185 protein-coding genes, 6 tRNA genes, 1 other RNA gene and 1 pseudogene are annotated in these 226,905 nt (G+C 69.8%); 98 read left to right on the top strand and 95 right to left on the bottom strand.

Annotation, left to right across the window (positions count from 1 at the left end; all coding sequences use genetic code 11):
• The 4 genes from ACJ8AN_RS21240 to ACJ8AN_RS21225 all read right to left on the bottom strand — a co-directional run.
• On the bottom strand, positions 1-344 hold a 344-nt coding region (locus tag ACJ8AN_RS21240; RefSeq protein ID WP_407757230.1), incomplete at its 3' end, for an FHA domain-containing protein.
• Positions 345-447: 103 nt separating this feature from the next.
• Positions 448-1,161, bottom strand: a complete 714-nt coding sequence (locus ACJ8AN_RS21235) for a hypothetical protein (protein WP_407757229.1) — start codon at positions 1,159-1,161, stop codon at positions 448-450.
• Complete coding sequence (locus ACJ8AN_RS21230; RefSeq protein ID WP_407757228.1) at positions 1,158-1,937, bottom strand: outer membrane protein assembly factor BamD; 780 nt, start codon at positions 1,935-1,937, stop codon at positions 1,158-1,160. The genes ACJ8AN_RS21235 and ACJ8AN_RS21230 overlap by 4 nt, the downstream gene beginning before the upstream one ends.
• A gap of 15 nt (positions 1,938-1,952) precedes the next feature.
• Complete coding sequence (locus ACJ8AN_RS21225) at positions 1,953-2,459, bottom strand: regulatory protein RecX (RefSeq protein ID WP_407757227.1); 507 nt, start codon at positions 2,457-2,459, stop codon at positions 1,953-1,955.
• Positions 2,460-2,493: 34 nt separating this feature from the next.
• Here ACJ8AN_RS21225 and ACJ8AN_RS21220 point away from each other — a divergent pair, with 34 nt between their 5' ends.
• On the top strand, positions 2,494-3,234 hold the full coding sequence (locus tag ACJ8AN_RS21220; protein WP_407757226.1) for a hypothetical protein: 741 nt from the start codon (positions 2,494-2,496) through the stop codon (positions 3,232-3,234).
• A 39-nt stretch (positions 3,235-3,273) separates the two neighbouring features.
• Here the strand turns inward: ACJ8AN_RS21220 and ACJ8AN_RS21215 are convergent, their stop codons facing one another.
• The 4 genes from ACJ8AN_RS21215 to ACJ8AN_RS21200 form a co-directional block, all read right to left on the bottom strand.
• Positions 3,274-4,677, bottom strand: a complete 1,404-nt coding sequence (locus tag ACJ8AN_RS21215) for a type IV pilus twitching motility protein PilT (RefSeq protein WP_407757225.1) — start codon at positions 4,675-4,677, stop codon at positions 3,274-3,276.
• A gap of 155 nt (positions 4,678-4,832) precedes the next feature.
• Positions 4,833-5,234: a 30S ribosomal protein S9 gene (gene rpsI, locus ACJ8AN_RS21210; RefSeq protein WP_407757224.1), complete on the bottom strand. Its 402-nt coding sequence runs from the start codon at positions 5,232-5,234 to the stop codon at positions 4,833-4,835.
• Positions 5,235-5,281: 47 nt separating this feature from the next.
• A complete protein-coding gene (rplM, locus tag ACJ8AN_RS21205) occupies positions 5,282-5,728 on the bottom strand; it encodes a 50S ribosomal protein L13 (protein ID WP_407757223.1) in 447 nt (148 codons plus the stop codon).
• Positions 5,729-5,871: 143 nt separating this feature from the next.
• Entirely contained in the window at positions 5,872-8,010 is a 2,139-nt protein-coding gene (locus ACJ8AN_RS21200; protein WP_407757222.1) for an ATP-dependent helicase, read from the bottom strand.
• A gap of 34 nt (positions 8,011-8,044) precedes the next feature.
• Here ACJ8AN_RS21200 and ACJ8AN_RS21195 point away from each other — a divergent pair, with 34 nt between their 5' ends.
• Positions 8,045-8,647 carry a hypothetical protein gene (locus ACJ8AN_RS21195; RefSeq protein WP_407757221.1) on the top strand — a complete coding sequence of 201 codons (603 nt, stop codon included), beginning with the start codon at positions 8,045-8,047 and terminating at the stop codon, positions 8,645-8,647.
• Between the two features lie 14 nt (positions 8,648-8,661).
• Positions 8,662-9,153: a caib/baif family protein gene (locus tag ACJ8AN_RS21190; protein WP_407757220.1), complete on the top strand. Its 492-nt coding sequence runs from the start codon at positions 8,662-8,664 to the stop codon at positions 9,151-9,153.
• A gap of 18 nt (positions 9,154-9,171) precedes the next feature.
• Here the strand turns inward: ACJ8AN_RS21190 and ACJ8AN_RS21185 are convergent, their stop codons facing one another.
• The 8 genes from ACJ8AN_RS21185 to ACJ8AN_RS21150 all read right to left on the bottom strand — a co-directional run bounded on the left by ACJ8AN_RS21185 (position 9,172) and on the right by ACJ8AN_RS21150 (position 20,831).
• Positions 9,172-10,359, bottom strand: a complete 1,188-nt coding sequence (locus tag ACJ8AN_RS21185) for a class I SAM-dependent rRNA methyltransferase (RefSeq protein WP_407757219.1) — start codon at positions 10,357-10,359, stop codon at positions 9,172-9,174.
• Positions 10,360-10,372: 13 nt separating this feature from the next.
• On the bottom strand, positions 10,373-11,569 hold the full coding sequence (locus ACJ8AN_RS21180; protein ID WP_407757218.1) for a metallopeptidase family protein: 1,197 nt from the start codon (positions 11,567-11,569) through the stop codon (positions 10,373-10,375).
• Positions 11,570-11,768: 199 nt separating this feature from the next.
• A complete protein-coding gene (locus tag ACJ8AN_RS21175; protein WP_407757217.1) occupies positions 11,769-16,313 on the bottom strand; it encodes a pilus assembly protein PilY in 4,545 nt (1,514 codons plus the stop codon).
• A gap of 11 nt (positions 16,314-16,324) precedes the next feature.
• Positions 16,325-16,819 carry a hypothetical protein gene (locus tag ACJ8AN_RS21170; protein ID WP_407757216.1) on the bottom strand — a complete coding sequence of 165 codons (495 nt, stop codon included), beginning with the start codon at positions 16,817-16,819 and terminating at the stop codon, positions 16,325-16,327.
• A 6-nt stretch (positions 16,820-16,825) separates the two neighbouring features.
• The gene (locus ACJ8AN_RS21165; protein ID WP_407757215.1) at positions 16,826-18,013 is read right to left on the bottom strand and encodes a PilW family protein; all 1,188 of its coding nucleotides are present in this window, start codon (positions 18,011-18,013) and stop codon (positions 16,826-16,828) included.
• Positions 18,014-18,024: 11 nt separating this feature from the next.
• Positions 18,025-18,639, bottom strand: coding sequence for a hypothetical protein (locus ACJ8AN_RS21160; protein ID WP_407757214.1), 615 nt, complete (start codon positions 18,637-18,639; stop codon positions 18,025-18,027).
• A gap of 15 nt (positions 18,640-18,654) precedes the next feature.
• Positions 18,655-19,386 carry a Tfp pilus assembly protein FimT/FimU gene (locus ACJ8AN_RS21155; protein WP_407757213.1) on the bottom strand — a complete coding sequence of 244 codons (732 nt, stop codon included), beginning with the start codon at positions 19,384-19,386 and terminating at the stop codon, positions 18,655-18,657.
• Between the two features lie 488 nt (positions 19,387-19,874).
• Entirely contained in the window at positions 19,875-20,831 is a 957-nt protein-coding gene (locus tag ACJ8AN_RS21150; RefSeq protein ID WP_407757212.1) for a hypothetical protein, read from the bottom strand.
• A gap of 292 nt (positions 20,832-21,123) precedes the next feature.
• Between ACJ8AN_RS21150 and ACJ8AN_RS21145 the strand changes: the two genes are divergently transcribed.
• The gene (locus ACJ8AN_RS21145) at positions 21,124-21,300 is read left to right on the top strand and encodes a hypothetical protein (protein ID WP_407757211.1); all 177 of its coding nucleotides are present in this window, start codon (positions 21,124-21,126) and stop codon (positions 21,298-21,300) included.
• A 48-nt stretch (positions 21,301-21,348) separates the two neighbouring features.
• On the opposite strand, the gene ACJ8AN_RS21140 is transcribed toward ACJ8AN_RS21145, so the two are convergent.
• Complete coding sequence (locus tag ACJ8AN_RS21140; RefSeq protein ID WP_407757210.1) at positions 21,349-21,606, bottom strand: hypothetical protein; 258 nt, start codon at positions 21,604-21,606, stop codon at positions 21,349-21,351.
• A gap of 186 nt (positions 21,607-21,792) precedes the next feature.
• Positions 21,793-23,331, bottom strand: coding sequence for a TolB family protein (locus tag ACJ8AN_RS21135; protein WP_407757209.1), 1,539 nt, complete (start codon positions 23,329-23,331; stop codon positions 21,793-21,795).
• A gap of 129 nt (positions 23,332-23,460) precedes the next feature.
• On the opposite strand from ACJ8AN_RS21135, the gene ACJ8AN_RS21130 reads away from it, so the two are divergent.
• Together ACJ8AN_RS21130 and ACJ8AN_RS21125 are read left to right on the top strand one after the other, a co-directional pair.
• Entirely contained in the window at positions 23,461-24,258 is a 798-nt protein-coding gene (locus ACJ8AN_RS21130) for a TatD family hydrolase (protein ID WP_407757208.1), read from the top strand.
• A gap of 28 nt (positions 24,259-24,286) precedes the next feature.
• A complete protein-coding gene (locus ACJ8AN_RS21125) occupies positions 24,287-25,153 on the top strand; it encodes a ThiF family adenylyltransferase (RefSeq protein ID WP_407757207.1) in 867 nt (288 codons plus the stop codon).
• Between the two features lie 94 nt (positions 25,154-25,247).
• Here the strand turns inward: ACJ8AN_RS21125 and ACJ8AN_RS21120 are convergent, their stop codons facing one another.
• Positions 25,248-26,207: a PD-(D/E)XK nuclease family protein gene (locus tag ACJ8AN_RS21120; protein WP_407757206.1), complete on the bottom strand. Its 960-nt coding sequence runs from the start codon at positions 26,205-26,207 to the stop codon at positions 25,248-25,250.
• 118 nt (positions 26,208-26,325) lie between these two features.
• Between ACJ8AN_RS21120 and ACJ8AN_RS21115 the strand changes: the two genes are divergently transcribed.
• The 4 genes from ACJ8AN_RS21115 to ACJ8AN_RS21100 all read left to right on the top strand — a co-directional run bounded on the left by ACJ8AN_RS21115 (position 26,326) and on the right by ACJ8AN_RS21100 (position 30,566).
• A complete protein-coding gene (locus ACJ8AN_RS21115) occupies positions 26,326-27,135 on the top strand; it encodes an SDR family oxidoreductase (RefSeq protein ID WP_407757205.1) in 810 nt (269 codons plus the stop codon).
• Complete coding sequence (mutY, locus tag ACJ8AN_RS21110) at positions 27,132-28,262, top strand: A/G-specific adenine glycosylase (RefSeq protein ID WP_407757204.1); 1,131 nt, start codon at positions 27,132-27,134, stop codon at positions 28,260-28,262. Before ACJ8AN_RS21115 ends, mutY begins: the two co-directional genes overlap by 4 nt.
• Before the next feature lie 136 nt (positions 28,263-28,398).
• Positions 28,399-28,614 carry a DUF2934 domain-containing protein gene (locus ACJ8AN_RS21105; RefSeq protein WP_407757203.1) on the top strand — a complete coding sequence of 72 codons (216 nt, stop codon included), beginning with the start codon at positions 28,399-28,401 and terminating at the stop codon, positions 28,612-28,614.
• A 113-nt stretch (positions 28,615-28,727) separates the two neighbouring features.
• Positions 28,728-30,566 carry a sensor histidine kinase gene (locus ACJ8AN_RS21100; protein ID WP_407757202.1) on the top strand — a complete coding sequence of 613 codons (1,839 nt, stop codon included), beginning with the start codon at positions 28,728-28,730 and terminating at the stop codon, positions 30,564-30,566.
• A 12-nt stretch (positions 30,567-30,578) separates the two neighbouring features.
• Here ACJ8AN_RS21100 and ACJ8AN_RS21095 read toward each other — a convergent pair whose 3' ends face one another.
• Together ACJ8AN_RS21095 and ACJ8AN_RS21090 are read right to left on the bottom strand one after the other, a co-directional pair.
• Positions 30,579-31,670: a hypothetical protein gene (locus tag ACJ8AN_RS21095; RefSeq protein ID WP_407757201.1), complete on the bottom strand. Its 1,092-nt coding sequence runs from the start codon at positions 31,668-31,670 to the stop codon at positions 30,579-30,581.
• A gap of 37 nt (positions 31,671-31,707) precedes the next feature.
• Positions 31,708-32,625, bottom strand: coding sequence for an alpha/beta fold hydrolase (locus ACJ8AN_RS21090; RefSeq protein WP_407757200.1), 918 nt, complete (start codon positions 32,623-32,625; stop codon positions 31,708-31,710).
• 51 nt (positions 32,626-32,676) lie between these two features.
• On the opposite strand from ACJ8AN_RS21090, the gene ACJ8AN_RS21085 reads away from it, so the two are divergent.
• Both ACJ8AN_RS21085 and ACJ8AN_RS21080 read left to right on the top strand, forming a co-directional pair.
• A complete protein-coding gene (locus tag ACJ8AN_RS21085) occupies positions 32,677-33,528 on the top strand; it encodes a YwqG family protein (RefSeq protein ID WP_407757199.1) in 852 nt (283 codons plus the stop codon).
• Between the two features lie 62 nt (positions 33,529-33,590).
• Positions 33,591-35,015 carry a cytochrome P450 gene (locus tag ACJ8AN_RS21080; RefSeq protein ID WP_407757198.1) on the top strand — a complete coding sequence of 475 codons (1,425 nt, stop codon included), beginning with the start codon at positions 33,591-33,593 and terminating at the stop codon, positions 35,013-35,015.
• Here ACJ8AN_RS21080 and ACJ8AN_RS21075 read toward each other — a convergent pair.
• The 4 genes from ACJ8AN_RS21075 to ACJ8AN_RS21060 form a co-directional block, all read right to left on the bottom strand.
• Positions 34,960-36,438: a hypothetical protein gene (locus ACJ8AN_RS21075; RefSeq protein ID WP_407757197.1), complete on the bottom strand. Its 1,479-nt coding sequence runs from the start codon at positions 36,436-36,438 to the stop codon at positions 34,960-34,962. The two genes, ACJ8AN_RS21080 and ACJ8AN_RS21075, sit on opposite strands and share 56 nt — an antisense overlap.
• Before the next feature lie 100 nt (positions 36,439-36,538).
• The gene (locus tag ACJ8AN_RS21070; RefSeq protein ID WP_407757196.1) at positions 36,539-37,540 is read right to left on the bottom strand and encodes a terpene synthase family protein; all 1,002 of its coding nucleotides are present in this window, start codon (positions 37,538-37,540) and stop codon (positions 36,539-36,541) included.
• A 173-nt stretch (positions 37,541-37,713) separates the two neighbouring features.
• Positions 37,714-41,229 (bottom strand): methionine synthase, encoded by a 3,516-nt coding sequence (gene metH, locus ACJ8AN_RS21065; protein WP_407757195.1) that lies wholly within the window; start codon positions 41,227-41,229, stop codon positions 37,714-37,716.
• Positions 41,226-42,119, bottom strand: coding sequence for an ArsR/SmtB family transcription factor (locus ACJ8AN_RS21060; RefSeq protein ID WP_407757194.1), 894 nt, complete (start codon positions 42,117-42,119; stop codon positions 41,226-41,228). Before ACJ8AN_RS21060 ends, metH begins: the two co-directional genes overlap by 4 nt.
• Before the next feature lie 108 nt (positions 42,120-42,227).
• Between ACJ8AN_RS21060 and ACJ8AN_RS21055 the strand changes: the two genes are divergently transcribed.
• The 5 genes from ACJ8AN_RS21055 to ACJ8AN_RS21035 all read left to right on the top strand — a co-directional run bounded on the left by ACJ8AN_RS21055 (position 42,228) and on the right by ACJ8AN_RS21035 (position 47,768).
• On the top strand, positions 42,228-43,103 hold the full coding sequence (locus ACJ8AN_RS21055) for a patatin-like phospholipase family protein (RefSeq protein ID WP_407757193.1): 876 nt from the start codon (positions 42,228-42,230) through the stop codon (positions 43,101-43,103).
• Between the two features lie 701 nt (positions 43,104-43,804).
• Complete coding sequence (locus ACJ8AN_RS21050; protein WP_407757192.1) at positions 43,805-45,247, top strand: hypothetical protein; 1,443 nt, start codon at positions 43,805-43,807, stop codon at positions 45,245-45,247.
• 2 nt (positions 45,248-45,249) lie between these two features.
• Complete coding sequence (locus ACJ8AN_RS21045) at positions 45,250-45,933, top strand: hypothetical protein (RefSeq protein ID WP_407757191.1); 684 nt, start codon at positions 45,250-45,252, stop codon at positions 45,931-45,933.
• Positions 45,934-46,155: 222 nt separating this feature from the next.
• Entirely contained in the window at positions 46,156-46,866 is a 711-nt protein-coding gene (locus ACJ8AN_RS21040; RefSeq protein ID WP_407757190.1) for an adenylate/guanylate cyclase domain-containing protein, read from the top strand.
• Positions 46,863-47,768, top strand: a complete 906-nt coding sequence (locus tag ACJ8AN_RS21035; RefSeq protein ID WP_407757189.1) for a TIR domain-containing protein — start codon at positions 46,863-46,865, stop codon at positions 47,766-47,768. Before ACJ8AN_RS21040 ends, ACJ8AN_RS21035 begins: the two co-directional genes overlap by 4 nt.
• A 174-nt stretch (positions 47,769-47,942) precedes the next feature.
• Here ACJ8AN_RS21035 and ACJ8AN_RS21030 read toward each other — a convergent pair whose 3' ends face one another.
• A complete protein-coding gene (locus tag ACJ8AN_RS21030; RefSeq protein WP_407757188.1) occupies positions 47,943-48,383 on the bottom strand; it encodes a CoA-binding protein in 441 nt (146 codons plus the stop codon).
• The gene (locus tag ACJ8AN_RS21025; RefSeq protein WP_407757187.1) at positions 48,380-49,285 is read right to left on the bottom strand and encodes a hypothetical protein; all 906 of its coding nucleotides are present in this window, start codon (positions 49,283-49,285) and stop codon (positions 48,380-48,382) included. Before ACJ8AN_RS21025 ends, ACJ8AN_RS21030 begins: the two co-directional genes overlap by 4 nt.
• Before the next feature lie 484 nt (positions 49,286-49,769).
• On the opposite strand from ACJ8AN_RS21025, the gene ACJ8AN_RS21020 reads away from it, so the two are divergent.
• Complete coding sequence (locus tag ACJ8AN_RS21020; protein ID WP_407757186.1) at positions 49,770-50,735, top strand: hypothetical protein; 966 nt, start codon at positions 49,770-49,772, stop codon at positions 50,733-50,735.
• Positions 50,736-50,786: 51 nt separating this feature from the next.
• On the opposite strand, the gene ACJ8AN_RS21015 is transcribed toward ACJ8AN_RS21020, so the two are convergent.
• The 3 genes from ACJ8AN_RS21015 to ACJ8AN_RS21005 form a co-directional block, all read right to left on the bottom strand.
• Positions 50,787-51,698: a DUF3396 domain-containing protein gene (locus tag ACJ8AN_RS21015; protein ID WP_407757185.1), complete on the bottom strand. Its 912-nt coding sequence runs from the start codon at positions 51,696-51,698 to the stop codon at positions 50,787-50,789.
• Entirely contained in the window at positions 51,695-52,243 is a 549-nt protein-coding gene (locus ACJ8AN_RS21010) for a hypothetical protein (RefSeq protein ID WP_407757184.1), read from the bottom strand. The genes ACJ8AN_RS21015 and ACJ8AN_RS21010 overlap by 4 nt, the downstream gene beginning before the upstream one ends.
• A gap of 527 nt (positions 52,244-52,770) precedes the next feature.
• Complete coding sequence (locus ACJ8AN_RS21005) at positions 52,771-53,088, bottom strand: DUF2795 domain-containing protein (protein ID WP_407757183.1); 318 nt, start codon at positions 53,086-53,088, stop codon at positions 52,771-52,773.
• A gap of 178 nt (positions 53,089-53,266) precedes the next feature.
• On the opposite strand from ACJ8AN_RS21005, the gene ACJ8AN_RS21000 reads away from it, so the two are divergent.
• The 5 genes from ACJ8AN_RS21000 (at position 53,267) to eutB (ending at position 59,080) form a co-directional block, all read left to right on the top strand.
• Positions 53,267-54,871: a YiiX/YebB-like N1pC/P60 family cysteine hydrolase gene (locus ACJ8AN_RS21000; RefSeq protein ID WP_407757182.1), complete on the top strand. Its 1,605-nt coding sequence runs from the start codon at positions 53,267-53,269 to the stop codon at positions 54,869-54,871.
• Positions 54,872-54,889: 18 nt separating this feature from the next.
• Positions 54,890-55,168, top strand: a complete 279-nt coding sequence (locus tag ACJ8AN_RS20995) for a hypothetical protein (protein WP_407757181.1) — start codon at positions 54,890-54,892, stop codon at positions 55,166-55,168.
• 81 nt (positions 55,169-55,249) lie between these two features.
• Positions 55,250-56,074 (top strand): SirB1 family protein, encoded by an 825-nt coding sequence (locus ACJ8AN_RS20990; RefSeq protein ID WP_407757236.1) that lies wholly within the window; start codon positions 55,250-55,252, stop codon positions 56,072-56,074.
• A gap of 4 nt (positions 56,075-56,078) precedes the next feature.
• Entirely contained in the window at positions 56,079-56,639 is a 561-nt protein-coding gene (locus ACJ8AN_RS20985; RefSeq protein WP_407757180.1) for an NUDIX hydrolase, read from the top strand.
• A gap of 119 nt (positions 56,640-56,758) precedes the next feature.
• Positions 56,759-59,080: an ethanolamine ammonia-lyase subunit EutB gene (gene eutB, locus ACJ8AN_RS20980; RefSeq protein ID WP_407757179.1), complete on the top strand. Its 2,322-nt coding sequence runs from the start codon at positions 56,759-56,761 to the stop codon at positions 59,078-59,080.
• On the opposite strand, the gene ACJ8AN_RS20975 is transcribed toward eutB, so the two are convergent.
• Complete coding sequence (locus tag ACJ8AN_RS20975) at positions 59,064-60,050, bottom strand: alpha/beta hydrolase (protein WP_407757178.1); 987 nt, start codon at positions 60,048-60,050, stop codon at positions 59,064-59,066. The genes eutB and ACJ8AN_RS20975 overlap by 17 nt on opposite strands.
• 183 nt (positions 60,051-60,233) lie before the next feature.
• Between ACJ8AN_RS20975 and ACJ8AN_RS20970 the strand changes: the two genes are divergently transcribed.
• Both ACJ8AN_RS20970 and ACJ8AN_RS20965 read left to right on the top strand, forming a co-directional pair.
• On the top strand, positions 60,234-61,034 hold the full coding sequence (locus tag ACJ8AN_RS20970; RefSeq protein ID WP_407757177.1) for a lysophospholipid acyltransferase family protein: 801 nt from the start codon (positions 60,234-60,236) through the stop codon (positions 61,032-61,034).
• A 3-nt stretch (positions 61,035-61,037) separates the two neighbouring features.
• The gene (locus ACJ8AN_RS20965; RefSeq protein WP_407757176.1) at positions 61,038-62,015 is read left to right on the top strand and encodes an SDR family oxidoreductase; all 978 of its coding nucleotides are present in this window, start codon (positions 61,038-61,040) and stop codon (positions 62,013-62,015) included.
• Between the two features lie 4 nt (positions 62,016-62,019).
• Here ACJ8AN_RS20965 and ACJ8AN_RS20960 read toward each other — a convergent pair whose 3' ends face one another.
• Together ACJ8AN_RS20960 and ACJ8AN_RS20955 are read right to left on the bottom strand one after the other, a co-directional pair.
• Positions 62,020-62,646, bottom strand: a complete 627-nt coding sequence (locus ACJ8AN_RS20960; RefSeq protein WP_407757175.1) for a DUF4276 family protein — start codon at positions 62,644-62,646, stop codon at positions 62,020-62,022.
• Positions 62,643-63,830: an AAA family ATPase gene (locus ACJ8AN_RS20955; protein ID WP_407757174.1), complete on the bottom strand. Its 1,188-nt coding sequence runs from the start codon at positions 63,828-63,830 to the stop codon at positions 62,643-62,645. Before ACJ8AN_RS20955 ends, ACJ8AN_RS20960 begins: the two co-directional genes overlap by 4 nt.
• A gap of 220 nt (positions 63,831-64,050) precedes the next feature.
• Here ACJ8AN_RS20955 and ACJ8AN_RS20950 point away from each other — a divergent pair, with 220 nt between their 5' ends.
• Positions 64,051-66,348: a DUF4139 domain-containing protein gene (locus ACJ8AN_RS20950; RefSeq protein WP_407757173.1), complete on the top strand. Its 2,298-nt coding sequence runs from the start codon at positions 64,051-64,053 to the stop codon at positions 66,346-66,348.
• Positions 66,348-67,901: a mucoidy inhibitor MuiA family protein gene (locus ACJ8AN_RS20945; protein WP_407757172.1), complete on the top strand. Its 1,554-nt coding sequence runs from the start codon at positions 66,348-66,350 to the stop codon at positions 67,899-67,901. Before ACJ8AN_RS20950 ends, ACJ8AN_RS20945 begins: the two co-directional genes overlap by 1 nt.
• Positions 67,902-68,096: 195 nt before the next feature.
• Here the strand turns inward: ACJ8AN_RS20945 and ACJ8AN_RS20940 are convergent, their stop codons facing one another.
• The 3 genes from ACJ8AN_RS20940 to ACJ8AN_RS20930 all read right to left on the bottom strand — a co-directional run bounded on the left by ACJ8AN_RS20940 (position 68,097) and on the right by ACJ8AN_RS20930 (position 69,838).
• Positions 68,097-68,714, bottom strand: a complete 618-nt coding sequence (locus ACJ8AN_RS20940) for a LysM peptidoglycan-binding domain-containing protein (RefSeq protein ID WP_407757171.1) — start codon at positions 68,712-68,714, stop codon at positions 68,097-68,099.
• 224 nt (positions 68,715-68,938) lie between these two features.
• The gene (locus ACJ8AN_RS20935) at positions 68,939-69,667 is read right to left on the bottom strand and encodes a MaoC/PaaZ C-terminal domain-containing protein (protein WP_407757170.1); all 729 of its coding nucleotides are present in this window, start codon (positions 69,665-69,667) and stop codon (positions 68,939-68,941) included.
• 6 nt (positions 69,668-69,673) lie between these two features.
• Positions 69,674-69,838, bottom strand: a complete 165-nt coding sequence (locus tag ACJ8AN_RS20930; protein ID WP_407757169.1) for a hypothetical protein — start codon at positions 69,836-69,838, stop codon at positions 69,674-69,676.
• Between the two features lie 158 nt (positions 69,839-69,996).
• Between ACJ8AN_RS20930 and ACJ8AN_RS20925 the strand changes: the two genes are divergently transcribed.
• The 5 genes from ACJ8AN_RS20925 to ACJ8AN_RS20905 all read left to right on the top strand — a co-directional run bounded on the left by ACJ8AN_RS20925 (position 69,997) and on the right by ACJ8AN_RS20905 (position 74,843).
• Positions 69,997-71,565 carry a CocE/NonD family hydrolase gene (locus tag ACJ8AN_RS20925; RefSeq protein WP_407757168.1) on the top strand — a complete coding sequence of 523 codons (1,569 nt, stop codon included), beginning with the start codon at positions 69,997-69,999 and terminating at the stop codon, positions 71,563-71,565.
• A gap of 121 nt (positions 71,566-71,686) precedes the next feature.
• Entirely contained in the window at positions 71,687-72,304 is a 618-nt protein-coding gene (locus tag ACJ8AN_RS20920; protein ID WP_407757167.1) for a hypothetical protein, read from the top strand.
• 127 nt (positions 72,305-72,431) lie between these two features.
• A complete protein-coding gene (locus ACJ8AN_RS20915) occupies positions 72,432-72,803 on the top strand; it encodes a multiprotein-bridging factor 1 family protein (protein ID WP_407757166.1) in 372 nt (123 codons plus the stop codon).
• 274 nt (positions 72,804-73,077) lie between these two features.
• Complete coding sequence (locus ACJ8AN_RS20910; RefSeq protein WP_407757165.1) at positions 73,078-74,091, top strand: DUF6310 domain-containing protein; 1,014 nt, start codon at positions 73,078-73,080, stop codon at positions 74,089-74,091.
• Complete coding sequence (locus tag ACJ8AN_RS20905) at positions 74,088-74,843, top strand: DUF5953 family protein (RefSeq protein WP_407757164.1); 756 nt, start codon at positions 74,088-74,090, stop codon at positions 74,841-74,843. Before ACJ8AN_RS20910 ends, ACJ8AN_RS20905 begins: the two co-directional genes overlap by 4 nt.
• A gap of 80 nt (positions 74,844-74,923) precedes the next feature.
• On the opposite strand, the gene ACJ8AN_RS20900 is transcribed toward ACJ8AN_RS20905, so the two are convergent.
• The 6 genes from ACJ8AN_RS20900 to ACJ8AN_RS20875 form a co-directional block, all read right to left on the bottom strand.
• Positions 74,924-75,820, bottom strand: a complete 897-nt coding sequence (locus ACJ8AN_RS20900) for a DUF2381 family protein (protein ID WP_407757163.1) — start codon at positions 75,818-75,820, stop codon at positions 74,924-74,926.
• 25 nt (positions 75,821-75,845) lie between these two features.
• Entirely contained in the window at positions 75,846-77,579 is a 1,734-nt protein-coding gene (locus tag ACJ8AN_RS20895) for a serine/threonine protein kinase (protein ID WP_407757162.1), read from the bottom strand.
• 119 nt (positions 77,580-77,698) lie between these two features.
• Positions 77,699-78,739: an alcohol dehydrogenase catalytic domain-containing protein gene (locus tag ACJ8AN_RS20890; RefSeq protein ID WP_407757161.1), complete on the bottom strand. Its 1,041-nt coding sequence runs from the start codon at positions 78,737-78,739 to the stop codon at positions 77,699-77,701.
• A gap of 69 nt (positions 78,740-78,808) precedes the next feature.
• Positions 78,809-79,549: a CoA-transferase subunit beta gene (locus ACJ8AN_RS20885; RefSeq protein ID WP_407757160.1), complete on the bottom strand. Its 741-nt coding sequence runs from the start codon at positions 79,547-79,549 to the stop codon at positions 78,809-78,811.
• Complete coding sequence (locus ACJ8AN_RS20880) at positions 79,546-80,346, bottom strand: CoA transferase subunit A (RefSeq protein ID WP_407757159.1); 801 nt, start codon at positions 80,344-80,346, stop codon at positions 79,546-79,548. The genes ACJ8AN_RS20885 and ACJ8AN_RS20880 overlap by 4 nt, the downstream gene beginning before the upstream one ends.
• Positions 80,343-81,014, bottom strand: a complete 672-nt coding sequence (locus tag ACJ8AN_RS20875; RefSeq protein WP_407757158.1) for a TetR/AcrR family transcriptional regulator — start codon at positions 81,012-81,014, stop codon at positions 80,343-80,345. Before ACJ8AN_RS20875 ends, ACJ8AN_RS20880 begins: the two co-directional genes overlap by 4 nt.
• Positions 81,015-81,282: 268 nt before the next feature.
• Here ACJ8AN_RS20875 and ACJ8AN_RS20870 point away from each other — a divergent pair, with 268 nt between their 5' ends.
• From ACJ8AN_RS20870 to ACJ8AN_RS20855, 4 genes are all read left to right on the top strand, one after another.
• Complete coding sequence (locus ACJ8AN_RS20870; RefSeq protein ID WP_407757157.1) at positions 81,283-81,606, top strand: hypothetical protein; 324 nt, start codon at positions 81,283-81,285, stop codon at positions 81,604-81,606.
• 459 nt (positions 81,607-82,065) lie between these two features.
• Entirely contained in the window at positions 82,066-82,575 is a 510-nt protein-coding gene (locus ACJ8AN_RS20865) for a hypothetical protein (RefSeq protein WP_407757156.1), read from the top strand.
• Between the two features lie 26 nt (positions 82,576-82,601).
• Entirely contained in the window at positions 82,602-83,018 is a 417-nt protein-coding gene (locus ACJ8AN_RS20860) for a hypothetical protein (protein WP_407757155.1), read from the top strand.
• A gap of 60 nt (positions 83,019-83,078) precedes the next feature.
• Positions 83,079-83,495 carry a hypothetical protein gene (locus ACJ8AN_RS20855; RefSeq protein WP_407757154.1) on the top strand — a complete coding sequence of 139 codons (417 nt, stop codon included), beginning with the start codon at positions 83,079-83,081 and terminating at the stop codon, positions 83,493-83,495.
• A 30-nt stretch (positions 83,496-83,525) separates the two neighbouring features.
• Here ACJ8AN_RS20855 and moaC read toward each other — a convergent pair whose 3' ends face one another.
• Genes moaC through trxB form a run of 3 tightly spaced genes read right to left on the bottom strand, consistent with a single transcriptional unit; the run spans position 83,526 to position 86,209 of the window.
• The gene (moaC, locus tag ACJ8AN_RS20850; protein WP_407757153.1) at positions 83,526-84,035 is read right to left on the bottom strand and encodes a cyclic pyranopterin monophosphate synthase MoaC; all 510 of its coding nucleotides are present in this window, start codon (positions 84,033-84,035) and stop codon (positions 83,526-83,528) included.
• A complete protein-coding gene (locus tag ACJ8AN_RS20845; RefSeq protein WP_407757152.1) occupies positions 84,032-85,216 on the bottom strand; it encodes a trans-sulfuration enzyme family protein in 1,185 nt (394 codons plus the stop codon). Before ACJ8AN_RS20845 ends, moaC begins: the two co-directional genes overlap by 4 nt.
• Before the next feature lie 33 nt (positions 85,217-85,249).
• A complete protein-coding gene (gene trxB / locus ACJ8AN_RS20840; RefSeq protein ID WP_407757151.1) occupies positions 85,250-86,209 on the bottom strand; it encodes a thioredoxin-disulfide reductase in 960 nt (319 codons plus the stop codon).
• 81 nt (positions 86,210-86,290) lie between these two features.
• Between trxB and ACJ8AN_RS20835 the strand changes: the two genes are divergently transcribed.
• The 5 genes from ACJ8AN_RS20835 to ACJ8AN_RS20815 all read left to right on the top strand — a co-directional run bounded on the left by ACJ8AN_RS20835 (position 86,291) and on the right by ACJ8AN_RS20815 (position 92,387).
• A complete protein-coding gene (locus ACJ8AN_RS20835; RefSeq protein WP_407757150.1) occupies positions 86,291-86,749 on the top strand; it encodes a cyclic nucleotide-binding domain-containing protein in 459 nt (152 codons plus the stop codon).
• A gap of 140 nt (positions 86,750-86,889) precedes the next feature.
• Positions 86,890-88,482 carry an ATP-binding protein gene (locus ACJ8AN_RS20830; protein WP_407757149.1) on the top strand — a complete coding sequence of 531 codons (1,593 nt, stop codon included), beginning with the start codon at positions 86,890-86,892 and terminating at the stop codon, positions 88,480-88,482.
• The gene (locus ACJ8AN_RS20825; RefSeq protein ID WP_407757148.1) at positions 88,479-88,856 is read left to right on the top strand and encodes a response regulator; all 378 of its coding nucleotides are present in this window, start codon (positions 88,479-88,481) and stop codon (positions 88,854-88,856) included. Before ACJ8AN_RS20830 ends, ACJ8AN_RS20825 begins: the two co-directional genes overlap by 4 nt.
• Before the next feature lie 7 nt (positions 88,857-88,863).
• A complete protein-coding gene (locus ACJ8AN_RS20820; RefSeq protein WP_407757147.1) occupies positions 88,864-91,647 on the top strand; it encodes an ATP-binding protein in 2,784 nt (927 codons plus the stop codon).
• Positions 91,644-92,387 (top strand): response regulator, encoded by a 744-nt coding sequence (locus ACJ8AN_RS20815; RefSeq protein ID WP_407757146.1) that lies wholly within the window; start codon positions 91,644-91,646, stop codon positions 92,385-92,387. Before ACJ8AN_RS20820 ends, ACJ8AN_RS20815 begins: the two co-directional genes overlap by 4 nt.
• A gap of 27 nt (positions 92,388-92,414) precedes the next feature.
• On the opposite strand, the gene ACJ8AN_RS20810 is transcribed toward ACJ8AN_RS20815, so the two are convergent.
• Together ACJ8AN_RS20810 and ACJ8AN_RS20805 are read right to left on the bottom strand one after the other, a co-directional pair.
• Positions 92,415-92,861, bottom strand: coding sequence for a DUF6960 family protein (locus ACJ8AN_RS20810; RefSeq protein WP_407757145.1), 447 nt, complete (start codon positions 92,859-92,861; stop codon positions 92,415-92,417).
• 265 nt (positions 92,862-93,126) lie between these two features.
• Complete coding sequence (locus ACJ8AN_RS20805; protein ID WP_407757144.1) at positions 93,127-93,846, bottom strand: phospholipase D-like domain-containing protein; 720 nt, start codon at positions 93,844-93,846, stop codon at positions 93,127-93,129.
• A gap of 189 nt (positions 93,847-94,035) precedes the next feature.
• Here ACJ8AN_RS20805 and radC point away from each other — a divergent pair, with 189 nt between their 5' ends.
• Genes radC through ACJ8AN_RS20790 form a run of 3 tightly spaced genes read left to right on the top strand, consistent with a single transcriptional unit; the run spans position 94,036 to position 97,192 of the window.
• Positions 94,036-94,809: a DNA repair protein RadC gene (gene radC, locus ACJ8AN_RS20800; RefSeq protein ID WP_407757143.1), complete on the top strand. Its 774-nt coding sequence runs from the start codon at positions 94,036-94,038 to the stop codon at positions 94,807-94,809.
• Positions 94,806-95,120: a DUF3006 domain-containing protein gene (locus ACJ8AN_RS20795; protein WP_407757142.1), complete on the top strand. Its 315-nt coding sequence runs from the start codon at positions 94,806-94,808 to the stop codon at positions 95,118-95,120. Before radC ends, ACJ8AN_RS20795 begins: the two co-directional genes overlap by 4 nt.
• A 2-nt stretch (positions 95,121-95,122) precedes the next feature.
• On the top strand, positions 95,123-97,192 hold the full coding sequence (locus ACJ8AN_RS20790) for a RecQ family ATP-dependent DNA helicase (protein ID WP_407757141.1): 2,070 nt from the start codon (positions 95,123-95,125) through the stop codon (positions 97,190-97,192).
• Positions 97,193-97,268: 76 nt separating this feature from the next.
• Here ACJ8AN_RS20790 and ACJ8AN_RS20785 read toward each other — a convergent pair whose 3' ends face one another.
• Positions 97,269-98,744, bottom strand: coding sequence for a hypothetical protein (locus ACJ8AN_RS20785; RefSeq protein WP_407757140.1), 1,476 nt, complete (start codon positions 98,742-98,744; stop codon positions 97,269-97,271).
• A gap of 236 nt (positions 98,745-98,980) precedes the next feature.
• On the opposite strand from ACJ8AN_RS20785, the gene ACJ8AN_RS20780 reads away from it, so the two are divergent.
• Positions 98,981-99,130, top strand: a complete 150-nt coding sequence (locus tag ACJ8AN_RS20780; protein ID WP_407757139.1) for a hypothetical protein — start codon at positions 98,981-98,983, stop codon at positions 99,128-99,130.
• On the opposite strand, the gene ACJ8AN_RS20775 is transcribed toward ACJ8AN_RS20780, so the two are convergent.
• Together ACJ8AN_RS20775 and ACJ8AN_RS20770 are read right to left on the bottom strand one after the other, a co-directional pair.
• Positions 99,127-99,447, bottom strand: coding sequence for a hypothetical protein (locus ACJ8AN_RS20775; RefSeq protein WP_407757235.1), 321 nt, complete (start codon positions 99,445-99,447; stop codon positions 99,127-99,129). The genes ACJ8AN_RS20780 and ACJ8AN_RS20775 overlap by 4 nt on opposite strands.
• A gap of 47 nt (positions 99,448-99,494) precedes the next feature.
• The gene (locus ACJ8AN_RS20770) at positions 99,495-102,917 is read right to left on the bottom strand and encodes a tetratricopeptide repeat protein (protein ID WP_407757138.1); all 3,423 of its coding nucleotides are present in this window, start codon (positions 102,915-102,917) and stop codon (positions 99,495-99,497) included.
• 71 nt (positions 102,918-102,988) lie between these two features.
• Here ACJ8AN_RS20770 and ACJ8AN_RS20765 point away from each other — a divergent pair, with 71 nt between their 5' ends.
• Positions 102,989-103,408, top strand: a complete 420-nt coding sequence (locus ACJ8AN_RS20765; RefSeq protein ID WP_407757137.1) for a hypothetical protein — start codon at positions 102,989-102,991, stop codon at positions 103,406-103,408.
• Between the two features lie 280 nt (positions 103,409-103,688).
• Here the strand turns inward: ACJ8AN_RS20765 and ACJ8AN_RS20760 are convergent, their stop codons facing one another.
• Both ACJ8AN_RS20760 and ACJ8AN_RS20755 read right to left on the bottom strand, forming a co-directional pair.
• Positions 103,689-104,636 (bottom strand): SDR family oxidoreductase, encoded by a 948-nt coding sequence (locus ACJ8AN_RS20760; RefSeq protein ID WP_407757136.1) that lies wholly within the window; start codon positions 104,634-104,636, stop codon positions 103,689-103,691.
• A 19-nt stretch (positions 104,637-104,655) separates the two neighbouring features.
• A complete protein-coding gene (locus ACJ8AN_RS20755) occupies positions 104,656-105,510 on the bottom strand; it encodes a lysophospholipid acyltransferase family protein (protein WP_407757135.1) in 855 nt (284 codons plus the stop codon).
• A gap of 234 nt (positions 105,511-105,744) precedes the next feature.
• Here ACJ8AN_RS20755 and ACJ8AN_RS20750 point away from each other — a divergent pair, with 234 nt between their 5' ends.
• Genes ACJ8AN_RS20750 through ACJ8AN_RS20740 form a run of 3 tightly spaced genes read left to right on the top strand, consistent with a single transcriptional unit; the run spans position 105,745 to position 109,037 of the window.
• The gene (locus ACJ8AN_RS20750; RefSeq protein ID WP_407757134.1) at positions 105,745-106,398 is read left to right on the top strand and encodes a DUF4142 domain-containing protein; all 654 of its coding nucleotides are present in this window, start codon (positions 105,745-105,747) and stop codon (positions 106,396-106,398) included.
• A gap of 6 nt (positions 106,399-106,404) precedes the next feature.
• Entirely contained in the window at positions 106,405-107,823 is a 1,419-nt protein-coding gene (locus ACJ8AN_RS20745; RefSeq protein WP_407757133.1) for a DUF2254 domain-containing protein, read from the top strand.
• 38 nt (positions 107,824-107,861) lie between these two features.
• Positions 107,862-109,037 (top strand): hypothetical protein, encoded by a 1,176-nt coding sequence (locus tag ACJ8AN_RS20740; RefSeq protein WP_407757132.1) that lies wholly within the window; start codon positions 107,862-107,864, stop codon positions 109,035-109,037.
• Positions 109,038-109,058: 21 nt separating this feature from the next.
• Here ACJ8AN_RS20740 and ACJ8AN_RS20735 read toward each other — a convergent pair whose 3' ends face one another.
• The 3 genes from ACJ8AN_RS20735 to ACJ8AN_RS20725 all read right to left on the bottom strand — a co-directional run bounded on the left by ACJ8AN_RS20735 (position 109,059) and on the right by ACJ8AN_RS20725 (position 111,979).
• The gene (locus ACJ8AN_RS20735) at positions 109,059-109,988 is read right to left on the bottom strand and encodes a hypothetical protein (protein ID WP_407757131.1); all 930 of its coding nucleotides are present in this window, start codon (positions 109,986-109,988) and stop codon (positions 109,059-109,061) included.
• A gap of 59 nt (positions 109,989-110,047) precedes the next feature.
• Positions 110,048-111,187: a chemotaxis protein gene (locus tag ACJ8AN_RS20730; RefSeq protein WP_407757130.1), complete on the bottom strand. Its 1,140-nt coding sequence runs from the start codon at positions 111,185-111,187 to the stop codon at positions 110,048-110,050.
• Positions 111,188-111,385: 198 nt separating this feature from the next.
• Complete coding sequence (locus ACJ8AN_RS20725; protein ID WP_407757129.1) at positions 111,386-111,979, bottom strand: DUF4136 domain-containing protein; 594 nt, start codon at positions 111,977-111,979, stop codon at positions 111,386-111,388.
• Positions 111,980-112,248: 269 nt separating this feature from the next.
• Here ACJ8AN_RS20725 and ACJ8AN_RS20720 point away from each other — a divergent pair, with 269 nt between their 5' ends.
• Together ACJ8AN_RS20720 and ACJ8AN_RS20715 are read left to right on the top strand one after the other, a co-directional pair.
• Positions 112,249-112,653 (top strand): hypothetical protein, encoded by a 405-nt coding sequence (locus ACJ8AN_RS20720; protein ID WP_407757128.1) that lies wholly within the window; start codon positions 112,249-112,251, stop codon positions 112,651-112,653.
• 98 nt (positions 112,654-112,751) lie between these two features.
• Positions 112,752-113,465, top strand: a complete 714-nt coding sequence (locus ACJ8AN_RS20715) for an outer membrane beta-barrel protein (protein ID WP_407757127.1) — start codon at positions 112,752-112,754, stop codon at positions 113,463-113,465.
• Between the two features lie 34 nt (positions 113,466-113,499).
• Here the strand turns inward: ACJ8AN_RS20715 and ACJ8AN_RS20710 are convergent, their stop codons facing one another.
• Complete coding sequence (locus ACJ8AN_RS20710) at positions 113,500-114,093, bottom strand: DUF4136 domain-containing protein (protein WP_407757126.1); 594 nt, start codon at positions 114,091-114,093, stop codon at positions 113,500-113,502.
• Positions 114,094-114,290: 197 nt separating this feature from the next.
• Here ACJ8AN_RS20710 and ACJ8AN_RS20705 point away from each other — a divergent pair, with 197 nt between their 5' ends.
• Positions 114,291-115,007, top strand: a complete 717-nt coding sequence (locus tag ACJ8AN_RS20705) for an outer membrane beta-barrel protein (protein ID WP_407757125.1) — start codon at positions 114,291-114,293, stop codon at positions 115,005-115,007.
• Positions 115,008-115,073: 66 nt separating this feature from the next.
• Here ACJ8AN_RS20705 and ACJ8AN_RS20700 read toward each other — a convergent pair whose 3' ends face one another.
• The 3 genes from ACJ8AN_RS20700 to ACJ8AN_RS20690 form a co-directional block, all read right to left on the bottom strand.
• On the bottom strand, positions 115,074-115,409 hold the full coding sequence (locus ACJ8AN_RS20700; protein ID WP_407757124.1) for a hypothetical protein: 336 nt from the start codon (positions 115,407-115,409) through the stop codon (positions 115,074-115,076).
• On the bottom strand, positions 115,406-116,191 hold the full coding sequence (locus ACJ8AN_RS20695) for a DUF2092 domain-containing protein (RefSeq protein WP_407757123.1): 786 nt from the start codon (positions 116,189-116,191) through the stop codon (positions 115,406-115,408). The genes ACJ8AN_RS20700 and ACJ8AN_RS20695 overlap by 4 nt, the downstream gene beginning before the upstream one ends.
• A 559-nt stretch (positions 116,192-116,750) precedes the next feature.
• Positions 116,751-118,304: an arylsulfatase gene (locus ACJ8AN_RS20690; RefSeq protein ID WP_407757122.1), complete on the bottom strand. Its 1,554-nt coding sequence runs from the start codon at positions 118,302-118,304 to the stop codon at positions 116,751-116,753.
• A gap of 392 nt (positions 118,305-118,696) precedes the next feature.
• Between ACJ8AN_RS20690 and ACJ8AN_RS20685 the strand changes: the two genes are divergently transcribed.
• Positions 118,697-121,900, top strand: coding sequence for a tetratricopeptide repeat protein (locus tag ACJ8AN_RS20685; RefSeq protein ID WP_407757121.1), 3,204 nt, complete (start codon positions 118,697-118,699; stop codon positions 121,898-121,900).
• A 4-nt stretch (positions 121,901-121,904) separates the two neighbouring features.
• Here the strand turns inward: ACJ8AN_RS20685 and ACJ8AN_RS20680 are convergent, their stop codons facing one another.
• The 4 genes from ACJ8AN_RS20680 to ACJ8AN_RS20665 are packed head-to-tail and all read right to left on the bottom strand — an operon-like array spanning position 121,905 to position 125,720.
• Positions 121,905-122,840: a hypothetical protein gene (locus ACJ8AN_RS20680; RefSeq protein WP_407757120.1), complete on the bottom strand. Its 936-nt coding sequence runs from the start codon at positions 122,838-122,840 to the stop codon at positions 121,905-121,907.
• Entirely contained in the window at positions 122,828-124,417 is a 1,590-nt protein-coding gene (locus ACJ8AN_RS20675; RefSeq protein ID WP_407757119.1) for a caspase family protein, read from the bottom strand. Before ACJ8AN_RS20675 ends, ACJ8AN_RS20680 begins: the two co-directional genes overlap by 13 nt.
• Positions 124,414-125,187 (bottom strand): anti-sigma factor family protein, encoded by a 774-nt coding sequence (locus ACJ8AN_RS20670; protein WP_407757118.1) that lies wholly within the window; start codon positions 125,185-125,187, stop codon positions 124,414-124,416. The genes ACJ8AN_RS20675 and ACJ8AN_RS20670 overlap by 4 nt, the downstream gene beginning before the upstream one ends.
• A complete protein-coding gene (locus ACJ8AN_RS20665; RefSeq protein ID WP_407757117.1) occupies positions 125,184-125,720 on the bottom strand; it encodes an RNA polymerase sigma factor in 537 nt (178 codons plus the stop codon). Before ACJ8AN_RS20665 ends, ACJ8AN_RS20670 begins: the two co-directional genes overlap by 4 nt.
• A 167-nt stretch (positions 125,721-125,887) precedes the next feature.
• Between ACJ8AN_RS20665 and ACJ8AN_RS20660 the strand changes: the two genes are divergently transcribed.
• Complete coding sequence (locus ACJ8AN_RS20660; protein ID WP_407757116.1) at positions 125,888-127,096, top strand: hypothetical protein; 1,209 nt, start codon at positions 125,888-125,890, stop codon at positions 127,094-127,096.
• A gap of 76 nt (positions 127,097-127,172) precedes the next feature.
• Here ACJ8AN_RS20660 and ACJ8AN_RS20655 read toward each other — a convergent pair whose 3' ends face one another.
• Positions 127,173-128,213: a hypothetical protein gene (locus ACJ8AN_RS20655; RefSeq protein ID WP_407757115.1), complete on the bottom strand. Its 1,041-nt coding sequence runs from the start codon at positions 128,211-128,213 to the stop codon at positions 127,173-127,175.
• Between the two features lie 139 nt (positions 128,214-128,352).
• Between ACJ8AN_RS20655 and ACJ8AN_RS20650 the strand changes: the two genes are divergently transcribed.
• The 4 genes from ACJ8AN_RS20650 to ACJ8AN_RS20635 are packed head-to-tail and all read left to right on the top strand — an operon-like array spanning position 128,353 to position 131,880.
• The gene (locus ACJ8AN_RS20650) at positions 128,353-128,994 is read left to right on the top strand and encodes an RNA polymerase sigma factor (protein WP_407757114.1); all 642 of its coding nucleotides are present in this window, start codon (positions 128,353-128,355) and stop codon (positions 128,992-128,994) included.
• Positions 128,991-129,590, top strand: a complete 600-nt coding sequence (locus ACJ8AN_RS20645; protein ID WP_407757113.1) for a hypothetical protein — start codon at positions 128,991-128,993, stop codon at positions 129,588-129,590. The genes ACJ8AN_RS20650 and ACJ8AN_RS20645 overlap by 4 nt, the downstream gene beginning before the upstream one ends.
• A complete protein-coding gene (locus ACJ8AN_RS20640) occupies positions 129,587-130,075 on the top strand; it encodes a hypothetical protein (protein ID WP_407757112.1) in 489 nt (162 codons plus the stop codon). Before ACJ8AN_RS20645 ends, ACJ8AN_RS20640 begins: the two co-directional genes overlap by 4 nt.
• Before the next feature lie 11 nt (positions 130,076-130,086).
• Positions 130,087-131,880, top strand: coding sequence for a tetratricopeptide repeat protein (locus tag ACJ8AN_RS20635; RefSeq protein ID WP_407757111.1), 1,794 nt, complete (start codon positions 130,087-130,089; stop codon positions 131,878-131,880).
• A gap of 4 nt (positions 131,881-131,884) precedes the next feature.
• Here the strand turns inward: ACJ8AN_RS20635 and ACJ8AN_RS20630 are convergent, their stop codons facing one another.
• From ACJ8AN_RS20630 to ACJ8AN_RS20605, 6 genes are all read right to left on the bottom strand, one after another.
• Positions 131,885-132,706 (bottom strand): protocatechuate 3,4-dioxygenase, encoded by an 822-nt coding sequence (locus ACJ8AN_RS20630; RefSeq protein WP_407757110.1) that lies wholly within the window; start codon positions 132,704-132,706, stop codon positions 131,885-131,887.
• Between the two features lie 198 nt (positions 132,707-132,904).
• Positions 132,905-134,800 (bottom strand): HEAT repeat domain-containing protein, encoded by a 1,896-nt coding sequence (locus tag ACJ8AN_RS20625; RefSeq protein WP_407757109.1) that lies wholly within the window; start codon positions 134,798-134,800, stop codon positions 132,905-132,907.
• 19 nt (positions 134,801-134,819) lie between these two features.
• Positions 134,820-137,366: a lectin-like protein gene (locus ACJ8AN_RS20620; RefSeq protein WP_407757108.1), complete on the bottom strand. Its 2,547-nt coding sequence runs from the start codon at positions 137,364-137,366 to the stop codon at positions 134,820-134,822.
• A gap of 285 nt (positions 137,367-137,651) precedes the next feature.
• The gene (locus ACJ8AN_RS20615; RefSeq protein WP_407757107.1) at positions 137,652-138,596 is read right to left on the bottom strand and encodes a polysaccharide deacetylase family protein; all 945 of its coding nucleotides are present in this window, start codon (positions 138,594-138,596) and stop codon (positions 137,652-137,654) included.
• Positions 138,597-138,606: 10 nt separating this feature from the next.
• The gene (locus tag ACJ8AN_RS20610; protein ID WP_407757234.1) at positions 138,607-139,320 is read right to left on the bottom strand and encodes a glycosyltransferase family 2 protein; all 714 of its coding nucleotides are present in this window, start codon (positions 139,318-139,320) and stop codon (positions 138,607-138,609) included.
• A gap of 72 nt (positions 139,321-139,392) precedes the next feature.
• The gene (locus tag ACJ8AN_RS20605) at positions 139,393-140,706 is read right to left on the bottom strand and encodes a protoporphyrinogen/coproporphyrinogen oxidase (protein WP_407757106.1); all 1,314 of its coding nucleotides are present in this window, start codon (positions 140,704-140,706) and stop codon (positions 139,393-139,395) included.
• Positions 140,707-140,926: 220 nt separating this feature from the next.
• On the opposite strand from ACJ8AN_RS20605, the gene ACJ8AN_RS20600 reads away from it, so the two are divergent.
• The 9 genes from ACJ8AN_RS20600 to ffs all read left to right on the top strand — a co-directional run bounded on the left by ACJ8AN_RS20600 (position 140,927) and on the right by ffs (position 147,822).
• Positions 140,927-145,159, top strand: coding sequence for a tetratricopeptide repeat protein (locus ACJ8AN_RS20600; RefSeq protein WP_407757105.1), 4,233 nt, complete (start codon positions 140,927-140,929; stop codon positions 145,157-145,159).
• 92 nt (positions 145,160-145,251) lie between these two features.
• Positions 145,252-146,532 (top strand): serine--tRNA ligase, encoded by a 1,281-nt coding sequence (gene serS, locus ACJ8AN_RS20595; protein ID WP_407757104.1) that lies wholly within the window; start codon positions 145,252-145,254, stop codon positions 146,530-146,532.
• 110 nt (positions 146,533-146,642) lie between these two features.
• Positions 146,643-146,729, top strand: a tRNA-Ser gene (locus tag ACJ8AN_RS20590).
• Positions 146,730-146,773: 44 nt separating this feature from the next.
• Positions 146,774-146,863: transfer RNA gene (locus ACJ8AN_RS20585), tRNA-Ser, on the top strand.
• A gap of 80 nt (positions 146,864-146,943) precedes the next feature.
• Positions 146,944-147,020 (top strand) — tRNA-Arg (locus ACJ8AN_RS20580).
• A gap of 25 nt (positions 147,021-147,045) precedes the next feature.
• A complete protein-coding gene (gene tadA / locus ACJ8AN_RS20575) occupies positions 147,046-147,513 on the top strand; it encodes a tRNA adenosine(34) deaminase TadA (RefSeq protein ID WP_407757103.1) in 468 nt (155 codons plus the stop codon).
• Between the two features lie 5 nt (positions 147,514-147,518).
• A tRNA-Ser gene (locus ACJ8AN_RS20570) sits at positions 147,519-147,605 on the top strand.
• Positions 147,606-147,618: 13 nt separating this feature from the next.
• A tRNA-Ser gene (locus ACJ8AN_RS20565) sits at positions 147,619-147,705 on the top strand.
• Between the two features lie 22 nt (positions 147,706-147,727).
• An RNA gene (gene ffs / locus ACJ8AN_RS20560) (signal recognition particle sRNA small type) lies at positions 147,728-147,822 on the top strand.
• A 76-nt stretch (positions 147,823-147,898) separates the two neighbouring features.
• On the opposite strand, the gene ACJ8AN_RS20555 is transcribed toward ffs, so the two are convergent.
• On the bottom strand, positions 147,899-149,344 hold the full coding sequence (locus tag ACJ8AN_RS20555; protein ID WP_407757102.1) for a mannosyltransferase: 1,446 nt from the start codon (positions 149,342-149,344) through the stop codon (positions 147,899-147,901).
• Positions 149,345-149,551: 207 nt separating this feature from the next.
• Here ACJ8AN_RS20555 and dnaX point away from each other — a divergent pair, with 207 nt between their 5' ends.
• The 4 genes from dnaX to recR all read left to right on the top strand — a co-directional run bounded on the left by dnaX (position 149,552) and on the right by recR (position 152,784).
• Positions 149,552-150,769, top strand: a complete 1,218-nt coding sequence (dnaX, locus tag ACJ8AN_RS20550) for a DNA polymerase III subunit gamma/tau (RefSeq protein WP_407757101.1) — start codon at positions 149,552-149,554, stop codon at positions 150,767-150,769.
• A gap of 196 nt (positions 150,770-150,965) precedes the next feature.
• A complete protein-coding gene (locus tag ACJ8AN_RS20545) occupies positions 150,966-151,781 on the top strand; it encodes a DNA polymerase III subunit gamma/tau (RefSeq protein WP_407757100.1) in 816 nt (271 codons plus the stop codon).
• An 85-nt stretch (positions 151,782-151,866) separates the two neighbouring features.
• Entirely contained in the window at positions 151,867-152,184 is a 318-nt protein-coding gene (locus ACJ8AN_RS20540) for a YbaB/EbfC family nucleoid-associated protein (RefSeq protein WP_043399057.1), read from the top strand.
• A gap of 6 nt (positions 152,185-152,190) precedes the next feature.
• Positions 152,191-152,784 (top strand): recombination mediator RecR, encoded by a 594-nt coding sequence (gene recR, locus ACJ8AN_RS20535; RefSeq protein ID WP_407757099.1) that lies wholly within the window; start codon positions 152,191-152,193, stop codon positions 152,782-152,784.
• A gap of 18 nt (positions 152,785-152,802) precedes the next feature.
• Here the strand turns inward: recR and ACJ8AN_RS20530 are convergent, their stop codons facing one another.
• From ACJ8AN_RS20530 to ACJ8AN_RS20520, 3 genes are read right to left on the bottom strand one after another with little or no spacing between them, the layout of a single operon-like run.
• Positions 152,803-154,593, bottom strand: a complete 1,791-nt coding sequence (locus tag ACJ8AN_RS20530; RefSeq protein WP_407757098.1) for a protein kinase domain-containing protein — start codon at positions 154,591-154,593, stop codon at positions 152,803-152,805.
• A gap of 10 nt (positions 154,594-154,603) precedes the next feature.
• Entirely contained in the window at positions 154,604-156,586 is a 1,983-nt protein-coding gene (locus ACJ8AN_RS20525) for a hypothetical protein (protein ID WP_407757097.1), read from the bottom strand.
• On the bottom strand, positions 156,583-158,094 hold the full coding sequence (locus tag ACJ8AN_RS20520) for a collagen binding domain-containing protein (protein ID WP_407757096.1): 1,512 nt from the start codon (positions 158,092-158,094) through the stop codon (positions 156,583-156,585). Before ACJ8AN_RS20520 ends, ACJ8AN_RS20525 begins: the two co-directional genes overlap by 4 nt.
• A 344-nt stretch (positions 158,095-158,438) precedes the next feature.
• On the opposite strand from ACJ8AN_RS20520, the gene mglB reads away from it, so the two are divergent.
• The 14 genes from mglB to ACJ8AN_RS20450 all read left to right on the top strand — a co-directional run bounded on the left by mglB (position 158,439) and on the right by ACJ8AN_RS20450 (position 173,881).
• Complete coding sequence (mglB, locus tag ACJ8AN_RS20515; RefSeq protein ID WP_047856129.1) at positions 158,439-158,918, top strand: gliding-motility regulator GTPase-activating protein MglB; 480 nt, start codon at positions 158,439-158,441, stop codon at positions 158,916-158,918.
• 11 nt (positions 158,919-158,929) lie between these two features.
• On the top strand, positions 158,930-159,517 hold the full coding sequence (gene mglA / locus ACJ8AN_RS20510; RefSeq protein ID WP_407757095.1) for a gliding-motility regulator Ras-like GTPase MglA: 588 nt from the start codon (positions 158,930-158,932) through the stop codon (positions 159,515-159,517).
• A 48-nt stretch (positions 159,518-159,565) separates the two neighbouring features.
• On the top strand, positions 159,566-160,282 hold the full coding sequence (locus ACJ8AN_RS20505) for a dihydrolipoamide acetyltransferase (protein WP_407757094.1): 717 nt from the start codon (positions 159,566-159,568) through the stop codon (positions 160,280-160,282).
• 10 nt (positions 160,283-160,292) lie between these two features.
• The gene (locus ACJ8AN_RS20500; protein ID WP_407757093.1) at positions 160,293-162,659 is read left to right on the top strand and encodes a tetratricopeptide repeat protein; all 2,367 of its coding nucleotides are present in this window, start codon (positions 160,293-160,295) and stop codon (positions 162,657-162,659) included.
• Positions 162,660-162,903: 244 nt separating this feature from the next.
• Complete coding sequence (locus tag ACJ8AN_RS20495) at positions 162,904-163,686, top strand: hypothetical protein (RefSeq protein WP_407757092.1); 783 nt, start codon at positions 162,904-162,906, stop codon at positions 163,684-163,686.
• Entirely contained in the window at positions 163,683-164,339 is a 657-nt protein-coding gene (locus ACJ8AN_RS20490; RefSeq protein WP_407757091.1) for a hypothetical protein, read from the top strand. The genes ACJ8AN_RS20495 and ACJ8AN_RS20490 overlap by 4 nt, the downstream gene beginning before the upstream one ends.
• Before the next feature lie 106 nt (positions 164,340-164,445).
• Positions 164,446-167,679 (top strand): tetratricopeptide repeat protein, encoded by a 3,234-nt coding sequence (locus ACJ8AN_RS20485; RefSeq protein WP_407757090.1) that lies wholly within the window; start codon positions 164,446-164,448, stop codon positions 167,677-167,679.
• Entirely contained in the window at positions 167,676-169,028 is a 1,353-nt protein-coding gene (locus ACJ8AN_RS20480; RefSeq protein ID WP_407757089.1) for a tetratricopeptide repeat protein, read from the top strand. Before ACJ8AN_RS20485 ends, ACJ8AN_RS20480 begins: the two co-directional genes overlap by 4 nt.
• Before the next feature lie 8 nt (positions 169,029-169,036).
• Positions 169,037-169,345, top strand: coding sequence for a hypothetical protein (locus tag ACJ8AN_RS20475; protein WP_407757088.1), 309 nt, complete (start codon positions 169,037-169,039; stop codon positions 169,343-169,345).
• A gap of 26 nt (positions 169,346-169,371) precedes the next feature.
• Entirely contained in the window at positions 169,372-170,730 is a 1,359-nt protein-coding gene (locus ACJ8AN_RS20470) for an AgmX/PglI C-terminal domain-containing protein (RefSeq protein WP_407757087.1), read from the top strand.
• A gap of 41 nt (positions 170,731-170,771) precedes the next feature.
• Complete coding sequence (locus ACJ8AN_RS20465) at positions 170,772-171,221, top strand: cyclic nucleotide-binding domain-containing protein (protein ID WP_407757086.1); 450 nt, start codon at positions 170,772-170,774, stop codon at positions 171,219-171,221.
• Positions 171,222-171,297: 76 nt separating this feature from the next.
• A complete protein-coding gene (locus ACJ8AN_RS20460; protein WP_407757085.1) occupies positions 171,298-171,873 on the top strand; it encodes a hypothetical protein in 576 nt (191 codons plus the stop codon).
• A 120-nt stretch (positions 171,874-171,993) separates the two neighbouring features.
• Positions 171,994-173,250, top strand: a complete 1,257-nt coding sequence (locus tag ACJ8AN_RS20455) for a hypothetical protein (protein ID WP_407757084.1) — start codon at positions 171,994-171,996, stop codon at positions 173,248-173,250.
• Positions 173,251-173,263: 13 nt separating this feature from the next.
• Entirely contained in the window at positions 173,264-173,881 is a 618-nt protein-coding gene (locus ACJ8AN_RS20450) for a polysaccharide biosynthesis/export family protein (RefSeq protein ID WP_407757233.1), read from the top strand.
• Between the two features lie 4 nt (positions 173,882-173,885).
• Here ACJ8AN_RS20450 and ACJ8AN_RS20445 read toward each other — a convergent pair whose 3' ends face one another.
• From ACJ8AN_RS20445 to ACJ8AN_RS20420, 6 genes are all read right to left on the bottom strand, one after another.
• Entirely contained in the window at positions 173,886-174,713 is an 828-nt protein-coding gene (locus ACJ8AN_RS20445) for an inositol monophosphatase family protein (RefSeq protein ID WP_407757083.1), read from the bottom strand.
• A 17-nt stretch (positions 174,714-174,730) separates the two neighbouring features.
• Positions 174,731-175,276, bottom strand: a complete 546-nt coding sequence (locus ACJ8AN_RS20440; protein WP_407757082.1) for a TlpA family protein disulfide reductase — start codon at positions 175,274-175,276, stop codon at positions 174,731-174,733.
• Between the two features lie 3 nt (positions 175,277-175,279).
• A complete protein-coding gene (gene mpl / locus ACJ8AN_RS20435; protein ID WP_407757081.1) occupies positions 175,280-176,746 on the bottom strand; it encodes a UDP-N-acetylmuramate:L-alanyl-gamma-D-glutamyl-meso-diaminopimelate ligase in 1,467 nt (488 codons plus the stop codon).
• Complete coding sequence (locus tag ACJ8AN_RS20430) at positions 176,739-177,917, bottom strand: serine hydrolase domain-containing protein (protein ID WP_407757080.1); 1,179 nt, start codon at positions 177,915-177,917, stop codon at positions 176,739-176,741. The genes mpl and ACJ8AN_RS20430 overlap by 8 nt, the downstream gene beginning before the upstream one ends.
• The gene (locus ACJ8AN_RS20425; protein ID WP_407757079.1) at positions 177,914-178,813 is read right to left on the bottom strand and encodes an LD-carboxypeptidase; all 900 of its coding nucleotides are present in this window, start codon (positions 178,811-178,813) and stop codon (positions 177,914-177,916) included. Before ACJ8AN_RS20425 ends, ACJ8AN_RS20430 begins: the two co-directional genes overlap by 4 nt.
• Positions 178,814-178,911: 98 nt before the next feature.
• Positions 178,912-180,102: an RsmB/NOP family class I SAM-dependent RNA methyltransferase gene (locus ACJ8AN_RS20420; protein ID WP_407757232.1), complete on the bottom strand. Its 1,191-nt coding sequence runs from the start codon at positions 180,100-180,102 to the stop codon at positions 178,912-178,914.
• Positions 180,103-180,249: 147 nt separating this feature from the next.
• Between ACJ8AN_RS20420 and ACJ8AN_RS20415 the strand changes: the two genes are divergently transcribed.
• Both ACJ8AN_RS20415 and ACJ8AN_RS20410 read left to right on the top strand, forming a co-directional pair.
• A tRNA-Asn gene (locus tag ACJ8AN_RS20415) sits at positions 180,250-180,322 on the top strand.
• A gap of 374 nt (positions 180,323-180,696) precedes the next feature.
• Complete coding sequence (locus tag ACJ8AN_RS20410) at positions 180,697-181,467, top strand: tyrosine-type recombinase/integrase (protein WP_407757078.1); 771 nt, start codon at positions 180,697-180,699, stop codon at positions 181,465-181,467.
• 151 nt (positions 181,468-181,618) lie between these two features.
• On the opposite strand, the gene ACJ8AN_RS20405 is transcribed toward ACJ8AN_RS20410, so the two are convergent.
• From ACJ8AN_RS20405 to ACJ8AN_RS20390, 4 genes are all read right to left on the bottom strand, one after another.
• Positions 181,619-181,801 (bottom strand): hypothetical protein, encoded by a 183-nt coding sequence (locus ACJ8AN_RS20405; protein WP_407757077.1) that lies wholly within the window; start codon positions 181,799-181,801, stop codon positions 181,619-181,621.
• A 275-nt stretch (positions 181,802-182,076) separates the two neighbouring features.
• Entirely contained in the window at positions 182,077-182,544 is a 468-nt protein-coding gene (locus tag ACJ8AN_RS20400; RefSeq protein WP_407757076.1) for an SMI1/KNR4 family protein, read from the bottom strand.
• A gap of 16 nt (positions 182,545-182,560) precedes the next feature.
• Entirely contained in the window at positions 182,561-183,031 is a 471-nt protein-coding gene (locus ACJ8AN_RS20395; protein WP_407757075.1) for an SMI1/KNR4 family protein, read from the bottom strand.
• 2 nt (positions 183,032-183,033) lie between these two features.
• A complete protein-coding gene (locus ACJ8AN_RS20390; RefSeq protein WP_407757231.1) occupies positions 183,034-183,555 on the bottom strand; it encodes a hypothetical protein in 522 nt (173 codons plus the stop codon).
• A gap of 469 nt (positions 183,556-184,024) precedes the next feature.
• Between ACJ8AN_RS20390 and ACJ8AN_RS20385 the strand changes: the two genes are divergently transcribed.
• Both ACJ8AN_RS20385 and ACJ8AN_RS20380 read left to right on the top strand, forming a co-directional pair.
• The gene (locus ACJ8AN_RS20385) at positions 184,025-185,623 is read left to right on the top strand and encodes an MBL fold metallo-hydrolase (RefSeq protein WP_407757074.1); all 1,599 of its coding nucleotides are present in this window, start codon (positions 184,025-184,027) and stop codon (positions 185,621-185,623) included.
• An 80-nt stretch (positions 185,624-185,703) separates the two neighbouring features.
• Entirely contained in the window at positions 185,704-187,266 is a 1,563-nt protein-coding gene (locus ACJ8AN_RS20380) for an MBL fold metallo-hydrolase (RefSeq protein WP_407757073.1), read from the top strand.
• Positions 187,267-187,293: 27 nt separating this feature from the next.
• Here ACJ8AN_RS20380 and ACJ8AN_RS20375 read toward each other — a convergent pair whose 3' ends face one another.
• The gene (locus tag ACJ8AN_RS20375; RefSeq protein WP_407757072.1) at positions 187,294-188,604 is read right to left on the bottom strand and encodes a cupin-like domain-containing protein; all 1,311 of its coding nucleotides are present in this window, start codon (positions 188,602-188,604) and stop codon (positions 187,294-187,296) included.
• Positions 188,605-188,667: 63 nt separating this feature from the next.
• Between ACJ8AN_RS20375 and ACJ8AN_RS20370 the strand changes: the two genes are divergently transcribed.
• Both ACJ8AN_RS20370 and ACJ8AN_RS20365 read left to right on the top strand, forming a co-directional pair.
• A complete protein-coding gene (locus ACJ8AN_RS20370; RefSeq protein ID WP_407757071.1) occupies positions 188,668-190,050 on the top strand; it encodes an MATE family efflux transporter in 1,383 nt (460 codons plus the stop codon).
• 37 nt (positions 190,051-190,087) lie between these two features.
• The gene (locus ACJ8AN_RS20365) at positions 190,088-191,470 is read left to right on the top strand and encodes a cupin-like domain-containing protein (protein ID WP_407757070.1); all 1,383 of its coding nucleotides are present in this window, start codon (positions 190,088-190,090) and stop codon (positions 191,468-191,470) included.
• Between the two features lie 15 nt (positions 191,471-191,485).
• Here ACJ8AN_RS20365 and ACJ8AN_RS20360 read toward each other — a convergent pair whose 3' ends face one another.
• Complete coding sequence (locus ACJ8AN_RS20360) at positions 191,486-192,829, bottom strand: metallopeptidase TldD-related protein (protein WP_407757069.1); 1,344 nt, start codon at positions 192,827-192,829, stop codon at positions 191,486-191,488.
• An 82-nt stretch (positions 192,830-192,911) separates the two neighbouring features.
• Here ACJ8AN_RS20360 and ACJ8AN_RS20355 point away from each other — a divergent pair, with 82 nt between their 5' ends.
• Positions 192,912-194,189 carry a TldD/PmbA family protein gene (locus tag ACJ8AN_RS20355; RefSeq protein WP_407757068.1) on the top strand — a complete coding sequence of 426 codons (1,278 nt, stop codon included), beginning with the start codon at positions 192,912-192,914 and terminating at the stop codon, positions 194,187-194,189.
• A 27-nt stretch (positions 194,190-194,216) separates the two neighbouring features.
• On the opposite strand, the gene ACJ8AN_RS20350 is transcribed toward ACJ8AN_RS20355, so the two are convergent.
• From ACJ8AN_RS20350 to ACJ8AN_RS20335, 4 genes are all read right to left on the bottom strand, one after another.
• Complete coding sequence (locus ACJ8AN_RS20350) at positions 194,217-195,314, bottom strand: hypothetical protein (RefSeq protein ID WP_407757067.1); 1,098 nt, start codon at positions 195,312-195,314, stop codon at positions 194,217-194,219.
• 15 nt (positions 195,315-195,329) lie between these two features.
• Positions 195,330-197,228, bottom strand: a complete 1,899-nt coding sequence (locus ACJ8AN_RS20345; protein WP_407757066.1) for a hypothetical protein — start codon at positions 197,226-197,228, stop codon at positions 195,330-195,332.
• A gap of 121 nt (positions 197,229-197,349) precedes the next feature.
• A complete protein-coding gene (locus ACJ8AN_RS20340) occupies positions 197,350-198,348 on the bottom strand; it encodes a Rieske 2Fe-2S domain-containing protein (protein WP_407757065.1) in 999 nt (332 codons plus the stop codon).
• A gap of 77 nt (positions 198,349-198,425) precedes the next feature.
• Complete coding sequence (locus ACJ8AN_RS20335; protein ID WP_407757064.1) at positions 198,426-198,596, bottom strand: Xan family putative trans-acting RiPP leader peptide; 171 nt, start codon at positions 198,594-198,596, stop codon at positions 198,426-198,428.
• Between the two features lie 155 nt (positions 198,597-198,751).
• On the opposite strand from ACJ8AN_RS20335, the gene ACJ8AN_RS20330 reads away from it, so the two are divergent.
• From ACJ8AN_RS20330 to ACJ8AN_RS20315, 4 genes are all read left to right on the top strand, one after another.
• Positions 198,752-199,309, top strand: a complete 558-nt coding sequence (locus ACJ8AN_RS20330) for a hypothetical protein (RefSeq protein WP_407757063.1) — start codon at positions 198,752-198,754, stop codon at positions 199,307-199,309.
• Between the two features lie 121 nt (positions 199,310-199,430).
• Positions 199,431-201,452, top strand: a complete 2,022-nt coding sequence (locus tag ACJ8AN_RS20325; protein WP_407757062.1) for a hypothetical protein — start codon at positions 199,431-199,433, stop codon at positions 201,450-201,452.
• A gap of 24 nt (positions 201,453-201,476) precedes the next feature.
• On the top strand, positions 201,477-216,911 hold the full coding sequence (locus ACJ8AN_RS20320; protein WP_407757061.1) for an amino acid adenylation domain-containing protein: 15,435 nt from the start codon (positions 201,477-201,479) through the stop codon (positions 216,909-216,911).
• A 458-nt stretch (positions 216,912-217,369) separates the two neighbouring features.
• On the top strand, positions 217,370-217,660 hold the full coding sequence (locus ACJ8AN_RS20315; protein ID WP_407757060.1) for a hypothetical protein: 291 nt from the start codon (positions 217,370-217,372) through the stop codon (positions 217,658-217,660).
• A gap of 57 nt (positions 217,661-217,717) precedes the next feature.
• Here the strand turns inward: ACJ8AN_RS20315 and ACJ8AN_RS20310 are convergent, their stop codons facing one another.
• Genes ACJ8AN_RS20310 through ACJ8AN_RS20300 form a run of 3 tightly spaced genes read right to left on the bottom strand, consistent with a single transcriptional unit; the run spans position 217,718 to position 221,876 of the window.
• Entirely contained in the window at positions 217,718-218,536 is an 819-nt protein-coding gene (locus ACJ8AN_RS20310) for an outer membrane lipoprotein-sorting protein (RefSeq protein WP_407757059.1), read from the bottom strand.
• Complete coding sequence (locus ACJ8AN_RS20305; RefSeq protein ID WP_407757058.1) at positions 218,536-219,834, bottom strand: ABC transporter permease; 1,299 nt, start codon at positions 219,832-219,834, stop codon at positions 218,536-218,538. Before ACJ8AN_RS20305 ends, ACJ8AN_RS20310 begins: the two co-directional genes overlap by 1 nt.
• Positions 219,835-219,836: 2 nt before the next feature.
• A complete protein-coding gene (locus tag ACJ8AN_RS20300; RefSeq protein WP_407757057.1) occupies positions 219,837-221,876 on the bottom strand; it encodes an ABC transporter permease in 2,040 nt (679 codons plus the stop codon).
• 144 nt (positions 221,877-222,020) lie between these two features.
• Here ACJ8AN_RS20300 and ACJ8AN_RS20295 point away from each other — a divergent pair, with 144 nt between their 5' ends.
• On the top strand, positions 222,021-223,532 hold the full coding sequence (locus ACJ8AN_RS20295) for a class I SAM-dependent methyltransferase (protein ID WP_407757056.1): 1,512 nt from the start codon (positions 222,021-222,023) through the stop codon (positions 223,530-223,532).
• 184 nt (positions 223,533-223,716) lie between these two features.
• Positions 223,717-224,610 (top strand): fatty acid desaturase family protein, encoded by an 894-nt coding sequence (locus tag ACJ8AN_RS20290; RefSeq protein WP_407757055.1) that lies wholly within the window; start codon positions 223,717-223,719, stop codon positions 224,608-224,610.
• A gap of 116 nt (positions 224,611-224,726) precedes the next feature.
• Here the strand turns inward: ACJ8AN_RS20290 and ACJ8AN_RS20285 are convergent, their stop codons facing one another.
• Entirely contained in the window at positions 224,727-226,151 is a 1,425-nt protein-coding gene (locus ACJ8AN_RS20285; protein ID WP_407757054.1) for a dihydrolipoyl dehydrogenase family protein, read from the bottom strand.
• A pseudogene (locus ACJ8AN_RS20280) lies at positions 226,148-226,905 on the bottom strand (hypothetical protein); the annotation flags it as partial. The gene ACJ8AN_RS20285 and the pseudogene ACJ8AN_RS20280, both read right to left, overlap by 4 nt.

Here is a 226,905-nt window from a genome sequence, read left to right as displayed (position 1 = left end):
TTCTCGTCCACGTTGACCGAGTCGGCGCCCTGCTGGATGAGCTTGAGGATGGAGGTGCCGATCAGGATGCGATCTCCCTCCTTGAGCGTCGCCTGCTTCACCTTCTCGCCATTGACGAAGGTGCCGTTGGTCGAGCCCAGGTCCTCGATGGAGATCTGCCCGGTCCCGTTGACGACGATCCGCGCGTGCTTGCGCGAGACCATGTCCTCCACGAGCACCATGTCCAGCTCGCTGGAGCGGCCGATGACGATCTGCTTCTCCGCTTTCAGCGGGAACTCGCCGCCCTGGTACTTGCCGGAGATGAACTTGAGCGCAAACGTCTTGCCCGGCGTCGGAGTGCTCACGGTGCTACCGCCCTCGATGATGAGTGTTGCCCTGGCCACCGGCGCCCCTCAGCCCTCACCCCACCCACCCCTCACCGCCGTGTCCAGATGATGGCCGCCTAGCCTACATGAGACCGGGCGAAAAAAAGAATTCCTCTCCATTACGAATCAACGAGAGCCGCCGCTGGCCCCTCTCGTCCACGGGCCGGGAGGGGAGCTGCCCCTCCATCCGCCAGGCTTCGGTGGCCACGGCGTCGTCCCGCTCGAGCCGCAGGAACCAGGCCTCCGCCCGGTAGCGGCGCCGCTGGAGCTCCAGCAGCCGCGCCAGCTCCGCCTCCCCTTCCCCACCCCCGGCCGGTGCCTCCGGCGCGAGCAGGGCCGCCAGTCTCTCGCGGCTGCCCGCCTCCAGGGCCGTGCGCCGCAACTCCAGCGCCCGGACCACCGCCGCCAGACGGGGAGCAATGAGCCCCTCGGGCACCCAGTCCCGCCCACGGCGGACGAAGGGCACCCGCTCCACGCCCAGGGAGCTGACCTCGGTGGAGCCCAGCCGGCCCCGGAGGTCCAGCGTCGCCCAGGCCACGGCGCGCTCGCCCTCCGGGTCCACGGTGACGGTGATGCGCGCGAAGTGGTGCGCCTGGGACTGGAGCGGCTCGCCCACCCCGGGCAGCGCGAGCGACACCCCGTCGCGCTCGGTCGTCTTGAGGTAGGTGATGATCTCCACCTCGGGACCGGCGGCGACCCCCAACCAGCGGGGCACCAACACCACCCCGGCGGCCGCGGCGGCCAGCAGGGCGATGAGCACCCCGCCCAGCCGGCTCCAGGCGTCGGACTGGCTCACGAGCCCATCATCCGCCGGGCCCGCTCGGCGGCGGAGGTCCCGGGCAGGCGCTCGATGACCCGCTGCAACGTCTGTTTGGCGAGCTCGGGCTCATTGAGCTGCACGTAGGCCTCATGCAGATCGAAGAGGGCCTCCTCCTCGGCCGGAGTGCCCGGGTAGTTCTTCAGCAGCCCCTCCAGCCGCTGCGCCACGGCCTTCCAGCGCTTGCGGTGGGCGTAGAAGTTGGCCACGTACAGCTCGTGATTGGCCAGGCGCAGGCGCGTCTGCTCGACCTTCTCCTTGGCCTCGGAGACGTACTGGGAGTTGGGGTACTGGCGCACGAAGTCGTTGAGCGCGGCCAGCGCCGCCACCACCTCGGTCTGGTCCTTCTCCGTCGAGGGCGGCAGGAGGAAGAAGTCCGAGGGGATGTCCGCGAAGTGGGTGAGGGCCCCGCGGTAGGCGGCGTAGTCCACCTTGGGGTGCGTGGGGTGGAGCTTGATGAAGGACTGGAACTTCTCGCGCGCCTCGGCGAAGCGCTCCTGGGCGAAGTCCAGGTCGGCCAGCTTCAGCTCCGCCTCGTTGGCCACCTCGAGGTAGGGGAACTTGGTGCGGACGTGCTCGTAGTACCGCTCGGCCTGGAGGAAGTCCTTGCGCTCCAGGGCCTCGTCGCCCAGTTGGAGGTTGGTCTCGGCGGCGGAGGCGAAATCGGGGTCTCCGGCCTGGCCGGCGGAGAGGGCCGCGCAGCCGGCGGCGTTGCACAGGAGGGCGGTCAGACAGACGGCTCGAAGGAAACGCATGGGTAGCAAGGCAAGCTAGTCGCCCGGACCCGAAGGTTCCAGCGTCGAGTCACCGAGTACCCGCTGGATGACGTCCTCCGAGAAGCCCCGGCTGACCAGGAGGCGGCCTGCCCGGGCCTTCTCCTTGGGCTCCAGCTCGCGGCCCAGCAGGCCCCGCTTCTCCAGCACCTGGCGGGCGGCGGCCTCCGCGTCGAACTCCACCGCGCCACGGGCCGAGTCCACCGCCGCGCTCGCCGCCTCGCGGCTCAGCCCCTGGGCCTCGAGCCGCCGCTGGACGGCCTCGGGGCCATATCTGCCCCCGCGTAGCAGCACCTCGGCCTTCTCCCGGGCGAAGCGCTCGTCGTTCAGGTAGCCCCAGCCCTCCACCCGGGCCAGCGCGGCCTGACGCACCGGCTCGGAGAAGCCCTTGCGCTCGAGCGCCGTGAGCAGCTGGTGCCGGCTGCGGGGGCGGGCGGCCAACAGACGCAGGCACGCGTCCGTCGCGCGCCTGACTTCCTCGGGGGTGGCGTCCTCGGAGTCCATCGCCTGCTCTCTAGCATGTGGTAACAGGCGCGGCATGCACCCCCTCATCGCCCGCTACCTCAGCCCCGAAGCCGCCCGCGAGACGCTCCAGAAGGAGAAGGACGGCGCGCCGCTCGAGCCCGAGGAGCGGCTCTTCGCCCAGACCGCCGCCGCCCACCCCGACAAGCGCAACGAGCTGATGGGAGGCAAGGGCAAGCGTCACCTGTCCTCGGACGCCGAGGCGGCGGTCGTCTTCCTGGCCGCCTATGCCGCCACGCGCGCCATCTCCGAGGACCCGGCCCTCTCCGCCGCCACCGCCCGGGCCCGCGAGGCCCTCGAGGAGGAGGGCGCCACCGAGGACGAGAGGGACGCCTTCATCGCCTCCATCCTGTTGGAGGAGGCGTTCGGCTACGAGGAGGAGGTGGAGACGTTCGACAGCACGTACGTCCAGGAGACGCTCGGCGAGGTGCCCGCCCTGGCGGCGCTCACCCGCGAGCAGGTGGACGCGCTCGTCCTCGGCTTCGAGAAGGCGGGCCGGGACGAGAACGACAGGAACGTGCGGGGGCGCATCTCGCGGGCGCTGGTGAACACCGCCTGGGGCGAGGGCCCCACCCCCATCAACCCCGAGCACCTGGAGGCGCTCTACGAGTCGGAGATCGCCGGCAAGCCCGAGGAGGAGATGGAGGCGGGCCTGCGCGCCACGGTGGACTTCCTCCAGGTGCTGGCGAAGGAGGGGCTCGTGGGACCGCAGCGGCTCTCGCGGCTGCGGGCGCAACTCGGAGACGAGGAGGCGTAGGAGAGGGAGAGCACCTTCGGTCACTCTCCCCGCAGTGGATTAGAAGCGCTCGATCTGGAAGTCGTCGTCGGCCGACGGGGCGGCGGGGGCGGCGGGCTTCGGAGCGGCGGCAGCGGGCGCCGGAGCCGCGGGACGGGCCGCGCCGCCAACCGCCGGGACGCCCACGCGGGAGGCCGGAGGAGTCGCGGCGGGCACGCCCGGACGGGGCACGGAGGCGGGGCCGGGAACGCCGGGACGGGCCGCGGCGGGAGTGGGCACACGGGCCGGGGCCGCGGCGGGGGCGGGCTGCTGGCTCTGACCGAAGCTGGACGAGCCGGGCACGGGCTTGCTGGCGCCGCCGGCCTCGAAGTTGTCCCACTTCGAGTCCGAGGTGGCGCTGATGCCGGAGAAGCGCAGCGCGAAGTCGTCCGGGTTGGTGGCCTGGCGGTGGGCCTCTTCGTAGGTGACGAGCCCCTGCTTCACCAGCGACATGAGCGACTGGTCGAAGGTCTGCATCCCGTAGGTGTCGAAGCCCTGGGAGATGGCGTCCGGAATCTCCTTCGTCCGGTCCTTGTCCTCGATGAGCTCCTTCACGCGGGCGGTGCAGCGCAGCACCTCCACGGCGGCCACGCGGCCCTTGCCATCCGCGCGCGGAATGAGGCGCTGGCTCACCACGGCCTTGAGCACGCTGCCCAGCTGGATGCGCACCTGCTTCTGCTGGTACGGCGGGAAGGCCGAGACGATGCGGTTGATGGTCTCCGTGGCGTCCAGCGTGTGCAGCGTGGACATCACCAGGTGGCCCGTCTCCGCCGCCGCGAGCGCCGTCTCGATGGTCTCGTGGTCTCGCATTTCGCCCACGAGGATGACGTCCGGGTCCTGACGCAGCGCGCTCTTGAGCGCCTGGGCGAAGGACATCGTGTCCACGCCCACCTCGCGCTGGTTCACGATGGAGCGCTTGTCGCGGATGAGGAACTCGATCGGGTCCTCGATGGTCATGATGTGGTTCGTCTCGGTGGCGTTGATGTGATCGATCATCGCCGCGAGCGTGGTGGACTTACCCGAACCGGTGGTGCCGGTGACGAGGATGAGGCCGCGCTCGTCCTGGCAGATCTTCTCGAGGATGGGCGGCAGCAGCAGCTCCTTGATGGCCATCACCTTGGTGGGGATGACGCGCATCACCGCGCCGATGGTGCCGCGCTGCTGGAAGACGTTGACGCGGAAGCGGCCGAGCCCGGGGACGCCGTAGGCCAGGTCCACCTCGTTGCTCTGCTTGAACTTCTCCTTCTGGAACTCGTTCATGATGCCGAACGCCATGCGCGCCACCTCTTCCGGAGGCAGCCGCTTGCCGTCCTTCAGTGGCATCAGCGAGCCGTCCACGCGGAACATGGGCGGCAGGCCCGCCTTGAGGTGGATGTCCGAGGCACCGCCGCGGAGCGCAATCTGGAGGATCTCGTTGAGTTCCATGGATGGGCCGGGATGCTAGCACGCCCAAACTGTCCGACGAGGGAGGCCTTTGGGCGGGCTCGACTGGCTGCCCTGGGCCCGCAAAGCACAACGGCGGAGGCTCCCGAAGGAACCCCCGCCGTGCACTACTCCCAGCGAAACCGCGTGAACGCGGATTAGCGCTTGGAGAACTGGAACCGGCGACGCGCGCCCGGCTGGCCGTACTTCTTGCGCTCCACCGCGCGAGCATCGCGGGTGAGGAAGCCGGCCTTCTTCAGCGCGGGGCGGAAGTCGGGGTTGTAGTTGCACAGGGCGCGCGAGAGGCCGTGGCGGATGGCGCCGGCCTGGCCGCTCAGACCGCCGCCGCGCACGTTGACCTCGATGTCGATCTTGCCCTTGTGCTCCAGCACGTCGAGCGGCTGGTTCAGGATCATCTTCGACGTCTCACGGCCGAAGTACACGTTGATGTCGCGGCCGTTGACAATCACAACGCCGGTGCCCGGGCGGATCCACACGCGCGCGGTGGCCTCCTTGCGGCGGCCGGTGCCATAAAAACCCTTCTCGGTGGCGGTAGCCATGTCGTCTCTTCTCTAAAAGGTGCTGAAAGTTGGGGAAGAAGGAAGGACTACGCCTCGACCTCGCGCGCCACCGGCTTCTGGGCGGCGTGCGGGTGCTGATCACCGGCGTACACCTTGAGCTTGGTCATCATCTGCCGGCCGAGCGCGCTGCGCGGCAGCATCCGGCGCACGGCGTTGAGGATGATGTCCTCGGGGTGGCGCGCACGCAGCTTGGCCAGGTTGGTGCTCTTCAGGCCGCCCGGAAAACCCGCGATGGATTGCCGGTAGTACATCTTGGCCTGCTCCTTCGTCCCCGTCACCCGCACCTTCTCGGCGTTGATGACGATGACGTGGTCACCCGTGTCCATGGACGGGGTGTACATCGCCTTGTGCTTGCCCTTGAGCAGCGTGGCGATCTGGCTGGCGGCGCGGCCCAGCACCTTCCCGTTCACGTCGATGATGTGCCAGTCGCGCTTGATATCCGCCGGCTTGGCGCTGTAGGTCCTCTGCGACATTGTTTGAACTCCAAAAGCATGGTTGGCGCCCGAAGCGCCTGTAGCCGTAGCAACCACGGTTCCACCCTGAGAACTTCCAGGTTGGACCGGAAAGGCCGACCGTCTTAGAGGCGGGCGAGAGGCAAGTCAAGGTCGCTCTGCGTTCAGCGTGGCCCACCCGCGGTTCCGCTGGGGGCTGGAGCGGGGGGCGCCGTCCCTCCGACAGTCGGAACCGGCCGAGGGGCCGCTCCCCCGCCTGCCTTGAGGGGCCCGGCGGGCTGGGGCGCCTTGAAGCGCTCCTTGAGGTTGGCGAAGAAGTTCTTCTCCTCGGGGGTGGGGGGGCCCTTCCGGGGGGCGTCCAGGTCCTCCAGCTCCACCAGCTCCGGGGGGATGTCGTCGAGGAAGCGCGAGGGGGTGCGCGGCACCTCCTTCCCCCGCTTCACCCGCATGGCCGAGCGCGTCAGGTAGAGCAGCTCCTTGGCCCGGGTAATGCCCACGTAGCAGAGCCGGCGCTCCTCCTCGAGGTTCTGGGCCTCGCCCTGCATGCCCTTGTGGGGCATGAGCTCCTCCTCCATCCCGATGAAGAAGACCACCCGGTACTCCAGGCCCTTGGAGGCATGGAGGGTCATCAGGGTGACGGCCTTGTGCCCGCCGGGCACCTCCTCCTCTTCCTGGCGGGTGTCGAGGCTCAGCCGGTTGAGGTAGGTGAGCAGGCTGGCCTTGGGGCCCTCGCGCTTCTCGAAGGCCTCCAGGGAGTTGATGACCTGGTCGATGGACTTGAGCTTCCGGTCCGCGCTGGCCTGCGAGGTGGTGAGCGACTTCGCGTCGTCCTTGTAGCCGATCTCCTCGAGCAGCTTGCGCGTCACCGCCGCGAGCTGGCCGTGCTCGTACGACTGGCGGTAGCGCTCCACGAGCGCGAGAAAGTCCTTCACCTTCTCCGCGGCGCCCTTGGGCAGGTCCTCGTAGCGGTCCGCGCGCTCCATGGCGCCCCAGAGCGTCACGCTGTCGCGGCGCGCGTGTGCCACCAGCCGCTCCATGGTGACGTCACCGATGCCCCGGGCCGGCACGTTGATGATGCGCAAGAGCGCCGTCTCGTCCCTCGGGTTGGCGATCAGCTTGAAGTACGCGATGACGTCCTTCACCTCGCGCCGGTCGAAGAACTCGCTGCCCGACACCACCTCGTAGCGGAGGTCCTTCTCGCGCAGCATCTCCTCGATGGGCCGCGCCTGGCCGTTGACGCGGTAGAGGACGGCGATCTCATCCGCCGGAATGCCCCCGGCCACGAGCTTCGAAATCTCGTGGGCCACGTACCGGGCCTCCTCCTCCTCGCTGGGGGCCGTCACCACCTTGATGCGCGTGCCCCCCTTGCGCTCGGACCACATGCGCTTGGCCTTGCGCTCGGGGTTCTTCGCGATCACGGCGTTGGCCGCGTCCAGCACCACCTGCGTGGAGCGGTAGTTCTGCTCCAGCCGCACCTCCTTGGCCCCCGGGAAGTACGAGTCGAAGCTCAGGATGTTGCGCACCTCGGCGCCGCGCCAGCTGTAGATGCACTGGTCGTCGTCGCCCACCACGCACACGTTGCGCGTCTCGCCGCTGGCCAGCAGCTTGAGCAGATCCAACTGGGCCTGGTTGGTGTCCTGGAACTCGTCGACGAGGAGGTAGCGGAAGCGCCTGGTGTACTTCTGGCGCAGGTCCTCGTGCTCGCGCAGCAGCCGCGACGGGAGGATGAGCAGGTCATCGAAGTCCACCGAGCCCTGCGCCTTGAGCGCGAGCTGATAGGCCTCGTGGACCATGTGCGCGATGATGTCGTAGTCGTCGCCCTTGCCCTCTCCGAGCGGCTCGGGCGTCTTGCCCGCGTTCTTCGCCTTGGAGATGAGGGTGAGCACCTTGCGCGCATCGAACGTCTTGTCGTCGATGCGCCTGTCGCGCATGGCCCGCTTGATGATGGCCACCTGATCGCCCTGGTCGGCGATGGTGAACTTCTTGGGCCAGCCCAGCCGGTAGATGTCCTCGCGGAGCATCTCGGCGCCGAAGGCATGGAAGGTGCACACCAGCACGTTCTGGGCCCGGGGCCCGGCCATGTGCACCAGCCGCTCCTTCATCTCGGTGGCGGCCTTGTTGGTGAACGTGACGGCGAGGATGTTGCGGGCCAGCAGTCCACCCGGCCGCTGGTCGAGCAGGTGGACGATGCGGTGGGTGATGACGCGAGTCTTGCCGCTGCCCGCGCCCGCCAGGACCAGCAAGGGGCCCTCGGTGGTGAGCACGGCTTCGCGCTGCGGGGGGTTGAGCTTCGAGAGGTCCATTGCGCGCGGCTCGGGGATACCCTTTGATTCCCCCGTGCGCGACTATTCTTTTCCGCGGCGGCTCTTTCTCCTCGTGCTCGTCGCGGGGACGGCCTGCACCGGTGGTGGAAAGACGACACCGTCCGTGTCGGAGACGGCTCCGGTGGACACTCCGGCGGCCTTCCCCTGCACGCATTTCGAGGACTTGCGGCGCTTCCTCCCGGAGACGCTGGAGGGCCTGGGGCACGTGCGGGACGCGGGCTCCACCGGCCGCTACGGCGAGGTGGCCGTGAGCGAGGCCGAGCGCAGCTTCACCCACGGTGAGGAGCGGGAAGTGAAGGTGCGCATCGTGGACACCAGCCTGGGCAAGAAGCTGGGGCTGGCCATCATCGCGGCGGCCGAGGAGAGCCGGGGCCGGGAGCTGAATGATCCCACCGCCCCCATCTTCTGGAAGGACAAGCAGACGGTGGGCTTCGTACGCTACGACGAGTCCACGGGACAGGCCGAGGCCAGCCTGCTGGTGGGCAACCGGTACGTGGTCGCGGTAAGCAGCCGGGGATTTCCGGGTACCGTGGAAGTGCGCCGGGTGGCGCGTGACATCGATCTCGTGGGACTGGCGCGCCTGGAGCGGACCTCCGCGGGCGCGGACTCGCGATGAAAGGAGCATCCGTGGTGAAGGACAGAGGGTCGCGGGCGAACGTCCCGGAGGTGCTCGAGCAGGAGGCCCAGGCGCGCCAGGAGGTGGCCGGCATGGGCAAGCGCGAGTTCCTCGAGCAGTACCAGCGGCTCGCCAAGCTGTACTCGGCGGACCCGGGCAACCCCGGCTCCTACGCGTGCGAGGGCTGTAAGCGGTGCGCCAACTGCATGTTCTGCAAGGACTGCGACAGCTGCTACCAGTGCACCCACTGCACCCGCTGCGAGCTGTGCAACAACTGCTCGCACTGCGTGGACTGCAAGCAGTGCCACGGCTGCGCCTACTGCGTGCAGAGCGAGAACTGCACCGGCAGCGCCTACCTGGTGCTCTGCCGCAACATGTCCGACAGCAACTACTGCTTCGGCAGCGTGGGCCTGTCCAAGAAGGACTTCCACATCCTCAACGTCCCCTTCCCCCGCAGCGAGTACTTCAAGCAGGTGAAGCGGCTGCGCGAGGAGATGGGAATTTGAGGAGCCCCCGTCCGGCGCCTACAGGGCCCGGACGAAGAAGGCCTTGAGGTACTCGCTCTCCGTCAGGCCGCCGAGCACCGGATGGTCCAGGCCCGCGCCCCGGCGCTCGAGGATTTGCACCGGGCGCTTCGCATCCGCGGCGGCCGAGAGCACCATCTCCTCGAAGGCCTCGCGCGACAGCTTGCCCGAGCACGAGCAGGTGACGAGCAGGCCCTCGGGGCGCAGGCACTTGAGGGCGCGCAGGTTGAGCTCGTGGTAGGCGCGCAGCGCGGTGGCCAGGCCCTCGCGCCGCTTGGCGAGCCCCGGCGGATCCACCACCACCGTGTCGAAGCGGCGGCCGGACTCGGAGAAGCGGCGCAGCACGTCGAAGGCGTTGGCGTTGTCCACCGTGACGTTGCCGCGCCCGTTGCGCGCGGCGTTCGCCCGAATCCGCTCGGCGGCCTTCGGGTCCTGCTCCACCGCCAGCACCGAGTCGCAGGTGCGCCCGAGCGCCAGGGCGAAGCCCCCGTGGTAGCTGAAGAGATCCAACGCCTCGCCCCGGGCGAGCTCGGCGGCGCGCAGGTGGTTGTCCACCTGGTCCAGGAAGGCGCCCGTCTTCATGTCGCCCAGCAGGTCCACCTCGAAGAGGTTCTCCCCCTCGTGGTAGCTGAAGCGGGCCTCGCCCTCGCCGTGCAGCAGCCGCACCTCGCGCGTGAGGCCCTCGAAGTCGCGGCCCGAGGCGTCGTCGCGGCACACCACGTGGGTGGCCCCGGTGAGCCCGGCCAGCGTGCGCGCCACCCACTCCTTGCGCACGTCCATGCCCTCGGAGAGCGTCTGCAGCGTGAGGCCCGGGCCATAGCGGTCCACGAAGAGGCCGGGCAGCAGGTCCGACTCGCCGTGCACCAGACGCAGGCCGTCGCGCTGACGCAGCGGCGCGCGCCGGGCGAGCGCGAGCTCCAAACGGTGGCGCAGGAAGGCCTCGTCCACCTTCTCCTCGGCGGGGCCCTTGCGCGTGAGCAGCCGCAGCGCCAGCGGCGAGCGCTGCGCGTAGAAGGCCTGGCCCACGGGGTTGCCCTGCGGGTCCACCACCATCACCACGGCGCCGCGCTCCTCTGTCTGGGGCACCTCCACCACTTCGGTGCGGTACAGCCAGGGGTGGCCGCGGCGCAGGGCCTTGGCCCCCTTGAGACTCACGCGGACGGTGGGAAGGGAGGTGGGTCGGGCCATGGGGTGCCTTTTGTCATTCCAGGCCGCGCGCGGCCAGTTCCTGATCATCCTCGCCGCGCAGGTGCCCCACTTCGTGGAGCAGCGTCACCTTTATCTGCTCCCGCAGCTCCTCCCGGGAGCGCACCGCGCGGGCGAGGTTGAGGCGGTAGAGGGCCACCGAGCGGCAGGGCGTCTCCGAGCCATCGCAGGGCTCGCCCAGCGGCGGGCCGCGGAAGAGGCCGAGGATGGCGGGAGACAGGGGCGGCTCGCCGGAGAGCAGATCCGCGTCCGCGGGTAGCTCCTCGGCGCGCACCGGTATCCCGTGGAGGTCCTTCCGCATGTCCTCGGAAAGGGCGGACACGGCGCGGGCCACCTCGTCGCGGAACTCGGCCTCCGAGGGCGTGGGCGGCTCCGGGAAGTCCTCGGGCGACAAGGCGCGGGCCTTCTCGAAGTGCTCCTTCGCCAGCTTCCACTTCCCCTCGCGCTCGAGCAGCAGGCCGAGGTGGTAGTGCGCGTGCGCCCCGCGCTCGGGGTCGTTCACCAGGCCGCTGAAGGCCACGCGGGCCTCGGCGAAGCGGCACAGCTCGAAGAGAGCGAGCGCCTTCTCGTAGAGGGCCTCGGGGTTGTGGGGCTCTCGCGCCAGGACGAGCTTCGCGCGCTGGAGCGCCTCCCCCGCCTGCCCCAGGTCGTTGAGCGCCATGGCGGCCACCAGGGCGAAGCGTGGCAGCAGCTCCGGCGACACGTCCGGCTGCGACAGCCCACGCTCGGCGTAGAGGGCGCCCAGCTCGTCGTACTCGCGGCTGGAGGGCAGCTGCACGGCATACAGGTGCGCCGCGCCGAGCAGCGCGTCCGGGAAGCTGGGGTCGATGGCCAGCGCCCGGGCATAGGCCACCTGCGCCTCCGCGGTGCGGTTGAGGGCGGCCAGGGCCTCGCCCCGCGCCGAGTGCGCCGCGGCCGAGTCCGGCTCGAGGGCCGAGGCCTGCGCGGCGCACGAGAGCGCCTCCGCGTTCTTGTTGGCGTCCAGGTAGTCCAGCGCCGCCTCGAGCGGAGCGGTCCCCGGCGCCGCCCCGCACGGGGGAATCGGCTCGGGCACGGGCGGGGTGGCGGGCGTGGGCACCGCGGCCACCGCGGGAGTGCCCGCGTCGGGGACGGCCGGAGCGGACGGAGGGGAGGTCCGCTGGCAGGCACCAAGGAGAAGGAGACAGAGGGCGAACGGACCGCGCCGGGACATGGGGAGCCGAAGGCTACGGCATCGCCCGTACCTCGGGAAGATGTCAGGTGCCCGCCTGCCCGCCCTGCCCTGCCCGCTCTCCGGTGGATTCCACCCGCGCGGCCGGTGTGGGCGGGCCCGCGAAACGACGGGGCCCGTCACCGCCGCGTGGCGAGGACGGGCCCCGGGGTGGGACTCGGTGTCTTGCGACAGCGCCCCGCTACATCTCCGAGGGCGTACAGGAGGCCTGGCCGCCGTTTATCTTGTCGTGGCGGCACTGGTGCAGGCCCTTCGACACGGGCAGCTCGTAGATGTACTGCAGCACGTCGCCGCCAGAGGACACCGCGGCCTCGCTGGCCTGGGCCTTACCGGGCTCGACGAACATGGTGCTGTACTTCACCTGGCCCGTCTTCGACACCTGGATGGCCGTGGCCGGCTCGGGAGGAGGCGCCAGCACCGAGCGGCTCTGGTAGCGCGCGTACCCGGTGGTCTTGTCATAGAAGCCCGTCGCGCAGTTGGGCGCACCGGAGATGTAGTCGCCCTGGAAGAGCCGGGCCAGGTTGCTGGTGGAGCCGGCGCAGGGGCCGCTGCTGGAAGGGCCGGGGTACATGGAGTTCCAGATGGTGCAGCTGGCCAGCACCGCCGAGCCGCTGGCCGTCTTGTGCTCCACACCGTCGTACTCGTAGAACCAGCCGTAGTCCTCCGAGCCCGACATGAGCTTGGCGCCGCACGTCTTGCCGGAGGCGCACGTGCAGACGCCCTTGGCATCGCACTGCACGTTGGTCACGTTGACCAGGTTGCCCGTACCCGTCGACGAGCCGGTGTCCGTCAGCCGCCGCGAGTCGTAGTTCTTGGCGATGTTGGTGGACACGCCGCCCATGTCCTCGTCGAACACGCGGTCCGTCTTGTCCGGAGTGCCGCCGTAGACCCAGACGCCATAGAAGCGGTTCTTGCCGAGCGTGGTCCCCGTGGAGGAGCCGCTCAGATCCAGGTCGTTCATGTTCAGCGTGTTGCCCGCGTCCGTCACGCGGCAGTCGAAGACGCCCGACGCATCCTGGCCGCACTGCGCCACCGTCTTGGCGAAGTCGTAGCTGACCGTGCCACCGGCGGTGGGCTTGGGACACGTCAACGCGCTGCGGGACTCGAACTCGGCCTTGAGGAACGTGGTGCCCGCCGTGCCGCAGTAGTTCGTGGGCGAGGCACCGCTGAAGGCGACGTAGCGTCCGTTCTTGTAGAGCCGGTCCGTCCAATCGTTGCTCAGGCGCTGGTAGTCCGTGCCGCGCGTCTCCTTGTAGGCCACCTGCGTCGCGGAGCACCCCAGCTTGGAGCACGCCTGCGGGTTGTCGAAGCGGCAGGTGCCCGCGCCGGTGTCCAGCAGCGAGTAACGGTTGCCCGTGCCCACATAGGCGCGCAGGGCCTTGTTGTCCGGCTGCACCACCAGCGAGGACAGGTAGTAGTAGGGCGCGCGGCTGCGGATGCTGTTCGAGTCACCGGCGGCCGCACCATCCCGGTCCATCGAGAAGGCGCGGGCGCCGCTCCAGTTCTTGATGAGCCTGGTGGTGCTGTCGAGCACGCCCGGCTGGTAGAAGCGCAGCGTCCAGAGCTGGCCGCCCAGGTCGCCCACCACGCCGGTGTCGAAGAAGCCGTCCGGGGCCGCCTTGCCATTGGGGCCGTAGTCCGCCATGGCCACCGGCGCCGCGAAGCCATACGTCATGGCCTTGCGCGGATCATCCGGGTTGAGCGGGGTGCCGCTGGCGCCGGGGTCCACGAACTCCCACTTCCACAGCAGGTTGTCCTTGCGGCCGTTCACCACGCCGTTCCACACGTCCACCATGTAGATGCCGCGGCCCTTCTCGTTGCCGGGAGACCAGCCGCCCGTCAGCATCGCCACCCAGCGCTCCTCGCTCTTGGGACCCTCCGCGCCATGGCGCGCCTGCCCGGTGGTGGACTGCAGCAGCACGGGGCCGATGGGCGGGGGCTTGGGGTTGAGGCTCAGCAGCGTCTTGCCGAAGCGCTGCGCCTCGTCCGTGCACGGCTGCGGGAACATCCACCGGAAGGCCGGCGCCTGCGCCCCGAGCGCCGTCTTGCCATCCGAGCTCCACTTCAGCTCCAGCGCGAAGTAGTGGATGCCACCGCGGCCCTCGGCCACCACGGCCATGGTGCGGTACTCGTCCCAGGACTTCGTGCCGTCGCCGTTCGTGTCCGCCCAGATGTCGCGGACCATGATGTCGCCATCGACGAAGTAGGTGTGGCCCTGCAGCATCTCCTGCAGGCGCGGGAGCAGGTCCGGCGGGATGAAGGCCCAGCGCTCCTTGCCACCGTCGGCCGAGCCGCCCGTGTACTGGTAGTCGCACGTCTTGGCGTCCTTCAGCTCGCCCGCGCCGTCGCTGAAGGCGTGCAGCATGCCGTCGTTGGCGCCCACCAGGATGAGGCGCTCGCGCTGGCGGTTGACGAACTGGTAGGAGTCGTACGGGTCCAACGGCTTCGTCTGCGTCGTCCCGGTCTCGCAGGTGGCGGGGAACTCGCGCGCGTCGGCCATGGGGGTGGCCCCCAGCCCCGTCCGGTCGTTGGGCACGGCATACAGCGTGCGCGCGCACTGGTTGCTGATGCCCAGGTCGCAGGCGAACTTGTCCGACGGGGGATCCACCACCACCGGCGACGAGTGGAAGATGTCGCCCAGCACGGACGGCCGCGTGTCGGTCATGGAGCCGTTCGCGTTCTCGTCGAACAGATCCTGCCCGCGCACGTACTGGATGACCAGCGCCGTGCACAGCAAGTCATAGTCCGAGGTCGTCGGAAGAGCCGGCAGCCCCAGCAGGCCCGCCGTGGTCATCATCAACGCCGCCTTCGGCAGATCCGTCTGCAGGGGCATCTTCATCCGGGTGAGGATGAGGCCCGGCTTGTAGGTGGTGAGCGTGCCGGTGGGGCACAGCGGCGCTCCGCCCACCGCCAGGTACTGGCGCAGCTTGCTGATGTTGGCGAGGTTGAAGGGAACGAGCGTGTCGTTCTGGTTGAGCATCCCGTCGCCGGTGCTGTCCGTCACGGTGTAGATGGTGCGGCCGGTGTACTTGGTGACGTTCTGCAGCACGTCACTCGCCTCCCAGAAGGGCTTGGCGTCACCGCCGTACAGGGGCGCGCCACCGGGCCCCCCCGTCTGGGACAGCAGCTTGCGGTAGTCGCTCGAGCTGTCCTCGGCGACGACGCTGCCCTCCTTGTCGAGCATCAGCACGTCGGCGCGGTCGCCGTCGGTGTTCTTGTCCGCGTCCTCGACGAACTCGTTGTAGAGCTGGTAGCGGTACAGCTTGCCCGTCCAGGTGTTGTCCTTGTCGGGCAGCATGCGCGGGATGATCGCGGTGAGCGCCTCGCTCTGCGTCTGCAGGGTGCTGATGGACGCCGAGGAGAAGGAGGTGTTGCGGGCGTTGATGTCATCCAGGATGGAGAGGATGACGCGCTTGAGCTCGCTGGTGCTGCGGGCCGCGGAGAACTTGCCACCGCCCAGCCGCGCCGTCTCCTGCAGCAGCTTGCTGTCGGACACGTCCTCGGAGAAGCCGATGGTGTACGTGGCCACGCGCTGCTGGCCCGTCATGTCGAAGCGCAGATCCTTCTCCCACAGGAACTTGGCCACCTTGTGCAGGTTGCTGGTGGAGCAGCCCACGCACGGCGTGGTGTCGTCGGCGATGGCCGCCGGCATTTTGACGACGTCGCCCTCGGCATTGGGCTCGCCGTCGGTGAGCAGGATGATGGCGTTGAAGCCGCACTCGAAGCACACCCCGTCCGCCGCGCTGAAGTTGCTGCTCGACGGGGCGGAAGCGCCCAGGTAGCTGGAGAAGGGCGTGGGGGCCGTCTTGGACTGGAAGAGGTAGCCCGCCGCGTAGAGCGCGTCCGCCAGGGGGGTGTTGCAGCCATCCCAGTCCAGGCCGTTGCTGTTGTTGGTGTTGACGTTGGTGAGGTCGTTGAGCACCGAGTTGCGGTTGTTCTCCACCGAGCTGCTGTCGAGCGGGTACGACTTGGCGCAGCTGGGCCCCATGGGGCTCTGGATGCACATACACTGGTTGTTGGTGCCCGCCTTCTTGCCCCAGCACGTCTTGGCGGCCCGGGTCTGGAAGCCCATCACCCCGAAGCGCACCTCGCGCAGGTCGCGCACCACGTCCGCCAGCACCTTCACGGCGCCCGAGTCACGCGGCGCGTAGAAGTCCAGGAAGTTGCCCTTCACCCGCCGCTGGCCGCCGTAGAGGTAGTAGCCCTGGGAGTCCAGGCACTTCTGGCAGTCGCCCAGGTCCGTGGAGCTCATCTTCGAGTCCATGGACGAGCACGCGGCGGACGGGGTCGTCCAGCTGCTGCCGCTCGGGGTGTTGGCGAAGAAGACGCCATAGCCCTTGTCGGGCGCGTCGTAGTACTTCGCGTTGTCCCACCACTCGCTGGACTGGGAATTGAGGCCCGTCCACATGCGGTCGTACGTGGTGTTGGTGTCGTAGCCCAGCCCGTTGAGGAACGAGTCCGAGCAGCCCTTGGTTTTCGTGGGCCAGTCCTTGGGCCAGGAGTGCATCGACCCGGAGGTGTCGATGACGAAGAGCACGTTGGGGGGGCCGCCCGGGCGCGAGAAGAACTTCTCGTCACCGCCCCTGGGCGGGTTCATCAGGGCATCCAGCCTCGACGTGGTCGGCAGACAGCAGGCCGCCTGATCGATCGCGACCGCGGTATCCGCCCGGAGCAGGACCCCACCCACGAGCAACACGACAAGGCTGAGCGTCAGCTTGCGGAACATGGTGCCTATCCTCACAGACCGTAACGGAACAGGAACTCGACCTCGGACTCACGGCCCGAGCTCTCCTGACACTTGACCACCACGCGGTAGTACTGGCCGCCCAGGAAGCCGCCGTTGGCCAGCAGCTTGTTGGAGACGTCCACCACCTGGCGGTCCGAAGCGCCCATCTGCGCCGGGTTCACCGACACCACCGTGGGCGTCGCCGCCGCGCCGTAGTGGCCCGTCACCATCTGCGAGCGCGCGGCGGGATCCGGATCATCGATGAGCTTGGTGTCCAGCAGCTGGAAGCTCGAGGACGAGCCGTACAGCTTCAGGCGCGAGAGCAGGTGGCGGCGCGCCGCGTCCGCGCAGGCCGTGACGCGATCCCCGCGCAGCTTCTCGGTGGTGGCCTCGCGGTTGGCGTTGGTGAACTGGATGGCCCCCACCACCAGCACCATCAGTACCGAGATGGCGATGAGCGTGATCAGCAGGGCGTTACCGCGGGGGAAACTCGTCCTCAAGGTCATGATGGTTCAGCCTCCCCACACGTTGCCGGCGGGATCTTCACCACCCACCGGAGGATTGAAGGCGGAGCGCGACAGCATGTTCGGCACGCGCACCGTCGTGGTCATGTTGGTCCGATAGAAGCCATCCTCGGGCGCCGCCTCCCCCGAGTCCTCCAGGGACAGGCGCGCGAAGGCGCGGCGCTTGCTGGCCTCGGGGCTCGTCGAGCGCACGGAGATGCTCAAGCGCACGGCGCGGATGTTGGCCGGGTGCCGGTTGAACCGGGAGGGATCCTCATAGGCCGACGTGTACAGAGGCGCCGGCGAGGCGAGCGGATCCGGAACGCGGTCCGTGGCCGCGCTGTCGGCGTCGCCCAGCACCCAGTTCTTCACCGGGGAGCTCGCGTCCACGGCGGCCAGGCCGTTGTTGGTGCTGACGGGCGAGGGCCGGTTCATCACGTAGGCCACCTGGAAGGACTCCACGTCCGCGGCCAACGGCACGGCGGTGGTCGTGTCCAGCGAGTCCAGGCTGGGGAGGGCCACCAGGAAGGGGCGGCCATCCATGAGCATGATACGCAGGCGCAGCTCGTGCAGCAGCATGACGTAGGGCAGGTTGTCGCCCGTCCGGGTCAGACACGGGGCCCCGATCGACGCGGCGGGGGTGAGGGCCGTGTCCACCGTGCCCGAGAGCGAGGTGGAGGTCCTGCTCACCGCGCTCGTGGCCTTCACCACCACGTAGTCCTTGCCGCCCACGCACGAGACGATGAAGCGCTGGCCCGCGGAGAAGCCCATGCCGAACGTGCCACTGTCCAGCTGGATGCCGGCCGCGTAGATGCCCCGGCGCATCCACGCCGCGTCCCGGTAGCGGAAGGCCAGGTCGTCGGTGATGGAGTCGGGCAGGCCCTTGCCGAGCACGATGTGGTAGTTGGACTTGGTCGCCGAGGGCAGCGCCGCGGTGGTGACGTCGAAGTCGAAGGCGAAGCGGGGATCCACCCCGTAGCCCGCCATGCGCAGCCGCTGCTCGATGAAGTTCGTCGCCGTCCGCATGCCCTCCACGGAGACCTTGATGCGCGCCTCGGTCTGATAGGAACCCTGGACTCCCACGAACGTCGCCGCCACCGCGGTGAGGATGATGGCCGTCGTCACCGTCCCCACCAGGAGCTCGATGAGGGTGAAGCCGCGCGCCCTGCGCGCCATGGGGGAGTTCGAAGGAACCATGTCCGAAGCGATCAAATCTCGACGTTGGTTTCGTTACCGAAGGGGCCCGGATCGTAGAAGCCGAAGTACTGCCGGACGAAGCGGCGGCGGCCCAGCTCCATCCACGATACCACGACGGTCACCTGGTGCATGGTGACGCCCGTGAGCTCGTCCGGCTTCTCGATCACCACCAGGATGCGGCGGTAGCGGCTGAAGTCCGAGTCCGAGTAGCTGGGGAGCAACCGGTTGGCCGCCGTCAGCGCCTTCTCGGAGGCATCCATGTCGAAGATGCACTTCACGGCCCAGGCCTCGCCGGTGGCCGGCTTGAGGCTCTCCATCCCGCCGGCGAGCACCCGCACGGCCGGGTCCGTCGAGCAGGCCGAGCCGGCCAGCAGACCGGGGGTGCCCGTGACGCCCACCACGCGATCCCGGCCCAGGGTGTCCAGCGCCACGCGCACCTGCGAGGCGATGCCCGAGGCGCGGGTCGCCAGGTTGGCCAGCGAGTTCTGCCGGCTGGCCACCATGAGGCCCTGGAAGATGCCCACCAGGGCGATGAGCAGAACCACGGAGGCGGTCATCCCCTCGATGAGCGACACGCCGCGGCGGGCGGCACGGTTGCGGCGGACACGGCGGGTGGTGGAGTCCACGGCAATACCTCCGGGCTACGGTTTATCCGGGCTGAAAGCGGCGATGTAGCCCGAGGGGCCAGAGATGGCGAAGATCTGCTGCTTGAGACCATCCACGCTGCTGAGGGCCAGGGAGTGATTGGTGCCGGAGACGGGGTTGCCGCCGCCGTCGTAGAAGCGCGCGCCGCCATCCGGGGAGAAGGCGATGGCGCCCTGCAGGGAGCCGGCGGCCGAGCAGAAGCTGCACGTCTGCACCGCGAGCGCCGTGAAGGGCGCGCCGAACAGGCCCACGCGTCCGGGCTTCAGCGCCCCGAAGCGCACCTTCTTGTTGTAGTCGTCGAGGAAGTACACCGAGGACACCTCGCCCGACTCCACCACCTGCCCCGTCAGCTCGTCCCGGCTGCTCGTCGCGGTCGGCTTCAGCTCCAGCGAGTAGAGCGTCACGGGGTTGCGCACGAAGCGGCTGGAGCGATCCTCCACCACCATGAACGCCCCGTCCCCGCCCGTCTGTCCCTTGCGGTTGGCGCTCGAGAAGAACACCACCCACACCGGGTAGCCCCGCGACATGGCCCGCGTGCGCGCCACCGACATCGTGCTCTGCAAATCGAAGGCGGCGTTCTGCAGCGCGCCCCGGTTGCCCACCGCGTCGTATGTCACCACCGACAGCGCGGTCAGCACGCCCAGGATGGCCACCACGATCATCACCTCGAGGAGCGTGAAGCCCCGGGCCCGTCGTGCGTGCTTCGCTGGATTGACGTGGTTGTTCATTCCGCCGACTCTGTACGGGAGTTCAAGGTACCCGGCTTTACATTAAAAGCAAACAATTCTTGTATTACGGAAGGCCAAGGAGCCCCCACCGCCCTGGACGCAAGCCGCCCACCGCGCGACTCCTCCGCCAGGCAGAAGAATCCCTCAATGCCCCGAGCAGAAGCAAACCGTCTCACGAGGTGCGCCCGACCCGGCCCGGGAGCCGTCCTCGCGGCGCCAAAATCCCAGGAAGACCCGAGTACGTCTATTATCGGGCAAGCCATCGCCCGGTTGCTCGCGCCTCCCAGGGCCGCTGGATCAGCCAGATGCCGCGTCTTACGTCCTGACTGAAAACCTTGGACAAACCCGTGCACGGCCTCAACGACCAGCAAACGGCGGGCCGCCTGCCAACCCCCTGAAACGACGAGTGTTGGTTTGCGATCACCGCAAGTGTTGCGGCCAGGAGCCCCGCAAACTTTGCGAGGCTCGCAAAATGTAGCGTCTCGCGATTAAACAGACAGCTCGGACAGGATTTCCAGATAGGCGGAACGGGCGCGGGCGATCTCCCCGGCCTTGAAGCTGATGGCGGCCACCACCGGGTGCCCCCCGCCGCCGTAGCGCGAGGCGATGGCGGCCAGGTCGTGCCGCCGCTCCCGCTGGCGCCAGGGGTTGGAGCCGAGCGACACCTTGGCGCGCGAGGGCCCCTGCCCCACCCACAGCGTGTAGCGGGCCTCGGGGTAGAGCGCGTAGGCGATGAACTTGTTGAGGCTGTCCACGCCCTCGTCGGCCAGGTCGAAGGAGACGACGCCCTTGTCGTAGCGGGCCCTGGTGCGCACCAAGTCGATGTGGCGGCGGTGGCGCTCGAGCAGCGGCGCGAGCGGCGTGGCGATGAGCGGCGAGGCGGCGAGGGAGGCCAGCGGCTCGGTCTGCATGCGCTCAATCACCTGGGGGATGAGGGCCGGGTCCTTGTTGGCCTCGAGCACCGTCATGATGCGCAGCGCGGGCTCCTCCAGCGCCACGGCCATCTCCGGGTTGGGGAAGAGCGCCCCGTCGATGATTTCCGCCCAGTGGAGGAGCTCCGCCATGGGCGAGGAGTCCCACCCGAAGCGCTCGCGCGCCACGTCCGCGAGGTAGACGGTGCAGCTCTTGCGGTGCGCGTCGTGGAACTTGTGGCCGCTGGTGTCGGCGCGGAAATGGGCCTCGTCGCCGGGCTGCTGGAAGGCGGAGACGTGGTGGTCGAACCACCAGGTGAGCCGCGAATCCTGGCTGTAGCGGAAGTCGACGATGGCGTTCTCGTCTCCGGTGAAGACGGCGGCGTCGATGGGCGCGCCCCCCGCCTGGTGGGACAGGCCCCGGTAGCTGAAGCGGGCATCCGCCCGGACGCGCTCGCGATAGAAGCGGGTGAAGACCGCCGCGCTCGCGGCCCCGTCGAAGCAGCTGTCGTGGAAGAGCACCTGGACGTTCATGGCCTGGCCTTACCTGACTCCGCTGTCCGATGTGGACGAAAAGACTCGACGAAACGAGCCATTCCCCTGGGAAGAGTGAACGAAATTTGGAATCCCTCCCCCGGGTGCGAGGCAAGTGATGACCGCAAATACCTGAATTCCCATGGGAGCAGGCGGACGAGCCCTTGGCACGCTGCGTGCAATCCATTTGGCCGTATCAGTCCAGCAACCCACGCGGTGCGGGTGGGAGGACACCATGGCCAAGACGGCGACACGCAAGCACGGTTCGGTCAAACGTCAGGGACGGCGCGTCATGCCCGCGCCCCGACGGGCGACGCAACGCAAGGCCTCCCCGGCGCTGCTCACGGTGGGGGAGCTCATCGCGGCGGCCTTCGACACGGCCGGCGGAGAGAGCGTCGAGGTGCTGAAGCTGGTGACCTCGGCACAGATGACCCGGGCCCTCGGACGGCGCATCGTCCTGGTGGGCTGAGTCTCCCCTCCCCCACCCCGGGGAAGTGGTGAGCCCGCGCGGAGGCCCTCAGGGCGCGTCCGTGACGGAGTAGTACTGCTTGTCCGTGGGCTGTCCCGCCAGCGCCTTGGCGAGGTCCTCGGCGTTGTTGGGGTGCACGAGGAAGGTCCCCGCGGGCGTCTCCAGACGCACCGGCTCGGCCGCCTCCCGCACGTCTCCCGCAGGGCCCCCACTGCCCGCCACGGGCCCGGCATCACGCGAGCGCGGCGACGACACGGTGGCGCAGCCCGCCAGGGCCAGCAGAATGAGCGCGGCGTGGAGCTTCATCTCAAGTCCTCCCCATCCAGAGCGGAGCGCGGAAACGGGGGCGCCTGAGTACGTCGCCCGGGCTCGGGAGGCAAGTCCTCGGACGCGGCGGAGCGCCCGCGGCGCGGGAGTGTGCACATGAGAACGCCCGCGCCCCGGGAAAGCTCCGGAACGCGGGCGCCTGGCCCTACCCCGCTCTACAGCGGACTACCGCGGCTGCCAGCGCGGACGGTGGTCGTCGCCACGGCCGCTCTGCACGCCGCTCCACGAGTGGGTGATGAGGGGGAAGGAGCCCTTGAGCGAAGCCGCGTCGGTGGCCTCGGGGTTGATCTGCTGCACCCGGAGCTTGCCGCCGGAGAGGTACGCGATGAAGCGGCCGTCCGGAGAGAACGACGGCAGCGTGGCCTCGGACGCGAGCTCCATCTCCGTGCCCTGAGGGGTGCCGCTGGCGTCGATGCGCCGCACGAAGATGACGTTGGCCGGCCGGCTCTGGCACTCGGCCCCGGCCGAGCAGAGGGCGGCCTCCCCCACGGTGGGCTTGAAGTAGTACACCCGGACGTAGGCGGCGTGCGTCCCGCCCGGCGCCCAGGTGTGGTTGGCGATGAAGGACTTGAGCTGACCGGTCGTGGTCCCCGAAATGATGTCCACGCTGGTGGCGTTCGCGACGGCCACGGGAGCCGGCGTGCCCGTGGCCGCGGGATTGAGGGTGTAGAGTTCCGCGAGCGGCGTGGACACGCCCCCGATCGTCTCCACATTGCCCTTCGCATCCAGGAAGAGCAGGACGCCATGGGCCTTGTTGTGCAGCGGCTGCTCGCTGGTGGCGGTCGAACCGCTCACGGGGCTGTCCGCTCCACCGAGCGTCTTGTTCTTCAGGCCGATGCTGTTCTGGCTGTAGACGAAGCTGTTGCCGTCCGCCGCCCATGAGGGGAAGACGCCCTCGCTGGTGGCGTCCTCGACGGTGCCTCCCGTGCCGGCAATCGCCTTGATGCCCGAGGTGGACTCGCTGCTGCCCGTCTTCGTGGTCGTGCTCCAGGCGATGCGGGAGGCGGGCTCCCACTCCATGTAGCGGAAGTCGATGGTGCCCCCCGCGTTGGTGCCGGTGGTGAGCGCGGTCGTATTGCCCGCCGCGAGCGGGAGGTTGCGCCGCTCGAGCTCCACGTCATTGCCGGAGATCTCCTGCACGAAGGCCACCGCGGTGCCGTCCGGGCTCCAGCGCGGGAAGCGGCTCGAGCCGGTGGTGCTCTCACTGAGCTTCGTCGCCGTGGCGGTGCCCGTGGGCGGCTCGGAGCCCGGGTTCTTGTAGCGCACGACCACCGCATCCGTCGCGCTCCCGCCGCCCGCCGCGGCCGCCGTCACCGCGATGTGGAGCGGCTGGCACTTCTTCGTGCCCCCCGAGTCCTCGCAGAACAGGCCGGCCATGCAGCTCTCGTTGGTCGTGCAGGCCGCGCCCTCGGCCACGGTCATCACGCCCGCGTCCGTCTCCGTCCCCGCGTCCGTCTGCGTGCCCGCGTCCGTGCCGGCATCCGTCTGCGTCCCGGCGTCCGTCTGCGTGCCCGCGTCGTCACCGGCCGGAGGCGTGGTCTCCCGGAGCTGGCACTTGTTGTCGGTGCAGGTCCACTCCTTGCCCTCGCCCGCGTTTCCCTTGCTGTTGATGCAGTCGAATTGATCGACACACTCCTCGGAACAGCCTGTCGCCACCATCATCAGCGCGCCCATCAGCGCACCCAGAACAACACGCGTGGTCATATGCACCCTCCAATCCGCCGCGTGCGTATAGGTTCCCTTCGAGCCCCCGTGAGAGGACTTCGAGCTCCACACCGTGCCCGCTGTCTCGGGCTGAACGCCGGATGAACCAAACGCCACCGGACCTTTCCGATGATTGACACCCACTGCCACCTCGACGCATCGCGTTTCGACCCGGACCGGGACGACGTGCTCTCCCGGGCCTGGGCCGCCGGACTGCACGGCATCCTCGTGCCCGGCGTGGGCCCGGAGAACTGGGAGCCCCTGCTCGCCATGTCCCGCGCCGAGCCGCGCCTCCAGGTGGGACTCGGCATCCATCCCCAGTTGCTGCCGGAACTCCCTCCCGAGGAGGACGAGGAGCACCTCGAGCGACTGGACGCGCTCCTCTCCCAGGGGGGCGCCATCGCCGTGGGCGAGTGCGGGCTGGACGGGCCCTCCGCCGCGGGTGCCCCCATGGAGCGGCAGGTGGCGGTGCTGCGGCGGCACCTGGGGCTCGCGCGCAAGCATGGCCTGCCCGTGTTGATGCACTGCTTCCGCGCCCACCCCGCCCTCATCGAGCTCCTCAAGCAGGAGCCCCTGCCCGAGGCCGGGGTGCTCATGCACAGCTACGGCGGGGGCGCGGACCTGGCGCGCTTCTACATCCAGAAGGGCTGTTACTTCTCCTTCGCGGGCCCCGTCACCTGGGCCGAGGCCCGCAAGCCCCTGGACGCCCTGCGCGTCATTCCCCCGGACCGGCTGATGGCCGAGACGGACGCCCCGGATCAGGCGCCCACGCCCCACCGGGGACAGCGCTCGGAGCCCGGCTACCTGCCGCGCGTCATCGAGGGCATGGCCCGGGTGCTCGGCGAGCCGGTGGAGGTGCTTGCCCAGCGGACGACCGAGAACGCCCGCAAGCTGTTCCGGGAAGCCTTTCCCCTGCCTTCGCGGTAGGGAGGCGGTCGCGCTATAGAGGCCCCTCATGAACCCGCAGCCCACTCCCCCCGAGACCACCCCCACTGCCCCTGGCACCCCCGCCCCCGCGGAGCCCAAGCCCTTCAAGCTGCACCGGCGCTTCGACCGCACCGGCCGCCTGCTCGGTGACCCGGCGATGGAGCGGCTGAGCAAGGCCCGCGTCGTGGTGTTCGGCCTGGGGGGCGTGGGCAGCTACGCCGCCGAGGGCTTGGTGCGCAGCGGCATCGGCCACCTCACCCTGGTGGACTTCGACACCGTGTGCGTCACCAACGCCAACCGCCAGCTCCACGCCACCGCCAAGACGGTGGGCAAGCCCAAGGCCGAGCTGATGGCCCAGCGCTGCAAGGAGATCAACCCCGACGTCAACGTGGTGGGCCTGCGCGAGTTCTACCGCGACGATCTGGCGGACCAGCTGCTCGCTCCGGGCAGCTACGACTACGTGGTGGACGCCATCGACAACGTGAAGGCGAAGCTGCACATGCTCCACCGCTGCGTCAGCCTGGGCATCCCCGTGGTGAGCTCCATGGGCGCCGCGGCCCGCCTGGACCCCACGGCCATCCGCGTCGAGGACCTGTGCGAGACGCACATGGACCCGTTCGCCAAGGACATCCGCAAGCTGCTCAAGCGCAAGTACGAGGTGAACACGGACCGGCCCACGGGCATCACCGCCGTGTACTCCATCGAGCAGCGCCGCCAGCCCGTGTCCCTGCGCTACGACGCCGATGACGGCTTCAGCTGCGTGTGCCCCAACGACAACGACTTCCACTCCTGCGAGCACCGCAACCAGATCGACGGCAGCGTGGCCTTCGTCACCTCCGTGTTCGGCATGAACGCGGCGGGCGTCGTCGTGCGGCGCCTCTCTCTGGGCCGGTGAGACCCTGCACTCGTTGACGTCAACGAGCATCGCACATCCACCCACATCACTCGTTGACGTCAACGAGTGACATCAGACGCCTGCGCGAGCCGCCTCAGGCCACCTTCACCGCGGCGGCCGCCGCCTCGCGGCCACACGGGCGGCGGAAGGCGCAGCGCACGCACGAGGAGAGTTCCTCCGTCTGCGGGAAGGCGGACTCGGGCTTCGGCGTGTTGGTGGCCGGGTCCGCCAGCAGCTCGCGCATGCGCGACACGCTCTGCGCGAAGCGGGCCTTGAAGCCCTCCACCGCGTTGGCGTCCACCTGCACCTGCTGCTCCACCCCGTCGTTGAGGTACACCAGCGACGCGCGCACCTTCTCCAGCGGCAGCCGGTAGCGCTGCGACACGTAGAGCGCGTAGCCCAGCACCTGCTCGTCGTAGCCCTCGCGCGCCTTGCCCGTCTTCCAGTCCACCACCACCGGCGAGCCGTCCGCGTCCACGTACGCGAAGTCGGGGATGGCGAACACCTTCACCCCCTCGAGCGTGAAGGTGGAGAAGTCCGCGCCCGCATCCACCTCCAGCCACTGCGCCGGCTCGAGGGACTGCGCCAGCGCCGGCCAGCGCGAATTGAAGAACCAGGCCAGCGCCGAGCGCACCGTCTCCCAGTTCTGCTTCCACGCCTCGTCCGCCACCGCCTCGTCGTACTCGTGCTCCACCAGGCCGGAGAACGTCTTGCGGTACTTCTGCGTCCAGTACGACCTGCCCCGCGAATGGCGGAAGTCGTCCTGCATCAGCTTGCGCGCCCGCGCCTCCACCTTCGCGGGGTCCACCGCGCGCCCCGCCCTCCAGTCCAGCAGCGCGTCCTTCACCGCGTCGTGCACCACGCTGCCCGCCCAGGCGTAGCGGTTGCCCAGCTTCTTGAGCACGTACAGCTCGCGCACCTCCTTCGGCGCCCCCGACTCCCAGCCGCCCCATGAGCGGTAGTAATAGAAGTAGTAGGCCCTCAGGCACTCCTGGAGCTTCTCGTGACGGCTCTTGGACCAGGAGAAGTCGTTGGTGAATGAGGTGCGTGCCATGGGAGCCGCGCATCCTCCTAGACGGGGGCTCGCTCCGCAAGAAAGGGGAACAGGCGAGCAGGCCCCCCCCCCGCAGGTCCTTTCCCGCCCGGCACCAGCCGCTAAGGTGCGCCCCGCCATGGCAAACAAGCTCTTCCAGGGGAAGGTGGTCCTCATCACCGGCGCCTCCAGCGGCATCGGCCGGGCCGCGGCCCACGCCTACGCCGCGCAGGGCGCTCACCTCGTGCTCGCCGCGCGCCGCGAGGCCCAGCTCCAGGACGCCGCGCGCGAGGTGGAAGCACTCGGTGTGCGGGCGCTCGCCGTGCGCTGCGACGTCACCGTCGAGGAGGAGGTGGTCCGTCTCATGCGAGAGACGGAGGCCGCCTTCGGTGGGCTGGACATCCTCGTCAACAACGCGGGGCTCGGCCTCTACGGGCCCGTCGAGGGCTTCAGCGAGGCCCAGCTGCGCCAGGTCTTCGACATCAACTTCTTCGGCCTGGTGCGCGTCACCCGCGCCGCCCTGCCCCTGCTGCGCAAGCGCGCTCCCGGCTCGCAGGTCATCAACGTCAGCTCCGTGCTGGGCCACCGGGGCCTGCCCCTGCTCGGCGGCTATGGCGCCTCCAAGGCCGCCGTCAACCTCCTCACCGAGTCCCTGCGCGCCGAGCTCGCCTCCGAGGGCATCTCCGTGCTGCTCGTCTCCCCGGGCCTCACCGAGACGGAGTTCCGCGACGCCCGCCTCGAGGCCGAGGGCTGGAAGCAGGACGCCATCCCCCTCAACGCCATGAGCTCCAAGGCCGTGGCCACCGCCCTGGTGCGCGCCAGCCGCCGCAAGCGCCGCGAGACGGTGCTCACCCTCCCCGGCCGCGTCATGGTGCTCGCCAACCGGTGGATGCCGTCCCTCTTCGACCGCGTCGCGCGCCGCATCGCCAACCCCGCGAAGACGCCATGAGCCCCTCGCGCAAGCGCAAGGCCTCCACCTCCGAGCCCCTCGTCGAGCCCTCCCGCCGCGAACCGCTGCGGGCCCACCTGCTCGGGTGGTACGACCGGCAGAAGCGCGACCTGCCCTGGCGCCGCACGCGCGACCCCTACGCCATCTGGCTCAGCGAGGTGATGCTGCAGCAGACGCAGGTGGCCACCGTCATCCCCTACTGGGAACGCTTCCTCCAGCGCTTCCCCACCGTGGAGGCGCTCGCCGCCGCGCCGCTGCCGGACGTGCTCGCCGCGTGGCGGGGGCTCGGCTACTACTCGCGCGCGCGCAACCTCCACCGCGCCGCCCAGGAGGTGGTGGCCCGCTTCGGCGGCAAGCTGCCCTCCACCGCCGCCGAGCTGCTCTGCCTCCCCGGCTTCGGCCGCTACACCGCCGGCGCCGTGGCCTCCATCGCCTTTGGCGAGCCCGCCCCGCTGGTGGATGGCAACGTGGCCCGCGTCCTCTCGCGCCTCTTCGAGGTGGAAGGCCCTCCGGGAGACCGCGCGCGCGAGGCCCGGCTGTGGGCGCTCGCCACCGGGCTCGTCCCCGGCGAGCGGCCCGGCGACTTCAACCAGGCCCTCATGGAGCACGGCGCCACCGTGTGCCGCCCGGACAGCCCCCTGTGTCTGCTGTGCCCCGTGCGCGAGGAGTGCCTCGCGTACCGCCACGGCCGCGTGGACGAGCTGCCCCCGGCCAAGGTGCGCGCCGCCCCCAAGCGGATGACGCTCGCGGTGGCCGTCTGGGCCCACGAGGGCCGGCTGCTGCTCGCCCGCCGCGCGGAGAAGGGGCTCTTCGGCGGCCTCTGGGAGCTGCCCGCCGCCGAGGTGGACGGCGAGACGCCCGACACCACCTCCGCCACCCGCCTGGCCGAGGCGCTCGGCACGCCCGTCACCGTGCACGGACACCTCGGCACCGTGCGCCGGCAGCTCACCCACCGCGCCCTCTCGCTCCGCCTGCTGCGCGTGACGGGAAGCGCGCGCCCCTCCCACGCTCCCGCCTTCCGCGAGCTGCGCTGGTGCACCCCCGAGGAAGCCTCCTCGCTCGGAATGAGCACCGCCATGCACAAGGCGCTCGAGGCCGCTGTCACCGCCGGTGCACTCCGGGAGTGATCTCTGTCCGGCACCCGACAGGGGCCGCTCCGGCGTGTCGCTCCGGCAACTCCCGGACTCGGGACCAATTTCCCCTCCCCGGGCAGGTGCCGATGCTGCGGGCCGCAGTCTTCCTGCTACCGGAGGAGAGACCCACATGGCACGTACGCAAGCCAAGACGAACCAGAACACGCCGCCCCACCAGGTGCCGGAGAGCTCGACTCGCAATGCCGCGGCCGCCAACCGCCTCGGCCCCACCCACGAGCAGATCGCCCGGCGCGCCTATGAGCTCTTCCTCGCGCGCGGCGGTGGCCACGGCCGTCACGAGGACGACTGGCACCAGGCCGAGCGTGAGCTGAAGCTCGGCCGCTGATCCACGGGCGCTTTGCCCTCGCAAGACTCTATCGGTCATCATCCCAGATACCCACGGCGGAGGACACCTGTCCCCCGCCCGGGTGATGGGGGGAGTAGAAGATGCGCCGGGACTTGCGAGCGTGGTTTCTGGAGGGGTTGGACCGGCTCCTGTCGGAGCGTCAGCGCCAGTTGCCGCCGGAGGAGCTCGGCCGCTACCGGGTGCTGACCGGTGCGATCCTGCTCAATCTCGCGCTGGCCGTGCAGATGATGATCACCGGGCTGGCGTCCCCTGATCGCGCGTTCCACATGGTGGCGGGCCCGCTCGCCCTGTCCGGCTACGTGGGACTGCTGGCGCTGGTGCGCCGGTCGGCTTCGCCCCGGGTGCCCGCGCTGCTGCTGTGCTCCCTGCTGTCGGCGGGGTGCATCGCCGCCTCCTTCTCCATGGGAAGCCTGGCGGCCACGCACGCGGCGAACATGCTGCTGCCCGCCCTGTCCGCCTACCTGCTGGGCGCCCGGATGGGGCTCGTCTTCACCGGCCTCGTCAGCCTCAACGCCGTGCTGCTCCAGCCGCTGCAGCAGGTGGGCTTCGACCTGTCGCAACCGCTCTTCCCGGATGAGCGGGCCCGGGTGGCGAGCATCGTCGCCGGCTTCTCCTTCCTCGGGGGCTGGGCGCTCAACTGGCTCCACGTCGCGGCGCGCGAGCAGTCCCATGCGGTGCTGGACAGGACCCTGTCGATGCTGCGCAAGCGCGAGGGCCAGCTCACCAGCCTCATCGAGAGCACGGATGACCTGGTGATGGCGCTCGACGTGGAGGGGCGCCTGATGACCGCCAACCAGGCCGTGCACCAGTTGTTCCTCCAGCGCCAGGGCCGCGAGCCCCGCCCGGGCGAGCCCATCCTCGACGCCTTCCCGGAGCTGCGCGAGAGCCTGTGGGAGCGGCTCTCGGAGGCACTCGGAGGGCAGCGCGTGCGGTCCGAGCAACGCTTCGCGCTGGGAGGCCGGGTGCTCACGATGGAGACGACCATCAACCCCGTGCTGGGCGAGGACGGGGGCGTGGTGGAGCTCACCTTCTTCGGCCGGGACATCACCCAGCGCAAGGAGGCCGAGACGCGGCTGAGCGAGATGCACCGCAACCTGCTGGACGTGTCGCGCATGGCCGGCATGGCGGAGATCGCCACCGGCGTGCTGCACAACGTGGGCAATACGCTCAACAGCGTGAACGTGTCGGCCAACCTCGTGACGGAGCGGATGAACGCCCTGCGCGTGCCCGGCCTGACGAAGACCGTGGAGCTGCTGCGCGAGCACGAGACGGACCTCGGCTCGTTCTTCACCCGCGACCCCCGGGGCCGGCAGCTCCCGGCCTACCTCCAGGCGCTCACCCAGCAGCTCGCGCGGGACAGGGAGTCGGTGCTCTCGGAGATGCGGGCGCTGAGCCAGAGCCTGGAGCACATCAAGCTGGTGGTGAGCATGCAGCAGCAGCACGCCCGCTTCGCCGGAGTGCTGGAGCGCGTGGTGGTGCACGAGCTCATCGACGACGCGCTGCGCCTGCACGCCGTGTCACTCGAGAAGCCCGGCATCCAGCTGCGGCGCGAGTACTCCGACGTGCGGCCCGTGGTGGTGGACCGGCACAAGCTGCTGCAAATCCTGGTGAACCTGGTGAGCAACGCGCAGCACGCGCTGCTGGAGAGCGGGCGCGAGGACAAGCAGCTCACCCTGCGCGTGGAGCAGAGCGGAACGCGGCTGTGCATCGTGGTGAGGGACAACGGGGTGGGCGTCGCGCCGGAGCACCTGTCCCGCCTCTTCACCCAGGGCTTCACCACGAAACGGGACGGGCACGGCTTCGGGCTGCACATCAGCGCGATCGCGGCCGGGGAGCTCGGTGGCTCGCTGCGCTGCACGAGCGCCGGTCCGGGAGAGGGCGCCACCTTCACCCTCGAGCTGCCCGCCGCGGTCGAAGCCGCCGCGGCCTGAGCCCGCGAGTCCTCAGCTCGCGAAGGGGGGCCGCTGCGACACCGGCTCGGCCCCCAGCGCCTCGCGGAGCCGCCGCTGCGCCACCTTGAGCTGCTCGAGCACGCGCTCGGCGTCCACCACCGTGCGCATGGCCAGGCCACACGCCGGCGTCAGCAGCACCTGCGCGCCTACCCGCGAGAACGCATGTCCCGGTGGCAGCGCCGCCTTGAGCGACACCTCCACCGCGTCCACCAGCTCCCCCACCTCGTACGTGGAGGCCAGGTCCGTGGGGATGATGCCCAGGCTCAGCGCCGCCCCCGAGTCCAGGAAGCGCGCGAGTGCCTCCGACTCGTCCAGCACCGCGTCCAGCGACAGCCGCACGTCCAGGGAGAGCAAGTCCAGGCCCGCGTCCAGCAGGCTCGCCCAGTTCGTGTTGCCGCAGCAGTGCACGCCCACCATCGCGCCCTCGCGTTGCAGCGCCACCACCAGCAGCCGCAGCTCCTGCATGGCCAGCAGGTGCCTCGGGTTGGAGCGCTCGAAGGCGAAGAGGCCCGGCTCGTCCAGGAAGAAGAGCGGCGTCGTCCCCGCCCGGCGCAGCGCCTTCACCATCGCCAGCGAGCGCGCCAGCAGCAGCCGGAACATCGCCTCGTCCAGCCCTGGCACGTCCAGCGCCGCGCGCCCATCGCTCGTGCGCGCCACCGAGCGCACCGTGAAGGGCCCCGCCAGCTGCGCCTTCGCGAAGGCCAGCTTCCGGTTCTCCACCTCCCAGAGGAACGGCCGCCATGCCCGGCAGCCCTCCAGCGAGGGCTCGAAGGCCTCCAGCGCCCCCGAGGACAGCGCCGCCTCCAGCCGCGCCCGGAAGCCCTCGCTCCCCGCGGCCCACGCCTCCTGGTCCACCGTGCACATGCCCTCGTCGTCCCAGCGCAGGCCGGGGAGCCCCTCGAGCGCCTGGGGAATCATGAACTCCGAGGGCCTCCCCACCGGCAACTGCGGCAGGAAGGGAATGTCCAACGCGAGCGCGGCCTGGAGGCCCAGCTCGAGCTGCGTGTGCGGAAGGCTCCCGATGCCGGTGGTGGCACCGGTGGGAAGCAGCTGAACGGCACGGCGGATGTTCGGCGCGCTCATGGTGCTCCCAGTGTAACCCGCCCCCCGGCTCCGGGCCTCAGGAAGCCTTGGCCACCTTCACACTCCCGCCCACCGCCGCCCGGCCCGCGCCGGCCAGCCAGTCCTCCACGGTGCTCAGGAACGCGTCGGGAATCTCCATCATCGGCGTGTGGCCCACCCCGGGGTACTCTACATACGTCCAGTCCGGCCGCACCCGGGCCAGCTCGCGCGAGTTGGCCACCGGCACCAGCCGGTCCTCGGTGCCCTGGACGAGCAGCGTGGGCACGCGAATCCCCCGCTCCATCGCGCGGAACTGCTTCTTGCGCTGCAGCAGCATCACCAGCGAGCGCGCCGCCTGGACGAAGGCGTCGTTGGACCAGGGCATGCGCTCGTGCCGCTCGCGGGCGAAGTCCACGTGCGCCCGCACCAGCTCCTCCGGGAAACGGCTCAAGTCCCGGCAGCACAGCTGGAGCATGCCCCGCGCCAGCTTCTCGGGCCCGTACTTCGCCGTGCGCCGCTTCACGAAGAGCTCGCCCAGGCCCGGAATCGCATAGAGGGCGAACTGCATCAGCACGGCCCGCTCCAGCTTGCTGTCCTCGGCCCGGGGCTGCGCGGGGTTGACCAGCACCAGTCCGGACACGCGCTGGGGCTGACGCGCCGTCTGCAGCACCGAGATGGCTCCCCCCATGGAGTTGCCCATCAGGAGGACGGGCTCGCTCGGGGACACCGCCTGGATGAAGCCATCCAGCAGGGCCTGGTTCGCATGGACGCTCGCCGAGCGGCCGGCCAGCGGCGTGTGGCCGAAGCCCGCCAGGTCCACCGCGAACACCCGCGCGTGCCGGGCCAGCTTCTCGCCCACCATCATCCAGTTGAGGTGCGAGCCGCCCAGTCCATGCACGAGCACCAGCGTCGGCCCGGAGCCTCCGAAGTCCATGTAGTGAACAGGTCCGCCAAGGTCGAGCGTGCGAGTCATCATGGCCCTCTTTCCTATCACGACCCGAAACGCCCTCGGGTAGCGTCCACGCCCATGCTCGAGCTGCCCCCTCTGCCCCCCTCGCTGGATGCCTGGCGCGAGCGCATCGAGACCGCCATCTCCCCGTGCTTCCTCTTCACCGCCCGTGACGAGGAGGACCCTGCCCTGCCCGGGTGCCGCTACGGTGGCTTCCCGCTCGTCCCTCCGGGTACGGCGTGGCCGCGCGCTCCCAAGGGCCCGCTCGTCTTCGTGGGCCAGCTCGATTTCGCCGAGCTGGACGCATGCCGCGGCCAGGCCCTGCCGGAGCTGCCCCGTGATGGCGTGCTCGCCCTCTTCTACGACGTGCGCGAGCAGCGCTGGGGGTTCGATCCGAAGGACAGCGCGTGGTGGAAGCTCGTCTGGACGCCGCGGAGCGCGGAGGCGGTGCCGCTCGAGACGCCCGCGGAGCTGGTGGACGCGGGACTCGCCTTCGACCTTCCCCTGCGGTTGAAGCCCCGGCCCGGCCTGTCCCTGCCGGACCCGTGGGATCGCCGCGCGCCCCTGCCCGCGGACGAGTGGGGCCAGGAGCAGGAAGCGGACTACGCGGTGCTGCGCGAGCGGCTCACGGGCGGCGAGCACGCTCACCAGGTAGGCGGCCATCCGTGGTGGGTGCAGCGCGATGCGCGCCTGGAGGCGCAGCTCGTGTCCCATGGGCTGTATGCCGGTGACTCACGGGGCTACGATTCGCCGAAGGCGCGCAAGCTGGAGCCCGGTGCCACCGAGTGGAGCCTGCTGTGGCAGATCGCCTCGGACGACGCGAGCGGCTTCATGTGGGGCGACTCGGGCAACCTCTACCTCCTCATCCGGGACGCGGACCTGCGCGCCCGCCGCTTCGAGCGCGCCTGGCTCGGCCTGCAATGTGGTTAGGTGGTTCCGCATGACCCACCGCTCTAGTCACCTCGCCCGGGAAGAGGTACAGAGACAGCAACATGGAAGCTCCCATCCGCGCCCCCTCCCCGGCTCCCGAGCCGTCCCCGCCGCTCACCCCCGTCACGACGCTCAAGCCCATTCCCAAGCTCCCGGGCAAGTTCCTGACGGGACACCTGTCGGACTTCCGGTCCGACCGGCTGAAGCTGTTCCGGGACGTGAAGGAGAAGTGCGGGGAGATCGGCTCCGTGCGCGTGGGGCCCATGCCCGTGCTCGTGGTGACCTCCGGCACCCTCGCGCACACCCTCCTGCACTCGCACGCCAATGACGTGGATGGCGGCCCGCTGGTGAAGACCTTCACCCCGCTCGTGGGGGAGAACAGTCTCGTGCTGATCCACGGCCCGCCGCACCGCAAGCAGCGCAAGCTCCTGGCCCCCAGCTTCCAGCGCGAGCAGCTCGCCCACTTCACGCAGACCATGGTGCAGTACACGCGGGAGGCCATCGACGGCTGGCGCGACGGGCAGGAGCTCGACGTCCACAAGGAGATGGCCGCCCTGACGATGCGCATCATCGGCAAGACGCTCTTCGACGTGGACTACCGCCACGAGACGACCGAGCTGCTCGGCGCCATGGGCCATGCGCTCGAGCACATCGAATACCTCACCTCCAGCCTCGTGCAGATTCCCCTCTCGTGGCCCACGCCGCGCAACAAGCGCGTGCGCCAGGCGCTGCACACCATCGACACGACCTTCCGCGAGATGATCCGCCAGCGCCGCGTGGACCACGGCGAGCGCAAGGACATGCTCTCCTCGCTGGTGCGGGTGCGAGACGAGGACGGCCAGCCCATCGGCGAGGACCAGCTCCACGACGACCTGATGACCATCTACTCGGGCCATGAGTCCACGGCGCTCTCGCTGGGCTGGACGTGGTACCTGCTGGCCCGCCACCCCGAGGTGCTCGCCCGGGTGCGGCAGGAAGTGGACTCGGTGCTGGGCGGCCGTCCCCCCACCTTCGAGGATCTGCCCCACCTGCGCTACTCGCTGCAGGTCATCAAGGAGTCGCTGCGGCTCTACCCGGTCATCTTCATGCTCGCGCGCGCGCCCACGAAGGACCTGGAGGTCGGCGGGTACCGCCTGCCCAAGGGACAGATGATCCTCATGCCGCCGTACATCATCCACCGCGACGCCACGTTCTTCCCGGAGCCCGAGCGCTTCGAGCCCGAGCGCTTCACCCCCGAGCGCGAGAAGCAGCTTCCCCGCTACGCGTACCTTCCCTTCGGCGCGGGCCCGCACACCTGCATCGGCAACCACTTCGCCATGATGGAGGAGCAGCTCATCCTGGCCACGATGGTGCAGCGGCTGGACGTCGAGCTGGCCAGCGCACAGGAGGTCCCCCCCGAGGTCCTCACGGTGACGCTGCGGCCCTCCCACTTCAAGCTGCGCGTAGCGCACCGCCGCGCGCCTTCTCCTGCCGCCGCGCCAGCATGACCATGGCGCTCAGCTCGAAGATGGTGTCGATGCGGTCCACCCGGTAGAGCTCCTTGGCGATCCAAACCCGGACCTTGCTCTCGGGCCGTTCGAAGGGGCGGTACTCGCGGAGCATCCACGCGAAGGCCCGGTCGAGCGCCGGGCTGACGCCGGGGTGGGTGACGCCCTCGTGCTCCAGGTAGCCGAGCATCAGCACGGCGTAGGCCGTCTCCGTCAGGTTGGACGGCCCGTGGGTGCTCCAGCCGCCGTCGCGGTTCTGGGACACGATCACGGCCTCGAGCGCCTCGCGCACCTCCTGCTCGTACGGTGAGCCGAGCAGGGCGATGGCCGCGTGGCCCGTGGTGTAGAGCCACGAGCGGTTCCACTTGTCCACCGTCCAGCGTCCATCCGGCTCGCGGCGATCCAGCAGGAAGCGCTGGAAGGGGGCCACGTCCTTGCCCATCACCCGCAGCGCGTGGATGCAGCGGGCCGTCACCGTCGCCGAGGGGTGCATCTCGCCCGCGTAGGCGACGAAGTGGTCATCGCACTGGAAGCGGTAGAGGACGGACAGGTCCACCGGGTGGCCGAACTCGTGCAGCAGCATCACGGCCGCCGCCGTGTCATCGCCGTCCTGCAGGAAGTGGTCGCTCATGGCGATGCCCTTGGGACTCAGCGCTCCGGCCAGCGCCTTCACGATCGGAGTCACCCCCTTCTCCAGGTGTGGGTCCTTGAGGATGCCGCCGATCTGCAGCGCGTAGAGCGCGAAGAGCTGCTCGTAGCGCTCGAAGGGGTAGATGGTCGAGGTGACCCCCGGGATGCCCATCCCGCATGCGCGCTCGGCGTTGGCCAGGAACTGGCGCGCCCGCACGACGGTGTCCGCCAGCTCGGGATAATGCGAAGCCTCATTCACCCACGCCGCCGTCGCCGCCGGGCTGTGGCTCACGCCTCCCGAGCCGTCGATGAGCTTCCCCCTCGGATCCGTGCCGGTGATCTCCCAGCAGTGGTTCCAGGGCATGCCGGGCACGGCGGGCAGCCTCGCGACCGATGCGCGCTTGCGCTCGCCGAACGACATCAGCTCGCTGTAGGGCTTGCGCGGGATGTGCACCACCCCGTCCCCGTCGAGTTGCTCCAGCAGGGCGGGCAGGACGATCTCCCCACCCACGGGGAGATCATCCCTGTCCATGGAAGACCACAGCGACGCCTGCTTGCGCAGGAAGGCCATGCCGTCGTGGATGGCCAGGCGGGTCTCCCGGCGCATGCAGTACTCGCGCAGCGCCAGCACCGCGGCCAGCGTGGGGATGTCGCGGTGGAGCGGCATGGCGGGATCTCCCCAACCCCCGTCCGATCTCTGCTGCCCCAGCAGCCAGTCCACCGCGGACCACACCCCCTCCGCCGGAGGCTGGAAGCGCAGCATCTGGGCCGTGTCGTAGACGGAGGGGCTCATCAGCCCTCCCTGCGAGCCCAAGGCGGAAACCAACGAGTTCAGCTCCGCGAACAAGACATCCTGGATTCGTTTCATTGTGATGCGGGCACCTTCTGGAGAGTCACTCCGCGTGGTGGAATTCGCGCTGCAGGTAGAACATCCGGCTGAAGTGGCCCGTGGCGACGAGCGTGCCGCCCCAGTGCCGCAGGGACTCGGGGAGCTGGCCCACGAGCTGCTTCAGGTTCTCGAGGTGCTGGCCGGCGCGCTCCACGGCGCTCCGCTCGGCCTCCGCCTCGGACAGGCCCGCCGCCATCAACAGGCTCAGGCCGTTGAAACCGCCCTCGGCGCGCTCGCGCTCGAGGCTGCGCACGTCATTCATCCAGCGGCCCAGCCACGCCATCTCGGAGAGGACGCGCTCGATGAGGGGCTCCTGGAGGGGCTCGCCCGCGTAGTCCGGCCCGAGCACCACGAGCCCCGCCGCGTGGTACATGGGCGCGCCGCAGGTCCACCGCGACATGTCCAGGTAGTGCTCCAGCGAGGGCAGCGTGCCGTCGCGCTGGAAGTGGCGCTGGTCGCGCAGGGCCGTCGAGTGCGCGGCGCACATGCGCTCGAAGTGCTCCCGCCAGAGCGCCAGGAAGCGCCCGGCGCCGGGAAGCGCCTGGAGCGCTCGCGCCACGTCCCACACCGCCCCCCCGATGGAGTCGGCCTCGCCAGAGCCAGACCCGGAACCCGGCCACGTCTCCGACTCGGGAGCGCGGGCCGTGCGGGCGTAGCGCTCGAGCACCGCGTGGAGGGCCTCGTCCGGCAGCGAGCCGATCTCCCCATCGGCCACGTCATCCACGGCGAACACCAGCAACCCCACCTGGGAGATGAGCAGGTGCTGCGCCAGCGTGGCGCCCGGATCCGTGGCCACACAACCCAATGTGGCGGCCTTGAGCCGCGAGGCCGCGATGGCGGGGTAGCACTCGCGCCAGGCCATCAGCGCCGGCAGCAATTCCCTCACCCGCGCCTGGATGCGCTCGAGCTGCTCCGGGGGGATACCTGACGAGTGAGCCTCGTCGTACTGATTCCGGAGTTCCCGGGTGACTCCGAAATGTCTACCTTCCAGGTTGCGCGAACTCATGGTGGGAGAAGGGGGCTCCAGGTGCGAGGTGGCGACGGGCTCGCCACCAGTGTCCCTGGACTTCTACCATGATTGCACAATCAGCCCATAGTTTTGACCCACCACTGGGTGGTAGATGACTCCACGCCCGCAGTAGGTGTGGGAAATGCCACCTTTCCCGACCCATCTACCGCTCAGGTCACCGCGAAGTAGTGGGCCTGGGGGTGGTGGAAGACGAGCGCGGAGACGCTGGCCTCGGGCTCCATCATGCAGCCGTCGGTGAGCTGCACGCCCATCTCCTCGGGGCGCAGGGCCTGGAAGAGCAGCGTCTGGTCCTCCAGGCGGGGGCAGGCGGGATAGCCGAACGAGTAGCGCTTGCCCTGGTACTCCGCGCGGAAGCGCTCGAGCATCGTCAGGTCGGGCCGGTCCGGGAAGCCCCACATGCTGCGCAGCTGCGAGTGGAGCAGCTCCGCGTAGGCCTCGGCCGTCTCCAGCGCGAGCGCCTGCACCGCGTGCATCTTGAGGAACTCGCCCCTGGCCTTGAACTCCTCGCTCAGCTCGCGCACGCCCTGCCCCGCCGTCACCACGAACATGGCGAGGTTGTCGCGCGGCTCGCCGTTCTCCAGCGGGCGGACGAAGTCGGCCAGGCACAGCCCGCCCGGCTTGTCCTGGCGGGGCAGCTCGAACACCACGCCCGGCTGGCCCGTCTGCCCGTCGAAGAGGTGGAGGCGGTTGCCGTCGCTGCCGGCCTTGAAGAACTGGAAGACGGCCTTGGCCTGCATGCGGCCGCCGCGCAGGAAGCCCTTGATGGACTCCACCTGCTCCTTGAGCGCGAGCGCCTTGCGGCCCTCCTCCGTCTTGGCGAGCTCCGCCTCGGCGGGGGTGCCCAGCGCGCGGGACGCGGTGCGCAGGCCCAGGTGCCGGCCGTAGAGCATCACGGGGTTGACGAAGCGCCAGATGGAGTCCAGCGGCGTGTTCGTCAGCACGTGGCGCACGTAGTCCGGCGCCGCGGGCACCTGCTCGAGGATGGAGACCTCCTTGCTGCGCACGGCCGCCACCGGAGCGCACGCCTTGGGCCGGTCCTTGTCCTGCAGGGAGAGCTTCGTGCGGCGCTCGGCCAGCTCGCCCTTGAGCTTCTCGTGGGCCGCCGGGTCGACGATCTGCTTGGCCAGCTCCAGGCCGCTCATGGCGTCCTGCGCGTACGCCACCGTGCCGCCGCCGTAGGCCGGGGCGATGTTGCGGTCCACGAAGTTGCGGCTCAGCGCGGCGCCGCCCACCAGGATGGGCACGTCCACACCCTGGCGCTTGAGGTCCTCCGCCGTGGCCACCATCTGGTGCGCGCTCTTCACGAGCAGGCCGCTCAGGCCGAGGATGTCCGGGGAGTGCTCGCGCACCGCCAGCAAGAGCTGCTCGGGCGGCACCTTGATGCCCAGGTTCACCACCTGGAAGCCGTTGTTGGCGAGGATGATCTCCACCAGGTTCTTGCCGATGTCGTGCACGTCGCCCTTCACCGTGGCGAGCAAGATTTTGCCGCGCGAGGCCGCCTGGGCCTTGCTCATGTGCGGCTCCAGGTAGCTCACCGCGGCCTTCATGGACTCGGCGCTCTGGAGCACCTCGGCGACGATCAGCTCATTGGCGCCGAAGAGCCGGCCCACCTCGTCCATGCCCTTCATGAGCGGGCCGTTGATGATGTCGAGCGGCGCGTACTTCCGCATGGCCAGCTCCAGGTCCGCGTGGAGGCCGTCGCGGCTGCCCTCGATGATGTAGCGCTGCAGGCGCTCCTCGAGCGGCAGGGTGCTCACGTCCGCCTTCTTCGGCTTGCGCTCGCGGAAGTGCGCGGCGAAGGGCGTTATGGGATCTCCTCCCCGGTTGTAGAGCAGGTCCTCGGAGAGCTGGCGCTCCTCGGCGGGCAGCGACGGGTAGCGCTCGAGCTTCTCCGAGTTGACGAGCGCCATGTCCAGGCCCGCCTGGACGCAGTGGTAGAGGAAGACGCTGTTGAGCACCTCGCGGCCCGCGGTGGGCAGGCCGAAGGACACGTTGGAGATGCCCAGCACCGTCTTGCACCGGGGCAGGTGCTGTTTGATGAGGCGCACGCCCTCGATGGTCTCCACCGCGCTGCCCGTGTACTGCGCGTCGCCCGAGGCGCACGGGAACACGAGTGGATCGAAGTACAGGTCCTCGGGCTTCATGCCGTACTTGCCGGTGAGCAGCTCGAAGGAGCGCTGGGCGACCTCCAGCTTGCGCTGGCGCGTGACGGCCATGCCCTTCTCGTCGATGCAGCCCACCACCAGCGCCGCGCCGAACTGGCGTGCCAGCGGCACCACCTTCTCGAAGCGCTCCTCGCCGTCCTCCAGGTTCACCGAGTTGATGATGGCCTTGCCCTGCGAGTACGAGAGCGACATCTCGATGACGCGCTCGTCCGTGGAGTCGATCATCAGGGGCACGCGCACCTTCTTGATGACCACCTCCAGGAAGCGGCGCATGTCCTCGAGCTCGTCCCGGTCCGGATTGGCCAGGCAGATGTCGATGACCTGCGCGCCGCGCTTCACCTGGGCACGGGCAATCTCCGAGGCGTCCTCCACCTGGCCCGCGACGATGAGCTCCTTGAACTTCTTGCTGCCGATGACGTTGGTGCGCTCGCCGACGATGACCGGGCGCTCCTCCTCGCGCACCTCCAGGAAGTCCACGCCCGAGAGCGAGGAGCGTTGCGGCGGGGCCTCGCGGCGGGGTGTCAGGCCCTTCACCGCGTCGGCGAGGGCGCGCACGTGGCCGGTGTGCGTGCCACAACAGCCGCCCACCACGTTGAGCCAGCCCTGCTCACAGAAGCGGCGCAGCGAGCGCGCCAGCATCTCGGGCGTCTCCAGGTACTGCCCGTTCTCATCCGGCAGGCCCGCGTTGGGCACGCACGACACCGCGAAGGGACTCATGGCCGCCAGCGAGCGGATGTGGTCCGTCATGAACTCGGGGCCGGTGGCGCAGTTGAGACCCAGGTAGAGCAGCTCCACGTGCTCCAGCGAGGCCGCCAGGGCCTCCACGGACTGGCCCGCGAGCATGGTGCCCATGGGCTCGATGGTGCCGGAGACGGCCACCGGCAGCTTCCACCCCAGCTTGCGGAAGGCCCGCTCGCACCCGAGCAGCGCCGCCTTCACGTTGCGCGTGTCCTGGCACGTCTCCACCAGCAGGTAGTCCGAGCCGCCCAGCGCGAGCCCCTCGGCCTGCTCGGCGAAGTTGTCCACCAGCGCCTCGAAGGTGATGCCCCCCGTCACGCTGATGGCCTTGGTGGTGGGGCCGATGGAGCCCGCCACCCAGCGCATCCGCCCATCGCGGGCCTCGGCGGCCTTCGCGGCGTTGAGCGCCAGCTTCGAAGCCGCGACGTTGATTTCCCTCGCCTTGTGCGAGAGGCCGAACTCGCCGAGCACCAGCGGCGTGCTGCCGAAGCTGTCCGTCTCCGTCACGTCCGCGCCCGAGGCGAAGTACTCGGCGTGGATGCCCTCGATGACGTCCGGCCGCGTGAGGACGAGGTACTCGTTGCAGCCCTCGTACTCGGCGCCGCCGAAGTCCGCGGCCTTGAGGTTCCGCTGCTGCAGCAGCGTGCCCATGGCGCCGTCGAGCACCAGCACGCGCTCGCGCAGGGCGGCCCGCAGGGCTTCCACGCGGCGGCCGTGCTCACCGGGCGGAGGAGGAAGAGGGGCGGGAAGGTGGCTGCTCATTTCTTGACTCCGGTCAGGAGGAAGACGCGGAAGGGGCTCGCCCCCTCCCGTGCATGCGTTTCACGCGACAGCGAGCCGAAGCCCACCTCGCGCAGGGAGCTCTCGAGCGTCTCGGGGGCGAAGCCGAGGTGCCGGTGGCCCAGCCGCTCCAGCACCCACCGCTCGTCGTGGGGCATCAGCTCCAGCAGCACCAGCTTGCCGCCGGGCTTGAGGATGCGGGCGGCCTCGGCGAGCACCGCTGGCGGGGACTCCACGTGGTGGAGGCTCTGCGAGATGACCACCAGGTCCCGCTCGCCCGTGGGCAGCGACAGCCGGTGGAGATCCTCGCGCAGGAAGGTGATGTTGGAGCGGCCCTCGCGGGCGGCGCGCTCGCGGGCCTGCGTCAGCGCGGCCTGGCTCTGGTCGATGGCCCACACCCGCGAGGCCCACCGGGCCAGGGCCACCGAGAGCACACCCGTGCCGCACCCGAAGTCCGCCACGTCCAGCGGCGGCAGCAGCGAGGCCAGCGCCCCCGCCCAGAGGAACCAGGACTGCCCCGGCTCCAGGAGCCGCTCGTTGAGCGCCTGCCGATCCTCGCGCTGGCGCAGCAGATCCTCGAGCCGCGCCAGGTCGCCCTCCTCGTCCTGGGCCTCGCGGGCCAGACGGATGAGGGGCCAGCGGGAGTCCGTGGGCTCGAGCGCCAGCGAGTAATAGGTGAAGCCCGCCTGCCGCTCCTCGCGGATGAGCCCCAGCCCCTTGAGCTTGCCCAGGTGGTGGGACACCGAGGACTGCGCCACCCCCACCAGGGACACCAGCTCCGACACGTTCAGCGGCGCCCGCGCCATCAGGCGCAGGATGCGGAGTCGCGTCGGGTCACCCAGGGCCCGGAAGGATTGGGAGAGTTCCTCCATATCGTCGAATCTACATACGTCGATGTGACGCGGAAGGCCAGGGAAGACTGTGGAGGCGACGCGTTGCGTTGCGTTGCCATGTGGGGAACGGTCGTCTAGAGACGCGCCATGCCCGCTCCCTCCCTGCACCAGCTTCTCGAAGGCAAACGTTTCGGACTCGTCCTCTCCGCCGGCTACTTCGGCTTCTACGGGCACGCTGGCTTCCTCAAGGGGCTGGCGGCCACGGGCCTGAAGCCCTCGGCGTACGCGGGCACGAGCGCGGGGGGCCTGGTCGCCGCGTACGCCGCCGCGGGAGCGAGCGTGCAAGCCATCGAGGAGCTGGTGCTCAAGCAGACGCGGCAGGCGTTCTGGGATCCAGACCCCATCGGCGCGGTGCTCAATGCCTTCCCGGGCGATGGGCACGGGGCCACCGGCCTGCTCAAGGGCGAGCGCTTCCGCCGGCTGCTGGAGGAGACGCTGCCGGTGCACAGCTTCGAAGAGCTGCCGCACCCGCTGCTGCTGGCGAGCGCCAACCTCACGCAGGGGACGCACGAGCTCTTCACCTCGGGCGAGCTGGCGCCGCGGGTGCACGCGACGTGTGCCTACCCGGGCCTGTTCCGCGCGGTGCGCCTGGGGAGGGACCTGTACTGGGACGGCGGACTGGTGGACAAGGCGCCCGCGCTGTCGATGCGGGAGAGCGCCTTCGGCAAGGAGCTGGACGCCATCCTCGTGCACTACCTGCCGAGCCGCACGCGCAAGATGCTCGGCGGGCCCATGGCGTACGCGCAGGGGATTGCCGCGGGCTCGGCGGCGCTGCGGCACGATCACTTCCGGCTGCAGCTGGCGCTGTTGAAGGAGCGCGGCTTCCCCGTCTACGTGATGGTGTCCAACCTGCCGCCGGTGTCCCCCACGCAGATGGAGCGCGGCTTCGATGCGCTGCACCAGGCGAAGCTGAGCGCCGAGCGCGCCCTGGCGCGGCCTCCCGTGCCCTTCGAGGAGGCGTAGGGATGGGGGGACGAACCCGATGAGTAGGGCGTCCAAGCTGCTTATCGCCCGTGGAGCTGCGCCCCTTCGACAAGCAGCACCTATAGGCAGACAAGAGCACACCACCCCACCTTGACCCACCCAGTTACCTCCTCCCCCGCTCCAGAAGGAAAGCCCATGAGTTACAGGGGTTTGCGGTAGGCAGAACGAGAATTACGCCTCCATGCCGGCCTGTTGGGACGGGGCGCGAGGAGCCGCCAACCGGCCTGCCAGGAGGGCATGTCAGCCTCAGCGTGTAGAGGGGTGGCTCTGATGCCCAACAACCCCTCTACACAACCGACTACGTCACTCGATGTCCCCGCACGGCCCCATCCGGCCGGCGCTCCCCCGGGAGCAGTGACGCGTCATCTGTCGCCAGCCACTGGGGAGCACCCCCTGGAGTGGGTCAGGGTCCCCCAGACCCACGCACAGGATGAGGTGAAGGCAACGGGCGCGAAAGCCACCAGCCTCGTCACCGCTCGGGGCCTCATCCTCCCCACGGGGGCGAGTTGCCCCTGCTCAGAGTCATCAACGAGTTCCGGAACAAGCCCGACGAGAGACCCCTACCGCACCGCGCGCGACAAACGCAGAAGCGCGTTGGGTGGACCTGGCTTTTGAAACCGTCGAACTCTCCTGGAATCCAAGGCGGAACTCATCCATCTCAAACATCAAGGAGAATGACCATGGCATGGAATCGTGAAGACGCGAGGGAGCGCATCCGCAAGGAGTACGAGAACTTCAAGGATTTGGAATTGAAGCCGCTCACGCGGGAGATGGACCTGCGCAAGCTCCAGCGCAATCAGGCCAGAATCGTGACGGGCGTACACCTGTACCTGGATCCTGTGAACTTCCAGGGCCTGTTGAAAGAGGCAAGGGAAGACGCATCGAAGTTGAAGAAATTGCTGCGTCACATGCACGTGTACCAGCGTCAGATGGCCTGGCTGCTGAAAGACACCGACGGAGCACAACGGGTGCACTTCCAGGGCGGCCGGCTGCATGCGGTATTCTACAAACCCTACGACACCACGGATGTCGAGGAACCGGAGGTCAAGCGACTGGCGGCGGCGGTGCAGTTCGTCTCGCAAGCCCGGGAACTCGCGAAGCTGATTGCGACGCAGACCGACATCGCCTTCGCGCTCGAAGCTGGCCTTGAGTGCGGAGAATCCATCGCCACCATGAACGGGCGCATTGGCAGCAGCGAGTTGCTTTTCATCGGGGCACCGGCCAACCAAGCCGCCAAGGTGCTGACGGGCAAGCCCGATGACAAGTACTGCACCAACGCCGCGAAATTGAAAGAGAAGCTGCCCAAGAAGACCGAACCGCTGCCGGAGCGGTACGCCAAACAGGTGAAGGACGACGTGGCCGACAATCCCATCAGCCGCTTCGACACGTTTGAACCCGAAGCCTCCATCGACTACGACAACCTGGGCGTCAGGACGGCGGACCTGAAGCAAGGCATCACCTTCTACGGAGACATCTCCGGATTCACACGGCATATCGCGTCATTGTCCAGCGAAGAGGACAAGGTGCAGGCACTGCGCGCCTTCCATGCCACGCGCAGCGAGATGCACCACGTGGTCGTGGCCGACTACGATGGCGACTTCATTCAGTACCAGGGTGACCGCATCCAGGGCCTCTTCTACGAAGCAAGGGCGAGCCGGCACTTCGCATCCAAGGCCATTGAGGCCGCGGGTGCGCTCCAAGATGCCTTCGACATCTGCCGTGAAGAACTGCCCGGATTCTCCAACCTGGGCATGGCCAGCGGCATCGCCGTGGGGCGCGTCTTCATCACCCAGGTGGGCATCAAGGGAGACCGCGAAGTCATCGTTCTCGGGCAGTCTGTCGCGCGCGCCTCGCAACTGCAGGACGACATGGGCGCTGGGCAGACAGCCATCAATGCCGCGATGTGGGAGTTCCTCACGAAGGAGGAGCAGAAACTCTTCACAGCCAAGACAAACGATGAGGACGCCTATGTTGCGCGGCTGAGCATGAACGTCTTCGACGCGCTGGAGGACGCCAAGGCCTACACCGGGCGCGTGCGAATCGAAGGAACGCATTCCGTGAGCGCCCGCGTCGTTTCCGAACCAACGACTGGCGTCAAGCCCGCCAAATCCTGGTGCCCTTGAGCATGACCCGGGACCAGGCCATTCAGGAGGTGCTGGCGAAGTACCCGAACTGGTACAGCGTCCCCGATGTCAAGGGGACGTGTCTGTACGGTCCGCTGGTGGTGGAGAGCCGCGGCAAGCGCCAGTTTCGCTTCGACATGCAAGTGCGGGTGCCTTGGAATTTCCCCGAAGCCCATGCACACCCTTCCGCGCGCATCCTCAAGCACGACCTGGGGGTGACACTTGGGCAGGCGGCCCACGTCGACAGTCGCGGGGTGCTGTGCGTGCAGATGCCTGAGCGGCACGAGATCCACTACCACGAAGAGGGCCTCGTCGGTTTCATTCAACAGGTATGGCTGCATCTTGATCGCGCCCGAATCTGGGCTTTTACCGGAACATATCCCGGGGACGCCTACGCCCATGGCCAGACAGGCCGGGAGGAGTACAAGCGCGAGTACATGCAAGGATGGGAGGCCATCGCAGCACGCCTTCCGCTCCCTCTGCGCCACCTGGCAAACCCACGCCTCCTGCTCCCTGAGGACAGGGCCTGGTGTCCATGCAGGAGCGAACAACGCTTCAAGGCGTGCCACAAGCCGGAGGTCATGCGGGCGCGCCATGAAGTCCTGGCTCTTGGCGATCCACCGAAACAAGTACGCCCCATCAGGTCGCGCAACCCGTTCTTGAGATCCAGGGCAAGAAGAAAATGAGCGCCCTGCCTTGCGCATCCACAGGGCCTACGGAGGACAACTGACGCCAGAGAGGACCCCCGTGGAGTGCCCCACCAGCAGGTCCCGTACTTGAAGCTCGCTCCTCGGACATTTCCGCGCCCCCTTCCAGGGAGAGGCCGCCGATCCCCAAGCCAGCGCTCTTCGGGTATGCTCCGGCTCCGAGGAATGACACCATCTCCCCAAAGGGGTGCGCTTGTGGGAATGAAGCAGGACATTGCCAATCGGCTCTCCGAGCTGCTCAAAGCCGGTGACTACACGGTCTACGACACGGGTCCTATTCCAGGCGCAGGCGATACGCGCCTCACCTTCGACTCGACCAGTGTGCGCTTCGATGCCGTGACCCTCTACATTGATATGCGCGGCTCCACTGCCGTGCTCAACGCACACCAAGCCCACAACGTCGCCAAGATACACAAAGCCTATCTCTTCACCGCGACCAAACTCGTAGCAGAGGGAGGAGGACAGATTCGTAGCTACAATGGCGACAGCATCCTGGCCTTCTTCCCGGGCAAGGGGAAAGCCGCGGTCACGCCCGCGATCAAGGCCTCGATGCAAATCAAGCACATACTGACGGAGGTGTGTGCCCAGGATTTCGCTCGCTACAAACCTGTCGACTTCGGGATCGGCATCGATGCAGGGTCAATCCTCTGCGCGAAAGCAGGCATGGGCCGCAATGACAACCACAACGATCTCATCTGGCTGGGCAACGCGGTAAACCGCGCCACCGTGCTCAGCGACAAAGGGCGCGCTCCGAATCACATCTGGATTTCGGATGAGGTCAGAAACCTGCTCGAGAACAATGTCCAATACGGAGGCTCCCCTCCGCGAGACATGTGGAGTGCCGACTGGATAGACTACAACGGCACTCGCGAACGGGCCTGGTGCACCCAATTCCGCTGGAGCGTCGAGTGAAAGCCCGCTTCGAAGGCCCAGATGGTCATCGCCGTCTATGCGACTGCTTGCTCGACCAGCATATCCTGCGTGGACATCCCTCCGTGGCGAATGCGTTGGCGGAAGTCGTCAGCATCCGCGAGCATGCGCCAGGAGAGGTGCTCATCACCCAGGGGACGGATGAGAACGACGTGGCCTTCATCCTATCGGGGGCGTTAGAGGTTCTCATCAATGGCAACGTCGTCGCGCAACGTCCATCCGGCACACATATCGGAGAAATGTCGGCCATCGACCCGAAGGCGCGACGCAGTGCCACCGTGCGTGCTGTCGAGACGACGCTGGCCGCTTGGGTCGCGGAGCCCCAGTTGGCCGCGGTCGCCAATACGCATCCCGAATTGTGGCGGAATTTCGCCAAGGTACTCGCGGATCGCCTGCGAGAGCGAGATCGCTTCCATCCAAAACCCAACCCGAGGCCGCGCGTTTTCATCGGAAGCTCGGTGGAAGGGTTGGAGCTCCCCCGAAAGCTCCAGCTAGAAATGGACCACGATGATGTGGACATCGTCCCCTGGACGGAGCGGACTTTTCGACCCTCGAATTACACGGTGGATGATCTCCTCTCCCAGGTGAAACGCTGCGATTTCGCACTGTTCGTGCTCGCTCCTGACGACTCCGTCACCAGCAGAAACGTCACCACTGCGGCACCGCGAGACAACACCATCTTCGAACTGGGTTTGTTCATGGGCGTGCTCGGCCGCGAGCGCACACTCGTCCTCAAACCCCGCGGGCAGAATGTCAAGGTTCCGAGTGATCTGTTCGGTCTGACGCCCATCGAGTACAAGCCGACGGAATCCCCCGAGGAGATGTCCGTGGGAGCGGTCTGTCAGCAGATTCGGAGCGTCATCCGAAGGCTCGGAGTCCGATGACGACTTCCGGAGGGCTGGTGCCACTGGGGAACCCCAGCACGGCGACGGTGGAAGCCGCGTGAGAGATGCGCCAGTGGCTGGCCAGACTCGAACCAGTGGCGGGCCCGCGAGGGTCACGAGCCCTTCGACAACGCCATCGGCCCGCACCGGGGCGAGGTCATCGGGAGGATACGTTCAGCGCCCGTAGCGGCGGTGGTCCACCATCAGGCAGCGGTCCTGCACCACCTTGATGCCCGCCTCGGCGAGCCGGCGGGCCGCCGCGTCGTTGCGGATGCCCGACTGGAACCACACCGCCTTGGGCTTCTTGGCGAGGATGTCGTCCACGTGCTGGTCGATGTCCTGCGGCCGGCGGAACACGTCCACCAGATCGAGCTCCCCCGGGATGTCCACCAGCCGCCGGAACACCGGCTTGCCGAGGATGTGCGTCACGTCCGGGTAGTAGACGGGCACCGGCACCACGTCCACGCCCGCCTGCGCCAGATACTGCGGCACGTAGAAGGCCGGCTGGCCGTCCTGCTGCTCCGTCTTGATGCCCAGCACCGCCACGCGCTTGCTGCCCTGCACCACCGCGCGGATGCCCGCCTCGTCCTCGATGAGGTTCTGCTCGTAGCTCATTGCCGCTCCTCCTCGGGCGAGCGCAGCGACTCCAGCTCCGACCGCGTCGCCCATGTCCAGGTCTCACCATCCCACGTCGCCCGCAGGGTGAGCCCGCGCCGCACCGGCAGGAAGCGCCCCCTCCCGAGCAACTGTTCTCCCTCGCACTCGACCCCGGGGGCCGGCTCCGGGTTGCCCGCCAGACGCAACGCCTCGCGTACCGGCTCGGGCGCGTCGTCTCCGGGCGGCGGCAGGCAGCGCAGCGAGAACAGCATGGCCTCGCCGTAGTCGGTGAGCAGCGAGCCGGTGAAGGTGCGCTCCAGCAGGTACGTCACCTCGTGCCCGCCCAGGGACACCGAGCCCACCCCGTAGCTGCGCTGTCCGGGCGCCAGCACCCGCCCGTAGAGGCCGCCGTACTTCACCTCCCACTCGCCGCGCGTGCGCGCATCCAGCTCGTCCGGGGCGAAGAAGCGCCGCAGCGGCGTGACGTCCACGCCCGACGGAGCCACCTGCTCGAGTGCCGCCAGCGCCGCCTCCGGCTCCTCCACGCCCACGTAGGTGCCATCCGCCGCGAGCCGCACGCGCAGGGGAAAGCGCGTGAGCACCTCGTCCACCAGCGTCCTCACCGACTCGCCGTCCCGCATGTAGTGCGAGCCCGTCACCCGCTGGGTGAGGAGCCAGCCCCCCTGCTCGCGAGTGAAGCGCGTGACGGTGGTCAGCTCTCCCTCGTGGGCCTCCGCGCCACCGCTTCGCTGCAGCGAGCTCGTCATCCGTTCGGTGAGGAGCGAATCCTCGGGCGGGCGGAACTCGAGCCGAAAGGATGACGGCGCGGCCGGCTCGGGCACTGACGCAGGGACGTTGCGCGTGCACGCGGCGGCCGAGGCCACCAGGAGCAACAGGGAGCACGAACGAAGGAGGCGCATGACGTCCGCGCACTCTGGCGGAAAGCACGGGGACTCGCGAGCGCGACGGAGGCCGCCCTGTCCGCCCTCACCCCGAGGCCATGGGCGCCACTGCTGCCGAGCAGGCACCGGGTGGGCCTCGGCTTGGTGTGTGCAACCGCTGTGGTTAGCTTGCACCCTGATGTGGGGAGGGGGGCGCGGTATGGGCAGGCACGTCTGGGTGTTGAGTCTGGGATTGTGCGTGGCGCTCTCGGGCTGTGGAGCCTCTCACGAGAAGACGTCCCCCTCGGACCCCGAGGCGCGGACGCAACCTCCCCCAGAAGACCCCTCGCCACCGTCCCCCGATGGCGAGCGTCCCCCAGCGCCAGATGGTGGCACGCCCTCCACCGACGGAGGCACGCCGGCGTCCGGCTCGGCGTTGGAAGGAGCGCCCTCGCTGCCTCCGGCGGCTTGCATCCCGTGGACCCAAGCCACTCCGCCTCGGCAGGCAACGGCCTGCGAGGTATTGGACGATTACACGCCCCGGCCGTACTCGTACGCCCGCCAGCGGAGCCACTACGACGCCGACGGCCATCTGCTGGAGTCGCGCTCCTTCCTGTCGGATGGAACGCCGTACCGCGTGGAGACACACACCTGGGCCAAGGGGCTCGAGGTGAGCAGCCGGGTGGAGGCCCCCCAGGACGCATGGTGGAACGAGACCCACTGGACCTACGACTCCCAGCACCGGGTCCAGCAGCGCACCGATACGGGCTCGAGCCTTTCCAACAGGGTGCACCGGTACAACTACGATTCGAAGGGCCGCATCGAGTGGGTTGAGCATCTGGCCGACGGCACGCCAGAGGGCGCGAGCTTCTATCAGTACAATGCCGCGGGCCTGCTGGAGTCCATCGAGAGCCAGCCTCCGTGTGACCGCGACCTCTTCCCGTGCGCGCGGTTCATCTACCGGCCCAATGGTCAGTTACGCAGTGCCGTCCGGAACAATTCGCTCTTCTGGGAGCTCGCCGAGAACTATGACAGCCAGGGCCGCCTCATCGACTCCCACTGGAGCGACTTCGACACCCTGGGGAGCAGCACTCGCGCCTACGACGCGGCCGGCCACCTGACACGCCTCTGGGAGAAGGTCGGTGTCTACAACCGCGACCGCGAGGCCATCACCACCTTCGTGTACGACTCGAGCGGGCTGCTCCAGGTGCAACGCTTCGCGCAGGACAGCGTCACGCACGCCGGCCCCGCCGAGCCCGACGCCCCGCCGGTGTTCACCCACCAGCGCGTCACGCGCCGAGTCACCTATCTCTGCGGCACTTCGCTCGTCGCGTTGGAGGAGTGGGACAGCGACGAGGACGGCGTCCCCGACGCCCGGCGCACGTACGAGCGGGACGCCACGGGCCGGCTGGTGCACGAGGAGTACTCGGGCACACCGGGCCTGGACGATGGCCCCACCCGCCGCGACCTCCACTACGACTGTCCCTGAGCGACGCAACCAGACTCGCGAGCGCTTCGGCGTCCCGGAGTGGCTGGGAACTCAGTCGAGGAAGCGCCGCTCCCAGCGCCGCATGTCCTCGAGAGTGAAGTCGAGATTACGGCCACGCTCCTCGTGATACAGCCAGGGCTCCAGCACACGAGCCAACTCCCGATAGGACGGGAGGACCTGTCCCCGCTCGGTATCCCCCGCCTCGGGCCATTTCCCCAGGGAGACGACCGCCCGCTCGCCTTCCATTTCCAGAACGGTCGTCTCCGCGCACGAAAGGCGGGAGCGAAGCCCCTCCGTACCACCCACGTCTCCCAACACCGGTTGGCCCAGGAACGTCAGCCAATGCGGAGCCCGTACGCGCGTACCGACCTTCCACGAGTGCAGCCCCAGGTCTGGGATGTCCAGACCCGGATAGCGAAAGCACCGCTCGCGAATCTGCCGGAGCACGCCTGGCAGATCGGATTCTCCGTTGAAGGAGAGGCCCGCGTGGCCAGAGCAGAACGGCAAGGGAGCCGCCAATTCCAATGCCAACTCACGTACGTGATTCGGCCCGTGCTCCTCCAAAACCTCCGTGGGCAGCCAGAAACTCGCCGCGCTCACGGCACCCGGCTCGTCAGCCGCGGAGGGCTCATCGAGCGCCTTGCCACGATAGTCGAAACCGTACCGGAGCTCCCCGTCCAGTGCGTCCCGCAGGGTCACCATGGGCCAGCGTTTCTCGAGCAGCTCACGCCGAGTATTCGCCCACCACGCGGCATCCAACTCCCGCCAGGTGCCTTCGCCATCGTCGTACCAGCCGAGCGCTTTCGGGCCCACAGCACGCAGGTAGGTCTCCAGGGACTGCATCACCCCTTGCACCACGTCTGGATGAGAGTGGCGCATGTAGAAGCTGATGCTCAAGCCTTCTCGCAGCAGAACGGCGCCATTGCGCGCGTGAATACGAATCTTCGGGTAGTGCTCACTCACTTGAAAATCCCCAGCCACGGTACGACGCGAAAGGGCTCCATCCCCAACGCAGTCCAATACACCTGCTTTTGATCGAAGCCTTGATGTGGCCCCTCTGTATATCGGGTCCACGGAGTAGGCCTCCCGCTGTCCGTGCAGGGGAATTTTAAATCATAGACAGCCCTGACCTGGAGCGGGTTACCCGAGTGGATGACTACATCGGGCCTGAGCGTGCCTTTCAGCTCATCGCCTCGCCATTGCCGTAGAAGAGATTGCGCCTCCTCTTCACTGATGAATGTCGTCTTCTTCGTCGTCTTGTCGTAACGGTAACGCGGCTCCAGGCTGAACCCACCTGGAACCAACTGGCTCAGCCTCTCCCCAGCACATTGGAGGGCCTCTTTGTGCATCTCGTCGCCAAGGAAGATGGCCAGTTTCACGTCCATGCCAGGCACCAGTTGGTCACACTCGGCCTGCGTAGGAATCTTCCCTTGACGCTTGTCGATGAGCACCTGCGTGCGCGCATGCTCGGCGCACTCCTGCAGGGCCTGTTCGATTCGGGTCTTCAAGTCCCCATCCAGAGCCATCCCCACCGCAGCGACAGAAGCTCCGGCCTCGGCGAGCCGTTGCGCTGCCTGGGGCACCACGGTCTCCTCCCCGGCCATTCGCGCACAGAGGGCCGGGTTCTGCCGGCAGGAACTCGTCGCCGAGTCGAAGGATTGGTCGTAGCGATCCGGTACGCCGCGCCCGGGGACTCCCGCGCAGGCAGCCAGGAACACACTGACCGTGAGAACCCACGACCCTGTCTGGAGCACGTGCCCATACGCCATGAGTTCTCCCTTGGTGGCCCCGCTGACCTCGAGCCCCCTGGCATCACCTTTTACGCGGGACAGAGGCAACACGCGGCTCGTGCGGAATGGATGGTCCACAACCCAGCACCCGTGAGCGCCGTGGAAAGCACCCTGCGCCTACAGGCCGAACCGAGAGGGCCGCCATCGCGAGCCCGGAAAAACAACGAGCGCCCGCGAGGACCGGCCGTGCGTGGCCGGCGCCCGCGAGCGCCTCACTGGCTCAACTCCTGCTCAACGCCGCATCCCTACGGATGCCGCGAGTTCCCGTCCGGAGCGCCTTCCACCAGGTCCCGGCCGATGTTGCGCCGATCCCGATCCACCCCGTCATCATCGCGCAGGCCACCGGTCGCGAAACGCCGCGCCGCCTCCGCCAGGTCGCGCATCACCTCTTCCCGGGACTGGTACTCCTCGCGCGGCAGCGACTTGAGGACGTTGATGATGTCCATGTACGCGCCGTTGTCCGCCGCCGCCGAGACGAGCTGCTCGCGCGTCGCCGGGTAGTCCACGGAGTCCAGATGCGGCGTGATGGAGAGTGCCGGGTTCTCCGCAAATCCGAATGCCATCGTGTCTCTGCCTTTCCGCCCGGGCATCCCTCTCCGCTCCCGGGGCTTCGGCTTCAACCTGGGGACGGTCTGTCCGGCGGGCTACCTCGGCCTCGCCCTCCCGGCGGTGCCTCCCGGGCAGCCAACCGGCCGGGGCCAGGGTAGATTGCCGATTCCCAGACCCCTTCCGGGATTCCCGATGCTCTCCACTCCCCTGCTCGTCACCTGGCTCGCCCTCGCCACTCCGCCTCCCTCTCCCGCCCCCCAGGCGGCCGAGGCCAGCGCCTCCACCCCCGACGCCACCAGCGTCTACTCGCTGGAGAACGGCGCCTTCGTGGACCAGGCCCTCGAGGACCTCGAGGCGCTCGAGCACCACGCCCAGGGCCTGCGCGCCCTCCAGGAGCAGATTTCCAAGACGCGCGGCCTCTACCTGCGCAAGCAGGACGTCCCCTACACGCCCGAGGAGAAGCGCACCCTGCTCACCACCTGGGCGGCCTTCTCCGACTACTTCGCCTCGCTCGAGCTCATCCGCCAGCGCTACTGGGACTTCGTCAAGGCGCCCGCCCTCACCCAGGAGACGAAGCACGCCTGGGGCTTCCTCCTCACCCACGGCGCGCTCACCACGGAGCTGGCCCACGGGCTCACCTACGCGGAGCTCGCCCAGGGCCGCGCCCAGCTCGAGGTGCTCCTGGACGAGCCCTCCGAGGAGTACGGCCTGCCCGCGCGCACCTTCGCCCGCTTCAAGGAGACGGCCATCCATGTCTCCACCGCCACCCAGCTCATGACGGGCGACGCCTACGCCGAGCAGCTCCGGCCCCTCTTCAAGAAGACGGGCATCGTCAACGTGCGCCGCGCCGTGTGGCTCCTCCAGGAGATGCGGCAGAACTCCAAGGTGGCCCGCGGCAAGCTGCTCCAGCGCGGCCCCACCCTCTTCGCCAAGGCCGGCGCGGACGTGCTCAAGGACGCCACCGCCCACGCCGTCTTCCCCGTGCAGGCCTCGGTGGCCGAGTGGATGGGCGACACCAAGGTGAAGCGCATCGGCCAGCCGCTCATCCAGCGTGAGCAGGCGCTCGCCCTCCTGGCCCGCATGCAGCCGGGCGACATCGTCGTGGCCCGGCAGAACTGGTACCTCTCCAACATCGGCCTGCCCGGCTTCTGGCCCCATGCCGAGCTGTACGTGGGCACGCCCCAGGACTGGGCCACCTTCTTCGACGGAGACCCCGAGGTGCGGGCCTGGCTGAAGACGCGGCGGGGCGCCCCGAAGACGCTCGCCGAGCACCTGGCGCGCGAGTACCCCGCCAAGTGGGCCACCTTCACCGCCGCGGACGAGCACGGCGACGCCATCCGCGTCATCGAGTCCATTAGCGAGGGCGTCTCCTTCACCGGCCCCGAGCACGCCCTGCACGTGGACTACCTGGGCGTCATGCGCCCGCGCCTGCGGCCCGTGGACAAGGCGCTCGCCATCGCCCGCGCCTTCCACCTCCAGGGCCGGCCCTACGACTTCAACTTCGACTTCTTCTCCGACTCCACCCTCGTGTGCACCGAGCTCGTCTACAAGTCCTACGTCCCCTCCCAGGAGACGACGGGCGTGCGCATCGGCCTGGTGGACGTGGCCGGCCGCCGCACCCTGCCCGCCAACGAGTTCGTCCGCCTCTTCGACTCCGAGTACGGCAACCCCGAGCGCCAGCTGGATTTCGTTGCGTTCCTCGACGGGCGCGAGCAGGAGCGGGATGCGGTAGAGGGAGATGCCGATGCCTTCCGGCGCACCTGGCGCCGGGTGAAGTGGGACATCGCCCAGCAGTAGAGCGAGGAGACACACGCGATGACGGAAGAGACGGGGCTCGAAATGCTGCGGATTGCCGGCACCCTCTACGAGCGGATGATTGCCCAGCAGCAGGCCAAGGTGCTGCGCCTGGCCCGCCAGGTGGTGCCCAACATCACCCCCGAGGAGCTCCGCAATCCCCACGATTTCCCGCAACTCAAGGAACACCCGAGCTTCGAATTCGAGGACGGGCTGCTATCCGGGTTGATTTCCGCCCAGATAGCCCTCAACGCGGAGATCAAGGGCCGCCTGTTGCCCCCCGAACCTCCCCGGGGCTGACTGCCTGCCTGCCTTTGCCGTTCGCCCTCTCGTGGGTTAGTCCTTCCCGCCGTGAGCATCACCTCGACCTTGAGCCCTCCGCTGGCCCGTGAGCGCCTCCTTTCCGCGCTCGCGGCGGATCCCCCGCGGTTGGACCTCGCGGCACTGGCCATCGCCACCCTGAACCGGCCGGAGCTGGACGCCGCGGCGTGCCTGCACACCCTGGACGCCCTGGCGGCCCGGGTGCAGCTGGAGATGGAGCGGCACGTGGGCCACGGCGAGGTGATGGCCGGCCTCACCGCGCTGCGTCATGTGCTCGCGGATATTGAAGGCTTCCGCGGCAACGAGGACGACTACCAGTCGCCCGACAACAGCTTCCTGGACCTGGTGCTGGAGCGGAAGGTGGGCCTGCCCATCTCGCTCTCGGTGGTGTACCTGGAGGTGGCCCGGCGCGCCGGCATCCCCCTCTACGGAGTGCCCTTCCCCGGGCATTTCCTCGTGGCGTGCAGCGCGGGGGACCACAAGCTGGTGGTGGACCCGTTCAATAGCGGCGAAATCCTCACCGAGGAGGGCTGCAAGGAGCTGCTGGAGCGCGTGGCGCCGCAGCTCAAGTTCACCCCCTCCATGCTGGCGCCGGCCCCGGTGGAGCTCATCACCTACCGGATGCTGTCCAACCTGCGGCGGGTGTTCCTCGAGCGCGAGGAGTTCGAGCGGGGCCTGGCGGTGGTGGACCTGCTGCTGATGCTGGCCCCCAACCATCCGGGCGAGCTGCGCACGCGGGCGGCCCTGCTCGCCAACCTGGGGGCCTACCGGGCGGCCCTCAAGGACGTGGAGCGCTGCATGGAGCTGTCGCCGGACGCGCCGGACCGAGACAGGCTCGAATTGACGGCCCGGGAGTTGCGCGAGCGCGCGGCCCTGTTGAACTGAGCCCATGAGCCTCATCAAGCCGTGGCCCCGCCTGCGCAAGGGCCTGTCGCACGATTACCGCGTCCTCAAGGTGCGCCAGGACGTGGTGGCGGACCCCCGCACCGGCCACGAGCACCCGCGCGTCCTCATCGACTGCACGGACTGGGTGAACGTCATCGCCGTGACGAAGGACGACGAGCTGGTGCTCATCCGCCAGTACCGCTTCGGCACCGAGCAGACGACGCTGGAGATTCCCGGCGGCATGGTGGAGCCCGGGGAGGACCCGGCCGTCGCCGCCGCGCGCGAGCTGGAGGAGGAGACGGGGTACGTGCCGGGCCGCGTGGTGGGGCTCGGCAAGGTGCACCCCAACCCCGCCATCCAGAACAACGTCTGCCACAGCTTCCTGGCGCTCGACTGTGTGAAGGTGCACGAGGGCAAGCAGGACGCGGGCGAGGACATCGCCGTGGAGCTGCACCCGCGCTCGGCGGCCCCGGAGCTCATCCGCAGTGGGGCCATCACCCACTCGCTGGTGGTGGTGGCCTTCTTCCTGGAGCGCCTGCTCGCCGAGGCCCCCGGCGCCCGCTGAAATTGTCGGCTCGTCACCCGCGTTGGACGCCAGCGTCACGCAGGAGACCCCCCACTCCCGGGCCCCCCGTGACACGCATGGGGGGCGGCACTAGCCTCAGCCCCCGAGGTGAGTTCGCCATGGCGGAAAGCCTGACGCAGCCCCGTGAGGAGCGCCCCGAGCCGCTCCCCCTTGCCGTCCCCTCCGATGCCGGCCCCGAGGCCGCCCGCTCGCACGCGAGCGCCCCGGAACGCGTCTCCCTTCACGACCTCCTCCCCGGCGAGGATGTGTTCACCTACGTGCGGCGCGTCCGCGGCACCTTCGAGCCCCGGCTCTACCAGCGGATTGTCGGGGCCGCGAACGAGCTCAAGGAGGGCGACGTGGCCATCGGCGTCGCCGCGGCCGACGAGGTGTCCCGCCGCAACGCCCGGGAGCTGCTCGCGCGCACGCGCCTGGGCGACCTGGACGCGTACCCCCTGCTCAGGGAGCGGCTCTATTCGTACATGGAGGGCGCGCTCGATGACGAAGCGCAGGCGCGCACCGCGAGCTGGACGCTGGGCGGGCTCAAGGCCTTCCTGCTGAGCGCGAGCGAGGCGGACATCCACGAGATTCAGGGCGGGCTGAGCAGCGACGCCATCGGCTGCGTGGTGAAGCTGATGAGCAACGAGGAGCTCGCCGCGGTGGGCCGCAAGGTGTTCAACCCGCTCCCCGGCGGCAAGGTGGGCGCGAAGGGCTACCTGGGCGCTCGCATCCAGCCCAACTCGCCCACGGACCACCCGGATGACATCCGCTGGCAGGTCTTCAACGGCTGGAGCTTCGCCGTGGGGGACGTGGTGCTCGGCACCAACCCCGTGTCCTCGGCGCCCGAGTCCGTGGCCGCCGTGGAGGGCGCGCTGCATGAGATTCTGGTGACGTTCGGGCTGCAGGAGGTGATGCCGCACTGCGTGCTCGCGCACGTGGATGTCCAGGCGGTGGTGGAGGCGATGCAGCCGGGCACCACGGGCGTGTGGTTCCAGAGCCTCGGCAGCACCGAGGCCGCCAACCGCACCTTCGACGTCACCCTGGAGAAGATGGAGGCGCACGCCGCGGCGCGCACCGGGCGCTGGGGCATGTACTTCGAGACGGGCCAGGGCGCCGACGCCACCAACGGCCATGCCGCCGGCGTGGACATGGTGGTGCACGAGGCGCACAAGTATGGCTTCTCGCGCGCCCTCACGCAGCGCATCGCCGCCGCTCAGGCCCGCGCCGGCCAAGAGCCCGCCCCCTGGGTCATCGTCAACGACGTGGCCGGCTTCATCGGCCCCGAGGTGTTCCGCACCCGCGAGCAGCTCGTGCGCTGCTGCCTCGAGGACATCGTCATGGGCAAGCTGCACGGCCTGACGATTGGCCTCGACGTCTGCTCCACGCTGCACATGGACGTGTCGCTGGATGACCTGGGCTGGTGCCTGGAGCAGCTCATGCCGGCCAACCCCGGCTACCTCATGGCGCTGCCCACCCGGAATGATCCGATGCTCAGCTACCTGACCACGGCGTTCCAGGACCACGTCCGCCTGCGCGAGCAGTTCGGCTACAAGGTGGACGACCGCCTGTGGGCCTTCTTCCAGCGGCTCGGCGTCATCGACGCCCAGGGCCGGCCCACCGAGCACTTCGGCGACCCCGCCTGGGTGTACCTCCAGTACCGCCGCGCCAGGGGAGACACGCGCCCGGACGCCGACGTGCTCGCCGAGGCCTCGCGGCAGATGGCCGAGGTGCGCTCGCGCGGCGTGCCGCTCGCCGTGGGCCATGGCGAGAAGCCGTGGGACCTGGAGCCCTCGCTCGCGAGAGAGCTCCGCCAGCTCTACGACGACGCCAAGGCGGGCCTCTGGTCCGAGCTCTCGCCGGACTTCCTGGCTGCCATTCCCGACGCCGTGCGCCTGCGCACCCGCGCCACCACCCGCCGCGACTACATCCTCCACCCGCCCTCGGGCGAGCAGCTCGAGCCCGGCTCCGAGCGCGTGCTGGAGTCGCTGCGCGCTCGCCACGCCGGACGCTACGACGTGCAGCTCGTCATCTCGGATGGGCTGGACGCGCGCTCGCTCATGGACGAGGGCCACCTGAAGCCCTTCCTCACCTCGCTGCGCGCCCGGTTGGAGGCCGCCGGGCACCGCGTGGCGCCCGAGCACCTCGTGCTCTCGCTGGGACGCGTGCGAGCGGGCTACCGCGCCGGGGAGCTGCTCTTCGGGGACGCGACGGCGGAGGCGCCCCGGGCCCTCATCCACGTCATCGGCGAGCGCCCGGGCTCCGGGCACCACAGCTACTCGGCCTACGTCACCGCGCCCCCGGCTCGCGTCTGGGCGAAGCCGGGCGCGGTGGACCACAACATCACCCGCGTGGTGGCCGGCATCTCCGACACCAGCCTGCGCCCAGAGGCCGCCGCGCTGGAAGTGGTCCGCCTGCTCGGCGAGCTCACCTCCGCGTCGTGAGGCGCAGCCACGCGTCGATGCCCTCCCAGCTGCGCAGCCGGGTGGTGTGGGCGTTGACGACGTGCCCGGTGTCCGGAAGCGTCTCCACCGACACCGACGGCGCATTCGGGTAGGCCTTCGCCTCGTTCTCCCCGTAGGCCGCCGACGCCACCAGGTCGTTCTCGCCGAGCTGCACCAGCAGCGGCACGGTGATGCCGCCCACCGGGATGAGCTGCGGCACGGCCAGCACCGTCAGCAGGTCCAGGTACTGGCCGCGCGTCACCGCGTCCGCCGTCTGGTTGTCGTAGGCGATGACGGCCGGGTCCGCGTGCGCCGCGTCATAGAAGAGCGCGCCGCGCATCTCCCCGGGGAAGCGGATGTAGGGCCCCTGCTGGAGGAAGGCCACGAGGACGTTCGGGTCCACCGGCACCGCGTGCGCCGTGTTCAGCCAGCCCGTCATCACCAGCGCCTGCGCATCCCCGTACTGCGCCTGCGCCACGGTGGAGATGAGCGCCCCGTTCGAGTGCCCCACGTACACCAGCGTCTCGAAGGTGTTCTTCTCCGCGTTCGCCCGGAGCTGCTGCGCCACCTGGTGCAGGGCGCTCGCCGACTCGGCCAGGTTGAGGAAGTCCCCGTTGGGCTTGTCGCTCTCCCCCTCCCCCGGCAGGTCCAGGGCGAGCACCGCGTAGTGCTGGCGCGCCATGTAGCGCGCGTACGAGTACTCCTCGCCGTTGAGCTCCGGCAGGTCCCAGTACCCGTGGTTGTAGGTGATGCCGTGCGTGAGGAGCTGCACCGGGCGGTTCTTCAGGCTGCCCTGGTAGTAGAGGTAGCCCACCACCGTATAGGTCTGCCCGTCGGACAGCCGCACCGGGAACTCGCGCCGCTCCACCTTCACGTCCTGTGGCCCCTTCGCCACGGCCGCTCCCGGCAGCGCCAGCATCCCCAGCACCAGAGCCACCCACGCTCCCAACCACCGGCTCATCCGCTTCATCACAGACCTCCTCGTGCCGCTCTTCACAAAACCTGTATTCCAGTAAAATGACGGGAGGGCCTGATATTCCTGAATCTTGGATTAGCCCAATGAAATTAACTTTTCAGGGAAAACACAAGATGAGGGAGAGTGGGTGGGGAATCTGACACGATGGTGCGCCCAGGCAGCGGAGGGGGAGAAGGCGTGAAGCCAGCGGACTCGGTGAAGGAGCGCGTGGATCGGCTGGAGCTGCCGTTCAACGCGTATGGCGTGGACCCGTACGGCGTGTCCAAGTGGCACCTGAGCACCGTCTTCCAGGTGATGAGCTTCTTCTACCGGCAGTACTTCCGGGTGAAGTGCCAGGGGATCGAGCACGTCCCTCCGCGAGGACGGGGCATGCTGGTGGGCAACCACTCGGGCGGAGTGGCGGTGGACGGGGCGATGATCATCACCTCGTGCTTCCTGGAGATGGAGCCCCCGCGGCTGGCGCAGGGCATGGCCGAGAAGTTCATCAACGCCATGCCCATCGCCTCCACGTGGACGAGCCGCTGCGGCCAGTTCCCCGGCCTGCCCGAGCACGCGGTGCGCCTGCTCGAGGAGGACCGGCTGCTGATGGTCTTCCCCGAGGGCGCGCGAGGCACCGCGAAGCTCTACCCACAGCGCTACGAGCTGGTGGACTTCGGCACGGGCTTCATGCGCCTGGCGCTCAAGACGCGCACGCCCATCATCCCCTTCGGCTTCCTCGGAGGCGGAGCGGCCATCCCCACGGTGGCCAACCTCTACCGGCTGGGCCGGGTGCTCGGGGTGCCGTACGTCCCCGTCACGCCCTACGTGCTGCCGCTGCCCCTGCCCGTGCCGCTGGAAATCCACTATGGCGAGCCCATGCATTTCGAGGGCACGGGCAACGAGGACGACACGGTCATCCAGGGCTACGTGGAGCAGGTGAAGGCGCGCATCGCGGAGATCATCGAACGGCGCCGGCACGAGCGCTGGGAGGGGCGTTGAGCCATGAGGGTCCTCATCCTCGGCATCAGTGGAGCGGTGGCCCAGCGCGTGGCGCTGCGGCTGCGGGACAGCGGTCACACGGTGATGGGCATCGACACGAGACCGTGGGAGGACGCGCCCTCGGACATCGAGCTGCACCGGGTGGACCTGCGCAAGCGGCCGGCGGAGGACGTGTTCCGCACGCGGCGGCCCGAGGCGGTGGTGCACATGGCCACGGTGACGTCGCTGCGCGTGCAGGGCGAGGAGCGCCACCGCATCAACCTGGGCGGCACGCGCGTGGTGTTCGAGCACTGCCAGGCCTACGGGGTGAAGCACGCCGTCTTCGTGGGGCGGCACACCTTTTACGGAGCGGCACCGGACTCGGCGCTGTACCACACCGAGGACGAGCCACCGAAGGAGCTGGCCTCCTTCCCGGAGCTGGCGGACCTGGTGGCCGCGGACCTGTACGCCTCCACGGCGCTGTGGCGCAACCCGGAGCTGACCACGTCGGTGCTGCGCGTGTGCTACACGCTGGGGGCCTCGGCGTCGGGCACGCTGGCCACGTTCCTGCGCGGCCGGCGGGTGCCCATGGTGGCGGGGCATGATCCGCTCTTCCAGTTCATGCACGAGGACGACGTGGCGGCGGCCATCGCGCTCACGGTGGAGAAGCGCGTGCGCGGCGTCTTCAACGTGGCCGGCCCCCAGCCGCTGCCCCTGTCCGTCATCGTCCGCCAGGCCCAGCGCCAGCCGGTGCCGCTGCCCATGATGGTGCTGCGCCAGCTCATCGGCCGCTTCGGGTTGCCGCGGATGCCCCCCGGAGCGCTCTACCACCTGCAGTACCCCATCGTGGTGGACGCGCGCGCCTTCCGGGAGGCCACCGGCTTCACCCACCAGTACGACGAGGTGCGGACCATCCAGTCCTTCCTGGAGTCTCACCCGCCCCCGCGCCCCCGGCGGGAGGAACTTTTCGACAAGCTCGAAGCCCTTGGGGTGCTGAGGTAATCGCTCACGCCATGGCCGATTGCGCCAGGACCAGCATGTCCTGGAGCAATCGGCTCAGATACGGGCACTTCGCCTGCGCCACCTCGGGAGACAAGTCCGCGAACAGGTTCGCCCCATCGATGACCTTCTTGTAGGACTTGCCCAGCTTCTCTTTATACAGACGCTCCAGGAGCATCGCCGGGGGCTCGTTGAAGTTCACCGACTCCGGCTGGTTGCACTTCCCCGGGAGCGCCTTGCTCACGGCACCAGGCAGTAGCTTTGGCTCCGCGAGAATCCAAGCCTCTGTTTCATGGACTGCGAAGTGCTGCCGGAAGTTCGGATGCGCTACGTCCTTCTCGAACCGGGCCTTGGCCCACTCGTACCGCTCCGTCGCCGTCACCTTGTCAGGCGGATAGAACGTGGGCCCGTAGAGATCGAGCAATCCAATTCCAGCGATCACGTCGCTCCCCGCCTTGCCTCCCAGGTTGAGGGCAACCTTCTTGGCGATCTCGTCACGATAGTGACTCCAGCCCTCGAACCGAACGACCTTGATGCCCACCTTCTGAGGGAGCCGTGCATCCAGCCAGCGCTTCAGGAAATCAGGGAGAGCCTTACGCTCGGTATGACCCTCGACGAAGAGGACGAACTTCATACCAATCCCTCGAGCTCGCCCGAGCGCATGAGCGCTCCCAGGCGATACTGCTCCGTCCAGCGGCGCAACTCCTCGCCATCAAGAACGGAGAGGCGCGTCTCTCCCTCGACCATGCTCGTCACCGTCGTCGTGGGCAGGGCCACCTCCGAGAACGCATCGAGCAGGTCGGCCGAGTGCGTCGAGAGGATGACCTGCGTCCGCTGCGCGGCCTCCGCGGCGAGCTCGGCGACAATGGGTAGCATGCTGGGATGCAGCCCGGCTTCCGGCTCGTCCACGGCGATCAACTCCCCCGGATTCGGGCTCGCGAAGATGGCGATGAGCAGGAGGAAACGAAGCGTTCCATCAGACAGGTTCGCCGCGGACTGCTCCATCTTGAGCGACCGCCAGCGAAGCCGGAGTTGGACGCGCTGATCCGCTGCTGGTGGGAAGACCAGTTCTTCGTAGTCGCTTCCGAAGGCAGCACGCATGGCGGAATCCAGCGACCGCTTGAACTCCCGATTCCCGCTGTAGAGCGTGTGAAGCACCGGGATGAGGTTCTGCCCATCAGACGCGATCCGATCCTCCACACGCGCCACTGCTGCCTGACGGAGTGGCGCCTGCTGATCGACACGGAGGTCGTGGTAGATGGACCACCCCAGCATGCTGTCGCGGAAGGCGACGATGGACGGGTTGTCGAATGGGGCAGCGAATGTCGACAGGAGCGCATGCTCGTTCAGGAGGCTCTCGGCTGAAGCAGTACGCGCCCCTCCTCCTTCATCCAAGGTGACAACCTGCCCTGGAACACGCGACAGGAGGAACACCGCACGCTCCGCATCATCGATGGCCTTCCCCTCCAGCATCTCGCGCGCGATACGGTAGGCACTCGTCTCTCCCAGTCGTTGGAGCTGGAGTTCGTACGTGAGCGGACCCCTCTCCAATCCCTTCGGAAGGCTGTTCGGTTCAGACCTTACGAACCACCACAGTTCTCGCGCCTGCCCATCCCACAAGAGTTGCGTGATTCCCCCCTGGCGGAGGATCTCCTGCGGCAGGTCACCCCGTGCGCCGTGCTGAAGCAGGGAGAGGGCACGCAGCAGGTTGGACTTCCCCGAGCCGTTGGGGCCAATGAGCACATTGAGCGAGCCCGGCTCCCACGTCACATCCTTCAGGGACCTGAAGCCCTTCACCTGTAGCTTTTGAATACCCACGAGACTCCTCTCAAGCGCCGGGTGTGCTCCGGGGTCTGCTCCGGCGGCCAACCTAGGGAGGTGATACCAGTGCGTCAACAACGCACGCTCCCGGGTGACACCCAGGTGTTCTGACAACCTCTCCCGTAACCCCTGACCGACCCGCTGCCCTGGGCCTCGCACTCGGGCCCCCATCCCGGCTAGCCTCCTCCCGGTTGCTGTCTCGACCGAGGGGGCTTCAATGGTCGTCATTCCTTCCACGCTGGATGCGGTCACCCTGCATGCCGAGGGCGCGCTCTGTACGCGCCTGGCCGCGGTGCCGTCCGACAACGGGCGGCTTCCCCGGCAGGTGCGCATCGAGGGCCTGCCGCTGGGCCTGCGCATCGGCACGCTCCGGGCCGCCGTGCTGAAGGGCCCCGCCGGGCTCCAGGTACGCGACCTCCGTCCCGCCTACGACGTGCGGCTGCCTCCCGAGGCGGATATCCCCGCCGCGCAGCGCGCCCTGGAGGAGGCCCAGGAGAAGCTCACCGGCATCACCGCCGGGCTCGAGCGCGTGCAGCGCGACATCGCCGCCCTCCAGAAGCTCAAGCCCTCCTTCCCTCCGCGCAAGAAGGACGAGCCCCACGAGCCGCGCGAGGCATCCCTCACCGCCATCCTCTCGCTCGCGGGCTTCGTCGACACGGAGCTCGCCACGCTGCAGGCCCGCCAGCTGGAGCTGGAGCGACAGCAGCGCGATACGGCGGAGGAGGTGCAGTTGCTCCAGCGCCGGTTGCAGGAGGGCTCATCCGCGGTGCGAGGCCAGCGCGCGCAGCTCTACCGGGCGGCCGTCATCACACTCTCGGAGGTGGACGGGGCGAACGAGGGCGCGCAGCTCGCGCTCGAGTACGCGGTGTTCGGCGCCCGCTGGGTGCCGGGCTATGACCTGCGGCTGCCCCAGACGCTCGACGGGGGCACGCTGCGCATGCGCGCCTCCATCATCCAGCGCACCGGCGAGGACTGGAGCAACGTGCGGCTGTCGCTGTCCACCGCGCAGCTGGAGCGGCGCGCCGACGTGCCCGAGCTCAAGGCCCTGCGCATCGGCCGGCACCAGCCCGCCCCGGCCCGCTCGGGTTGGCGCGAGCCCCCGCCGGGACTCGACGAGTTGTTCGCCGGCTACGACACGGCGCGGCCCCCGAATCCCCAGCGCCCCCAGGGCAAGCTGGAGCGCTCCCCGGTGCGCGAGTTCGCCATGCCTCCACCAGCGAAGTCCGTGCCGCAACTGGAACCGATGGCCGTCGCGGACGGGGCCCCCTCGCCCACGTTCGCCCCTCCGCCTCCGCCCGCCGCCGCGATGCCCATGCGCGTGTCCCAGTCCATGCCCGTGCTGGCCGCGCCCCCCGTCGCCCCGAGGACCTCGGGCAGGGGCGCCTTCCTCGGAGGAAGCGCGCCCCCCGCTCCCGGCGCGCCGCCTGCCCCCAAGAAGAAGAGCGCGAACCTGCTCAGGCGCCGTGACGCCGGCAGCGACGACTCCCGGGAGATGATGAAGGACTCCGCCGAGGCGGAGATGGCGCCTCGCGACGAGGATTTCGACGATTCCTACCTGAGAGCAGCGCCCGAGGGTGGCGGTGGTGGCTACGGAGGCATGCCCGAAGAGCCCCCCGAGGAGCTGGCGCCCGCGGGAGACCTGCTCGATTACGGCAACCTGGAGCTGGGCGGCGCGGACCAGCCGGCGCAGCGCGGGCGGTTGCAGCCCCAGCCCGAGAACATGTCGCGCGAGCTGCTCATGCTGATGGGCGTGCACGTGCGCGTGGATGTCTTCGCGTTCGTGGCCCAGTACGAGCGCGAGGCGGCCTCCGTGCAGCACATGGCGCTCCCGGCCTGGAGCGTGCCGCCGCGCCAGTCCACGCCGCACTTCGACTACCGCTTCGACGTGGAGACGCGCGCGGAGGTGCCCTCGGATGGCGTGTGGCACACCGTGCCCGTGTTCTCCGCCCCGGTGGGGCTGAGCGCCGAGTACGTCTGCGTGCCCTCCATGGAGTCGCGCGCCTTCCGCACCGTGAAGCTGGAGAACCGCACGCCGCACGCGCTGCTCGCGGGCCCGGTGGACGTCACGCTCGGCGACGAGTTCCTCATGACCTCGCCCCTGCCCACGCTCGCCCCCGGCGCCACGCAGCGGCTGGGCCTGGGCGTCGAGGAGTCCATCAAGGTGTCGCGCAACACGCGCTACGACGAGGCCTCGAGCGGCGTCTTCGGCGGCTCCAACATGCTCACCCACCACGTCAGCGTCGAGCTGGCCAACCGCACGCCTCAGCGCGTCACGGTGGAGGTGCTGGAGCGCGTGCCCGCCCTGCCCCAGGCGGAGAAGGACATCAAGCTGGAGGAGTGCGAGGTGAAGCCCGCCTGGAGCAAGCGCTCGCTGCTGCCCGGAGAGACGCCCGTGGAGGGCGAGCGGGCCTGGAAGGTGACGCTGCAGCCGGGTGAGACGCAGGCGTTGAACGCGACGTGGGCCGTACGGATTCCCTCGAACAAGATGCTCGTGGGCGGCAACCGGAGGACATGATGAGCACCCCCATCCAACTGCCCGTCGTCAAGGTGACTGTCCTCGAGGACCGCGCGCTGGTGGAGCGCCGAGGAGACGTGGTGCTGCCCGCCGGACCCCAGCGGCTGCGCGTGGAGGGACTCTCGCCGCTCGCGGTGGACCGGTCGCTCCAGGCCCAGCTCACCGGGGGCACCGTGGCGCAGGCCCGCGTGAGCCGCACCTGGAAGGAGAAGCCCCGCGAGGGCGCGCGCGAGCAGAAGACGCAACTGCGCCGCCGCGTGGAGGACCTCGAGGCCGAGTGGAAGCGCGCCCAGGCGGACGAGCACCGGCTGCAGTCGCGCCTGGAGGTGGTGAACGTAGCGCGCGAGGACGTGCTGCGCTCCATCGCCGAGCTCTCGGGCGCCGGCCGCGCGAAGCCGGAGTCCTGGCACGAGCAGCTCGAGACGGTGCGCAAGGAGTCCACCGCCACCGAGGAGGCCCTCCGGAAGGTCCGCCTGCACGCGGAGGAGACGCGGCGGCGCATCATCGAGACCCAGGCGGCCATCGCCCGGAGCGAGCAGCCGGAGCCGGAGCTCATCACCGCGGCGGAGATGGAGGCGTCCCACCCGCAGGGCGGAACGGTGTCGCTGCGCGTGACGTACCTGGTGCCCTGCGCCGTGTGGCGGCCGGCGTACCGCGCCACGCTCGCTCCGGCGGAGAATGGCGAGGCGGTGACGCTCGAGTGCGAGGCCGTGGTGTGGCAGCGCACCGAGGAGGACTGGAAGGACGTGGAGCTGCTGTTCTCCACGGCCCGGCCCACGCTGGGTGCCTCGCCACCGCGGCTGGTGGAGGACTGGCTGCGGCTGCGCGACAAGAGCGAGCAGGAGAAGCACACGGTGGAGGTGTCCATCCGTGAGGAGGTCATCCAGACCACCGGCGAGGGCGGCGCCACCCAGGCCGAGTCCATGCCGGGCCTGGACGACGGCGGTGAGGCCCTGACGCTCAAGGCCTCGCACCGGGTCACCATTCCGAGTGACGGCGCGCCCCACCGGGTGCCGCTGTTCCAGTTCACCGCCCCGGCCATGTCCGAGCTCATCGGCTACCCGGAGCACTCGCCGCTGGTGCACCGGGTGGCGCGCTTCGACAACCGGGGACCGGCGGTGCTGCTGGCGGGCCCGGTGGAGCTGGTGCGCTCGAGCGGCTACGTGGGCCGCACCCAGCTCAAGTTCGCGGGCGTGGGCGAGAAGCTCAAGCTGGGCTTCGGCAGCGAGGACACCCTGCGCATCGCGCGGCTGGTGGACGAGAAGCTGGACACGCAGCGCATCACCGGCAGGCGCACGCGGACACACCAGGTGAAGCTGTTCCTCTCCAACACCGGCACCCGGGCGGAGAAGGTGGTGCTCGAGGAGCGCATGCCCGTCTCCGAGGTCGAGGCCGTGGAGGTGAAGCTGCTCCAGGAGCAGACGAAGCCCGCCCCCGCGAAGGTGAGCGAGGACGGCATCGTGCGCTTCGAGCTCGCCGCCCCACCCCGCTCGCAGCAGGAGCTGGCCTTCGCCTACTCGGTGGCCAGCTCCGCCAAGGTGGCCGGGCTCTAAGCCAAGTGGGGAAAGTCCTGTCAGGGTGCTCTCGGCGCAAAGAACGAGGCACCTTCCGGTCGCGCTTCGTCCCGACTGGTACGACCATCGGACCAGTTGCGGGAAAACGCGCCCGGACCCTCCCCCCTGACAGGACTTACCCAATCTGGCTTAGAATCAGGCCGCGCCCGGACGCGCGGCCTCCTTCAGGCTCCGTCAGTAGCCGACGTAGCCCTGACCCTTGTCGAGCCCCTGGATGCCGGGCACGTTGGACACCGAGCCATAGCGCTCGACGGCGTAGCGCACGCCCGCGATGATGTTGTCCACCGGGTTGCGGATGTTGTCGTGGCCCGCGAGCTTGTACGCGTCGAACGTCGGCTGGATGGTCTGCATCAGGCCGATGGACGGGTGGCCATCCTTGGCGTTCTGGTCCCAGAGGTTGATGGCATTCGGGTTGCCGCTGGACTCGTGCTCGATGATGCGGGCGATGTCCTGCGGGTTCATCTTGTCGGCCGGCACGCCCGCGGCGCTCAGGGCCTTCTGGGCCTCCTTGATCCAATCACCCACCTGGCCCGCGGGCACGTCGCCCACGGGAGCGCTGGCCTGCGCGCCCTTCGAGCCGGAGGCCCCGCCATCGAGGTTGACGCCCTTGGAGCCGGGCTTCGCGGAGACGAACTCATCCTTGCTGCCGGGGATGTTGAGCTTGTCACCCGCGAAGATGAGGTTGGCGTCCTTGATCTGCGTATTGGACTTCATCAGCGCGTCGACGCTGGTGTGGTAGCGGCTCGCGATGCTGTTCAGGGTGTCTCCGGACTTGATGCGGTAGTCGCTCATGGCGGTGTCCTCGGGAATCGGTGGGTGCAGCGATGCCCGACACCAGAGCAGGAGATGTGCCAAGGGCTGCCCACCGCCCACCGCCCTCACAAGTCCTTGATTCCATGTGTCCGCACTCCAGTTCCGGCCGTCCCCCGGTGACAGGAGTCACCCCTTGGGGGCCGGGGGCGCTGGTGACTGCCGTCACCCCTGGTGACTGCTGTCACCACCCCGGCCCGCGAGCCTCAGTCCGCCCCAGGCATCAGCCGGCCCAGGACATGAGGTTGGCCGTCCTCGGACCTCACACGATAGGCGACGCCTCCCGCCTCCGCCGCGGTCTGGAACACCACGCGCGAGGGCAGCAGCAGCGGGCGGCGGAACTCCGAGACGAGCGTGAGCACGGGCGCACGCGCGGGCTCGCCCAACTCCGCCACGCAGCGGCCCACCGTCCACATGCCGTGCGCGATGGCGCGCTTGAAACCAAAGGGCCGCGCCGTGAGGGCATTCAGGTGGATGGGGTTGTAATCCCCGGAAGCACTCGCATAGCGCCGTCCGGTGTTCCCGGACACCGTCCAGGGCTCGGAGCGGCTATGGGCGAAGAGCGGATCCTCCTCGACAGCAGGGGCCGAGCCGCCCTTGGGCCGCTCCTCGCGCGAGCGCTCGCTGGCTCCAGGCAGACGGCGCAGCATGGTGGTGACGGCGCTCCACACGAGCACTCCGTCCTGCTCCACGAGGGTGTGCAGATCCAACTCGCGTCCCTGCCGGACCTCGCGCTGGCCCTCCACCCAGACGTGCACGGAGAGCGAGGCACCCTCCTCCAGCCGCCGGTACTGACGGATGAGGTTGCGCACGTGGATCATCCCGAGCAACCGGTAGGGAAACTCGGGGCGGTTGAGCACCGCGAGGTGGAGTGGCGTGACGAGCACCTGGGGAAAAGTCAGCGGCAGGTAGCCGTCCTCGGGGAAGCCGCACACCTCGCGTTAGCGCGCGAGCTGCCGCGGGTCCGGAGTGAGCTGACGGACGCGCGCCTCGAGCCGGGGCACCTCACCGGGGCGAGCGGGACGGCGGGCCACGGCGGCGCGCAGCAACTCCCTGGCGAGCGACGGAGGCGCGGCGAGCTCGAGGACAGGTGGAGAGACGGACAAGGGTTTGGCTCCTGAGGGCACGGGGTGGAGCTTCCCCGGGCCGGCCTCCGCAATCGAGTGTGTTCGGCTACCTATCATCCCCCCCGGGCTTGTTTGCTCCACTGCGCCCGGGTCATGAGCTCGCCGGTCCCAACCCCCCCACCCGATGGAGACACTCCATGTCCTGGCTGCGTGCAATCGCCATCTCGGCCATGTTCCTGTGGCTGAGCCTTGGTGCCAGCCCCGCTTCCGCATCATCCTTCCGCACCGTCGACGTCATGGCCCGCGACGGCGTGGTGCTGACGGGAAACGTCTTCACCCCCGACACCCCGGGACTCCACCCGGCCATCATCTTCATCACCAGTTGGGCCACGCCCAACCTCGAGTACCTCGCCCAGGCCCAGCAGTTCGCCGATGACGGGTACGTCGTGCTCTCGTACACCCCGCGTGGCTTCTATGCCTCGGGCGGATACATCGAGACGGCCGGCCCCAAGGACGTCAGCGATGTGACCGACGTCATCAATTGGCTGCTCGCCAATACCCCCTCGGACCCGGCACACCTTGGCGCGGCGGGCATCTCGTATGGCTCGGGGCTCAGCCTGCTCGGCTCCGCCTTTGACTCGCGCATCCGCGCGGCGGCCGCCCTGAGTACGTGGACCGATCTCCAGTACTCGCTGCTCTCCAACCAGACCCGCCACCTGCAGGCCGCGGGACTGTTGCAGCTCGCCGCCGACCTGACGGGGCGGCCCTCGCCGGAGCTGCAACAGACGCTCTCGGACTACTTCGCCAACCGGAACCTCTCCGGGGTCGCCGCCTTCGCGCAGGTGCGCGGCGCCGCGACGTACATCGATCGCATCAACGCCAACCGCCCCGCCATCCTCATCGCGAACGCCTACGGTGACAGCCTGTTCGCGCCCAACCAGCTCACCGACTTCTTCACCCGGCTGTCGGTGCCCAAGCGGCTCGAGCTCCGCCCGGGCGACCACGCCATCCCGGAGCTGACCGGCATCCTCGGCCTGCCCAATGACGCCTGGCTCAGCGTGCACCGCTGGTTCGATCAGTACCTGCGGGGCGTGAACACCGGCATCACCCTGGAGAAGCCCGTCCAGCTCCAGCCGCGCGGCCAGGATGGCTACGAGGCCTACTCCTCGTGGAGCAGCATCTCGACGAGCACGGCGCGCTACTACCTGGGCCAGGTGTACTGGTGGGGCGAGGGCGATCTCCTGTCGGGCTCACAGACGGGCTGGAGCTATACGATCGCCGCGGGTGACGACACCTACGCCAATGGCGGAGCCGTGCTGCTGACGAATGGCGCCGAGGCGCTCACGGGCGAGCCCCCGACGGTGTGGATTCCCTCGGTGGACTCGATGAACGCGGGCATCTGGGAGTCGGGCGGGCTGACGAGCGCGCGGCGTCTGCGCGGGGCCGCGCACCTGCACCTGACGGTGACGCCCGGCAGCTCCGGACAGACGACGGTCATCGCCTACCTCTACGACACGGACGACTACGGAACCGGGAGCCTCGTGACGCATGTGGCGTACACGCTCCGAGGAGCGGTGGCGGGCCAGGCGTACACCGTGGACACGGACTTCCCGGCCACGGCCTACGATGTGCCGAGCGGCCACCGGCTCTCGCTCGTCATCGACACCGTGGACCCGCTCTACGCGGACCAGGCAGCGCCGTTCACCACGGTGAAGTTCTCCTCGCCGTTGGGCAATCCGTCCTACGTGTCGCTGCCGCTCAAGTAACGCGAGAGCAGAGGAACGGCGGGGAGAGCGAACGCCCCTCCCCCTCTGGATACGGCTCCCCACTCTTCGCTATATGCCTTGCGGGCCGCCGCCACCTGCAGCGGCCCCCAAGGAACCGCACATGAACCGTTTCGTCGCCGTTGCTTCGTTCTTCGTCGCCGCCCAGTCCCTGGCCGCCGAGCCGTCCGCCGCTGCCCCGGTGGATTCCAAGGCCGCCTTCGAGCGCCTCAAGACGCTCGCGGGCGACTGGCAGGGCCAGGCGAGCCATGGGCCCCAGCAGAGCTTCCCCGCGACCGTGACGTACCGGCTCGCGTCCAACGGTACGGTCGTCATGGAGACCCTCATGCCGGGCACGCCGCACGAGATGATCTCCATGTACCACCTCGACGGTGGGGAGCTCGTGATGACGCACTACTGCGGCATCGGCAACCAGCCGCGAATGAAGCTGGACACCACCGCCTCCACCCCGAATGAGCTGAAGTTTGCCTTTGTCGGCGGCACGAACCTGGACCCGGCGAAGGATGGCCACATCCACGCTGGCGCGCTGAAGTTCGACGGCCCGGCGCTGCTCGCCGACTGGACGTTCTGGGCCGGCGGCAAGGAGATGGGCCACAACGTGTTCAATCTCAAGCGCGCCTCGGCGACCACGGCCGCTCCCGCCTCGGTGGCCGCTCCCGCCCCCGCGGCCGCTCCGGCTCCGGCGGCCAGGCCCGCGGCGGCACCCCAGGCGAAGCACTGACGAGCGCAGTGGGTGGACCTGCGACGTCTTGTTTGTGGATGGGACTCTCTCGGAGTCCACACTTCGAGACGGATGACCCTCTACCGCGGAGATAGGGTCCTCGCACCCTTCGTGGTAGATGGGGCCCATGGACGAACAACTCCAGCAGCATCTGGGACAAGTCGCTCGTGTTGCACGGGAACGCCTCGGCCTCACGCAGGTCGAGCTCGCCGAGAAGCTCCACCTCGTGCCCGAGGTGTACGGAAGAATCGAACGGGGGATGCTGATACCGTCCATCCTGACCGTCTGGCGGCTCAGCCTCGCCCTGGGAGTCTCGTCCGACGTGCTGCTGGGGGTGCTCCCCTTCCAGGGCGAGGCCACGCTGGGTTCCGCTTTCCCAGAGGGAAGTCCCTCGCCGGAGCTGCGCCGCATCGTCCACCGGCTCCGCACCTGGCCGCCGGAGCGGCTGAGGGTGCTCGACAAGATGCTGTCGGTGCTCGGGTCTGTCTTCCGGGCGTAACCGGGGCAAGCCCAATTCATGACGCGGGTGGGCCGGCGAGAGGCTCATCAAGAGGGGGCGAGTCCGTTCTCGGGACTGAGAGCTGGGTTCCCCCCTTCATGGTTGACAATGCCGCAGCCTATCCTTCAGGGCTGTTCCACCTGAGGGGAAGGCCCGCGTCATGGCGAAGGAGTACCGAGGTCCTGGGGCGAGTGAGTACGGCGGTACTCAGCTCGAGGCTCGGCGGCGCTCTCGGGGCAGGCCGTGGTGGGCCTCGCGTGCGGTTGTGCTGTGGGTGCTTGCGCTGCAGACGGCGTGCGCGGCGGGCTACCCCATGAGCGGGACGCTGGCGGGCACGTCGCGCAGCTGGCGGCACAGCGGCGGGGCTCAGGAGGCGGCAGCGGCCTGGTCCGACGCTCCGGGCGAGGACCTGGAGGTCGCCAACCTCCGGCGAGCGGCGACGCTGCCGTGGACGGACGGGGGGCAGTGCATCGTCGCGGAGGCCTCGCAGCCATGGCCCATCCTGGTGGAGCAGTGCTTTCACGCGCTCGACCAGGAGCGAGTCCGGTTCAGGGACACCACGGGGCGGTGTTCGGTGGCGTCGGCCGCGGCGGCGGCGGTGGGGCTCGGGGTCTGCGTCCTGGCCGCACCGGAGCTCGTCGTGGGAGCGGTAGTTGTGGCGGGCGTTGTAGTGGTGGGCTTCGCCATCAAAGAAGCGTTGGATACTTACGCGGAGAAGAGGGGCCGTCCCCAGGTGCGGCCCCCGCCTACGCTGCCGGTGCCGGAGATGCGGCCCGTGCCGGAAGCGCGGCCCGTGGCAGAGACGAAGCCCGTCCCACAGGAGCCCAAGAAAAAGCGGAGGCCCAAGCCGGAGCCCGCGGGAGAGGACTGGCCGCCACCGCTGCCCCCCGAGCCCACCGAGCCCACCGACAGGGAGCGCGACCGCAAGTGCGAGGCCATTCCGGTGCTGCACTCAGGCGGTGACAAGGCCCACAACGACTGCGCCGACTGGTATCCGCCCAACCGCTGGCCCGGGATGGATGCACGGGTAGATGGCAGGGACTTCGACGCGCTTCAGGTCGGAGTGCGGGTGCTGTGGGAGATCAAGACCGAGAAGTTCGACGGGTACAGTGACTTCATCAAGGAGGTCACGGTCAAGAAGGAGACCAAGGCGTTCACTGAATACAGGGACATTGCGCTGGCCTGTGGGTATGCCTTCAAGGTCGGGGTGATCAGCGAGGCCCACAAGGCCGCGCTACTGGAGGAGGACAACAGCTTTGATATCGTCGTCACAGGGTGCAAACGATGACCACTCGGGCTCGCCTACATCTGCACGTCTTCGCGCCAGCTCTCACCAGTGACGACGGGCGCTCGCTCGCGGCCGTTGAAGGGATGGAGCGGGCACTCCCCGGGTTGCTGTTGGCGTGGCGGCTCTCGGAGGCGGGGCGGCCCATCGCGCTTCCGCAGCGCGCGGCGTGGCTGGCTGAGTCGTCCGCAGACGGCGAGATCGGGTTGCTGTGCAATGGGGACGAGAGCTACCCGGTGACGATGGATGGGCGGCGAGAGAGCGCGATCGCGAGTCCGGGGGGCGAGCCGCTGCTTATCGTCCACGCGAAGCTGCCGCAGGATGAGGCGGTTGTCGCTGCGGCAGCGGACATGCTGGAGCACGTCGCGGAGGGCGTTCGTGCCCGGTGGGGGACCATGGCGCCCGGGCCCCTGAGGCTGGTCATCGCGGACCAGACAGGTCCGAAGCTGGGGAGGCCGGAAGGGCCTCCTCTTGGGCTGCCGATGCTCAAGCTCCCATGGAACATCCGCTCGCCCAAGGTTCCCAGGTACCTTGGGTGGATCAACTATTGGTCCGCGACCGCCGCGGAGGCCATCGGCTTTCCGGACCCCTCGCGCGATGCCGAGCTGCTGGCGCGGGCCCGGCGTACGGCGTCGGGTGGATGGGTGGTCAGGCTCACTGAGGCGCCGCTCGACCTGGACAACCCCGCCCACCTGGACGCGCTCAAGCGGGCCTACGAGCGCTTCCCGGAGATTGGCGGGCGCGCAGACCCTTGAGGCCTTCCGCCAGGGTGGACATGACGAGGCCCCGCCTCCCGGTGAGGAGACGGGGCCTTTGTCATTCATGAATCCAGGCTCTACGGGAACGAGACATGCGGAATTTGAATGTAGCGCCCTCGCGCATCCCACAAGTGCAGCGTCAGTTCCCCTCGTGGCGCGCCAAGAGCCGTGTCGAGCTCCACGAGCACACGCCCCTCTTCCTGGGGTGCGATGGCTTCGGATGGCCCGAGCTTCAGCCCCTCCAACTCCTCACCCGAGCTGGTCCTGAGCTGCGCCTCCGTGAGGCTCCACGGCTCGGCCCCCTTATTTTGCAATCGGATCCCTACCGCAACACTGTTATTGGACCGATAGCATTCGCCCTCTCTCATGAAGAGGTTTCCAGTCGAGCTCTGCCCTCCCCATGCGTCCTTGCCCAGGCGTCTGGCCTTGACTCCCGTGCCCTCCAACAAGCCCCCCAGGTAGAGACCCCGGAGTCCAACCGACCCCAGGAGCCGGGTCCGCAAGCGTTGGTTTTCGTCGCGCAACTCCTGGTTCTTCGCGCGCTCCTGGTCGATTTCCTGTTCGTAGGATTCCCGAGTGCGCCTGTCGCGGTACACCTCCACCTGCCGGGCCGCCTGCCCCGGGTTGGCCACCAGGATGAAGGTGACGAGTTGTTGTGATTCGCCAGCTCCCAAGCGAGCGGTAAGCCGGAGCCGCTCGCCTGGCACCATGTCCCGAGGGGGCACGAGGCTGATGCTCTTGGGGCTACGAAGCACTTGCGTGAAGCGCACCTCGTCTTCGAGCTCCACGGAAGCCGGAAGGTCGAAGATGAAGCCTGTCATGCTCCCCGGACTGACACAGATTTCCCGCCCCATCGTGGTGGGCGCCTGTGACAACTCGATGCGAGGGTGGTCCTCACAAGCCGGGGTGGAGGGTGGCTTCGCCCCGGGAGCGCCTTGAAGAAGCACCAGGACCGGCAGGAACGGAGGGAGCATGAGTCTATCTGCTTCCGGATCGGGTCTATTGGAAACGGTTCACGACTTCGACCTGCTGAAAGGAAGAGATTGTGGGCTTGTCGGCCGTACTGCTTGGCCCAGGCTCAGAGCCAAGCTGGCGGGAAGGCCAATACAAATCCGACAATTGCATACAGACGGGAAGGGTCTCTCCATTGGCAAGATGAATCTCGGTGAAGCGGCCATAGATTCGCTCAGGTCCGCCGAAAAGACGTCCGGAAATGGTGGCGCCCTTGAGTTTCTGGAAGGGAGACACTTTATCGATCCCCCAGATGTAGAAGGTCACGACGACACTCTCACGCACAGGAACTTCGCGCACCTCCTTGATGTCCTCTAGAGTGACATTGGCATCATCAGGAATGTTATCTATCGGGAACTTCATATCATGACTGATCCCAAGCCGCCTGTAAGACTCGTCGAAACCCCGCGGGCAGTCCGCCGGCTTGGGAGGCTGACGCGGCTGCGGGCCCCCTGCACAGGCGGAGCCGGCCACACAACCGGCGACGGTCAGGGTGCTCAGCGTCTTGGATTTCAATTTCATCATCGATGGGTCCTCGCTGGGCGTCGCGCTGGCGACGGGCGCGGGGGTGGGTGACTTCTGAAGTCCCGCGCTGGACCCAACTTCTCCCGTCATGTGCGTTGGCACCAATTCCTGGCGAGGACTGGCCTGCTGCGGCGGGCTGGAGGCAGACAACTGCTCACGTCCTGTGAACCGGGATGACATCTCCAGTAGTGCCACGAGCGCCACGCCCCCCAGCAGCCCCCACCGCCACCACTGGATTGCCTCGCGTTTGGCGACGGCGGGCGCGGCGCGGCGCTTGCCTCGGCTGTCCTCGGGGAACAGCGGCACGCGCCAGGACCTGTCCGCCCGGGCCCACGCCTCCGACAGCGCCGCCGCGAGCTCCTTCGAGTCCGCGTACCGGGACTCGGACCGCTTCTCCAGCATCCGCAGGCACAGCTCGCTCAGCGCGAGGGGCACGCGCGGGTTGTGCTCATGCGGAGCGTGGGGCGTCACCTCGAGCACCGCGCGCACCATCCCGGAGTCGTGCCGGTCCCCGAAGGGCAGCGTGCGCGTCAGCAGCACGTAGGTGACGATGCCCATCGCCCACAGGTCGTCCGACGGCTGGAAGGGATAGGGCTCGCCCTCCCACTCCCGAGCGAAGCGCCACGCCTCGGGGGCGCGGTACTCCGGGGTGCCCGGGGGCAACAGCTTCGTCAGGCGCCGTGCGCCCTCGAGGCCCGCCGCGCCGAAGTCCACCAACACCGGCTGCCCGTCCGCCTCGCGCACGATGATGTTGGCTTCCTTGAGGTCCCGGTGCACGACTCCCGTCTCGTGCACGTCCGCCAGCGTGAGGGCCAGCGGCAGCAGCACCTGCATCACCAGCTCGAGCGCGGACGGGTTCTCCTCCCGCGCCCACACGTCCAGCGGGCGGCCCTCGACCAGCTCCAGGGCCAGCACCAGGAAGCGCGGCTGCTCCTCGGGCCAGAAGCCATACCCGTGGAAGCTCACCACATTCGGGTGCCGCATCAGCCGCAGGGCTTCGACTTCCCGGTCTCCCCGCGGCTCGATGCCCACCAGCTTGAGGGCGAAGGGCCGTCCTCCCCGACTCGCCCGGTACACCGTTCCAAAGCTGCCCGAGGCGAGCAGCTCCTCGACGGTGAAGCCGGCCACCTCCATGCCGGGAGCCAGCCCCTGCCAGGACAGCGCCTCGGGTGCCCACCCACCGCTTTCTTCGGCCATCCAGCCTGCCTCCAAAAAGGCCGGAGGCTACCAGGAAGATGGGGCCGAGCCCCGAACGTGACAGGTTGGGTGGGTGGCTCCCTGCTCAGCCGGAGGTGTGGACGCGGCGCGCGGTGCGCTCACTGCAACTCGGGGGGAATCAGCACCAGCCGGCCCGCCACCTCGCGGTTCTCCAGCCGGAAGTGCGCTCGCCCCGCCTCGGCCAGCGGCACGCTCTCCGCCACGAACGGGCGGATGTACCCGTCGGCCACCAGCCGGAGCGACTCGTCCAGCTCCTCACGCGTGGTGGCGTAGGCGCCGAGGATCTCCAGCTCCTTCACGATGACCAGGCCCGGGTTGAGCTCCACCGAGCCCGTCTCCAGGTTGCCCACCACCACCACCCGGCCGCCCGGCGCCATCGCCTTCAGTGTCTGCCCGAAGGTGGCGCTGCCGACGATTTCAATGGCCACGTTGACGCCCTCGCCCCCCGTGCGCCTGCGCGCCTCGGAGGCGAAGTCCAGCCCGCGCGAGACGATGACCTCGTCCGCGCCCGCCTCGCGCAGCGCCCCCACCTTGGCCTCACCCGACGTCACCGCGAGCACGCGCGCCCCGTCCCGCTTCGCCAGCTGCACCGCCGCGAGCCCCACGCCGCCACTGGCCCCGGTGATGAGCACCGTCTCGCCCTCGCGCACGCGCCCGCGAGTCCTCACCGTGTGGACGGCGGTGCCCAGCGTGCAGCACACCGTGGCGGCCACCGGCCAGGACAGGCCCTCGGGCACCCGGCCCAGCCCCGCCACCGGCGCCGTCATGTACTGCGCGTAGCCTCCGGAGAGCTCCTCGCCGAAGAAGCGGTTGTCCTTCTTGCACAGGCTGTTGCGGCCGCTCCTGCACAGCGCGCACTCCCCGCACGAGAGCCGCTGCAGTGTGGCCACGCGGTCCCCCACCTTCCACCCCGGCGTGTCCGGGCCCACCTCCACCACCTCGCCCGCGGCCTCGTGGCCAAGCACCGCCGGCACGTGGGTGCGCGGCAGGTTGCCCCGGCGGTTGATGACGTCGTGGTAGCAGACGCCACAGGCGTGGACGCGGATGAGCACCTCGCCCCGGCCCGGCCGGGGATCGGGCATGGACTCCATCCGCAAGTTGCTCGCCTCGCCAAATTCACGCAGAACGACAGCCTTCATCCGGGGACTCCCTGGCTGGAAAACACAACATGTCTGGGGTTGAAACGGGGTGTGTCTGGGAATGCCGTGTCAGGCCCCCACGAGCTGGTCGCGGAGGCAGCGCGAATCGATTGCCCGGATGGCGGACACGGTGCGCGCATCCGGCACCGGGGTGACGGGCAGCGGCTCCTCCACCTCGAAGGGGAAGCCCGTGCGCTCGCCGAGGTCCTCGAGCGACGCCCACGGGTGACGCGAGAGCAGCCGGGCGCCGCTCGCCCCGAGCTCGAACACCCCGAGGTCGGAGATGAGCTTCACCGGACGGCGATCATCCCGCGTGGTCACCACCTGCACCTCGGGCACGAGGTTGCGGCGCGACTGGCGAGGCACCACCAGCACGGGCCGGCGCACCCACTGCCGCAGCGTGGACGCTCCCGCCACACCGGGGAACTTGCTGCGCGGCCGCTCCAGGCTGCCCGAGGCCGTCATGTTCGTGCGTCCCCGGGCATCCACCTCGGCGGCCCCGAAGAAGACGGTGTCCACCCGGCCCCGCCGCGCGTGGTCGAAGAGGTCCGGAATGGTGACCTCCGCCGAGCGTCCCTCCAGGTAGCCGAGGTCCTCGGACGAGGGGTACAGGCTGGGGAGGTCCGGATCCAACGAGCCGACGCACGCCAGGTACGTCAGCCCGGGCGCGTGCGTGGCGCGAGCCACGGCGATGGCGAGGATGGCCAGCGGCGAGGCGACCCCGGTGGCCACCACCTCGCCATCCTCGATTTCCCGGGCGAGCAGCGAGACGACGAGCTCCGCGGGCGTCACGGACGATTCGGTGTTCATGCCGCGCTCCGGGTCCGGAGGAGGGAATCGAGGAACTCCGCCTCCCGCCCGGCCTCGGCCAGCGCGAGGTAGGCCGCGAGCATCGCGTCGTCATGCGGATACAGCCCGGTGCAGCCCGTGGGCAGCGCCCCTCCGCGCGCGAGCGCCACGCGCTCCACCTGGAAGCCGGGAATGGTGACGCGGGGGAGCCGGGACACGCGCTCCTCGGCCGTCGCGAGCACGCGGCGGGCCGCACCGGCCACCAGCAGATCCGTGGTGGGGTCCTCGATGAAGAGGTTGCCCCGCTCGTCCGCCGCGCGTGCGTGGATGAGCGCCACGTCCGGATAGAAGGCCGGCTCCACCGGCACCCGCTGCCCGGTATACGGGTCGGCGACGTACGAGAGCGGCTCGGCCTCGGCGAGCTCGGACACGTCCACGTCGGGCGCGGGGATGAAGGGCAGCCCCATGGACGCCGCGCGCAGCCGCTGCACGACGCGGTACCCGTCGTGCTCGCGCCAGGCGATGAGCCCCTGCTCGATGGCCCGCTTGAGGCAGGGCATGGGACGCACCCGGCCCTCCAGGCTCAGCGCGCCGAAGGGCAGCTCCACCCGCGACAGGCAGCCCCCCGCGACGAGGAACTCGGCGGGCAGCGGATTGGGCAGCGAGATGAGCTGGAGGTTCTTCCGGCCCTGGGCAATGAGCTCGAGCACCAGTGCCATGGGCGCGCGGCCCAGCATGAACCCACCGGTGGCCAGCGAGGCCCCATCGGGAATGGAGGCCACCAGCTCGGACACCGAGCCCCAGCGCCCCGGCCTCATGACGCCCCTCCCGCCGCCGTGGGGGGGACGATGGACAGCACGGGAGCACCCTCCGCGCTCGCGCCGGCCACCGCCGGAGTGACGAGCCCCGCGAAGAGCAGCTCCACCATCTCGTTGGCGACCTGCTCGGCCGAGAGCCGCCCGTCGGGCTGGAACCACTTGTAGATCCACAGCACCATGCCGAGGAACGAGAACGCGGCGACGGTGGGCTGCACGGAGCGGATGCGCCCGAGGCGGACGGCCTCGGAGAACGAGTCCTCGAGGAACCGGACGTAGCGCTTCTTGCGGCCGTCGATGAAGGCGCGGGCCTCGCCGGTGAGCGTGGCGTGCTCGTGGAGGATGATGATGACCTCCTTGCTGCACCCGCCCGTCACCAGGTGGATGTTGAGGCGCATGCACTCGCGCAGCCGCTCGACGGGGTCCGGGTTGTCGCGCACCTTGTCGAGCACCTGCTGCTCGAAGGCGTCCATCCCGTAGCTCATGATGTCGAAGAGCAGCTGCTCCTTGTTCTGCACGTGGTGGTAGAGCCCCGCCTTCGTCATCCGGCACGCGGCGGCGATCTCCTGCATCGAGGTGCCCTCGTAGCCGCGCTCGCAGATGAGGCGCGCGGCCGTCTCGAGGATGGCCCGGTAGCGCTCGCCCTCGTCCTGTCTCCGACCCGAATGCATCGCGTGTCCTCCTGGTGGCCGCCCGGATGCTCCCCGGATGACCTACCGACCGGTCGGTAAATGCATTGAACCAACGCGAGGCGTCAAGGTGAAAGCGTCGAAAAGAGCTCCAACGCCCCCTCGGAGGGGACGTCCGGAAGCGATTTCAGGGCCTTGGCGGGGTGGGAGCCGCACGCCTGGTGTGCGGACAGGGGGGACGGGGTCCGCTGCACCGCGAGCACCCACATGTCCACTTTCGTGTCGCTGTGGACTCGGCAGGAGGCGGCACATGGTCCTGAACATGAAGACGCGGCTCATGCTGGCCGGCGCGGTGGTGAGCGCCTCGATGCTGACGCTGGCGGTGGCGAACGCGCAGTTCGATCCCAGCACCGGCTCGACCACCCAGACGACACCGGGAGTCTCGCCCGGCCCGGGGAGCATGCAGCCCTCGCCCTATGACACCGGGCTGACGGGCACGGATGCCGGCGTCGGAGGCTCCGGCGCGACGGGGACGTATCCCTCGCCCTTCGACACGACGGACGCGGGATTCGGCGGCGGGCTCATGCCGCCCTCGATGCTCGGCGGGGACTCGCTGGACGCGGGGCTGCGGTAGAGACAGCGCGGCCTACCGTCCACCGAGGTGGCGCGGGCCCTGGCGCAGCTCGCCGGGCACCCGCTGGGCGGTGGGCTCTGCTGGATACGAGACCCGTAGCGGGCGACCTTGCCGTGACGCACGAGCGGGTCGCCCTTGTCGAAGGCCCGGCCGAACACGCCCATGTGCGAGCGCTCGGAGAAATAGCGCTTCATGGATCTGTTCGGCTCCGGGTTCGTGCGGGGCGGTTCCACACCGCTCGAGGAAAACAGCGCAAACAGCCATGTGACTGGCGTCCAACGTGAAGGCGAGAGCGTGACGTGATGACCGCAGCCGCGGGAGGCTCAGCGCCCCGGAGTGCGGGGTCCTGCACACTGCCCTCAACAGAGCCATGCGTCGCCCAGGAGCGTCGGACGGAAGCGCTGGTACCCTCGGACAAGAGCGCGGACAGGCGAGGCCGCACAGCCCGAGGGAATGAGCATGAAGTCAGCAGCGCTGACGAACTGGATGGTTCTGCTCACGGCTGTGGCGCTGTCCAGCGCCGGATGCGCCCACACGCAGCCACCGGAGCGACGAATCTACGTCATCGACGAGGACGCGAGTGGAGTGAGTTCCAACGTCGAGAGCGGAACGGGCGGCGCTGGCGCCGAGGCCTATTGCGGCGAACTTCAAAAGCAGTGTTTCAACAAGTGCTGGAGACGGAAACCCAAGATTTCGACCATCCCAAAGGGCTCCGGCGTACATCATGAATACTGCACCACGCTATGCCGCGAAGAATTCGACAAGTGCGTCGATGAGCAGGCGGAACTGGAGCGACAGGAATCACAAAAGAAGGAGCTTCATTTCCCAACCATGGATGCCGCGCTCGACTGGATCAAGGAGCACAAGGCCGAGGTAGCGATTGGAACCGTCGTCATCGTTGCGGCCGTGGCTGCCACCCCCTACGTCATTGTCGTCATGGGGGGCGCGCTCGTTCTGGCTCCCCTGTAATCCGTTCCCCATTGATTGGTGACAACATGGCCTACATTCCAGACTTCGATCTAGAAGACATGCTCGGCGTTCTAGGTTCCGTCCTCGATAAGTATCCAGAGAGATCGAAGGAGAGGGATGCAACCGAACTCGCACAGATTGCATTGCTCTACATCCATCACGCCAGGAAGAGGGATGAGTTCAAGGAGTTTTACAAACATTGCTTCGATACTTCATTCAAAATCGAAGTTGCTCATGAGTTCGCAACGCGCGAGGAAGCGGACAAATGGCTTGCCAGTGGAGCGGCCAAGGACAGAGAGCACGTCAAGATCGCTGGCAAGGGCTTCCTGACCGTTCAATTGCCAGGACGGATGACCTTCATCGACAGACCGCTTCCGGAAGAACTGAATTCGGATGACTGGAAGGATGATTCCGAGGACGAGGAAGAGTCCGGATCCTCATGAAAGGACCCTGGGTCCTCTCGGAGTCAGGACCAATAGAAATTCAACAGACTTGGTGACAATATGGCAGACATTCCAGATTTCGATTTAGAAGCCATGCTCTCTGCTCTGACTCCAATCATCGAGCAGAATGCGAAGGGCACGAAAGAGAGGGATGCAGCCGAACTCGCACAGCTCGCTTTGCTCTACATCCATCGCAACCAAAAAGAGGAGGACTTCAAGAAATTCCGCAAGAGCTGCGTCGACACCAACTTCACGATCGAGGTGGATCATGAGTTCGCGACGCGCGAGGAAGCGCTCCAATGGCTTGCCAGTGGAACGGCCAAAGACAGAGAACGCTTGAAGATCGCAGGCAAGGGCTACATGGCCGTCGAGGTCACAGGGCGGCTGCGACTCATGATCGCACCACTCCCGGAGGAGCTGAACTCGGATGAATGGAAGGATGATTCCGAGGACGAGGAGGAGTCCGGGTCCTCATGAAAGGACCTCGGACTCCCCTCGGAGCGAAAACTACCTGCCCGCCGTGCGCGTGGTCTTGCGGCGCGAGCGCGTCCCGGACGGCTTCACAGACTGCTTCCCGGCGCTCTCCTCGCGGTCCCAGGTGCCGGAGCGGCCGCCGGACTTGTGCTCCAGCTGCACGGCCTCCATCACCATGCCTCGGTCCACGCTCTTGCACATATCGTAGACCGTGAGCGCCGACGCGCACGCCGCCGTGAGCGCCTCCATCTCCACGCCCGTGCGGTCCACCGTGCGCACCGTGACGCGGATCTCCAGCGCGTCCTTCCGCGGCTCCAGGTGCACCTCCACGCCGGACAGCGCGATGGGATGGCACAGGGGAACGATGTCCGGGGTCCGCTTGGCCGCCATCACGCCCGCGAGCCGGGCCGCGGCCAGCACATCCCCCTTCTCCACCTTCCCCTGCAGAATCCGCTCGAGCGTCGCGGGAAGCATGCGCAGCCGAGCGGTGGCCACCGCCACGCGCTCGGTCTTCTCCTTCCCTCCCACGTCGACCATCTTCACCGCTTCATCGCCTCCGCCACCGCGGCGATCAGGTCGTCCGCGATGTCATCCGGATCCTCCAGGCCCACCGAGACGCGGATGAGGCTCTCGCCGATGCCGGCCGCCTGCCGCTCCTCGGGGGTCATCCGGCGGGCGCTCGCGCTGGCCGCGTGCATCACCAGCGTGCACACGTCCCCGAGCGACGGCGCCGCCCTCGCCAGCTTCACCGCCTCCAGGAAGCGGAAGCAGTCCGGCCGGCCCGCGCCACGAATATCAAAGGCCACCATGCCGCCGAAGCCGCCCTCGAGCACCTGCGTCGCCACCTGGTAATCCGGGTGGCCCGGCAGGCCCGGGTAGTGGACGCGCTCGATGAGCGAGGACTCGGAGAGCCGCTTCGCCACGTGCGCGGCGTGCTCGCAATGGGCCTTCATGCGCACCGGCAGCGTGCGCACCCCGCGCAGCGTCAGCCACGCCTCGAAGGGCCCGAGCACGTCACCGTTGAACAGGCGCGCGGCCTTGAGCGCCGCCAGCTTCTCGCGCGTCCCGCTCACCGTGCCGCCCAGCGCGTCGCTGTGCCCGTTGAGCCACTTCGTCGTGGACTGGATGGCGTAGTCCGCACCCAGCTCGCACGCGCGCTGCCCGTACGGCGAGGGGAACGTGCCGTCCACCGCCAGCGCCGCCCCCACCTCGCGGCACGCCCGCGACAGCGCCCGGAGGTCCGGCACGCGCAGCAGCGGGTTGGTGACGCTCTCCGCCATCACCAGCTTGGGGCGCAGCGCGACGATGCGCTCGGGTGCCGAGGCGTCCGAGAGGATGAGCGCCTCGATGCGCGCCCCGGTCCTCGCCGCCAGGTTCTTGAAGAGCGAGCGGGTGACGCCGTAGCCGTCCGCCGGCATCACCACCACGTCGCCGGCCTTCAGGTTCTGCGCGTCGAAGACGGCCCGGAGCGCGGCCATGCCGCTCGCGTAGGCCACGCAGGCCTCCGTGCCCTCCATCGCCGCCACCGCCTCCTCCAGCAGCGCCGCGTTGGGGGCGGCGATGCGCGAGTAGACGTAGTCCTTGCCATCCAGCGCCGCGTCCAGCTCGTCGCTGTTGTCGAAGTAGCTCACCGCCGACACGTGGATGGCCGGCACCACGGGCTGGGCCTTGCTGCTCATCTGCGAGCCCGCGTGGACCGCCACCGTCTTGCGCTTGTTGCTCATGGGGTTTCCCGAATCTCCTGGGTGCGCGGTGGCCTACTCGCCGTGCTCGATGAGCCAGCGCTCGGCGTCGATGGCCGCCATGCAGCCCGTGCCCGCCGCGGTGATGGCCTGCCGGTAGTAGCTGTCCTGCACGTCACCGCAGGCGAACACGCCCTCGATGTTGGTGCGGGTGCTGCCCGGCACCGTCTTGAGGTAGCCGCCCTGGTGCGTCTCCAGCACGCCCTGGAAGAGGCCCGTGTTGGGCGTGTGGCCGATGGCCACGAACAGGCCCGTGGCCGCCACCAGCTTCGTGTCGCCCGTCTTCAGGTTGCGCACCACCGCGCCCGACATGCCCCGCTGGTCGCCCACCACCTCGTCGATGGCGCTGTCCCACAGGAAGGAGATTTTGGGGTTCTTCAGCGCCCGCTCCTGCATCACCTTCGAGGCGCGCAGCGAGTCACGCCGGTGCACCACCGTCACGCTCTTGACGATCTTCGCCAGGTAGGTGGCCTCCTCCATGGCGGTGTCGCCGCCGCCCACCACCAGCACGTCCTGGTTCTTGAAGAAGGCGCCGTCACAGGTGGCGCACGCGGACACGCCCCGGTTCTTGTACTGGTCCTCGCCCTTCACTCCCAGCCACTTCGCGCTCGCACCCGTGGCGATGATGATCGTCTCCGAGTAGCAGCTCGCGCTCTCGCCCTGGATGAAGAAGGGGCGCTTGGAGAGGTCCAGCTTCACCACGTTCTCCATGTGGATGACGGTGCCGAAGCGCTCGGCCTGCTTCTGGAAGCGCTCCATGAGCTCCGGGCCCGTGACGGCCTCGGGGAAGCCGGGGTAGTTCTCCACGTCGGTGGTGACCATGAGCTGGCCGCCCGGAACCCGCTGCGGGTCATCCAGGGTGGGGCCTCCGGCGAACATGACCGGCTCCAGGTTGGCGCGAGCGGCATAGATGGCCGCGGTGTAGCCCGCGGGCCCCGAGCCGATGATGGTCACCTTGTTGATCTTGTCCGCCACGGGTCTTCGCTCCTGTGTGTCTCGAAAGATGGGGCGCCACCGTACCAGAGCCCTCCAGGTCGTGGTACGAACTGGCGCCACATGGATGCCTCGCTCCTCAAGAAGGTTGCGCTCTTCGAGGGCCTCACCCAAAGTCAGTTGCACCGCGTCGCGGCGATCGCCCGGCCCCGGGGCTACGAAGCGGGCGCCTGCCTGTTCCGCGAGGGGGATGCCGGCCGGGAGATGTTCATCATCCTGGAGGGCAAGGTCCGCATCTCCCAGCAGGTGCCCGGCATGGGCGAGGAGGCGCTCGCCATCCTGGAAAAGGGCCAATATTTCGGGGAGATGTCCGTCATCGAGGACATCCCCCGCTCGGCCGATGCCTTCGCGCACACCTCGTGCACCCTCTGGGTCATCGAGCGCGAGCAGCTGGATCACCTGATGTTCACGGACAAGGACCTGGCGTATGTGCTGCTGTGGTCCTTCGTGCGGACCCTCTCCGTGCGCCTGCGCGAGACGAACGAGAAGATGAAGACGTTCCTCGCCCTGTCGCGCTTCTGAAGGCGCGCCCCCGGGCCGGCGCGTGCTCCCCTGGTGGCCCTGGGAGCCGCCGGGGTGGAGGGAGCCCACGGCCGGGTGCCCTCGCCAACACCCGTCCGGATGCGCTAGCACTCTCCGTCCGCCCCGCCCGAGCCCCCCGAATGATTCCACCTCCCCTGCCGCCCGACGAACCGAGGCGCCTGCTCGCCTTGCGGCGTCTGGGCCTGCTGGACACCCCGGCCGAGGAGCGCTTCGACCGCATCGTCCGGATGGCCGCGCGGATGTTCCGCGTCCCCATCACCCTCGTGTCCCTGGTGGACGAGTCCCGGCAGTGGTTCAAGGCGCGGGTGGGACTGAGCGTGCCCTCCACGGATCGCAGCGTCTCCTTCTGCGGCCACGCCATCCTCAAGCCGGACACCTTCGTGGTGCGGGATGCGCTGAAGGACCAGCGCTTCGCCGACAACCCGCTCGTCACCGGCGAGCCCCGCGTGCGCTTCTACGCGGGCCACCCCCTGCTCGCCGTGGACGGCAGCCCCGTGGGGACGCTGTGTCTGCTCGACCGCCGGGCGCGTGACTTCAGCGACGAGGAGCGCCAGCAGCTCGAGGACCTGGCCGCGTGGGTGGAGGTGGAGCTCAACGCCCTCACGCTCCGGGAGGCGCGCATCGCGCTGGCCCGCCAGGAGCGCTTCTTCGCGCTGTCCGTGGACATGCTCTGCATCGCCGGGCTGGACGGCACCTTGCGCCAGCTCAGCCAGGCCTGGTCCCGGACACTCGGCTACTCCGAGCGGGAATTGCTCGCCACGCCCCTGCTCCAGCTCGTCCACGAGGAGGACCGGCTCGCCACCGCCGCGTGGCTGGAGCGGGGCGCCCGGGGCGAGCTCCTCCCGTGGTTCGAGCACCGCTGCCGCGCCCGGGACGGCTCCTGGCACTGGCTGCAGTGGAACGCCACCGTCAACCCGGCCGAGGGCATCCTCTACGGCGTGGCGCGCGACGTCACCGAGCAGAAGCGCCTGGAGGCCGAGCGCCGTCAGGTGGAGCGGATGAAGAGCGAGTTCGTCTCCACCGTCAGCCACGAGCTGCGCACGCCCCTCACCTCCATCCGCGGAGCGCTGGGCCTGCTGTCGGGCGGAGTGGCCGGGCCGCTGCCCTCGGAGGCGGCGGACATGATTGGCATCGCGCACAAGAACAGCGAGCGCCTCATCCGCCTCATCAACGACATCCTGGACCTGGAGAAGATGGAGTCCGGGAAGCTCGATTTCCACATCGAGCCCCAGGAGCTGGGGGCGCTGCTCTCCCAGGCCGCCGAGGCCCACCACGGCTACGCGCAGGAGTGCGGCGCCCGCGTGGAGCTGGAGGTGAAGGCCACGGACGCGTGGGCGATGGTGGACGGAGACCGCTTCCTCCAGGTGCTGGCCAACCTGCTGTCCAACGCGCTCAAGTTCTCCCCGCGCGGCGAGCGCGTGACGCTGCGGCTGGAGCGGGAGGACGGCCGGCTGTGCGTGAGCGTTCAGGACCGGGGGCCGGGCATCCCCGAGGCCTTCCGCGAGCGCATCTTCGAGAAGTTCGCCCAGGCGGATGGCTCCGACACCCGGCGCAAGGGCGGCACCGGCCTGGGGCTCTCCATCGCACGCGGGCTGGTGGAGCGCATGGGCGGCTCGCTGGACTTCGTCACCACCGCCTCCTCCGGCACCACCTTCCGGGTGGAGCTGCCCGAGTGCCTCGCCCTTCCCCCACCCCACCCGGAGACTCCATGACGATTCGCAAGGTGATGCTCGTGGACGACGAGGACGACATCCGCACCATCGGCAACCTGAGCCTCAGCCGCGTGGGCGGTTGGCAGACGGTGCTCGCCGCCTCCGGTGCCGAGGCCTTGAGCAAGGCCGCCGCCGAGCGGCCGGACCTCATCCTCCTGGACGTGATGATGCCAGGCATGGACGGGCCCACCACCCTGGGCCAACTGCGCGCCCAGGAGGCCACCGCCAAGACGCCCGTCATCTTCATGACGGCCAAGGTGCAGAAGCAGGAGGTGGCGCGCTACCTCGAGCTGGGCGCCGTGGGCGTCATCGGCAAGCCGTTTGACCCCATGACGCTGCCCGCGGACATCAAACGGCTGCTGCCGTCCACCTGAGGGTGCCGTGAAGACCCGTCTCTCCAAACGCTCCGTGGTGCTCGCGGTGGGGGCGCTCGCGCTCCTGTGCGTGCTCTTCGCGCTGGGCCGCCCGATGCGGGCCGCCGAGCATGACACCTACCGGACCCGGTTGCGCCAGCTGCGCATCCAGAGCGCCGAGCTGGAACAGGCCATCCCCCAGCTCCACCCGGGCTCGACGGACGCGCTGGACTCCTCGCCGGAAAAGCTGGCCGCGTTGCGCCTGAAGGCCACGGAGCTGCGAGACTTCCCGAGTCTGTTGCCCGCCCAGGGGCAACGGGAGCTGAGCGCGGTGCTGGACTCCTATGTCCGCGCGTTGGTGGACGAGGAGCTGTTGCTCTCACGCCTCCTGGAGCAGGAGGCAGGGCGGGCCGAGACCTGGGCGGACTTCGGGCAGCGGGCCTCGACGCTGATGAACCTGCTGCCCCCGGGTGAGCCTCGCGGCCGGGCCCGGGCCCTCGCGGACGCAGTGCTGGCCAGCGTGGACGCCGGCAGCGCGGCGCGGATGGAAGAGGCCTTCGCCTCGCTCGCGGTGCTGACGGCGGGCAAGCCGGAGCTGGAGGCGGCGCGCACGGAGCTGGAGACGCGGGCCCGGGCGCTGCTCACCCAGGAGAAGGGCGTCGACGCCACGCCCCAGCGCCTACAGGAGCGCCGCGCCAGCCCCGAGGCCGAGCGGCTCATCACCACCTACCTCCAGCTCTACGAAAGCGCCCTGGCGAGCACCGAGCACTTCCGCATCATCCTCTTCGCCTTCTCGCTGCTGCTCGTCGCCTTCGTGCTGGCGGTGCTGGTGCGGCTGGCACGCACGGGCGAGGCGCTCGACACGCTCAACGCGGAGCTGGAGCGGCGCGTGGTGGAGCGCACCGCGGCCCTCTCCACCGCCAACGCGGAGCTGAGCGAGAGCGAGGCCCGCAAGGCCGCCATCCTGGAGGGCTCGCTCGACGGCATCATCTCCCTGGACGAGACGGGCCGCATCCTGGAGTTCAATCCCGCCGCGGAGCACATCTTCCGGCTGCCGCGGGCCCAGGCGCTGGGCCGGGAATTCCTGTCGCGGGGACTGGCCGCCACCGTGAACGCCGAGCTGCGCGAGAAGGTGACACGCGCGCTCCGGGCCGACGCCGAGCCCGGCCGCGCCACCCGCCTGGAGCTCTCCTGCCTGCGCACCGATGGGGCCACCTTCCCCGCCGAGCTCACCGTGCTCCGCGTGCGCACCGACGGCCCCGCGCGCTTCACCTCGTACGTGCGCGACATCACCGAGCGCAAGGAGGTGGAGCGGCTGAAGAACGAGTTCGTCTCCACCGTCAGCCACGAGCTGCGCACGCCCCTCACCTCCATCCGCGGCTCGCTGGGCCTGCTGGAGGGCGGCATCCTCGGCGAGCTGCCTCCCCAGGCCCAGGACATGGTGCGCATCGCCCGCACCAATACCGAGCGCCTCATCCGCCTCATCAACGACATCCTCGACCTGGAGAAGATTGAATCCGGCAAGCTGGAGCTGAAGCTGCAACCGGTGGAGACGGCCGAGGTCATCGAGGCCACCTTCACCGGCGTGCAGGTCACGGCGGACGCAGCGCGGGTGCGGCTGCGCGCGCAGGCCGAGGGCGCGGGCCCGGTGCGGGCGGATAGAGACAGGCTCATCCAGGTGCTCACCAACCTCGTCTCCAACGCCATCAAGTTCTCCCCGCCGGACCACCAGGTGGAGGTGCGGGCCGCCCGGGACGCGCGCGGCCAGGTGCGTTTCTCCGTGGTGGACCAGGGGCCGGGCATCCCCCTGGACAAGCGCAGCCGGCTGTTCGGCAAGTTCCAGCAGCTCGACAGCTCGGACACGCGCTCCAAGGGCGGCACCGGCCTGGGGCTGGCCATCTCCCAGGCCATCATCGAGCAGCACGGCGGCCGCATCGAGGTGCACAGCGAGCCGGGCCAGGGGGCCACCTTCACCTTCTCGCTGCCGGCACTGCGCGTGGGCTCGGGCGCCAACTCCCGCGTCATGGACGAGTCGCGCTACACCATTCTCGCGGTGACGGCGGACTCGGAGCTGTCCGGCCTCTTGCGCGGCCTGCTCACCCAGGAGGGCTACCGCGTGCTGCGCAGCCCCACCCTGGAGGAGGCGGAGAAGCTCATCGAGGTGGGCGCTCCGGACGTGCTGGTGCTGGACGCGCAGTGGATGGAGGGCAGCGGCCTGGACTTCGTGCGGCGGCTGCGCGACGAGCCACGCACCCGGGAGCTGCCGGTGTTGATATTGGCGGGGCGCTCGGAGCAGGAGGGCGTCGTCCAGCCGCTGCTGGTGGACTGGATGGTGAAGCCCGTCGACGAGAAGCGCTTCCTCCAGGCCATGCGCCACGCCGTGCGCCGCCCCGGCCAGGCGCGAGTGCTCATCGTGGATGACGACGTGGCCACGCGCCAGGTGCTGCGCGCCCAGCTCGAGCGGCTCGGCGGGGTGGCCTGCTACGAGGCCGAGGACGGTGAGAGCGCGGTGACGCTGGCGCGCACGACGCCGCCGGATCTCATCGTCCTGGACGTGGGCCTGCCCCGGCTGGATGGCTTCGAGGTGGTGGACATCCTCCGCCAGGGCAAGGGCCGCGGCACGCCCCTCATCGTCTTCACCGGGCGCGACCTGTCGTCGACGGACCAGACCCAGCTCACGCTCGGCATCACCCGCCACCTCACCAAGGCGCGCACCTCCGAGGAGGAGCTGATGACCTCCGTGAGGGACCTGCTCAACGGCCTGCTGTCCCGGCGGGAAGCGGACCCGGAAACGCACAAGGAGACAGCATGAGCCGCGGAACGATTCTCTTCCTCGATGATGACAGGGACCTGCAGAAGCTCGTCTCCGTCTGTCTGCGCGGCAAGGGCTACGAGGTGGAGCCGGCCCTCGACGTGAAGCAGGCGCGCACCCTCCTGTCGGGCATCCGGGTGCATGCCGCCATCGTGGACGGGCTGCTGCCGGGAATGACGGGGACGGACTTCATCCAGGAGCTGCGCCAGCAATACCCGGCGCTGCCCATCCTCTTCGCCTCCGCCTTCTGGAAGGACCTCGAGAGCCACGAGCAGCTCACCCGCGAGCTCAAGGTCTCGCGCGTGCTGCACAAGCCCTACGCGCCCCAGGATCTCCTCGACTGGGTGGAGCAGGTGCTGGCGGTGCGGCCCCCTCCGCCCGAGGCGCCGGCCCAGGGCACGAGCGCCGATGACGACCTGGACGCCACCTTCCGGGCGCTGTGCGCCAGATACCGCGCGGGCCTCGGAGAGAAGGCGCGAGCGCTGACGGCCGCGATGGAGCGGGCACGGGCCGGGAGCGCCGAGGCGCTGGAAGATGCCTACGAGCTCGCCCACAAACTGGCGGGCACGGCGGGCTCCTACGGCTTCGGCGCGGTGAGCGTGGCGGCGCGCACCCTGGAGGTGGAGCTGAAGCGGGCCTGGGACGGAAAGGCGGCCGCGGACTGGAAGGCCCTGGAGGCCGCGCAACACGCGCTGGTCACGGAGACCACCCACAGCTCCACCAGGCCGCTCGAGCCCTGAGCCCGAGCGAGGTGCCACGACCGGGCTTCAACCCCCCAGGGACAGGTGCTCCGCGGAGACGTGCGGACGGGGCAGGAGCTCCTCGGCCTGGTAGCGCTTGGAGATCCGCCGCCTGCCACTGCGGATGAAGAAGAAGGGCTGCCCCTGCTGGTAGTGCCAGTAGATGTCGACGATGACGCCCGTGCGCGCGGGGTCCTTGCGCAGACACACCTCGTCGCCGAAGTCGAACGCGGGAGGGGTCACGGGCTGGAAGAGGTCCGGCTGGACTCGGAAGGTGTCCAAGCCATAGCGCAGCACGATGAAGCCCCGCTCCGCGGCATCCCCGAGCCGCTCGAGCACCCTGCAGTAGGGCCAGAAGAACTTCAGCCGCTCGAGGTCCTCGGGGTGGACGAGCTCGCGCTCGACCTCGGACTGCCCGTGCCAGGGATAGAGCCCCCACACACGGTCCCTCGCCTGCTCGGAATCAGTGGCCATCGCTGCCTCCTCGGTTGCCCAGGGTCCCGGCATGAAGCCCGTGCACGGCACGAGCGCCTGATGGACGCGGAGACCCGGCGTCTCCCTGACGTGGTACCGCCGGGAGCGCCCCGCCAGTCCGCCCCCTACCGGCGGCGGGCCTCTCCGCCCACAAGGAGACGGTCTCGTCCGGAGCGCTCCGAGGAAGCGCCGCCGACGAACGCGTGCCGGCGTGAGCGCCCGAAGGACCTGGCGCGAATCCGCGGGCATGGGCTCCACCGACGACTCAACCGACCTGCTCGAAGCAGTCGCGACACAGGGGCTTTCGCATCGTCGCCGGGTGTTGACTGCCACAGCGGTGGCAGTGGCTGTCCTCGTAGTCCTCGTTCTCGTACCGGGCCCACTTCTCGTAATCCTCGGCACAGTACGGACGCTTCGGGTTGTAGGGGATGGACCCGTCGCAACGGATGCAGTGGCCGACCGGGGCCCTGGCCCGCTCGGACCCCCTCTTGCGAGAGCCCTGCGCCCCCTGCTTTCGTTTGGAACCTTGAGTGCCTACCTCCTCCGTGTGCCGCTCGAGCGAGGTCAGGTAATCCTTCAGCTGATCCGCGAGCTTGTGATCGTCCTCGAAGGAGACGCCCACCTCGAAGCTGTTCTCCCCCGAGCTCGAGTAGAAGTTCATCGAGGTCACGATGGCCATGGACTCGTTGCGGTACACCTTCGAGTGGAGCCGCTCGATGACGGCCAGCGCCACCCCCGCGGCCTCCAGCCGCCGGAACCAATCGGTTCCCCGATACTCGGCGAGCTTGTCCTTTCGGAAGATCAGCCGCACCTCCACTTCCCGATCGAGCGCGGCGATCTCGAGCTGACGCACGAAGTCGCCGGTCGGGTCGATATACGGAGAGACGAGGGTCAACTCCTCCTCGGCCTTCACGATGAGCTCCCGGACCTTCGCGTAGATGGCCCCATCCGTGAGTAGCTGCGGAGTACTTCCGAAAAAACCCATTCGAGCTCCTCCCATCGAGTACGGCGCCTCTTCTACCAGTGCGTCTGCCCTGGGTGTCCGGCATCTGCTCGGCCCCGTCCCGGCGGGGAGGCGCTTCACGAAGAACGAGACGGTCTCACGTTGCGCCTCCCTCGGAGGCCCGCCCGGCACGCGCGTTGCTCCTGCCCCGGAGCGCGGAGGGAGGGCGGGATGGAACGGACGGCGGCGTTGGCGACGGTGGGGTGGGAGGAATCCGCGGGCGATGGGTCGGTGAGGGAGAAGCGACCGGAGGCGGAGAGCCCCCGGGAGCGCCTCTTCCGGTTGGGGGCGGCGGCCCTCACCGACCCGGAGCTGCTGTGCGTGCTGATGGGCTCGGGCGCGCGCATGCGGACGCTGGCGGAGGCCCTGCTCGCCGCGCGAGGGGGACTCAAGGAGCTGGTGCAGCGGGATCCGCGCGAGCTGTGCGCGCGTCCCGGAATGGGGCCGGTGCGCACCGCGCAGGTGATGGCGGCGCTGGAGCTGGGGCGCCGGGCCCAGCGCGTCACCGAGCGGCGGCCCCGGCTGCGCACGCCGAAGGAAATCTACACGTACCTGGCGCCCAACCTGAGCGCGCTGCGGCGCGAGGTCTTCCACGTGCTGTGCTTCAACGCGCGCAACGTGCTGCTGCACGACGCCCGGGTGGCCGAGGGCACCATCAACGCGTGCCCGGTGGATCCGCGCGAGGTGTTCGCCGCGGCCATCACCGCGCGCGCCTCGGCCATCGTGCTGGCCCACAACCACCCCTCAGGGGACCCGGAGCCCTCGGGGCAGGACCTGGGCCTCACCGCGCAGCTCATCGAGGCGGGCCGGGTGCTGGGCATCAAGGTGCTGGACCATGTGGTGATTGGAGATGGGACGTACGCCTCGCTGCTGGAGCGGGGCGAGTTGCCGTTGCTGGGTGGGGAGACACGAGGGCCATGGAGCATGGCGGGAGAGCGTGGATGATGCTGGGGACGTTGGGGGTGGTGGCGTGCGGTGGGGCGGGAGGGGCCGTGCAGGTGGAGGTGTTGGAGGACGAGGTGGCGCAGGTGGTGCCGGTGGGAGGGGGCAAGGCGTACACGGTGCCGCGCACCACCCTGCCCCCGGAGGCCCGGGAGGGAGACGTGGTGCGCAACGGCCGCCTGGATGCCGAGCATGGGGCCCGGCTGGCGCGCGAGGTGGCCGAGTGGCGGGCGCGCCTGGCTGTTCCAGTACCTGACGGGCTGGACCTGGACGCAGGAGCCGCTGAGTCGTTGACGGCCAAGAAGGAACAGTGAATATGCGACGGATGCCGGTGGACCTGCCCTACTACGAGCAAGCCCAGGAGGGACTGGTCCGCCACTTCGGGCTGGCCGAGTTCAGGCCGGGCCAGGCCCAGGTCATCAGCTCCGTGCTGAGCGGGCGCAACACCGTGGTGGTGATGCCCACGGGTGCGGGCAAGAGCCTGTGCTACCAGCTGCCGGCCATGCTGCTGCCCGGGGTGACGCTCGTCATCTCCCCCCTCATCGCGCTGATGAAGGATCAGGTGGAGCAGCTGGCCGGGCGCGGCATCTCCGCCACGTTCATCAACTCGTCGCTGTCGGACCTGGAGCGCGCGGACCGCATCCGCCGCCTGCGCGCCGGGGAGTTCAAGCTCGTCTACGTGGCGCCCGAGCGCTTCCGCAGCCCGAGCTTCCTGGACGCGCTGACGCAGGTGGGGGTGGACCTGCTCGCGGTGGACGAGGCGCACTGTATTTCCCAGTGGGGCCACGACTTCCGGCCGGACTACGCGCAGCTGGGTCAGATACGCAAGCGCCTGCGCCCACCGCGCACCGTGGCCCTCACCGCCACCGCCACCCCCGAGGTGCGCGACGACATCGCCCGCTCCCTGCTGATGAAGGACCCGGAGGTGTTCGCCGAGGGCTTCGACCGGCCCAACCTCTTCCTGGAGGTCTTCGACGTCGGCGGGGACGAGGACAAGCGCCGGGCGTGCGCGGGGCTCGCGTCGCTGGGGGGCGGCAGCGGCATCATCTACTGCTCCACGCGCAAGTCGGCGGAGAACACGCACTCCTCGCTGCTGGAGCGGGGGGTGAACGCCATCCTCTACCACGCGGGCATGGACGACGACGCGCGGCGCCGGGCCCAGGACGACTTCATGTCCGCCAAGGAGGCGGTGGCGGTGGCCACCAACGCCTTCGGCATGGGCATCGACAAGCCGGACATCCGCTTCGTCGCCCACGCCAACATCCCCAAGGCGGTGGAGGCGTATTACCAGGAGATAGGGCGCGCGGGCCGCGACCGGGGCCCCGCCTTCGCCGCGCTCCTCTTCAACCACGCGGACGTCTACACGCAGGAGCGGCTCATCGAGAGCAACCACCCGTCGGAGACGGTGCTCTCGGACGTGTGGAACGTGCTGCGCGGCGTGCCCGAGTACGACAAGGGCATGCACGTGCTCGCCGCCCAGGCCGGCGCCAGCGAGTTCGAGATCTCCTCCGTGCTGCGCATCCTGGAGCGCGAGGGGAAGATTGAGCGCGGAGGCCGCGGCGAGGGCGAGTACGGCATCACCCTGACGGAGAAGGCGCCCGCGACGCAGCCCCATGCGCCGGATGCGCGGCGGCTGCTGGCCTCGCTGCTGGAGACGTTCCCCGTGGGGCGCTCGGCCACCACCGAGCTGCCCATCCTGGCGAGGCGCACCGGGCTGTCCGGCGATGAGATTCAGCACGCGCTGAAGCTGCTGGAGCGCGCGGGAGCGGTGAACGTGCGCCGGCCCTTCTCGGGACGCGCCATCCGCGCGCTGGCGCAGGTGCCCTTCCGCGAGCTGGGCGTGGACCTGAGCAAGGTGCGCGAGCAGGAGCGGCGCTCCCTGCTGCAGCTCAAGCGGATGACGGACTACGCCTACACGAAGAACTGCCGGCGGGCCTTCATCCTCAAGTACTTCGGCCAGCAGGACGTGGAGGGCACGTGCGGCAACTGCGACACGTGCGCGGGCGGCCGGCTGAAGCGGCTGGAGGGAGTCTCGCGCCCCGCCACCGCGCCCCGGGCCACGCCCACGCTGGCTCCCGGACGGCCCGACGGCTACAGCGAGCTGGCCGCCACCGAGCTGCGCCGCTGGCGCAAGGAGCTGGCGCGCGACCTCGAGGTGCCGCCCTTCATCATCTTCAACGACGAGACGCTGCGCGGGCTCGCCGCGGCCCTGCCCATCGACCGGGAGTCCTTCCTGACGGTGAAGGGCACGGGCGAGAGCCGCTGGGAGCGCTTCGGTCCCAAGGTGGTGGAGATCTGCCTCATGGCCCGCGCCGCCGGCCACGAGCCCATTCCGGTGGCCCCGGCGCCGCCCAGGGTGCGCCGCGCCCGGAGCACCCGCCACTGAGACCACGGCGGTTCCGCCTCGGGGCACCGCCCACGCTCATGAGACGCGGGCGGTGCTCGAGCCGGGGTGAATCAGCTCACTGGCAGTCGCGTGCCTCGAAGTGGCCGAGCAGCGGGTGGCTGCCCTCGGGCGCGGTGTCGCGGCCCACCAGGCACTGGCCCTCCGGCACCGACACCTCGGCGCCCGTGGCCGCCAGCGACAGCGCGCCCGTCACCACCTGCAGACCCCCGCGGAAGCCCGTCGCCTCGTTGGCGGGCACCGCCCGCAAGCTCGGAACGGTCCCGCCGCTCAGCCGCACGCGGTACGTCTCGTTGTTGTAGTACGAGGGCACCTCGTACGACGGGTCCGTCGCCAGCGACGCGAGGTTCAGACCCACGGACAGGTCGAACTCGGGCCGCACGCCCAACATCGGCACGCCATCCGCGCCCTTCGTGATGACCAGGTCGAAGTGACGGCCGGACAGCGTGTTGAGGTCCACCGTGACGAGCCGCTGGTCACCCAGGGCCACGTAGCTCTGCGCATCGCCCAGGCCGAGGTGCGCGATGAGGAACTGCTCGGCGTGGTCGCGAACCTCCATCTCGTAGGACATGCCGGAGAGCGACACCACCCACTGCTTGCCGGACAGCTGCGCCGCGCTGCCCGTGTACGGCATGCGCACCTCGGTGGTGTTCAGGTTCAGGGCGAAGCTCGCGTGGGTCGCGCCGTCCTGCTGCCACGTCCGCACCGAGGTCAGGGGCGCGGCCTTGTCCGAGCTGAAGGCGAAGGTGCCGCCGGAGGAATCCATCTCGAGGCGCAGCGCGTCCAGGATGGAGGTCTCGAAGGTGATGTCCTGCGGGCCCGCGCTCGTGAGCGCCAGCTCCACCCGGCCCACCATCACGCGGGGAAGCTGCGCGGAGCTCTCGGGGCTCAGGAACTGCACCGTGTCCTTGATGCCCTGGAGGTCCAGCGTCAGGCCGACGCGGGTCTCGTCGAAGGCCAGGCTCATCGGCTCCTTGCGCTCGGGGCCGACGAGCAGCTCCAGGTTCATGCCCTTGCCCAGGTAGGAGGCGCGGATGCGCAGCTCGGCCTTGTTCACGGCCTCCACGCAGCTGGGGCTGGGCGCATACGAGCCGTCGGAGCACAGGTCATCGCCCTGGAGGAGGAACACGGTGGAGCCGCCCTCGGTCTTCTCCACGTTGGCCTCGGTGAAGATGCGCTCGCGCAGGTACTTCTCCGACAGCGCGGCCATGGACTCGGTGGTGGCCTCGTCCGGAGCGCTCACCCCCGGCATCGAGGTGGGGGTGCAGGGCGCGGTGTCCGGGGTACCGCAGGTGGGCGTGCCGGTGATGGGAACTCCCGAGAAGCTGCCGGTGAGGATGTTGGCCGCCTCGCCCAGGCCGCCGAAGGCGGACATCTGGCTCATCATCCGCAGGCTGGTGCTCACGCCCCGGACCATCTCGCCCGAGTGGCTGGCGGTCACCTCGGCGACCTCCTTCGCCTCGGGGGGCGAGCTGCATCCGACAGCGCCCAGCGCGAGGGCCAGCGTTCCGGTCAACAGGAGCTTCGTGTTCATGTCGTCTCCACTGATACGGGTTGGGGTGCCGCGACTGGAGCAATGGGCGGGCCAACCTGGGGGCCCCGACATTCCGCTGGGTTTCACGCGCTCGGAGGAGCGGAGGCGCCGCGCCACGCGACACACGCGTCGCGGTGTGCAGCACGAGCCGCGCGGACCGTGCACGGACGGCACCACCGCGGGCGCGGGGCCACACCTCCCGCTTCGAAACGCCGTGGGGCTAAGATTCCGGAGCCATGAAAATCTTCATCTTCACCCCGGTCGCCAACGCGGCCGTCTCCAAGCAGCAGGCGGAGGAGACCTACGCGGCGGCGCGCGTGCCGGGCGAGGAAGGACCGCCCCAGCCCCACCGCGCCAGGGCACAACCCACCGCCTTCGCCCGCTAGCGCCGCGAGCCCCGGCGCAACGCGAGGCTGCGCAGCGAGCCCATGAACACGCCCACCACCACCGCGAGCAGGAAGATGATGACGAGAGTGGTGGCGCCAAACACCAGCCGCAGCACGGACTCGGAAACGAGGCCGGAGAAGTAGGCGTCGCGCAGCGGCTGCATCAACCCCACCAGCTCCAGCGCCCGGGCCGGCAGCGAGTCGAGCGAGAGGGAGATCCGCTGCAGGAGGAGCGTGGGGTACACGCGCCGCGCGCCCTCCACCCCGATCCCCACCAGCAGGTAGAGCACGGAGAGCAGGAAGGCATTGCCGCCCATGATGCGCATCAGCGGCAGGGGCGGCGGGGTCTGGGTCTGTTGCACGCTCACTTGCCTCCCGCCTTGCGCAGCAGGGCTGGCAGGGCCTTCTTCACCCGGCCCGCTTCGGGCGAGCCCGCCGCCAGCTTCAAGAACATCTTGTACGCCTCCACCGCTCGCGCCGTCTCGGCGGGGTTGCGCACGAGCGCATCCGCGAGGGACAGCCAGGCGAGCCCGTCCACCGGCTCCAGCTCCACCGCGCGCGCCAGCGACTTCATCGCCGTGGCCTCGTCGCGCTGCTTGAGCGCCACCTGCCCCAGCACCAGGTGGTTGCGCCCGGAGAAGGGCTCGAGCTTCACCGCCTCGTCGGCGGCCGCGCGCGCGTCCTTCACCGCTCCGGCGGCGAGCAGCACCCGCGCCATGGCCGCCTGGGCGAAGGCCTTGTCCCACGTGACCGGCGCCTTGTCGGCAATCGCTTGCAGCGCCTTGGCCGCGGCCCGCCCGCCCGAGTCCTCCGACCAGTGCTCGCCCAACCGGCCGCACGGCGTCTCCGGCCCCTCGCGGCGCGCCGCCTCGAAGGCCTTGCCCGCGTTGGCCACCAGCCCCTGGCGCATGAAGGCCAGGGCGATGTCACAGAAGGTCTCCGCCGACTTGCTATCCAGCCGGTTGGAGCTCTCCAGCTCCGCGAAGCCGCCCCTGGAGTCGCCCAGGGCGAAGAGGATTTCCGAGCGCACGCGGTGCGCCTCGGGGTCGCTCGCCACGAGCTTCACCGCGCGGGCCGAGGCCACCTCGGCCTCCTTCATGCGCCCCTCGCGGTACAGCGCCATGGCGAAGCCCTTCTGGGCCGACGGAGCGCCCGGGTTGTCGAGCAGCCACTCCTCGAACTGCTTGAGGGAGTCCTTGGTGCGGCCCAGCGCCAGCAGCGCCCGGCCCAGGGCCTCGCGCGCCTCGCCATGCGAGCCGTTGCGCTCCACCGCCTGCGTCAGCGGCTTCACCGCCAGGTCTGGCAGCCCCCGGGAGATGAGCAGCCGGCCCAGCGCGCACGGGGCCTCGTAGTCCCGCGCGTCCTCGGCCACGGCCGCCTCGAGCAGGGTGGCCGCCTTGTCCAGCGCCTTGTCCTGCCAGGCCAGCATCGCCAGCGCCGTGCGCACCTCGGCCTTGGAGGCCTTCGTCGCCCCGAGCGTCTTCTCCAGCGCGGCCACCGCCCGCTCGCGCTCGCCCTCGGCGACGTCGGCCTGGGCCAGGTAGATGATGGCCTCGGCGGGGTAGCGGTCGTCCACGCGCGTGCGGGCCAGCTCCACCCGGGCGCGCTTCCAGTCTCCCTGCTTCGCGTACGCCGCGCCCCGCACCAGCGCCACCTCACGGCCCTCGCCCTCCACGCGCGAGAGCACCTCGCGCTCACGGTCCCGGTCGAGCAGCGCCCGGCCCAGGCCCGCCTTCGCGTCGTCGCTGTCGAGCTTCAGAATGAGGGCCTCCTCGAAGGCCTTCTGGGCGGCGGCCATGTCCCCGGCCGCGCGGTTCGCCTCTCCGAGCGCGAGCAAGGTCTCGTAGCGCAGCGGGCCCTTCATGCCCTCGGCGAGCAGCGTGCGCGCCTCGCGGGCCTTGCCGAGCACCGTCATCAACCGGCCCTGCACCAGCCGGTGGCGCTCGTGCAGCGACACCGGCAGCGCGTCCACCGTCAGCCCCTGCACGTCCGAGAGGGCCTGCTCCAGCTCCTGGCCGAGCAGCAGCCGGCTCTCCGCGACGCCGAACCGGGCCACGGGGTGCTCGGGGGCGAGCTTCGCGGCGGTCGAGTACATCTTCAGGGCGTTCACCGGATCGCCCGCGTCGCGGTAGTACGCGCCGAGCGACAACAGGGCGCGCACGTTGCGCGGCGACGCCTTCACGGCCCGCTCGAGCCGCTCCAGGGCCTCCTTCGTCTTGCCCTGTTCGAGCAGCACGGCGCCGGCCAGCGCCAGCGCCTCCGGGGACTCCACCTTCGCGTTCACCAGGGCCCGGTTCGCGGCATCGCGGCCCTGCGCATCGGCCACCAGCGCGTCCACCAGCAGGGCGCTCACCGGGTGCTCCCCGCGCACGTTCGGACGGTTCAGCGCGGCGAGCGCCTGCGCACGCTCCTCGGCGGAACCCGTGTCCGCGTACCGCAGCGCGTGGGCGTAGGCCGACAGGGCCCAGGCGCGGGTGTTGTCGTCCTCCAGCGCCACCACGCGGCCGAGCAGCGAGAGCGACTCCTGGCGCGAGGCCTCCGTGTCCTGCTCGAGCGTCCGCGAGACACGGTCCAGACTCGCGGCGAGCGCCTGGCCGCCCTGCTTCGCGCGCACGACGAGGAACACGCCGGCGAGCACCACCACGAGCGTCATCGCCGCCAGCACCTTGAGGGTGAGCGGGGAGAGGACGGAGCCCGAACCCTTGGGAAGGAGCTTCTCGCGCAGCTCTCGCTCGTAGGCCGAGGTGAGGGCCGCCACGTCCTGGACGGGAGGCCGCGCCAGCGGAGCGCTGCCCGGCGAGGGCACCCGCATGACACTGGCGGTGGCCTCGGGCAGCTCCTCGAGCAACCCACGCCGCGCCCCCGTCGCGCCGGGACGCGCGGTGGGAGGAGGCGAAACAACGGCCGGAGACTCCTCGGCGGCCGGGGGCTCCTCCAGGGGAGGCAGGTCCGCGAGCAGACCTCCGTCCTCGCCGGCAACGGCCTCCACCATCTCCGACACGACGGGGATTTCCGCCGAGAGCAGCAGCGGCGCCTCGTCCGCGGGCGCTTCCTCTCCGAGAATCTCCGCGGCCTCGGGAGCTTCCCCTTCCGCGGGAGTGGCCGGAGCAGCGGCCTCGGCGGGCGCGCTCCCCTCGATTTCCCCGGCGTCCAGCGCCAGCACGGGCGCCTCTTCCGAAGCCGCCACCTCGCCCTCGAGCAACGGCTCGGAGAGCTCTTCCGGAGCCGCTTCCAGCACCGCCACCGCCTCGGGGGCCGCGGACTCGGGAGCCGGCTCGGAGGTGGCCTCGGACGCCTCGGGCGCGGCCGCGGGCGCGGCGGACTCTTCCGCGGACTGGGGCTCGAGCGCGTTCAAATCACCGAAGGCCGGAGCGGGACCACCCGCCAGCGCGGCCTGCGCCTGCTCCATCCACCCGCGCACGCGGGCGTCGTTCGGCTGCAGCGCCAGCGCCTTGCGCAGAATGGGCAGCGCCGAGCGGTACAGCCCCTTCTGCAGCAGCACCTCGGAGATGAGGTTGTAGGCGTGGGGGTTTTCCTTGTCGATCGACACAGCCTGATCGAACTGCGCCATCGCCTCGGCGGGGCGGCCCATGTGGATGAGCGCCTTGCCCCACAGCACCCGTCCCGTCACCGAGTTGGGGTGGTGGGCGATGCCCTGTTCGCACACGGAAATGGCCCGGGCATGCTCGCCCTTGGCGATCAACGCCTTGGCCAGTTCGACGAATACCGATGAGGCAGGATCCTGGGCGAGGAGCTGCTCGTAGCGCTCCACCAACGATTTGGCCATGCGGCCGGGGACCATAGCACCGGCACACCGCGCGTTTCGCCCCCTCTGGAATGGGTGCTAGCGTCCTCCGGGTGATTCGCCTGCTTGCCGTGCTGCTCGTTCTCACTCTCAGTGGGGCGTGCGCCCACACGAAGAAGACCGCGGATACCGAGAGCCTTCGCCCCACGGTGGAATCCTTCCACCAGCGTGTGCGCTGGAAGGACTACCGGATGGCCGCCCGCTACATCGTCCCCGAGCGCCGCCAGGAATTCGAGAAGGCCGTCCGGGAGCACGAGGACGAGCGCGACCTGGACATCACCGACTACGAGATTGAAGGCGTGGAGCTGGCGGACGAGGGCCAGCGGGCCATCGTCACCAGCACCTTCCGCTGGACGCGCCTGCCCTCGCTGTCGGTGCAGAAGGCCACCGTCACCTCGGAGTTCGTCTACCGGGACGGGACGTGGCTGATGGAGCGCCAGGAGGGCGGGCCGTTCGACGGCGCGCTGCCCTGAGGCACCCGCGAGAGCCGGAAAAAAAATCGCCCACCGCCTCGGGGCCGGCCGAGACGGTGGGCGCCGGAGGTTCCCCCATGGAACCTCCTCACTTGCCCTGTCTCTTGAGCAATGCGGGTGCCAATGCCCTGGCCCCCCGTCCGCCCCATGAATATCAAGGGTTTGCCCCGCGGCCCCGGGTGCACCGGGTGCTGGAAAAGCCACGGAGCATGACAGCCATGTCAGGATTCCCTCGGAGCCCCATGCCCCGGGCCCCTGACACGGGCGTCAGGAGAATCCCTTACTCGCTCAAGAGGGAGCGGATGGTTTCACGCATGGAGTGGCGCGGCTTCCACTCCACGTCCTTCTGCCAGCGCGAGCCATCCACGTTGCAGAGGAACTGGATGTGGTCGAGCTCGGGCGGGGGGAAGCTGGCGAGCCGGTACTTGAAGAGCAGGCCGAGCAGAGGCCGGGCCACCGGGTGGGGCACGGGGATGGCGGTGTGGCCGAGCTCGCGGTGGACGGAGGACAGGGGCACCTCGCCGGGGCCCACCACGTTGTAGACGCCCTTGGGCTCGGGGCGCAGGGCGGCCTCCACCATGGCGCGCGCCACGTCCTCCACGTGGATGAGCTGCACCATCGGATCGAACCCCGCGAGCACCCAGGGACGGCGCAGCCGCAGGTAGTTGCTCGGGGCGTTCTTGATGGTGGGGCCGACGATGTGGACGGGCCGGAGGATGACCGTCTGGATGTCGGGGTGCTTCCAGAAGAAGCCGTGCGCGAGCATGTCGACTTCAATCAGGTCGCGCACTCCCGAGAAACGGCTGGCCGCCATGAGCGGCGCATCCTCGGTGAGGAAGTTGGAGTTGTCGGGGCTCGGGCCGTAGACGTTGGCGGAGGAGAGGACGACGACTTTCTTCACGCCGTACTTGGCGCAGTACTCGAGCAGGCGCGTGGTGCCCACCACGTTGAAGGAGTGGTGCTCCTCCTCGCTCATGCGCGGGTCGTGCATGATGCCCATGTGGATGACGGCGCGGATGTCGTTCTTGCGGAAGACGTCCTCGGCCTTCTTCTTGCGCAAGTCCAACTGGTGCATCTCGATGTCCTTCGGCCGACCCACGAAGGGACGCCGGTCGATACCGATGATGCGCTCGTGCTTGTGCAGCTGCTTGGCGAGGGCCCGGCCCAGGTTGCCACTGATGCCGGTGACGACGACGGCGGACCGCTTGTTGGAGGAATCCTGAGTCATGGTGCGTGTGCCGGGTGTCTCACCAGAAGACGCTCTGGCGCTCCTTGAGGCCCTGGTTGAGCATGGTCTGGATGGCGGTCTTCACGGTGCGGACCTTCTTGTCCAGCTCGCTGTCCTCGTCGTCCGGGCGGCCGGTGAAGTGCAGCGGGTCTCCGAAATAGATGCGGTACTTCGTGGGCAGGGGCAGGGGCAGTCCGGTGACGGTGACGGGGAAGGACGGGAAGCCGAGCAGCTTCGCCATGGGCTTGACGTCCATGAGCGCGGGAGCCTGCTCCTCGGCGCCCACCACGGCCACGGGGACGATGGGGGTGTCCGTCTCCAGCGCCAGGCGCATGAAGCCCAGGCCGAACTCCTGGAGCTGGTAGCGCTGGGGCCATAGCTTGCCGAGGCCCCGGACGCCCTCGGGGAAGACGAGGATGGCCTCGTCGGCCTCGAGCAGGCGGCGGCAGTTCTCCGGCGTGCCGACAATCTGCCCCACCCGCGCCATGAAGGTGGAGACGTAGGGCAGCGAGGGCACCCACTTCTCCACCATGCTGCGGATGGCGCGCGGCGGGTCCGCCTCCAGCAGCAGGGACACGCCAATCATGGCGCCGTCCATGGGCAGCTGGCCCGAGTGGTTGGAGATGAGGAGGACGCGGCCCCTGGGCAGCTTCTCGATGCCGTACGTCTCCACGCGGTGGTACTTGCGGTAGAGCCAGAAGAAGGGGGCGAGCGCCGACAGGCTGTAGTCGAGGTTGAAGCCGAACGGGTCCACCCCGTACTCGTTGCCGGAACGGGCGAGCGCCTGGAGGCGCTCCTTGCGCTCCGGCCCCACCATGCGCTCCGTCCACTCGCGGAGCTCCTGCTTCACCTTGTCGGAGAAGTGCTCGAGCATGGCGAGTGTCTACACCATCGCTCCCCGGGCCGGGAGGGAAACGGGCGGGAGTGCCGACCGGCAACCGTCCCACCGGGTGCACCCCTTCGCCCCGGGCCCTCCCCGCGGGGTGGGAGGAGCGGACGTGGGAGAGCCGGGCCCCCGCCGCGCCGCCTGCCTCCAGCGCTTGTGGGTCAACACCTCGCACCCCAGCTTTGCTTCATCCCTCGGACCCAGGAGGTCGTAGACATGAGGATGCGACGATGGCTTTGGAGCGCGGGGCTGCTGGCAACCCTCGGCGTGGGCGCGGGCTGTGCCCACAGCGAGGCCCAACAGGCACGCAGCCAGGGTGAGAGGGTGGGTGAGGCCGTCTCGAAGAAGGTCCGCTTCGTGGATCAGCTCTCCCTGTTGAATCAGCAGCAGATCGTGCTGAGCAAGCTCGCCCTGGAGAAGTCCACCAACCCCGAGGTGCGGCGCTTCGCGCAGGAAATGCTCCAGAACCATCAGCGGAACGAAGCCGACCTGGAGGCGCTGGCCCGGAGCAAGACCCTGGCGCTGTCCGAGCTGGACGAGAACTGGGAGCAGCAGGGCCTTGGCGGCGCGGGCTTCGAGGGCGCACAGAAGGGCGTCGAGAAGGGCCAGTCGGGGTACGACAAGCAGTACGACCAGCGGGTGGACGAGTTCCTCGTGAAGCGCGAACAGCTGGAGGGCCTGAGTGGCCCCGCGTTCGACAAGGCCTTCCTGGACCAGGTGCGCAAGGACCAGAAGCGGGGCGGGAAGCTCGTCGACCAGGGCCTGGACGACTACCGCAATGACGCCGCGCTGGCGGTCTTCCTCGGCAGGACCGCGCCGGTGTTCAACAGCCACGAGCAGCAGGCCGAGTCGCTCCGGCAAGCCGTCGGAAGGTGAGCGCCCGTGAGCCTGAACGTGGGAGTGGCGCCCGCCCCTCGAGGCTGGCGGGCGCCGGCCGTGGGACAGCGGCCCGTGGGCCCCTGGAGCGAGCACCCCCTGAAGCGGGTGTGGGCACGCAACAACTCGTGGCTGCTCCCCTCCCTGGGAGCCCTGCTGGGAGCCGCGCTGGCCGTGCTCTTCGTGGCCAACCCCTTCGGCACCCAATACGGGCCGCTGCGGGGCCTGGCCTGGCGCATCACCGTCGCGCAAGCACGGACGGGCCTCGGTTCGGTGCTGGGGGTGGTGCTCACCTCCCTGAGCATCTCCCTGTCGGTGTCTCTGGTGGTGCTGCAGAACACCGCGAGCCAGTACTCCCCGCGCCTGCTGCGCCTCTTCATGCACCGCTGGGGCTTCCGCATCCTCGTCCCCACCTTCGTGGCCACCGGCGTCTACTGCCTAGTGGGCATCTACGCGTTCGGCTTCGTGACGGACCCGGGCGAGGCGCCCCGGCCGGCGCTCTCCATCGCCATGCTGCTGCTCGTCTGCTGCGGCGCGGCCCTCGTCTTCCAGATGACGTACATGCTCACGCTGGTGCGCGCCGAGCAGATCGTCCGCCAGACGAAGTCCTACTCCCTGAAGGTGGCGCACATGCTGGACGATCGGCGCCGCCTGGACGCGGAGCAGCCCCCCACCGCCCCGGCCCTCTCCGGCACGTGGCGGCCCGTGCTCTCCCCGGCCTCCGGCTTCGTGGTGGACCTCGACGCGCGGGCGCTGCTGCGGCTGGCCAGGGCCCATGGGCTCGTCATCCAGATGGACGTGGTCATCGGTGAGCCCGTGATGCGCGGCTCGCGGCTCGGCCGGATGCTCTCGGAGAAGGGTCCCCTCGAGGAGGACTCGCCCGTGCGGGAGGCGGTGGAGCGCGCGGTGATCATCGGCCCCTGGCGCGAGCCGGACAGGGACCTGGCGCTCGGGGTGCGGCAACTCGTGGACGTGGCCATCAAGGCGCTCTCGCCGGGCGTCAATGATCCGTCCTCGGCGGTGGAAGCCCTGGACGAGCTCACCGTCCTGCTGTGCGAGCTGTGCGCGCTGCGGCAGGGCCCCCGCGTCCTGGCCGGCCCCACGGGTCACCCACGCGTCTTCCTGCGCGCGCTGGAGCTGGGGGACTACCTGCTCCTGGCCACGGATCAGATCGGCCGTTACGGCGCCCGCGAGCCCGCCGTGGTGCTGCGGTTGCTGCGGCTGGCCGGAGAGGTGGGACTGCGAGCCAGACGGGAGCAGGACCAGCGGGCCAGCCGCGAGCTGCTCCACCAGATGCGCGCGGCCGCCGAGTCGGCCCTGGGCGACTCCCCACGCCTGCCGCTGGTGCGGCGCTACGCCGAGGAGGTGGAGCAGTCCCTGGAGCACGCGCAGCCCCTGCCTCCCCTGCCCGCGCTCGGCTTCTGAGCGGTGCCTTCCCTCCGATTCCTCGCCTTGGAGCAGCCATGGACGTGCCCGCGTCGTTACAGGACTTCTCCCTCATCCGGGGAGGACCCTTCCTCCCGCTGCGGCGGTGGCTCCACCTCACGCCCTCGCGCAGGCCCCATCCGCTCCGGCGGGTGCTTGCCCTGCCACTCCTGGCGTGGCTCCCCCTGCTCGTCCTCACCGTCGCGCGAGGCGAGCCGTCGCTCCACGCCTTCCTCCTCGACTTCCCCATCCACATCCGGCTGCTGCTCTCGGTGCCCCTACTCCTCGCGGCCGAGCCCTTCGTCGACCACCGCCTCGCGCTGGCCGCGCGCCAGCTCGTCACCTCGGAGCTCGTCCCGGCGGAGCACCTGCACGCCCTCGACGCCGCCGCGCGCGAGGCGAAGAGACTCCGGAGCCTGGGGCTCGTCGAGGCCGGGCTGCTGGTCCTCAGCTACGCGCTCTCCCTCGTGCAAGAGCTCGGCGAAAAGCACGCGGAGTGGCTCACCGGGGACGGGAGACACCCCACCCTGGCCGGCGGGTGGTACCTCGCGATGAGCCTGCCCCTCTTCCGCTTCCTGGTGCTCTGGTGGCTGTGGCGCGGCATCGCGTGGAGCTTCTTCCTGTTCAGGGTATCGCGGCTGCCCCTCGCCCTGAAGCCCACCCATCCGGACTTCACGGGGGGCCTCCGCTTCCTGTGCAACGCCCAGAGCAGCTTCTCCCTCGTCGTCTTCGCGCTGGCCTGCACCACGGCCGGCATCACACGGCAGCTGAGCCGGATGGGCCCCACCGAGGATCCACTGAGGTACGCCACTCCCCAGCTCGTCCTCGCGCTCGTCGCCGTCCTCCTCGTCTTCGCTCCGCTGGCGTTCTTCTCCCGCCCGCTCCTGAGGGCGAAGCGGCTCGGAGAGCTCCACTTCTCCACGCTCGCGGCCCTCCACTCGCGGGACTTCGAGCGCAAGTGGTTCGGCGCCGAGGTGGGCACGGCACGGGCTCCGGGCGATCCCCAGCCGCAGCTGCTGGGCGCTATCGAGTTCTCCTCGCTCGCGGACCTGGGGACGGCCTTCGACGTCACGCACCGGATGCGGTTGTTTCCCTGGAGCCGCAGGCCGCTGCTGTCCGTCACCATCGCGGCCCTGACGCCCCTGGCGCCGCTGCTCATCCTGGACCGGCAGTTCCTCGGGCTCCTCGTGCAGCTCGCCCAGAAACTGCTCTGACGGGGCACTTCCACCGGCCGCTCAGCGGAGCTTCGTGACCAGCAGCACCGAGAGCAGGAGCGCGCTGCCCGCCCCCACCGCCACGGCCAGGGGCTTGCGCAGGCCGTCGCTCAGGGCGGACAGGATGCCGCTGGACACCTCCCAGCCCGCTTTCCGGAGGATGCCCCTTCCCGAGGTGGATTCACGCAGGGCGCGCACCTGGCGGACCAGCTCCTCGGTGGCGCCACGCACGCACGCCGCGGCCACCTGCTCGGCCGTGTCCTCCACCGCCCGGACCACCACCCCTTCGCGCTGGTTCCACTGGGTCCGCAGCTCCGTGGCGAGTTGATCCACGAATGCGTGAACGAGGCTCCGCCCCACGCGCTCGAGGAGGGCGGCGAGGGCCTCGTTCTCCTCCTTCACCTTCGCGCCGAGTCCCTCGACGAGCCCACGCCCCACCTGCGACGAGAACTCGGCCGCCACCGGCGCCAGCTGCGGCATCGAGTCGTGGAGCTGTCCCAGCGCGCCCTGCACCGCTCCAGCGGCGGCGAGCCGGGCCCGCGTCCCGGGCGTGCGAATCTCCGCCTCCCGGTTCGCCGCGACCCGCGCGGATTGCTCGAGCAACACGTTCAGCCGCGCCATCACCTCCGAGGAGAACACATTCAAGCCGGGCAACGAGCGCCGCAGCTGCTCCACCGCTCCACGCACCGCGCCCTGGGCGATCAGGCTCGACCACTCCTCGGAGGGCCGGGGCGGACGCTCGGCGGCCTCATGCGCCATGCGCTCGAGCAGCGCCAACACATCCTGGAAGACGGCCTGGACCTGCCCGTCGAGCTCCGGAAGCCCCGCCCGCAGCTCCTCGGTGGCACCGCGCACCGCGCCGCTGGCGATTCCCTGGGCGGCGAGGCGCTCGATGGACAGGGTGAGCTGCCGCAGCAGTTCCACCGGAGACAGGCGCGCCTCTTTCCTCATCGCTCCTCCTATAGGAGACGCTGGGCACTTCCCGGTCCGGTGGATAGTCCGGCGCCCGGCTAGTGGTGGGGTTCGCCCGGGTGCTCACCGGGCGGGCCATGCTCCACCCCCGGCCCGGGCACTCCGGGCCCTCCGTCCCTCGGCGGCCCCCCTGCCGCGCGCCGGCGGCCCCAACGCGGGCCCTCGCCGCGGCGACCTCCGCGTGTCAGCAGCGCCGCGACCCCGAGCGCTCCCACCACCAGCAGGGCCGCCAGCCCCAGCAACCAGAGGAAGATGTGGTCCACCAGGCCCTCGGCGCGATCGAAGGCGTGGTCCACCCAGCCCCGGCCCATCACGTCCGTCTGCTGGAGGGCCTGCACCCGCTCGGTGTGCAGCGAGTCCACCACCGCCTGCCGCTCGCCCCGGACGCCGTCCAGCACGCCCTCCAGCACCGCCTGCCGCTCGGAGGAGATGAAGCCCTGCAGCGCCTCGCGCTCGCCCGTCACCCACCGGGGCGTCCTGTCCGCCAGGGTGCCCATGCGCACCAGCACGTCCACCGCCCGGTTCAGCTCGCCCATGGCCGAGGTGAGGACCGGCGTGCCTTCCACCATCTCCTGGGCGGCGATCTCCGCCTGCCAGCGGGCCTGCCGCGGGAGGCTGCCCGCGTACAGGTCCACCCGGGCGATGATGTCCTGCGTGTCCTGGAGGAGGTTGGCCGTGCCCCCCAACAGCCCCACGCCGGAGCGATCCGTGAAGGAGGCCAACAGCGGCGCGGTGGAGTCGCGCATCAGGACGGGACCGGCCAGGGGATGTTCGGTGGCCCACTTGTGGACGAGCCCGCTCAGCTCGGACACGTCCTGCTTGCCCGAGAGCTCCCGCCAGAGCGTCTCCACCTCCGACTCCAGATTGCCGAGCGACTTCTGGAAGGAGGACCTCACCTCTGGCGTGGCCACCTTCGGGAGCACCTGCTCGAGCTGCACCAGGAAGGCCCACCCGTCGATCATCGCCGCCACCGGATCCGGCTGCAGCAGCGCGGCCTGCATGGCGGGGACCGCGTTGCTCTTGAACCGGAGCATCGCCTCGCGCGTCTCGGCCGAGTCGGAATTCTTGACGACCTCGTCCGCGGTGGCCTCGAGCACGACGGGGAAGCGGCGGGCCATGTCGCGCACGCGGATGCGCAGCTCGCCCACGGACATGGTCGAGTGACCCACGCGCTCCATCAGGGCAGAGCGTGGCTTCACCGAAGCACAGGCTGCCATCAACACCAGCAGAGGAAGCGCGAACAGCCGACACGAGAGCCGAGGAAGGATGCGCATGGGAAGGATCCGCCCCCAACTTGCATCCCCCCTCCCCCTGCGCCGAGCGGACCTCCGGGGCGAGTCCGCGTCACGCGCCCGACGTCTGGCGGCCCTCCCCCGCTACTGCTTCTCCGGCTCGGGAGGGAACTTCTTGAGCATCTTGTCGACGGCCTGGCTGATGAGCTCCTGGCTCTTCTTCGCGTCACTGTTCTCCGACAGCTCGGCCTGGGCCGTGCCGCGCCAGACGAGCTGGTTCGAGCCGGTGTCCACGATGTCCAGGATGAGCGTCCCCTCCCGGTACTCGCGCACCACGGGCGTGCTCATCCCCGCCCCTCCGTAGGCCCCCGCGCCGTAGAACGGGTCGTAAGAAGGACCCCACCCGTAGCCGTAGTAGTGGTTGACGTAATCCACGTCCATCTTGTGGTTGATGGCCCCGTGCCAGCCAATCTCGAAGTCCGCCTTCTGCCCCGCCTCCGCCAGCTTGTAGCCGCGCGACTGCAGCTCGTGGTCCACCGCCTGATGGACTCGCGCCTGGATGATGGGGTTGTAGACCTTCGGATCCGCACCCTCCCTCATGGGCAGCCAGGAATAGGTGCGGTACGCGGCCACTTGTTGCACGAAGCTGGGATCGTAGTTCGTGTTCGTGCTGATGCTCGTGCACGAAGCGAGCCCCAGCACCAGCAGCGCTCCGGTCAGACGCGACGGGAAGGACATGTGCATCTCCTCGGCCCCGAGGGGCGGTTCACTCCCCGACAATAGGCATCGGGGGCCCTCCGTGGCCGGGCGCCCCCGGCCCGCCTGCCCCTCCCTCCAGTCCCGCGGCTCATCACCTCCCCGCCGGGCTGGACGAGCAGCGCGCCGGGTGTGGTCTCCCCCCCGGTGCATGGGCATCGTTCCGCGGGTCCCGCCCGGAACAGGTCCGCCCGCCGCGAGGGAAAACCATCATGGGCCGAGGCGGTCCGCCCAGGACCAGGAGGCTCACGATGGCTGACGTGTTCACACAGCTCTGGCGGGAGATCGTCGAGCGCCCCGAGGGTCCGATGGCGTTCCGTTTCTACCTCCAACCGCTGATGGCAATCGTGTTCGCCGTGCGCGACGGCATCAAGGACGCGCACGCGGGCAACCCCCCCTACTTCTGGGCGCTGTTCACGGACCCGTCGCACCGGCTCGAGCGGCTGCGCTCTGGATGGAGCGCGGTCGGGAGGATCTTCCTCCTCGCCGTGGTGATGGACACGGTCTATCAGCTCGTCGTGCTCAAGGGGCTGCGGCCGCTCCAGGGGCTGTTCGTGGCCGTGCTCCTGGCCCTCGTGCCGTACGTGCTGCTGCGCGGCCCGGTGAACCGGCTCGCCCGCGGTCTCCTCCACCGTCATGCCAGACCTCACGAGTGACCCGGCGGGAAGGCGTGGCCCCGGCAGGCCTCCCCTTCCGGCGAACGGATGAGCGCCGCTCCGGCCTGGTGCCTACCCTCGGCGCAAGGAGAAACGACATGAGATTTCATTCCGGAATGGCCGTGGGCCTGGTGCTGCTCGCGAGCGCCCGCGCCGCCCTGGCCGCCGACTCGGACGCGCCCACGAACGTCGTCAACGCCGCCGAGCCAGAGACGCTCGTGCCGCGCGTCGGCTTCAACATCGGAGGTGGCGTGTCCCTGCCCATCTCGAACGCGGAAGGCCGCTTCCAGACGGGCGGCGGCTTCCAGCTCGGGGTGACCTACAACTTCACGCAGTCCCTGGGCGTGCAGGCCGAGTACCTCCACAGCCGCTACGACATCCGGTCCGACGTGCTGTCCTCGAATGGCGTCGACGGCAACCACTCCATGCAGTCCGGAGATCTCAACGTCGTCTACCGGGTGCTCCCCTCCCGCCCCTTCGGGATCTACGTGCTGGGCGGGCCCGGCCTCTACCACCGGCGGGTGCAGATCACCCAGTTCGCCGGCACGGCCGTCGTGCCCTACTGCGACCCCTGGCTGTTCTTCTGTTACAACTCGCCCGTCGGGGTGGATCAGGTGCTCGGCTCGAGGAGCCGGACGGACTTCGGGCTCAACGCGGGTGCCGGCCTCGGCCTGAGGCTCTTCGGAGGCCCCATCCTCGTCTACGTGGAGGGCCGCTACCACTACGTCTTCAGCGGCACCATCGACACGCCGGCCGGCCCCCGAAAGGCAGACGGCCAGTACCTGCCCATCATGTTTGGCTTCCGGCTCTGAGCGCGGCCTCCCCGCATCCTCGGGCGTGCGCCTGCTACTGCTTCACCGGCTCGGGAGGGAACTTCTTGAGCATCTTGTCGACGGCCTGGCTGATGAGCTCCTGGCTCTTCTTCGCGTCACTGTTCTCCGACAGCTCGGCCTGGGCCGTGCCGCGCCAGACGAGCTTGTTCGAGCCGGTGTCCACGATGTCCAGGATGAGCGTCCCCTCGCGGTACTCGCGCACCACGGGCGTGCTCACCCCCGCCCCTCCGTAGGCCACCGGGCCATAGAACGGGTCGTACCAGGGATCCCACGCGTAGCCGTAGTAGTGGTTGACGTAATCCACGTCCACCTTGTGGTTGATGGCCCCGTGCCAGCCAATCTCGAAGTCCGCCTTCTGCCCCGGCTCCGCCAGCTTGTAGCCGCGCGACCGCAGCTCGCGGTCCACCGCCTGATGGACTCGCGCCTGGATGATGGGGTTGTAGACGTTTGGATCCGCGCCCTCCCTCATGGGCAGCCAGGAGTAGGTGCGGTACACGGCCACTTCCTGCACGAAGTTGGGGTCGTAGTTCGTGTTCGTGCTGATGCTCGTGCACGAAGCGAGCCCCAGCACCCACAGCGCTCCGGCCAGTCGCGACGGGAAGGACATGTGCATCTCCTCGGCCCCGAGGGGCGGTTGACTCCCCGACAATAGACATCGGGGGGCCTGCGCGACCGGGAGCCCCCGGCCCGCCTGCCTCTCCCTCCAGTCCGAGGCTCACCACCTGCCTTCAACCCTCTCCAACCCTCGCGGTCTGGTGGGAGCGCTCCTCCCCTGGTGCGTACCTTCGGTGAAGGAGGAACACCATGCGATTCATTTCCGGAATGACCCTGGGTCTGATGCTGCTCGCGGGCGCCCCGCCCGCCCTGGCACAGGGCTCGGATACGCCCCAGACCTTCGTCAGCAGCGGTGAGGAGCACGAGTCGCTCGTACCGCACGTGGGCTTCAACATCGGAGGAGGCCTGAGCTTCCCCCTCGGCGGCTCGGCCGACAACTTCGACACGGGCGGCGCCTTCCAGGCCGGCGTGACGTACAACATCAGCCGGCTGATCGGCGTGCAGGCCGAGTACCTCTACAGCGCCTACAACATCCAGTCGACCGTCCTGAACGCGGCGGGCGTCAACGGCAACCACTCGATGCAGTACGGGGACCTCAACGCCGTCTTCAACGTGCTCCCCGCACGCCCCTTCGGCATCTACTTGCTGGGCGGCCCCGGCGTCTACCACCGGCGGGTGGAGATCACCGAGTTCGCGGGGGTGGCCACGGTGCCGTACTGCGACCCCTGGCTGTACATCTGCTACAGCACGCCCGTGGCGGTCGATGCGGTGCTCGGCTCGCGCAGCAGGACGGACTTCGGCCTCAACGCGGGCGTCGGCATCAGCCTGAGGCTCTTCGGAGGCCCCCTCCGCCTCTACGCGGAAGGCCGCTACCACTACATCTTCAGCGGTGACATCGACACGGCGGCGGGCCCCAAGAAGGCGGATGGCCAGTACATCCCCCTCGTGTTCGGCTTGCGCCTCTAACGGCGCGGCCGTCCGCCTCCAGGTGCTCGGAGGAGCCCGGACTCCAGAGGAGTCCGGGCCGGGGCCTCACATCGGTGTCGGGACATACACGAGGTTGGGACCGTCGTAGCTCGGCCGGTAGTAGGTGCTCCCGCACCTCTGGTACACGACACCCGCGTTGACGACCTCGGCGCAGCCAGCGGGCAGCGTGGAGATGACGGCGGCCGTCCCCACGACGGCGGCCGTCCCCACGACGGCGGCCGTCCCCACGACGGCGGCCGTCCCCACGACCGCTCGACGCGTGGTGCGGCGGGCCACTCCCGCGTAGCTCATGGGCGTCAGGGGCCTGCCAATCACCGCCAGGGCCTCGCTCGAGACGAGCAGGAACGCCAGGGACATGGCGCAGAGCTGTATGCGTTTCATTTCTTGTCTCCTTGCTTCTCCGGGCCGGACTTGGACCTGTCGAGGAAGTTGATGCGCTTGTCGTTGCCGCGCGGAGTGAAGTGGAACACCTCGTCACCGAGCCTGGGCGAGAAGTTCCACTCCGAGAACTCGGTCGTGAACTCGGGCAGGCTCTCGACCTTCTTCGAGACGATCACGAACTTGACCGGCACGGGCCTGGGCCCGTCCTCGATCCAGATCTGCCAGTCGGACTCGTTGCCGCGAAACGCCAGGTGGCGGCAGGAAACGCCGCGGACATAGGCCTGACCCAGGTCGGCCGCCGAAACGACGTCCTCCATCAGGACCTTGTAGGGATTGCTGTAGAGCAGATCCGCCGCGGGCGCCTCGACGCCCAGCCGCTCGCGCGCCGCGTCGATCGCCTCGTCGAGGTTGCCCGGGGCGTCGGCGCTCGCGTAGTAGTGCTTGTTCTTCCCGTACAAGGTGAAGGTGCGTCCGTCGTAATAGAATTCCGCGTCCGTCTTCTCTCCGCGCCGGTCGCTCCGGAGCTTGTCGGGCCGCTTGACGCGAACGTCGCTCGAGTAGTCGAACTCCAACTTCTCTCCCGACTCGAGCACGACCTCAATCGAGCCGTCCGTCTGGACGCTGAACTGCCGCTGGTTGGCGAGGAAGTCGCTCATCTTCTCCAGCAGCGCGCGGGCCTGGGGATCGACGGCGGGCTTCTTGGTGCTGTCAGGCTCCTTCTGGGAGCTCTCAGGCTCCGGGGGAGCGGCCCAGGTGGCACCGCCCGCGAACGCGGCGAGCATCGCGAATGACCCGACCCACCGCCGCAAGAAGGGAGCGGCTCCAAATTGCCGTCCCCGTGGCATTGCTATCCCCATGTTCGCCTCCGGCCGCGCTCAACGGGCTCCTGGGTGGCAGGAGCCACGAAACCGCGGACTGTCGAAAATCTGATGAGCCACTCCGAGGGAAGCAACCGCGACCCCCGGGCCCCGGGGGGAGGTGCGGACGGGCGGAGCGGGCGCTCGGCCCCGAGTCCCAGGTCATCCGCTCCGACGCCGAGCGTCCCACCGGGGCGAGAGCCCGTCACGCCACGCAGTGGTGGGCCTACGTGCCGGGCGCCTGCTGGCGGAGCCCCGAGGGCCCCGGCAGCACCTGGACGCGAGCAATACCCCGTCGTCCACGTGGCCTTCGAGGACGTGGAGGCCTACGCCGCGCGCGGGGGCCGGATGATGGCCAACACCTGGCAGGGGCAGTTCCCCATGCAGAACCTGCTCGAGGACGGCTACGCGGGCACCTCGCCCGTGGGCGCCTTCCCCGCCAATGGCCACGGGCTCTTCGACATGATCGACGGTGAGGGAGGGCTCAATGAACGGCGGGCTGTTCCTGTTCTCCGCCCGCCGCCACTTCTTCCTCCTCGGGCGCGGCGACGGCCATCGCCTGTTGTCTTGCTCGCGCCTTCTCCAGGGCCTGGCTGATGCTGAAGCTCGAGGGTGTCTGGCGTGGCGGGAACTGCTCGAAGGTCTTCAGGAACTCGCCGACGAGGGCCTGCGCGGGAACCAATACGAACATGCGCTCGGCGGCCCACTGGTCGTAGTACATCGTCGCGTCTTCGTCGGCCCGCTCGAACGGATCGCTCCGGAGGTTGAAGAGCTTCGGGAGGCGCAATTCCGAGAACTGCTCCTGCCAGACGCCCATTCCATGGGCGCGCTGTTCGAGGAAGTGGAGCTTCCACTGGTCGAAGCGCAACGCCACCAGGTCGCCGTCATCGCTCCAGTAGAAGAAGGCCCGGCGCGGGTTCTCCTTCACGTCACCCTTGAGGAAGGGCAGGAGGTTGTAGCCATCGATGTGGACCTTGAACGTCTTCTTCCCGGCCTTGTGACCCCTCTTGAGCTTCTCGACGATGTCGGGTTCCCCGGCGGCCGCGAGCAGCGTGGGCAGCATGTCGGTGTGCGAGAACAGCTCATTGGAGAGGGTCCCTGGCTCGATGACGCCCGGCCAGCGGATGACGCAGGGCACGCGCCAGCCGCCCTCCCAATTGGTGTCCTTCTCGCCACGGAACGGGGTGCTGCCACCGTCGGGCCAGCTCAGCACTTCGGCGCCATTGTCGGTCGAATACATGACGATGGTGTTGTCGGTGATCCCCAATTCGTCGAGCTTGGCGAGCAGTCTGCCGACGTGCCCGTCGTGTTCGACCATGCCGTCCGGGTACAGCCCGAGGCCGGTCACCCCCTGCGACTCCTTCTTCAGATGCGTGAAGACGTGCATGCGGGTCGAGTTGAACCAGCAGAAGAAGGGCTTGCCCTCGGCGTTGCAGCGCTCGAGGAAGCCGAAGCAGGCGGACAGGAACTCCTCATCCACCGTCTCCATCCGCTTCTTCGTGAGGGGGCCGGTGTCCTCGATCTTCTGCGTGCTGTCGGGATTGGCCCAGCAATGCAGCACCCCGCGCGGCCCGAAGCGCTTCCGGAACCGGGGGTCCTTGGGGTAGTCCGGGTGCTCGGGCTCCTCTTCCGCGTTGAGGTGATAGAGATTGCCGAAGAACTCGTCGAACCCGTGGTGGGTCGGCAGGAACTCGTCGCGGTCACCGAGGTGGTTCTTGCCAAACTGGCCGGTGGCATAGCCCAGGGGTTTCAACAGATCGGCGATCGTCGGGTCCTCGGCCTGGAGGCCGAGCCTGGCGCCCGGCAGGCCCACCTTGGTGAGGCCCGTGCGGATCGGCGACTGGCCGGTGATGAAGGCGGCACGCCCCGCCGTGCAGCTCTGCTGCCCATACCAATCGGTGAACCGTGCGCCCTCGGTGGCGATGCGGTCGATGTTCGGAGTGCGGTAGCCCATCGCCCCCTGGTGGTAGCAACTGGGATTGAACCAGCCGATGTCGTCACCCCAGATGATGAGGATGTTCGGCCTCTTGTCCGCCATGTCTCCTCCAGTGGGCCGCATCACGGCCCGGCGCCCCGACCCACGACCGTGGTCTCACGAGAACGTTGAGGCCGAGGACCGCGCACGCAAGGGACCCGCGGGCGTCCCCGGTTCCAGGCGCGTGCGGGCGCTCGGCGGTCAGGGCGTCCATGCCGCGAGCGTCCCGGGAGCCGCCGAGCGCAACGAGCTGGAATCTGTATCCGGGTTGCGCGACTGGCTGGCTGGAGAGCCCTCCAGGGATGTAGACCTGCCCCATGGGGAGGGAGAGGCGGCCGGAGCGGGCCTTCCTTCGGGGAATGCGCGGCCGTGACGCGGCGCCTCGGTGACAGCGCTCCGCCCTCCACGGTATGACTGTCCAGCCGGTGACAGTTCGCACCGCGGGGAGGCAGGCAATGAAGGACGTGGAGCCCCGGGTACCCGGAGACGCGCAGCCCGGCACCCCGGAAGAAGACGCCACGCTGGTGCGCAGCCCGGTGCCCCTGCCGGGGCGGACGCTCTTGTACGTGGACCCCTCGGCGGAGGGGGACGCCGCCACCCAGGTGCGCGGCCACGCCTCACCCCTGCCTTTCCGGGACACGCCCACCTCCGGGCCCCGCGCTCCCGGGCCGGTGTCCATCACCCCCGGGCAGACGCTGGTGGGCCGCTACACCGTGCTCAACAAGCTGGGCAGCGGCGGCATGGGCGAGGTGGTGGCCGCGTACGACTCGCGGCTGGACCGGCGCGTGGCCCTCAAGCTGCTGCGCTACGAGTGGGACACCGGCCAGTCCCAGCACGACCTGGAGGCGCGCATGCTGCGCGAGGCCCAGGCCATGGCCCGCCTCTCGCACCCCCACGTGGTGGCCATCTACGACGTGGGCACGCTCGAGGACGGCGCCATCTTCATCGCCATGGAGATGGTGGAGGGGCAGACGCTGCGCGGCTGGTGCGAGAAGGCCCCGCGCACCTGGCGCGAGATTCTGACGGTGTACCTGGCGGCCGGGCGGGGACTGGCGGCCGCGCACGAGGCGGGCCTCATCCACCGCGACTTCAAGCCCGAGAACGTCCTCGTCGGCAACGACGGCCGGGTGCGGGTGACGGACTTCGGCCTGGCGCGGGCGGACGGCTCGCCGCCGCCGGAGACGCCCGCGAAGACGCCCCTGCCGCTGCCGCCGGGCGCCCTGGACAGCCCCCTCACGCTGCAGGGCACGCTGCTGGGCACGCCCCGCTACATGGCCCCGGAGCTGCTCCGGGCCGAGCCCGCCGACGCGCGCAGCGACGTGTTCGCCTTCTGCGTGGCCCTCTACGAGGCGCTCTACGAGCAGCACCCCTTCTCCCGCGCCACGCAGGCCGAGTCCAAGCGGGCCCAGCTCGAGGGCCAGGTGAAGCCGCCTCCCGCCGACACGCAGGTGCCCGCGTGGGTGGCGGACACGCTGCTGCCGGGCCTGCGGGCGGACCCCGCGCAGCGCCCCGGCTCCATGCAGAAGCTCGTCGCGGCGCTGGAGGACGACCCCGAGGCGCGCCGCCGGGTGCGCCGGCGCACCGTGGGGCTGACGGCGCTGGTGGCGGGGCTGGCGGGACTGACGCTGTGGAGCTGGTTCCAGCTCGAGCACCGGGAGCCGGCGTGCGCGCACCTGGAGCGCCGGCTCGCCGGCACGTGGGACGGCGCGGTGAAGGCGCGGATGAAGCAGGCCTTCCTCGGCACCGGGCTGCCCTACGCACAGGACACCTTCACCCGCGTGTCCGCGCTGCTCGACGGCTATGCCGGTACCTGGGTGCGGATGCGCACCGAGGCGTGCGAGGTGGGGCGCGGCCAGGAGGCCTCGCACGCGCAGGAGCCCACCGTGCTGGAGGTGTACTGCCTGGAGCGGCGGCGCGGCCAGATGCGGGCGCTCACGGAGCTCTTCGCCCAGGGGCCCGACAAGGACAACGTGTCCAAGGCCGTGCTGGCGGTGCAGTCGCTGCCGCCCCTGGAGGCCTGCGCGGATGCCAAGACGCTGACGGCGGCGGTGCCCCTGCCGGCGGACCCCACGGTGCGCGCCGAGGTGGAGTCGCTCCAGGTGAAGGTGGACCAGCTCGAGCCCCTGCGCCTGGCGGGCAAGTACCGCGACACGCTGGCCACGGGCGAGAAGCTGCTGCCGCGGGTGGAGAAGGTGGGCTACCCGCCCCTGCTGGCCCAGGCGCTCTACCAGGTCGCCTACCTGAAGGACTCGGCCGGTGACTACGCGGCCTCCGAGGCGCTGGTGCGGCGGGCCATCCCCGAGGCCGCGCGCAGCAAGGACCTGACGCTGGTGGCGAGGGCGTGGACGCTGCTGTTCCGGGAGATGGGGGGGCGCCAGGCGCGCTACCCCGAGGCGCTGGGCCTGCGGCTGGCGATGGAGTCCGCCGTGGACGTCGCGGATGACGACCGGGCGCGCGCGGACGCCCTCTATGAGCAGGCCATCGTGTTCCAGGCGATGGGCAAGTACGAGGAGGCGCGGAGCCTGTACGAGCGCGCGCTGGCCCTGCGGCAGAAGGCGCTGGGCCCCGAGCACGCGGTGGTCGCCAACTCCCTCAACAGCCTGGGCACCGTGCTCGCGGCGATGGGCAAGTACGCCGAGGCCCGCGACTCCTACGAGCGCGCCCTGGTCATCCGCCGCAAGGCCCTGGGTCCGGACAATCCGCTCGTCGCCAACTCCTACAACTACCTGGGCACCGCCTTCGACGCGATGGGCAAGTACGAGGAGGCGCTGGCGGAGTACGAGCACGCGCTGGCCATCCGCAAGAATGTCCTGGGCAATGAGCACCCCGACGTCGCCAGCGCGCTCACCAACATGGGCACGGCGCTCGACGCCCTGGGCCGCACCGACGAGGCGCTGCGGGTGTACGAGCAGGCGCTGGCCATCCGCGAGAAGCTCCTGGCGCCCGACCATCCCGACGTCGCCAGCACGCTCAACAACCTGGGCGTCGCGCTGCGGGCCATGGGCCGCTACCCGGAGGCCAGGGCCCGGCTCGAGCGCGCGCTGGCCATCCGCCAGAAGACGCAAGGGCCCGAGCATCCCGACGTGGCCACCACGCTCACCGACCTGGCCCAGGTGCTCCGGGCCATGAAGAAGTACCCGGAGGCCCGCGTGCACTCCCTGCGCGCGCTGGCCATCCAGGAGAAGGCGCTGGAGCCCGGACACCCCGACCTGGCCATCACGCTCCAGGTGCTGGGCAACGTGCTCCGGGACATGGGCAGGTACGAGGAGGCGCGGACGCGTCACGAGCGGGCGCTGGCCCTGCGGCGCAAGGCCCTGGGCGCCGACCACTTCCTCGTGGCGGAGTCGCTGGGCTCCCTGGGCCGGACGCTGGTGCGCCTGAAGCGGTGGGACGAGGCGGGACAAGACCTCGAGCAGGCACTGGCGCGCTGGGAGAAGGAGTCCAAGCCGCAGCCCCGGGGTTACTCCGACGCGCTGCTGGGCATGGGCGAGTGGTTGCTCGCACGGGGCCGTCCAGCCGAGGCCGTGTCAAAGCTGGAGAAGGCCCTGCAGCTCGCCCCGGCGGACATGCGCGCCGAGCTCAGGCCCGTGCTGGAGAAGGCGCGCGCGGAAGGCACCCCGGACCGGCGCGCCAGGACGGCCCTGGCGCCCGTGCCCTGAAGGCCTATTTCGGTGGCTCGCCGCCGGCGCAAATGGGCGGCGGCTGCTGGCCGTCATCCCGCTCCACCGTGACCTCGGCGGTGGGCAGGCACCCGCGGAGCTGCTGGTCGCACTGGTAGGGAGTGGCGCGCTCGCAGTCGGCCGAGGTCTGACAGGCGGGGACCCAGAAGGCCTTGTCCGGGATCTCCGGGTCCGTCAGCAGCACCGAGCCGCGCTGGCGGCAGCCATTGGGCGGAGGCTCGGGAATCAGGCAGGCGCCCTCCATCCAGGGTCCGCCGAACTCGTGAACGCACACCCCGCCCCCGCAGTCCGCCTCATTCCTGCACGAGGCGCCGAGCGGCACGCCGCACGCACCGTCCGCCACGGGCACCGGCTTGGGCGGTGGAGTGACGGAGCCCGGGGGCTTCGCGGACGCCGGACACGAGAGCGGCGTCGAGACGATGTACCAACCCGCCTTCAAGGCCGCCCCGGTGGGCGAGTCCTCGGCCGTCAAATCCCGGGGCGCGCGAATCAGGACCTTCTTGTGCGAGTAGCCGGTGTAGGGCTCGGAGGCATCCTTCCGCCCATTGCCGTTCGCGTCCACGTAGGCCCCGAGCCGCGCGATGCCATACTTCGCGCCGGTGCGCGTGGTGAAGAGGAACTCGGCCCCGGGCTCGTCGAACAGGTTCAGCTCGAAGGGCCGGAAGTACTCCGAATGGCGGGCGGTCCCCGGCTGCTGGACCATGGCCTCCGGCCGGCTCGGCCCCGCGGGGAACCAGAACACCCCGAGGTCCACCTGGAGCTGGTCCGCGTTGACGTTGTCCGAGTCGCCCATCACCTTGCCCTGCAGCGTGAAGCGCGGCGTCCCCAAGTACGCCCCATCGACGAGCGTGTCCCCGCATGCGGTCACCGCCGCGCCCACGAGCACACCTGCGACGAGTGCCCGAATCATTGACGCCATACGAGTCCTCCCGCGCCCCACCAGGTGAAGGGGGTCGCCAGCATCTGGCCCTCGGCCACGCCGTTCTTCACCTGGGCCTGGCGGAAGAGTCCCGTCACCGGTCCGCCCTCGAGCCGCAGCGCGAGCCCCCCGTTGAGGTGCCGCTCCACAGCGAGGATTCCGCCGAAGCCCGCGCCGAGCGCCTGGCGGTTCTCGGCGAGCCGCTCCGTGTCGAAGAGCTGCCGGTGGTACACGCCCTCGACGAAGAGGCCGAAGGCCACGCTCATGAACCGCAGGTCCACGAAGCGCTGGACGGACAACCCCAGGCCCAATTCCTGATGGTTGCGCACCAGCAGCCCGTCCGCACCGGTGCCGCGGTTCGTCGAGCCGCGCAGCCGCACGCCGAGCGAGCCCCACTCGAAATCCAGGCCATAGCCGGCGCGCAGTTGAGGCGTGGTGCCCTCGCCCGCGAGCATCTGGCCCTGGGCGCCACCGAGCAGGCTGAGGTTGTGCGTGTAGCGCTTCTCGCCGCCGCGCCGGCGCACGAGCCGGTCATAGCGAATCGTCTCGAAGGACTGCGTGGCCAGGTCCACCAGCGTCCCCGCGGCGAGCGTCACCTGGTACTCGCGGTACTCGTCGGCGCTGCGCTGCTGCACGAAGTAGCGGCCCGGCGGCAGGGACAGCTCGCGCAGGTTGCCCTGCGGCGACACCTCCGCCACCACCGGCCCCCCCGCCCTGCCCTCCATGAGCAGGTAGATGGCCGGGGACCCGAGCCGCAACCGGCCCGAGCGGCCCTGGAGCTCGGCCGGGCTCGACAGCACCAGCTCGCCGCGCCCCTTCACGTCGAAGGAGTAGGTCGGGTGTTGCAGCGACACCGTCTGGCCGCTCGAGCGCAGCGTCTGGGTGTACGCGTAACCGTACGCCTCCGTCAGCGTCACCTTGCCGTCGTCGTCGTGGTCCGCCGCGCCGCGCAGCGCGTTCACCAGGTGGTGGGTGAAGAACGAGCCCCGAAGCTCATCGGACTCCTGGCTCGACTCGCCCGCGGCGCTCGAGGTGATGATGGCCAGGCCCTCGGAGGCGATGCCGTCGCTGAGGGTGATGTGGAAGCTCTCGGCGGCGTTGACGCCCTTCACGCGGGTGACGGAGCCGGAGCGGCACGCATCGAGCACCAGCAGGCGCACCCCCGCGGGCGAGCCCTCCACCAGCGTCTTCAACTCCTCCAGCGGCAGCTCGGTGCCCCCGAGGTGGAGCGCCGTCGCGTCGGCATGGCCCGAGTAGAAGACCACCAGCGCGGTGGAGTGCCCCGCTCCGGCCTGGGCGCGGATGGATGCGTTCACCTCCTGGAGCGACCGGCGCACCGAGGACGCGTCCTCGCCGAGCAGCATCACCGTGCGCCGCGACGAGACGCCCCCGTTCTGGCGCAGCACCTCGGCGAAGGTCCGCGCATCGGACTCCGCGAACAGCAGGCCCACCTCGTTGCGGGCCCCCTGGTCATGGCCGATGGCGACGAGCCAAGTGTACTCGGGGAGCGCCCGGGCCGTGAGGGGCGCGAGCGCCACGAGCACGAGGCACAGAAGGGACGCGGCTCCTCGCTTCATGGGCGCTTGTCCAGGACGAAGGGACTCATCGCGCAACCGGAGGGGCACACGGGCTTCGCGTCAGCGCCCCCGGAGGTGCACTCCGGCGGGCCCACCTCGACCGGGCACTGCACGAGGTAGAGCAGCTCGCGGCCCGGCTTCGCGTCGAGCGACACCGCGCCGGACAGCTCGATGCCGTTGCCCTTCTCCAGCCGCGTCTGCACACCGGAGTCGAGCGGCCACGCGGTGTAGAGCGTCCCGGAGGACTCGACGCCGAGCACCTTCACATGGCCCTCCGCCGGTAGGTCCACCGAGAAGCGGATGCGGTCTCCCGGCGCGAACCTGTCACCGCTGAGCACCTCCTCGGCCTGGTCGGCCTGGAGGCGGAACACGTGCAGCGCGAGCGAGCCCTTCATGCGGGTGGTCGGAGTCTCCTCCCCACTCGCGCGCACCATCAGCAGGGCAACGGCCGCGACGGCCAGCAGCGCGAGCGGAGCGAAGAGGCGCCGCGTCCACCGGAGCAGCCGCTCGGAGACGGAGGCCTGGGCGGGGGCATCCAGCCCGGTCCGGATGCGCGCCAGCATCGCGCGCGGATCCACCTCGTCGATGGCGCCGAAACCGGCCCGGCGCTCGGTCATGCGCGCGCCGCACCCGGCACACCCCGCGACGTGCTGCTCGGTGCGCCGGGCCTCCTCGGGGGGAAGCTCGCCGGCATGGAGACGATCCAACGCGAGGTCGGACGGGCACTCGGGCCGTCCCGTACGGAGGGAGAGGAAATCGGGCGGGCTCATGAATGACTCCTTCCGGGCCCCGGAGAGGTAGAGGCGTCCTGGGAGGTCTGCGCGTGCGCCCACGCCTGGAAGCGCTCGATCAGGTTGCCCACCGTGCGCTTGGACACGCCGAGCACCCCGGCGGCCTCCTCGTGCGACATGCCATCGAGGAAGACGTACACGGCGGCGGCGGCCTGGCGCTCATCCGCGCCCTGGAGCAATCGCCGCAGCAGGACGACGTCATCGGGGCGCACGGACTCGGTCCGGGAGGCGTCGTCCGCCAGGGGGGCCACGTGCTCCTCGTGGAGCTCGGCGCGGCGCGAACGGTCGCGGATGAGGTTGAGGCAGTAGTTGGTGGTGATTTGATACAGCCACGTCGTCAGCTGGCTCTGCTGGCGGAAGCTGCCGGCGGCACGGAAGGCGCGGATGAAGATTTCCTGCGTCGCTTCCTCTGCGTCCGCGGGGTTGCCCAACAGGCGCAAGGCACGGCGGTACACCCGGGGACCATGCTGGTCGAAGAGCTGGGCGATCTGTTGCGAGTCGGATCGGCTCAATGCGTCGGGGGAAGCGGTGGGGGGAGCGCGGAAGCTATCAGAGCGGAGAAGAACCGTCCCAGGCCCTCCGCCACCCGGTTGAAGCTGTAATAGCGTCGTGATTGATGCCACCCGACTCATATCGCCTCCACCCCCTTCGACCCGTGACACGAAATTCCGGGCAAGCCGTGCGGCGGATTTTCTTCGGGCTCCTGGGATTGCTCGGCGCCTGCACCCCCACCGAGCCGCCGTCCCCCGGCTCCCCCACCCCCTCGTGCTGGACCGTGCTGGACGAGGCCGCCTCGCTCGCCCCCTGGCGGGCCGCCTGGACGACGGTGGGCGAGGTCCCCCTCGATGACCAGGGCGTGGGGGGGTGGGTGGACGTGCCCCTCGGGACGGGCACGCGGGGCGTGGCGCTCCGCGTCACGGACGCGAGCGGCAAGGCGGCGTGCGTCCAGCTCCAGGAAGTGAAGGACTCGGAGGGAGGGGCCTGGGTGACGCCACCGGCCTCGCTCGAGGACTATGGCCCGTACTGCCGCGGCTGCCCCGAGCGGGTGTCCGTGGGGGTGGGCGCGGGCCTCTACGTGCTGCCCTCGGGAGAGCGGACCGCTCCCCTGCCCTCGGGTCTCCAGGTGCGCGCGGCGGCTCGCGAGTGCGCCACCTTCCTCCCCACCCGGCCCGGCGAGCATCCGGAGCGCCTGCGCCTCGAAGCGCTCTCCCTGCCCGAGGTGGACGAGACGCGCGAGGGCGTGGTGCTGCTGGAAGTCGCCATCACCTCCGGCTCCGTCTTCCACGAGGACGAAGCACCCCTGCCCGCGGACCTTGTCGCGGCGCTCGACGAGGTGAATACCTGGCTGCGTCCGGGACGGCTCTCGGTGCGTGCGGTCCGCGTCCGCCGCGTGGACGTGGAGGATCCGCTCGACTTCCAACGGGGTGACTACACCGCGCTCGAACGCCTCTTCAGCACGCTGCACGCCTGTGACGAGGGAGGCCTCGCCCCCGATGACGGCCAGGTGCCCCTGGTGCTCGCCGGCTGCCTGCGCCTGACGGACCCGGTGCAGAACAAGACGAGCGAGCCCGAGGGCTTCGTGCCGGGCATCCCCGCTGGACTGGCGGCACCGGGGCGGGCGCACGGTGTCTTCATCCGGGGCCGCGGCTGCCGCGACAGCTCGCCGCACATCTCATGGCCCACGGGGTACCTCGGCCGGCTCATCGCGCACGAGCTGGGCCACTACCTCGGCCTCTACCACGCCGTCGAGGAGGACGGGACGGCGGATCTCCTCGACGACACGGGCGCCGACAACCTCATGCACTACCGCCCATCCAGCGTCACCGCGCCCGCCTTCAGCGCGAGCCAGTTGCGCATCATGCGCCGGCACCCGGCGGTGCGCTGGTAGCGAGCGGCCCGCTCGAAAACAACGAGGCCGCGGCCCGGGGAGGGGGAAAACCGGGCCGCGGCACTCGGGGGGCGCCTTACCGGCGTCCCTCTCCACCACCGTGGCCACCGGGGCCGTGCGAGGGCAGCTCCACCGCGGTGCCATCGAGCGTCGCCGTACCGCAATCCGGCCCGAAGACGAGCTCGTGGGTCGTCCCGTCACTGCTGCCGCGCGTCAGCGTGCCGGAGATCGGCCACGGGCACACGTTGCGCGGGGGCCGCACGAGGTTGGCGAGCGTCACGGTGCCCGTCGTGCCATCGAGGAACTCCTCGGTGTACGAGCCGTTGATGGTGCGCACCGGCGGCGTGTCGCTGGAGAAGTCGGTGCTCAGCGAGCCGTTGAGGTGCACCGAGCGCACCACCGTGCCCGACGCGTCGATGAGCTTGCGGGTGATATCCGCCTGCGTCGTCTTCTGCTGCGGCGGGGCGCCCTCGACGAGCTGCGCGCTCGAGGCGCTGGTGCCCTCCACCGTCGAGACGTTGCCCTCGGAGTCCGTGCGGGTAATCAGGTACGTCACGGACTGGTTCTGCGTCACCGCGCTCTCGCACCCGTTGGGCGTCTCGTACGTATAGGTGATGTCCACCGTGCCGCTGGAGGGGCCGCCGTGCGGCCCGCGGCCGCCCTCCTTGCCAGCCCCGTCCGGCGGCGGCAGCCCGCCACCGCCGTGTCCACCCAGGCCCGACACCGTCGAGTACCCCGTGGTGCCCGCGGGAGGGGGCGGAGGCCGCTGGCCATCCCCACCGTGTCCGCCGCCACCGGGCCGCTGGGGCGCCGCGCAGTCCGTCCACTCGAGGTGGACCGCGGCCGGCTGGGTCTTGCCGCAGACGTCCACGTACGAGATGTCCGGGCTCGAGTCACAGTGGAAGCCCTCCACCGCGTCGGTGCGCAGCTTGTCCGTCCCGCGCATCAGGCTCGACACCTCCACCGCATCACTCGAGTCCGAGGAGGTCTCCACCGCCTGGGACACTCCCGTGGTGGCGTCCTCCGTCGTCGTGGACGCGTTGCAACCGCTCACCATCGCGCCCGCGACGAGCGCGCTCACCGCCAGCCAGGGACCGCCCATCTTCTTGAAAGTCATTTGCCCTCCGTTTGTGTTTCCCGTTCCGGCCCATCTCTCGACTGCGCCCGTAGGACGAGGAGGCTGAATTTCGTGTTCCCGGCGCCGGCATTTCTCCGCGCTTGTGGAAGGGCTCGCGCGGGCGGATACACTGGGCGCCTTGAGTGAGAACGACGAACTGCGCGCATTGATCGCCGAGGCCCAGGACGGCAACGTCCGCGCCTTCGAGCTCCTCATGTCGTCGCACCTGCCCCAGGTGCGCCGCTTCGCGCGCGCCTTCGCTTCCTCCGACGCGGACGTGGACGACCTGGCGCAGGAAGCCCTGGTGAAGGTCTACAAGAGCCTGCGCTCCTTCCGCTTCCAGGCCGCCTTCAAGACGTGGCTCTACGCCCTGGTCCGCAACGTCTTCTTCGATGCCACCCGCAGCCGCGCGGGCCGGGAGCGCTCCCTGGAAGAGCCGCTCGAGGGAGGCAACGCCCACGCCCCCTCGGACGCCGTGCCCGCCGACGAGGAGCTGGCCCGGGCCCAGGAGCGTCAGCGGTTGTGGCGCGCCCTCCGCCAGCTTCCGGCCGAGTTCCGCACCGCGGTGGTACTCTTCGACGTCGAGGGGCATACCTACGAGGAGGTCGCCGCCATCGAGGGCGTGCCCATCGGGACGATCAAATCGCGCCTGTCGCGAGGCCGGGGGTTGCTGAAGAACCTGCTGGCGGGCGGACAGGAGCCCGGCTCCCTGGCTGGCGGGCAGGACGTGGGAACATCCAATAGCGACGTTTCGTCCCAGGGACGTAGGAGTGGAAAATGACCGAGACCGAAGAATCCGAGGAGCGCGCGCTGCGAGAGCGACTGTCGGCGCTGCGGGAGGAACCGGCCGGGCTCGATTTCCAGGCCTCGCTCCACCGCCGGCTGGTGGCGGCGGGACCGCCCGAGCCCGCCCCGGGGTGGGACCGCGTGCGGTGGCTCTTCCGCCGCAACGCGCCATGGCTGTGGCCGGTGGTGGGCGTGGCCGCGGGCATCCTCGCCTTCCTGCTGATGAGCGCGCTGCGGCAGCCCCCCACCCCGCCGACGCTGGTGGCCGAGGCCTCGCGCCCGCTCGCGGAGCCGGGCACCCAGGTGCCGGTGAGCAAGGTGGCGGTCATCAAGCTGGACTTCACGGCGGACGTGGCCGTGGCGGAGGCGGACTTCCAGGTGAGCCTGCCCGAGGGCCTGTCCTTCTGGGCGGACGGCCGTGAGCTCGCGCTGCGCTCCTTCGAGTGGACCCAGCCGCTCAACGCGGGGAGCAACGTCATCCCCATCGCGGTGCGCGGGCAGAAGCCGGGCCGCTACCTGGTGACGGCCCAGGCGCGCACGGGCAATCAGAGAATCGAGCACGAGGTGGTGCTGGAGGTAACGGCAGGATGAACAGGACCCGAGCACAGCTCTCAGCGGGCCTCGCCGCGCTCGTGCTGCTCGCGGGTGGGGCCGCGCGTGCCCAGGCGCCCGCCACGCCTCCTCCCGCGGCGGAGACTGGAGCGGCGCGTCCACCCGAGGCCGCACCGCCCGTCCCGCAGCCCCCCGCCCCGGAGGCACGCGGCTCCGAGGCGCGCGCCCACGTGCACAGCTCCCACACGGTGGACGTCATCGCCCCGGGCGAGCAGGTGGACACCATTCTCGGCCGCATGCGCGTGGAGCGTCCCTCGCCGCCCCCTCGGGGGGGTGACGCGGTCCGGCCGCCGCCCGGCCAGGAGTCCCGCGGGCCCCACGGCCAGGAGCCTCGGGGTCCACCCTCGGGCCCGGGAGGACGCTCGGGACAGCCGCGTCCGGGTGAAGAGGGGCGTGGGCCGCGGGGCGACGGCTCGCGGCCTCCCCCCTCCTCGCAGCCGCCGCCTTCTCCGCCTCCACGATGATGGTTGCCCCGATGCTCACGCTCGTGGCGATGCTGGTCGCAGCCGATCCGCTCGCCGAGGCGAAGCAGTCGTTTGCCGCTGGCCAATACACGGAGGCGGAGCAACAGGCGTTACAGGCCGCACAGCCGCCGCGGCTCGGTGCCGCGCTCTACCTGGTGGGACTCGCGCGCTTCCGCGCGGGCCGGCCCGCCGAAGCCCTGGAGGCCCTCGAGGCCGCGGGACGAGCGGAGGATGCACCGCCACGCGCGTCGTGGAGCTTCAACCGGGGCGCCTGCCTCTACGCACTGGAGCGCTTCGCCGAGGCCGAGCAGGCCTTCCTCGAGGCCACGGCGGACGAGGCCCTCGCGCGCGTCGCCTGGGTGAACGCGGGCTTCGCCGCACTGGACGCGGGCGCTCCCGAGCGCGCCGCACAATGGGCGGAGCGAGCGAAACCCGGCGCCTCCGAGCGGGAGGCCGCACAGGTGGAGGAGTTGCTCGCCCTCGCCGCACGTGCGCGAGGGAGCAGCGAAGACGCGGAGGCCCCGCGGGAGGAGGCGTACACGCGGGGCCTCGCGGCCTTCGACGCGGGACGCTTCGAGGAAGCCCGGACGCTCTTCCTCCAGGACGCGAAGAGAGACCCGGACTCCGGCCGGGCGCGGCTCATGGCGGGGGCCTCGGCGTACCGGCTGGGAGAGCGCGAAATGGCGCGGGAAGACGTCACCGCGGCCCTCTCGCTGCAACTGGAGCCTCAGGACAGACGGACCGCGCACGACTACCTCGACCGGCTCTCCTTCGGGCTGCGCGCCAGCGGCCAGGGATTCCAGGTGTCGGCGGGAGCGGGTGCCGGCTTCGACAGCAACGTGCTCCAGGTGGGCGTGGCGGCGCGCGACGTCTCGACGAGCGCGCGGACCGCGAGCACTTTCGCGGAGGCAGGGCTCGGGCTCGGGGCCCGCTTCCGGCTGTCGGACGCGCTGTTCGCCGACCTCTCCTACGGCGGCACGCAGCGGGCCTATGCGACGAGCGCCGCCGAGGACTACTCGCTGCAACTGCACCGCGCGGCCGTGGCCGTGGAGTGGGAATCGGCTCACCGCTTCCGCCTGGGCCTCGCGTCCTGGGGAGACGTGTTCTTCACCGGCCTGTCGGACTTCCGCGGGCTGCAGGCCTCCCTCACGGGCTCGGCGTGGCTCGCGCTGGACGAGAGCGAGCACACGAGCACCCGGCTCGACGTGTCGCTCGCGCGCAAGGCCGGGCTCGGCAGCGAGTTCAGCTATCTCAGCGGACGGCGCCTGGATGCGACGCTGTCCCAGGAGCTCCGTTTCCGGCTCCTGGCGATGACGGCCTGGTACCGCTACCGCGAGGACCGCATCGGGACGCTGGTGCAGAGCGCCTCCGTAGTCACCACGGGCACGACGCAGGAGTACGTCATCCCCTTCGCGTGGACCGGGCATGCCGGGGGCGCCTCCGCGCGCATGGTGCTCGGCGAGCGGTTCGACGCGGGCCTGGACGCCGAGGCGGAGTGGCGCCACTACCTGAGCGACAGCTCTCTACGGGTGCAGGCGGCCGACGGGAGCACGGAGGAATGGAACCTCCGCCGGCGCGCGGACGTGCGCTTCGCCCTCGTTCCCACCGTGAGCGCCCGGTTGTCGAAACATCTGCGGCTCTCCGCCCGATACGAGCTGCTGGTGAATACCTCCAACGTGGACACGCGGCTCGCGGACGCCGCCGGGACGTGCACGGCGCCCGATTACCTGTGCCACCGCTACGACTACACGAACGGCAACTACCAGAAGCACCTGGTGATGCTGGAGCTGGGCGCCACGTGGTGAGCGCTCAGGCGTGCACCACGAGCGTCTTCCAGGCCAACAGTGCCCCGTCCTCCAGTTGCTTCGCCTGGAAGAGGTGGTTGCTCAGCGAGCTCTCCTTGATGACCTTGTCATTGGCGTTGGCCGTGTCCTTGGCGCCACGGGTGCCGTAGAGCGGCTGGCTCGCGATGATCTCGTTGTTGAGCGCATCGTCGAAGAAGAGCTGCGAGGTGAGGTACTCCGTGCCGCCTACGCGCACGGTGAAGTGGATGTGGACGCTGCGGCTGCTGTACCAGCCGGGGAAGCAGGTGTTGAAGTCCACGCGCCCGTTCGCATCGGCCGTCTGGATGCCGCGGAAGTAGCGAGCGGCACGAGCGGCCGCGTTGCCATTGGTGCACATGTTGGCCGCGTCGCTGCCCGAGTACAGCCCCGAGGGATTGGCGTGCCACAGCTCCACGGTGGCGCCCGGCATGGGCTGGCAGGACGCGTTGACGACGAGGAAGGCGAGCCGCACGGGCAGTCCCGCCTGGCCCTCGCTGAGGTCCATCCGCTCCACCGTCAGCGCGTGGCAGGGCCCGAGCGTCGACGCCTTGTAGAGCGCGCAGGTGCTGCCGAGGCCCTCGGTGAACGGGTCCGCGTAGTTGCCGGACATGGACGCCGTGCCGCCCGTGGCCCAGGTGCCGCTGGCGCCCTCCCACGTGCCGTCGGTGCTATCGGAGGTGCCAGCCCCGGTGCTGCCCCCGCACCCCAGCAGGCTCACGAGCGGCGCCAGCGCCACCGCCGTGCCCACGGTCTTCAGCAGCGCACGGCGGGGAAGCAACAGCTGTCTGGGATTCTTCGCGGGTTTCACTGTGGCCTCACCCCAGGATGAAGGCGCCCGCTCCTTCTCGAGCGCCCGATACGAGGTGTGACGAAAACCCTTCGCGCGGTGTTCCCGGCCACGAATTTCTTTTCCGGCGCGCACCCCAGGTGAGGGGCCGCGGCCCTTTCCCCTCGCCCTCCGGGAGAGGGAAACTTCACTCCTCTCTGGTCCCTTCCCTGAAGGGGATTACCGGAGCTCCTCGGCGGTGACGAAGCGGCCGATGAGCACCTGCAACTCCGGCACGGTCTCTCGGTGGAACTGCTGGACGAGCGCGAGCCGGGCGGAGGCATCGGTGCGGGCGGCCGAGCCCAGCAGGGAGATGAGCGCCGAGCGGGTCCGCGCATCCGGCTCCGAGACCAGCCGCGCGGCGGCGGCGGTGAGCACGGCCGGAGAGGCGGGACGCTCCTCCTCGCGCACCTGCTCGGCGAGCGTGTCGGCGATGGAGCGGCGCACCTGGGCGTCCTTCTCCTGGCCGAGCCACTCGACGAGCACCGGCTCCACGGTGGAGGGCTCCATGCGGCGCCAGGCGCGGGCGGCGTGGGCGCGCACCAGCGGCGAGGCGTCCTGGTTGTAGCCGCGCAGCGAGTCGGCGAAGCCCTCGTCCCCGGAGTTGCCGATGGCGTCGAGCGCCACCGCGAGGTCCTCGGTGCCACGGGAGGTGCGCAGGCGCGTGTCGAGCTCCTCGTGGGACAGGCGGGCCACCTCGGGCATCCGGGCATCGACGCGGTGGGAGAGCGCCCCGAGCGCCAGCAGCGAGGCATCGGCCACCTGCCGCTCCTCGGGGTCCGCGCGGTTGCCACGCGCCTGGCCGATGAGGGTGTGCGCGGTGCGCTCGGAGGGGCGGGGAATGTCCTGGAGGGCGACGGCGGCGCGCATGCGGTTCTGCGTGCCCACGCCTCGATCCGTGAGCGCCGAGGCGAGCCCGTTCTCGGCGGCGAGCGTGCCGGTCTTCTCCAGCGCGAGGAACAGCACGGAGTGGAGCTGCTCGGGCACGGTGCCGCCGCGCATGCGGGCAATCAGCTCGGGGATGGCCTCGGGGTGGACGGACAGGTAGCTGGCGAGGCGCACGGCCGCGTCGTGCACGTTGTTGTGCCCCCCGCTGAGCTTGTGGGCGAAATCGGCGAGCGCACCCTCGAGCGTCAGGGCGGCGAGGGCCGCATCCGGCGCGGGGGGCAGCTCGGGAGCGGAGCGCTGGGCACCGGAGGCGGAGTCGCCCCAGGCGAAGCGGCCGGCGTCGAGGTGGGCCAGGGCGTCCGGGGCGCCGCGGGCCCCGTCCAGGCGCTCCAGCTCCACCTGGGAGCTCACGTCACTGAGGAGCTTGCTGCCCATCCACACGCGCAGGTGCTCGGCGCCGTGGAGCTGGCCCACCCAGCGGCCCTTGGCGTCGAGTGTGGCGCGGGTGTCGCCGGAGAGCACGTCGACGCGCATGCGGCCGCCGAGCTGCTCCGGGAGCAGGGGCAGGCTGGAGGCGATGTACTGGCCGTGCTGGCGCGAGAAGGCCGGGGCCTCGTCCGGGCCGGAGGCGGAGGACTCGAGCGCATAGGTGGCGTCATAGGCGCCGAGCGAATCCTTGTGGCGGGAGACCCACCGGGCCTGCGGGAGCGGCGGGAGGATGAGCTCGGCGGCCTGGAGCGTGCCCTGGAGCTGGCGGCGCGCCTCGGCATCCAGGGAGGAGTCGAAGGCGAAGTCGCGGAAGCGGCAGTCGCGGCCGATGTGGAAGAGGAAGGGAGCCTCGAGGGCGGCGCGGCGGGCCCCATCGGCCTGCGCGCCCCCTTCGAGCAGACGAACATCGGACAAGGTCGCGGCCACGACCCACCCCGAGGCCGAACGCTCCTCGAGGACCCGCCACCAGAGGGTGGCATCCAGGCTGAGCTGCTGGGGCGTCGCGGTCTCGGAGGCGCGCGCCGAGCTGCTGGCGCGCACGTGGAAGGCGAGCTCCTCTCCGGCCGAGAAGCGGCAGGAGAGAGGACGCCGGGGTGCCGCCGTGGGCTCCTGGGCGGGCCGGGAGGGCCGCATCAGGACGTAGGTGGCTGCGAGACCGAGGACGAGGGTTCCGAGAAGGACGGGCGTGCGGCGGGTCATGGTCGCGATCCTCAATGCGTTACTGAAGGGTGATGGCCGAACCGCTGCGCTTGAGCAATTCCGTCGAGTACGAGTAGCCGTCGTAGCTGAACAGGTTGTACTCGGCGAGCGTGTCCCAGCCCCAGCACGGGTACTTGAAGGTGATGCCCCACTTCTTCTTCTTGCACCAGCTGGCCTCGAGCTGCTCGATGGTCAGGTCGATGCTGCCGTCGAGAGTGGAGATGCGGAACGTGGCGTTGGTGGTGTACGCGACGGTCAGCTTGAGGGGGCTGGTGCTGTTGATGACGAAGGAGAGCCCGGCGGACATGCCATCGGTGGAGCTGGTGTTGAAGCCGAGGACGGTGAGGGAAGCGGAGAGCGTGGCCTTGTAGAGGGTGAGGTTGAGCGTGCCGCTCACGCTGAGGCTGGCCTGGGTGTAGGGGCGCACCTGCACGGTGATGCTGGTGGCCGAGAGCGTGGAGCTGAGCTGGTAGCCGGCCGTGGCGCTGAAGCACCCGGAGATGTCGATGGAGGCGACCACGACACCGTACGAGTAGGTGAGGCACTTCTCCTTCGTGTAGCTCTTGTTGTACGAGTAGGAGACGGTGCCGGCGGTGTTGCTGTAGCTCAGCAGCGCGGTACCGAAGACCTTGAAGCCGGTATCCAGCGAGGCCTGCGCGGGCGACACGGTGGCGGAGGCATCGCCCCAGGCCTGGGCCAGGTCGAAGCTGCCGAAGAAGCCCTTGATGGAGGCCTTGGCGCTGTTGTCCGAGTAGGCGCCGGTGAGGTTGAGCGTGTTCGTCGAGCCACCCGTGAGGGCGAGCTGGAGGGTGCTCGAGGAGCCCCAGGAGTTGCTGAACGACTTGGACACGTCCATGGACGAGGCCGAGGAGGACGAGAAGGTGCCGCGCACGAGGCGCACGGAGAACACCTTGCAGTTGTTGGCGCGGCCGTCCGGGCCGGCGGCCTGGGGGTCACCGATTTCCGGGAAGGGCACCATGGCGCAGGCACGCACCTGGTAGTCGGTGGCGGCCGCCCAGGGGCCGCCGGGGCTGGTGAGCAGGCGGAACTCCTCGGTGGGGTGCAGCCGGGCGTCGAGCTGCAGCGCCTCGCCCGGCTTGAGGTTGCCGATGGGGGCATGGGTGGCCTCGGGGTTGGCGTTGAGCCGCTTCCAGCCCACGCTGCCGGTGTCGGGCGTGGCGATGATGTCGTAGGCGAAGTCCACCGCCGCGGGCAGGGTGGAGGAATTGGCCTCGTCGAAGTCACGGCCGTAGGCGGCGACGCTGATGCCGGCGACGAACAGGGGACGGGGGGCCTCGGTGCTTCCCGACTGGATGTCCGTGGGCTGGCCCGGTGGGTCGAGCACGACTACCGACGAGTCCGGCGTGGCCGAGAGCATGGAGATGTCGTTGCCGGGCGGAGGCCTGACGGTGACGTTGATGACGCAGCCGGTGCGCTGCGTGCCCGTGACGGGGTCCGTGGTGGTGCACCGCTGGCCGAGCGTCGTCTGGGCCTCCTTCTCATTGAAGATGAGCCACTTGTTCTCCTCGGTGGTGAACTCGTCGGCGCCATCGAGCAGGACGAAGAAGTTGGCGGCGCGCTGCGGAGCGCCATTGAGACACTCGGGGGGGACGATGCCCTCGATGTCGACGTACTGCTGGCTGCCGTCGCCCGGGAGGGTGATGCGGGTGCCGCCCACGACGCAGCTCTGCAGATTGGCGAGCTCCTCGTCGGTGGGATTGGGGCCGCTGGGCTTCTGCATCAGGCCGAGCGAGACCACGAAGCTGTTCTTGTTGCCGGTGCCCTTGAGGCCCACGCGGGCCTTGAGGGGGTAGTTGACGAAGACGTTGCCGCTGGCGGCGTGGTCCACGTTGAGGCTGTTGACCTCGATGGCGAGCGGGCCGCCGAAGCAGGCGTTGGCCGTCGCGTCGTAGCGCTGGCCCGTCGGGCACTGGCAGCGGTAGGTGGAGTCCGTGGCCACGCCGCAGGTGGCGCCGCCGCCGCAGGTGACGGGCTGCGCACCGAACTCGCACACGTACGGACTGGCGGAGGACGTACAGGAGACGTCGTCCCACGTGCCGATGTCCCACATCCGGCCGCAGTTCTGGTTGCCGTTCTCGTAGCGGTCCCCGTCATTGGGCTCGCCCGTGTTCCAGTTGGTGTAGGTGGGCGTCTCTCCCTCTACCGTGAGCCAACCGGCGCCCGGCTGCGTCTGCCCGCTGCTCTGGCGGAAGCCGATGTGCAGGAGCAGGCCCCCGTTGATGGAGTGGATGGCCTCGTTGTCGGCCGAGCTCATCGGCACCGCGAGCCGGCCGCCCATGGCCGTGCAGTCCGCCTTGGCCGCATCCCAGCTCTTGTTGGTGGAGTAGCGGTAGTACACCGTGTTGCCGCTGGTGGACTGGGCCGCGGGAGCCGGAGCGCACTGGTCGGTGGTGACGAGCGCGGCGCTCTGCTCCGGGAAGGGAGTGACGGCGTCCGCGTCGGCGGAGGACTCCGGAAGACCGCCGCAACCACTCCAGAGGAGCGCGGCGAGTCCCAACGACAACCACGGGCGTGGCACGGCCTGTGGCGTTCTGGATTCACGCATGAAGGGGTGTCCTGACAATGGGTGGGGCCGCTCTCCCCGGGTGGATACCGGAGCGAGACGCGGCCGTGCCCGCCACCCGTGTGAGCGCGGTGAGCGGGAGCACGACTGCTTGGACCCGCGACCACAAACGCCGGGCAAGGGGTGCTGCTTTTTGTCTCGGGACTTCAGGTGTAGACGTCTACACCTTGGGTGGGCAAACACCCACACCGAGTGTAGACGTCTACACCTGGGCCGCGCCGGAGCCCGTGTTCTGGAAATACGCGGCGCGGGGCGGAAGCGGGGCCGCTACACGGTGCCAGCGAGCCAGGCCGCCGCGTCGCGCAGCGTCACCACGTCGGAGTCGGACCTCAGCCAGCCGAAGAGGGCCCGCAGCCGCTCCAGCTTGTGCGCCACGGGGACTCGCAAGTCCCGCTGCTGGCGCAGCAACTCGGGAGGGATGCCATCCTCCGCGCCCAGCACGTCCACCGCGTGCAGTTCGAAGTTGAAGAGCGGGTCTCCCGCGAGCGCGCGGTACGCGGCTCGGACCGCGGGCAGTGGCAGCGTGGTGGCGAAGGTGCCGATGAACGGGAAGCGCACGCCGGGCGTCACCGCCATGGGCAGCTCCAGCACGGCCCCCGTGCCCCGCCGGTACGGTTGCGCGGGGTCTGGCCGGTACGGCGTGCGCGGCGAGAGCAACACCCGGGGCGAGTCCAGCACCGCGCGCGAGGGACGTCCCAGGAGCGCCAGCGCGCCCATCACCGCCGCCTTCGCCGTGTAGTACGGGGCCGCGGGGAAGGCGGACGAGCCATAGCGGTAGCCGCGCTCCACCGTCGCCGCGTACAGGGCCGCGTTGAGCGTGTAGCCCGGCGCGCGGAAGCCCACCGGACGAGCGCCCGTGGCCGCCTCGAGCACCTCGTCCGCGCGCCGCAAATCCTCGCGGATGCTCTCGGGCGCCCGCCGCGTCAGCGCGTAGTCGTGCGAAAAGCTGTGGCTCGCCACCTCCACGCCCGCCTCGTGCGCCGAGCGCAGTGCCGCCGCGGCTCCCGCGTCCGCCGCCACGTCCTCACCGATGGCGAAGAACGTCCCCGGCACGCCCACCGACGCGAACAGCTCGCGCAACCGGGGCACCGCCGTGGAGTACACGAGCCCCCGGGCCCGCGCATCCAGCAGCGACTCGGGCAGCCCGTGGATGCGGCAGTAGTGCGGCAGCGAGTCCAGGTCGACGGAGATGGATGCGAGCCGCCGCGCCACCCTCGCCTCCTCAGGTGCCGCGGATGCGGATGACGTACACCAGCTTGCCCACGTTCTTCAGCACGTTGGGCACGCGCTTGAAGAGGTGGATGGAGGGCTGGCGCTTCTCGTGGAGCTTGATGGGGATCTCCACCACCCGCAGCCCCTGGCGCCAGGCGCGGATGACGAACTCGCTGGCGAACACGTCCATGTCCACCACGCACCGGGCCACCACGGGCATCAGCGCCTCGCGCCGGAAGGCCTTCAGCCCGTGCGTGTCCGTGCCCTGGAAGCCCAGCGTCACCCGCAGCAACCCGTTGTGCACCCGCGTGGCCACGCGCCGCACCAGCGGCCTCTGGTCACTCGAGCCCTTGGCCGCCTTCGAGCCCACCACCATGTCCGCCCCGCCCTTCTCCAGCACCGGCAGCGCGGCGTCGTAGAAGGTCAGGTCGCACAGGTCGATCTCATCGCAGAAGACGTAGGTGCCCCGGGCCTTCTCGATGCCCGCCTTGAGCGCCGTGCCGTAGTTGGGCCGCTCCGAGTGGAACCAGCGCAGGCGCGGATTCTTCGAGCACATCTCCTCGAGGATCTGCGGCGTGGAGTCGCGCGAGCCGTTCTCCGCGAAGAGGATCTCGTAGTCCCAGCCGCGTGCATCCAGCCCCTGCGAGAGCTCCGCGGCGGCGGCGGCCACGATGGAGGCCTCGTTGTAGACGGGGATGACGATGGAGAGGTACGGGGCGGCCATGGACAAGCGCGTCACGTAGCACGCCCCCGAGGGCCCCGTCGACGGCCAACTACCGCTCCCGCCGCCCCTTCGTCAGCCGTTCAACCGGCGCGCGCAGGCCCGTCCGGCGAGGATGGCGTCCTCCATGGACGAGTACTCCCACTGGCCGTAGCGCCCCGCGGTGAGGATGCCCGCGTGCTCGAGGAAGCGGAGGATCTCCGTCTTCGCCGGCCCGTAGGCCTCGTCGTAGAGGACGTAGGCGTGGGGAATCTCCCGCGCCCTGGCGAAGAGGATGTCTTCCGCCGAGTGCACCATCTGCGAGCGCACCAGGTCCTCCACGGCGTGGGCCTCGGCCTGGGCCAGGGAGAGCTCGCCGTGGTGGCTGTACTCCACGGAGAAGGTGGCGGTGTCCGGAGGGGCCAGCGGCGCGTACACCGCCGAGGGCGAGCCGATGCGGTACGACTTGAACTCGGGCTCGGGCAGGTAGATCCAATGCCACGGCTGCCGGTTCTTCCCCCGGGCGGCGACGCACACGTACGTGACGGTGGTGGCGCGCAGACGGCCGGCGGCGGCGAGCACCTCGTCGGGCACACCGGAGGCTCCCTTCGCCACCAACCGCACCAGCCCCGGCAGCGAGATGGAGGAGATGAGCTGCGAGTAGCCGAGCGTGCGCCCGTCCGACAGTGTCACCTTCCGGGCCTTCCAGTCGATGGCGGTGGGCTCGGTGTCGTAGCTCAGCTCCCCGCCCTTCAAGTGGGCGAGCATGGCACGGGCGAGGCTCTCGATGCCGCCCTCGCGCGGGTAGAGGAAGGAGGCGTTGTAGCCCAGCGCATCGCTGCCCACGCCCAGCGCCCCGTCCACCACTTCCTTCAACGTCGGCCGGGGCACGAAGCGCCCCACCCAGGCGGCGGACAACTCGGAGGGGTCCACCGTCCACAGCTTCTTGTTGTAGGGGACCATGAAGTTCTTGGCGAACCCCTCCCCCATGTAGCGCAGGATGAACTCGGTGAAGTTGCGCGGCTCGCGCTCGCGCAGCTCCCGGCCCTTCTCCCCGTAGAGGGCCTCCACGAAACCCACGAGGTTCTCCGCCACCACCTCTGGCGGCAGCCCGTGCGTGTTCACCTGGTAGGGAAAGCGCGTGAAGACACCTCGCGAGTAGATGCCCGCCTTGCGCTGGATGGTGACGAGCTGGTCCGGCAGCCAGCGGGTGTTCACCAATTCCTTGATCTCCGGATCTCGCAGGTGCAACCAATGACCCGTGGGGTCGAAGTAGCAGCCGTTGAGAATTTCCGTCTTGATGAGACCGCCGACCCGCTCGGACTTCTCGATGAGGCGCCAGGGACGCTGCAGGAAGTGTGCGGCGGAGAGCCCGGCGAGGCCCCCTCCGAGAATGACGATGGGTTCCATGGGAAAGCCGGGTCTACCACCTTCGCCGCTACGTCGCGCAACAGGAGCGTGCTCGGGATGGTAGCCGGAAGGCGGTCCCCCGCCCGCCTGCCCTGCCGCCAGGGATGTGTCGCGGGAAGAGAGCGCGTTCTTTGCCGCCTGGAAAATGCCTCTGATAACCTGCGTCGGCCGCGGGTCAGTGCGGCCGCTCGCGTCCCATGGCCCCCGCTGAAGGAAACCCATGAAAGTCTCCTGCCCGTCTTGCCAGACGAACTACAACATCGATGACAAGCGGATCCCGCCGGGCGGCGCGAAGCTCAAGTGCGCACGGTGTCAGAACACCTTCCCCATCAAGCCCGCGGATCCGGTGAGCGAGGGCGCTCCCGCCGCCGTGCCGCTGCCCGGGCCTGGCGCGCCCCCGGCCGATGCGTTCGCGGGTTACGACGACTACCAGCGTCCTCCCGAGTCCGAGGCCACGCGTGTCGTCAGCATGCCGGTGCCGACCGCGGCCTACCGCGACAGCGCGGCCCCCGCCGTCACCTCCGAGGCCATTCCGCTGCCCGGCGCCACCGCTCCTTCCGGGGACTATTCGGCGGACGTGGCGTATGGCGTGAGCGCGTCCTCGAGCGAGGCCATCCCGCTGCCCGGCGCGAGCGATCCGTACGCGGGCAGCGCGTACCCGGAGGCCGGTGGTGCCGGGGATCCCTACGCCGCGCAGGGCTTCGACTACGCCGCGGATCCCTACGCCGCCGCGCCCCAGGCGGACGCCATCGCCCTGCCGCCTCCGCCCTCGGACAATCCGTACGCCGCGGATCCCTATGCCGCGGATCCCTACGCCGCGGATCCCTACGCGGCCGCGCCCCAGGCGGATGCCATCGCCCTGCCGCCTCCGCCGTCCGCCGAGGAGCCGTATTCGTACGCGGGCACTCCGCAGGGAAGCATCCCCCTGCCGCCGCCTCCCGCCGACAATCCGTACGCCTCCGACGCCGGGGGCGGTGCCGCGTACGGCTCGTACCCGCAGAACACAGCCGAGGTGGACACGTTCGGCCTGTCCTCCGAGCCGGCCGCGGATCCCTACGCCGCCGCCCCGGGGGCGGAGGATCCGTTCGGCCTGCCGCCTCCGCCCGCCGAGGACGCGTTCGCCTCCGCGCCCATCGAGGACGACTTCCCCGAAGCGGCCGTGGAGCCCGTGGAGGAGGATCCGTTCGCCCTGCCACCTCCGCCCGCCGCCGCCGCGCCCATGGAGGAGGATCCGTTCGCCCTGCCGCCTCCTCCCGCCGCCGCCGCGTCCATGGAGGAGGATCCGTTCGCCCTGCCGCCTCCTGCCGCCGCGCCCTCCACGGTGGATGTCGGCATGGACTTCTCGGAGCCCCCGCCGGCCGCGCCCATGGCGGGCTTCGACGACGTGGACTTCGGGAGCCCCACGCCCGCCGCGGCCTCCATGCCCGACGCGCTCGAGTTCGACCCTTCCGCGCCCTCGCGGCCCGGGGGCGATGACCTCGAGGCGGACCTCTCCGCGCCGCTGCCGCCGCCGCCCGCTCCGGGCACGGCCGACGGCCTGGAGATGCTCAGCTTCATCGACGACGCGGCCAAGGACAGCGGCGCCAACGCCAAGGCCAAGAGCAACGTGCGCCGCTTCCACGTGCGGCGCCGCTCGGGCAAGGTGTTCGGGCCCTTCGAGGAAGGCGTCGTCGTCAAGATGCTCGAGGACGGGCAGCTGCTGGGCAACGAGGACGTCTCCACGGATGGGGACAGCTGGGCGCCCATTGGCACCCTGCCCACCTTCGCCGCGGCCATCCAGAAGCTGATGGAGGGACCGGGGACGACCGCCCCCGCCCCCACGATGCCCGCCAACGAGCCCGGCTCCAAGGCGAACCAGGCCGCCGTGAGCGCCGCCAGCGCCGCCAATGTGGAGCGGCTGAACCAGCTCTACGGCGGCCGCATGGCCCAGGTGTCCATGGTGGACACCACCTCGCGCCTGGAGCTCATCCTCGCCCAGGTGAAGAAGCGCCTGCCGGTGGTCATCGCCGCCAGCTCCGCCATCGTGGTGCTCGGCGTGGGCTTGAGCTTCGGCACCACGCGCTACGGCGTCTTCGGGATGAAGAAGTTCCTCCCCTCCCACGTGTCGGCCGGCTCCTCCGAGGCCGCCGACGTGGAGGCCGCGCGCAAGGCGCTGCTGCAGGACTCCATCCAGGGCTACAAGCAGGCCCGCACGCTCACGGACAAGGTGCTCGCCACCAAGGAGTACCCCGAGGTGCGCGCCCTCTGGTGCCAGGCCGTCTTCCACCTGGAGCGCCGCTACCAGGCCGCTGGCACCGACGCCAGCCGCTGCCGCTCCGAGGAGGAGGCCGGCAACCTGGAGCTGCTCGGCGAGAAGAACATCGAGTACACCAAGTACCTCGTGGGCAGCGCCCTCGCCACGCGCGACCCCGCCACCGCCGCGCAGCTGGCCAAGGACGCCTGGAGCCGCGACGCCAACCAGGGTGACGTCGAGCTGGCGCTGCTGCTCGCCGAGGCCCAGGCCGCGCAGAAGGACAGCGCGGGCGCCATCGACACCCTCACCAAGGTACTGGCGAAGCAGCCGGACCTGGCCCGGGCGCAGCATGCCCTCGGCAACCTGTACCAGGCCGCGGGCAAGGCGGACGAGGCCTCCAAGGCCTACGAGGCCGCGCTCAAGGCGGACCCCACCCACCTGACGTCCGCGGTGGAGCTGGCCGCCGTCGAGGTGCTGCTGCGCAAGAACGCGCAGAAGGGCCTCGAGGCCGCCGAGCGCGCGCTCGACGAGAAGCAGCAGTCGCAGCTGGGCAACTCCGAGCTGTCGCGCGCCCGCACCTTCAAGGGCATCGCCCTCTTCCAGCTCGGCAAGCTCGAGGAGGCCGACAAGGAGCTGCGCGCCGCCCTGGAGAAGGACTCCAGCTCGCTGCTCCTCAAGAGCTACCTGGCGCGCGTGCTCAACACCCAGCGCCAGTACAAGGACGCCCTGCCCCTCTGGGAGGCGGTGTCCAAGGCCGAGCCGAAGAACCTCGAGGCCGCCGACGGCTACATCACCACCCTGCTGGCGCTCGGCAACCTGGAGGAGGCGCAGAAGCAGGTGGAGGACGCCGCCAGGCGCTTCCCCAACAACGCCCGCATCGAGTACCTCACCGGCCGCGTCGACGAGGCGCGCGACAGCAACATCTCCGCCGAGCAGCACTACCAGCGCGCCCTCAAGGCCGATGCCGAGCTCGTCGAGGCCCAGGTGGCCCTCGGCCGCTTCTACCTGCACCTGCGCCGCACCGAGCCGGCGCGCGAGCAGCTCGAGGCCGCCGCCACCAAGGCGCCCAATGACGCCCGCGTGCACGTGGGGCTGGCCGAGCTGGCCCTCGCCACGGACGACACCGCGAAGGCCCAGGAGGAGCTCGAGCGCGCCGTCGGGTTGGATGCCAACCTCGCCGACGCCCACTTCGGCCTGTCCCAGCTGGCGCTGCGCGCCGGTGACCTGGAGAAGGCCCAGAAGGAGGCCGACACCGCGCTGACGCTGGACGCCTACACGCTCCGGGGGGCCCGCCTGCACCGTGGCACCGTGCTGTGGCGCCAGGGCAAGCTGGACGAGGCCATCACCGAGCTGCAGGAGGCCAAGAAGGCCGAGCCGCGCTCGGCGGCCATCTCCACCACCCTGGGCGCCGTCTTCCTCGACAAGGCCACCGCCGCCTGGAAGGAGCAGAAGGCCACCGACGCCTCCAACGCCCTCAAGGAGTCCGAGGTCAACCTGATGCTCGCCCTCAAGAGCGAGCCCTCCAACCCCGAGGCCAACTTCTACATGGCCCAGACGAAGGCCACCGCGGAGAAGGTGCCCCAGGGCAAGGCCAAGGAGGGCCGCGGTGACTACACCGAGGCCATCGAGAGCATGCGCACCGCGCTGGAGCGCGCTCCCAAGCGGGCCGACTACCGCTTCGCCTCCGGTGTGCTCTTCCGCGACGCCAAGCAGCTGCCCGAGGCCATCGAGCAGTGGAAGGAGGCCGTGAAGCTCGACCCGAAGCTGGCCGACGCCTACGAGGCCATGGGCCTGGCCTACCTGGAGCGCAACGAGTTCGACGAGGCCATCTCCGCCTTCCAGGCCGCGCTCAAGGCGGACCCCAAGCGCACCCGGGTGCTCGCCCTCGTGGGGGACGCGTACTTCAGCGCCACGCGCTGGCGCGAGGCCACCCGCTCCTACGAGCAGGCCGTCAAGGCGGATCCGAGCCTCACCGCCACCTACTACAAGCTGGGCCGCGCCTGGAGCGAGCAGAACCAGTACGCCAAGGCCATCGAGTGGCTGACCAAGGCCACCTCCTCCCAGCCGGACAACGCCGACGCCTGGCACGACCTCGGCTACGCCTTCAAGGAGAAGGGCAAGAAGAAGGACGCCCTCAAGGCCTTCCAGCAGTACCTCACCCTCAAGCCCGAGGCCGAGAACCGCAAAGAAATCGAGGACGAGATCAGCTTCCTCGAGTAGGCCCCCCTGCCCCACCCGGGCGTCCGTTTCCGGTCGCCCGGGTGCGACATGGCTTGCCGGGCCCGCGTGGCGTGACTAGAACCCGCCACGCCATGTTGGATCTCAAGTACGTCGCGCAGAACTTCGATGCGGTCGTCGCCCGGTTGCAGTCCCGCGGCGGCAGCCTGGACCTCGGCCCCTTCAAGAGCCTCGTGTCGGAACGGCGAGACCTCTATGTGGCGATGGAGTCGCTCTCCGCCCGCCGCAACACCGCCAACGAGGAGATGAAGCGCAAGGCGAAGGAGGACCCCGCCGCGCTCGACGCGTTGCGCGGGGAGATGCGCACCGTCTCCCAGAACATCAAGGAGAAGGAGGCGCGCCTCAAGGAGGTGGAGGAGGAGCTCAGCCGCATCCTGCTGCTCATCCCCAACGTGCCCCACGAGTCGGTGCCCGTGGGCACCAGCGCGGACGACAACGTCCAGGTGCGCGCCTGGGGCGAGAAGCCCAACCTGCCCTTCACCCCCAAGCAGCACTTCGAGCTGGGCGAGAAGCTGGGCCTGTTGGACTTCGAGCGCGCCGCGAAGGTGTCCGGCTCGCGCTTCACCTTCTACAAGGGGGCGCTGGCCCGGCTGGAGCGGGCGCTCGTCTCCTTCATGATCGACGTGCACACCCAGAAGGGCTACGTCGAGCTGCTGCCGCCCTACCTCGTGCTGCGCGAGTCGATGATGGGCACCGGCCAGCTGCCCAAGTTCGAGGACGACGCCTTCAAGACGGTGGGGGAGCCCGAGCGCTTCCTCATCCCCACCGCCGAGGTGCCCGTCACCAACTACCACGCGGACGAGATTCTGGAGGGCGAGTCGATGCCGCTGCGCTACTGCGCCTTCAGCCCGTGCTTCCGGGCCGAGGCGGGCGCGGCGGGCCGGGACACCCGCGGCCTCATCCGCCAGCACCAGTTCCACAAGGTGGAGCTGGTGAAGTTCTCCCAGCCGGAGAGCAGCCTGGACGAGCTGGAGAAGCTGACGGACGACGCCTGCGACATCCTCCGGCGCCTGGGGCTGCACCACCGGGTGATGCTGCTGTGCACCGGGGACATGGGCTTCGGCTCCCGGAAGACGTACGACATCGAAGTCTGGCTGCCCGGCCAGGGAGCGTACCGGGAGATTTCCTCCTGCTCGGACTTCGGCGACTTCCAGGCCCGCCGGGCCAAAATCCGCTACCGGGCCCAGAAGGGAGACAAGCCCCAGCTCGTCCACACGCTCAATGGCAGCGGGCTGGCCGTGGGGCGCACGAGCGTCGCCATCCTCGAGAACTACCAGCGCGAGGACGGAAGCGTCGTCATCCCCGAGGCGTTGGTCCCCTACATGGGTGGCCTCAAGGAATTGCGCCCGATGTAGTCGTCGGCGCGCTGTCAGCATCCGGGGCCCCACAACGTTGTTGCAATGGGCCCCGGATGTTGTAGAAGGGCGGCCCACGCAGTTCGGTGGTCCGCGCGGCTCCGGCAGTGGGAGGAGTGGCCGAGCGGCTGAAGGCAGCGGTCTTGAAAACCGCAGGTGGCGCAAGCTTCCCGTAGGTTCGAATCCTACCTCCTCCGAGTTTCGTGGTTGCAGCACGCGGTTCTTTGACAGTAAAGGCAGTGGAGAGATGGCCGAGAGGCTGAAGGCACAGGTTTGCTAAACCTGCATACTCGAAAGGGTATCGAGGGTTCGAATCCCTCTCTCTCCGCCACTCATCTTGGTTGTGGTAGCGCGAAAGTGGTTGTGGTACAGAGGCTGCGGTTGTGGTAGAGCGGTAAAGGAAATCGGCAAGCTCCCTTAGCTCAGCTGGATAGAGCGTCGGACTACGAATCCGAAGGCCGGAGGTTCGAATCCTCCAGGGAGCGCCATCCTTTCCCCTCCTCCCCATTCCCCATGAGTCCCGACGAAGTCTTCATGCAGCAGGCGCTTGCGCTCGCGCGAGAGGCCGCTGGACTCGGGGAAGTCCCTGTCGGTGCGGTTGCCGTTCACGATGGTAGGGTCATCGGGATTGGCTTCAATCGACGGGAGATAGACCGCAATCCCCTGGCCCACGCTGAAATCTTCGCGTTGGACGCAGCGGCCAAGGCGCTCGGAGCGTGGCGGCTCACCGGTGTCACTCTTTACGTGACGCTGGAGCCGTGCGCGATGTGCGCTGGAGCCTTGGTTCAGTCCCGTGTGACACGTCTGGTGTTCGGCACGATGGACCCCAAAGCGGGAGCCGTTGGTTCTCTCTACAACCTCGCCGAGGAGCCCCGGCACAACCACCGGCTCCAAGTGATGAGTGGGGTTTTGGCGGACGAGAGCCGCCAGATGCTGAAGGATTTCTTCGAGCGGCTGCGCGAGAAGAAACGCGACAAGTGAATATTGGAGAGCTGGCCGAGTGGTCGAAGGCACCTGACTCGAAATCAGGCATACCGGGAACGGTATCGTAGGTTCGAATCCTACGCTCTCCGCTGAGTGTCTCATGGAGAGGTGGCCGAGCGGTTGAAGGCGCACGCCTGGAACGCGTGTATATCTGAAAGGGTATCGTGGGTTCGAATCCCACCCTCTCCGTAGTCGTTACAGTTTTTGAAGAGCTTGTGGTCGGGACAACGTGGGGACGTGAACCCCGCCAGGTCCGGAAGGAAGCAACGGTAGCGCACCTCCGCGTGTGTCCCGGCCGTGTTCTCGTGAAGGAGCCGATTCCTCTGAAAAGGGGACTCGGCTCCTTCTTTTTTTGCCCGAAGGCGCCCTGCCCCGCGTGCGCTCAGTCGCGCGCGAGCACCGTCTCGCGGCCCACCTGCTCCACCACCCGGAAGCCGGCCGCCTGGAGCTCGTCCAGGGCACGGCCCTCGAAGGTGACGGCGCGGTTGATGCGGCGGTCTCGCATGGCGCCCTGGAAATTGGCGTCCTGGGGCCAGTCGCAGGTGCCCCAGGGGATGTTCTTCCCCAGGTAGAAGTAGCCCCCCGCTCCCCACAGGCCCTCGTTGACGATGAGCAGCCCGTGAGCGCTGTCGTCCCGGGTGGCCGAGACGATGGCGCGGAACTGGTCTCCACGCAGGTCCACGGGCGGGTAGGAGTGCCCGGTCACCAGCGTGGCGGCCAGGACCAGCGCCCCCAGGCCAGCACTCAGGCGGGCATGCGCGAGTCCTCGCAGGAAGTCGGCCACGGCCGGAGCCGCCGCCATGACGAGGAGGACGAGCCCCGGGTAGAGGAAGCGCTCCTCCTTGTGGGGCGTCGCGGTGATGACGGCGAGGTAGACCCCCGCGCACCACAGTGGCAGCGAGAGGGCGGGCCGCCGGAACAGCGAGCGTAACCCGAGGGGCGCCGCCGCCCAGACCCAGAGGGGCACGCCGGTGAGGAAGGGCCACAAGTAGAAGACCGGCGGTGAAGCGCCGAACTGCTTCTCGGCCTGCCCGGAGAGGACGTTGAAGTCCACGTAGGCCAGCAGGGAGTGGAAGGGCCTGCCCCATGTCGCCGCGTCGAGCGCTCCCAGGCCGAGCGCGACGCCCACTCCCGAGAGGCACGCCAAGGCAAGCACCCGCCAGCGCCGCCCCATCCCCAGCCAGACGAGCGCCGCCAGCACCATCACCGCCGAGCCATAGCGCGCCACCACCGCCAGCCCCAGCGCCAGGCCTCCCACCAGGCCCGCGCGCGCCGGGCGCTCGGTGCGATCCAACGCCTCCAGGGCCACCACCAGGAAGGCGGTGGAGAGGGACTCGCCCAGCGTGCGCCCCGCGAAGAGGAGCACCGGCCCGTAGAGGCCCACGGCCAGCGCCGAGAAGAGGCCTCCCATGGGCCCGGCGCGGCGCTCGGCGAAGCGGTACACGGCCCACAACATCCACCCGTGCAGCGCCGCCTGGGGAAGGGCGAGCAACGTCCGGTACGCCACCGGGTGCGTCAGGCCCAGCACGTCCGCGAGCCGCAACAGCCCCGCGGCCACTCCGGGCAGGGCCCAGTTGCGCAGCCCCACGCGCCACTCCCAGGCCAGCACGCCGTAACCGTGGGCGCGGAACCAGGCCGGCTCGAGGAACTGGTACACCTCGTCCGGGTGGAGCCGCCCGAGCTGCACCACCGCGAGCACCGCGGGCAGCAGCCCCACCACGCCCAGCAACAGCACCTGGGGCCAGCGCCGGCGCACCACCGGGGGCGGCGCCTCGAGGCCGGATTCGAGGGAGGGCGAAGGAGCGGGGACGGGCGCGGGAGCGGTCATCGGAAGGCCTCGCGACTCTCCCTGTCCTCTCCTGGAAGCGCAAGGCGCGCGCGTCCGTCCGCCCGCTTGGGGCACGTCTGCGACGCGGAGTGAATCACCCGACCTGGAGCGTCCCATCCATGGACGCCGGGGGGCGACCGGAAAAGTAGAGCAGGCGCATGGAATCCGTGCGCCCGCGTGTTCTACGTGGTTAGATTCCGGCCCCCCATGAGCTACCTCGTCCTCGCCCGTAAATGGCGCCCGCAGACCTTCGACGACATGACCGGCCAGGAGCACGTGGTCCGGACGGTCGCCAACGCCATCAAGATGAACCGGGTGGCGCACGCCTACCTGTTCTGCGGCCCTCGAGGCGTGGGCAAGACGACCGCCGCCCGCCTGCTCGCCAAGGCGCTCAACTGCGAGAAGGGCCCCACCGCCGATCCCTGCGGCGTCTGCCAGGCGTGCACGGAGATCGCCGCGGGCACCTCGGTGGACGTGGCGGAGATCGACGGTGCCTCCAACAATGGCGTGGAGAACGTCCGCGAGATTCGCGAGAACGCCAAGTACCTGCCGCAGCGCGACAGGCACAAGATCTACATCATCGACGAGGTCCACATGCTCTCGGGGGCGGCGTTCAACGCGCTCCTCAAGACGCTCGAGGAGCCGCCCGGCCACGTGAAGTTCATCTTCGCGACCACCGAGGCGCACAAGCTCCCGGACACCATCCTCTCGCGCTGCCAGCGCCACAACTTCCGGCGCATCTCCGCCAAGGTGATGCTCGATAGGCTCAAGTACATCTGCGAGCAGGAGAAGGTCGCCATCTCCGACACCGCGCTCTCCATGGTGGTGCGCCAGTCCGAGGGCGGCATGCGCGATGCGCTCAGCCTCCTCGACCAGATCTTCTCCGCCTGCGGCGCCGAGCCCACCAACGAGGCCGTGGCCGATGCGCTGGGCGCCATCGACCGCACCGTGGTGCAGGACTTCGCCGAGGCGCTGGTGCGCAAGGACGCCAGGCGCGTGCTGGAGCGCGTGGAGGAGGTCTTCAACCGCGGCACGGACCTCAAGCGCCTCACCGAGGAGCTGGCCCTGCAACTGCGCCACCTCTTCGTCGCCAAGACGCTGGGCGAGGCCCCCTCGGAGCTCGCCGAGTCCGAGCGCACCGCCCTCACCGCACTCGCCAAGGACGCGGACTCCGCCCAGATTTCGCGCCTCTTCGACATCGTCCACGGGAGTGTGTGGGAGGTGTCGCGCGCGCCCCAGCCCCGGCTCGCGCTGGAGATGGCGCTGCTCAAGGCGATTCAGCTCTCGCCGGCCGGCTCCATCCCGGAGCTGCTCGCCCGGGTGGATCGCCTCTCCGCCGGACTCGGCGGTTCCGATGACGCTCGCAAGGTAGCTGCTGGGGCGCCCGGAGGTCGCCCCAGCTCCGCCAACTTTCGCTCCCACTGAGCGTCCGACAGAGCCCGCTCGCCCGGCTCCGGCGCCCCGCGCGCCCGAGCCCGCCGTGTCTCCCCCGGCGGCCGCGGCCCCATCGCGTCCGGGGGAGGCCCGTGCTCCGGCGCCGTCGGCTCCGGCTCCGCGTGCCCCGACGCCCGTCCCCGAGCCCGCTCGGCCCGCCCTGGCCCCGGCCTCGTCTCCGTGGGGCATGTCCCAGGGCGGACCCGTCCCGCGTCCCCCAGAGCCTCCCGCTCCCGCGCAGCCCGTGGTGCGCGTGACGAACGTGCGCCTGCCCCCGCAGCCGCCTCAGCCCCCTCCTCCCGTCGACGACGAGCGCTACTTCCCCGAGGAAGGCTCGCCGGAAGGCTGTGCCTCGGGCGAGTGCCTGCCCGACGTACCGCCCGCCCCTGTCGCCGAACCGGAGCCGGAGGTCGATTCCGTCCGGCCCTTCGACGTCCACCACACCGCGGGCACGGCGGCGCCCCTGGCCGCCTCGATGGGCCTCTCGGGCCGCGACAACCCCCGGAAGCCCCTCCAGGACCGGTGGCGCGCGGCGGTGGAGACCATGCGCGCGGCGTCGGGCCGGCACGCCAAGTCGCTCGCCTGCGGCCGCCTGCTGTGGATCCGCGAGGGCGAAGTGGCGCTCGCCTACCCTCCGAGCCAGGGCTTCCACAAGACCACGGTCGCCGGCACCTCCGGGCGCCCCATCGTCGAGAAGGCCCTCTCCGAGCACTTCGGCCGCCCCACGAAGCTCGTGGTCCAGGACTGCGCCGAGGGCGACAAGGGCCCGGCGGGCGCCGAGGTGACCGCTCCGGCGGGCACGGGCCTCATCAGCATCGCCGAGGAGGACGCCAAGGAGCGCGCCGCCTACGAGAAGAGCACCGAGGGCCGGGTCCGCACCCACCCCGCCATCCGCGCCACCCTCAAGTACCTCGGCGGCGAAATCGAGCACATCCAGGTGTACGACCAGCCCGTGCGCCCGGTGGCCACCCCGACGAACGACACTCCCGACGACAGCCCCTGACAACGGGCTCGCCCGACGCTAGGGTGCGCGCTTCGTCATGCCGAGCGGTCACCGATGCCCGCTCGCACCCCCTACGAGGAAGCCCATGCCCGGCATCGACCTGAACTACTTCATCCGGCAGGCCAACAAGCTCACGGAGAAGATCGAGCAGCGCAAGAAGGAGCTGGCCGAGGAGACCGTCGAGGCCAAGGCCGGTGATGGCCGCGTCACCGTGGTCGCCAACTGCGTGCAGGAGATCAAGAGCATCAAGATCGACAAGTCGCTGGTGGACCCCAACGACCTGGGCATGCTCGAGGACCTCGTCACCGCCGGCGTGAACGCTGCCCTGGCGAGCAGCCGCGAGAAGATGCAGCGCGAGCTCGGCAAGATTTCCGGCGGCGTGAAGATCCCCGGCATTACTTGATACCGGATGACTCCCGACCCTCTCAACCGACTGGTCGCTCAGCTGGCGAAGCTCCCCGGCATCGGGGAGAAGACCGCGCAGCGGCTGGCGTTCCACATCCTCCGCGCCCCCGGTGAGTACGCCCAGGAGTTGTCCCAGGCCATCCGCGAGGTGAAGGAGAAGGTGCACCTGTGTGCCCGGTGCTTCTCCCTCACCGACTCGGAGCTGTGCGGCTTCTGCCGGGACGCGCGGCGCGACGAGCGCGTGCTGTGCGTGGTGGAGACGTTCGCGGACCTGATGGCGCTCGAGCGCACCCGCGAGTTCAAGGGCCGCTACCACGTGCTGCACGGGGTGCTCTCGCCGCTGGACGGCGTGGGCCCCGAGCAGCTGCGCATCAAGGAGCTGCTCACGCGGCTGGGGGATGGCCATGTCGAGGAGATCATCCTCGCCACCAACCCGGACGTGGAGGGCGAGGCCACGGCGCTCTACCTCACGCGCCTGCTCAAGCCGATGGGCCTCCGCGTGAGCCGCATCGCCCAGGGCCTGCCCATGGGCGGCGACCTCGAGTACGCCGACCAAGCCACGCTGGCCAAGGCGCTCAGCGCCCGGCGCGAGCTGTAGGCCCCGGGCTCCTGCTGGCTACCGCGTGACGCGGTAGCCGAAGGGCAGCACCACCGTCACTTCCTTGTCCCGGTGCGCGGGGAAGCGCAGGCGCGCCACCTGCTTCTCCAGGCACTTGCCCACGGGCCGAGCCGCCAGTGGGCCCTGGGTCTCCGCGTCCGCCTTGCCCGAGGAGTAGATGGTGAAGCGCACCTTCACATCGCCCTCGTCCGCGGGCAGGTCGCGCTTGAACTGCTCGAAGCACGTCATGATGCGCGCCCGGTTGCGCGTCACCACGCGCTGGATGTCCACGGCCTCCAGGGTCACGAGCGTCTTCGACGTGCGGACCTGCGTCTTCACCTGCGGCGGAGGCTCGGGCTGGGCGGCCACGGCCTCGGGAGGAGTCTCCACGGGAGGCTGGGCCTGGGTGGCTTGCTGCGCCTCGGCGATGGCGGCCGGAGCCACGGCGCCACCTGGAGTCGCGGCGCCGGGTGACGCGGGCGTGGGCGTGGGATTCGCCGGTGGCGGAGCGGCCTGGGTCACCGGGGCGGGCGCCGGCGGCACCGCGTCGGTGGGAGTCGTCGCGAGCTTGCGCCCCACCACGAAGGCACTCGCCGCCAGCAGCAGACAGCCCCCGAGGACTCCGGCGATGAGTCCTCCCCGGTGCGAGCGCGCGGCGGGCTGGACCGTCGGGATGCCCGTGCCGGACTGCGAGGGAACGACGCTCGTGCGACCCTCGGAGTACGCGGTGGCCATGGCCCCGGAGGCCGAGAGCGGCGAGGGCCCGGAGAACGTCACGGGCACCGGCAGGCCCACCTGCCCCAGTGTCGCGAGCGTGGGGATGCGCGTCTTCTCCGTGTAGCGCTGATCTCCGAAGCTGGAGCGCAGGTACGCGGCGACCTGGGCACCGCTGGGCGGATGAGGCTCCTCCTGGAGGATGCGCTCCAGGTCATCCGCGAACTCGGCGGCGGTGGCGTGGCGGTGCTCGCGATCGAAGGCCATGGCCCGGAGCACCACGGCCTCCAGCTCCGGGGACAGGTCGGGCCGCAGCGCGCGAGGCGGCTGGTACTCGCTGGCCATCAGCGCGTTGAGCACCGCCAGGTCGTTGTCCCGGGCGAAGGGGCGCACGTGGGTGAGCGCCTCGTAGAGGCTCACGCCCAGCGAGAAGATGTCCGCGCGCCGGTCCACCTCGCCGCCCCGGGCCTGCTCCGGCGCCATGTACACGTATTTGCCCTTCACCACGCCCGTGCGCGTGTGGGCCAGGCGGGACTCGGCCTTGGCGATGCCGAAGTCCAGCACCTTCACCTGGCCCTCGTACGTCACGTACAGGTTGGAGGGCGACACGTCGCGGTGGACGATGTTCAGCGGCCGGCCCGACTCGTCGGTGAACTCGTGCGCGTAGTGCAGGCCGCGCGCCGCGTCCGCGAGCACCCGCAGCACCAGCGGCACCGGCACGTACTCGCCCCGGAAGCTCGCCGTGCGCACCGTGGAGGAGAAGTCCTCCCCCGGCAGGTACTCCATGCAGATGTAGTAGCAGCCGTCGCTGAAGCCCAGCTCGTGGATTTGAACCACGTTGGGGTGCACCAGCCGCGCCGCCAGCCGCGCCTCGTCGCGGAACATCTCCACGAAGTCCGGCAGGCCCGACAGGTTCGACAGCATCCGCTTGATGACGACGTTGCGCTCGAAGCCGTCCGCGCCGAGCCGCTTGGCGAGGAAGATCTCCGCCATGCCGCCCTCGGCCAGCTTGCGCACCAGGACGTATTGGCCATAGGGCCGGAGCTGCGCCTCGGCGCTCCCTCCAGAGTCGTTCCGGGATTGGGGAGTCGTCATGCGGGGCCTCTCACTTCAGGGTGCGCACGGTATGTACATCCGGTGCGCCGGGGCGTGACATCTTGAAGACGACGCGGGGCGGTTTCCCCTCGAGGGCCACCCAGGTGTCGAAGCGGTGTTTGGAATCGAGCGTCAGTGGCTTGCCGTTCACCGAGAGCGCCGCGTCCACCGGAGCCACTCCGGCCACGCGCACCCGGCCCCCGGCGGAGCGCTGTCCCTCGCGGGGAGCGCTCACGACGAGCGTGGGCACGGAGTTGTCGAAGACGAGCTCCAGCTTGCTCATCCGTCCGCCGCGCACCGGCCGGCCATTGTGCGCCAGCGGGGTGATGGACCAGAGGAAGCTGCCCTCCTTGAGGACGCCCGCCTCGAGCGGCACCTGCGGCGAGGAGGCGGAGCGCTCCGCCACGGGCGTGCCGAGCGCCCCGGCGCGGTACACCGCGACCTTGTAGGACGCCGCGCCCGGCTCGGCCTGGCAGGTGAAGGTGACGGCCGGGGGCTTGTCCTGGAAGAAGATGGTCGTCTTGTCGGAGCCCTCGGGCACACGGTTGCGCAACCGGTCCAGCTCGCCCTTGGAGGAACGCTCCGGCCCGAAGGACGCGCTGCCCTGCGCCACCTGCGCGCCATCCGGCCGCCGCACGCGCCAGTACAGCGAGCCCTTCACCGGGGCCATCACGTTGACGAAACCGTGCCGGGCCACGCCCGCGAGCACCGGCTTCTTGAAGTCCGCGTCCGAGGCCACTTCCACCCGCACCTCGCCGGCCTCCGGCCACGTGAGGGACACCTCGGAGGAGCGCTTGTGGAACACCTGCTGGCCGTCGGCGGAGGACAGCGAGATCGGCGCCTGCTCCACCGGCTCGACCTGCGCGGGGGCCGAGCCCTCCTCCACGGTGGCGCGCTCGCCGGCGCGCAGGGGCTCGCGGGCGTCGCCGCGCACCAGCGTCACGTCACCCGCGCGCGAGTCCACGGTGAAGCCGTCCCCGGTGCGCCGCACGTCGAGCCGGGCGCCGCCACTGCTCTCCAGCAGCAGTCCCGGCAGCACCACGCGGCTGGCGCGGCCCGGGGCCAGCATCAGCCCCAGCTCGCCCTTGAGGAGATCCAACCGCGCCTCGTCCGTCGAGCCGCGCCGGTCCACGCCCTCCACCACCAGCTCGCCGCCCGTGCCCAGCGCGAGCATGGACTCCGAGCCCTCCAGCTTCAGCAGCGCCGTGCCCTGGCGCACGCGCACGCTGTCGCCGGCCTTCAGCGCCTCGCCGTCCTTGTCCACCCCACGCCACTTCGCGCTGCCCTTCTGTTTCCACTCGGCGCGGCCCGTCGCGGCGTTCACCGTCACCTGCACGGGCGCCAGCTCCAGCACGCGCGTCGTCACGCCCTCGGGCTTCACCGACACGGCCTGGCCCTGCGTGGCCTTCACCGACTGCCCGTTCTTCGCCACCACCTCCACGTCGCCGAGCAGCACCTCCACGTGGCTCGCATCCTGGCCCACGTCCACCTGCACCGCGCTCTCCTCCGAGCCCACGCGGGTGAGGCCGAAGGGCGTCAGCAGGGTGAGCTGCACCCGGGGGCCCGCCGCTCCCCGCCCCGCGTCCGCCGGCACGCGCGACAGCACGAGACCGCGCGACACCGCCAGCACCACGCCGTTGGCGTCCTCGTCGAGCATGAAGCGCGCGTCGGGGCCCACCTCCACCGTGCGGCCGTCGGCGAAGCGCACCGTGGCGCCGCCCTCCGCGCCCGTCTCCACCGCGTCCCCACGCGACAGCGGGCCCGTCACCGCGGGCGACGTCTTGCCGCCGCGCTCGAGCCTCACCTCTCCCGTCACCTTCTCGAGCCGCGCCAGCTCCGCCACCACGCCCGCGTCCACCACCGGCGCTGGCACCGGCTTCGCCACCTCGGCGGAGGGAGGAGTCGCGGGAGGCGACGACGGCGCGTCCTCACCGCAGGCAGTGGCCAGCAGGAGGCACAGGGAGGACAGGATACGAAGGCGCAGGGGGCTCACCGGTTCTTGGGGAAGAGATCGACGTTGAAGATGGCCTGCTCGCCGTCATGCACGGTGACGACCTTGGTCTGGGGGAGATGACCGGGAGCCGAGAAGATGAGTCGATACCTACCTTGCTTGAGCTGGACCTGGAAAGACCCCCGGGCGTCCGTCCGGCGGCGGAGCCTCGCCTCGGGGATGACGAGTGTCGCCTGGAGCGGCTTGCCCTGCCGCACGCTGCGCACCTGGCCAGACAGGGTGGCGAGCGCTCCCTGACGCCCGAAGGCCAACGAGACGGGCAGCTCCGCCTCCGCCCCCGCGGCGATGCTCACCACCTCCTGGGTCCCCCGGAAGCCCTCGGCGGTGATTTTCACCTCCAGTGGACCCGGGGCGAGTCCCTCCACGAGGACCGCCCCCGCAACGTCGGTGAGGAGCTTTGTCTGACCCACGACGACGGTGGCCCCCGGCAGGGGCTGCCCGCTGCGCGCATCCACCACGCTCACCCGCAGGGTGCCCACGCGCGGCTCCGCGTGCGCCCGTACCACCAGCTCGGCGCGCCCGCCCTCCATCACCGTGACACGCTCCTCCACGGGCAGGTAGCCCCCCACGCTCACCCGCGCGAGCACCTCGCCTTGCGGCAGCTCCACGCCCCGCAGCCGCCCCGCGGCGTCCACCTCGCGAGGCGCCTGCGCCACACCGCCCGCGGTGAGCTCCACCTGGGCCCCGGGCAGCGCCTGGCCGGAGTCCGCGTCCACCACCGACAGGAAGAGCTCGCCCATCCCCGGCCGCGCCGTCCCCGTCCTGCTCCCCAGGGAGAGCTCGAACGCCACGCCCGCGCGGCTGAGGGTCTGCCGGGACTTCAATCCGTCCGCGGTCGTCAGCGAGTCGCTCACGTACTGGTAGTCCAGCACCAGCGCCCCGCTCCACTCGCCCCGCCGCAGCACCGGCAGCAGCAACGCGCCACCGGCCGAAAAACCACTCGACGAGGAGCCGATGGCCACGGGCACCTCCGCGCGCACCTCCGCGCGCACCTGCCTCCAGGGCAGCGGAACCTGGGCGCGAGCCCCCACCAGCGCGGCGTGGCGCGACGTGGGCACCAGCCGCACCTGTCCGTCGTTGGAGAAGGCCGGCAGCTGCGCGTAGCCGTAGCCGGCGCTCAGCTCGGTGCGCACCGGCCCCAGCATCGCGCGCACCGCCGGCCCCACCGAGGCCCGCAGCAGTCCGCCCCCGGTGACGAGCTGCGCGTCCTTCGTGAGGCTGAAGCCCTCGCGCTGCACCCCGGCCCACGCCCCCCACCCGCTGCCGCCGAACACCGTGGCCCCCAGCGCCAGGTCATTGGGCGTCATGCCGCCGTACTGCACCGCCGGTCCGGCCTCCTGGGCGCCCGAGCGGAAGGCGAGCCCGTAGCGCAGGCGCAGCGACACCCGCTCGTCCCGCATGGGCAGCGCCTGAGCGGAGGCACGCAGCGCCCCCAGCAGGGTGAGCGCAAGTAGGAGGAATCGGAAGGTGGGCAGCACGCGGAACGGCACGGCCGGAGTATAGTGAATACTCGACAGGACCCCTCGAAACTGGAAGCGCCTGGAAATCCATGTTCCCCTTCGGGGATGATGTCCCGACGTATGAGCCTCCCCCCTCCCCCCCTCCCGGCGCCCAGCAGGCAACCTCTGTGGGCACGTGCCTGCATGCATGCCCCGGGAGCACCTGCTTTTCCGGAAGGCGGTGGCTTCTTGCCGGGTTGGAAGGGCTTTGCTAAAGCTCCCCCGGTCGGGAGCGCCGCACCTAACCTCCGAAATTCATTCCGGAAACCTACGGGGAACCCTCGGGGGCCGCGGAAGTACAAGGTCGAGCGAGACGCTTAGGAGCGTAAACGCCCATGGGCACGCAACTGGTGATGTATGAAGAGGAGTTCACCAAGATCAACGCGGTTTGCGACCGGCTGACCAAGGACGCGAACGCGAAGGTGGTGTTCCTCGTCGACAAGAACGGGCAGCTCATCTCTTCCGCGGGTCAGACGCAGAACATCGACACCACCTCGCTGGCCTCGCTGACGGCCGGCAACGTGGCGGCGATGGGCGGCCTCGCGAAGTTGATTGGCGAGAACGAGTTCCCCCATCAATTCCACGAGGGGGCCAAGGACTCGCTCTACATGACCATCGTCGGGAGCCGGGTCGTCCTGGTTGTCATCTTCGACAACCGGACCAGCCTGGGCCTGGTGCGCTTGCGCATCAAGAAGGCCAGTGACGAGCTGACCAAGATCTTCGAGAGCCTCGTGAAGAAGACGGATGGTCCCGGGGCCGGCTCTCCGTTCGCCGAGATTTCCGACGACGATATCGACAACCTCTTCAGCGAGTAACCCGGGAAGCCATGTCCTTCATCAACTACTCGTCTCGCGAAATCAACTGCAAGATCGTCTACTACGGTCCCGGGTTGTGCGGGAAGACGACGAACCTGCAGTACATCTACAACAAGACCGCCGCGGACACGAAGGGCAAGCTCATCTCGCTCTCGACCGAGACGGATCGCACGCTCTTCTTCGACTTCCTCCCGCTGTCGCTCGGTGAGATCCGCGGTTTCAAGACGCGCTTCCACCTGTACACGGTGCCGGGCCAGGTCTTCTACGACGCCAGCCGCAAGCTCATCCTCAAGGGCGTGGACGGCGTGGTGTTCGTGGCCGACAGCCAGGTGGAGCGCATGGAGGCCAACATGGAGTCGTTGGAGAACCTCCGCGTGAACCTGGCCGAGCAGGGGTACGTTCTCGACAAGATCCCCTACGTGCTGCAGTACAACAAGCGCGACCTGCCCAACGCGGTGACGATGGAGGAGATGCGCAAGACGCTCAACCCGCGCAACATCCCCGAGTACCAGGCGGTGGCGCCGACGGGCGTGGGCGTGTTCGACACGCTCAAGGCCGTGGCCAAGCTCGTGTTGACGGAGCTGAAGAAGGGCGGCTAGGACGCTGGGCGGGCCCTCGGGTCCGCCCGCAGACGAGGTCGCTCCGCCGTGCGCTTCGCTTCCACCATCCTCCGCGTGCTGGCCCTGGCCGGCACGGCCCTCGGGGCCCCTGCGTTCGCGCAGCAGGGCCCCGGAGCCGTTGCCACGCCCGCTCCCGCGGCGGCCTCCCCCGCCGTGCCCGCGGGCAAGCAGGCGCAGACGGCGGACGAGGCCTTCAACACCCGGGTGCGGACGCTGGAGGAGCAGGTCGTCGACCTCAAGGAGAAGGTGTTCCGCTCCAAGGCGCGCCTGCAGCTGCTGCAGGAGACGGTGCTCGGAGGAGACCTCTCCACCGGAGCGCGCGCGGTGCTCGTCCACCGCAACGAGATGGGCGACTCGTTCGTGCTGGAGTCGGTGGCGTACGCGCTGGACGGCGCGCCCATCTTCACCCGCACGGACGACGACACCGGGGACCTGTCCAAGCACCCGGAGCTGGAGATCTTCAACGGCCGCATCGTGCCGGGCCAGCATCAGATCGCCGTGCGGCTCGTCTACCGCGGCCATGGCTTCGGGGTGTTCAGCTACCTCGAGGGCTACCGCTTCAAGGTGCAATCCAGTTACACCTTCAACGCGGACCCCGGAAAGGTGACGACGGTGCGCGTGGTGGGCTTCGAGAAGGGCGGGCTGACCACGGACCTGCAGGACCGGCCGGCGGTGCGCTACGACATCGACTCGGCGCGCGATTCGGCGAAGCCGGCCGCCACGGCCCCCGCAGAAACGAAGTAGAGGGCCGGCCTTGAGCACGTCCCGCCTCCATGCCCTGCTGCTCTCGGTGGCCACGCTCGTGGCGCCGGGGCTCGCGCATGCCGCGGAGGCCCCGTCCGCTCCCCGCCCCTCCGCGCGCGAGCTGTCCGCGCACCTGGAGCAGCTCGCCAGCCAGCTCAAGGCGGCCGAGGAGAACCTCCGCTTCGTGGAGACGCAGTACACCGAGCGCCCCGAGCCCGGTGAGGAGGAAGAGGAGCTGCGGCGCTTCTCCGACGGGGAAATCCAGTACCTGCTGGGGGACTGGGCCGCCGCGTCGGTGCTCTTCTACGATCTGGTGGGCGACCCGAAGTTCCACGCCCATCCGCGCTACCCGAGCGCGCTCTTCTACCTGGCGGACGCGCTCTACCAGCAGCAGAACTACGTGGGCGCGCGCATCTACCTGCGCGAGCTGCTCTCGCTCTCCGACACGAGCCGCTACCGGGACGCGCTCGCGCGCTACCTGGAGATCGCCGGCCGGCTCAACCAGTTCGCGGGCCTGGACGAGTTCATCGAGCGGGCGCGGCGCCTGTCCGGGGGCCAGCTCACGCCGGAGCTCGACTACGTCTACGCCAAGTGGCTCTTCAAGCGGACGGACCTGCCGGACGCCGAGCGGCGCGAGCAGGCCCGGGCGGCCTTCGAGAAGCTGGCCGGAGCGGAGGGCGGGCGCTTCCAGAAGCAGAGCGCGTACTTCCTCGGCGTGCTGGCCGTGCAGGCGGGAGACCACGAGGGCGCCGTGGAGCGCTTCCGTCCCCTGGCCGCCGGCACGCCGGAGGAGCCGGAGCTGCGGCGCTTGAAGGAGCTGGCGAGCCTGTCCCTCGGGCGGCTGCTCTACGAGCTGGGGCGGTACGACGAGGCGCTCGACCGGTACGCGGAGATTCCGCGCGAAAGTGAATCCTTCGTGGACTCGCTCTATGAAATCGCCTGGGTGCACGTGAAGAAGGGCGACTTCGCGAAGGCGAAGAACGCCACGGACATCCTCCTGCTGATGGAGCCCGGGGCCGCCACCGCCGCCGACGCCCAACTCCTCCAGGGCCACCTGCAGCTGAAGCTGCACCACTACGACGAGGCCACCACCACGTTCGAGGGCCTCATCGGCACGTACAAGCCGGTGCGCGAGCAGGTGGATGCGCTGCTGAAGGTGAACCAGGACCCCGTCGCGTATTTCGACAACCTGCTCGCGCGCAACGACCGCACCCTGGACGTCACCACGCTGCTGCCGCCGATGGCGCTCGCCTTCGCCACCACGCACCAGGAGGTGACGGACGCGGTGCGGATGCAGAAGGATCTCAATGCCAGCCAGAAGGGCGTGGAGGAGTCCGAGGGCATCGCCACGCGCATCCTCCAGGCGCTGAGCGAGCGGGGACTCCAGGTGTTCCCGGTGCTGCAGGAGGGCTACCTCCGGGCGGACGCGGTGGACAGCGCGCTGGTGCGGGCCGAGCAGGGGCTGGTGCAGGTGGAGGGCGACGTGCTGCGCGACCAGCTCACCCCCGAGGAGCGCACCGCGATGGACGGCCTGCGCCAGGAGCGCGCGGCGCTGGACGTACGGCTGACCCGCCTCCCCACCAACCCGCAGGAGCTGGAGACGCGGCAGCACCGGATGCAGGACCGGGTGGACGAGCTGGACCGAGAGGCCTTCCAACTGGGCTTCGAGCTGCAGAGCATGCAGGCCATCGCCACCGCGGCGCGCAAGTGGCTGGACGACACGCGCGCGGAGCGCCACAACACGCCCGAGGAGGAGAACGCGTTCCTCGAGCAGCTGCGCAAAGAAGAGCAGACGGTGGCGGCGCTCCAGGCCGAGTTGCAGCAGGTGCGCTCGAACCTGGCGGCCGAGCGCGGCTCCGCCAACGCCTATGTGTCCGGAGAGGACGTGCTGCGCGAGCAGTACCGCGACGTGCTCCGCCGCGAGCACGCGCTGATGGTGTCCACCGAGGGCCGGCTGTCCGGTGACGACGCGGCGCTGCTGACGCGCGTCCACGAGGCACGCCAGCGCTCCGAGGCCCTGCGCGCCCGGGTGGACACGGCCCGGCAGGTGCTGCGCACCCAGGTGGAGCAGCGCGGGAGGATCATCCGCGGCAAGGTGCTCGCCGAGCAGCAGCAGCTCAAGGCCTATCACCAGGAGGTGGCCAGCGTGACGGGCGACGCGCGCCACCTCGTGGGCCGCATCGCCTTCGAGAGCATCCAGAAGGTGCGCAAGCAGTTCTACGACCTCGTCCTCAAGGCGGACGTGGGGCTGGTGGACGTGGCCTTCACCCGCAAGCAGGACAAGACGACGGAGATTCAAAAGCTCTCCTCGCAGAAGGACCACGAGCTGCAGTCCCTGCAGAAGGAGTTCGAGGAAGTCCTCAAGGACGTGAACTAGGAAGCGTCCTTCGGCTTCGGAATGTGCGGCGCGCGGCCATCCACCGCGACGTGAACTCCTGCGCTCAGGTCACATCACATGACTTTTGCAGTCATGTCCGGTAGAGTGGTCCCAGCAGATTGCCACTCTCCACCGGGACTGCTATCCTGTCGGGTCTATAGGGTTTTGATGTTTTCCCTGATGCTTCCGGGTACGCGAGAGCGCCTGAGCATTGGGAACGAGGCAGGGAGGCTGGAAGGAGCTCATGACCTACGCGAATTCACGCATGAGACTGTGCGGAGTCGTGCTGGCCTCCACCCTGATGGCTTCAGGGTGTTCATCGCCCCAGGCCATTGAAGGAGTGGTGCGCCCGAACCCCGGGCAACCTCTACTGGACCGCATCCCAGGCCCGATGCCGGGCTTTGGCTCATTCGATCACTTCTCCGATGCATTGCTCGCCGCTTGCCCACGCATCCTTTCGAAACCCAATGCAACTGCCGGTCGCGTCGGCAGTCAGGACTTCCAACTGCGTTGGCGGTTATCCAGTGAGTATTGTGCCTGGCTCTATTACACCCCAGAGCACAAGTATGAGATGAGCATGCTGACGGACCAGTCGAGGCCAGACGATCTGAACAGCAGGAAAAGCTGCATCCTCCCTCCGGTCGTGGAAGATCGACGGTATCCACCGGGCAGCCTCAAGTACGTCTTCGCTCTCCATAACCATCCCTACAACTCCACCCTCTCCGATTATGACATTCGCTTCATTGTTTCGAAGGGGGACGAGGATGGTTTCGAGGTCGAAACGAGGGATGGAAAGATCCGGCTCTCCATCATCGCCTTCTTCTCGGATTCGGACGACACCGCGCATCCGACGTGTGACGGCTTCTTTCAATACATCCCGCTCACAGGTCAATTACTCAAGTGGACCAGCGCCCAGGGTGCGTGGCACTGCGAGCAGACTGGCACCATCAAATGGTTCGCCAGGACTGACTTTCGTTTCGAGAAGAAAACGGCTCCCTGCCAGAACTCCACCGAGGGCGCGCCATGAGACTGAGAAACCTATCCCTCGCGCTGACCGTCATCCTCTCGAGTTGCGCGCTGTTCAAGAAACCAGCGCTACAAGAAGACACCTCCATCCGGTTCCCCAACTTCCACGAACACTTCGCGACCATCATTGGCGAGACTGGTAAGCCCTACGAATTGGACGGTGCAACACTTCGAGCCCTCACCATCGCCGCCAATGACTTCATCCCTCCCAATGGCCGGAAGCGACAGTGTTGGGAGAGACAGGAAGCACACAGCTACCGGGTCATCCGCCAGGGAGACATCATCTTCGTGGAGATTGGTCCGGACCCCAGGGCCTGCGAACAAGGCGCCATCCCGCTGGACGGGGGTGTGAAATATGCCATCAGCAAGGATGGCCGCATCCTCCGCCGCTTGTTCGACGGTGAGCCCGAGGATTTGAACCCGGCTTCCGACGCCGCGGGGCAGGAACCCCGAGGCACTCCTGTTCCCACCTCCCAGGTGGGTGGCGTCTGGGGCGAGACGGATCCCAGTTTTTCTTCCTCCAGGTTCGACGGAGGCGCCCCTGCCCCCCACTCGCCAGACGCCGGTTCCCTGGGCCTGGATGGTGGCGTTCAGAACCCGGACGCAGGTTCACCGGGAGTCCCGTCTCCGCCTTCACCTCCCGACGCGGGTTGAACGGAGAGGAGCGGCCCGGTCGTCCCGGCTGGCCGCTCGCCTGCCTGCCCTCACCTGACAGTCCTGGGAGCCACCCACCACGTTGGCTAGAATGCGGCGAATCCGAATGCGCCGCCCCCTGCTCCTCGCCCTCCTGATGCTGGCCACCGCGCGCGCCGCCGCGCAGGAGCCGGTACGTCCCGAGCGGGAGAAGCTCCTCGAGGACCTCAGCGCCGCCGTCCAGCGCTACGAGGAGGAGTCGCGCGAGTACAAGCGGGAGATTCAGAGCCTCATCCAGAAGAAGTACCAGGAGCGCCGCGACAGGCTCTCGGACTCGTACGAGAAGGCCATCTCCAAGCTCGAGGACGAGGAGCGCCAGGAGCGTCAGGAGGCCATCGCCCGCTTCGAGGAGTTCCTCCGGCGCTACCCCGATGATTCCAGCTCCACGCCGGACGTGACGTTCCGCCTGGCCGAGCTGTACTACGAGCGCTCCAGCGACCAACACCTCGTCGCCATGCGCGAGTACGAGGACAAGCTGCGCGCCCTCCCCGACAGCGCCGAGCCGCCTCCCGAGCCGCAGCCCGACTTCAACCCGTCCATCTCCCTCTACAAGAAGCTCCTCGCGCGCTTCCCGGACTACCGGCTCAACGACGGCGCCTGGTACCTGCTCGGCTACTGCCTGGAGAAGCAGAACGCCTTCGAGGACGGCCTCGCCGCGTACCACCAGCTCATCGAGCACTACCCCGCCAGCCGCTTCTCCATCGAGGCGTGGGTGCGCATCGGCGAGTACCACTTCGACTCCTACAGCGACCCGGACGCGCTCCCCAAGGCCGCCCAGGCCTACGAGTCCGCCGTCCGCGACACCTCACACCCGCTCTACGACAAGGCCCTCTACAAGCTCGCGTGGACGTACTACCGCATGGACCGCTTCGACGAGGCCGTCGATCGCTTCATCGCCCTGGTGGACTTCTACGAGGCCCAGCGCGCCGCCAGGGGCGACGAGGCCGGCGGCGGCGACCTGCGCACCGAGGCCCTCCAGTACACCGCCATCTCCTTCGCCGACGAGACGTGGGGCGGGCTCGACAAGGCCCAGGCCTACTTCGAGAAGCTCGGCCACCGCTCCTACGAGCCCGAAATCTACCGCCGCCTCGGTGACGTCTTCTTCGACCAGACCAACCACGACGCCGCCATCGCCGCCTGGAGGCGGGTGCTCGACAAGGAGCCGCTCGCTCCCGATGCCCCGCAGCTCCAGCAGAAGATCGTCCAGGCCTACGAGCGCGACCGCAAGCTCACCGAGTCCTCCACCGAGGCCCAGAAGCTCTCCGAGCTCTACTCGCCCGGCTCGCAGTGGTACCAGCAGCACCAGCACGACCCGGACGTGCTCGCCACCGCCAACGACCTCACCGAGAAGAGCCTCTACTCCAGCGCCATCTACCACCACCAGCAGGCGCTCGTGTTCAAGCAGGAGGGCAAGGTCGACCAGGCCCGCGCCAGCTTCGAGACCGCCGCCTCCGCCTACAGCAAGTACCTGGAGCGCTTCCCGCGCAGCAAGAACAGCTACGAGCTCGAGTTCTACGCCGCCGAGTGTCTCTACAACTCGCTCCAGTTCGGCGAGGCCGCCAGGCACTACGAGCGGGTGCGCGACTCGGCCCAGGGCGACAAGTACTTCGCCGAGGCGGCCTTCAGCGCGGTGCTCGCCTGGCAGAAGCAGCTCGAGGTGGACATCAAGGCCGGCAAGCAGCCCGCCCCCACCCCGCTGCGCTCCAGCGAGCGCCCCGAGGGCCAGCCCGTCAAGCCCTCGCCCCTCACCGCCCTGGAGGCCAGGCTCGTGGCCGCCTCGGACCTCCACGTGGCGAAGCTGCCCAGGAGCGAGCGCAACCCCACCCTCGCCTACAAGGCCGCGGAGCTCTACTACGCCCACGACGACTTCCCCGAGGCCCGCCGCCGCTTCGAGTCCCTCGTGAAGACGTACCCCCAGCACGAGGTCGCCCGCTTCTCCACCAACCTCATCGTCGAGACGTTCCTCATCGACCAGGACTGGAAGAGCGTCGAGCAGGTCAGCGGCAAGCTCGCGAGCAACAAGGACGTCATCGACCCCAAGAGCGACCTGTACAAGGACCTCGTCCGCTTCAAGCTCGCCGGCCGCTTCAAGCTCGCCGACCAGCTCCTCGCCGAGGGCAGGTACGACGAGGCCGCCGCCAAGTACATCGAGCTCGTCGACGAGGCCCCCCGCCACGAGTTCGCCGACAAGGCCCTCAACAACGCCGCCGTCGCCTACGAGAAGACCCAGCGCTTCGACTCGGCCCTCAAGCTCTACGAGCGCATCTTCCGCGAGTACCCCTCCTCGCCCCTGGCCGACGCCGCCCTCTTCCGCGTGGCCGTCAACGCGCAGAACTCCTACGACTTCGACAAGGCCGTCGAGCGCTACCAGCGGCTCGTGAAGGACTACCCCGCCTCGAAGGACCGCGAGGCCGCCCTCTTCAACGCCGCCAACCTGCTCGAGGGCCAGCAGCGCTACGCCGAGGCCGCCGCCGCCTTCCAGCGCTACGCCGAGCTCTTCCCCACCGCCGAGGACGCCCCGCGCAACCAGTTCCGCGCCGCCCTCATCCTCGAGAAGCGCGAGGACTGGAAGGGCGAAATCCGTGCCCTCGAGTCCTTCGTGCGCAAGTTCGCTTCCCAGCCCGCCCAGGTGGAGCTCGTGGTGGAGGCGAAGCGCCGCATCGGGGATGCGTGGGCGAAGCAGAAGAACGAGAAGGAGGCCCTGCGCGCCTATGCCTCCGCCGCGGACGAGTTCGACCGCCGCAAGCTCCAGCCCGACGCCCAACCGCGCGCCGCCGATGCCGCCGCCTACAGCCGCTTCCAGCTCGCCGAGGCCGAGTTCCGCAAGTTCGACGCGCTGAGGATTGGCGGCAACGGCAAGGCGCTCGAGCGCAGCTTCACCGCCAAGCGCAACGCGGTGAAGTCCGTCAACGAGGCCTTCGCCCGCGTCTACCCCTACAAGCGCCTGGAGTGGACGCTCGCCGCGCTCTACCGCCGCGGCCATGCCCTCGAGCGCTTCGCCAACACCATCATCGAGACGCCCATCCCTCCGGACGTGAAGCGGCTCGGCGAGGAGGCCGTGGTCGCCTACCAGGATCTGCTCGCCCAGCAGACCGCCACGCTCGAGGACTCCGCCGTCGAGAGCTACGCCGCCACCCTCCAGGAGGCGCGCAAGAATCGCATCTCCAACGAGTGGACGAAGAAGACGCTCGAGTCGCTCCACCGCTTCCGGCCCAAGGAGTACCCGGTGCTCAAGGAGCCCAAGGACGCCATCGCCTCGGACCAGCTCTACCCCGAGGGCCTCCTGGGAGGTGGCAGGTGAACCCGCGCCGACTGCTCGCCCCCGGCCTGCTCCTGCTCGCCGCCGCCTGCGCCACCACTCCCAAGCCCGGCCCCGAGGCCCCGGCCCCCGCCGCCTCCGCCGCGCCCACTCCCGCGTCGAAGGCCGCCCTCGCCCCTCCCGCCGCGGATGCGCCGGCCGTGGCCTGGCGCAGCGAGCTGCTCGCCGCGGAGTCCTCGTACCAGAGCCAGGTCGAGCGCCGCCCCCAGGATGACCAGGCCTGGACGAACCTCGGCATCGTCCAGGAGCGCCTGGGCAAGAACGACGACGCCGAGCGCTCCTACCGCAAGGCCCTCGAGCTGAAGCCCGAGCAGCAGGCCGCCTGGGACAACCTCACCCGCCTCCAGTGCCGCACCGGCCACGCCGCCCAGGCCGAGTCCTCGCTGCGCGAACAGCTCCAGGCGAAGCCCGACGCCGTGCCCCCGCGCACCGCGCTCGTGCAGGCGCTGCTCTGCCAGAAGAAGCTCGACGCCGCCGCCACCGAGGCCAAGCGCATCCTCAAGTCCGAGGAGCGCCACGTGCGCGCCATGCAGCTGCTCGCCCAGGTGTACTACCGCGAGCGCAAGTACGAGCTGGCCCGCATGGTGCTCGAGAACGCCCGCACCCTCGCCCCCGAGGACGCCGCCACGCACAACGCCCTCGGGCTGGTGCAGCTCGCGCTCGGCTCGCGGCCCGCCGCCCTCGAGTCCTTCAAGAAGGCCTCCGAGCTCAAGCCGGACTTCGCCGAGGCCCGCAACAACTTCGGCGCCCTCCTCAACGAGGCCCAGGACTACCCCGCCGCCCTCCACGAGCTCGAGGCCGCCGTCCAGGCCGCCCCCGGCTTCGTCTCCGCCCGCCTCAACCTCGGCAACGCCTGGCGCGGCCAGGGCGACTTCCCCCGCGCCCTCGCCGAGTACCAGCAGGTGCTCCGCCTCGCCCCCGAGCTGCCCGACACCTACTTCAACCTCGCCATCCTCCACCTCGACGCCGAGCCCGAGGACCTGGACGCCATCGTCCGGCTCCAGGCCTGCCTCTCCTACTTCGACCAGTACCGCGCCAAGGGCGGCCGCGACGAGCGCGTGGACGACTACGTGAAGGACGCCAGGAAAGGCATCGAGAAGGAGGAGCGCCGGCGCGAGCGCGAGAAGCGCGAACAGCTGCGCAAGGCCAAGGCCGACGAGAAGGCCGGGGAGACCCAGGCGGCCGAAGCAGCCAAGAAGGCTCCAGAGGAGCCGAAGAAGACCGCCGCCACCCCCGCCGCTGACAAGTCGCCTACACCCGCGCCCGCGAAGGCCGCGCCCCCTGCCCGTAAGCCCTCCGGCTCGGGTAGAGTGGCCGAGGACAAGAAGTGAGCCCTCCCATGCGCCCCGCCCTCGCCCTGCTGCTGCTCGCCGCCGTGCCCGCGTCCGCCCAGGACACCGCGCCCCGGCAGGCCCCGGCGGCCCAGGAGGCCTCCAAGGAGCCCGCCAAGGAGTCCAAGGACTCGAAGTCGAAGGGCTCCAAGCAGAAGAAGGTCATCCGCCTGGACGCCATCACCGTCGAGGGCCACATCCAGAAGCCCCAGGCCTTCTACATCCTCCAGCGCTCCAACCTGAACTTCGACGAGCTCAACAAGGCCGAGAGCTTCACGCCCAAGGTCGTCCAGAGCGTGGAGAAGGAACCTTTCTAGGGTAGGAAGGTTCCCAGAGACGAGACATGGCTTCCCCCCAGCACAACCGGATCCTCCGCGTCGGCCTCCTCCAGGGCACGCGCATCCTCGAGGAGCGCCACCTGCTCCAGCCCGGTGACTTCACCGTCGGGCAGGATCCGAAGAACTCCCTCGTGCTGCCCCTGCCGGACCTGCCGGCCAGCTTCCCCGTCTTCGAGTACCGCGCCAACCAGTACAACCTCGTCTTCAACGACGACATGCGGGGCCGGGTGGACCTCGGCTCCTCGGACGTGGACCTGCACGCGCTGCGCGACCAGGGCCAGGCCATGGAGCGCGGCGACCAGTACATCGTCCCCCTCCAGGAGAGCGCCCGCGGCGTGGTGGAGCTCGACAAGGACCTCCGCCTCTTCTTCCAGTTCATCACCCCCCCGCCCGAGTCCGAGAAGCCCCGGCTGCCTCCGGATCTCCAGGGCGGCTCCTGGCGGACGATGGACCGGATGTTCTTCGCCATCCTCGCCGCCTCCCTGCTGCTGCACTTCACTGGCGCCGCCATCATCATCGGCTCCGAGCCGCCCCCCGAGCCCGAGCTGTCGCTCGACGAGCTCCCGGACCGCTTCGCGCGCGTGCTCATGCCGCCCAAGGCCGAGGAGCCCCAGAAGCCCAGCGTGGACTCGGCCCAGGCCGCCGCCACCGAGGAGAAGAAGCCCCAGCCGAGCGAGTCGGACGACAAGCCCGCCGCCGACGCTTCGTCCAAGCCCTCCACCCCGGAGCAGGCCGCCGCCCACCGCGCCGAGGTGGCCAGGAAGGTGGCCGGCAAGGGCCTGCTCAAGATTCTCGGCTCCAACGGCGGAGCGGGCGGGGGCGCGTTCGCGGACGTGCTCGGCAGCAGCACTGGTGGTGGGGACATCGCGCAGGCGCTGGCCGGCGCGGGCGGCGTGGGCGTGGCCACCGAGGCCTCCGTGGGCGCCAGTGGTCCTCGCGGCGGCGGCACCGGCAAGGTGGCGGGCATCGGCGAGCTCGGCACCAGCGGCGGCGGCAAGGTGGACCTCGGCACCAAGAAGGAAGTGGCTGTCTCTGGCCGCGTCACCGCCGCCACCCCCGAGGTGGAGAGCTCCGAGGTCGATCGCGACGCGCTCGTCCGCTACATCAAGGCCCGTCTCAAGGCCATCCAGAACTGCTACGAGAAGGAGCTCAAGCGCAACCCCAGCCTCAAGGGCAAGGTGCTCGTGCGCTTCAACATCCTGCCCTCCGGCCGCACGGGGGACATCGAAATCGAGGAAAACACCCTGGGCAACGAGGCGGTGGGCAGTTGCATCCGCACCGTCATCCGCAGCTGGGTGTTCCCCTTCAAACCAGATGACGAAGTCCCGGTGGCCTACCCCTTCGTGTTCTCGCCCGCGGGGTAGACAATGGGGCCAGCAGCCTGAATCCCGGGGGGTCGGGAGACATGGAAAAGCTGGCCGTCATTTCGTCGTCACCGTTGTTCGAGATGCTCTCCAGTACGGAGCTGGCGCACGTCGCGGAGCTGGCCGAGCAGCGGCGCTATGCCGCCGGCGAGGTCGTGTTCGAGGAGGGCGAGCTGGGCGACAGCCTCTACGTCATTGTCCGCGGAGAGGTGGAGGTGGTGCGCGGGGAGGGCGGCAGCGTGCCCCGGCCCCTCACGGTGCTCACCGCCCCGGACTTCTTCGGGGAGATGAGCCTCATCGACAAGGAGTACCGCTCGGCCACGGTGCGCGCGCGCACGGAGGCGATGCTGCTGCGGCTCACCACCCACCACCTGGCCGCCTTCCGCCAGGTGCACCGGGACGGCTTCACCTTCGTCGTCATCAACATCGCGCGCATCCTCTCGGCGCGGGTGCGCGAGGCCAATGCCCGCCTCACGGCCAGGCAGGCTTGAAGAAGCCCGTGCGTTGACACCTCCGGCCCGGCTCTCTAGCGTCCGGGCCATGCGCCGCGGCCCTGGAGCAGACGTCATGCGCTACATCGGAATGCTGGCGGTGGTGCTCGTGGGCGGGCTCGCGCTGGCCCAGTCCACGCCCCGTGCGGTCCCCCGCCCCGCCTCGGCGCCCGGCGTCTCCCCCTTCCAGGTGGAGAAGGCCAGCGACGTGCCGGACACCACGAAGCTCGAGCGCAGCACCAAGGCGCTCGGCACCATGCGCGAGGTGCTCCGGGACGTGCTCGGCAAGCTGGAGGAGGCCCGGCGCGCCAAGGACGTGGTGAAGCTCAACTGCGTCAACGAGAAGCTCACCCAAATCAAGGGCCTGCTGCGCATCTCCGAGCAGGCGGACGTGGCGCTCCAGGAGGCCGTGGCCACCCGGGACACCACCTCCGGCGAGCACGAGTACACCAAGGTGATGATCGCCCAACAGAAGGTCTCCCAGATGCGCTCCGAGGCGGAGAAGTGCATCGGGCAGCTCGCCTTCCAGGCGGACGAGAACATGTCGGTGGAGGTCGAGGAGCCCAAGGACCTGCCCGGCGGAGACCCCACCCGGCCCAAGCCCCCGGACGACGTCGTCATCCGCCCGCCCCCGGCCAGCGCCGTCCAATGATTTCAACCCGGTTGGCCTCCTGCTCCCCGGGCGGCCGGGGCCGGGGGGCACCGGGGGAAGTCATTTCGGGCCCCCCGGAGACGCGTGGTATGACGGCGGGTCCTGGGGTTTGACCGCTTCATGACGCAGCCTGCCAACAGATGGAGGGCCCTGTGCCTGCTGGCGATGGCGGCGTCATGGCCCGCGTTCGGGCAGAGCGTGGACAGCGGCCCCCGGAACGGCAACGGCCTCAAGGTGGGTGAGGGCCGGCTGCACTTCACCTTCGAGTTCGAGACCCGCTACGACAGCGCCGTCGGCTACTTCCCCCCGCCGGGCACCACCGACCCCACCCTGGTGTCGGACCAGCTGTCGGGCGAGGCCCTGATGCACATCCGGCCGGGGCTGAAGCTGGAGCTTCCCGGCTCCACCCTGTCCCTGGACCTCAAGGGCCACGCCGACTACGTCCACTACACGGGCCTGATCACCCCCGGCTCGACGGCCACCTCCCACCTGGAGGGGATGGCGGACCTCAACGTCGCCTTCAACAAGCAGGCGCCGATCGGCGCAGAGCTGGCGGACCACTTCCAGCGCTCGGACCAGACGCGCAGCGCGGCGATCGGCGCGGGCGTGCTGTCGCTCTTCAACGAGGTGCGCCTGAGCGTGCCGCTGCGGCCCGGCGGCGGCGCCTTCGAGGTGACGCCCCAGTTCGCCTGGGCGGTGGAGCACTTCAAGGCGTCCGGAGCCCTGCCCCCAGTGGGCTGCGGCGGCCCCGAGTGCGATCCCTCGCTGGTGGACCGCTTCGACTACGGCAACGTGCGCGCCGGCCTGCAGGCCCGCTGGCGCTTCCTGCCGAAGACGGCCGTGGTGGCGGACGCCCAGTTCGACTGGCGCAGCTATGCCCACGGAGACACCCCGGACGCCCTGCTGCTGCACGGCAAGGCGGGCCTCGCGGGCCTGGTGACGCCGAAAATCGCCCTCACGGCCACCGTGGGCTGGGGCCAGGACTTCGGCGCGGCGTCGGCCGGAGCCATCCTCGCCCAGCTCGAGGCCAGCTACCTGGTGAGCGCCACGGCCACCCTCAAGCTCGGCTATGCGCGCAGCCTCGAGCCGGTGGCGGCCTTCGGCCTGTTCCGAGATGACCGCGGGTACCTGGAGGCGCAGGCGCTGCTCGGCGGCCGGCTCACCCTGCGGGGAGCCACCTCGTTCGACTTGCTGAGCTTCCAGGGCGTCCGGCACGACACGCTCTACAAGCTGGACGTGGGGCCCCAGTACCAGTTCCAGCGCTGGATGGTGCTCGGGGCCGGCTACCTGTTGGGAGTCCGTTCGTCCTCGGAGCCCGGCACCGGAATCAACTACTCCCGGCACGAAGGGTATGTTCGAGTGACCGTGACGTACTGAGACGGCCACCGTGATGCGCTCCCTTTCCCTGCTCGTGCTGCTGCTCGGCGCGCTGACCGCGTGCCGCACCACCACGTCCTCCCAGACGCTCGATGCCTCGGAGGTGCCCGCGCCCTCTTCCACCCCCGGTGGTACCCCGGAGGCCCAACGCACGCTCGGCCCGGGAGACCTGGTGGACGTGCGCGTGTACCAGGAGCCGGAGCACTCGGGCGTCTGGGCCGTGTCCCCCGAGGGCACCATCGACTACCCGCTGTGCGGCAAGGTCCACCTGGCGGGCCGCACCTCGGGCACCGCCGCGGACGTGCTGCGCGCCTGCCTCACGCGCTACCTCAAGCACCCCGAGGTGTCCGTCGCCATCCGCGAGTACAACTCGAAGAAGGTCTTCGTCTTCGGCGAGGTGCAGAAGCCGGGCACGTTCTCCTACGAGGAGGGGATGACCATCATCGAGGCGCTCACGCTGGCCGGCGGCCTCACCAAGCTGGCCTCGCCCAACGCCACCCAGGTGGCGCGCCAGACCGAGGGCCAGCAGTTGAAGATCCGCGTCCCGGTGAAGGACATCCGCGACGGCGCGGAGAAGAACTTCGCCCTCCAGCCGGGCGACATCATCTTCGTGCCGGAGAGCCTCTTCTAGGCGCTCAGGCGCGCGGAGCCGGGGGCGTCCAGCCGATGTCGGCGAGGAAGCCCTGGGACTCGGAGATGAGCTGCGCGGCCAGTCCCGGCGCGCACGCGAGCACGTCCCCGATTTCCACCTGGAAGGGGGCTCCGTCGATGCGCACCATCGTCCCGCCCGCCTCCTGCACCAGCAGCGAGCCCGCCGCCACATCCCAGGGCTTGAGGCCGAACTCGAAGAAGCCGTCGAAGCGGCCCGCGGCCACGTAGGCCAGATCCAACGCCGCGCTGCCCGTGCGCCGCATCCCCTGCGCCCGGACGATGAAGCGCCGCAGCAGGCCCACCGGGCCCTCGGGCCGCTGGTGCACGTCGTAGGGGAAGCCCGTGCACAGCAGCGCGTGCCCCAATGCCTTGGTGCCCGAGACCCTCAGCGGACGGCCGTTGAGCGTGGCCCCCTGCCCTCGCGCGGCGGAGAAGAGCTCGTCCAGCATCGGGTTGTAGATGGCGCCAGCGAGCACCCCGTCCGGCCCGTCCACGCCCACGCTCACGCAGAAGTGCGGCACCCGGTGCGCGTAGTTGGTGGTGCCATCCAGCGGGTCCACCACCCAGCGCAACCCCGAGCCCCGCGAGGCCCCGCTCTCCTCGGCGAGAATCGCGTGGCCCGGATAGCGCTGCCGGAGGAAGCCGAGCACCGTCTCCTCGGCCGCCCGGTCCGCGTCCGTCACGAGGTCGATGCCGTCGCCCCCCTTGTACTCGATGGTGCGCTCACCCAGGAAACGTTCGGCGAGCACCCGGCCCGCGAGCCGGGCTCCCTCCTCGGCGATGCGGCGCAGTGTCGCGGGCGACTCATCCATGGCGGCTCCTCCTTCGTCTACTTCACGGGCTCGGCGAGCAACTCCTCGATCTCCGACTGGTACTTCGCGAGGAACTCCTCGGCGAAGCCCTCGTGCACGTAGCGCACCCGGCCCTGACGGTCGACGAGCAGCGTGGTGGGCATGCCCCGGACCCGCAGCACCTTGTCCGCCACCTCGGCGTTGGCGTCGAGCAGCACGGGCAGCGTCACCTTCGTCTCCTCGAGGAACGGCCCGAGCGCGCGCACGTCCTCGTCCACGTTGAGCGCGTACACCTTCAGGCCCCGCTCGGCGTAGTGCTTCGCGAGATCCTGGTACATGGGCAGCGCGTCCTTGCAGGGCTCGCACCAGGTGGCCCACACGTCGAGCAGCACCACGCTGCCCCGGTCGCTGGCGATGGCGTGGGGCTCACCGCCCGGGTAGCGCTTGACGGTGAAGGTCAGCGGGGCCGGCTCGGACTCCAGGGCCTCCGAGCTGGAGGTCATGGCCGGAGACGTGAGCGAGGGCATCTTCTGCGCGCACCCGGAGAGGGCGAGCACGGCCAGGGCGAGGGACAAGGAGCGCATGGCTCACTTTTCTCCCATGCGGGAGCGCAGCGCGGCCAGCAGCTTCTCGATGAAGCCACCGAAGGCGCCGTTGCTCATCACCAGCAGCACGTCGCCGGGCTGGGACTCGCGCGCGACGCGCTCGACGAGCGAGGGTACGTCCGAGGCGTAGTCCGCGGCGATACCCTGCGTCTTCAGCTCCTCGGTGACGCGGGGCACGTTCAGCTCCTCGTCGACGGGCACCTTGTCGTGGCGCTCGGGCACCTTGAGGCTGGCCCGCGTCGCACCCGTGAAGGAGTGCGCGTAGTCCTCCTGGTGGATGTTGCGGCGGCTGGTGTTCGAGCGCGGCTCGAAGATGGCCCACAGCCGGCGATCCGGGTAGCGGTGACGGATGGCGGCGATCGTCTCGCGCACCGCCGTCGGGTGGTGCGCGAAGTCGTCCACCACCATGATGCCGCCAATCTCCGCCCGCACCTCCTGGCGCCGCTTCACCCCACGGAAGGTGGCCAGGCCCTTGGCGATCTCCTCGAAGGACAGGCCGAGCCCGCGCGCCGCGGCGATGACGCTCAGCGCGTTCTCCACGTTGTGCATGCCCGAGAGCGGCAGCAGCGCGGTGCCGAGCACGGTGCCACGCTCGACCACGTCGAAGTGCGCGCCCTCGGGGCCGAAGCGCACGTTGCGTGGGGTGTAGTCCGCCTGCGCGCCCTCCTTCGCCACGTAGGTGATGACCTGCCCCGGGCACGCCTGCGCCAGCTTCACCGCGTTGGGGTACGCGGCGCACACCACCAGCCGCCCGTCCTTCGGAATCAGCCGGACGAACTTGTCGAAGGTGGCCTCGTAGTGCGGCATGTCGCGGAAGATGTCCGCGTGGTCGAACTCCACGCTGGTGAGGATGGCCGTCTTCGGACGGTAGTGGAGGAACTTGGAGCCCTTGTCCCAGTAGGCCGTGTCGTACTCGTCGCCCTCGACGACGAAGTGCGGCCCCTTCCCCACCCGGTAGTTGCCCGAGTAGTTCTGCGTCACGCCGCCCACGAGGAAGGACGGATCCTTCCCCGCCGCGACGAGCACGTGTGCCATCAGCGAGGACGTGGTCGTCTTGCCGTGCGTGCCCGCCACCACCACGGAGTGCGCCCGGTCCAGGAAGAGCGAGCCCAGCGCCGCCGGGAAGCTCATCTGCTGGATGCCACGCTCGCGTACGGCGGTGGCCTCGGGGTTCACCCGGCGGATGACGTTGCCGATGATGACGAGGTCCGGCTTCGCCTTGTCGAGGTTGTCCGGGCTGTAGGGCGTGAGCGCTTGAATCCCCCACGCGCGGAGCATGTCGCTCATGGGCGGGTAGACGTTCTCGTCGCTGCCGGTGACGTCGTAGCCCGCGGCCTTGAGCATGCCGGCGAACGAGCCCATGCCAGTGCCGGCCACGCCGACGAGGTGGATGCGGCGCACCGCGCCGGGGGTGATGGTTTCGAGGACGTTGCCGTTGTCGTCAGCCATGTGCTTTCGGGGTGAGGTCGCTGAGGCCGAGGGCCTGCACGACGAGGTCGTGGAAGACGGGGCGGAAATCGCGGATGCGCAGCTCCTTGCGGCCGTGCGCCACGCGGTTGGTGACGAGCGCCACCACCAGCGAGCGGCGCAGGTCCACCCAGAGGCTACAGCCGGTGAAGCCCAGGTGGCCCACCGCGCCCGGAGGCGTGTCGCCGATGAAGTGGCCCGCGCTCGACAGGCCCTCGGAGGGCGAGTCGAAGCCCATGGAGCGGGTGCTCGTCTCCAGGAGCGGATCCGTCGCCAGCGCGCGGTACCAGAGCGGCCCGGGGGCGAGCGTCGGCTCCCCCGCGCACCCGGCGAGAATCGCCTGGCCGAAGCGCGCCACGTCCACCGCGGTGCCGAAGAGGCCCGCATGGCCGCTGACGCCATCCATCACCCAGGCGTTGTCGTCATCCACCTCGCCGGGCACCGCGGGACGCGTGGGAAGCTCGCCCCACAGGGTTTCCTGGCCGGGAGCGGGCTCGCGGGGACGGGTGGCTCCCGTGGGCGCCACGCGGCCGTCGGTGGGAAAGTCCGTGAGGCGGTGGAAGCGCGCGGAGAGGCCGAGCGGCTCGGCGATGTGCCGCGAGAAGAGCACGTCCAGCGGCGCGCCTCCCACGCGGGAGAGAATCTCCCCCAGGAGGATGAAGCCCACGTCGCTGTAGGCCGTGCGCGTGCGCAGCGGGGCGGCCAGCGGGGTGCGCGCGGCGGCCCGCACCACCTCCTCGCGCACGCGGGCGCGGGTGGCCGAGGGACAGGTGGGCTCGAGGAGCTCGGGCGTGGAGGTGAGCGCCTCGGCGAAGAAGGGCACGAAGGGCGGCAGGCCCGAGCGGTGGTAGAGCAGATCCGCCACCGTGGCCCCCGCCTCCCCCACGGGCGAGCCCGGGAAGTAGCGGGCCACGGGCGCCTCGGGGCCCACCTTGCCCTCGGTCCAGAAGCGCAGGAAGAGCGCGGTGGTGCACAGCACCTTGGTGACGGAGGCCAGGTCGAAGCGCGTGTCGCCCGTGACGTCGCCCGCCACGCCGCCGAAGACCTGGGCGCCCCGGTGCATCACCACGGCCTGCGCGGACGGGAAGATGCCGAGCGTCACGGCCTCCTCGAGGACGTCCTGCAGCTCCGCGATGGGGTGACCGCCGCTCATGCCTGCACCGCTCCTTCGAGGAAGGTGAGGCGCGCGGCGCTCGCATCCAACCGCACCTGGGTGCCGAGGGCGACCGGGTAGTTGGGAATGTCATGGCCGATGGGGAAGCCAGCGGCGCACGGCACGCCCGCCTCCTCGGCGAGCGAACGGAGCACATCCGCGCTGCTGTACGGAGCGCCCTTCTGCTCGCAATCGGTGAACTGGCCGAGCACGAGACCGCTCACCTTGTCGAAGACGCCCGCGAGCAGCAGGTGCGTCCAGATGCGGTCGAGCCGGTAGGGCCGCTCGCCCACGTCCTCGAGCAGGAGAATCGCCCCATCGAGCGGCGGCATGTACGGGGTACCGAGCAGCCGCGAGAGGACGGAGAGGTTGCCGCCGAGCAGCCGTCCCTCGGCGATGCCGGGCACGTAGGTGGCGGTGCCCTGGAGGGGCGGCGGGGCCTCGGGGGATTCGAGGAGGCGGAAGAGGTACTCCTGGACCTCGGGAGGCTGCGTGCCCAGGTGGGTGACGACGGGCCCGTGGATGGTGACGCGCCCGAGCCCCTGCAGCGGCAGGTGCAGCGCGGTGATGTCGGAGAAGCCCACGAGCGCCGTGGGAGCCATGTCCGCCAGCGGGAGCGAGGGCAGCAGGCGCATGACGCCGTAGCCACCACGAGCGCAGAAGATGGCGCGGGCGTTCGGGTCGGTGAGGGCCCGGGAGAGCTCGGCGCCCCGGCGCGCATCGGGGCCGGCGAGGTAGCGCCAGGACTCATAGAGGTCCGGCTGGTAGGTGGGCGAATACCGCCGCCCGAGGACGCCGAGCCCGGTCTCGAAAGTGGGCGGGTCGAAGGGGCCAGCGGGGGCGACGATGTGGACGGTGTCGCGAGGACGCAGCGGGAGGGGCTTGAGCCAACGCACGGCGCCTTCATAGCACCCGGTGCGCGCGTGTCTCCGAGCTTCGAACACCCCATGTCCAGGTGACAACCTCCCCCCCTGCCCCCCGGGCTTCCAGCCCCCTACCCGTCCACCCGCTCCAGCACGGCGGCGAAGAACCCATCGGTCCCGTGCAGGTGTGGCGCACAGAACAGGACCCCCTCCCGGACACACGAGGGCTCCAGCCACCCCGCCCCGGGAGTCACGAGCCTGAACCCGGGAGCCTCGCGCAGGAACCCGCGCACCACGTCCTCGTTCTCCCCGCGATTGAACGTACAGGTCGCGTAGACCAGCCGGCCCCCGGGGCGCACGAGCCGGCCCGCGCGCTCGAGAATGTCGTGCTGCACCCGAGGCCACCGGGACAGGGACTCGGGCTCGAGACGGAAGCGCAGGTCGGGCCCGCGCCGCAGCGAGCCCAGCTCCGAGCACGGCACATCCGCGAGCACCCGGTCGGCGAGCACGCCCTCGGGAGGCGCGCGGAGCACCTGGGCATTCGACACGCCCGCCCGGGAACAGCGCTGCAGGAGCCGGTCGAGCCGCTCGGCATCCGGGTCATACGCGAGCAGCCGTCCCCGGTTCTCCATGGCCGCGCCGAGCAACAGCGTCTTGCCCCCCGCCCCCGCGCACAGGTCGAGCACCGTCTCGCCGGGCCGCGCCTCGACGAGCAGGCCGAGCAACTGGCTCCCCTCGTCCTGGACCTCGAAGAGGCCCTCGCGCAACGAGCCGAGCCCGTACAGGTTGGGCCGGGGACCCACGACATGGAGTGCGAGGGGACTGAGCGCACCGGGCCGGGTCTCGACGCCCTCGGAGCGCAGCCGCTCGGCGAGGGCCTCACGGGTGGTGCGCAACCGGTTCACCCGGAGCGTGATGGGACCGGGGACATTGAGGTGGGCGCAGAAGTCCTCGGCGGCGGGGCCGAGCTCGCGGATGAAGTGCTCGGCGAGCCAGTCCGGCAGGGACCACCGGAGGGCGAGCGAGGGCGGCTCCTCGGAGACGAGGGTCGGCGGACTCCCGACCCCGGAGAGCCGGGCCGCCTCGGTGGCCGGGAGACCGGCGAGCCGGTGCAGGAAGGCGTAGAGGAGCGAGGAGGCGGGGGCGCTCGGGTTGCCGAGCAGGAAGCCGAGCCGGCGGCGCCACAGGCCGACGTTGAAGACGGACTCGGCGAGGGCCTGGCGCTGTTCGCGGGAGAGGGAGCGATGGGAGCGGAGGGTCCGGTCGAGCACGCGCTCCGCGGCGCTGCCCGAGAGGACCTGCGCGAGGGCGTCGGCGGCGATGGGGGCGAGACCCTCCAGGGCCGACCAGGGAACCGAGCGAAGACGAGAGAGCGGATCAAAACAGGATGTTGACAGGAGTGACTCCGTTCTTTAGAAAGCTCCTCGTTGTCGCGGCGGTCCACAAGGGCCAACGCGCGGCGGACATATTCCCCGATAGCTCAGCCGGTAGAGCGGGTGACTGTTAATCACTAGGTCCGAGGTTCGAGTCCTCGTCGGGGAGCACAAGAAGGGCGCCAGGTGAAAACCCGGCGCCCTTTTTCTTTTGTCCTCTGGCCCCCTGTCGGACGTTCTCCCCAATGGAGGGCGCGGGCGCATGGGCGAGAGCACCGGCAAGAGCCAGGACCACGCGGAGACGTGGCAAGGCGGGTTCATCCGCCACGACTCCAGGGGTCGCAAGGTCTACGTCATCCGCCGGATGCTCAACGGGCGGAACTACAAGGTCAGCACGCGGGCGACCACGCTCCGAGCGACCATGGAACAGCTCAAGCGGTTCGAGACGGACCCGGAGCACACAACCCGGCGGGCTCGGCACACGAGGCGCCCATCTACCTCAATGCGCCGCTCGCGGCTGAGTTCCTCGCCTGCTCGCGCGACGTGGACAAGAACAGCCCCACCTGGGTGAAGAAGCAGCAGGGCTACCTCGCGTGGTGGGCCGACCAGCTCAAGGGCCAGGACTTGCGGAAACTCACGCTCCTCGACGACATCCTCCCCGCCCTGGAGGGAGCGAAGGCCCGGGGACATCGGATCGCGGTCCTCAAGCGCGTCTACTCCTGGTTGCGCAAGGTGAAGCACGTCCTCTCGGTGGCCGAGGATCCGACCTTCGGGCGGCTCACCGTGCCCCAGGCCCGGCCCGAGCAGTGGAAGCGGGACAAGGTGATTCCCCGGGAGCATTACCTGCTCGCCCACGAGTACCTTGCGCCTCACTGGCGCGACGGGATGGACGTGCAGGCGGGCACCGGCTGGCACGTCTCGGAGCTGGTGCGCTTCGCCAGGATGGGCAGCTTGGAGCCGTACCGGGGCGAGGCCGAGGGGATCGCGGGGGTGCTGGTGTGTCCGCAAACCAAGAGCGGCGAGCCCTTGCGCACCGCCGTGTCCGCCGAGGTGCTGGAGGCCGGGAAGCGGCTGCTGGAGCGGGGCTCGTTCAGCTTCGAGAAGTACGGCTTGGCCATCAAGGCGGCGTGCAAGGCGGCAGGCGTCCCTCCCTTCACCCTGGGACGGTTCCGGCACTCCGTCGCCACCTGGGCCATCGAGAAAGGGGCGGACCCGGCCTCGGTGGCGGCCTTCCTCAACCACAAGAGCCCGACCACCACGCGGCGCTTCTACGCGACGCACGCTGTCCCGACCAAGATTCCCACCCTTGCTTAAGACATATATTTTCACTGCGGTAAGAAGGCACGATGCCAACATGCCTCACGCGGAGAGTGCCCCTGTGAATTTGTGGTTCGTCTTCTACATCATGGTCGGTTGTGCGCTCGCATTGGCGGCGATGGACCATTGGGTACTTCTGCCGCGACGGCTAGAGCGCCAGTTCGGCGATGCGTGGCGTTCGTACAACGAGAAGGCTTTCCATCCTCAAATCGGACCACCAGGTAGAGACAACGTTCGCGACCTGGTGCGTATTGCCGTCGAAGTCCAGAGTACGGGAGGCAAGTGGGCCGTCATCATCGAGCACCATGAAGCGACTGGTGTTGTTGTCCACGAGTTTGCTCGGAATGGCCGGTTTTCCTCACGCGGGCCGTACTTCATTCGGTTGAGGAACTCAGTTTGGTCTCTTCAGGCAGACGGCACCTGATCAAGGCCGTGCTCTATCCTTACGGGATTGGGACTTCCAACCCTTCAGGCGGACAAACGCGCGAAATCGCCCGTGAAATTCTGGAGTTCGATACGAAGCAATACCCGCCAGTGTCCCTCCGAAAGTACGCGCAGATGAACCATCACTCTGCGCGCGAATGAATGGCGTAAAGAATTGCCTGCTCATTCACCCAGCCAGTAGAGGCCGCGCCGGGTACGTAGCACCTGCTCCAGGAACTCCGAGAAGGAGTTGGCGACTGGCCCGCAGTATTTCGGGTTGGGCCATGCCTCGTGGTAGCCGTCCGTCAGGGGGTAGCGGTCGTTCTCCTGGCGGGCCACGTCCACCAGCACGTAGTTGCCGTCCTGGACGTCGCAGATGGCCCACATCGAGGCGGGCCCATGCGCGTCATCATCATTCTTCTTCCCGAAGATGGCGACTCGCGCCCGGACGATCTCCGAGAGAGGAAGTATCTGGTAGGGAGAATCGGGTAGCCGTTCGATCAGCTCGGCGCCGTTGCAATGCAGGTAGAAGGCGCGCAGGTCCGGGTCCAACCTCCACCCCACCCACCGCTCGAACTCCTCGATCTCCTCGGGTGGGGCTGGGGGATAGGGGAAGTGCTCGCGGGAGACTTCTTCCAGCAAGCGGCTCATGAGCATGGCCACAGTCTCATTCCCCCAGCCAGTAGAGGCTACGCCGGGTGCGTAGCACCTGCTCCAAGAACTCCGAGAACGAGCTGGCGATCTGCGTGCAGTATTCCGGGTTGGGCCAGGTCTCTCGGTCCCCATCAATGAGCGGATACCGCCCGTCTACTTGTCGGCTCACGTCCAAGACGACATAGTTGCCATCGCGCACGTAACAGAAGGCGTACATCGAGGCCGGGCCCCACCTGTCGTCATCCTCACCGCAGATGGCCACCCGTGCCCGGACGATCTTCGACAGAGGCAGGATTTCATAGGGCGAATCCGGCCATCGAAGCAGAGCGGCCCCATTGCAATGCAGATAGAAGGCCCGGAGGTCCGGGTCCAGCTTCCAGCCCACCCGCCGCTCGAACTCCTCAACTTCCTCGGGCGTGGAGGGGGGATGAGGGAAGGGCTCGCGGGAGACCTCTTCGAGCAGGTCGCTCATGGGCGTGGCCATCGTCAGTTGTCCGAGTAGGGCAGGTCGGGTCCCACTGTGTTCCAGGGCGCTTGCCCAGCGTAGCAGGCAGGGTAGGCCCTGGTGAATTCGTCATGGATGCTGGGCTGTACGGGGATGATGTTGTTGGGATCCACCGGATCGCCACCGTGCCAGAGGTCCCGGATGTGATGGCCCGGCCAGGAGATGCCTCCGTCGACGGGCCACTCTCCGAACTTCTTGCTCCAGTCGTCCCGGAAGGAGTCTCGGATCTTTTCCCACCGCTTGCGCTCAACCTCCTTCACCGCCTTCGGCAGAGTGGGGTAGTTGCAGCAGCAGTGATAGATGCCGTAGCGGCTCCCGGCTTTCACGGGAACGGGTAGGACGACGAGGCTTCCCACCCAGTCCAGCTTGATGTCCGCCAACCATATGCACCCCATGAGCGTGTGGCGCTCCTGGGCGCATTCCATCTGGCACTGGTTCACGAACTGACGGCGGCACTGCCAGGGGCCGTAGAAGAGCGTCGTCTTCATCTGCCCACCCGGCACGTTCAACCAGGGTAGTTCCTTCTTCCTCGCGGGTTGGACTCCTGGAGAGGGTGAGGGGCCAGACCCGCCTGTGTCCGGGGTCGTCGCGCATCCGGCGAGGCACACCAACAGCACCACCGCTCCGGCCAGCTTCATGGGAATTCCTCGTGGTGATGGCCACACCCCGATGGGTAGCCGATCCAAGGGAATACCCGGCGGGGCTGACAACTCCTGGGGCTCACCGTTCTCCGCGGCATCATTCGGGGAGATCACCAAGAGCGCCCGTGCTTCGGCATAAGAACCTTGGCGGTCATCCCCGCTGACGTCCTGGCTGGTCGGCCAGGGCGTCCTCATCCAATCCATCCGAGGAGGAATGCAGATGGAACACATCAACCTCTCGTAAATCAGCGAATGGTTGCCCTCGGCGCTGGAGTCGGGGGAGGCCCGGCTCACGTCCCGGACATCGCGAGTGCTACCCTCCGTGCCGTAGATGCACTCCGACACGCCCGTCTTCCTCAAGCCGCATGCCCGCATCGAGCCGCTCATCCTCCGGTGGCTCGCGGATCATCACCTCATCCCCCCGGTGCACCGCGCGCTCAAGGTGATGCGCTCGCATCTGCCGGTGCTCCAGTCCTTCCTCGACCAACCCAAGCGCCATGCCGAGGCCGTGCGCATCCCCGCGCTGCGCGGCGGCTCCTTCGTCGATCTCCCCGTCGAGCGCGCCCCCGAGGTCCGCGAGCTGATCGACCGCACCCTCGCCTCCCCCTTCGGCCCCAAGCAGCTCGCCGAGGCCATCCAGGCACTCGATGACCGTCTGGTCTCGGATCCCGGCACCGGCATCGAGCGCGTCTACCCCGAGGTGCCCGAGTCCCTGCGCGGCCTCGTCGAGCTCTATTACGACACGCGCCACCGCGCCCGCTTCCGCCTCATCGAGCCGCTCCTCTACCGCAGCGGCCTCTATCGCGAGGAGGAACAGTCCCTCCAGCTCTCGCTCGCCCAGAGCGATGAGCGGGCGTTCGGCTACAGCACCCCGCGCCTGGACGGGCCCGGGCTGCTCACCCTCGACCTCCCCTTCTCCTCGCCGCTCGTCGAGTTCCTCACCTCGCTGCGCTTCCGTCCCCGCCCGCTCGGCGAGGTGCGCGAGGCCCTGCGGCTGGAGGGCGAGCGCGCCGGGTTGCTCGAGACCTTCCTCACCCCGGAGGGCGTCCCCGCCTCGCCGCGCTACCAGGGCCCGGGCGTCCGCCTGCGCTACTTCGGCCACGCCTCGCTCCTGCTTGAGACGAAGGACGTGGCCATCATGGTGGACCCCACCCTCGGTTACGGCGTGTCCCAGGGCGAGCCGCGCTCCTCCTTCGCGCAGCTCCCCGAACGGCTCGACTGCGTCTTCATCACCCACGCCCACGCGGACCACTTCTCCGTGGAGACGCTGCTGCAGCTGCGCGGCCGCACCGACACCGTGGTGGTGCCTCGTAGCAGCCGCGGCAACCTGAGCGACCCCTCGCTCGACGCCATGCTCCGAGCCATCGGCTTCCGCCACGTGCGCGCCCTGGATGACCTCGAGACGCTCGAGTTCCCCGGTGGCCGGGCCACCGCGATTCCCTTCCTCGGAGAGCACGGCGACCTGGACATCCTCTCCAAGGCCTCCTGGCTGCTGGAGCTGGGCGGCCAGCGCGTCTTCATCGGCTCCGACGCGTCCGTGCCCGAGCCCCGGCTGTACGAGCGGCTCGCTCCCCTGCTGCGCGACGTGGATGCCTTCTTCTACGCCGTCGAGGCCAATGGCGCGCCCCTGAGCTGGGGCAACGGCCCGCTCCTCACCCAGGCTCCCAACCGGCAGATGGACCAGACGCGCCGTCAGGGCTCGGCCACGGGCACCCAGCTCTCCGGCCTGCTCGAGCTGCTGCGTCCCCGCCACTACTACAGCTATGCCCTGGGACTCGAACCCTGGCTGCGCCACGTGGTGGCCACCCCCGAGCACGAGGTGAAGACGCGGCTGCGCGAGGTGGAGGTGGCGCTGGAGACGTGCCGGCGGCTCGGCATCCCCGGCGAGCGGCTCTACGGCCAGGCCGAGCTCATGCTGGGCCTCGCCTGAGACAAGGCCCCACCCCGGCTGGAGGACACGGGGCGTGGGCGGCTATCGTGCGGGCAGCACCCGTCCGCCCGAGCCCGCCCATGTCCGAACAGCCCACCTACCGCCTGGACGTCTCCACCTGTGTCGCGCCGCTCGTGCAGAGCTGGGCCGCGTGGTGGATGACGGTGGCCCCCGTGCCCGCCAGCCTTCACGTGCGCGGCTACCAGCTCCCGCTCCTCAAGGCGTACCTGCAGAACCCCGAGTTCCACGCGCGCCACATCGGCATCCCCGCCCCCCGGGCCGGTGAGGTGAAGGAGCTCGCGCTGAAGATGCAGCAGGCCCAGGCGGAGCGCCTCCGGCTCGCCGAGGCGCTCGAGAGCTTCCAGAAGCTGCTGCTCGAGGAGGCCCGCGGGCAGTCGATGGAGCCCTTCTACGCGAAGCTGCCGGAGCCGCTGCGCGGGCGTGTGGAGCTGCTCTACGACTACCACGGCCGTCCCTCGCTCCGGGTGCTGGAGGGGATGATGTACCGCGGCCCCTGCCACCAACGGGAGCTGCAGTCGCTGCGCCTCTTCCGGCTGGAGTCCGATGCCCGGCCGGATCTCCTCACCACGCCCGTGCTGCCCGAGCCGGGACAGCTCGACTGGCAGGTGCCCTTCGACGACAAGCGGCTGGATGCGCTGTTCGCGCTGGACCTGGAGCCCCGGCCGCTCGGCTTCATCCGGGACCTGCTCGGCCCCGCCGCCAAAAGTGACGCGGAGCTCGCGCCGCTGCTGTCCGAGGCCCCCCTGCGTCCCTACACGCCGTGGGAGGGCCCCGGGCCGCGCCTGCGCTACCTCGGCCACGCCTGCGTGCTCATCGAGTGGAAGGGCACCACCGTGCTGGTGGATCCACTGCTCGGTGCGACTCCGGCCTCCGGGGGCATGCCGCGCCTGTCCTTCCAGGACCTGCCGCCCCGCCTCGACTACGTCCTCATCACCCACAGCCACTACGACCACCTCTCCATCGAGACGCTGCTGCGGCTGCGCCACCGCATCGGCCAGCTCGTGGTGCCGCGCGCCAGTGGCCTCCTGCTGGGCGACTACTCGCCGAAGCTGCTGGCCCGCTCGCTCGGCTTCGAGCGCGTCCTCGAGCCGGAGCTCTACGAGTCCCTTCCCCTGCCGGACGGAGAAATCATCATCGCCCCGTTCCTCGGCGAGCACGGCGACATCGGCCACGGCAAGTCCGCGTACGTGGTGCGGATGGGCCAGCAGCAGGTGCTGTTCGCCGCCGACTCCCTGGGCGTGGATGACGCGCTCTACCGCCACGTGCGCAAGGACCTGGGCCCCATCCAGACGGTGTTCATGAACACCGAGGTGGAGGGCTCGCCGCTCACCTGGACCATCGAGGTGCTCTTCCCCAAGAAGCGCGACCGCAAGCTGGAGGAGAACCGCCGGTGCCGCGGCGGCAACGCGGCCGAGGGCCTGCGCACGCTCGAGCAGCTCGGCGCCACGCACCTGTACAACTACGCCATGGGCCTGGAGCCGTGGCTCACGCAGATCATGGGCCCGCCCGTCGGTCCCGAGGAGCCTCGGATGCAGGAGTCCGAGCGGCTGCTGGCCGCGGCCCGCGCCCGGGGGCTCGTGGCCGAGCGGCTGTGCGGCCCCAAGGACCTCCTCCTCGGGTAGTGAGCGGGGCCCCGACTGGAGGCGCGCTCAGGCGGGGACGAGCGCGCGCTGCTCCACGAGCGTGGTGAGCAGCTCGCGCAGCTTCTCGCGGGACCACACCACCGTGCTCCCCTGGTGCTCCTGCTTCGCCTCGTCGAGCAGCGCCCCCGGCCGGTGCGAGCCTCCGCCCGCCAGGCGCTGGAGCGTCTCCACCAGCCCGCGGCTCTCCGGGTAGCACCGCACGAGCCCGTTGGCCGCGCAGGCGATCTCCCCGTTCGCCAGCTTGCGCCAGATGAGGTTCGACTCGGGGACGGGCTTCAGCGCCCGCGCCTCGTCGAGCACCACGCCGGTAGCGGGCGGCGGCACGCGCAGGAAGCCTCCGCCGCTCACGTACCGCAGCCACGTGAGCTCCAGCTCCCGCTCGAGGCCCCCCTCCACCAGCGCCTTCAGGCCCTGGCTCACGCGCCGCGTGGTGTCGCGCAGCTGCTCGGGGATGGCACCCGCGAGCTCCTGGCGGCGCTCCGGGGAATAGGGCGTGGCCGGATGCAGCTCGCGGATGGGGTGGAGCGTCTCCTGCACCACGTCCGGGAAGGTCTCCATCAGCGGCGAGTAGAAGAGATCGATGTAGCAGCTGCTGCTGGCGACGAGGCTTCCAGTGCCCTCGGCGCAATGCCAGAAGTGCCCCGGCCAATACATGACATCGCCCGGCCCGCCCTCCAGGACGATGGCCTGCTCGCGGATCTCCTTGAGGCCGCGCAGTTGCAGCGAGAACTCGATCTCGCTCACGTCCATGCCGGGCTGCACGTAATGCAGCAAGGACTCATAGGGCCAGAGCAGGATGCGCTTGCGGCCCAGGGCGACGAAATGGAAGTTGTCCGTCACGTCCTTGTGCACGCCGAAGGGCGTCTCGGGGTAGTCCCCGATGAACATGTCCGTGTTGATCTTCCACGTGGGCAGGCCGATCTGCGTGAAGAGACCGTCCGTGAACTCGCGGTAGCGCTGGTAGAGCAGGGGCGAGCGCCGCTGGGTCGAGTTCATGAAGTACATGGCGCCCCGGATGCCCTCCTCCCGGTTCAGGCGCGCGTCCCAGCCCTGGAAGGAGCCATCCGCCGCGTTGGGCATCAGGCGGGTCTGGTCCTGAAGCACCATCGCCTTGCCCACGTTGACGTGGCAGCTGAAGTCACTCCGCGAGCCGGCGGTCTGGGCGAAGCGCTCCGTCTCGGCCGCGGCCATGCGGAAGAGCTCCTCCGGGGGCGCGAAGAGCCGGCCCCCGAAGGGGTTCTCGAAGACGCGCGGCTGCTTCCTCCAGACATCCTGCGCGAAGCTCTTCCAGAACTCGGTGGGCAGACGAAAGCTCATGGGGGTCTCTGTCCGTGGGGGGGTCGCGGCCCCACGCTAACACGAGATAGATTCCGTCTGCCCATGTCCCCCCCACCTGCCGTCACCAGCCGCCGAGCGGAGCTTCGAGAGCTCTGGAAGCTCGCCATCCCCATCACCATCGCCCAGGTGGGCCACTCCCTGATGGGGTTCGTGGACACGGCCATCCTCGCCCGGGCGGGGCTGGCCGAGCTGTCGGCGGTGGCCATCTCCAACGCCGTCTTCTTCGTGGTGATCAGCCTCGGCGCGGGGTTGATCATGGGACTGGATCCGCAGGTCTCCCAGTCCTTCGGCGCGGGCAACGAGGCGCGGGCCAGGACCCTGCTATGGCACGGCAGCTACCTCGCCGTGGTGGCGGGCATCCTGTTGGCGGTGCCGCTGGTGCTGGGGCTCTACCTGCTGCCGCACCTCGGGTTGGACTTCGTGGAGCTGCCCCAGATGCGCGAGTACATCACCTGGCGCGCGCCCGGCTTCCCCCTGCTGCTGCTCTTCTTCACCGCCCGCGCCTATCTCCAGGGCGTGGGGCGCACCGGCGTGCTGGTGCTCTCCACGGTGGTCGCCAACGTGGTCAACCTCGTGGCGGCCACCCTGCTCGTCTTCGGCGGCGCGGGGCTGCCCGAGTTCCTCGGCCCCCTGCGCGCGGTGCCGGCGCTCGGCATCAAGGGCGCGGCCCTGTCCACCACGCTCTGCACCGCGCTGCAGTGGCTCATCGTGACGCAGGCGGTGCGCCGGGTGCCCGGGGCCGTGCCCGCGCCCCGTCCTCAGTGGGCGATGATGCTCCCCACCCTGCGGCTCGGCTTCCCCATCGCGCTGCACATCATGGCGGACGAGGGCATCTACGCCGTGTCCGGCATGCTCGCGCGAGGCTTCGGCCCGGAGAGCATCAGCGCCTTCCAGATCGCCATTTCCTACAGCATCTTCTCCTTCTCGGTGACGTCGGGCATCGGCAACGCGGGCAGCGTGCGCGTGGGCTGGGCGGTGGGCGCGGGCAACCCCCAGCAGGTGCGGCAGAGCGGGCACATGGCACTCGCGTCCGGAGCGGCCTTCACGGCGTTCAGCGCGCTGGTGTTCGCCGTCTTCCCCCACCAGCTCGTCCGGTTGATCGGCGCGCCCCCCGAGGTCGTCCCCATGCTGGTGCCGCTGCTCATGGTGACGGCCCTCTTCCAGTTCTCCGACGGCGTGCTGGGCGTGGGCGCCGGCGTGCTGCGCGGCATGGGCGATACGCGCTTCACCTCCGTGGCCGTCACGGTGGGCCACTTCCTCGTCGGCCTGCCGGTGGGACTCTTCCTCGGCTACGGCCTGGGCTACGGCGTGGTCGGCATCTGGGGCGGCCTGTGCGCGGGCCTCACCACCATGGCCCTCGCGATCCTCTGGCGCTTCGAGCGCCTGAGCTCCGGTGCCCTCCAACCCCTGCCGGCGCAGGTATAGGCTTCCCTCCCCCCGCTCCTCCTCCCGAGACGCCCCCATGCTCGTGCCCGCCACCCCTCCCGACTCCACGGTCCACGTCGAGCCCTCGCTCGCGCTGCCCCGCTCCTTCTGGAAGGACTTCGCCCGCAAGCACTGGGACCAGGAGCCCGTCATCTTCCGCGGCCTGTTCGCCGCGCACTTCCCCTCGCTCGAGGAGATCTTCGAGGCGCTCCGCGATGCGAGCGACCGCGTGCTCCGGGGCGAGCTGCCCCCCATGCGCGTCATGCGCTTCTACATCGAGCACGAGGACGGCCCGGGAGGCCTGCCGTACTACTCGATGCTGTTCTCGCTCACCCGCGAGCACCTGCCCATGCGCGAGGACGGCAACGCGCATGCGTACCTGGAGCGCGTCACCCGCTACCTGGGAGGCAAGCGCTTCGGCATCGTGCTCAACCGCGCCCAGTGCCACCACTGGGGCCACTGGCAGCAGATGCGCAGCTTCCTGTCCGGCTTCCACGAGGCGGTGGGCGTGCCCCTGGGCGGCGCCGAGTCGGCCGTGTTCTTCGGCAACTACCGCTACACGCCGTTCGGCATCCACAAGGACGACCTGCACGTCTTCTACTTCGTCGTCGAGGGCAAGAAGAGCATCAACCTCTGGCCCTTCGAGGCGCTCTCCCAGCGCGACGAGGTGCCCAAGGATCCGGGCACCATCCACCGCGAGAGCCTCATCCAGCTGCGCGACAAGGCCGATGAGCAGCAGGTGCTCTCGCACGCCCGGCTCCTGGAGGGCCGCGCGGGAGACTTGATGTACTGGCCGGCCTCGTACTGGCACCGCGCCGAACCCTCCGAGGGACTCGCCGTCAGCGCCTCGCTCGGCGTGGCCTTCCGCCCACCGGACATCGGCGGCATGTCGCCCATCGAGTGGCCCGGCCGCGTGCGCCACTCCGAGCTGCCCGGTGCGAAGCGCTGGCGGATGCCGGCCTCGGTGCGCTCGGCCCTCCAGCAGCAGTCGCGGCGCAAGAACCTGCTCGCCCTCGAGCGCGAGCGCACCTCGGAGTGGGCCCGCCTCCTCTCCGCCGGGGCCCTACAGGGCGCCGCTCCCCTGGCCAACCAGAAGCCCCTCTCTCCGCTGGAGTGGATCCGCACATCCTCCACGAGCCCCCTCGTCAGCGTGCCGCTGCCCGAGTCCCAGGTGCTCGTGGCCGCCAACGGCCACTCCACCGCCCTGCCCGCCTCCGCCGCGCTGCGCAACCGCCTGGAGAAGCTCGTGCAGGCGCTCAACAGCGGCAAGCCCCAGCAGGTGGAGGCGCTCGAGGACGCCTTCTTCTCCCGGCTGACGGCTCGCGGGTTCAACCGGCGCGCATTCCAGGCACTGCTGAATGAGCTCGTGAGCTGGCACGCGGTGCGGCGCTGCGAGCCGCCCGCTCCCCGGCGCCGCTGAGCCGCACGGGAGCCCTCAGCCTCGCCGCGGCGGGGGGAGCACGAGCGTCGGCGCTCCCACTCCCCCGGCGGTGGGGAAGAAGGCCAGCTCCGGCCCGACTCCCTTCAGCTCCCGGAACGTCTCCAGCACGGGCAGGTTCAGGTCCATGGGGGCCACCCGGCGCACGCGCCGGCCCTCGTGCACCTCCCAGCCTCCCGCCACCATCGCCACCAGCCCGGGGCGCGGCATGGTGGTGAACGTCTCGACGCGCGCCACCAACTCCGTGTAGCGCGCGGGGAGCGCATCACCGCGAGGCACCACGAAGAGGTTCACCACACCCGGTGCGGGCGGCGAGCCCTCGAAGCGCAGCCCGCGGCCGTTCGGCGCCACGCCCAGCCGCGCCGCCGTCCCCGCCGAGTGGAGGAAGCCCAGCAGCCGCCCCTCCTCGATGAGCCGCAACGGACCGGCGGGTACGCCCTCGTCGTCGAGGTCCAGGCGCCGCGTCCCGAGCGGATGGAGCGGCTCGTCCCGGACGCTGAGCACCGCGGGAAAGGGCTTCTTCCCCACCGCGCGCACGAGCGCCGGAATCGAGGCCACCACGTCCCCGTGCAGCAGCCAGGCCAGTGCCTCGACGAGCGGGGCCGCGACGGCGGGCCTCAGGACGAGCGGCAGGCTCGGGTCCACCGCCTCCGCGGGCCCCTCCAGGGCCTCGACGGCCTGCGCGAGCCGCTCACGGAGGGACTCGAGCGGCCACGTCCCCCCCCACGGTGAGGCCACGGCATCGACGATGGCGCCGCGCGACGTCTCGCACCGCACGAAGGCCTCCTCCCGGGAGCTGCCTCCGCGCGAGAGGCCACCGTCATCGCGCACGAGCACGTTCCAGGCCGTGGCCTGGGTGAGCAGCGCCGCCTGCACCACCCGGCCAGGAGGCACCACCGTCCGGATGAAGTGCTCCGCCCGCGCCCGGGCCTGCTCCGCCGGGAGCTCCGGAAACGAGGGCGGCGTGACTCCGGCCGCCAGCTCGGGCGGGGAGAAGGTGGGGCCCGGCCCCATCCGCTGCAGGGCGGCCGTCAGCACCCGGCTCACGTCCTCGGGCCCCGCCACGGGCAGGCTCGCGAACCCCGACTGCTCTCCGCGCCACACCCGCGCCGCCGCCAGCAGGGAGCCGCCCCGGTTGACGGTGAAGGCTCCGGTGGAGGCCTCGTACTCCAACGTCAGCCGGCGGCCCTCGGAGAGGAAGAGCTCGGCCCGCGTGCCCGCCTGCTCCCGGGAGAAGGCCTCCAGCCGCGACCGGGCCGCCCCGGCCAGCGCGTCCAGCACCGCGCCTCCGGGCACCTCCCCTGCGCTCGCTTCCGGCGGCTCACCGGCCGTTACCGACATCCTCGCGCTCCCAGCTCACCTGCTCGAGGCCTCATCATGCCCGGCGCGCGAGTGCTATGAAACGGAGGGAAGGAGTCTCCCCTTGCAGGACTGGTTCGTAGAGCGGCGCGAGCAGACCGAGGTCGTCCACCAGCGCACGGGGCCCCGGGTGCAGGCCCCCACCTTCGAGCGCGGCTACTCGAGGCGCCAGGACGTGCCCGGTGGCATCGAGCGCACCTGGGCCGAGGTGGCCGGCGACTCGCTCCCGCCCGGAGCCCTGCCCTCGGAGGTGGCGCAGCGGGCTCGCGCGATGCTCTCCCCCGAGCCGCGTCTTCCGGACGCCGCCCTCTTCACCGACGCCGTGCAACGGCTGGTGGACACGGCGAAGGCCGCGGGCGCCGCGCACCTGGACGTGCTGCTGCGCGAGGTGGAGCAACACATCCTCTTCGCCTCGGAGGAGCGCCAGGCCGAGGACCGGCGGCGCTACACCCTGCTCGAGGTGAAGGCCTTCCTGGCCACTCCCGACGGCATGGCGGAGGTGTGGCGCTGCGCGGCCTGGCCGGACGGAGAGCGGATGCTCGCGGCGCTGCCGGAGCTCGAGTCCCGGGTGGAGCGGATGGTGCGGCTCCTCCAGGAAGGCACCCCCACCGTGCCCTGCCCCACCGGCGCGCTGCCCGTGGTGTTCCCTCCCGGAGCGGCCTCCGCCTGCTTCTTCCACGAGGTGTGCGGGCACCCGCTGGAGGGAGACGTCGTCGCGCGCGGTGGCTCCTACCTGGCGAGCCGCCTCGGACAGCGCGTGGCCGAGCCCTTCGTCTCCATCTCGGACGACCCGACGGACGGGCGCGGCGCCCTCGCGTATGCCTGCGATGACGAGGGCCACCCCGCCCAGGCGGTGCCCCTGCTGCGCGCGGGCGTCGTCGGCTCCCCGCTGCTGGACGCGCAGAGCGCCGGACGCCTGGGCCGGGCGCCCAACGGACATGGCCGCAGGACGGGCTTCCGCCACCCGCCCCTGCCCCGCATGGCGCACACCCGCGTCGAGCCGCACCAGGGAGACCTCGAGAGCCTCATGGCGGGCATCCCGCACGGGCTGCTGGTGCGTCACCTGACGCCCCGCCACATGAACCTCTTGTCGGGGGACTTCAGCTTCTACGTGGTGGAGGCCCAGGAGATCCGCGAGGGCTGTCCGGGGCGGCTGGTGTCCCCGGGCATCCTCAGCGGCAACGGCCTTCAGGCGCTGGCGGACCTCGACGCCATTGGCGCGGACCTCCAGAACCTGTTCGCCACGCGGGGCTGCCGTAAACAGGACCACGGCCCGCTCCCCGTGTCCTTCGGGCAGCCGGCCGTGCGCTTCCGCCAACTCCAGCTCCACCCCTGGCGGTGAGCCCGCCAGGGGGACTGCCGCGCTCGACTACCGAGGGAAGCAGAACACCCCGAAGTCCTCGCTGGGCGAGGGCGGCATCTCCTCGTCATCGGTGCTCGTGGGAGGCGGCTCCTCCTCGTCCCCACCGGGGAAGGAGAAGACGCGCGCCATGGAGACGCCCGGCTGGATGGGGGCGGAGAGCGGCGGGATGAAGTAGGGCCGAGGACCGAAGGGACCCGGCTCGCCACCCTCGGGGGTGGTGTCGGCGAACTGCACCGTCAGCTCACCCGAGGCGCCCGGCGGCAGCACGACGGCGTAGTAGCCCAGGGGGCTCACCCCGCCCTCGCTGGCGATGTAGCCCATGGGGGACTGATCCGGCCCGCCCACGCCCGGAGGCGCCCAGTCGAGCGAGTAGAGCTGGCCCATGCTGGGCTCCGCCGCGATGGAGTCCGCGGGGAACTGGAACCAGTCGGCCAGGAAGCTGGGGGCGTAGACCCAGGCCAGCACCACGCCGCCCGTCTTGCCCGGGTTGAGCAGGTCGTCGACGGTGGTCGGAGTGCCCGCGGACGTGCGCGCATTGGCCAGCGCCGCGAGCGCTCCGGTATCGCTCACCAGCGTGGCCACCTGGTACTGGCACAGCGGCACGCTCGGAACGATGGGGCGCAACGTGGTGGTCGCCACGTAGTGGCTCTCGGGCAGCTCCACCGGAGACGGGAAGGGAACGCCCGCGCCCAGATGCACGCCCGAGGCCAGCGGCTCGGTATGCATCAGGTACGCGTCCGTCTCGGTCGTGGGCACGTTGAACACCTGCCACACGCCGCGCTCGTTCGTGGCCGAGCGCTCCGTCTGGTGGGTGCCGGACGCGAGGTACACGTTGGCACCCGAGACGCTCGAGAGCTCGAAGTACGGCATCCCATTGAAGAGCATGGGAGGCGGCGGACCCTCGGGGTCCTCGGGGTCCACCGGCCACTGGGCGGACAGGGCGAAGAACGCCTCCGGGTCGATGACGTAGCCGTTCACGGTGCTCACCCGCGGCATGTCCGTGTACAGGTTCGTGTCCACCGGGGTGGGCGGCTCCTCGGTCATGCAGCCGGACAGGGCGGCGGAGAGGAAGAGGGCGCTGGAGATGACGGTCGAAATCTTCATGGCGATCTCCCAGACTCAGCGGGCCGGCAGGATGTGCTGGGTCGGCGGCGTGACGGCATGACACGCGTTGGCGCAGTTGCCGTACGAGTTGGGCGTGTTCTGCAGCTTCTCGAACTTGAGGTCGAAGTACTCCGCGCCGTGCACCTGCACGTGGCAGCTGCCGCACGCCTGCATGCTGGGACGCAGCGCGCTCTCACGCGTGAGGTGGCACAGGGTGCAGTCCGCCTTGCTCTTCTCGTACTTGCGCGAGCCCATGTGGATGCGGTGGATGACGTCCGGCATGAAGCCCACCGTCTCGTCGGTGTGGCACACCGTGCACCCCTCCACGTGGTCCACGGACAGGCCGTGGTGCAGGTTGCTCAGCGAGTTCACGCCGTTGTGGCAGATCTGGCAGTTGCCCACGCGGCCCGGGTAGGTCGTCTCCTTCTCCTGGCCGACCTGGAAGAAGAAGGGGTCCATCCGGTTGAGGCGCTCGCCCATGAAGTTGCGGTGGCCCTTGACGTAGATGGCGTAGGTGCCCGGCTTGGCGTTCTCCGGCAGCGTGACGGCCCACTGGGTGGGCGGCATCACGTCCGCGCCGCGAGGCAGGTACACGGCGTTGGGGTAGAGGAAGTAGAAGGGCTCGCTCGTATTCGGGTAGGCGAAGTACGGCGTCTGGTAGGTGCCGTAGGTGGCCTTGATGTCCTGGAGGGGGCCCACCACCTTGAAGCCGGTCTCGGAGCTGCTCACGTCGCGGAACGTGGTGAGCATGAACTCGTTGAAGTAGGCGAGGCCGTTGGACTTGTCGCCCATGTACTCGTTGAAGCTGGGCAGGCCATCGCTCGAGTGCAGGCCGTTGCCGTCCCCGTCACGCAGGGAGACGCGGAAGCCCACCGTGTCGCCCGGCATGAAGAACTTGCCGTTGCCCGGCCGGGCGATGCTCACCTTCTGGTCGAGGCCGAAGCCGCAGGGCACGCGCTCGCTGGTGGCCAGGCCGTTCGCGTCCAGCTTGTAGCAGGAGGCGTCGCGGCTCTGCTCCGGCACGAACGTCACCGGGAAGAGGAAGGGCTTCTCCGGCATCAGGCTCCAGGTGACGCGGATGACGCCCTCGCCGGTGAGTTGGGGCATGCGGAAGGTGTTGAAGGGGTTGGTCGAGTTGGCCAGCGAGACCTTCACCGTCGTCTGGTAGGTGGGCGCCGGACCGTAGTCGGGGTCCACGTGCTCCATCGGATCCCCGGGGTACAGCGGCTTCGTCAGGCCGACGATGGACCAGCTCACGCGGGTGCGGCCGGTGACGGCGTTCTCCGCGAGGAAGTCCTTGCGCTTGTAGGTGGCGGACGTGCGCACGTTGCCGTCCGCGTCGAGCACATCCAGCTGGAACGTGTCGTCGTCCGACAGCATCCACGCGGCGTTCTCGAAATACGTCTCGCGCTGGAAGGTGCCCCGGTTGTTGTAGGAGCGCCACTCGTCGCGGCCCACGCTCATCCCCGACCAGTCCAGGTCCTTGAAGAGCGACTCCTTGCGGATCCACACCGCCGGAGCGTGCCGGTCGTTGTAGTTCGTGTGCTGATCGAACACCGTGTCCACCGCGGTGAGCTCACGCAGGAAGTAGAGCGAGCCGGGCGTGACGTTGAAACGCTCGGTGGGCTCGCTCGGGGGCGCCAGCGGCTGGCCCTCGGTGAGGTTGACGCACGTGTCCGGATAGCCCGGCAGGTTCAACGAGCCGCGCGACACCGGCAGGCCGTTGGGCAGGATGGCGCAGCCCTTGAACTGCAGCAGCGACAGCGAAATGGCACCGGACGCGGAGCTCGAATACGGATCGAACGCCTTGGCGCCACGGCCACGGGTTCCCTCCGCGTCCGTGGTGGTGAAGACGTCGCAACCGGACGCGAGCACCATAAGGGAGAGGAGAAGGATCTTCGGGTGCAGTTTCATGGAGGCTCGAGTCCCGCGCGCTCCATCACGGCGCCAGGACAGGGGGGGAGAAGCTTGAGCTGAGGGCGGGAACTCTACACGGGCGCTTGTCGGGAAATCTACAGCACCCCAAGTATCAGCCTCAGTCAGGGGTGGGCGGCTCCACGGCCTGGCCCGTGCGCAGGGCGATCAGCGCCCGGCGGTATTCGAGGGGCAGACGGTCCGCCCGCACGTGGACCTCGCTGGTGAAGTCCAGCGGGTGCGCCAGGGGCCGCTGCGCCTCGGCGACCAGGCGATCCTGCTCGAGGATGGCCAGCTCGCTCTTCACGAACATGTCCGGGAAGTGGTTGCGCAGCCGCGGGTGGTAGGAGGAGAAGTAGAAGCACTGCATCTTCTCCTCCGACCAGGGCGAGGCGATGGCGTACACCGTGTGCGCGTAGAAGACGGTGGGCTTGAAGGTCAGGCGAGCGGCGAAGGGCAGGAAGACGTCATAGGTGAGCGTCGTCCGGTCTACCTTGGGGGGCGCCCCGCCGATGGAAGGCGCGAGCGCGGGGTAGGAGATCTGCGCCCGCACGCCGTGGGGCTTCCGCTCCACCTCATAGGGAGCGACCTCCTGCTGCTGCGGATTGCCGAAGGTGCCGTCATGCACCCAGGACAGGTGGGCCACGTCGAGGACGATCTCGATCAGCCGGCCGGCCGAGGTGTTCCAGTCCAGGCGGGGCAGCGACACCGTGGCCACGCTGCCGTCCTCCAGTTCGGGCCACTCGGGCAGCGGCGCCGCGGGCTGCGGCGCGAGGCACACCCAGATGAGACCGTAGCGCTCGACGGCCTGGTAGGAGCTGAGGGCCGCCCGGGCCGGAATGGGAACTGCCGGCTGAGAGGGCACCTGGACACACCGCCCGTCCTGCCCGTACGTCCACCCGTGGAAGCCACAGCGCAGGCCTTCGCCGGTGACGTGACCGCCGCACAGGTCGGCCCCGCGGTGCGCACAGTAGCGCTGCGTGGCGGCCACTCCCGTGCCCGTGCGCCACACGACGAGCTCCGTCTCCAGAAGCCGCGCCGCGAGCGGGCGCTCCTTCAGCTCATGGGCGAAGGCGACGGGGTGCCAGTACGCGGAGAAGGCTTCTTTGTAGGAACGCACGCTTGGGTCCTGTCAGCGGCTCGGTGGAACCCGGCCACCACCCACGCACGGGCAAGCGGCCAGGCTCCCATCCCCTCTCACGCGAGCGCGAGCGGGGCGATCTTGCTCTCGATCTCCTCGAGGAGGAAGTTGATCTCCTCGAGCTCATCGAGCTTCTCGGGGGCCGCCGCGACAGGGGCGGTGGCAGTGGGCTCCGCGATCACGGCCGAAGCCGCGACCGGCTGAAGGGTATTCTCGTGCGATGCCATGGAACCTCCACTCGGGGGGGAAAGCTTCGGACAGGCTGCAAAACAAGATATTCTTGTAAAGTGAGTACAGCTGTCAATCCCACCCCCGCATGAACTCCTCGACCTTCGAAAAATCCCCCCCGAGCCGGTCCCTTCATTGGCAGGGGTGGGCCGCGATGCTCGGAGGGCTGCTGTGGCTCGTGGCCTACGGGCTGTCGGTGCCCCTGGGCCGGGAGAATGGCGCGGCCCGGGCGGAGGCGAGCGCCTCGGGACTGAGCCAGGCGTATTTCGCCGCGTTCACCGGGGCCCTGCTCTGTCTGGGCGTGAGCCTGGCCGGACTCCATGTCCGGCTGTGGCGGCGGAGGAAGACGAGCCTCGTGGGCCTGCTCCTGGCCGCACTCACCGTCGCACTGGCCAGCACCAACGCGGCCCTGCTGACGGGGCTGCTGGGCCCCCCCCGGTTCGAGCACTCCCACGGGGGCCAGGGGGTGATGGCGGCCTGCGCCAGCGCGGTGCTCCTCGGGCTCGCCTCATGGCGCGAGCCGCTGCTGCCACGCCGGGTCAGCGCCGCCGTGCTCGCCACGGGCCTGCTCACCGTGGTGCTCATCTTCGCCTCCACGCTCCCGTTCGGCCCGGTGCCCGCCTATGTGGTGGATGACCTGCCCTTCGCCCTGGCCGGCGCCGCGTGGATGGCGCTGGGAGCGGCGATGCGTGCGCACCCCGGGAGTGGGTGAGTCCCCCACCGGGGCGCCTTCCATTCGTTGAGAAATTGCCGATAGACTTGAAATTCCCCCCAGGACCGTCGGCGGCTCCTCCACCATGACAAACCCAGCACTCCTCGCTCGTGCAACGGCCGTGGTCCTCCTCTTCTGGAGTTGCACCAGCCCCGCGGATGAGTTGCGAGGCGCACGCCCGGGCATCACCCCACAGCAGGAGCTGCTCGAGTCGTTCGGCGAGCCCTCGCAGCGCACCACGCGGGACGGCGAAACGGTGCTGGGCTACTGGAACGAGAAGGCGCCCGAGGGGACGCGCGGCGTGCAATTCCGCGTCTCGCAGCAGAGCGGCCTGCTCCAGCGCATCGACCTGTTCCCCGAGACTCCGCTCACGCGGGCCATGCTCGACGAGCAGTTCGGACCGGCCTGCGGAGAGCCCCGGCCGAAGACGACGGACAAGAAGAAGCCCGTGGCCAAGAAGAAGCCGGTGGCCTGCTACGTGGTCAAGGTCACGCCTGGCAACCGCTTCTACTTCCACTACCCCACGCTCGGCGTGGCCGTCTTCTTCGACCGTGAGCAGGTGCAATCGCTGGCCTACGTGATGCCCGCGCGTGCGAAGCGCCCGCTGCGCAAGGAGGCCCCGCTCGACGCGCCGCCGGAGCTCCCCTCGGAGCCGGAGCCCACCGCCGTCGTCTCCCCTCCCCCAGCGCCGGAGCCCGCGCCGGAGCCCGCCCCCGCGCCGGAGACGCGCCCCACTCCCGCGCCGTCAGCCCCCACCGGGAGCGCGCCGGCCGTGGCCACCGCGGAGCCCGTGGTGCCGCCCGCGGAGCCGCTGAGCTTCGACATGTCGTCGCTGCAGCGCCCCACCGTCACCGACGCCGAGAGCTCCGGGACGGCGGCACCCACCCCGTCCACGGCCAGCACCTCCGACACGGCCATCGGCCGGACGAGCGACACCCGGGTGGCGGAGGATGAGCCGCGCCCTCAGGTCCCGTCCTCCTTCCAGGCGGAGGTGGAGCGCAAGAACGACTTCCTGGCCCTGGGCGGACTCTTCTATCAGCGCGCCGACCTGGCCGGCTCGAGCCTGCTGGGCGAGACGAAACTGCAGCCCCGGTTCCCCGCGCTCGTGAGGCTCTACCTCGACGCGAGGCCCATCGACCGTCTGCGCGGCTTCGTGGTGGGGCGGCTCGTCTATGATCCGTTGGATCCAACGCTGACCGTGCCCCAGCCGGGCCTCGACCAGCTCTGGTTCAGCTTCGACCTCGGCCACCGCGTGTTCTTCACCCTGGGGCGGCAGCAGATCAAATGGGGCAGCTCGCAAATCTGGAACCCCACCGACTTCCTCCAGCTGCCCAACCCGCAGCCGCTCGAGGGAATCGATCTGCGCACGGGCGTGGACATGCTGAAGGTGACCATCCCCTTCGAGTCCCTGGCCTCGAACCTCACGCTCCTCACCACGGCGGATCTCAACGGGCCCGCCGAGGACAAGTTGCGCTACGGCGGTTCCGTGCGCGCCGACGTGGCGCTCGGCAGGACGGGTGAGCTCAGCCTCATGGCGACCTTCACCCAGCACCGCCGCCCCCGCTACGGCCTGGACTGGAGCATGGGCGTGGGCCCGTTGGACCTCAACGCCGAGCTCGCCCTGGTGCGCGACACCGACGTGAAGCTCTGGGACCGCACCGCGGTGGGCTTCACCGAGCGGGACTTCGGCGGGCCCAAGCTGCTCGCCAGCGGCGGCGTGTCCACCCAGTTCCGCATCGCGGACCTCTACCGCTGCACCCTGCGCTTCGAGGGCTTCTACAACCCGCTCGGCTACGACGACCGGGACTACCTCACGTGGCTGCACTCCACGGGCGACTACCGGGGCCTCTTCTTCGGCCGCTACTACGGCATGGCCCAGGTCACCATCGCCCGCCGCAGCTCGCTCTACCCCACGATCATGTTCACCAACGTGGCCAACGTGCTCGACCGCTCCCTGCTCTCGCGCGTGGACTTCTCGCTGCTGGTGACGCCCTCGGCGCGCATCTTCCTGTACGCCGAGGTGCCGCTCGGCCAGCGCGACAGCGAGTTCCTCTATCAGCCGGACACCACCGTGGTGGAGAGCGCCGCCCCCACGGAGCTCGGACTCTTCCGCGCGGGCATCAACATCCGGATGCGCATGTAGTCCCTCGCCGACTCCCCTTCGAACATGACCTCCAAGAACGACTTCGACGTCCCGCCTTCCGCCACGCAACCGGGCTCCCTGGCGCAGGACCCGAACCCGCGCAACACCCTGCGCTTGGAGCCGGTCCACGAGCTCTTCTCCGCGCAGGCGCGCCGCACGCCGGACCAGGTGGCGCTCGCCTTCCACGGAGGCCAGTGGACGTATGGCGCGCTCGAGGCCCACACCAACCGCGCCGCCCGGCGCATGGTGGCCCAGGGCGTGGGCCCCGAGGGTCTGGTGGGCGTGCTCGGCGAGCGCTCCGAGGCCCTCGTGCGCTCCGTCCTCTCGCTGCACAAGGCCGGCGGCGCCTACCTGCCCCTGGACGCGCAGCTGCCTCCCGCGCGGCTCGCCCAGCTGCTCTCCGAGAGCCAGGCCGCCTTCGTGCTACCCGCCAGCCCCTCCGACGAGCCGCTCCTCTTCGAGGTGCTCGCGCTGCTGCCCCCGGAGCGCTGCCCGAGCCTCCTGTCGCTGGACGGGCTCGACGCGGAGAGCCCCGAGCCCCAGCCCTCGCGCGCGTCGCTCAACCACCTGGCCTACGTCGTCTTCACCTCGGGCTCCACCGGCATCCCCAAGGGCGTCATGGTCGAGCACCGCGCGATGCTCGACAACGTCCTGTGGCTGAGGAACGTGCTGGGCCTCACCGGGGAAGACGTCATCGCCCAGACGGCGGGCATGGGCTTCGACATCAGCGTCTGGCAGATGCTGGGCGCCCTGCCCTTCGGCGCCACCACGTACCTCATCGAGGACGAGGTGGTGCGCGAGCTGCCCCGTCTGGCCCGCGCGCTGGACGAGGCCGGCGTCACCGTCGTCGAGATGGTGCCCGCCGTGCTGCGCTCGCTGCTGGAGGACCTCGACAGCGCCAGCACGCCCGCGTTCTCCCGCCTGCGCTGGATGATCATCGGTGGGCAGGCGCTGCCCCCCGCGCTGTGCCGGGACTGGTTCGAGTGCTACCCGGGCGTGGCGCTCGCCAACGCCTACGGCCCCGCGGAGTGCACGGACACCACCACGATGTACCCCATGCGCGCGGCCCCCACGGGCGCGAGCGTGCCCATCGGCCTGCCCAAGGACCAGCTGGAGGTCTTCGTCCTCGACGAGTCGCTCCAGCCCGTGCCCGACGGCGCGCTGGGCGAGCTGTTCGTGGGAGGCACGGGCGTGGCGCGCGGCTACCGCCACCGCCCGGAGCTCACCGCCGAGCGCTTCGTGCCCAACCCCTTCAGCGCCACGCCCGGTGCCCGCCTCTACCGCACGGGAGACCTCGTGCGGCGCACGCCCGAGGGCCCGCTGGAGTTCGTCTCCCGCGCCGACTTCCAGGTGAAGGTGCGCGGCATGCGCATCGAGCTGGGCGAGGTGGAGGCGGCCCTGCACGCGCTGCCCCAGGTGCGCTCGGCCGCCGTCTCCGTGCGCGAGCGCACGCCCGGCGACAACTACCTCGTGGCCTGGGTGGTGCCCGCCGCTCCCGGCATCAACGAGGCCTCGCTGCTGAGCGCGCTGGCTGAATCGCTGCCCGCGTACATGGTGCCCACGCGCGCCGTGCCGCAGACGGCCCTGCCCCTCACCTCCACCGGCAAGGTGGACTACGAGGCGCTGGCGGCCCTGCCCCTCCCCTCCGCCGAGGCCGAGCACGAAGGCGAGCCCCCGCGCGGGCCCGTAGAGGAGCGCATCGCGGGGCTCTTCTGCCAGGTGCTCGGGCTGGAGCAGGTGTCGCGCGACGACGACTACTTCGAGCTCGGTGGCCACTCGCTCAACGGCCTCACGCTGGTGGCCCGCATCCGCCAGGCCTTCGGCGTGGAGCTCACCATGGAGGCCCTCTTCGCTTCCGCCACCGTGGCCGGCCTCGCCCTCGAGGTGAACCGGCTCCAGGAGAGCGCGCCCGCCCTCTCCCATCCGCTTCCGCTCCCCGCTGGGACGCCTCCGGTGCTGTCCTTCGCCCAGGAGCGCATGTGGTTCCAGCACCAGCTCCACCCCCAGGAGCCGCTCTACAACATGCCCCGGGCGGTGGAGCTCCACGGCCCCATCGACGTGGCGGCCCTGGAGACGGCCCTCCGGCAGCTCCTCGCGCGGCACACGTCCCTGCGCTCCACGTTCCCCATCAAGGATGAGCGCCCCCAGCTCGCCTTCCACGAGGTGCCCTCGTCGGTGCTGACCGTGGAGGTGTTGGGCGAGGACGAGGCCACGCTCTCCCGCCGCCTGCGCGAGGTGGGCCTGCGCCCCTTCGACCTGGAGCGCGAGCCCCTCTACCGCTTCCAGCTCTTCCGCCTCACCCCGCACCGCCACGTCCTGCTGTTCGTCCTGCACCACCTGCTCGCCGACGGCTCGTCCTACAACCAGCTCATGCGTGAGCTCGGGGCGCTCTACGCCACGGCGCTCGGCCAGCCGTCTCCCGCGCTCACGCCGCTCGGGCTCGAGGCCACGGATCTCGCCGCGTGGCAGCGCACCGCCCTCTCCCCGGCCCGCGAGGCCGAGCTGCTGGAGTACTGGAAGCACCAGCTCGCCAACGCCCCCGAGGTGCTGCGCCTGCTCACGGACATGGTCCCCTCGCGCCGCTCGAATCGCGGCGCCGAGGCGGGCCGGGTGTTCCTCTCCGACTCGCTGACCGGGTCGCTGCGCGCGTGGTGCCAGCAGCACCAGGCCACGCCCTTCATGGTGCTGTACGCCGCCTTCGCCGCCCTGCTGTACCGCTACTCGGGGCAGGAGGACTTCTGCGTCGGCACGCCCGTCTCGGACCGCAACCACGCGGCCTTCGAGAACGTCGTCGGCCCCTTCATCAACACCGTGGTGCTGCGCAGCCGCGTACAGCCCGCGCGCCCCTTCTCCGCCCTCGTGACCCAGGTGCGCGAGACGGTGCTGGGCGCCATCGCCCACCAGGAGCTGCCCTTCGAGCGCGTCGTCTCGGCCGTGGGCGCCGAGCGCGGGCTGGGGCACACGCCCCTCTTCCAGGTGCTCTTCGAGATGAACCAGGTGGAGGCCGCCCTCGAGGACGCCTTCTCCAGCCTCGGCGCGCGCCCCCTGCACATCGACAGCGGCATCAACCTGTACGCGCTCGTGCTCACCGTCAACGAGCACGCGGGCCGCTTCGAGCTCGTCCTGCGCTACAACGAGGAGCTGTACACGCGCTCCACCGTGGAGCGGCTGCGCGACCACTTCGTCCAGCTGCTCACCCGCGCGCTCGGCGAGCCCGCCACCCGCGTGGATGCCCTGGAGCTGCTCGCCGATGACGAGCGGCAGTCCGCCCGTAACGACGCCCTCGCCGCCCGGCGTGGCTGGCCGCTGGACACGTGCGTGCACGAGCTCTTCTCCGCGCAGGCGCGCCGCACGCCGGAGCAGGTGGCGCTCGCCTCGCGCGACGAGCAGTGGACGTATGCCGCACTCGAGGTGCACACCACCCGCGCCGCCCGGCGCATGGTGGCCCAGGGCGTGGGGCTCGAGTCCCTCGTGGGCGTGCTGTGCGTGCGCTCGGCGGCCCTGGTGCGCGCGGTGCTCTCCATCCACAAGGCGGGAGGCACCTACCTGCCCCTGGACGCGCAGCTCCCCGCGGCCCGCCTCGCCAAGCTGCTCTCCGAGAGCCGTGCGCCCTTCGTCCTCGCCCTCGGTGACTCCAGCGCGCTGCTCGCCGAGGCGCTCGCGCTGCTGCCCTCCGCTCAGCGGCCCCACGTCCTCTCCCTGGAGGGACTCGAGACGGAGAGCGCCGAGCCCCTCGCGTCCCGCACCTCGCCGCGTAACCTCGCCTACGCCCTCTTCACCTCTGGCTCCACGGGTGTCCCCAAGGGCGTCATGGTCGAGCACCGCGGCATGCTCAACCACTTCCTCGGCTTCCAGGAGGCGTTGAACCTCACGCCGGGCGACGTCATCGCGCAGACGGCCCCCATGGGCTTCGACATCAGCGTGTGGCAGATGCTCGGAGGCCTGCCCTTCGGCGCCACCGTCCACGTCTTCGAGGACGAGGTGGTCCGCCAGACGCCCCGCCTCGTGTCCGCGCTGCGGCAGGCCGGCGTCACCGTCGCCGACGTGGTGCCCTCCCTCCTCCAGTCCATGCTCGAGGATGGGGATGACGCCCACGCGCCCGCGCTGTCCCGCGTGCGGGCCATGCTCACCGTCGGCCAGGCCCTGCCGCCCTCGCTCGTCACCACGTGGTTCGAGCGCTACCCGGACTCGCTCTTCCTCAACACCTACGGCCCCGCCGAGTGCACGGACATCACCACCGTGCACCCCATGCGCGCGGCCCCCACCAGTGCGCGCGTTCCCATCGGCCGGCCCAAGGCCAACATGGAGGCGTACGTCCTCGACGAGGCGCTGCGGCCGGTGCCCCAGGGCGTGCTCGGCGAGCTGTACATCGGCGGCACGGGCGTGGCGCGCGGCTACCTGCACCGTCCGGAGCTCACGGCCGAGCGCTTCGTGCCCCATCCGTTCAGCACCACCGCGGGCGCCCGCCTCTACCGCACGGGAGACCTCGTGCGGCGCACGCCCGAGGGCCTGCTCGAGTTCGTCACCCGCGCCGACTTCCAGGTGAAGGTGCGCGGCATGCGCGTCGAGGTCGGCGAAATCGAAGCCGCCCTGCACGCGCTGCCCCAGGTGCGCTCGGCCGCCATCTCCGTGCGCGAGCGCAAGCCCGGGGACACGTACCTCGTGGCCCACGTGGTGCCGGCCTCCGCCGAGGTCACCGAGGCCTCGCTGCTGGCGGCGCTCGAGCACGAGCTGCCCGCGTACATGGTGCCCACGCGCGCCGTGCTCCAGCCCTCGCTGCCGCTCACCAACACCGGCAAGGTGGACTACAAGGCCCTGGCCGCCCTGCCCGTCGAGGCCACCGCGCTCCAGCGCTCGGGTGAGCCTCCGCGCGGGCCCGTGGAGGAGACGCTCGCCGGGTTCTTCCGCCAGCTGCTCGGCGTGGAGCAGGTGTCGCGCGACGACGACTACTTCAAGCTGGGAGGCCACTCCCTCAACGCCATCTCCCTGGTGGTGCGCATCCGCCGGGCCTTCGGCGTGGCGTTCCCCCTGGAGGCCCTCTTCGCCTCGCCCACCATCGCGGGCCTGGCCAAGGAGATCGCCCGGTACCAGCAGGGCACCGACGTCCTCCCCGAGCCCCAGCCGCTCCCCGCCGGAGCGCCTCCGGTGCTGTCGTCCACGCAGGAGGGCCTGTGGTTCCTCCAGCAGTTGCAGCCCGACTCGAGCGCGTACCACATCCCGGAAGCCGTGGAGCTGGTGGGCGCCCTGGACACGGGCGCGCTCGACGAGGCCCTCCGCTGGCTGCTGGAGCGCCACACCGTCCTGCGTCTGGCCGTGCCCGCCCATGAGGGCCAGCCCCGGCCCACGCTCCTGCCCACGCCCGCGAAGGCCCTGACGCTCCAGGTGCTGGAGCCGGGAGCGGACAGCGCCGAGCGGCAGACGCGGTGGCTGAACCAGGAGATCAACCGGCCCTTCACGCCGGGAGGCCCGCTCTACCGCTTCCAGCTGCTGCGGGTGGACGCCGAGCACCACGTGCTGCTGCTGCTCTTCCACCACCTGCTGGTGGACGGCCTGTCCGTGAGCATCCTCCTGCGCGAGCTGCGCGAGGCCTACGCCGCCTTCCGCCAGGGCAAGCGCCCCGAGTTGCCCCCGGTGCGGCTGAGCCACTCGGACATCGCGGCCTGGCAGCGCACCGAGGTCCTCCGCGCGCGTGAGCAGAAGCAGCTCGAGTACTGGAAGCACGAGCTGGCCGATGCACCCCAGGTGCTGCAGCTGCCCACCGACAAGCCGCGTCCCGCGGTGCTGTCGAACCAGGGCGGTGTCCTCATCCTCCCGCTGCCCCCCGCGCTCGCCGAGACGGTGCGCGCCTCCAGTCAGCGGCACGGCGTGACGCCCTTCATGGTGTTGCACGCCGCCTTCAACGTGCTGCTGTACCGCTACTCGGGCCAGCAGGACATCTGCGTGGGCACGCCCGCCTCGGGACGCGCCCACCCGGCCACCGAGGACGTCGTCGGCCTGCTGCTCAACACGCTCGTGCTGCGCAGCCGCGTCGAGCCCACGGCCTCCTTCTCCGCCCTGCTGGAGCAGGCGCGCACCACCACCCAGAAGGCGCTGGCGCACCAGGAATTGCCCTTCGACCGGCTCGTTCACGCGCTCGGCGTCGAGCGCAGCGCCAGCCACTCGCCGCTCTTCCAGGTGATGTTCGAGTACCTCAAGGCGGAGCACTCGCTGCCCGAGGTCTTCCCCGGCCTCCAGACGCGCACGCTGCAGCCGGAGACCATCAGCAGCCTCTTCGACCTGTCCCTGAGCGTCACCGAGCGCGCGAGCGGCACCGAGCTGCTCGTCCAGTACAGCACCGACCTCTTCGAGGCCGGCACCGTGCGGCGCATGGTGGGCCACTACCTCCAGCTGCTCGCGAGCGCGCTGGCCGAGCCCCACACGCCCGTGGAGGCCCTGTCGCTGCTCAGCCCCGCCGAGCGCACGCGGGTGGTCTCCACCTTCAACGACACCGAGCGGCCCTTCGACGCCGAGGCCACCATCGCCTCGCTCTTCGAGGCCCAGGTGGCGCGCACCCCGGACGCCCCGGCGGTGCTGGCTCCCGAGGGCACGCTCACCTTCCGCGAGTTGCATACGCGGGCCTCGCAGCTGGCGGCGCACCTCGTGGCCGCGGGCGCGGGTCCGGAGACCGTGGTGGGCCTGTGCCTGGAGCGCTCGCTCGACGCGGTGGTGTCGCTGCTGGCCATCTTCCTCAGTGGCGCCGGGTGCCTCCCGCTCGAGGCCTCCCACCCCGCGGCCCGCCGCGCGGCGCTGCTGCGCAGGTCGGGCGCGAAGCTCGTCGTCAGCCGTCCGGCCCTGTTCGCCGACACCGCGCTCGACGTGCCCCTGGTGTCCCCGGACGTGCGCACGCGCGAGGTGTCCTCTTCCGTGCCGGCGCAGCGCGCCCGCGCCCACCACCTCGCGTACCTGCTCTACACCTCCGGCTCCACCGGCGAGCCCAAGGGCGTGGAGCTCACGCACCGCAACGTCGTCCACTGCTTCGCGGCCTTCGATCCGTATTACGAGACGAACCCCGGCGAGCGCTGGGCCTCGTCCGGCAGCCTCTCCTTCGACATCCACCTGGAGGAGCTGCTCTTCAGCCTCACCCGCGGCGCGTGCACCGTGCTGCGCGAGGTGGGCCCGCTCGGGCTGGGGCGCGACCTCGTCCGTCACGGCATCACCCACGTCGTCATCACGCCTTCCTCGCTCGCCACCGCGCTCGAGGAGCCCGGCGCGCTGGAGGCCTTCCGCTCGCTGAAGGTGCTCGTCGTGGGCGGCGAGGTGCTGCCGGATCCACTGGTGCGGCAGCTCGCGCTCACGAGCACGAAGCTCATCAACACGTACGGCCCCACGGAGACGAGCATCAACGTCGTCGCCGAGCGGACGCTGGCGGACCGGCCCGTGCGCCTCGGACGGCCGCTGGACCGGTGCCGCGTGTACGTGCTCGACGCGCGCGGTGAGCCCGTGCCTCCAGGTGTCCCGGGCGAGCTGTACCTCGGCGGCACGTGCCTGGGCCGCGGCTACCGGGGCCAGCCGGAGCTGACGGCCGAGCGCTTCGTGCCGGATCCGTTCTCCGGTGAGCCCGGCTCGCGCCTGTACCGCACGGGCGACCGTGGCCGCTGGAATGGCGATGGGACGCTGAGCTTCCTCGGACGCACCGACTTCCAGGTGAAGGTGCGCGGCGTCCGCGTGGAGCTGGAGGAGATCGAAGCTGCCCTCCTGCGCCAGCCCGGCGTGCGCCAGGCGGCCGTGGTGGTGCGCGGCAGCGGCCGTGACGCGCGGCTGGAGTCCTTCCTCGTGGTGGAGGGAGACGCGGCCCAGGTGGTGGGCGGCCTGCGCGAGTCGCTGGCCCGTTCGCTGCCCGAGGCGATGGTGCCCTCGCGCTTCGTCACGCTCCCGGCGCTCCCCTTCACCACCAGCGGCAAGGTGGATCGCAAGGCGCTGACCGCGCTGCGCGTGGAGGACACCGGGCGTCAGACCCAGGGTGAGGCGCCTCGTGGCCCCCTGGAGGAGCTGCTCGCCCGGCACTTCCGCGAGGTGCTCGGCGTCGAGTCGGTGTCGCGCGACGACGACTTCTTCCACCTCGGTGGCCACTCGCTGAGCGCCACCCGGCTGGTGGCCCGCGTGCGCCAGGACACCGGCGTGGAGCTACCCCTGGCCACGCTCTTCTCCGCCCCCACGGTGGCCGGTCTGGCCCGCGAGGTGGAGAAGCTCCAGAACAGCCTCGCCAGCCTGCCCGCGCCCTCGCCGCTGCCGGCGGGTACTCCGCCCGTGCTGTCGTTCGCGCAGGAGCGGCTGTGGTTCATCCAGCAGATGCACCCGGACTCCGCCGCCTACCACATGCTGGAGGCCGTAGAGCTGGAGGGCGCGCTGGACGTCGCCGCGCTGGAAGAGGCCCTCCGCTGGATGCTGGAGCGCCACACCGTGCTGCGCATGGCCGTGCCCGCGCGCGCGGGTCAACCCCAGCCCGTCCTCCTGCCCGTGCCCTCGCGGGTGTTGGCGGTGGAGTCCCTGGAGCCCGGGACGGACTCGCCCGAGCGGCGGATTCAATGGGTGAGCGAGCGGGTCAACCGTCCCTTCTCGTTGGACGGCGCCCTCTACCGCTTCCACCTGCTGCGCGCGGGGCCCGAGCGCCACGTGCTGCTGCTGCTCTTCCACCACCTGGTGGTGGACGGCCTGTCGCTGGACATCCTCCTGCGTGAGCTCGGCGAGGGCTACGCGGCCCTCCGCCAGGGCCAGCGGCCCGCCCTGCCCGCCGTGCGTCTGGACCACTCGGCCGTCGCCGCCTGGCAGCGCACCGAGGCCGTGCGCGAGCGCGAGGAGCGCCATCTGGCGTACTGGGAGAACCAGCTCGCCGGAGTGCCCGCGCTGCTGCAACTGCCCACCGACAAGCCGCGCCCGGCCGTGCTGTCGCACCACGGCGGCCTCACGCCCAAGCAGCGGCTGCCCGCGGCGCTCGTCCAGGCGCTCGAGGTCTTCTGCCTCCAGCACCAGGTGACGCCCTTCATGGTGCTGCAGGCCGCCTACGCCGCGCTCCTCCACCGCTACAGCGGCCAGCAGGACTTCTGCGTCGGCACGCCCGTCTCCGGCCGCACCCACCCGGCCACCGAGGACGTCGTCGGCCTGCTGCTCAACACGCTCGTGCTGCGCAGCCACGTCGAGCCGTCCGCGTCCTTCTCCTCGCTGCTGGGACAGGTGCGCACCACCACCCTGGAGGCCATCGCCCACCAGGACGTCCCGCTCGAGCGGCTCGTCAACACGCTCGTCGTGGAGCGCAGCCCCAGCCGCGCCCCGCTCTTCCAGGTGATGATCGACGTCGTCCGGGTGGAGCGCTCGCTGGGCGAGGCCTTCCCCGAGCTCCGCGCGCGCCTCATCCACCCCGAGCTGTCCACCAGCCCCTTCGATGTGTCACTCGGCATCGCGGCGAGTGGCGAGGGCTACGAGCTGGCCATCCGCTACAACACGGACCTCTTCGAGGCCGGCACGGCCGAGCGCATGCTGGGCCACTACGTGCGGCTGCTCGCGCACGCGCTGGAGGCCCCGGGCACGAGCGTCGGCGCACTGGAACTGCTCCGCGACGAGGAGCGGCAGCGCCTGCTGGTGGAGTGGAACGCGACGCGCGAGGACTTCCCGCGCGACACATGCGTGCACCACCTCTTCGAGGCACAGGTCGAGCGCACGCCGGACGCGGTGGCGGTGCGCGCCGGGGAGTACGGCGAGCAGGAGCTCACCTTCCGGCAGCTCAACGCGCGGGCCAACCAACTGGCGCACTACCTGCGCCGCCTGGGCGTGGGACCCGGGACGCTGGTGGGGCTGAGCCTGGAGCGCTCGCCGGACATGGTGGTGGCGCTGTGGGCCGTGCTCAAGGCCGGTGGCGCCTACGTGCCGATGGACCCCGGCTACCCGCTGCCCCGGCTGGCCTTCATGCTGGAGGACACCGCGACGCCGGTGCTCATCACCCAGCAGAAGGTGGCCGACGAGCTGCCCATCGGCGATCAGATGCTGGTGTGCATGGACTCGGAGTGGGAGCAGCCCTTCGCCCAGGAGCCCGAGGACAACCCCGCCCCGCTCGCCACGGCCGATGACCTGGCCTACCTCATCTACACCTCGGGCAGCACCGGGCGCCCCAAGGGCGTCATGCTCGAGCACCGCGGCGTGGTGAACTACCTGCACTGGGCCTGCCGCGCGTACCCCGTGGCCGAGGGCTCGGGTGCGCCCGTGCACTCGTCGCTCTCGTTCGACCTCACCGTCACCAGCCTCATCGCCCCGTTGGTGATGGGCCGGCCGGTGGTGCTCGTCCCCGAGGAGGCTGGCGTGGAGGGCCTGACCGAGGCCCTGCGCACGGGCACCGATTACAGCCTGGTGAAGCTGACGCCCACGCACCTGCAACTCCTCTCGCAGCAGCTCAGCGCCGGAGAGGTCGCGGGACGCACGCGGGCCTTCGTCGTCGGTGGCGAAGCGCTGTCCGCGGAGAGCCTCGCGTTCTGGCGCCGCCACGCGCCCGCCACGCGCCTCATCAACGAGTACGGCCCCACCGAGACGGTGGTGGGCTGCTGCGTGCACACCGTCCGTCCGGAAGACCCGGGCGAGGGCACCGTGCGCATCGGCCGGCCCATCGCCAACACGCGGCTCTACGTGCTGGACAAGAACCTGCGTCCGCTGCCCGTGGGCGTGCCCGGTGAGCTCTACATCGCCGGAGCGGGCGTGGCGCGCGGCTACTGGCGCCGCCCGGAGCTGTCGGCGGAGCGCTTCGTGCCGGATCCGTTCTCCACCGAGCCCGGCGCGCGCATGTACCGCACGGGAGACCTCGTGCGCTACCTGGCCTCGGGCGACCTGGACTTCCTGGGGCGCCTGGACTCGCAGGTGAAGGTCCGCGGCTACCGCATCGAGCTGGGCGAGGTGGAAGCGGCGCTGCGCTCGTTGCCGGGCGTGTCCGATGCCACCGTCATCTTCCGCGAGGACGGCCCCATCGGCCCCCGGCTGGTGGGCTACGTGGTGGGAGAGTCGGGTCTGCCCGACATCCCGGCCCTGCGCGCCTCGCTGGCCAGCTCGCTGCCCGCGTACCTGGTGCCCTCGGCCCTCGTGCCGCTGGAGGAGCTGCCGCTCACACCCAACGGCAAGGTGGACCGCCAGGCCCTGCCCTCGCCGGAGGAGGCCGCGCCCTCCAAGCCGGTCTCCGACGCTCCCGCCACGCCCACCCAGGAGGCGCTGGCGGAGATCTGGCGCGAGCTGCTCGAGGTGTCCCACGTGGGCCCCGACGACGACTTCTTCGAGCTCGGCGGCCACTCGCTGATGGCCGTGCAGCTCATCGCGCGGATTGGCACCCGCTTCGGCGTGGAGCTGACGGTGGCGTCCCTCTTCGCCGCGCCCACGCTGGCCGGCCTGGCCGCCCTCATCGACGAGGCGCCCCAGCGCGAGAGCGAGACGGCGTGGGCCGCATCCGAGCAGCAGCGTCCCTCGCGGCTTCCCGCATCCCAGGTGCAGGAGCGGCTCTGGTACGCGCTGCAGCTGCCGGAAGCGCCGCCCTTCGTCACGGTGTTCACGCTCGGGCTCGAGGGTGCGCTGGATGTCGCGAAGCTGGAGGCGGCCTTCGTGGCCGTGCTCGAGCGCAACGAGACGCTGCGCACCTCGTTCTCCCTGGAGGGCGGCGAGCTCATCACCCGGGTCCACCCGTTGGCCCGGCCGGTGCTCACGCACACGGACGTCTCGCACCTGCCGCCCACCGAGGCCCTCGAGACCACGCGCCGCATGGCGGCCCGGCACGATCAGGTCCACTTCGACGTGGAAAAGGGGCCGCTGTACCGCTTCGAGCTGGTGCGCCTGGATGCGGCGGGCACCCGGCACGCGCTCATCCTGGTGATGAGCCACCTCGTCAACGACGGCATCGGCCAGCGCGTCTTCCTGGACGAGCTGTCGGCGGCCTACAGCGCGGCGGTGGAGGGCCAGACGCCCCTGCTGCCGCCCGCGCAGCTCCAGTACGCGGATTTCGCGCTGTGGCAGCGGCGGCCCGAGCACGTGCGTGAGCAGCAGGAGAGCCTCGAGTCCTGGAGGCAGGCGCTGGCGGACGCGCCCCCGGTGTTGGACCTGCCGAAGGACTTCCCCCGCCAGGCCCCCACGCTCAACGCCAACATGCGGCCGGTGCAGCTCACGCTGAGTGCCGGGGACGTGGGCCAGCTCAAGTCGCTGGCGCGGCGCGAGGGGGTCACCACCTTCGTGGCCATGCTCGCGCTCGCGCAACTGTGGCTGCACCGGTTGAGCGGACAGTCGCACGTGGTGGTGGCGTCGCCCTTCACCGGGCGCGTCCTCCCGGGCACGGAAAAGCAGGTGGGCTTCTTCACCAACCTGCTCCCCCTGTGCACCGGAGTGGAGGGCACCCTCTCCTTCCGCTCGCTCCTGCGGCGGGCCTACGACGTCGTGGCGCACGCCACCCGTCACCAGGAGGTGCCCCTCAAGCGCATCGCCGACACCGTCCGTCCCGATGCCGACCGCAACGCCGCGCCCCTGGCGCAGGTGCTCCTGACACTCGACTCGCTCGGGGCTCCGTCCTTCGCGGGGCTCACGGCGTCGCAGATCGAAGGCGATGGCCGCAGCGTCATCCCGGCCTACGACGTGGTGCTCGACTTCCTGGAGGTGCCCCAGGGCGAGATGCGCACCCTCATCGCCACCGACGGTGCGCTCTTCGCGGAGTCCACGTCCGAGCGCATGGCCGGCGCCTTCGTCCAGCTGCTCTCCGAGGTGGTGCGCGCGCCGGACCTGCCCCTGTCGCGGCTGTCGCTGCTGTCCGGGCCGCAGCGGGCCCAGGCGCTGGCCTCGCTGGACGGTGGCCCCCAGGAGGTGCCGGCTGGAGCGTGCGTGCACACGCTCTTCGAGGCCCAGGTGCGCCGCACGCCGGACGCGCCCGCCGTGGCGCATGGCACCACCACCTGGAGCTACGCCGAGCTCAACGCCCGCGCCAACCTCCTGGCCACGCTGCTCGTCGAGCGGGGACTGCGGCCCGAGGAGCGGGTGGGCGTGGTGATGCAGCCGTCCGCGCAGGGCATGGCGGTGCTGCTGGGCATTCTCAAGGCCGGTGGCGCCTACGTGCCGCTGGACGCGGGCTGGCCCGAGCCCCGCAAGCGCGCGGTGCTGGAGCGCTCCGGCGTGCGGCGCCTCTGGGTGGACGAGGCCGCGCTGTCCGCGCACGCGGGGCTCGTGCCCACCGTGGAGGTAGCGCCCCAGCCCGAGCACGTGAAGACGGAGACGGGCCCCGGGCCGCGGACGGTGTCCCACGAGCAGCTCGCGTACATCGTCTTCACCTCGGGCTCCACCGGCGAGCCCAAGGGCGTGATGGTGGAGCACCGCTCGGTGGTGAACCACAACCTGGCCATCGCCGCCGACTTCGGCCTGCGTCCAGGTGACCGGATGCTGCAGTTCGCGCCGCTCAGCTTCGATGCGGCGGCCGAGGACCTGTACCCGCCGCTCGCGGTGGGCGCCACGGTGGTGATGAGGGACGGACTGGTGCCCGCGCACCAGATGACGCCGTACCTGGAGCAGGAGGGCATCACGATCATCAGCCTCCCGCCCACGTACATCGAGGAGTGGGTGCGGGAGATGGACGCGCAGGGCCAGCGGGTGCCCGAGCGGCTGCGGCTGCTGGCCCCCGGCGGCGACGTGCTCAAGCGCGAGACGTACGAGGCCTGGGTGCGCGTGGGCGGCGGACACGCGCCGTGGCTCAACGTCTACGGCCCCACCGAGTGCACCATCACCTCGGCCACGTGCGACATCCCCGGCGCGGAGGGCGTGGGTAGCGAGCCCACCTTCCCCATCGGCCGGCCCATTCCGCGCGTGCGCTTCTACCTGCTCGACGAGCACTTCGAGCCGGTGCTCCCGGGCATGCCGGGGCGGGTGTACATCGGCGGCGCGGCGCTCTCGCGAGGCTACCTCGGGGCGCCGGACATGACGTCCGAGCGCTTCCTGCCCGACCCGTTCGCGAACGAGCCCGGCGCGCGCATGTACCACACGGGAGACCTGGCCCGGGTGCAGCCCGACGGACGCCTGCGCTTCCTCGGCCGGGCGGACCACCAGGTGAAGATCCGCGGCTTCCGCATCGAGCTGTCGGAGATCGAGACCTGCCTGCGGCGCCACCCCCAGGTGCAGGAGGCGGTGGTGCTGGCGAGGACCTCGGCCGCGGGCGTGCAGCAGCTGTGCGCCTGGGTGCAGGCCTCGCCTCTGGTGCGGGCGGACGCGCTGCGTGAGCACGTGGCGTCGCAGCTGCCTCCGTACATGGTGCCGGCGGCCTTCGTCGTCCTGGAGAAGCTGCCCGTCAACAACAACGGCAAGGTGGATCGCCAGGCGTTGCCGGATCCGGACCTGCAGCCCACGGAGCCCGCGGAGCAGGAGGAGAAGCGGGAGACGGCGTTCCGCTCGACGCTGGAGATGACGCTCCAGCGCCTGTGGGCCGAGGTGCTGGCCAAACCGGACCTCCGGGCCGAGGACGACTTCTTCGAGCACGGTGGCGACTCCATCCTCGCCATGCGGCTGCTGGGACGGCTGGAGGAGGAGTTCGGCGTCCCGGTGCCGCTGGCCACCATCTTCCAGTACCCGACGCTGAGGGCGAGCACGGACGCGCTGAGCGAGATACTGGAGGAAGGGCCTCCCCGGACGAGCGTGGTGAACCTGTCGGGCCCGGACACGCCGAAGGACGCCCCGCCCGTCTTCCTCTTCCACCCGGGCGACGGCGAGGTGCACCACTACATGGAGCTCACCCGGAAGCTGGAGCCGGGCCTGCGCTGCTTCGGCGTCCAGGCGCCGGAGACGGTGTCGAAGCGTCACCTCGCCACCTTCGAGGAGCGCGTGACGGTGTACGCGCAGGACATCCGCGCGGTGCAACCGCACGGGCCATACCGGCTGATGGGGTTCTCGTTCGGCGGCTACGCGGCCATTGGCGTGGCGGCGGTGCTCGAGGCGACGGGCGAGCAGGTGGAGCTGGTGGGCCTGCTCGACACGCCTCCCGTGCACTCCATCCCGGCGCCGACGGCGACGGACTCCGTGCTGCAACTGGCCGAGGAGTTCGGCGTGCTCGACGCGCAGCTGGAGCGCGAGCTGGCGCCGCTGGGCCTCGACGCGCAGTGGGAGCTGCTCGCGACGCGTGCGAAGGAGCGGGGCATGCTGGCGCCCCACTTCCAGGGCAGCCAGCTCTCGCGCGTGTGGCACATCCTCGGTGAGGTGCTGACGCCGCAGGTGCGGGTGTGGACGGTGCCGGCGCTGCGTGCGCGGCTGCTGCTCTTCACCTCGGCCTACTCACGCACGGGCCGCGACGAGACGCTCGGCTGGAGCCAGTTGCTGCCGCGCGAGCAGATCGACGTGGTGCCGATGGCGGGAGATCACCCCGACCTCATCCGCGCGCCGCAGGTGGACGCGGTGGTGGCACGGGTGCTGGCCACGGTGGGCCTGTCCAAGAGCTGAGGACGGGCCGGGTGCTGTTAGCGGCGTCAGGAGCCAGATACTCCCGGCGCCGTTCACCCCGAAGGAGCATGACGGAGTTTGACGGGCGAGCGCCGCGCGAAGCACAGTGACTGGGCGACTTCCCCCAGGAACTCCATGGACGCCTTTGCCACGTCACCCACTGCGGCAAGGGAAGTTGCCGTGGTTGCGCGGAGCCATTCCCAGACATCTTCAAGAATCTGATGGTCAAGGAATGGTGCAGATTCGACTGCCTGCGAGGCTCTGTCCGAGCTGGCTCGGCCTTCGGATTCATTCCGAGCATCGGGAAAGACCTTTTCGTCGGCCCGATCTGCCTCAATGAGTAACCCTTCACAGATCCCGGGAAGGCACCAGTAAGGAGGCCGCAGATGTCTCTAGATCCTACTAGCGAGAAAGCCGCTCGCATTGCCGGTGCCCTCAATGGGTTGGGACACATTGCGATGGGGCAGTCGCTGGAATGGGCTCGCAGCACCAAGGGTGATGCGAAGCTCAGGGAAGAGTTCCACGAAGACGCGACCATCGTTTTTGACCTGGTTGACCGCGAAGAGAGGGTCAAATCGACGGTGATTCCCCATCCCGCGGAATGCATGGCCGCGCTCTCCCGGTTCCGGGACATGGTGCGGTCCATTGATTTCGACGATGCCGCGAGCATGGCCAGCCTCAAGGCCTATGCCCGGCAGGCTCTCGAAGCCTTCATGGGGCAAACGCTGCCCGAAAAGTTCCCCGAGTGACCTGGCCAGCGCATCCACTGGCGCCGGCCAATCCCTCACCTTCATGAAACAGCCGGACTACCGCGAGCGCGACTCGAGCCAGGACTTGGTGAAGATGTTGGGATCGAGCGGCGCGAGCACCACCTCGTCGTAGCGCACCATCACCCGCGAGCCCTCCTCCGCCTCCTCCTCGAGCACTTCCTTGTAGTGGTACACGTACTCGTTGGTCAGCGGATCCTTGATGCGCTGGTAGCCGCGGATGAGGTCGGTGCGCAGCGGCTTGCCCGACGGCGCGTACCCGATGCGCTTCACGATGTTCAGGTCCGGGTCGATCCACAGGCGCAGCTGCGGGAAGGACACCTCGCTGCCGGGCTTCCCCGTCAGGAAGACTTTCCGGTACGTGACGCCATTGACGACTTCCGTGCCCTCGTCCTTCGGATCGTAGGCATCGGCGAGCCGGGAGCGCTCGAAGTCCGCCTCGCACGTGAAGGTGCCGGCGATGTTGGCCCGCATGGTGCTGCGCGTCCATTGGCCCACGTTCGGGTCGTACTCCCACAGGTTGCTGCCCACGCGCAGGTACCCGCTGCCCGCCATGTACTTGGGCTTGGAGGTCATGAAGAGCAGGTCGCGCGTCGTGTCGCGGCGGTAGACGATGATCTCCACCGCCGTCTCGGCGTTCTGCTTGCTCAGACCCATGATGCGGACGGTGCCCTTGTAGTCGCTCGTGAAGGTCATCCGCTTGTCGATGCGGCGCAGGTAGTCCACCAGCGACTCCTTGGACTCCGTGGCGGGGGCCTTGGCGTCCGCGGCGGGAGCCTTGGCGGGCTCGGCGGCCAGGAGAGGCGCTGGCGCCAGGAGCGAGAGCAGCAGCAGGGGCAGGCGGGCACGGGTCTTCATCACAGGGACTCCATGGCGGAACGGGGGGACAGGGCGGCGGCCCGGGCCGCCGGAATGATGGAGGCGAGCACCGCGCCCAGGGTGACGGCGAGCACGGCGAGCACGACCGCGGGCAGGTGGGGCTCCAGCGGCAGGGTCTCGCTGAAGAAGAGGCTCGCGATGGGCGCGGGCAGGGGCACGGTGCCTCGCAGGAGCAGGCACAGCAGCGAGGCCAGCAGCGCCCCCGCCGCCGAGGCCAGCAGGCCCAGCAGCAGCCCCTCGAGCACGAACAGGCCCACCACGGAGCGGCGGTGCATGCCCATGGCGCGCAGCGTGCCAATCTCCCGCGTCCGCTCACGCACGGAGACGCTCAGGGAGACGAACAGCCCCACCATGACGACCGCGAGGCCAATCAATCCCACCAGCGCCGTGAGGGCCGTGAGCCCATCCGTCACGAAGGAGAGGAAGGAGGACTCGTCCTCCCAGGTGCTGACATCCAGCCGCTGGCCCGCCCAGTTCTCCCGCAGCAGCGGCGACACCTTGTCCCCATAGGCCTCGTGCGAGGCCGGAAGCACCTCGAAGCCCGCCTGGCGCAGCCCCTGGCGCAGCGAGCCCCCCAGGGTGTCCAGGTCCGTGCCCTCGGGACACATGAATTGCAGCACGCTGGAGGACTCGGAGCGGAAGCCGCTCAGCTCGCGCAGGGTGGTGTTGGAGACGAGGATGCCCGCGGCCTCGCCCAGGAAGCCGGCGCGCCCGGTGATGGCGACCACCTCCACGTCGAGCGCGTTGCGCTTGCCGCCCACCATCTCCGCGTAGATCGTGGCCACGTCGCCCACCTGGACGCGCAGCCGCTCGGCCATCGGCTGCGAGAGGGCCACCGTGTGGGGCCTGTCCAGCGCCTCCAGCGAACCCTTCTCCAGCGGCATGAGCCCGAGCGAAGCCTGCTCCTGCTTCACGTCCAGGCTCATCATGAAGGAGCGGGCGCGGTGACGGCCCGAGCCCACCGCGGCCTGGCCCCGGCCCCGCTCGCGCAGGGCACAGCTCGCGGGCAGCAGCGGCTCCACCACACCGCGCACGCGGGGCGTCTCGCCGATGACGGGGGCGAGGGTGTCGGGGTGGACCTTGAAGTAGCCGCCGACGTTCAGGTCCCCGCTGATGAGCGTCTTCACGGCCTTGCGCTGCTCGGTGGCGACGCCCGCCGTCAGGGACATCATGCCCACGAGCACCGCGCTGGCGCTGGAGATGACGAGGAAGAGCAGCAGACCGCGCTCGCGGTCGACGAAGAGGTTGCGCAGGGCAATCCGCAGGAGCGAGAGCATGGTCAGTCCTCCCTCGCGCGCATGGCCACCACGGGAGGAACGGAGCTCCCCCGCCAGGCGGGCACCAGGGACGCCAGCGTCACCACTCCCATCACTCCCGCCACCACCGTCACCACGTGCCACACCTCGAATCGGGGCATCAGCACCGCGCCCCCAAGGGCGAACTGCAACATGTCGTCACTCAAGGCCAGGCCCCGGCCGGCGATGCCCAGCAGCAGGGCCGCGCCCATCCCGGAGCCAAGCAATCCGCCCAGCCCTCCGAGCACCAGCCCCTCCATCAGCAGCATGGAGAAGACCTCGCGGCGCTGCATGCCCATGGCGCGCAACGTGCCCACCTCGCCCACGCGCTCCTTGGCCAGCAGCAGCAGCGTGCCGGTGGCCATCAGCAGCACGAAGAACGCGAGCAGCGCGGCGAACACCCCCAGCACGAGCTGGCTGATGCCCACCACCCCGCTGAAGAGGCCGCCCACCTCCTCCCAGCTCACGATGGCCAGGGGCAGCTTGCGCTCGGCCACCAACGCCTGGAGGCGCGCGGAGACGTCCTCCGACGAGGCGCCCGGACGCAGCACGAGGGCCGCATGCAGCACACTGCCCGCTCGCAGCTCCTCGTCCGAGAAGGTCCCCGCCACCTCGGCCCTGTCGATGACGGGGGCTTCCGCGCTCCCCGTGGCCGGGGGCGGCTCCACGTCGACAATCGTCGGTTTCCCCAGCGAGTCCAGGGACAGCTGCTCCTTGTTCATGCCGAACGAGGCGACGAGCGCGCGGGCCTCCTCCTGCTGCTCGCGCGTCTGCCTTCCGGCGAGCATGCGCGCGCTGACGAGGTCCACCAGGCTCATGGAGTTGACCTGGCTGGTGTCACCGCCGAGTCCCTTGAAGCGGAACGTGCCCCACACCTTCATCGGCACGTTGAAGGCGGAGAGCAGCCGGTTGCGCACGGTGAGCGTGTCCCCGGGGTGCACGCGGTACAGCGGCAGGTGCGCCGCCAGCTCGTCGTAGAAGAGCCGGTAGCGCGTGTCGAAGTTGCCGTCCTCCACGGTGAGGAACTCGCGGAGCAGGGGCTCGAGCTCGCCCGCGTGGCCCAGCACGCGCGCCAACGTGTCCCGCAGTGCCGAGGCCCGCTCCACGTCGAGCCGCGCCAACAGGTCCGGCAGGTCCGCGAGGTTGCGCTCCACCAGCGTCTTCAACCGCTCGTCCGTGAAGGAGCCTCCATGCTCGCGCTCGCGGCGCAGCTCGTCGAGCCGCTGGGCGATGGGCAACTTGAAGTTCTGCTCGTAGGCCGCGTGCCCGAGCAGGATGCCCCGGCTGCCGGGCGGCGGCATCTGTCCCGAGAGGAGCTCGAAGCGGGGGAAGGCCCGAGCGAACTGCTGCGGATCCGTCCCCAGGTAGTCGATGGGCAGCGACTCGCCCTCCCCGGCCAGCTTGGCCACGCGCTCCTCGAGGTACTCGAGCGCGGCCTCGGGGTTGGCGCGGAAGCGGGCCCAGAAGGCATCCGAGGTCACCACCTCCAGCGTGCGCCGCTCCTCCGGCAGGCCCACGTCGCCCGAGAAGGCCTGCTCGCGCTGACGCTCGTCCCCGGCCACGCGCTGCAGCGTGCGCCGCAAGTCCTCTCCGAGCCGGGCCAGCCGCGCGTCGCGGGCCTCGGACGCGGGCTCCCGGGTGACGGCGCGCACCGCGGCGAGCTTCTCGTCCAGGTAGTTGCCCCGGAACACGGAGGCCGTCCCCGCCTCCATGGGCACCACGTCCTGCACGCCGTCCACCGAGCGCAGGAGCTTCTCGGTGCCGGGAAAGTCCTCGATGGCGACGAGCTCCGGCGCGCCCGCGGGGCCCGTGAGCAGCACGGGCGTCTGGGGCGAGGCCGAGTGGTACACCTGCAGGTGCCCGGCGCCGCTCTCGATGAGACTGCGCCGCGTGCCCTCGTGGATGGTCTCCACCAGCGAGAGGCCCGGCGTCAGCAGGGCGGCCGCACCCGCCGCGAGCAGCCCGACCCACCAACTCCGGCGGCGCGCCAGGACGCCCTGCAACGTCAGCAATACCAGTGTCAACGCGTACTCCCTCTCGCCAGGAGGTGGAAGTTAGAAAAACGTGCCAATCCTGGCAAGCCGTGGGGCGCGGAACTCCCGGACGCACCGGGTTGCGGAACCGAGCGGGAAACGGCGAAGCTTGGGGCCCCCCCGAACGAGGTTCCGATGACGGCTCCCCGGAGCGCCACGCCCCCTTCCCTGGCGCAGTCCCTTCACTTCTGGGCGCGCAATGCCTCGAATGAGTCGGCGCTGCTGCGCACATCACTGAGCGTGGGCCTCTTCGACGCACTGCCCGAGCAGGGCACGGGCGCGCCGGTGACGGTGCAGCAGCTCGCACAGAAGGTGGGGGCGTCGGTGCGCGGCGTGCGCTCGCTCGTCGAGCTGCTGGTGTGCCTGGGGCTGGTGCACATGGATGACGCACGCGGCCTCTCGCTGTCCCGTCCGGTGGCGGCCTTCCTGCGGGACGCGGCGTTCCGCGAGCGCCTCCAGGAGGCGGCGCGTTGGTGGGGCCCCATTGGCCAGCTCGAGGAAGCGGTGAAGACGGGCGAGCCCGTCACCCTCGGGGGCCAGCGCTGGGACGTGCTCGCGCACTACCGGCGGCTCTTCCTGGAGACGGTGCCCGCGCCCTCGCCGGAAGCCGAGGACTTCTTCGACCGCTTCGCGCGCAGCGCCGCGCGCACCTGGCTGCTGGTGGCGGTGGGCCGGCTGGGGCTGCTCGAGCAGCTCGCCACGGGCCCCAAGGACGAGGCGGCGCTCCGGGCGGCCACCGGTGCGAGTGAGCGGGGCTTGCGCACGGTACTGGACGTGCTCGCGCACCTGGGCCTCACCCGCACCGGGGGCGGCACGACGGGCTTCACGGACGAGGCGAAGCAGGTGCTCGACGGCAAGGCACTGCCCTACCTGCTGCGCTCCTTCTCCGTGTCCGCGCAGTATTGGGAGGCGCTGGAGCGGCTCGAGGAGACGGTGCGCCACGAGCGCTTCATCCTGGACCTCAAGGACGCCGAGGTGAGCCGGCGCTTCTACGCGGACAACTCGAATCAGATTACGGCGGTGTTCGCCTCGCACTTCCAGCTCAGCCGGCGCGCGGCGGCGACGCTCGCCCAGGTGCGTCCGCTGGCGGGTGCGTCGGTGCTGGACATCGGCACGGGCTCGGGCGTGTGGGGCGTGGCGTTCGCGCGCACGGAGCCCACGGCGCACGTCACCTACTTCGACCAGGAGGTGGTGCTCGCGCAGGCGAAGCGCAACGTGGAGCAGCTGAAGGCCCTGGGGCAGGCGCGCTTCTGGCCGGGCAACCTCTTCACCCAGGACTTCGGCGAGGCCGCGTACGACTTCATCATCCTCCCGCAGGTGCTCAACGTGCTGCGCCCCGAGTCCCTGCCGGACATGTTCCGCCGCGTGGCGCGGGCGCTGAAGCCGGACGGCATCCTGGTCATCGCCGAGTACGTGCTCGACGAGCGGCGCGACGGCCCGTTGGACCACCTCTACTTCGGGCTGCGGCGCTTCCTCACCAACGAGGGAGACCTGCTCTCCCACTCGGAGTACGCCGCGCTGCTGGCGCCCGAGGGACTCACCTCGACGGTGTGCCTGCCCCTGCCGACGCAGGAGCTGCTGCTCGCCGCGCGCCCCGGCGTCACGCTGCCCACGCAGCTCGCGCCCCTCTCGCGCTCGGCCGCGTGACGCACCCCGTCGTGACACATACGGGCCCCGCTCGCTTGCCCGTACCCGGGGTATCAGTTTAAGCTGGGATTGCGACTTTTCCGTCCCCCCGGAAGGTTTCCCCATGCAGCCAGCAGCGCCGCTGGACAACGCACCCCGTACGAGCGATGGCCCGACGCCCGCTGTGCGGGAGCGATCCGGCTCGGTGGCAGTGCGCCTGAGGGCGGCGTACGCGCGGGAGGTGGCCCGGATGGGCAACCACTCGCACTCGGCGCCCGAGGGAATCGGGCACATGGCGTTCCACATCGGGCTCGGGGTGGGAGCGGCGTTCGCGGCCCACGCGCTGCTGGAGGCGCGGCCCGTGGTGGGCTGGGCGCTCTATCCGCTGGTGGCCTTCTTCATCGCCACGCGGTTCCGCGCGCTCGGCAACATGCTGCACGAGGCGTGTCACGGCATGTTCGTGCGCGGCAAGCGCGTCAATCGCGCCTTCGGACACGCGCTGGCCATCCTGGATTTGACGGCGCTCGAGCCCTACACGCGCGAGCACTTCACGCACCACCAGCACCTGGGCGATCCGGTGAAGGACCTGGACTTCGTGTCGCGCCGCAAGTTCGGTTTCGCCGAGCCCACGGAGCACTTCACGCGGCGCCACCTGCTGCGGCCGCTGACGCTCATCCACCTGCCCACCTTCGTGCGCCCGGTGCTCTTCAGCCGCACGGACCCGTGGCTGGTGACGCTGTGCCGGTGGGCCTTCGTCGCGGGGCTGCTCGCGCTCGGGCAGTGGGGGGTGGGCTGGAAGGCCTTCGCCCTCTTCTACGTGCTGCCCTACTTCGTGGCCTACCAGGTCGTCCGCTACTGGTCGGACGCGGTGGACCACGCGGGCGTCATCGGCGAGGCGGATGAGTTCCACCGCTCGCGCAACCACATCTTCCGCTGGGGCCTGCTCAACCGGGTGCTCTTCCCGCGCAACGACCAGTACCACCTCACGCACCACCTCTTCCCGGCCGTGCCCACCACCGCGCAGGGCCAGGTGCACGCGCTCCTCTTGAAGGACCCCGAGTACGCGGATCGGCCGCACGCCTTCTCCGCGCTGCTCTAATTCGACCCGGTCACTGTGCGACCGCGCTACTACCGGTGTCGCTCAACTGGCGGGAAGCAGAGAACACGAGACGACCGCGGACAGATCCTCAGAAGAGCAAGCGTTCTCGCTAGCGGTCATAGCAGTTCCGCGAAGCGACCTCGGCCAACATCCAGACTGAGCTGGCGAGCGGCGGTTGCCGCGGCTCGACCCAGGATACCCGTGTAGGTCGGGAACGAAAGGGGAACGCGCGCGAGTTCATCCACACGCATTCCCGCGGCGATGGCGATCGCGGCCGTCTGCACGATGTCGACCGCACGCTCGCCTACAACGTGGCAACCCAGAATCGTGCGCGTCGCGCGGTCGACGATCAGCTTGCAGAAGCCGGTCGTTCGCCCGTCGATGATCGTGCGCGTCGTCGAGTCGAAGCGCACCACCGTCACCACGACCTCGCGCGTTTCCCGCGCCTTCGCCTCGGTCAGGCCCGCTTGCGCATACTCGGGGTCGGTGAAGCTCCCGATGGGCGACACCGTGTCTTCGGTCACCATCGTTGGCCCTCGCACGGCGTTGGTCGCGGCCACGAAGCCGTCCTGCAACGCCTGCGGTACGAGCATCAGTCGGCCGGTCACGTCTCCGGCGGCGAAGATGTGCGGCGCAGAGGTGCGGAGATGAGCGTCGACGCGCACGAATCCCCGGGGATCCGTCTCGACGCCAGCGGTCGCGAGTCCGAGAGCGGCCGTGTTGGCCGTCCAGCCCACCGCCACGACCACGAGCGCGGCCTCGGCGCTGTCTCGTGCGCCGTCCTTCGAGAAGGCCATCCTGACGCCGCCCGGCGTCTTTTCAAAGGACTCGATCGAGCCAAAGCCCTCGTGCACCCCGATCCCCGCCCCGCGAAAGGACTCCGCGACGGCCGCGGACACATCTTCGTCCTCCGTCGGCAGGATGCGTGAGGCCGCCTGGAAGAGTTCCACGCGCGTGCCGAAGGCGCTGAAGATCGACGCGACCTGCACGCCGGTCGCGCCCCCGCCAATGACCAGCATCGTCGGCGGAACCGACGTCAGGCTCCAGGCATCGCTGTGAGTTGCCGTCAGCTCGAATCCGGGGATCGGGAGGCGCCGGCTGGTCCCGCCCGTGCAGAGGATGATCTTCTCGGCGCGAAGTCGCAGCCCGCTGTGCGTCACGACGGTGTGGGGGTCCATGAAGCGCGCGACACCGGCCCGCTCATGGACGGTGATGCCCGCGGCATCGATCTGCTCATGCAACGCCGCGTGGGCGCGGACTTCTCCCACCACCTCGCGCACGCGCGCGAGCAGCAGCGGGTAGTCCAGCACTGGCTCCGGCACGGAGATGCCATACCGTCCGAGCTGCCGAGCGTCGCGGATCAGCCGGGCCGCGTGCGCCAGCGTCCGCACGGGAACCGGCCCATCATGGGCGGCCATGCCGCCGAATTCGCCGCCCGTCACCAGGGTGGTGCTGGCGCCCAGGTCTCCGGCGCGGAGCGCGGCGAACAGACCCGCCGGTCCGCCACCTACCACCAGGACGTCCACGGTCGCGGGCTTCATGTCCGAAGCTCGGCGAGCCAGCGCAGCGCGCGCAGTCCAGGCATGAAGCAGTACTCGCCACCCCGTGTGACGACGAACCGCGGCAGACCTCGCAAGCGCTTTGGAATCGGCCTCCTCGGGAAGGCTGTCGTCAGCGCGTAGTGCGGCAGGTGCATGTGGAAGTTGAAGTTGCGGACTCCGGTGAGCCAGCCGCGCTTGTCCAGGTCCTTCACGATGGTCAACGGAGCGATTCGACTGGTCGTCGCGGTGGTCCCCGATATCCAGCCGGACTTCTCCAGGTCACTCGCGGCGGTCGACGGCGCGGTCCTATCGGTGATGACCGCGGGGCGAAGTCCCCACTGATTCTCGACGGGGATCCCAAGTCCCTTCATCAGCGCACGCGTGTACCCACCGAAGCGTTGCCGTCTCGGCACCAGCCCGTCGCCGTGGTGAACGTGTTCCATGTCGCGTTCCTTCATGTCCGAGGAGTGCCCGACATCGTGGTGCGGACCGATGATGAGGCAGGTTCCCTCGCGCTCGAGGAACTCGCGAACGGCCTCGAGCTCCTCTGGAGCGGGCACCTGCTCGGTGACCATGTGATCCAGACCGAAGACGAACAGCGTGTCCGTGTCGGCGAGGACTCGCTCGTCGAGGGGGAGGGTGAAGCCCGCCTGGTCGACGCGCTGGAACATGGGGACTGCGTGCCCCGTGACCTCTCCGACGACGCGCTGGAACTTCACCCACGCCCAGAAGAACAGCTCGAGTGAACCGGCGA

Origin of the sequence: Archangium sp. (genome assembly GCF_045802675.1) — a bacterium.
Taxonomy (GTDB): Bacteria; Myxococcota; Myxococcia; order Myxococcales; family Myxococcaceae; genus Archangium.
This window is presented reverse-complemented; position numbering and strand designations above follow the sequence as displayed.

Bases quoted from the DNA above. Each gene is read 5' to 3' on its own strand.
- ACJ8AN_RS21230 (WP_407757228.1), bottom strand. From the start codon at position 1,937: ATGCGTTTCCTTCGAGCCGTCTGTCTGACCGCCCTCCTGTGCAACGCC.
- ACJ8AN_RS21225 (WP_407757227.1), bottom strand. From the start codon at position 2,459: ATGGACTCCGAGGACGCCACCCCCGAGGAAGTCAGGCGCGCGACGGAC.
- ACJ8AN_RS21220 (WP_407757226.1), top strand. From the start codon at position 2,494: ATGCACCCCCTCATCGCCCGCTACCTCAGCCCCGAAGCCGCCCGCGAG.
- ACJ8AN_RS21215 (WP_407757225.1), bottom strand. From the start codon at position 4,677: ATGGAACTCAACGAGATCCTCCAGATTGCGCTCCGCGGCGGTGCCTCG.
- rpsI (WP_407757224.1), bottom strand. From the start codon at position 5,234: ATGGCTACCGCCACCGAGAAGGGTTTTTATGGCACCGGCCGCCGCAAG.
- rplM (WP_407757223.1), bottom strand. From the start codon at position 5,728: ATGTCGCAGAGGACCTACAGCGCCAAGCCGGCGGATATCAAGCGCGAC.
- ACJ8AN_RS21200 (WP_407757222.1), bottom strand. From the start codon at position 8,010: ATGGACCTCTCGAAGCTCAACCCCCCGCAGCGCGAAGCCGTGCTCACC.
- ACJ8AN_RS21185 (WP_407757219.1), bottom strand. From the start codon at position 10,359: ATGGCCCGACCCACCTCCCTTCCCACCGTCCGCGTGAGTCTCAAGGGG.
- ACJ8AN_RS21180 (WP_407757218.1), bottom strand. From the start codon at position 11,569: ATGTCCCGGCGCGGTCCGTTCGCCCTCTGTCTCCTTCTCCTTGGTGCC.
- ACJ8AN_RS21175 (WP_407757217.1), bottom strand. From the start codon at position 16,313: ATGTTCCGCAAGCTGACGCTCAGCCTTGTCGTGTTGCTCGTGGGTGGG.
- ACJ8AN_RS21170 (WP_407757216.1), bottom strand. From the start codon at position 16,819: ATGACCTTGAGGACGAGTTTCCCCCGCGGTAACGCCCTGCTGATCACG.
- ACJ8AN_RS21165 (WP_407757215.1), bottom strand. From the start codon at position 18,013: ATGGTTCCTTCGAACTCCCCCATGGCGCGCAGGGCGCGCGGCTTCACC.
- ACJ8AN_RS21155 (WP_407757213.1), bottom strand. From the start codon at position 19,386: ATGAACAACCACGTCAATCCAGCGAAGCACGCACGACGGGCCCGGGGC.
- ACJ8AN_RS21150 (WP_407757212.1), bottom strand. From the start codon at position 20,831: ATGAACGTCCAGGTGCTCTTCCACGACAGCTGCTTCGACGGGGCCGCG.
- ACJ8AN_RS21145 (WP_407757211.1), top strand. From the start codon at position 21,124: ATGCCCGCGCCCCGACGGGCGACGCAACGCAAGGCCTCCCCGGCGCTG.
- ACJ8AN_RS21140 (WP_407757210.1), bottom strand. From the start codon at position 21,606: ATGAAGCTCCACGCCGCGCTCATTCTGCTGGCCCTGGCGGGCTGCGCC.
- ACJ8AN_RS21135 (WP_407757209.1), bottom strand. From the start codon at position 23,331: ATGACCACGCGTGTTGTTCTGGGTGCGCTGATGGGCGCGCTGATGATG.
- ACJ8AN_RS21130 (WP_407757208.1), top strand. From the start codon at position 23,461: ATGATTGACACCCACTGCCACCTCGACGCATCGCGTTTCGACCCGGAC.
- ACJ8AN_RS21125 (WP_407757207.1), top strand. From the start codon at position 24,287: ATGAACCCGCAGCCCACTCCCCCCGAGACCACCCCCACTGCCCCTGGC.
- ACJ8AN_RS21120 (WP_407757206.1), bottom strand. From the start codon at position 26,207: ATGGCACGCACCTCATTCACCAACGACTTCTCCTGGTCCAAGAGCCGT.
- ACJ8AN_RS21115 (WP_407757205.1), top strand. From the start codon at position 26,326: ATGGCAAACAAGCTCTTCCAGGGGAAGGTGGTCCTCATCACCGGCGCC.
- mutY (WP_407757204.1), top strand. From the start codon at position 27,132: ATGAGCCCCTCGCGCAAGCGCAAGGCCTCCACCTCCGAGCCCCTCGTC.
- ACJ8AN_RS21105 (WP_407757203.1), top strand. From the start codon at position 28,399: ATGGCACGTACGCAAGCCAAGACGAACCAGAACACGCCGCCCCACCAG.
- ACJ8AN_RS21095 (WP_407757201.1), bottom strand. From the start codon at position 31,670: ATGAGCGCGCCGAACATCCGCCGTGCCGTTCAGCTGCTTCCCACCGGT.
- ACJ8AN_RS21090 (WP_407757200.1), bottom strand. From the start codon at position 32,625: ATGATGACTCGCACGCTCGACCTTGGCGGACCTGTTCACTACATGGAC.
- ACJ8AN_RS21085 (WP_407757199.1), top strand. From the start codon at position 32,677: ATGCTCGAGCTGCCCCCTCTGCCCCCCTCGCTGGATGCCTGGCGCGAG.
- ACJ8AN_RS21080 (WP_407757198.1), top strand. From the start codon at position 33,591: ATGGAAGCTCCCATCCGCGCCCCCTCCCCGGCTCCCGAGCCGTCCCCG.
- ACJ8AN_RS21075 (WP_407757197.1), bottom strand. From the start codon at position 36,438: ATGAGCCCCTCCGTCTACGACACGGCCCAGATGCTGCGCTTCCAGCCT.
- ACJ8AN_RS21070 (WP_407757196.1), bottom strand. From the start codon at position 37,540: ATGAGTTCGCGCAACCTGGAAGGTAGACATTTCGGAGTCACCCGGGAA.
- metH (WP_407757195.1), bottom strand. From the start codon at position 41,229: ATGAGCAGCCACCTTCCCGCCCCTCTTCCTCCTCCGCCCGGTGAGCAC.
- ACJ8AN_RS21060 (WP_407757194.1), bottom strand. From the start codon at position 42,119: ATGGAGGAACTCTCCCAATCCTTCCGGGCCCTGGGTGACCCGACGCGA.
- ACJ8AN_RS21055 (WP_407757193.1), top strand. From the start codon at position 42,228: ATGCCCGCTCCCTCCCTGCACCAGCTTCTCGAAGGCAAACGTTTCGGA.
- ACJ8AN_RS21050 (WP_407757192.1), top strand. From the start codon at position 43,805: ATGGCATGGAATCGTGAAGACGCGAGGGAGCGCATCCGCAAGGAGTAC.
- ACJ8AN_RS21045 (WP_407757191.1), top strand. From the start codon at position 45,250: ATGACCCGGGACCAGGCCATTCAGGAGGTGCTGGCGAAGTACCCGAAC.
- ACJ8AN_RS21040 (WP_407757190.1), top strand. From the start codon at position 46,156: ATGAAGCAGGACATTGCCAATCGGCTCTCCGAGCTGCTCAAAGCCGGT.
- ACJ8AN_RS21030 (WP_407757188.1), bottom strand. From the start codon at position 48,383: ATGAGCTACGAGCAGAACCTCATCGAGGACGAGGCGGGCATCCGCGCG.
- ACJ8AN_RS21025 (WP_407757187.1), bottom strand. From the start codon at position 49,285: ATGCGCCTCCTTCGTTCGTGCTCCCTGTTGCTCCTGGTGGCCTCGGCC.
- ACJ8AN_RS21005 (WP_407757183.1), bottom strand. From the start codon at position 53,088: ATGGCATTCGGATTTGCGGAGAACCCGGCACTCTCCATCACGCCGCAT.
- ACJ8AN_RS21000 (WP_407757182.1), top strand. From the start codon at position 53,267: ATGCTCTCCACTCCCCTGCTCGTCACCTGGCTCGCCCTCGCCACTCCG.
- ACJ8AN_RS20995 (WP_407757181.1), top strand. From the start codon at position 54,890: ATGACGGAAGAGACGGGGCTCGAAATGCTGCGGATTGCCGGCACCCTC.
- ACJ8AN_RS20985 (WP_407757180.1), top strand. From the start codon at position 56,079: ATGAGCCTCATCAAGCCGTGGCCCCGCCTGCGCAAGGGCCTGTCGCAC.
- eutB (WP_407757179.1), top strand. From the start codon at position 56,759: ATGGCGGAAAGCCTGACGCAGCCCCGTGAGGAGCGCCCCGAGCCGCTC.
- ACJ8AN_RS20975 (WP_407757178.1), bottom strand. From the start codon at position 60,050: ATGAAGCGGATGAGCCGGTGGTTGGGAGCGTGGGTGGCTCTGGTGCTG.
- ACJ8AN_RS20965 (WP_407757176.1), top strand. From the start codon at position 61,038: ATGAGGGTCCTCATCCTCGGCATCAGTGGAGCGGTGGCCCAGCGCGTG.
- ACJ8AN_RS20960 (WP_407757175.1), bottom strand. From the start codon at position 62,646: ATGAAGTTCGTCCTCTTCGTCGAGGGTCATACCGAGCGTAAGGCTCTC.
- ACJ8AN_RS20950 (WP_407757173.1), top strand. From the start codon at position 64,051: ATGGTCGTCATTCCTTCCACGCTGGATGCGGTCACCCTGCATGCCGAG.
- ACJ8AN_RS20945 (WP_407757172.1), top strand. From the start codon at position 66,348: ATGAGCACCCCCATCCAACTGCCCGTCGTCAAGGTGACTGTCCTCGAG.
- ACJ8AN_RS20940 (WP_407757171.1), bottom strand. From the start codon at position 68,714: ATGAGCGACTACCGCATCAAGTCCGGAGACACCCTGAACAGCATCGCG.
- ACJ8AN_RS20925 (WP_407757168.1), top strand. From the start codon at position 69,997: ATGTCCTGGCTGCGTGCAATCGCCATCTCGGCCATGTTCCTGTGGCTG.
- ACJ8AN_RS20920 (WP_407757167.1), top strand. From the start codon at position 71,687: ATGAACCGTTTCGTCGCCGTTGCTTCGTTCTTCGTCGCCGCCCAGTCC.
- ACJ8AN_RS20915 (WP_407757166.1), top strand. From the start codon at position 72,432: ATGGACGAACAACTCCAGCAGCATCTGGGACAAGTCGCTCGTGTTGCA.
- ACJ8AN_RS20905 (WP_407757164.1), top strand. From the start codon at position 74,088: ATGACCACTCGGGCTCGCCTACATCTGCACGTCTTCGCGCCAGCTCTC.
- ACJ8AN_RS20900 (WP_407757163.1), bottom strand. From the start codon at position 75,820: ATGCTCCCTCCGTTCCTGCCGGTCCTGGTGCTTCTTCAAGGCGCTCCC.
- ACJ8AN_RS20895 (WP_407757162.1), bottom strand. From the start codon at position 77,579: ATGGCCGAAGAAAGCGGTGGGTGGGCACCCGAGGCGCTGTCCTGGCAG.
- ACJ8AN_RS20890 (WP_407757161.1), bottom strand. From the start codon at position 78,739: ATGAAGGCTGTCGTTCTGCGTGAATTTGGCGAGGCGAGCAACTTGCGG.
- ACJ8AN_RS20885 (WP_407757160.1), bottom strand. From the start codon at position 79,549: ATGAACACCGAATCGTCCGTGACGCCCGCGGAGCTCGTCGTCTCGCTG.
- ACJ8AN_RS20880 (WP_407757159.1), bottom strand. From the start codon at position 80,346: ATGAGGCCGGGGCGCTGGGGCTCGGTGTCCGAGCTGGTGGCCTCCATT.
- ACJ8AN_RS20875 (WP_407757158.1), bottom strand. From the start codon at position 81,014: ATGCATTCGGGTCGGAGACAGGACGAGGGCGAGCGCTACCGGGCCATC.
- ACJ8AN_RS20870 (WP_407757157.1), top strand. From the start codon at position 81,283: ATGGTCCTGAACATGAAGACGCGGCTCATGCTGGCCGGCGCGGTGGTG.
- ACJ8AN_RS20865 (WP_407757156.1), top strand. From the start codon at position 82,066: ATGAAGTCAGCAGCGCTGACGAACTGGATGGTTCTGCTCACGGCTGTG.
- ACJ8AN_RS20860 (WP_407757155.1), top strand. From the start codon at position 82,602: ATGGCCTACATTCCAGACTTCGATCTAGAAGACATGCTCGGCGTTCTA.
- ACJ8AN_RS20855 (WP_407757154.1), top strand. From the start codon at position 83,079: ATGGCAGACATTCCAGATTTCGATTTAGAAGCCATGCTCTCTGCTCTG.
- ACJ8AN_RS20845 (WP_407757152.1), bottom strand. From the start codon at position 85,216: ATGAGCAACAAGCGCAAGACGGTGGCGGTCCACGCGGGCTCGCAGATG.
- ACJ8AN_RS20835 (WP_407757150.1), top strand. From the start codon at position 86,291: ATGGATGCCTCGCTCCTCAAGAAGGTTGCGCTCTTCGAGGGCCTCACC.
- ACJ8AN_RS20830 (WP_407757149.1), top strand. From the start codon at position 86,890: ATGATTCCACCTCCCCTGCCGCCCGACGAACCGAGGCGCCTGCTCGCC.
- ACJ8AN_RS20825 (WP_407757148.1), top strand. From the start codon at position 88,479: ATGACGATTCGCAAGGTGATGCTCGTGGACGACGAGGACGACATCCGC.
- ACJ8AN_RS20815 (WP_407757146.1), top strand. From the start codon at position 91,644: ATGAGCCGCGGAACGATTCTCTTCCTCGATGATGACAGGGACCTGCAG.
- ACJ8AN_RS20810 (WP_407757145.1), bottom strand. From the start codon at position 92,861: ATGGCCACTGATTCCGAGCAGGCGAGGGACCGTGTGTGGGGGCTCTAT.
- ACJ8AN_RS20805 (WP_407757144.1), bottom strand. From the start codon at position 93,846: ATGGGTTTTTTCGGAAGTACTCCGCAGCTACTCACGGATGGGGCCATC.
- radC (WP_407757143.1), top strand. From the start codon at position 94,036: ATGGAACGGACGGCGGCGTTGGCGACGGTGGGGTGGGAGGAATCCGCG.
- ACJ8AN_RS20795 (WP_407757142.1), top strand. From the start codon at position 94,806: ATGATGCTGGGGACGTTGGGGGTGGTGGCGTGCGGTGGGGCGGGAGGG.
- ACJ8AN_RS20790 (WP_407757141.1), top strand. From the start codon at position 95,123: ATGCGACGGATGCCGGTGGACCTGCCCTACTACGAGCAAGCCCAGGAG.
- ACJ8AN_RS20785 (WP_407757140.1), bottom strand. From the start codon at position 98,744: ATGAACACGAAGCTCCTGTTGACCGGAACGCTGGCCCTCGCGCTGGGC.
- ACJ8AN_RS20780 (WP_407757139.1), top strand. From the start codon at position 98,981: ATGAAAATCTTCATCTTCACCCCGGTCGCCAACGCGGCCGTCTCCAAG.
- ACJ8AN_RS20775 (WP_407757235.1), bottom strand. From the start codon at position 99,447: ATGGGCGGCAATGCCTTCCTGCTCTCCGTGCTCTACCTGCTGGTGGGG.
- ACJ8AN_RS20770 (WP_407757138.1), bottom strand. From the start codon at position 102,917: ATGGCCAAATCGTTGGTGGAGCGCTACGAGCAGCTCCTCGCCCAGGAT.
- ACJ8AN_RS20760 (WP_407757136.1), bottom strand. From the start codon at position 104,636: ATGACTCAGGATTCCTCCAACAAGCGGTCCGCCGTCGTCGTCACCGGC.
- ACJ8AN_RS20755 (WP_407757135.1), bottom strand. From the start codon at position 105,510: ATGCTCGAGCACTTCTCCGACAAGGTGAAGCAGGAGCTCCGCGAGTGG.
- ACJ8AN_RS20750 (WP_407757134.1), top strand. From the start codon at position 105,745: ATGCGACGATGGCTTTGGAGCGCGGGGCTGCTGGCAACCCTCGGCGTG.
- ACJ8AN_RS20740 (WP_407757132.1), top strand. From the start codon at position 107,862: ATGGACGTGCCCGCGTCGTTACAGGACTTCTCCCTCATCCGGGGAGGA.
- ACJ8AN_RS20735 (WP_407757131.1), bottom strand. From the start codon at position 109,988: ATGAGGAAAGAGGCGCGCCTGTCTCCGGTGGAACTGCTGCGGCAGCTC.
- ACJ8AN_RS20730 (WP_407757130.1), bottom strand. From the start codon at position 111,187: ATGGAGCGCGTGGGTCACTCGACCATGTCCGTGGGCGAGCTGCGCATC.
- ACJ8AN_RS20725 (WP_407757129.1), bottom strand. From the start codon at position 111,979: ATGTCCTTCCCGTCGCGTCTGACCGGAGCGCTGCTGGTGCTGGGGCTC.
- ACJ8AN_RS20720 (WP_407757128.1), top strand. From the start codon at position 112,249: ATGGCTGACGTGTTCACACAGCTCTGGCGGGAGATCGTCGAGCGCCCC.
- ACJ8AN_RS20715 (WP_407757127.1), top strand. From the start codon at position 112,752: ATGAGATTTCATTCCGGAATGGCCGTGGGCCTGGTGCTGCTCGCGAGC.
- ACJ8AN_RS20710 (WP_407757126.1), bottom strand. From the start codon at position 114,093: ATGTCCTTCCCGTCGCGACTGGCCGGAGCGCTGTGGGTGCTGGGGCTC.
- ACJ8AN_RS20705 (WP_407757125.1), top strand. From the start codon at position 114,291: ATGCGATTCATTTCCGGAATGACCCTGGGTCTGATGCTGCTCGCGGGC.
- ACJ8AN_RS20700 (WP_407757124.1), bottom strand. From the start codon at position 115,409: ATGAAACGCATACAGCTCTGCGCCATGTCCCTGGCGTTCCTGCTCGTC.
- ACJ8AN_RS20695 (WP_407757123.1), bottom strand. From the start codon at position 116,191: ATGCTCGCCGCGTTCGCGGGCGGTGCCACCTGGGCCGCTCCCCCGGAG.
- ACJ8AN_RS20690 (WP_407757122.1), bottom strand. From the start codon at position 118,304: ATGGCGGACAAGAGGCCGAACATCCTCATCATCTGGGGTGACGACATC.
- ACJ8AN_RS20685 (WP_407757121.1), top strand. From the start codon at position 118,697: ATGAAGGACGTGGAGCCCCGGGTACCCGGAGACGCGCAGCCCGGCACC.
- ACJ8AN_RS20680 (WP_407757120.1), bottom strand. From the start codon at position 122,840: ATGGCGTCAATGATTCGGGCACTCGTCGCAGGTGTGCTCGTGGGCGCG.
- ACJ8AN_RS20675 (WP_407757119.1), bottom strand. From the start codon at position 124,417: ATGAAGCGAGGAGCCGCGTCCCTTCTGTGCCTCGTGCTCGTGGCGCTC.
- ACJ8AN_RS20670 (WP_407757118.1), bottom strand. From the start codon at position 125,187: ATGAGCCCGCCCGATTTCCTCTCCCTCCGTACGGGACGGCCCGAGTGC.
- ACJ8AN_RS20655 (WP_407757115.1), bottom strand. From the start codon at position 128,213: ATGACTTTCAAGAAGATGGGCGGTCCCTGGCTGGCGGTGAGCGCGCTC.
- ACJ8AN_RS20645 (WP_407757113.1), top strand. From the start codon at position 128,991: ATGACCGAGACCGAAGAATCCGAGGAGCGCGCGCTGCGAGAGCGACTG.
- ACJ8AN_RS20640 (WP_407757112.1), top strand. From the start codon at position 129,587: ATGAACAGGACCCGAGCACAGCTCTCAGCGGGCCTCGCCGCGCTCGTG.
- ACJ8AN_RS20635 (WP_407757111.1), top strand. From the start codon at position 130,087: ATGCTCACGCTCGTGGCGATGCTGGTCGCAGCCGATCCGCTCGCCGAG.
- ACJ8AN_RS20625 (WP_407757109.1), bottom strand. From the start codon at position 134,800: ATGACCCGCCGCACGCCCGTCCTTCTCGGAACCCTCGTCCTCGGTCTC.
- ACJ8AN_RS20620 (WP_407757108.1), bottom strand. From the start codon at position 137,366: ATGCGTGAATCCAGAACGCCACAGGCCGTGCCACGCCCGTGGTTGTCG.
- ACJ8AN_RS20610 (WP_407757234.1), bottom strand. From the start codon at position 139,320: ATGGCCGCCCCGTACCTCTCCATCGTCATCCCCGTCTACAACGAGGCC.
- ACJ8AN_RS20605 (WP_407757106.1), bottom strand. From the start codon at position 140,706: ATGGAACCCATCGTCATTCTCGGAGGGGGCCTCGCCGGGCTCTCCGCC.
- ACJ8AN_RS20600 (WP_407757105.1), top strand. From the start codon at position 140,927: ATGAAAGTCTCCTGCCCGTCTTGCCAGACGAACTACAACATCGATGAC.
- serS (WP_407757104.1), top strand. From the start codon at position 145,252: ATGTTGGATCTCAAGTACGTCGCGCAGAACTTCGATGCGGTCGTCGCC.
- tadA (WP_407757103.1), top strand. From the start codon at position 147,046: ATGAGTCCCGACGAAGTCTTCATGCAGCAGGCGCTTGCGCTCGCGCGA.
- ACJ8AN_RS20555 (WP_407757102.1), bottom strand. From the start codon at position 149,344: ATGACCGCTCCCGCGCCCGTCCCCGCTCCTTCGCCCTCCCTCGAATCC.
- dnaX (WP_407757101.1), top strand. From the start codon at position 149,552: ATGAGCTACCTCGTCCTCGCCCGTAAATGGCGCCCGCAGACCTTCGAC.
- ACJ8AN_RS20545 (WP_407757100.1), top strand. From the start codon at position 150,966: ATGTCCCAGGGCGGACCCGTCCCGCGTCCCCCAGAGCCTCCCGCTCCC.
- ACJ8AN_RS20540 (WP_043399057.1), top strand. From the start codon at position 151,867: ATGCCCGGCATCGACCTGAACTACTTCATCCGGCAGGCCAACAAGCTC.
- recR (WP_407757099.1), top strand. From the start codon at position 152,191: ATGACTCCCGACCCTCTCAACCGACTGGTCGCTCAGCTGGCGAAGCTC.
- ACJ8AN_RS20530 (WP_407757098.1), bottom strand. From the start codon at position 154,593: ATGACGACTCCCCAATCCCGGAACGACTCTGGAGGGAGCGCCGAGGCG.
- mglB (WP_047856129.1), top strand. From the start codon at position 158,439: ATGGGCACGCAACTGGTGATGTATGAAGAGGAGTTCACCAAGATCAAC.
- mglA (WP_407757095.1), top strand. From the start codon at position 158,930: ATGTCCTTCATCAACTACTCGTCTCGCGAAATCAACTGCAAGATCGTC.
- ACJ8AN_RS20495 (WP_407757092.1), top strand. From the start codon at position 162,904: ATGACCTACGCGAATTCACGCATGAGACTGTGCGGAGTCGTGCTGGCC.
- ACJ8AN_RS20490 (WP_407757091.1), top strand. From the start codon at position 163,683: ATGAGACTGAGAAACCTATCCCTCGCGCTGACCGTCATCCTCTCGAGT.
- ACJ8AN_RS20485 (WP_407757090.1), top strand. From the start codon at position 164,446: ATGCGCCGCCCCCTGCTCCTCGCCCTCCTGATGCTGGCCACCGCGCGC.
- ACJ8AN_RS20475 (WP_407757088.1), top strand. From the start codon at position 169,037: ATGCGCCCCGCCCTCGCCCTGCTGCTGCTCGCCGCCGTGCCCGCGTCC.
- ACJ8AN_RS20470 (WP_407757087.1), top strand. From the start codon at position 169,372: ATGGCTTCCCCCCAGCACAACCGGATCCTCCGCGTCGGCCTCCTCCAG.
- ACJ8AN_RS20465 (WP_407757086.1), top strand. From the start codon at position 170,772: ATGGAAAAGCTGGCCGTCATTTCGTCGTCACCGTTGTTCGAGATGCTC.
- ACJ8AN_RS20460 (WP_407757085.1), top strand. From the start codon at position 171,298: ATGCGCTACATCGGAATGCTGGCGGTGGTGCTCGTGGGCGGGCTCGCG.
- ACJ8AN_RS20455 (WP_407757084.1), top strand. From the start codon at position 171,994: ATGACGCAGCCTGCCAACAGATGGAGGGCCCTGTGCCTGCTGGCGATG.
- ACJ8AN_RS20450 (WP_407757233.1), top strand. From the start codon at position 173,264: ATGCGCTCCCTTTCCCTGCTCGTGCTGCTGCTCGGCGCGCTGACCGCG.
- ACJ8AN_RS20445 (WP_407757083.1), bottom strand. From the start codon at position 174,713: ATGGATGAGTCGCCCGCGACACTGCGCCGCATCGCCGAGGAGGGAGCC.
- ACJ8AN_RS20440 (WP_407757082.1), bottom strand. From the start codon at position 175,276: ATGCGCTCCTTGTCCCTCGCCCTGGCCGTGCTCGCCCTCTCCGGGTGC.
- mpl (WP_407757081.1), bottom strand. From the start codon at position 176,746: ATGGCTGACGACAACGGCAACGTCCTCGAAACCATCACCCCCGGCGCG.
- ACJ8AN_RS20430 (WP_407757080.1), bottom strand. From the start codon at position 177,917: ATGAGCGGCGGTCACCCCATCGCGGAGCTGCAGGACGTCCTCGAGGAG.
- ACJ8AN_RS20400 (WP_407757076.1), bottom strand. From the start codon at position 182,544: ATGAGCCGCTTGCTGGAAGAAGTCTCCCGCGAGCACTTCCCCTATCCC.
- ACJ8AN_RS20395 (WP_407757075.1), bottom strand. From the start codon at position 183,031: ATGGCCACGCCCATGAGCGACCTGCTCGAAGAGGTCTCCCGCGAGCCC.
- ACJ8AN_RS20385 (WP_407757074.1), top strand. From the start codon at position 184,025: ATGCACTCCGACACGCCCGTCTTCCTCAAGCCGCATGCCCGCATCGAG.
- ACJ8AN_RS20380 (WP_407757073.1), top strand. From the start codon at position 185,704: ATGTCCGAACAGCCCACCTACCGCCTGGACGTCTCCACCTGTGTCGCG.
- ACJ8AN_RS20375 (WP_407757072.1), bottom strand. From the start codon at position 188,604: ATGAGCTTTCGTCTGCCCACCGAGTTCTGGAAGAGCTTCGCGCAGGAT.
- ACJ8AN_RS20370 (WP_407757071.1), top strand. From the start codon at position 188,668: ATGTCCCCCCCACCTGCCGTCACCAGCCGCCGAGCGGAGCTTCGAGAG.
- ACJ8AN_RS20365 (WP_407757070.1), top strand. From the start codon at position 190,088: ATGCTCGTGCCCGCCACCCCTCCCGACTCCACGGTCCACGTCGAGCCC.
- ACJ8AN_RS20360 (WP_407757069.1), bottom strand. From the start codon at position 192,829: ATGTCGGTAACGGCCGGTGAGCCGCCGGAAGCGAGCGCAGGGGAGGTG.
- ACJ8AN_RS20350 (WP_407757067.1), bottom strand. From the start codon at position 195,314: ATGAAGATTTCGACCGTCATCTCCAGCGCCCTCTTCCTCTCCGCCGCC.
- ACJ8AN_RS20345 (WP_407757066.1), bottom strand. From the start codon at position 197,228: ATGAAACTGCACCCGAAGATCCTTCTCCTCTCCCTTATGGTGCTCGCG.
- ACJ8AN_RS20335 (WP_407757064.1), bottom strand. From the start codon at position 198,596: ATGGCATCGCACGAGAATACCCTTCAGCCGGTCGCGGCTTCGGCCGTG.
- ACJ8AN_RS20330 (WP_407757063.1), top strand. From the start codon at position 198,752: ATGCTCGGAGGGCTGCTGTGGCTCGTGGCCTACGGGCTGTCGGTGCCC.
- ACJ8AN_RS20320 (WP_407757061.1), top strand. From the start codon at position 201,477: ATGACCTCCAAGAACGACTTCGACGTCCCGCCTTCCGCCACGCAACCG.
- ACJ8AN_RS20315 (WP_407757060.1), top strand. From the start codon at position 217,370: ATGGGGCAGTCGCTGGAATGGGCTCGCAGCACCAAGGGTGATGCGAAG.
- ACJ8AN_RS20310 (WP_407757059.1), bottom strand. From the start codon at position 218,536: ATGAAGACCCGTGCCCGCCTGCCCCTGCTGCTGCTCTCGCTCCTGGCG.
- ACJ8AN_RS20305 (WP_407757058.1), bottom strand. From the start codon at position 219,834: ATGCTCTCGCTCCTGCGGATTGCCCTGCGCAACCTCTTCGTCGACCGC.
- ACJ8AN_RS20295 (WP_407757056.1), top strand. From the start codon at position 222,021: ATGACGGCTCCCCGGAGCGCCACGCCCCCTTCCCTGGCGCAGTCCCTT.
- ACJ8AN_RS20285 (WP_407757054.1), bottom strand. From the start codon at position 226,151: ATGAAGCCCGCGACCGTGGACGTCCTGGTGGTAGGTGGCGGACCGGCG.